Raw genomic sequence first — 221,596 nt, 5'->3', positions numbered from 1 at the left:
GACCACAGGCGGGGGGGATGGAAGATGCGATTGACCATGGCGAAGGCGGGCTTTGCGGGCTTGACGTGTCTGGCGTTGAGCGCGGGGGCTTACGCGCAATCGGTGAGTTCTTGCGGCGGGAACAGTTGCAACGGCAACAACAACAACAACGACTACAACAACTACAACAGTAATCGCGGCCAGCTTCTCGATCACAGGACCACGCTGCGCCTGAGCGCGGCCGCGCTGGCCGGCGTTCTCAACGCGAGCGATTCAGGCCGGCAGCTATTGCAGATTGCCGGCACTCCTGCGTGCGACCTGGAGATCGTCTACTTCCGCTACCGCACCATTGGCGGTGCCAATGAGCCCACCACCGCGAGCGGCGCGCTGATGATTCCAAGCGGCGGGCGCGCGTGCAGTGGGCCACGCCCGGCGTTGATGTACGCGCATGGCACCACCACCTACCGCAAATACAACCTTGCGGACCTGACGCAGAAGGACCCGGGCAATGGTGATGGCGCCTCGGAGGGCATCAGCGTTGCGGCCATGTATGCCGCGCAGGGCTATATCGTGGTGGCGAGCAACTATGCGGGTTACGCCGGCTCCGAGCTTTCCTATCATCCCTACCTGAATGCCCACCAGCAATCGGCGGACATGATCGACTCGCTGCGGGCCGCGCGGGTTGCACTGGCCCGGGCGGACTCGGGCAAGGCGGCCCGGGAGAATGGCAAGCTCTTTATCACCGGATATTCGCAGGGCGGCCACGTTGCCATGGCCACGCATCGCGCGCTGCAGGCGGCGGGCATCAACGTGACGGCGGCTTCCACGGGTTCGGGGCCCTATGCCATGGCGGCCACCGGCGACGCGCTGATCGCGGGTGAGGTGGATCTGGGTTCCACCATCTTCACGACCTTGGTGGCGACCAGCTACCAGAACGCCTACGGCAACATCTATCGCAGGCCGGGCGACCTGTTTGAGGCCAGCTACGCGCGCGGCATCGAGGATCTCCTGCCGAGCGTGACGCCAATCGACACGCTGATTGGCAACGGCAAGCTGCCCGCCACGGCGCTCTTCAGCCCTTATCCGCCGGCTCCGCAGTTTGCCTCGCTGACGCCGCCGGCTTCGCCCCCGCTGGCGCCGCCTGAGCTGACGCCGATCTTTGCCCTCGGGTTTGGCAAAGGCAACCTGGTGCGCAACAGCTTCCGCCTCGGCCTGCTGGAAGACGCGCTGGTGAATCCGGATGGCGCGTTCCCGTACACCACGGTGGCGATGGCGCCGGCGGCCAGCCCGGTTGCGCCGCTGCGCCAGGCGTTCAAGCGCAATGACTTGCGCAACTGGATCCCGCGTGCCCCGGTGCAGCTTTGCGGCGGTCGCTTCGACCCGACGGTGTTCTTCTTCAACGCGACCGTGCAGCAGGCGTATTGGCAGAATGCCAAGGTGCCGGCGGGGCTGACTTCGGTGCTGGATGTGGATGCGCCGGTGGCCGGGCCTGCCGACCCGTACGCCCCGATCAAGCAGGGATTTGCGCTGGCCAAGGCTACGCTCGCCGCGCAGGCCGTGGCGGCGGGCGCAACCGACGGGGGTGCGTCGGCGGTGATCGAGGCCTACCACGGGAGCCTGGTGGCGCCGTTTTGCATGGTCGCCGCGCGCGGGTTCTTCGGGAATTTCTGAGCAAAGCGGAGCGGAAAAGACAGTGGCCAGTCATTGCGCATGACTGGCCGTTTTTTGTCGCAGCCAGGTCAGTCGCGGGCTTCCATCTTGCGATTGATCCACAGCGCCAGCAACGTGCACGCCACGCCGGACAGCAGGTAGGCGCTGACGGCAAACAAGCCGAACTCCGCCGACAGTCCCAACGCCACCAGCGGGGCAAAGGCGGCGCCGAACAGCCACGCAAAATCGGAAGTCAGCGCCGCGCCGGTATAGCGAAAGCGTGATCCGAAGTTTGCCGTGACAGCGCCCGCGGCCTGCCCGTACGACAAGCCCAGCAAGCCGAAGCCGATCAGGATGAACAGGTCTTGCCGCGCCGGGGTGCCGTTCATCAGGTACGGCGCGAACAGGCCGAAGATGCCGATGAGGACTGCCATCAGCGCCAGCGTGGTGCGCCGCCCGATGCGGTCGGCGATCCAGCCGGAGGTGATGGTGGCCGCCATGGCGATCCCCGCACCGATGATCTGGATGATCAGCACGTCATTGATGTCCTGCGTGGCGTGCAGCGCGACCCACGACAGCGGGAACACCGTGACCAGGTGAAACAGCGCGTAGCTGGCCAATGCCGCAAAGGCGCCGATGAACAGGTTGTAGCCCTGGGCGCGCATGATCTGCACCGGGCTGATCGGCTCCAGCTCGCCTTCTTCCAGCAGCTGCGTGTACTCCCGGGTCACCACCAGGCGCAGGCGCGCGAACAGCGCGACCACGTTGATGGCGAACGCCACGTAGAACGGATAGCGCCAGCCCCAGTCCAGGAACTCATCGAAATCCAGGTTGGCGCGCAGGTAGAGGAACAGCGAGCCGGCAAGGAGAAAGCCGATCGGCGCGCCGAGCTGCCCCAGCATCGAGTACCAGCCGCGGCGGTGCGCCGGGGCGTTCAGTGCCAGCAGCGATGGCAGCCCGTCCCATGAGCCGCCCAGCGCAATGCCCTGCAGGATGCGCAGCGCCGCCAGGATGACGATGGCGTGGTTGCCGAGCGCATCGTAGCCCGGCAGGAACGCCATGCCCGCCGTGGCGGTGCCCAGCAGGAACAATGCGGCCGTCAGCTTGATGCTGCGCCCCCAGCGGTGCTGGATCGCCATGAACAAGGTGGTCCCGAACGGCCGGGCGATGAAGGCGAAGGAAAAGATCGTGAAGGAGAGCAGCAGCCCTTCCAGTTGCCTGACGAACGGGAAGAACACGCTGGGAAAGATCAGCACCGAGGCGATGCCGTAGACGAAGAAGTCGAAATACTCGGACGCTCGTCCGATGACGACGCCGGCGGCGATCTCGGCTGGCGCCACCTGCGCCCGGTGCGCGGCGTCTTGCGCGGGCGTGGGGGAAGACGGTGACGGCTGGTGCTGGTGCGCAACGCCGCTGCTGCTGCTGCTGCTGCTGGACATCGTCAGGCCCTCTCGTCTCTCGTTGTTCGGGGTGGCGTTTTGTGTCACTCCTTTAAGAATGGCACTTCTTTGACTACAGTGCCATAGGAAATGTTGAGTTTCCGCGGCCAGCCCACCGGCGTAGTTCCAACGATCACTTCCACGGCTATGCAATTTCGCATTCGGATAGTGCCATCCCGCTACGCGAAGCGTGGGTGTCTGTTGTTTGCTGCCATCCTGCTGCTGACGGGATGCAATGCTGTCCTGCTAGCCCCGGCCGGGGATCTCGCGATCCGGCAGCGTGATCTAATCATCATCTCAACCGGGCTGATGCTGTTGATCATCGTGCCGGTGATCGCGCTGACACTGCTCTTTGCCTGGCGCTACCGCGAGGCCAACAGGGAGGCCATCTATGAGCCCGACTGGGACCATTCCACCTTGCTGGAGCTGGTGATCTGGGCCGCGCCGCTCTTGATCATCATCGCCCTGGGCGCGTTGACCTGGGTCAGCACGCACAAGCTCGATCCCTACCAGTCCTTGAGCCGCATCGATGCCGGGCGCCCGGTGCCCATGGCCATGGAGCCACTCACCGTGGAGGTGGTGGCGCTGGACTGGAAGTGGCTTTTCTTCTACCCCGAACAAGGCATCGCCACGGTCAACGAGCTGGCGGCGCCGGTGGATCAGCCGATCCGCTTCAAGATCACGGCGTCCACCGTGATGAACTCCTTCTTCATCCCTGCGCTGGCGGGCCAGGTCTATGCCATGCCGGGCATGGAGACCAAGCTGCACGCGGTGATCAACCAGCCGGGTGTCTACGAGGGTTTCTCCGCCAACTACAGCGGCGCGGGCTTCTCCGGCATGCGTTTCAAGTTCCATGGCATGAGCGCGGAGGAATTCGCGCGATGGGTCCAGCAAGCCAAGGCCGGCGGCGGGGCCCTGACGCGCGACGCCTACCTGCAGCTGGAGCAACCCAGCGAGCTTGAGCCGGTGAAGCGCTACGCCAGCGTGGCGTCGGGCTTGTACGACGCGATCCTGAACCGCTGCGTGCAAGCCAACCGGCCTTGCATCAAGGACATGGCCATGAATGCGAGGCAGGGCCAGGGCAAGGACAAGCCGCGGGCCTTCAATGTGGCGGCGCTCGAACGCGGCGCCGCCAGCGCCAGCCTGGGCGCCATCTGCACGGCAGGCGATCCTGCCGGCACTGGCAACGGCGAGCGCGTGGCGGCCGCCAGGACGTTGCCGCAATGACATTGCCCAATGACGCTCCCCAATGACGTTGCAACAATGACCCGCTGCTCCCCGATTCCTGAAACAACGCCCTTGCGGCCCTGGTGACACAATGCCCGAGCACCTCGACCTGACGCAACTGGTATTCGGCCGCCTCACCTGGGAGGCAATCCCCTATCACGAGCCCATCCTGCTGGCGACCTTCGCGGTCGTCGCGATCGGGGGGCTGGCGCTGGTTGGCGCACTGACCTACCTGCGAGCGTGGGGCTACCTCTGGCGCGAGTGGTTCACCAGCATCGACCACAAGAAGATCGGCATCATGTATGTCGTGCTGGGCATCGTCATGCTGCTGCGCGGCTTTGCCGATGCGGTCATGATGCGGCTGCAGCAATCGGTCTCCTTTGGCGATTCGCTGGGCTACCTGCCGCCGCACCACTACGACCAGGTCTTCACCGCGCACGGCGTGATCATGATCTTCTTCGTGGCCATGCCGCTGGTCACCGGGCTCATGAACTTTGTCGTGCCGTTGCAGATCGGCGCGCGCGACGTTGCCTTTCCCTTTCTCAACAACTTCAGCTTCTGGATGACGGTCGGGGGCGCCGTGCTGGTGATGATGTCGCTGTTCGTCGGCGAGTTCGCGCGCACCGGCTGGCTGGCGTATCCACCGTTGTCGGGCGTGCTGCAGAGTCCGGACGTGGGCGTGGACTATTACATCTGGTCCTTGCAGGTTGCCGGGCTGGGCACGTTGTTGTCGGGCATCAACCTGCTCGTGACCATCGTCAAGTTGCGCGCGCCCGGCATGACCATGATGAAGATGCCGGTGTTCACCTGGACCGCGCTGTGCACCAACGTGCTGATCATCGCCGCCTTCCCGGTGCTCACCGCCGTGCTGGCCCTGCTGGCGCTCGACCGCTATACAGGCACCAACTTCTTCACCAACGATCTTGGCGGCAACGCCATGATGTACGTGAACCTGATCTGGATCTGGGGCCACCCGGAGGTGTACATCCTGGTGCTGCCCGCGTTCGGCATCTTCTCGGAAGTGGTTTCCACGTTCTGCCGCAAGCGCTTGTTCGGCTACGCGTCGATGGTGTACGCCACGGTGGTGATCACGGTGCTCTCCTACCTGGTCTGGCTGCACCATTTCTTCACCATGGGCTCGGGCGCCAGCGTCAATTCGTTCTTCGGCATCACCACCATGATCATCTCGATCCCGACCGGGGCCAAGATGTTCAACTGGCTGTTCACCATGTACCACGGGCGCATCCGCTTCGAGGTGCCGATGCTCTGGACCATCGGCTTCATGGTCACCTTCGTGATCGGCGGCATGACCGGCGTGCTGCTCGCCGTGCCACCGGCGGATTTCTCCTTGCACAACAGCCTCTTCCTGATCGCGCACTTCCATAACGTGATCATCGGCGGCGTGCTGTTCGGGTTGATGGCTGGCATCACCTACTGGTTTCCCAAGGCTTTCGGCTACCGGCTGGATCCGTTCTGGGGCAAGTGCTCGTTCTGGTTCTGGCTGGTTGGCTTCTACGTTGCCTTCATGCCGCTTTATGTGCTCGGGCTGATGGGTGTGACCCGCCGCATGAGCCATTTCGAGGACGCGTCCCTGCAGATCTGGTTCCAGCTGGCGGCATTCGGCGCGTTCCTGATCGCGCTAGGCATCGGCTGCTTCCTGATCCAGCTGGTGGTCAGCTACCGCCGGCGCGAAGCCCTGCGCGACACCACGGGCGATCCGTGGGACGGCCGCACGCTGGAGTGGTCGACCTCCTCGCCACCGCCGCAATACAACTTTGCCTTTACCCCGATCATCCATGACAACGACGCGTGGTGGCAGATGAAAGAGCACCAATACCAGCGGCCACAGCAGGGCTTCATTCCGATCCACATGCCGAAGAACACCAGCGCGGGCATCATCCTGGCGGGCTTAAGCACCGTGCTCGGCTTCGCCTTGATCTGGCACATGTGGCTGCTTGTGATCGTGTCCTTCGCTGCCATCCTGGTCGTGGCGATCGGCCACACCTTCAACTACAAGCGCGATTACTACATCCCGGCCGACGACGTCGTCCGCACCGAGGCAGAGCGCACGCGCCTGCTTGCCACCCATGGTTGATACCACCGCCTCCTACGGCCCCGGCGACGTGCGCATGCCGGACACCACGCGCCAGAGCGAGCTGCGTTTCTACGCGACCAGCGAGGTGCATGCGCAGAACGGCACGTTGCTCGGCTTCTGGCTGTACCTGATGAGCGACTGCCTCATCTTCGCCAGCCTGTTTGCCGTGTACGGCGTGGTGGGGCGGCGCTACGCCGGCGGCCCCACGGGCGCCGAGCTGTTCGAGCTGCCGCTCGTGGCGCTGAACACCACCATGCTGCTGCTGTCGTCGATCACCTACGGCTTTGCCGTGCTGGAGATGCAGAAAGCGCAGGTGCGCACCACCCTGATCTGGCTCGGCATCACGGGCTTGCTGGGCGCAGCCTTTATCAGCCTGGAGCTCTACGAGTTCGCACACTTTGTCCACGACGGCGCGGGGCCGCAGCGCAGCGCCTTTTTGTCCTCGTTCTTCACGCTGGTGGGCACCCACGGGCTGCACGTGACGGTCGGCATCGTCTGGCTCATCACGCTGATGGTGCAGGTGGGGCAGCACGGGCTGATCCCGGAGAACAAGCGCCGCCTGATGTGCCTGTCCATGTTCTGGCACTTTCTGGATGTGGTCTGGATCGGTGTGTTTACCTTCGTCTACCTGATGGGAGTGCTGCCATGAACGCGCATGACAATGCCCTTGCAGACGATCCCCATGGCCACGGGCATGGCCATGACGACCACGGCCACGGCGGCGAGGTCAGTCATAGCACCTTCAAGGGCTACATGACGGGCTTCGTGCTCGCGGTGGTCCTCACGGCGATCCCGTTCTGGCTGGTGATGGCCAAGGTTTTCGATAAATCCAGCACCACCGCGCTGTTCCTGCTGGGCTGCGCCGCGGTGCAGATCGTCGTCCACATGATATATTTCCTGCATATGAATGCGAGATCCGAGGGCGGATGGACCATGCTGGCGTTGATCTTCACGATCGTGCTGGTGGTCATCGCGCTGAGCGGCTCGCTTTGGGTAATGTTCCACCTCGACCAGAACATGATGCCAATGCACGACATGAAGAACCTGCCTTGACGGCCCGGCAACAGGGCGTAGCCCAATCCAACCCGCCTTCCCGCAAGCGCGCCACCGGCGCGCTTGTGGCGTTTGCCGTGCTCGCCATCGTGGCGGTGGCCGGGCTGCTCTCGCTTGGCGTCTGGCAAGTCGAACGCCGCGCGTGGAAGCTGGACCTCATCGAACGCGTGAACGCGCGCGTGCATGCTCCCGCCACGGCCGCGCCCAGCGCCGATCAGTGGCCGCGGCTCACCAAGGCCGCCGACGAGTACCGCCGCGTGCGTCTCACCGGCACCTTCCTGAACGACAGCGAGACCCTGGTGCAGGCCGTCACGGAGTTGGGTGGCGGCTTCTGGGTGGTGACGCCGTTGCGCACGGCAGATGGCAATGTGGTGCTGGTCAACCGCGGCTTTGTGCCGCCTGAGCTGAGCGAGCGTGCCAAGCGCGGCGGGGGCGACACCACCGGCGAGACCACCGTGACTGGCCTGTTGCGCTTCAGCGAGCCCGGCAATGGGTTTCTGCGCACCAACGATCCGGCGGCCGGGCGCTGGTACGCGCGCGATGTGCCGGCCATTGCCGCCGCGCGTGGCCTGCGGAACGTGGCGCCTTACTTCATCGATGCAGACGCGGCCGTGCCGCTCGGGGACGCCAGCAAGCGCACCTGGCCGGTGGGCGGGCTGACCGTGATCACGTTCAACAACAACCACCTCGTTTATGCGATCACCTGGTTTGCGCTGGCGCTGATGTTTGCCGCCGGCGCCGTCTATGCCGGGCGGGAGGCGTACCGCCGGTCACGGGGCGGCGCTACACAGGATACGCAGGATACGCAGGACAAACAGGACAAACAGGGCGAGGGCAAGGCGGGACGGCGCACGCCGTAGGCGCAGGTCCCTAGCGCTACCCCACGGACGCCTCGAACACCCGGCGGTAATTGCCGCCGAGGACCTTGCCCGTTTCCTCTTGCGTGAAGCCCGCCGCCAGCAGCGCGGCGGCCAGCGTGGGCAACTGATCGTAGGTCCGGAACACCGGCGGCGAGATGAAGCCGAGCATGTCCGTTCCCACGCCCACATGATCCACGCCAACCACGTCGGCCATGCGCTTGATGCCTAGCGCCATCGCAGGCAGGTCGCGGAAGGTGCCCGCGCTGGGCCAGACCCCGATCACGCCACCGGTACCCGCGATCACGCGCGCATGGTCGGGCGTGATCAGCCGGCTGCGCAGGCTGGGGCGCGTCGCCAGCGCGGAGTGCGAAATCACCAGTGGCTTGGTGGCGATGGCGGCGGCGCGCTTGACCAAGTCATAGGTGCCGTGCGCGACATCGACGACGATGCCCAAGGCATTGCATCGCCGCACCACATCCGCGCCGAAATCCGTCAGGCCCCCGTGTACCGGCGCCTCCGTCTGGATGTCGCCCAGCTCGTTGACGCGGTAGTGCGTGAGCTGCAGGTGCCGCAACTGGTGCATGCCGTACGCTTCGTCCACGCGATCCAGCCTGCCCTCCAGAAAGTCCGCGCCTTCCGACGCGATGATCACGCATGGCCCGGCTGGCCCCCGTGTGGCCAGCGTAGCCGCGTCGGTCACCACTTGCATCTGCTCACGCTCCACCAGCTTGTGCGCGCGCGCGAATTCGGCCACGCCGAGCGCGTAGAGCTCGCCTTCGGACGGGGTTCGCCAGGCTTCGAAGCGCGTGCGATCGGCGGACACGCGCGTGACGATGGTATCCGTCACGATTGCCAGGCAGATCACGTTCACGCCGCCCGCGCGCATCGGCGCGGCCAGCGGAAGAAAGGGCCGGTCCGCGCCGATGGCGGGATCGCGCGACACGATCACGCGGCCGGCATGGCTGTGCATGTCGATGGTCAGCGCGGTGGAGGAGGGCTTCCAGGCGGAGACGTCTTTGACGTTGTTCACGTCGCTAACGTCCTTAGCGGCCGTTGTGCCGGCCGAGCCCCGCGGCTGGGTGTCGCCGGCAAAGCGTCCCTGCGCACAGGCGGCTAGCGCCAGTGCAGCGCCTGACGCCAGGAACGCGCGGCGGCTGATGCTGCCCGGTGCCGGTCCAGGCGGCGCGTCGGCATCGCCCCGACGGATCGTCGTCCAGTCAATCTGCATCGTCGCTCCACGCGTTTTTGCACCTACCATGATATCGCGCAAAGCGCGTAAAGCGCGCCAGGCGCACTTGCAGGACGGCATGCCATTGCGAAGGGCGTGCGGAACGGCTGGGAGCAGGACCATGTCAGCGCCTGTGCGGCTGCGCGCCCGGTGGAGGACTGGGCCGGGACCCGGGCCCACTCCCTGCACATCGTCGACACCGTTGACACCGCCTCGGCATGCGGTCCAATCCGTGGGTGGCGCTTATTCCGGCTCGATGTTCGTCACCGTTGCCACGCCGTTGACCTTGTCGAAGGTTGCACGGACCTTGCTTCCTTCCTTCAGTCTGGCCAGGCTGGCCTTGTCCTTCACGGGAAAGCTCATTGTCATGGCCGACATGCCGAGATTTTCGATGGGGCCGTGCTTGAGGGTGACCTTGCCGTTAGCCGTATCCACCTTGCGTACTTCCGCTTCGACGGGCTTCGGGGTGGACGTCGAGGCGGACGTCGACGCTGCCGGCTTCATCTGCATGCCGGCCATGTCGTCAGCCGCCTGGGCGGGCAGCGTGACGGCGAAGGTGGCGCATACGGCAACAAGGCCAATCAGATTGCGTTTCATGGTGAACTCCTTCTTCAATGTTCAAGGTTCAAGGTTCAAGGTTCAAGGCCTGGGGAATGCGGACTCCGCCTTTGGACGGCGAAGCAAAAAGAAAACCGCGGGAATCACGAACAGCGATAACAGTGGCGCGGTGACCATGCCGCCGACCATGGGCGCGGCAATGCGCTGCATGACCTCGGAGCCGGTGCCGCCGGACCACATGATGGGCAGCAGGCCTGCCAGGATGACCGCCACGGTCATGGCTTTGGGGCGCACCCGCAGGACGGCGCCCTCCTGGATCGCCTCGAGCAGCGCGGGCACGCTGGCCTGGCCACTCTCGATGGTCCTTAGCCAGGACTGCTTCAGGTAGAGCAGCATGATCACGCCGAACTCCGCCGCCACGCCGGCCAGGGCGATGAAGCCGACGACGCTGGCCACCGACAGGTTGTGGCCGAGCAGGTATAGCAGCCAGAACCCGCCCACCAGCGCAAATGGCAGCGTCGCCATGATCAGCAACGCTTCATCGAAGCGCCCGAACGTGACGTACAACAGCAGGAAGATGATGAGCAACGTGAACGGCACGACCACCTTCAGCTTCTGCGTGGCGCGCTCCAGGTACTCGAACTGCCCCGACCAGCTGACGGAGTACCCCGCAGGCAGCGCGACCGCCTTGCCGACGACTGCCTGCATCTCCTGCACGGCAGAGCGCAGGTCGCGCCCCCGGATGTCCACATAGACCCAGCCGGAGAGCCTGGCATTCTCGCTGCGCAGCATGGGCGGGCCCTGCGTCACCTGGATGCGGGCCACATCCGACAACAGGATCTGCTGTCCGCTGCCGGTCACCACGGGAAGCTTGCGCAATTGCTCGACCGAGTCGCGGTAGTCCCGCGGGTAGCGCACGTTGATGGGGAACCGCGCCAGTCCATCGACCACTTCGCCGATGTTGTCTCCGCCCACGGCCGATGCCACGATGCCCTGGACGTCGTCGATATTCAGGCCATACCGCCCGGCCGCGGCCCGGTCGACATCGACATCGACATAGCGCCCGCCCGTGAGGCGTTCGGCCAGTGCCGAGGTGACGCCCGGCACGGACTTCACGGCCTGCTCGATGCGGCTGACCAGCCGGTCGATTTCCTTCAGGTCGGTCCCGGCCACCTTGATGCCGACCGGGCTCTTGATGCCGGTGGCCAGCATGTCGATGCGGTTGCGTATGGGCGGCACCCAGATATTGGACAGGCCCGGCACCGTGACGGCGCGATCGAGTGCTTCCACCAGCTTGTCGGGCGTCATGCCCGTGCGCCACTGGTCGCGTGGCTTGAACTGGATGGTGGTCTCGAACATCTCCATGGGCGCCGGGTCGGTGGCGGAGTCCGCCCGTCCGGCCTTGCCGAAGACCGTGGCGACCTCCGGAACGGTCTTGATCAGGCGATCCGTCTGCTGCAGCAACTGCGCGGCTTTGCCTGCCGACAGCCCGGGCAGGGCAGATGGCATATACAGCAGGTCGCCTTCGTCGAGCGGTGGCATGAACTCGCCCCCGACCCGCAGGATCGGCCATGCGGTTGCCGCGAGCAGCACCGCGGCGGCGACCAGCGTAGCCTTGGGATAGCGCAGCACCCGAGCGAGCAATGGCTGATAGATGCGGATGAGCAACCGGTTGAGCGGATTGGACTGCTCCGGCGGAATCCGTCCGCGGATCAGATAGCCCATCAGCACTGGAATCAGCGTCACCGCCAGGCCCGCCGCCGCCGCCATGGAATAGGTCTTGGTGAAGGCCAGGGGCGCAAACAGGCGGCCTTCCTGCGCTTCCAGCGTAAACACGGGGATAAACGACAGCGTGATGATCAGCAGCGAAAAGAACAGGGCAGGGCCCACTTCCGCCGCCGAGTCGCCGATCACGCGCCATTGCTCGTCGCCGCCCAGATGCCGGCCGGGATGTTCGGCCCGCCAGTGCTCTATGTGCTTGTGCGCGTTCTCGATCATCACCACGGCCGCGTCGACCATGGCCCCTATGGCAATGGCGATGCCGCCGAGCGACATGATGTTGGCGTTGACGCCCTGGTACCGCATCACCAGGAAGGCGGCGAGGATGCCGAGCGGCAGCGACACTATTGCGACCAGCGCGGAGCGCAGGTGGAACAGGAACACGAGGCAGACCACCGCCACCACGATGAACTCTTCGACGAGCTTGTGCGTGAGGTTCTCCACCGCCCGGTTGATGAGGCTGGACCGGTCATAGACCGGCACGATCTCCACGCCGGGCGGCAGGCTCGGTTTCAGCGCCGCAAGCTTCGCCTTGACGGCTTCGATGGTCTCCAGCGCGTTCTTGCCGGAGCGCATGATGATGACGCCACCAGCGACTTCGCCCTGGCCGTTCAGCTCGGCAATGCCGCGCCGCATCTCCGGGCCAAGCTGGATGGCGGCCACGTCGCCAAGGCGCACGGGGATGCCGGCACTGTTGACGTTGAGCGGTATCTGCCGGAAATCGTCCAGCGTTTTCAGGTATCCGGAAGCGCGGACCATGTACTCGGCTTCCCCGAGTTCCAGCACGGAGCCGCCAGTCTCCTGGTTGGCCCCTTTCAACGCGGCCAGGATCGTGGCTTGCGGGATGTTGTAGGCGCGCAGCTTGTCAGGCATCAGGACGACCTGATACTGCTTGACCATCCCGCCGATGGATGCCACCTCGGAGACATTGGGCAGCGACTTCAGCTCGAAGCGCAGGAACCAGTCCTGCAGCGCCCGCAGTTGCGCCAGATCGTGGTGGCCGGTCTTGTCGGTCAGGGCGTACTCGTAGATCCAGCCCACGCCGGTCGCATCCGGCCCAAGTGCCGGCTTGGCGGCAGCAGGCAGTTTCGACTGGACCTGATTCAGGTATTCCAGCACACGCGAGCGGGCCCAGTACAGGTCGGTGCCGTCCTCGAACAACACATAGACAAACGAGTCGCCGAAGAACGAGTATCCCCGCACCGTCTTTGCCCCCGGTACCGACAGCATGGTCGTTGTCAGCGGATACGTGACCTGGTTCTCGACGATCTGCGGCGCTTGCCCGGGGTAGGGCGTGCGGATGATGACCTGCACGTCGGAGAGGTCAGGCAAGGCGTCCAGCGGCATGTTGCGCGCCGCCCAGATGCCCCAGGCCGCCAGGATGACCGTGGCGAGCAGCACCAGGAAGCGGTTCCGGATCGACCAGCGGATGAGGTTGGCGATCATGGCTTGCCCCCCGCGCCAGCGGTGGCTGGTTGCACGGAAGACAGGACCGGCACGCCGTCATTGTTTATCCGGAAACGGAAGCGCACCTCCTGGCCCGCTTTCAGGTTCTTTGGCAGGCCCGTTGCCGGCGCTGCGAAGTCCATGGTCATGGCGCCCCACTGGAGCGTGGGGATCGGCCCGTGGGACAGCGTCAGGCCCTCCGGCGTGACGGCTTCGATCCGTCCGGTGCCTTCATGCTCCGCGCCGGCTGTCGATGGTGCCGATGATGTCGATGATGTCGATGGTGCGGACGGTGCCGATGGTGCGCTCGCGCTCTCCATGCGTGTCGCGGCGCCGCGCAGGCTCGCCTCGGAGTCGAGCAGGAACTGGCCCGAGACCACCACCGTCTGGCCTGCCTTCAGGCCTTCGGTCACCTCGGTCTGGCCACCGGCTTCCGCGCCGGTTCTTACCTCCACCGGACTGAAGCCGCCGTTGCCGGTCGCGACCATGGCCACCGTGCGCGAGCCGGTACGGATCAGCGCTTCGGTCGGGACCAGCAACTGGTCGGCACCCGGCCTCGCGCCGAACCTGGTACTGACAAACATGCCGGGCAGCAATTGCCGGTTCTTGTTGGCGAGCTCGATGCGTACCTTGAGCGTGCGCGTGCCCGGATTCACGTCGGGCAGGATCGCGTCTATCTTGCCGGTTAGCGTCTGCCCCGGGAGTGCCGGCGCGGTAGCCGAAACCTGCTGTCCGGGCCGGGCCGCTGCGGCCTGGCTCTCCGGCAGTTCCGCCAGGACCCAGACGGTGGAGAGATCGGCCACGCGGAACAACGTCATGCCGGGCGAGACAGTCATGCCATCGCGCGCACCGACTTCCGTGATGACCCCATCGACGGGGCTCGTGATGGTGAGCCGGGGCTGCAGCTTGCCGGTGGTCTCCACCAGCCGGATCTGGCTATCGTCCATGCCAGCCTGACGCATGCGCGCGCTGGCGGCGCCGCGCAAGTCGCCGTACGGGCTGCCGCTCATGCGCGCGACCGCAAGGTACTCCTCCTGCGCGGCGACCCACTCGGGTGCATAGAGGACGATCAACGGCTGGCCGCGCCTGACCGGGTCAAGGGTGGTCCTGGCATAGGCGTGCTCGACAAAGCCCGTGGTGCGCGCCTGGACGACGGCGATGCCGCGCTCGTTGATGGCCACGTTGCCCGGCACCTCCAGCACGGCATCGAGCCGGCCGGGCTTGACCTGCGCGGTCCTGACGCCCAGGTTCTGCGTGACGTGGCTGTCGATGGTGACCGCCGCGCCGCTGGTGTCGGCATCCTCGAACACCGGCACCAGCTGCATGTCCATGAAGGGGGATTTGCCGGGCTTGTCGAACCGCTGGCCGGGCACCATCGGGTCATGCCAGTACAGGATCTTCCTGCCGGCCTGGGAATCCGCGTCGCTGGCCGCGGATGGGTTTCGCGCTGCCGTCGAGGGTGGCTTGCGTGCTTCGCCCCGGCTGACACCCAGTTGATAGGTGCCATAAAGGACGCCGCCGGCGGCAGCGAGTGCCACCAGGGAGACGATGACTTGTTTCTTCATTTGGAATCCCTCGCGGCGGGTTCGGTCTGCGCGGTGGGCAGCGGGACGAGGAAGGCCAGCTCGGCCCAGCCCCTGGCTGTCTTCGCTTCAAGGGTCAGCCGGTCGAGCGCCGTGTCGATGACCCGGTGGTTGGCTTCGGCAACCGCCAGCAGCGATCCGGTGTTGGCCCGGTAAGCCGTCAATGCCGCGTCCGCCTGGGCGTTTGCCAGCGGCAGGATGGATTCGTCGTAGCGCTTGAGCCGTTCAAGGTTGCGCCGCAACTCAGCGAGCTTCGCCCCAAGCGCGGCCTTGGTATTGCGCGCAACGATCTCGGACCTGGCACGGGCTTCCTGCGCCTGCGCCAGCTTGGCCGACACTTCGCGGTCCTGCCGGTTGCCCCGGTCCCAAGGCACCGGGAAGCTGACGTTCAGCGAACCCATATTGGAATAGGCGGAACCCCGTTGGCTGTACATCAGTTCGACGGTCACGTCCGGCTTCCTGGCCTCGGTTGCCGCCCGGACATCGGCTTCGGCCAACGCGATTTCGCGCTGCGAGGCCACCATTTCCGGCACCGCGTCCAGTTCGGACCCGGCCAGCTCTTGCACGCGCGGGGGAATGGCAAGGGTTGGCCTTTCCGACAGTGGGCGGCTGGCTGCCTGCCCGACCCAGCGGGCGAGCGCCACCTGGGCGGCGTCGATGGCGGCCTGGTTCTCGTCGAGCCGGTCCTGCAGTTTCTGGATTTCCATCTCCGCGGCCAGTACGTCCGTCCGCGTGCCGCGACCGCTGCGATAGGCGGCCTTGGCGGCCTGCAGCTCCAGTTCCAGCGGATGGCCGTGGTGCCCGAGCAGCATGCCGGCCTGTTCGGCATACCAGCGATCGAACCAGGCCATGACCACGCTGCGCTGCACATTGGCCAGGCTGACCGTGCGCCGCGCCTGCGCTGCCGCGGCTTCTGCCTCGAAGCGCTCCGCGCGGGCGCGGCGCTTGTCCGAGCGCGTGAACTCTTGCATGACGCTGATGGAGCGCATGGTCATGAAGTCGCGGGTCAGGGAGAACTGGTCGGGCCCGTTGACCGGCACATTGTTGAACCCGAGCTTGAGCACGGGGTCAGGCAACTGGCCGGCGGCCACGGCCATTTGAGCCGCAGCCTCAACGCTGCCGTGGGAAGTCTCGCCATTGCCGGCGCGCGTGGTGGCCAGCGCAACGGCTTCCTCGACGGACAAGGTGGGTGCTGGCTGGGCGTGCGCGGCAAGTGGCACGCCCAGGCCAAATGCAGGCGCGCACAGGAGCGCCTGCATGAAACGACGAAGGAAATGCATAAAGCCTCCGGGAAGCAACGACGACCCGGCCGCTCAGGCGGCAGGGCACGAAACAAGCGTGGCTTCGGAGGCTAGGTTCGGAAACAGCAGTGCAGGATCGTGATGGGCGGCGGTGGCGCGCGCGCGATGGCTTCGCCTAGCAGAACCGTGTGCCGGGTGAGTTCGGCGACGGGAGCGGGTTCAACAAGGCTGACAAGGACCGGCAGGAAGCCGGGGATCTGCGGGGCGGCGTGGTCGACCGACTTGGCGCCTAGCTGGCAATGTTCGAGGCAAAGCCCGTCATGGCTGCCGAGTGTTGTCTGCGCGGACTGCTCGGCCATTTCGGGGCACGACGCCATCATGCCCGCCATGTCCACCATCTGGCCTGCCGATTCAGGTGAACCGGGCGAACCGGGCGAACCAGACGCGTAGCGGCTTCCCATGCAGGCGTAAGCCGCCGCTGCCAGTTGCACTGTCAGGAAGGCGGTAAGGAGGAGTCCGGTAATCCAGAACCGGCGGGGAGAGGCGCGCACGCGAAAGGTCGGTGATCTGGCAGCAATATTATCAGTCTTCAGCGATTTCATACGCGCCTTTACCGTGGCACGTTGTCGCACGGATGCGGTATCGGTCACAGCAGCTTCCTCGATGCAGTTTGACCCGGATGCCCGGGCAGTACCGGGGCGGGTGCCGTTCGCACCGTTCGCAGTGCAAGTACAATACTGGGCGTTGTTCCATCCTGTCCGGGCTCGTCTCGCAATCTCCCATCCCATGTCCAATCTCATCGTGCACGGCGGCAAGCCGCTCCGGGGGCGTATTACCCCTTCCGCCAACAAGAATGCAGTGCTTCCTGTGCTCTGCGCCACGCTTCTGACCGATGAGCCCTTGCGCCTGCATGGCGTGCCCGACATCACCGACGTGCGCAAGATTCTCGACATCTTCCGCGCTTTGGGCAGCAAGGTGCATATGGATGACGCAAGCGGCACGCTGTCACTCCACCATCAGGAGACCGTGTTCGACGCGGCCCGCCATCGCCTGCCGGAAGAGATGCGCTCGTCCATCATGCTGGTGCCGCCGCTGCTTGCCCGCTTCGGTGTCGCCCGGCTGGAGGACAACGTCAAGGGTTGCACGCTTGGCGTGCGCGAGATCGATCCGCACGTCGATGTCTTCCGCCGCTTCGGTGGCAAGGTGGAGCGCGCCGACGGATCGCTGCTGGTGCGCAGCGCCGGCCAGCTGACACCTACCGATCACTGGCTCGACTATGCATCGGTCACCACCACGGAGAACTTCGTGCTGTGCGCCGCCGCCGCGGGTGGCACCTCCACGCTCACCAATGCCGCATCGGAGCCCCATGTGCAGGAATTCTGCCGCTTCATGGCGATGATGGGCGTGCGCATCGAAGGCATGGGCACCTCGCGCCTGACGGTGCATGGCGGCAACAAGCTCAAGGGGGGCGACTTTACCTTCGACGAGGATTTTCACGAGATCACCACCTTCCTGGCGCTGGGCGCCATCACCGGCGGCGATGTCGTGGTGCGCAACAGCGCGCCGGGGAATTTCCCGCTGATCGACCGCACCTTTGCCAAGTTCGGCGTGCAGATCACGCACGAAGATGGCTGGTCCCGCGCCACCAGCGCCGGCCCCCTGAAGGTGCAGACGCCGTTTACGAGCAACGTGCTGACCAAGGTCGAGGCCGCGCCGTGGCCCTACTTCCCGGTTGACCTGCTGCCCATCTTCATCGCGCTGGGCGTGCGCGCGCAGGGCAACGCCATGTTCTGGAACAAGGTGTACGACGGCGCGCTGGGCTGGACCGGTGAGCTGTCGAAGTTCGGTGCCCATGTGTTCTCGTCCGACCCGCACCGGCTCATCACCTTTGGTGGCAATCCGCTGACGCCGGCGGTGGTGGAAAGCCCGTACATCATCCGCGTGGCCATTGCTTTGCTCATGGTGGCCGCGAGCATCGATGGCCGCTCGGAAATCCGCAACGCCGCGCCCATCCGCCGGGCGCATCCGCGCTTCGTCGAGAACCTGCGCAGCCTCGGTGTCGAGGTGGAGTGGACCAGCGAGGAATAACGGCTACCGGCGGCTACCAGCGGCCGCCAACGGCCGGTGTGCGAGGTTCAGGCCGCCGGCGTGGCAGGCAACAGGCGGTCGAACTCACGCTTGACCACCGCGTAGCATTCGCAAGCATGCTTTTCCAGCGCTGGTCGGTCGAGCACCACGATATGGCCATGGCTGTAGCGGATCAGGCCGGCGCTCTGGAGTTTCAAGGCCGCTTCGGTCACGCCGGAGCGGCGCACGCCAAGCATGTTCGAGATCAGCTCCTGCGTCATCGTCAGTTCATTGGATGGCAGCCGGTCGATGCTCAGCAGCAGCCAGCGGCAGAGTTGCTGCTCAATGGAGTGATGCCGGTTGCAAACCGCGGTCTGGGCCATCTGGGTGATCAGCGCCTGGGTGTATCGCAGCAGCAAATGCTGGATGGGGCCGCCGCGCGTGAATTCCTGCTTCAGCACCTTGGCACTCAGGCGATAGCCATGGCCGCCACTTTGCACGATGGCCCGGCTGGGCGTTGTCTCGCCGCCCATGAACAAGGCAATGCCGACAATGCCCTCATTGCCGACGATGGCGATCTCGGCGGAGGCGCCGTCCTCCATCACGTAGAGCAGGGAGACGATCGACGTGGTCGGGAAATACACATAGCCGAGCTGGTCACCCGACTCATACACCACATGGCCCAGGGGCAGCTCGGTCAGGATCAGGTGTGGTGCAAGGCGCAACCACTCCACTTCGGGTAATACGGCAAGGAGTTGATTGGCCCTCGGATCGTGGGTGGATGTCATCTTTTGCCCCCCAATGCTGACTTGGGCTACGTGCCAGGCAATCGGCGCCAGCCGCGCAAGTGAGAACCCCGGGAGGTCCCCGGAGCCACCTGTAAAAATATAGGTCAGCAATGTGGGAGATCAAAGGTGCGGCAGGCAGCGGGCACAGCACATTGACGGGCACGTACCTGGCGCGGGCGGCGGCCTCCCAGGCAACGTATTCGTTGCCTGGGAGGTTTGCCTGCTTGCCGTGCCTTGCCTGGCTAGCGGATCTGCAGAGGGATGAACAGGCTGATGCCGGGCGCCGGCTGGGGCACGTAAGCTACCGGCGGCGGCGCGTAGACATAGCGCTGGCTGTCATAGTAGTTGCCGTGATAGTCCCGATAGTCGCGATAGTCGCGATAGTCGCGATAGTCGTGACGGTCACGAGCGTGATCGTAGCGTTGGTTGCCCTGTCCGTTGCCGTTGTGTCCCTGACGGGACGAAGCATGCTGGTTGCCATGGTTCTGGTCGGGATGGTGGTCGCGGTCGTCGCCAAAGGCCGGTGCCGTCGACACGACGCCCAGTGCCAGGGCAAGGCCGAATGCCGCGGCGGCCTTCACGATCGCCGGGCGCACCCAGCATGATCGCGTTATTGAGGTGTTCATCATGCTCTCCTGTGCTTGAGCGAAAGCCCGAACCGCGCGAGGTTGCTTGCGCCTGCGGCGGCCGTCCGGGCCCGGGGCTTCAGTTCTTTGTCGACGCATGCTGTTGCCGGTTCCGGAAGATCAGGTCGGCATTCTTCTTCTGCACGTCTGACATGCTGTCGTACAGATCCCGGAACACGGGCGTGAGCTTCCTGATGCCATCGGCATGCGCATCGGCGATATCCCCGTAGGACTTGAGGTCGCCGACGGCGGTCATGCCCTTGGCATCCTCAGTGCGCTCCTGCCGCAGCGAATCCATCTTGCTCGCGTTGTCGCGCATGACCTGTGCGACCTTCTGCCAGAGTTGTTCCTGCGCGCGCGTAATCTGGAGCTTCGTGTGGAGGTCGCTGATGTGCGTATCGATGCGATCCTGCTTCGCGATCTTCAAGACATGCGGGGACCCCTGCGCGTCGGTGGCGGTGATGGCCCCGGCGGGAACGGCCAGCGCCAGCATGGAGAAAAGCGCGACGGATGGCAGCACGTATGCCGTCTTCGGCAGGAATGACTGGGCAGTGAGTTTCATGATCGGTCTCCATCGAATTCCATGATCCCGCCGGCAGCTCGCCATCGCTGGCGGCGCGATCGCATGCTTACTTGTGGACCAGATTGCGGCATGTGTCTGTCCGGCACCGGACAAGGATGCACACGGCGCGAGCCGTTGCAGGCGTCGCAGGCGTTGCAGTGTGGGAGCTCACCAGCTAAAGCGGTAGCTCCCGGAGGGGTGAAGCTCCCATTCCCCATTGCCCCTCAACTCCAGCACCTGCTGGTGATACTTCAGGAGCGTGGGGCGGTGGCTGACGCTGACCAGCGTTGTCGAGCCCGACGAAAGCTGGAAGTAAAGGCGTTCCTCGTTGCCGATGTCGAGGGCGCTGGTGGCCTCATCCAGCATGGCATAGCGCGGTTTGGCGAGCAGCACGCGGGCAAAGGTGAGGCGCTGCTGTTCTCCCACGGACAGCACCTTCCCCCAGTCCAGATCCACATCCAGGCCGCCAAATCTGTCCACGACGTCGGGCAGGTTGACCATCTCAAGCAGCAGCCGGAGTTCCTTATCGGATACCTTGCGGCCATTGCGATCCGGATAGAGCAACTGGCTGCGCAGGCTGCCCAGCACCATGTAGGGATGCTGCGGCAGAAACAGCATATGTTCCAGTTCCGGCCTGACGATGCGGCCGGTCCCGCAGTTCCAGAGTCCCGCTATCGCGCGCATCAACGAACTCTTTCCGCCTCCGCTAGCACCCACGATCAGCAATCCCTCTCCCGGGTTGATGGCTACCGTGAGATCCCTCACCAGGGTCCGTTCGTAGTTTGGCGTCTGCAAGGTGACATGCTCGAGCGCCAGGCGAGCGTCTCGCGCAGCTTCGATCTTGTTCCCACCGCCATGCGGCGCGGCCTGCGCGGCCAGCGTGACAGGCGTCTGCGCCAGGGCGCCAGAGAATGTGCTCAGCCGATCGAGTCCGGCGACAAACCGGCTCAGACTTTCAAAGTTGTCGACGATGACGGTGAGCGAGGCCAGGATCGCGGCAAATGCGCCGGCTGCCTGGATGGCCCGGCCAACCTCGAGTTCGCCCGAGAGGACGCGTGAAGCCACAATGGCACTCGGCAGCATGATGGTGAGAAACGCATAGCCATACTGGAACAGATTCAGGTTCAGCTGCCATCGGATCAGTTTGTTGAAATTGGCGAAGAGATGGTCGAAGCGGCCTCGCACATGCAGGGATTCGTGGGCCTCGCCGCGATGAAAGGTAATCGACTCGGCGTTCTCGCGCACCCGGATCAAGCTGAAGCGAAAATCGGCTTCTCGTTTCAGCTGATAGAAATTCAACCCGATCAGGATCCGACCGAACACGAAGATCGAGATCGAGGTGCCAACGATCGCATAGACAACAAGAAAAAGCACCAGCTGCCTGGAGATCGACCAGAGAACACCGCTGAACGCAATCAGCTGCAGAAGCGCCCCCAGACTGAGTAAGAGAAAATACAACGATTGATTTGCAAACGTGTTGATGTCTTCCGAGATCCGCTGGTCCGGATTGTCGATGGAGGCGCTGGCGTTCAGCTTGTAGAACGCATGATGACTGAAATACTTATCCAGGTAGTGACGGGTCAGCCAGCGGCGCCAGTGGATACCAAGCGTGTTCCTGACGTAGTAGTAAAAGGCGTAGACCGGCACGGCGGCGATCAGCACATAGACGCATATCAGAATGGAGTGCCAGAATCTGCCGGCATCCTTCGCGGCCAGCGCCGATGTGAACTCCCCCGATTGCTCATTGAACAGTACGTTAGTCCCAGTTTGACCGAGCAGTAGCAAGACCAATAGAAAAAGGAGAATCCTGGCCTTCCATTTCTCCTGAGAGAACCAGTAAGGCTTTGCAATTTCCCAGAATCGCATCCACAAGTTGCTGCGAGATTTTCTCATCATCCCTCTCTTGCTTCTCTTGCCGGATCCGCAGACCTGATTGCGTCATCGGAATGGCCAAGGTCCTTCTCTACGCGGCGTCAGACCCGGTGACGCGCTCGCCCATGGCATGCCCCGCCTCACGTGCCCTTTGATGTCTGCCGGGGTCATTGGCGCGCCAGTAACTGAAATATAGGCCAGCCCACCGACGCTGGCGGCTTTTTGCGGGGAATCGCGAACCTGTGGGCGGGGTATCGGCTGCGCCGAAATAAGTTCGCCAAACCGTACGCTTGCGGACAGCACTTCTGCCGGGAGGTAGCTATATGTATACGTAGGGGCGCACATGCCGCTACATACCAGAGCCGGCGCCGGGATTTTCTGGAGCATGTCCGGTGTGGGGCCCCACCAGTTTCAGATTCGGATCACGGGTGAGCGTTGTTTGCTGGAATCTACGAACATGAATAACAAAGCGCACTGTCCCGGATTGCGGATAGTTTGGGGGTAGTGGAATGTCAAAGGAAGTTCGCCGAACCGTGGTTGTCATCTATCGAAGCCATCCGCAGCACTGGTTCTTCGCGGAGGTGGATGGCGGCAGCACCTATCGCTTCGGCCCGTTCGAGAGCGAAAAGGTCGTCAACGATATTCTTCTCGTCATCTACCCTGCCGGCATACCACGTGAAACCCTTGCCGCCGTGATGGACTGCGACGATGACACCTTGTTGCGCACCGCGCAGGGCGTCGCCTGTCCGCCGCCGCCGCCCGGCCCATGGCCAACCGAGCCGGCGCAAATGCAGTCGGCCTGCTCCGCTGGCGCTTCCTGGCGAGTCTTGTTCAGCCGCCGCATTCAAGGCTGGATCCAAGGCTGGACGGCGGGAGGCGCAGTCTCTCGTTGAAAGGCTGAACGCCGCCTGCTACCGCGCATCGCCGCGTGCTGGAATTACCCGCGCGCAGCGATGCGCTTTCTGCGTTCAATCCATGGCCGGCTCATCGTTCCTCAGCGAGGGACGATGACGACAGTGCTGTCGGCTTTGGTGCCTCTAGCCCCGGTACTGCCGGTACTACCCCTGGCGCCCGTGCCGCCGGTTGCACCCGTATCGCCGGTCGCGCCGGTGGAGCCCATTGCCCCAGCGCCCCCGGTCGCCCCGGTGTCTCCGGTTGCGCCCGTTCGGCCGGTCGCGCCCATGTAGCCGGTATTGCCGGTATTGCCTTGTGCTCCGGTGCCACCCGTTGCGCCTTGCGGCCCGGCCGGGCCCGTACATGCCATCACAGCGAGCGCCATCAGTGCCGCGCCTATCAGGTTCGAGTATTTCACGATGATTCCTTTTTTTGCTGGCTTGAAGAGCCCATGAAGTCGTGGGCTGTCTGACGGGCTGCTTATCTGGTGAGAGCGGGAACACGCAGGGACAACGCCCCCATGCCTCTGCGGTCTCCACATTGCGAAGAACCCAGACACCCGCCTTCGCGCAGCCATCGTTGGTGACACTACGCGAACTTCGCGCTGGCGTCGGTACGCTAGCGGGCACGGTCTCGCCGGCGGATACATCGGGCTCCCGATGGCGGCACTGGCGTTCTACCTATCGGCGGCCGACGTCGTCAATGAGGTGTATCAGCGGCCCGTGCTCCCGGTCGGGGCAGCGCGGGACCTCCCGCCGCAACGCATCCCGGAAGCGGTGCCGCACGCAGTGTAGCGCCGCTTCCGAGGCAGGCAAGCGGCCTCAGAGCCGCGTCTCCCGCTGGTACCGGTCCTGCGCCCAGTACGGGGGCTGGCCATAGTACTCATGGATGCTGGTGGCCCATTGCTCGTCCGCCATGCTTGGCCAGTGATCCTTGTCGAAGCCGGGCGCGGCCTCCAGCATTTCCTTCTCGATGCCCAGCACAAAGCTCTTGCGCTGGATGTCGAGCGTGAGCGCGGACCAGGGCACGGCAAAGAGCTTTCCGCCCATGCCGAGGAATCCGCCAAAGGACAGCACCGCGTAGGCGATGCGCCCGCCCGGCACGTCCAGCATGATGTGGTCGACTTTGCCCAGCTTGTCGCCTCCGGGGCCGATCACCGGGTTGCCTTCCAGCGTATCGGCAGCCATCAGGAACGGCCCGGGTCCCGGGCTGTTTTCTTCGATCTTGCCGACGATGGTGGCGCGCGGGCCACCGCTGTTCTGGTCGAGTTCATAGGGGTTCATGGGTTGACTCCAGGCATGGGAATGCAATAGGCGAATGCAATAGGCGAATGCAACAAGCGGCAGCCCGCGCCGCAGCGCCGTGGCCGGTGGCTTGCGTTGCTGCGCGCGCGGGCTGTTTGTTACAGCCGTTGGACGGACAGATGATTCTCGACCGACTTCACGCCGTTGACGGCGTGGGTCACATCGACTGCAGTCTGTCTTTGCGTCGCGGTCGGGACGCTGCCGGTCAGGCGCACCACGCCTTCGCGGGTGCGGACATGCACGTGCGTTGAGCTCAGCTTCTTCTGTTCAAGCAAACTGGCCTTGACCTTGGTCGTGATCGCGGTGTCGCTCATGGCGGCGCCAATCGGCTCATGGGTCGGATTGATCGACGACATGGGCGACGGCCCGGCGTCGTTCGTGGCGCCAAGGCTCAGCGGAGCGTACAGGCTGGCCGCGAGGGTGATGCACGCGGTGCCGATGGCGTATTTCAGGGGATGGATGGTTTTCACGTCAGTTACCTCGATTCAGATCCAATCGGTTGACACGAGCCGGCGCGGCTCGTTGGGCGAGCCAGCCCCAGGCAAATGCAACCGCGCGGCATGGCCTCGCGAGGGATCGTATCTCCCTGCAAGCGGCATCCGATGGACCGAGACTGACATGGAACGGCCATGGCGTCGGTACGATGGCGGACACGGAGATGTCTTTCATGACACTTCGTATTGTGCAAGCACTTGCAGGACAGGCGCCTCTCAAGCGCCGCTCAAGCGCTGCTCAGGTGCGCATGGTCACCAGCATCGCGCAGACCGCCAAGGCCATCATCAGCGTGGCGAGCCAGCCCAGCACCTTCAGCCTTTTGCTGATGACGAACTCGCCCATGATGTCGGTGCGCGCGGCCATCAGCATCGTCACCGCCATGATCGGCACGGAGATCACGCCGTTGATGACGGCGCTCCAGTACAACGCCTTGATCGGGTCGATCGCGGTGAACCCCAGCGCGATGCCGATCAGGGTGGAGACGGCGATGATGCCGTAGAAGGCCTTTGCCGTCATCGGCGTGCGCTCCAGGCTGTTCTTCCATTTGAAGGCGCCCGCCATGGCATAGGCTGAGGATCCGCCCAGCACGGGAATCGCCAGCAAGCCGGTGCCGATGATGCCGGCACTGAACAGCATGAAGGCGAAATCGCCGGCAATGGGGCGTAGCGCGGTGGCTGCCTGTGCCGAGGTCTGGATATCGGTGACGCCATGCTGGTTGAGCGTCACGGCCGTCGTCAGGATGATGAAAAACGCCACCAGGTTCGAGAAGCCCATGCCGACATAGGTATCGATCTTGATGCGCCGCAAATTGGCTTGCGCCTGCCAGGGCGCATTGATCAGGGGCCGGGCCTGGGGGTTGGCGAGCTGATCCTCGACTTCCTGCGATGCCTGCCAGAAGAACAGGTAGGGGCTGATGGTGGTGCCGAACACCGCCACCACGGTCGTGACGTACTCGGGCTTCCAGGACAGATGCGGCAGCAGCGCCTTCGACAGCACTTGCGACCACGGGATATGCACGACAAACGCCGTGGCCACGTAAGCCAGCAAGGCCAGCGTGAGCCATTTCAGCAAGCGGACATAGCGCCGGTAGGGCACGAACACCTGCAGCAGCAATGAGATCACGCCGAACACCACGGCATAGAGCTGGGCCGGCCCACCCACGATCAGCCGCAGCGCCTCGCCCATGGCCGAGACGTCAGCCGCGATATTGATCGTATTGGCAACCAGCAAAAGGCTGACCACGGCATACAGGAGCCACGCCGGGTAATGCCTGCGGATATTGGTGGCCAGCCCATGGCCGCTCACCCGCCCGATCCTGGCGCTCACCACCTGGATGCCCACCATCAGCGGGTACGTGAGCAGCACCGTCCACAACATGTTGAAGCCGAACTGCGCGCCCGCTTGCGAATAGGTGGCGATGCCGCTGGGATCGTCGTCCGCCGCGCCGGTGATCAAGCCCGGGCCGAGCTTGCCGAGCCATGATTGTTCAGCGTCTTGCGGGGCGGAAGCCACATCTTTCACCGTTGCCTCCAGTAGCAGGCTTGCCGCTAACATAGCAGGTTCCGCAGGTGCGCACGCCGCGCTATGGATACGTGTGCGGATACGTGTGCGGACAGCGCGCGCAGGGCCAACCGCATCGAACCGCATGCCCATGCCTTTGCCTATACTGAGAGCCGCAGGTCAAGCGCATCATTCGCCAAGCGCCGTGCGCGTTTCGCACGCCAGTTGCCGGGGGCGTTCATGGAGTACAAGGACTACTACGCGATGCTCGGGGTGGAGCCCACGGCCACGCAGGATGACATCAAGCGTGCCTACCGCAAGCTGGCGCGCAAGTATCACCCGGACGTCAGCAAGGAGCCGGATGCGGAAGCCCGTTTCAAGGAGGTGGCCGAGGCGTATGTGGCGCTGAAAGACGAGGAGAAACGCGCCGCTTACGACGACGTGGGGGCGCGGTACAAGAGCGGCCGCGAGTTCACCCCGCCGCCGGGATGGGATAGCGGCTTCGAGTACAGCGGTGGCGAGGCGGATTTCGAGCAAGACCTGGATCGCAGCGATTTCTTCGAGGCACTCTTCGGCGCCAGGCATGCGCAGTCTCGCGGCGCGCGAGGCGCTGGCCGCATGGCAGGGGGCGATCACCATGCCAAGGTGCAGATCGATCTGCAGGACGTCTACCGGGGCGGGCGCCGCACCATCACGCTGCGCACGCCCCAGGCGGACGCCAGCGGGCACGTGCGATTGCAGGAGCGGCAACTGGACGTCAATATTCCCAAGGGCATTCGCAGCGGACAGCATCTTCGGCTTGCAGGCCAGGGCGGCCCCGGACTTGGAGACGCGCCCGCCGGCGACCTCTATCTCGAAATCGAGATCGCGCCGCACCCGCTGTTCCGCGTAGTCGATCGCGACGTCTACTTCGACTTGCCCGTGGCCCCATGGGAAGCCGCCTTGGGCGCCAGCGTCGGCATCCCCACGCCGGACGGCAGCGTGCAACTCAGCGTGCCGCCGGGCTCGTCGGCAGGCCGCAAGCTGCGGCTCAGGGGCAAGGGCCTTCCCAGCACGCCGCCCGGCGACCTGTACGCGGTACTGTCGATCGTCTTGCCGCCCGCGGACACGGAAAAGGCCAATGACGCGTACCGGGAAATGGCCAAGACCTTTAGCGGCTTTGCCCCGCGCCGCTCACTGGAGGCTTGATGCGATGAGCGATCAAGGCATATCGATGCTGCATGGCGTCCTTGTCGAAGAAGAGGTGCAGTTCACGCTGGTGGAACTGAGCGTGGCCTGTCATGCCGACATTGAACAGGTGGTGGCGCTGGTGGAGGAGGGCGTGCTGACCCCGCACGGCGAGGACGCGCCGCGCTGGCGTTTCGACGGCGCCACGTTCAAGCGCGCCCGCGCGGCGCTGCGGCTCGCGCGCGACCTGGAGCTTGGGGTGGCGGGCGTGGCCGTCGTGCTTGACCTGCTGGATGAGATCGAGACGTTAAGGGCGAAGCTGCGGCGGGCAAACCTGGCTTGAAGAAGAGCGCTTCGCACTCCCGGTCAATTGATTACTTTTTCTTCTGAAAGGATAGAAAAAATAAGCTGGACGCAATCGGTCCGGCAGAGAAGAATCCGCCCACGCGGCACGTGGCGTTCAGGTTCCCGCGACCATACCAACAGGCATCGACCGAGGAGACATGGATGTCATTCACTTCACGCGCGGCCACGCGCAGCAGGTTCGTACTGGCGGCGCTGGCAACCCTTTGCCTTCCCGCGCCGGGCTTCGCGCAAGCCGCCCCGTATCCCGCCAAGCCGATCAGCCTCGTCGTCGGCAGTGCCCCGGGCGGCTCGGTCGATCTCTTCGCGCGTGCCATCGGCAAGCATCTGCAGGACGCATTGGGGCAACCCGTGCTGGTCGAGAACAAGCCAGCGGGTGGCGGGGTCATTGCGGGCACCTATGTCGCCAGGGCGCCGGCGGACGGCTACGCCTTGCTGATGGTGACGTCGACCTTCACGACCGGGGCGGCCATCCGGACAAACCTGCCTTATGACGCGGTGAAGAGCTTCAAGCCCGTGGGCATGCTCGCCAAAGGGCCCCTGCTGGTCACGGTGTCCGCCAATTCGCCGTTCAAGACGGTGGCTGATCTGGTGGCCAACGCAAAGGCCAATCCGGGCAAGCTCAATTACGGGACGTCGGGTGCGGGCAGCATCAACCAGTTCGCCAGCGAGCTGTTCGCGGACGCGGCCGATATCAAGCTGACCCATGTCCCCTACAAAGGCATCTCGCCGGCGGTGACCGACATGGTGGGCGGCCAGATCCAGATGATGGTGGCCAGCGCGCCGTCCATCCTCTCGCAGGTCAAGAGCGGGCGGGTCCGGGCGCTGGCCGTCACCACGGCCGAGCGCTCGCCCGTGGCGCCGGATCTGGTGCCGCTGGAGCAGGCCGGCTACAAGGGCAGTGCGGTGGAATTGTGGTGGGGCATACTGGCGCCCGCCGGCACGCCGCAAGCCCTGGTGGACAAGCTCAACGGTGAGATTGGCAAGATCGTCCAGTCGCAGGAAATGAAGGCGTTCTTCCTCAAGGAAGGCGCGGAGCCGGCAGTGATGAAGCCGGCTGAGTTTGCCACCTTCATCGCGTCCGAGGTCGAGCGCTGGCGGAAGGTCGCCAAGGCGGCGGACATCCGGCCCGAGTAGGCGCCGGCGCGCATCGCGCCGTTATGCCCGCCATTACGTGTGCCATTACGCCCGTCGTTACGCCATGTCCCTGACGCTGCTCGTCGGGCTGCGCGGGGGCGGCATTACCGGGAACAAGCTGCACGTGCTGACCCTGTTCCTACCGGACGAGCGCGGCATGCTGGACCCTGGTCCGGCCGCTAACCAACTGCCTTAACCCGCGCCCAGCATGCGCGCCTGGCGCGCCTCATGTGCCTGCAGGGCAAGCGCCGCCGCAAGGCCCGCGCCGCAAAGCGCGGCCGTGAGCAAGAAGGCGCGGCCGCCCACGCTGGCAAACAGATAGCTGCCCAGGAACACGCAGGCCGCGGTCAGCAAGCCGGCACAGGCCGAGTAGAGGCCCGTGCCGCTGGAGATGACCTGCGCCGGCACCCGGGTGCGGATGTACTGCGCCGCGCCCAGTTGTGTGAAGCCTAGCGTGGCGCCCTGCAGCAGTTGCGCCAGCATGGCCACCCCGGTGCTCTCGGCCAGGCCGATCATCGACCAGCGCAGGATGCCCGCCGCGCAGGCCAGCGCGATCAGCGCCGGTGCCGACACCCGCGCCAGCAGCCGCGAGCCGAAGGTGAACGCCGTGATCTCCGCGATCACGCCCAGCGCCCACAGGTAGCCGATGGTTGATGCCGGGAACCCCACGCTCTTCCAGTACAGCGCGCTGTAGCTGTAGAAGAAGCCATGGCACGCCTGCGACATCGCGGCGCTGGCCAAAAACAGCGAGAAGCCGGGCAGTTGCAGCACCTGCAGCAACGGCGCCTTCACCGCATGGCGCGCCGCCGCCGTGTCGTTGGGCAGCGCCAGCGCCAGCAGGCCCTGCGCCAGGTACGCCACCACGAACACGATCGCGATCACCTCGGTTCCCGCGCGATCCACCAGCCAGCCAAGCACGATCGACATGGCCACCACCGACATCGACCCGGCGCTGCGCAAGCGGCCAAAGTCAAAGCCATAGCGCGGCATGCCGGCCAGCGCCATGGATTCGCTCAGCGGTATCAGGCCCGCCGAGCAGGCCTTGATGGCCAGGAAGACCAGCAGCACGCCGATGAAGCCCTGGGCGCTGAACAACAGCCCGGCGCTCAGCGCGGAGCCGGCCACCAGCGCGAGCAGGATCACCTTGCGGCTGCGGTACTGGTCCGCCATGGCGCCCACGGCCGGATTGACCAGCACCGCCAGCGCGGCGCCCAGCGCCAGCACCATCCCGGTCTGCTGCTCGCTCAGGCCCTGGGCGCGGATCCAGAGGGGGAAGAAGCTGATGGTGATCGCAACCGGGGCGTACAGCGCGACGTAGTAGAGATAGAACGACGCGATGGCGTTCCGGGAGGCTCGGGCGTGGGCGGTCACGGGTAAAGGCGGATGGCTTGGAAAGATAGCTCTGCGATAGGCAGGGGGAATGCGCAGCATGCATCATCGCGCCAGAGCGGGCGTAGGGCAAGCCATTGCGCCGCCCGCCTCCCGTTCGCCGATGGTCCTGTCGCAAGCATCCCCGCTGACCTAGAATCGCAATAGCGGCAGGGGCGAGCGGTTCTTTGAATTGGCGGGAGACTGAAAATGGCGCTTGACGGCGGGACTCCGGGCGAATCGATCCAGGTGGGCCAATTGCACATCCGGTACCTGATCGATGGCGCCGCGACGGGTGGGATGGGGGTATTCGAATTGACGGTGCCGCCCGGCTCGCAGGTGCCGCCAGCGCACAGCCACACGCACAATGAAGAGTGCGTCTATGTGCTGGCGGGCAGGCTTCGGTACGCTGTCGACGGGGTGGCCCGGGACCTGGCGCCGGGAGAGTGGATGCATACCCCGCGCGGATCGGTGCATCAGTTCAGCAACCCGTACGGCGACGCGGCTCGCGCACTGGTTGTTCTCACGCCGGACATCGGGGCCCAGTACTTCCGCGACGTCGCTGATGTCGTCAATGCCGGCGCGCCACCCGACCGCGCGGCGCTGCTTGCGGTCATGTCCCGCTATGGGCTCGTACCGGCCGCACCACCGGCAGCACCACCGGCCGCAGCATCGGCAGCACCGGGTTAAGCGCAATCCATTGCCTAGGGCTGCGTCCAGCCCATTTCCACAAACACCCGGCACAGCGCTTCCATGCCCGCCGCGTCTTCGTCATCGAAGCGGGCAATCACGGGGCTGTCCACGTCCCACACGCCAATAAGCGTGCCGTCAGCGGCGATCAGCGGCACGACGATTTCCGACTCGGAGGCCGCGTCGCAGGCGATATGGCCGGGAAACGCATGCACGTCCCGCACGACCTGCGTGCTGCGGGTTTGCGCCGCAGTGCCGCAGACGCCCTTGCCCAGGCCGATCCGCACGCAGGCGGGCTTGCCCTGGAATGGCCCCACCACCAGTTCGGTGCCATCGTAGAAGTAGAAGCCCGCCCAGTTGAGATCCTTCAGCGCGTGGTAAACCAGCGCCGAGAAGTTGGCGGCGTTGGCGATGCGGTCGGTCTCGTCCGCCAGCAGGGAGCGCGCCTGGGCGGCCAGCTCTTCATATTGCGCGGCCTTGGAGAGCGGGGCGGTGTCGCTGGATAGCTGAAACATGGTGCGGGTCCGGTGGGCTTGTCATTGCGGGTTCGAAGCCGAGATCCTAATCCCAAACCGAAACCTGCGCGCGCGCGGCGATCACGAGCCCGCCACCTTCAGCAGCACCGGGTCGTTGCGATACAGGTCGGGGAACATCTGCTTCAGGTAGCCGATCTTGGGCATGTCGTTGATGACGATGTATGGGTGCGAAGGATGGAGGGTCAGGAAATTCTGGTGATAGCCCTCCGCCGGGTAGAAGGCCTTGTAGTCCTCGATGCGGGTAACGATGGGCGCCTTGAACGCATTGGCCTTGCCCAGTTGCGCGATATAGGCCTGCGCCACGCTGCGTTGCTCGGCGTTGAGCGGGAATACCGCCGAGCGGTACTGCGTGCCGTGGTCCGGGCCCTGGAAGTTGAGCTGGGTTGGGTTGTGCGCGACCGAGAAGAAGATCTGCAGCAGGCGGCCGTAGCTGATCTGCGCCGGGTCGAACGTGACCTGCACCGATTCCGCGTGTCCGGTGCCGCCGCCGCTGACGGTCTCGTACCGGGCAGTGCTGGCCGCGCCGCCGGCATAGCCGGACGTGACCTGCTTCACGCCGCGCACGTGCTGGAACACGCCTTGCACGCCCCAGAAGCAGCCGCCGGCGAACACGGCCGTTTCCGTTGGCGCCGCGCTGGCTTTTTCATCGAGCGCGGGCGGCGGGATCTTGACGGCGTCTTCTGCCGAGTTGGCCACGCGCTGCCAGGCCAGCAGGCCCGCCGCCAGCATGACGAGGCCTGCGACTTTTGCGGCGGACGAGCGCGTCCACCAGGAGGAACCGGTTGAAGTTTGCGTGGTCATGATTGCCTGTCCTTGAACGTTGCTGTGTCGTGATCAATGCGTGGAATATGGCGGCTTGCGTGCGCATCAGCCGAAGGTAAAGGCATAGGCCTCCACGCCGGGGTCCAGGAATTCGATCGCAAACGTGCGGTCGGTCACCTTGCCCGTCTGCCGCACCAGCTGGTACAGCCGCTGCCCGGTCACCGTGCCGCTGCCATCCGCCGCCACATCGGTACCGCGCGCGCCGCCTGGCGCGGCGCCGTCCACGCTTACCCGGAACCGCACCGGCTTGCCATCCTTGCCCGGCCCCAGCACCAGATGCAGGTCGCGTGCGTGAAAGCGGTAGAGGATCCGCCCGGAGGGGCCGGCCAGCGTGGCGTGCTCCGCACCCACCTGCCAGGTGCCGGCCAGGCCCCAGTCGTTGAGCGCGGGGCTGACGGGCGCGGTATAAGTGTGCGCCTTGTCTTGCACCTCGCCGCCGGGAGAGGCGAAGTTCTCCGCCCGCTCATAGCCAAGATAGGTCTCGCCGGACTGGATCTCCGCCTTGTCGGCAGCCATCTGCACGCCTTGTACGCTTTGTGCATCGGCATGGCCGATGCCGAGCGCCACCTTCGCCGCATCGGCATGGCCCGCTTCCGCCAGCAGTTGCTGGATCACCTGCTCGGATTTCGCGTACTCGCCCTCGCCGAAGTGGTGAAAGCGGATTTGCCCCTGCGCGTCGATGAAATAGTGCGCCGGCCAGTACTGGTTGTTGAAGGCGCGCCAGATCGCATAGTTGTTGTCGACCGCCACGGGATAGTCGATGCCGAGGTCGCGCGTGGCTTTCTTCACGTTGTCGAGGTTGCGCTCGAAGGCAAACTCCGGCGCATGCACGCCGATCACCACCAGCCCCTGGTCGCGGTACTTCTGCGCCCAGGCCTTCACATAGGGCAGGGTGCGCAGGCAGTTGATGCACGAGTAGGTCCAGAAATCGACCAGCACCACCTTGCCGCGCAGCGCCTCGGCCGTGAGCGGCGGCGAGTTCAGCCACTCCACGGCGCCGCCCAGCCCGGGCAACTGGCCTTCCACGGGCAACGCCGCGGCGGCGCTTTCGCCGGTCTTGAGGCTGGTTGCGCGCATCATCGCGCCGTTGCCGGTCTCAGCCTGTTTAGCGGAGAGCTTGTCGACCAGCTGTTGCTCGATGCCGCCCGTGGCCACGGTCGATACGCGGGCCAGCACACCGGTGTCCAGCCCCAGCCCGATGGCAACCACGCCGAGCAACATGGCCGCGCCGATGCCGCGCCGGACCCATTCCCCCGCGCCCAGCGAGCGCTTCATCGCGGTAAAGACCCGGCCGCCGATCAGCAAGGCCACCGCCAGCGACGTGGCCGCGCCGGCCGCGTAGGCGACCAGCAGCAGGGTGGTGCCGACGCTGGCGCCACGCAGCGCCGCACCGGTCAGCACAAGGCCGAGGATCGGGCCAGCGCAAGGCGCCCACAGCAGGCCGGTGGCAATGCCGAGCAGGAACGACGAGCCGGGCCGGACCTGCCCGCCATCGGCCTGCGCAAACGCGGAGAGCCGGCTGCCCGCGCTGACCAGCGGATGCATCAGCCGCTCGGCCAGGCGCGGCAGCAGCAGCGTCAGGCCGAACACGGCCAGCAAGGCAATGGCCAGCCAGCGTCCGTACTGGTTGGCCTGGGTCACCCAGCCGCCGCCAACCGCCGCCAGCGTTGCCACTGCCGCGAAGGTCAGCGCCATGCCGGCCAGCAGCGGCAGGCCGCTGCGCACAAAGGGCTGGTCGGCCCGCGAGAACACGAAGGGCAGCACGGGCAGGATGCACGGGCTGAGGATGGTGAGCGCGCCACCAAGGTAGGCGAGGATAAGAAGGAACATGGAATGCTTCAGTCTGGTTGCTGTCGGCGTGTTGCCGGCGTGTTGTTGGCGTATTGCCGGCGTTGGAGGCCCGCGCGGGCTCAGGCGGCTTGCGGCTTGAACGTCATTGCCACGCCGTTCATGCAGTAGCGCAGCCCGGTCGGCTTGGGGCCGTCGTCGAACACATGGCCCAGGTGGCCGCCGCAGCGCCGGCAATGCACCTCCGTGCGCGATATGCCGAAGGACCGGTCTTCGTTCGTGCGCACGGCGTTCTCCAGCGGCGCCCAGAAGCTGGGCCAGCCGGTGTGGCTGTCGAACTTGGTGCGCGACGAGAAAAGGTCAAGCTGGCATCCGGCGCAGGCGAAGATGCCGGCGCGATGCTCATCGTTCAGCGGGCTGCTGTAGGGCCGCTCCGTGCCTTCCTGGCGCAGCACGCTGTACTGGCTTGCGCTGAGCATCTGGCGCCACTGGGCGTCGGAGCGCACTACCTCGAAGGCTTCGGCGGGCTTGCCCGCGTTCGCTGCGTTTGCCGTGCCGGCGGCCAGCGCGCGCCAGCCGCTAACGGCCGCAAGCGCCGCCACGGCGGCACCGCCCGATACCAAAAAGCGCCTTCTGCTTCCCATGATGTGCTCCTTGCCTCAATGTATCGATCGCGGCGACCGACTTGCCGTCGATCGCTGCCATGGATCGTTGGCCGCATCGTATGGCTGGCACCATCCCGGAGTCCTCACCAAAGGTTAAATTAAATGTGATAACTCGCCGCCTCAAAATTTTGCACAATAGCCAGGCCGGCGCATTTCCTGCGCCTCCCCTGTCACGCGCGAGCCGGCTCGCGCCCCTAGGCTGAACATGGATCACCCCAAGCGCATCCTGATCGTCGAAGACGACGTCGACATCGCCAACGTACTGAGCCTGCACCTGCGCGACGAGCGCTATGAAGTCGTGCACAGCGCCGACGGCAACGAGGGCCTGCGGCTGCTGGCGCAGGGCAACTGGGACGCGCTCATCCTCGACCTGATGCTGCCCGGCGTGGACGGGCTGGAGATCTGCCGGCGCGCCCGCGCCATGACGCGCTATACGCCGATCATCATCACCAGCGCGCGCTCCAGCGAAGTCCACCGCATCCTTGGCCTGGAACTTGGCGCCGACGACTACCTGGCCAAGCCATTCTCGGTGCTCGAACTGGTGGCCCGCGTGAAGGCGCTGCTGCGGCGCGTGGATGCCATGGCCAAGGACCTGCGGATCGACGCGGGCAGCCTGGAGCTGGGCGGCCTGTCGATCGATCCGCTCACGCGCGAGGCCAGCGTGGACGGCCGGCGCATCGAGCTCACCCCGCGTGAGTTCGACCTGCTGTATTTCTTCGCCAGGCATCCCGGCAAGGTGTTCTCCCGCATGGACCTGCTCAACGCCGTCTGGGGCTATCAGCACGAGGGCTACGAACATACCGTCAACACCCATATCAACCGGCTGCGCACCAAGATCGAGGCCGATCCGGCACAGCCCAGCCGCATCCTGACCGTGTGGGGACATGGCTACAAGCTCGCGGCGGGAACCCAAGGAGGCGCGCCGTGAGCCTTGATCTCGGACTGAACCTGAGCCGCCGCCTGACCCTGACGCAGCGGCTGTCCCTGGTGTTCTCCGTGCTGCTGCTGGCCTGCTGCGGCGCCTCCGCGTGGCTGCAGGTCCGCTCCAACGACATGCGCGAGAAGGAGGTCATCCAGGACCTGTCGCGCGGGCTGGCCGGCCATATCGCGCGCAATGCGTCGCTGATGGACGCCAACGGGCTCAAGCCGGATGCGCTGCGGCGCCTGTTCGGCCAGCTGATGGTGGTGAACCCGAGCGTGGAGGTGTACCTGCTGGACAGCCAGGGCCGGATCCAGGGGCACGACGCGCCGGCCGGGCACCTGCAGCGCCAGCAGGTCGACCTGAAGCCGGTGCAGCGCCTGCTGGCCGGCGAGCCGCTGCCTATCCTTGGGGACGATCCGCGCAGCGCGGGCGGGCGCAAGGTGTTTAGCGCCGCGCCACTGCGCGTGGGCGGTGCCGAGCCCGCCGGCTACATCTACGTGGTGCTGCTGGGCGAGGCGCATGACGAACTGGCGGCGCGCGCCTCCGCCAACTCGGTGTTGCGCACCACGCTGTGGTCGATGGGGCTGGTGGCGCTGCTGGGGTTGCTGGCGGGCCTGATGGCGTTCGGCCTCATCACGCGGCCGCTGCGCCGCCTGACCGAGGCGATGCGGCGGTTTGATGCCGACGGTGCGCCCGAGACGCAGCCGCGCGTGCCGCGCACGCCGTCCGGCAATGCGCGCGATGAAATCGTCGCGCTGGAAGCGGCCTTCGCGCAAATGGCGGACCGCATCGCCGAGCAATGGCGCGCGCTGACCAAGCAGGACCAGGAGCGGCGCGAGCTGGTTGCCAATATTTCCCATGACCTGCGCACGCCGCTGACCTCGCTGCACGGCTACCTGGAAACGCTGTCGCTCAAGGCCGATACGCTCAGCGAGGCCGAGCGCCAGCGCTACCTGGCCATCGCGCTGGCGCAAAGCGTCAAGGTGGGGCGGCTGGCGCAATCGCTCTTTGAGCTGGCGCGGCTGGAGCACGGCATCGTGCAGCCGGCGCTGGAGGATTTTTCGCTGGTGGACCTGGTGCAGGACGTGTTCCAGAAGTTCGAGCTGCCGGCCGAGGCGCGCCACGTGCGGCTGCGTGCCGGCATCCCGCAGCGCCTGCCCGCCGTCACGGCCGATCTCGGCATGATCGAGCGCGTGCTGACCAACCTGCTGGATAACGCGATCCGCCATACGCCGGCCGAAGGCGCCATCGATGTCGATCTCGCCCTGCGCGACGGCAAGGTGGCGGTCACCGTCAGCGATACCGGCCCCGGCATTCCCGCGGAACTGCGCGAGAGCCTGTTCCAGCGGCCCTTCAGCGCCGGCGGCGCGCACCGCGGCGGCGGGTTGGGGTTGCTGATCGTGCAGCGCATGCTGCAGCTGCATCACAGCCAGATCCGGCTGGTAGAGCGCGCCGGCAGCGGTACCACGTTCCGCTTCGAGCTGCCGGTGTCGGGCGGCGCTGCCGGCAATGCCCGCTAGCGGCGGGCAGGTTCAGTCCGCTGCCTGGCCGGCGAAGCGTTCGATCAGCCACGAGGCGGCGGGGCCGGGTGGCGTGTCGGTGCGGTAGATCGCATCGAAGGGGTAGAAGTTGCTGTGATTTTCAGGCAGGTCGAGCAGCACCAGGCGGCCCGAGTCGAGATCTTCCTGCACCATGGGCACCGGCATATTGCCCCAGCCGATGCCTTCGCGCAGCAGCATGTGCTTGGCGCCAAGATCACCCAGACGCCAGGTATGCGTGCTGATCACCGCGAAATCCTTGCCGCGCGTCAGCGCCGAGCGGTCCGACAGCACCAGTTGCACATGATGCCGTCCGGCGCCCGGCAGGTTCGGGCTGCCGCTGGCCAACGGATGGCCTGGCGCCGCAACCGGCCGCAGCATCACATCGCCGATCCAGATGCGCTCGATCCCCGCCACGCCCGCGCCAAGCGGCCCGCTGACGCCGATGGCGGCGGAGCCGTCCAACACCATCTGCGTCACGGCGCCAAGTGCTTCCATGTGCAGGTGCAGCGCTACCGTGGGAAATGCCTCGCGAAAGGCCTTCAGCGCGTCCACCACCCGGGCTGCCGGCAGCATCACGTCCAGCGCCAGGTGGACCTCCGCCTCCAGGCCTTGCAGCAGGCCCTTGACCTTGGCGCGGAGCCCGTCGATGCCCATGGTGACCGTGCGTGCCTCGGCCAGCACGGTGCGGCCCGCCTCGGTCAGTTGTGGCTTTTTGGTGGTCTTGCGGTCGAACAGCGCCACGCCGAGCTGATTCTCCAGGTTGGCGATCGTATAGCTGATGACCGAGGTCGCCCGGCTGAGCTTGCGGGCCGCGCCGGCAAAGCTGCCGACGTCCACCACGGTCAGGAACACCTTCAGTTGATCCAGCGTGGGCGTACCGGGATTTGGCATCTTATCGATTTTGTCGAACGTTTCGATCCATATTATCCCAGTTTCGCGGACGTAAAAACCCGCCTACATTTAGGCCCATCGGATGCAGTACCCGATTCAGACCCTGAACCCGAACCCGAACCTGAACCCGAACCCTGATCCCCTGACTCAACCGGCCTGCCATGACCGTGCGGCCGCATCGAATGGAGAACCACCATGTCCCAAGCCGCCCAACTCAATAACCAGACCAACGCCCAGGCCAACGCCCGTGCCGACACACCCGCCGCAGCCGGCGTGGCAGTGCTGGGCCGTGTCCTGATCAGCGCCATCTTCCTGCTCTCCGGCGCGTCCAAGCTGGCCGCGCCGGCCGCCATGATCGGCTACATCCAGTCGGTCGGCCTGCCGCTGCCGCAGGTGGCGCTGGCCATTGCCATCGTCGTGGAGGTGGCGGGCGGCATCGCCCTGGTGCTGGGATACCGCACCCGCCTGGTGGCTGCCATCCTGGCCGTCTTTAGCGTGGCGACCGCGCTGGCCTTCCATGCCAACCTGGCGGACCAGAACCAGTTCATCCACTTCTTCAAGAACATCGCGATGGCCGGCGGCCTGCTGCAGATCGTGGTCTACGGTGCAGGCCGCTTCAGCCTGGATGCACGCCGCGGCAACGCTTAACGCGCGGCGCGGGTTTCAAGCGCAGCCATGCGCATGGGAAACGCCAGCACGAAGAGCAGCGCGGCCAGCACCAGGGCCGCGCTGAGGATGTACAGGCTATAGATGAAGCCGCCGGTGGCCGCCTTGATGGCGCCCACCATGACCGGCGCCACCAGGCCCGCGCTGCTGCCGATCGTGCTGATCATGGCGATGCCGGCAGCCGCGCCCCGGTCCGCCAGGATGCTGCCCGGCACGGACCAGAGAATCGTGAAGGCGCTGGAGATGCCCGCCGACGACAGCGCCAGGCACAGCACCGCCGCTAGCGGGTCGTGCATGAACAGCGTGGTGAGCGACAAGCCCAGCGCGCCAACCAGCGCCGCCACGGCAAAATGCCAGCGCCGCTCCCCCGTGCGGTCCGAATGGCGGCCCACGACGATGGACGCCGCAATCCCGGTGACCGCCGGCACCACCGCGTAAAACCCCACCTGCAGCACGCTCAGCCCCATCATCTTCAACAGCGTGGGCTGCCAGAACGACAAGGCATAGATGCCCAGGATGGCGAGAAACGAGATCAGGCCGAGCATCCACACGCGCCGGTCGCGCATCGCGGCGCCAAAGCCGTGGGCCGCGCGCACGCCGTTGGCGGCCTGGTCCTCCTCCAGCAGCCGGGCGACGCGTTGCCGCTCAGGGGCGCTGAGCCACCGTGCCTGCGCAGGGCCGTCCGACAGGATGAAGAAGGCCAGGACGCCCAGCATCACGCTCGGTATCCCCTCCAGCAGGAACAGCCACTGCCACCCCTGCAAGGACCACGCGCCATTGAGGAACGTCATCACCAGCCCCGCCAGCGGCCCGGCCACGATTGGCGCGGCGCCATAGGCCATGAAGAACAGCGCCGTCACCTGTGCCCGGCGCCGCGACGGGTACCAGAGCGTGAAGTAGAACAGCACCCCCGGCGCGAACCCGGCCTCCAGCACGCCGATCAGGAACCGCAACGCATAGAACTGCGTGGGCGTGCTCACGAAGATCATGGCCGCGGACGCCAGTCCCCACAGCCCCATGATGCGCAGCAGCGTAGCCCGCACGCCGATCTTCGCCAGCATCAGGTTGCTGGGCACCTCGAACAGCGCATAGCCGAGAAAGAAGATGCTCGCGCCCAGGCCAAAGACAGCATCGCCAAAGCCGAGGTCCTCGCGCATCTGCAGCTGCGCATAGCCAACGTTGGTCCGGTCCAGGTAGTTGAAGACATAGCACACGCATAGCAACGGCAGCAGCCGCCATGTGATCTTGCGGAACAGCTCGGCGTCGCTGGCCGGATCGGCGGCGGCCGCGCCGGCCGGCTTGGTGAGGGTAGCGGTGTTCATCGCGAAGCCCTCCGGTCTGCCCGCGTGCTGGTCGGGTGGCCGAACTCGGTCTCGCCCCACAGGTGGCTGGACGGCGCGCCTGGGAACAGCCAGTACGGCGTGCACTCGGACGACGGCACGACGTTGCTGAAGGGATGCGCCTCGGAGGCGCCCGCGATGGTTTTCTCCAGCACCATGGACAGGTACTGGTCGTTGCTGCTCTCCTGCGTATTGCCGTTCAGGATCACCTCGGCCCCGGTGGCGCGTGCAAAGCGCCGGATGCCGTTGTGGCGCGAATGCTCTGGCGACCAGCTGTCCGCGCTGACACCGTTCTCGCTGCTCACGCGGATGCCGTCGGGCGTGCGATAGACCAGCGAGTGATTGCCTTCGGTGTGCCCTGGCGTGTGCACCAGCGCCAGGCCGTGGCCCAGGTGCACGCTGCCGTCGAAAGCGACAATGCGCTCCCGCGGCACGTCCGCCAGGCTATTGGGGCAGTACCAGTCGGCCTGCACCGGCAGCAGGCCGTGCACGCTGGCCAGCTCCTGCCGATGCACCAGAAGCCTCGCGTTGGGCAGCAATCCGCGGCTCGCGCCGCTGCCCAGCCAGCGGCGCACGTCCTGCGTGTGCAGGTGATCGTAGGTGATGTAGTCGATTTGCTCCGGCGCCACGCCGCAGCGTGCCAGCGCTTGCAGCACCGTGCCGTAGACGGGGGCGATGGTGCTATGCAGGAACCGCGGCGTCTGCGTGCTCATGCGCTTGAAGTAGGGCGTCTCGGCGCCGGCCTCGAAGTCCGCGGGGGTAAACAGCAGTGTGCGCAGGCACCCCGCGAAGTCCTCGTACTGGATCAGCGCCATGCGCGACAGCAGGTGGATCAGGTGCGGCTTGAGCATCTGCTGCGAGTACACGCCGTTAAAGGCGTACCAGGCCGGATAGGGAACCCGCAGCAGGTTGAAGCTGCGCGCGAACCGAACCGGCGGCGCTTCCAGGAACTGCTCGCGAAACTGCGCTGCGCCGCGGCGCAGCGCGCGCAGGCGGTCCTGTGGCGCGCTGGCGCCGCGGGCACCGTCAAAGTCGGAGATCGGCAGCAGGCCTGTTGGATCGGGTTCGCGTTTCATGGGTTGTCTCCTGTGGTTCTTGTTTTTCTTTCTATGCGGCTTCGGCCTGGCGCGCTTCTGGCTGGCCCAGCAGGCCGCCGATCAGCTGGGGCAGCATGTCCGGCGGCGTGCCGGCAAGCAGCTGGCGCAGCATCGTCAGCGTGTCGAAATACACGCGCTCGCAAACCAGGCGCTCGCCCTCGAAGATGAACAGCGCGATCATGCGGCAGCGAAACGCATTGCCCGTCGGCGGCAAGCCCTGCAACGGGCCACGGTGCGTGCCCAGCAGCCAGAACTCCACGATCACGGCATCGTCCGTATGGCGCAGCTGGATGATCTCGTGGCGCTGGTCGGGGAAGGCCAGGCGGCTGTCGAGGTAGTACTGGCGCACGGTGTCGACGCCGTCATGCACTTCGCCACTGGGAATCAGCTCGTAGTGCGGGTGCGGGAAGGTGGCGAGCACGGCATCGAAATCCTGGCGGGTCTCGTCGGCGAAGTGGTCAAGCACCAGGCGCTCGCGGCGCGCCTTGAGATCGGGGGAGTGGGGTGTGGTCATGCTGGAAGCTCCGTGGCGGGCAATCTGCGGAACACTGCGGCCGATGCCGCAGTCCGTTGCCTGGAGCGATTATCTGTAGCGTGCCGGCGCAAGACTGTCGCCGCTTGGCAGTTGCCGATCCGGATAAACCCCGGGTTTGGCGCGCGCGTGCCAGGCGCCCATGTCTTCGGCTCGATTGGCGGCGGAGCCGGTGAGACGTTACGTAACGCGTAACGGAACAAGCACGCGCAGGGCGCGCTTCAAACGCACGATCCCGGTTTCATCCATTTCCCGAAAAGCCAATCCACAAGCGGGTTCCAGGGCGATGAGCACGGTCGCGCGGGGCACGGGGAAACACGCTTTTTACCTCGGGCATAACTATTGCGTCCAGGCCACTATTTGACGATTCAACGCCATAACCAGAGAGGTCTGACCGTGCGCAATCAGCAATATTTCCTTGGTATTACATTGGGCGCGTTGGTGCTGCTTGGCGGCTGTGCCAACGGATCCGACGGCGCCATGGGCAAGACCGGCGCCGCAGGCCCGACGGGCAATACGGGAGCGGCGGGCAACGCTGGTGTCACGGGTGCGGCCGGCAGCGCAGGTGCCAAGGGCGATGCCGGGGCTGCCGGCGCCGCGGGGACGAACGGATCGGACGGCGCAGCGGGAGCGACAGGCGCCACCGGCGCCACTGGCACCACCGGAGCAGGCGGCGCTACCGGAGCCACAGGGGCAACGGGCACGACGGGGGCCAACGGCCCCTCGGGCGCCACTGGCGCTACCGGGCCTGCGGGTTCCACGGGCGCCACCGGCGGCACGGGGCTCACCGGCGCGACCGGTGCCTCGGCACTCAATCAGCTCGGCACCGCAATCAGCAGCGTGGGCAGTGCCGTCGGCGCGGTGGGCACCGGCCCGCTGGCTGCCGTCACCACGCCTGTGGGATCCATCGTCAGCCAGGCTGGCCAGATCGTGGGTGGCGCGGGACCGCAGGCCATCACCAATCCGGTGACCCAGATCACGGGCACGCTCGGCCAGGCGATCGTGCCGCTGACCTCCACGCTGACCGGCGCCACGCAGACCCTGGGCGCAGCGACCGGCCTGGGTTCCGTCGTCGACAATTTGCTGCGCACTGTTGGCGGTACGGTGGGCACTGTTGGCACTACGGTCACCCAGACCAATGCGCCGGTGGTATCCGGCCTGGGTGGCATCGTGACGTCCACCGGCAATACGGTTTCCGCGCTGGGCGGGCTGGTCAACGCCCCCACGGGCGGCACTGGCAATAGCACTAACCCGCTGGCTCCGGTCACGAACCTGCTTGGCGGGCTGACAGGCGGGCTGACGGGTGGCCTGGCACCGGGCAATACGCCAGCGTCGGGCCTGCTCGCGCCAGTGACCAGCCTGCTCAACAACACCCTCGGCACGGTGACGCACGCCACGGGCAGCGGCGGCGGCGCGCTGCCCGGTGCCTTGCCTGGCTCGCTGACCAATGCGCTGGCGCCGGTCACCAATGTGTTGGCAGGCGCAACCGGCGCAACTGGCGCAACTGGCACGGCGGGCGCCGGCAATGCGGGCACGGGTGGCCTGCTCGGCGGATTGCTTGGCGGGTTGGGCGGTACCAAGCCCTGATACGTTAGCGCCATGGGAAACGCCGGCGCCATGGCTCCGGCGTTTCTTCAACCTGAGCGCGCCGGTCGTTCAGGCGCCGCCTGCGCGCATGTGGCTAGCCGCCGGCAGCTACGGCGCCGGCTTCTTGCCACGCCGCTGCGCTGACGCGCGTGGTCAGCTCGACAAAGCTCGCCACGCTGGCGGTTCGCAAGGGATAGTAGGCCACCTGATGGCGCTCGCAGACGCGCTTGAGCATGCTCATGGAGTCATGGTCGATGCAGTCGACGGGAAACACCACCATGTCCGCGCGCGCCACGGTTGCCGCCAGCAGGCCCTTCCTGTCCTCGATGCCGCCGTCGTGCAGCACGAGCTGGCCGCCGGTGGATTCCACCAGCGATTTCAGGGTGTGGTTGGCGCCCGGGCGTCCGCCCACATAGACAATGCGTTTTCCCTGTAGCTGGCGCAGCCCGGCGTGGCGCTCTTCCCCTTGTGCCGCGGCGGGGAGCATGGCGCGTTCCATGGCTTCCGATTCGGCGCGGCTGATCTTGAGCTGGGCTAGTGCGTCGTCAAGCTGTGCGCGCACGGCCTGCATCTGCTCGTGTTCGCGCATGGCGCGTTGCTCCGCGGCTTCGCGGCGGCTTGCCTGCAGTGCGAGTTCCCCATCGCGAGCCGCCAGGCTCTCTCGCAGCATCTGCAATGCCGTATCTGTATCTGTATCCGCGCCGCACGGCCCCGTTTGCCGGTCCGCGCGCGCGTTTAGCTGGCTGAGCTGATCGCTCATCTGGCGGACCGCCATTTCATGCCGGGTGCTCAACGCCTGCAGGCGCTCCTGCTGGCGCTCGAGCTTGTCCCGCAGCGTGGCGTTTTCTTCTTCCAGCGCGATCAGCCGGCGGATGTCGGCGCGATTCGCCGCACCCACCAGGTGCGACAGCATATGCACCTCGCCAAACGCCGCCTGGCGAACCGCGGTGCTGGCTTCAGGGTGCGTCATCACCGCCCAGTAAGCCGGCGGGATGTCGCCGCTGCCGACGGCGTCGTCCCAGAGCTTGCGCACGGCATCCGCATCCTTGGCTGCGCCGAAACGCTTCAATGTGCTCGCGTAGCGCTCATCGAGCGCCTTCTGGAACGCCTTGCAACCCTCGCCGCCCGCGCTGGAAAGCTTGACCGCTTCGTGGTGGATTTCAAGGTCGGTGGCGCGTTGCCGGTCCAGCGTGGTGAAGCGCGGCACCAGCTTGCGCAGCTCGCTGGTGGTCATGCAGGTGCCGATCACCGAGCAGTGCAGGTGCGAGTCCAGCTCGGCAAGGCGCGTGCGCCGCCGTACCGCGCGGCCCTGCGCTTGGGCTGGCGTGCAGCAACCGGCGGCCGGTGGCTGCTCGTGGCCAAGCGCGGCCCCAATGCCATTGGCGCGAGCAAGGCGAAACGGTGGCGTGTGCATGCGGGCCTCACGTGGGAGAAGACGGGCAGGGTGGCGCGTTGCCATGCCTCGGAGAGGGGCAACGTCAGGATTCCCGTTCGGTCATCGAAATATACCATTGAATATAACGAGTGTGGAGCGGTGGCGCGGCGCGCCGCAAGCCAGTAAGACAGCGCTGCCAGCAACCACCGGGCATGCCCTAGAATTGCAGCGCCAGACAGGCAGATCAAAAGGAGTGGTGATGATGGTGGATGCGAAAGATACGGCTGTACTGCTTTTTTCCTACGGGACGCTGCAAGACAAGGCGGTGCAGATCGCCAACTTCGGCCGCGAGCTGGCCGGTCGGCATGACGCCATCCCCGGCTACTCGCAGTCGATGGTTGCCATCGATGACCCTGCCGTGGTTGCTACCAGCGGAAAGACGCACCATCCGATTGTCCAGCCCAGCCCGGATCCCAACGATGAGGTGGCCGGCATGGTCTTCGAGATCACCGCGCAGGAGCTGGCATCCGCCGATGCCTATGAAGTCTCGGACTACAAGCGCGTCGCGGTGACGCTGAAGTCAGGCGTTCAGGCGTGGGTCTACGTCCGGGCCTGAGCTGGCCGCACCACGCGCTCAAGGCGGGAGCGCCGACATCTTCTGCAGCAGCGGCGCCTTGTCGCTGACCGCGGAGCCGACCAGCGCAGGCCTTGATATCGATGTGGGGCTGCATGGTGGCGTTTCATGACGCCACGCAGGCGCCATCAGCGCTGGGCGATCACGCTGCGCGCCACCTCCGCCACGACGCCCCGCAGCCATTGCGGCGCGGCGCCGCGATGGGTTCTCGCATGCCAGAGCTGGTAGTACTTGAGCACGCGCGCGGGGATCGGGACGGGCTCGACGCGCAGGTCCAGCAGGCGCGCGTAATGCATGGCGAAGGCCCTGGTCGTGGTGAAGAGCAAGTCGGAGCGCATCAGGACATATGGCGCCATGCAGAAGTAGGGCAATGTCGTCGTCACGCTGCGCGACAGGGCCGACCTGGATAGCTCGGTGTCGATGGTGCCTTGGCCCGTCGTGTGATGCGTGGTGACGGCCAGGTGGCTGGCTGCGGCAAAGGCTTCCTTGGTCAGCTTGCCGGGCGGGATCGGATGGCGCGCGCGCATCAGGCAGACCAGCTCGTCGCGGCACAGTGGTTGGAGGTGAAGCTGCTCCGGCGGGCGCTGCCAGTTCCCCACCACCAGGTCCAGGAAGCCGCTCTCCAGCCCGCGCTCGTAGCCGCCTTCATCGGCCAGGTGCCGGAACTCCAGCACGGCGTGCGGCGCTTGCGCCTGGAAGCGTTCCACGATGGCTGGTATGAAGAACACGTCCAGGTAATCGGGGCAGGCAATGCGGAACGTGCGGGTGGTGGTGGCGGGATCGAAGGGCAGCGCCGGGTTGAGGATGCTGGACATGCCGGCGAGCGCCTGCGAGGCCGGCTCGATCAGGGCCAGCGCCTGCGTGGTGGGCACCATGCGGCTGCCGCTGCGCACCAGCAGCGGATCGCCCGTCATCTCGCGCAATCGCCGCAGCGCAACACTGACCGACGGCTGGGACTGGCCGAGCAGGATCGCCGTGCGGGAAACGCTGCATTCGGTCAGCAGCGTGTGCAGGACGCGGAGCAACTGGAGGTCGAGCGAGGCTTTGGACATCACGGTCTGGCAAGAATGGTTATCAGGAATGCAGGCATTGCGGGGAAATGTGGACGCGGTATGATCTGCCGATCAGGCACCCGGGCGCGACAGGCCGGGACCCATGCGGCCGGACGATGGCCGCCGGCATGACGAGGCGAGAACAACATGAAAACCAGTGCAAGAAACCAATTGAGCGGCAAGGTCAGCGCAGTCCACAAAGGCGCGGTGAACGACGAAATCGAGCTGGAGATTGCCGGCGGCGTGCGCATCGTGGCGACCATCACCGCCGAGAGCACGAAGCGACTCGGGCTGGCTGTCGGCAAGGAAGCCGTCGCGCTGATCAAGGCGTCGTCCGTGATCGTGGGCGTGCCCGACCCGGACATCCTGCTCTCCGCGCGCAACCAGCTTGCCGGCACGGTATCGGGCATCAAGACCGGCGCGGTGAATGCGGAGGTGTCCATCGGCCTGGCGCAGGGCGGCGAGATCGTGGCCATCATCACCAATGACAGCGTGACCAGCCTCGGGCTGGTGCAAGGCGGCGCGGCCGTCGCCATCTTCAAGGCCTCCAGCGTCTTGCTGGCCGCGCGCGCATAAGCGTGCCGCGCAATGGCGCCTATTGGGCGGCCGGCGCGGCGAACACTTCCAGGCTGATCAGCTTGGAGACGTAGCGGCCGGCCTTGCCATCGTTGGGGATCACCAGCCTGGCAAAGCCGTTGGCGCCCAGCGGCGCGCCGTCCACGGCATAGGCGATGAGGTCCGGCTGGTTGCCAAAGCTGGGCTCGACCTCGCCCAGCGCGACCAGGGTCTTGTAGCCGTCGCTGCCGGTTGCCACCACATACATGGCCAGCACATCGTTCTTCACCGCCGGGTTGGTGGCGAGGCCGACCGTGTTGTTCAGGAAATCCCACAAGCTCACGCCCGTGTAGGTGTTGGCGCCCACCGTGCGCGTGACCACCGGCAGGGCTTTCAGGGCGGTCAGGTCGAACGTGCCGGGCTGCTTGACCGCGCCCGTCACGGTGAAGAGGGTGGACGGCGCGCCGCCCGTGCCCATGGCAGTGGAGCCGGACGCGCGCACATCCAGCCGCAGCAGGCCGGAGACATAGCGGCCACCCTTGCCGTCGCCCGGTGCGGTCACGCGCAGCAGTCCATCGGCCGTGAGCGGGGTCGCGACGCCATTTACCGTTTCGCCATAGACAACCTGGCTGGCCCGGTTGCCAAAATCCGGCTTGATCTCGCCCAGCGAGAACACCGCCTTGTAGCCATCGGCGCCGGTCGCCAGCACGTACTTGCCGAGCACGTCGTTCTTGACGGCGGCATTCACCTGGATGCCCATGCCATCGAGCAGGTCCCACAAGGCCGTGCCCACATAGGTGTGGGTTTGCGCGCCGGAGCCGCTTGAGAAGCTGACGGCCTGGATGGCGGCCGGACGCGCCTGGAGCTGCGCGAGCGTTAGCGTGGCGGGCCGGTCCAGCGCGCCGCCGACCTGGAGCTGCCGCTGGGCTTGCGCAGGCTGCGTTACCGGGGTGGCTGCCGTGGCCGGTGTCTCGGCGTCGGAGCCGCCGCAGGCTACCAGGCACAGCGGCACAAAGGCGGTGCCGAGCCGTACGGACACCGGACGCTTTATCTTGAACATGTGGATCTCCCCTGCCGCTTATTTCTTTTCGTTATATTCACTCTAACATAACGCTTTGCGGATCGTATGGCGATGCCCACATAGGCGCTATTGCATCGCGCGCATATTCCGCTGGGGATGCCGCCGGGGTACCATGCCGCCATGGTCAAACTTGCTCGCTCCCGAACCTCGGTCAGCCCGGATACGCCGCAGGCGCTGTTTCGCATGCGCGTGATGCTGGGCGATACCATCGCCATTGGCCCCGGCAAGATCGCGCTGCTGGAAGCGATCCGCGAATGCGGCTCCATTTCCGCCGCGGCGAAACACCTCGACATGTCCTACAAGCGGGCCTGGGATCTGCTCAACGAGATCAACCGCTCGCTGGCCAAGCCGGCAGTGGATTCCGAGCATGGCGGCGCGCAGGGCGGCGGCACGGTGCTCACGCCGGTGGGCGAGGAAGCGATCCGGCTCTACCGCGCCGCGGAGCTACGCGCGGCCAAGGCCTGCGAGGCCGAGATCAACGGCCTGATCAAGCTGCTGGCCAAGCCTTGAACCCTGAACCCCGCACCCTAAGAGGCGGGTTCAACATGAAGCGAAGCGGTTCCGGCCAAGTGGTACGCAAGGCCGTGCAACGACGCCAGGATCTTTTTGAAATGGCCTCTAAGCCTGCCACTGCCGGACCTCGATGCCACTGACCGCCAGCGCCTGGCGCGGGCCAAGCTTGAGGTCGCGCAACGACACCAGGTGCAGGCCGCCAAGGTCGGGATCGAACGCCACGCCGTCCTTTTCCACCACCAGGATCACGCCGCTGCCCACGGCCGTGTTGTACAGCTCATGCCAGGTGAACAGGCACCGGTAGCCGTCTTTCGCGACCACGGCGACCACGCTCTGCTTGCGTCGCCCGATGGGCAGCGCCTGCATGCCGGCGAGGTCAAGCAGCTGCGTCACGCGCACGCCGCGCCAGTGCCGCACTTCACGGACATGGCGCCCCGAATAGCATTGGATGGTCGCCGGCCCGCCCACCACGTCGGCGCGGCCCGACAGGGCCGCCGCGTCCAGGCTGAGCGGTTGCGCCAGCCCCGAAATCGTCAGCGCATCGGACTGGTATTGCCGCACTTTGCTCTCGCCCGTGCTGGCGGACAGCGCTTCATTCACGGAACTCTCTCCTTGATTGGCCAGGGCGCCTGCTTTGACCTGCGTTGTATACATCGCTATATTTCGCTAACCAAGGCATGGTACGAGGTTCGAATAGGCGCATCAAGTGCCGGCGGCGCTGGCGGCGTTTGCGCTATGCTTTGCGCCGCGCACGCCGCACATCTCCCATGAACTGCTGTTTCTCCGAGCCACAACGCATGCAAGAACCCAACGCCACCGCTCTTCCCGCCCCACGTTTTGAAGCCGGCCGCCCATTCTGGATAGCGGGCCTCGGCGGGCGCTTCACCCTGGAGGCGAACGGCGGCATCCCCGCGCTCTGGGAGGCGTTCGGCCCTTCCATTGGCGAAGTCCCGGGCCAGGTGGGCGGGATGACCTACGGCCTGTGCTGCAACCCTCGGGACGACGGCAGCTTCGAGTATGTGGCCGGCGTGGAAGTGAGCAGCCCGGACGGATTGCCATCCTCGTTTCGCTGCATCGAGATCGAGCCGCAGCGCTACGCCGTATTCGTGCATGCAGGCGATGTCTCGACACTGCACGAGACGTTTCACCGCATCTGGCATCAATGGCTGCCGGCGTCCGGGTTTCAGGCCGGGCATGCGCCTGAGTTTGAGCGCTACAGCGCGGACTTCGATCCGGTGGCAGGAACGGGCACCGTGGAAATCTGGCTGCCGGTCAGGGGTGGGGAGGATGCGGCGTCCTGAGGCGTTGCCCGTCAAAGGCGCGAACACCACCATGCATATGAAGCCCGTTAACGCATTGATCCTGGCATCGATCCTGGCATTGTTTTCCGCCAGCAGTTTTTCCACCACGCCGTGCCCGCCCGATGCGCCGTGCGGCCCGTTGCCGCCGGAATTCAAGGTGGAGATGTACGCCACCATCGTTGCCTTCCCGATGGCTTGCGCGAAGCTGGATCCCGCGAACGCGCCGCGCTACGAGGCAGCCTTGTCGGCGGAACTTGGCAAGCTGGGCGCCGACGATCAGGCGGCCATGGACGCGGCAAGGCGCGATCCTGCCTTGCCCGCGATGCTGATCGCCGCGTCGAAGGCGCTCGAGGCAGAGCAATCGCCTGCGCGGCTTCTGCGCAAATGCAGCCGTGCGCTCCAGCGCACCGAAGCGGCGGAGCCTGCAAGCCCGAAGTGAGCGCCGGCAGGATGGCGCGCCGTGCTTTGTTACCTCGCCCGCCTTGAGTCCCCCGCCGCGATGAACAATACTGGCCCGTAGGCCGCTCCGGCGCGAGCGGGCCGGTTTTGTTTCCGCATGCGCGGAAGTGATTTCAAGGAGTAAGCCATGTTGCGCGACAGTCATGCATTCAGCGGATTCTCGGTCGACGACATCGCCAAGGCCACGGACTTCTATGGCGGTACGCTGGGGCTGGAAGTATCCGCGAGCGGGGGCTTGCTGACCCTGTATATCGCCGGCGGCAACAACGTGCTGCTTTATCCCAAGCCGAACCACGTGCCTGCGACGTTCACGGTGCTGAATTTCCCGGTGAAGAGCGTGGACAAGGCCGTGGAGACACTCGGCAAGCTCGGCGTGCGCTTCGAGACCTACGACCTGCCCGGGCTGAAGACCGACGAGCGGGGCATCTGCCGCAGCGAGGGCGGCCCCGTCATCGCCTGGTTCAAGGATCCGGCCGGCAATATTCTCTCGGTGCTTGAAGCGACATAGGCTGTTTTGGCCGGGCACCAGGCACCAGGCGGCTAGCGAACCGCTCGATGTGCCCATCCTTATCATTTCAATGATTGTTGAAATATTGAAATGATGGCGTTATGATCCGGGGCATGAACCCGAACCTGGTCGTACGCGCCCTTGGCGCCCTTGCCCACGAATCCCGTCTTGCCATCTTCCGCGCGCTGGTGGTGGCGGGCCCGAGGGGCATCGCCGCCGGCGACATCGCTCAACAGGTCGGCATTTCGCCCTCCAGCCTCTCGTTTCACCTGAAGGACTTGTCCCATGCGGAACTGGTGGCTTCCCGCCAGGACGGCCGCTTCGTGATCTATTCGGCCAACTTCGCGGCCATGAGCGGCCTCGTTGCCTTCCTGACCGAGAACTGCTGTGGCGGGGCACCATGCGAGGTGCCCGCCGCGCCGGCTTGCTGCGATGCCAAGCCGGAGGCCCCCGATGCGGCACGCTGAATCCGCGCAGCCCGTCGTGGCGGATGCACCCGCGCAGGCCATGCCCGGCTTTTTCGCCACCGTGGCCAGCATCCATCCATCAAGGTAGTCAAGCATGCATGTCCAGATCTATCACAACCCCGACTGCGGCACGTCGCGCAATACGCTCGCGATGATTCGCAACGCCGGGATCGAGCCCGAAGTCATCGCGTACCTCACGCAACCGCCGGAGCGCGCGGTGCTCAAGGCGATGATCGCCAGTGCCGGGCTGACGGTACGCGAAGCGCTTCGTGAGAAAGGGACGCCCTACGCCGAACTCGGCCTGGGCGATCCGGCGCTCACCGACGACCAGTTGCTCGACGCCATGCAGGCGCACCCGATCCTGGTCAACCGGCCGTTTGTGGTGACGCCGCTCGGCGTGCGGCTGTGCCGGCCATCGGAAGTGGTGCTGGACATCCTGCCATCGCCGCAGCGCGGCGCCTTTGCCAAGGAAGATGGCGAGCGCGTGATCGATGCCGACGGCCGGAGGGTTGGCCGATGACGGATGCGCTGCGCAACGTCCTGCTGCCGCTGCTGGACATCCCCACTGGTCAAAGGCTGGAGCCGCGCAGCGTCTCAACGCATGCGCCGCGCATTCTCCTGCTCTACGGCTCGCTGCGCCCGAACTCCTACAGCCGCCTGCTTACGCTCGAAGCCGAGCGGATCCTGCGGCACCTCGGCGCGCAAACCAAGGTGTTCGATCCGCATGGCCTGCCCATCACGGACAGCGTGCCGGCGGATCATCCGAAGGTGGCCGAGCTGCGCGCGCTGTCCGCGTGGTCGGAGGGCCAGGTCTGGTGCAGCCCCGAGCGGCACGGCACGCTGACCTCGGTGTTCAAGAACCAGATCGACTGGTTGCCGCTGGAGATCGGCGGCATTCGTCCCACGCAGGGCCGCACGCTGGCCGTCATGCAGGTGTGCGGTGGCTCGCAGTCCTTCAACGCCGTCAATGCGTTGCGTGTGCTCGGGCGCTGGATGCGCATGGTGACGATCCCGAACCAGTCATCCGTGCCGAAGGCCTACCAGGAATTCGATGCGGATGGCCGCATGGCGCCCTCCGCGTTTTATGACCGGGTGGTCGACGTGATGGAGGAACTGGTCAAGTTCACCTTGCTGGTACGTGACCGTTCCGCTTATCTGACGGACCGGTACAGCGAGCGCAAGGAGAGCGCGCCGCCGGTTGCGGCAGCGCTTGCCCAGGCCGCGATGGCTCACGAGCGCGCTGCGCAAGTGCTGGAGAGCAACGAGAGTAACGACGGCAACGACAGCGAAATCGAGTAGCGTCGCCGATGTGGCCGCGGCGCGGGAAACATGGCCCTAAGCGCCATCCGCTAGACGGCGACCAGCCCGAGCGAGCGCAGCTTCGCCCCTTGGTCGAAGTACGGCCGCTCGCAAACGATCTTGTCGCTGCCGGGGGCGAACTCGAACGACGCGGCCATGCGCACGCGAAACGCGCGGCCCGTGGGCGGGTAGACGGTGCCGTTCGCCTTCAAGGGCCCAAGGTGGGTGCCGGTGAGCCAGAACTCCACCAGCACCGTGTCGCCGGCCGCGGCGATGCTGATGATCTCGTTGGCCTGGTCGGGGAAGGGCGTGCGCGAAGACGCAAAGTAGCCGCGCACCGCTTGCTCGCCGTCGAAGACCGCGCCGCCTCCGTGCATCTCATAGCGCGGATGGGCAAAGGTGGCGATGACGGCGTCCCATTCCTGGGTGCACTCCAGGGCCATGTGGTCGCGCACGGTCTGGATGCGGGCGAGAGACAGACTATCCATGTTCAGGGCTCCGTGATTTGGGTATTTGGTTTTTTTTGGTTTTTTGGGGTTTGCAGGCTGGACGAGTGATGGATGCATTGATGCATTGATGCGTTGACGTGTGCATCAGGCGCTTAGTCCTGCGTCACACCAGCGGTCCTTGCCACTTCCTTCCATGCCGGGATATCGCGTGCATTCAGCTTGCCGAGTTCCTCGCCGCTCATCGGCGTGGCCGCGATGCCCATCTCCAGCAGGCGGGCCTTGATCTGCGGCGTGGCCAACACCTGGTTCAAGGCGTCCGACAGCTTCTGCACGATCGGCTTGGGCGTGCCGGCGGGCACATACAGGCCCCAGCGGAACACGCGATCGAAATCGATGCCCTCGTCGACGTAGCTCTTCACGCCGGGCAGGCTCGGCGAGCGCGAGGTGCAGGTGCCGATCGCCTTGACCTTGCCGGACTTGACGAAGGGCGTGCCCGATGTCATGTCCACATAGCCCAGCTTGATATGCCCGGCAACGATGTCGTTGAGCACCTGCGGCACGGTCTTGTAGGGGATATGCGTCATCGACGCGCCGGCGAGCTGCTTGAGCACCTCGCCGCAGAATTGCCCCGTGGAGCCGGTGCCCCAGCTGGCGTACTGCACTTCGTTGGGATGGCTCCTGGTGTACGCCACCAGCTCCTTGATGTCGTTCGCGGGAAAGTCATTGCTGGCCACCAGCAGGATGGCGGCTGTGCCGACCTGGCCGATGGCGGTGAAGTCCTTCACCGGGTCATACGGCAGCTTGGTGTAGACCGCGGCGTTCAGCATATGCGTGGTCGCGCCGCCGAGCGTGAAGGTGTAGCCGTCGGGCGCCGCGCGCGCGACCGCTTGCGTGCCGATGATGCCGGAGGCGCCACCCTTGTTCTCTACTACGATGGGTTGCTTCAGGATGGCCGACATGCGCTCCGCGAGCACGCGGCCAAGGATGTCGCCGCCCGAGCCGGCCGAGATCGGCAACAGCAGGCGGATGGGGTGGGAGGGGTAGTCGGCGGGGGATTCACTGGCGTGCGCTGCGATCGCGGGCGCGGCAAGCGCGACGACGAGCGTGGCGGCGGCCAGGTAGCGGGGCATCATGGGGCGTCTCCTGATTCTTTGTTATGTGCCGCGGCGCGGCCTTTGATTCGCTGTCTGTTTCCGTCAAAGACCCAGTCCGCCGTCTACCACCATCTCCAGCCCCGTCACATAACGCGACTCATCGGAGGCAAGGAACAACGCCGCGTAGGCGATATCCCACGGCGTGCCTTGCCGGCCCATGGGGCAGCGGCTGTTGCGAAACTCGCGCGCGGCCTGCACGGCGGCTTCATCGCCATCGGTCAGGTGCGCCGCATGCGGCGTATCGATCAGGCCGGGCAGGATCACATTGCAGCGCACCTGGTCCGCGGCGTAGCGGCGCGCGAGGATCCGCGTCATATGGTTGAGCGCGGCCTTCGATGCGTTGTAGGAGAGAAAGGGCATCGGCCCCCATTTGCGGCTGGCGATCGACGAGATGTTGATGATCGAGCCGCCACCCTGCGCGATCATGTGCGGCATCGCCTTCTGGCAGGCGAGCATGGCGCCTTTGAGGTTGATGTCGAACACCCGGTCCCAGGATGCCTCCGTGATGTCCTCGAGCTCGCCGATTTCCTCGATGCCCACATTGTTGTGCAGCACGTCGATGCGGCCATAGCGCTCGCGGCAGGCCTCCACCATGGCTGCCAGCCGCGCGCCGTCGCGCACGTCGGCTTCGAAGGCGCTGGCGCTTCCGCCCGCGTCTTCGATCTGGCTCGCGGTCCTGCGGGCCAGCGCCAGGTCGCGGTCCACGCACAGCACGCGCGCGCCTTCGCGGGCGTAGACGATGGCGGCGGCGGCGCCGTTGCTGGTGTCGGCGCCGATCGATCCCGCGCCTACGACGATGGCCGCCTTGCCGGCGAGCCGGCTCATTCCTTCGCGATTGCTGTCCGGCATGCTGAGGTTGTCTCCGTGGGGGATCTTATGGTGATCTTTGGGTGATCGTTCTTATGGTCCCCGCTACCAGGGATGGGAAAAATATAGCATGGAATTGAAACGTTTCATATAAAGGGTAAACGACCGGCTGCAAGAGGCATGCGCTAGGGAAGGGGATGCCGCATGGGCGGCCTTGCACCGCCCGGCAGGGGCTGACACGATGGGTCCGGCGAAAACGTGGCAGGCTTAGCTGGCGACGCGCTTCGCCCGGCCTCGCGCCGTTTTTCTGCCTGCCCCCGTGCCGACGGCGGCGCAGGACTCGCGCAGGATCAGCTCGCAGGTCAGCATCAGGTGCCCCGTTGCGTCAGGGCTGCCTTGCGGATCGAGGCCAGGCTCCATCTCGGCAAGGAGCAGGCGGGCGGCATGGCGCCCCAGGTCCTGCAGGCTCCAGGTGAGCGTGGTCAGCTCGGGCGTGTGCACCTGGGCCAGTTCGGTGTCACCCACGCATACCACCGACAGGTCGCCCGGAATGTCCCGGCCGGTCTGGCGTGCCGCCTTGAGCGCGCCGGCGAGCAGCGTCGTGCCCAGCCCAAAGATGGCGGTGGGCGGCGCGGCTTGCTGGAACAGCGCCAGGCATTGCGAAAAAGCGACGTCCATCGAGCTGGTGTCGATGCGCACAAGCTCCAGCGCATCGCCGATGCCGCGCGCGGCGGCGGCCGTCTCGAAGGCCTGCCAGCGCGCGCGCGCCGGGCGCAGGTGCGAGCTGGGGAAGAGCAGGGCAATGCGGCGGTGGCCGAGATCGAACAGATAGTTGGCGGTCTTCAGCGCGCCGCTGAAGTGGTCCACCTTGACGCTGGGCCGATCCGGGGCGATATCGCGGTCCAGGATCACCAGCGGCACATCCACCTGCGCGATCTGCTGCTGCAGCTTTCCGGAGCTCTCGGAGCCGGGCGCGAAGAGCACGCCGTCAACGCCGACGCGGGTCACGTCCAGCAGCAGCTCGCATTCGCGTTCGGTGTCGTTATGGGTGTCGACCAGCAGCAAGGTGTAGCCGGCTTCGCGCAGCACATGTTCGGCCGCGCGCACGATCACGCCGTAGAAGCGGTTGGTGATGTCCGGCACCAGGCAGGCCACCAGGCGCGAGCGCCGCGAGCGCAGGCTGCGGGCCGCGGCGTTGGTGACATAGCCGATCTTGCGCGCCACCTCGAACACGTGGGTGACGGTCTCGGCGGACGGGCCGCCTCGCCCCGCCATCACGTTGGAGGCGGTGCCAACCGAAACGCCCGCTTGCTCGGCCAGGTCCTTCAGGGTCGGCTTGCGCTGCGCCGCGGCTTTTTTCTGCATGGCACTCCACGGATATCGTCGTTTCCTGTGGCACGCAGTGTAGCATGCTATGAAACGTTTCAATCACGTGGAGCGCATGGGTGCGCAAGCCCTCAGGCGGCCTTCTTCAGCGATGCCAATGCCGCGCGGCCCGCCGCCAGTTGCTGCGCCACTTCCGCCACGCGCGCACCCAGATGCTCGGCCGTGCGCAGGTCTGCCAGCGGCGGCACCACATCAGCGCTCTCGTCCGCATTCGACTGCGCTGCGGCACCCAGGAAGAAGCCGTGGCGATTGAGCGAATCCTCGGTCGACTTCGAGTTGTTGTGGCCCGGGGGCAGGCCAAGGTTGACCCAGTGCATGCCGTGTTGCGCGGAGAAGATCGCGATCTGCTGCAGCGTGGCAAGCTTGTCGCCCGAACGCGAGGCCGAGTTGGTGAAGCCCGCCGCCACCTTGTTGGCCCATTTGCCGCCCTTGGCGAACACGTTGCGCGAGGTGGCGTCCATAAAGCCTTTGAACTGCGCTGACGCGCTGCCCATGTAGGTGGGCGCGCCGAAGATGATGCCGTCCACGTTTTCGAGCGTGTCCCAGTGCTGGTCGATGTCGTCGACGCTGATCAGCAGGCTTTCCACGCCATCGACGCTGGCGGCGCCGCGTGCAACGGCCTGTGCCTGCCTGGCGGTGTGGCCGTAGCCGCTGTGGTAGACGATCGCGATTTGGGTAGCGTTGGGGTTCATGATGCGGTGCCTCGACAAAGTTGGAAATATTTGAATTTGGCTCGCATCGCCTGGATCACTGGATCTGCTTGATTGCTGGGCCGGTGAAGCAAGTCTAGGCGCCGGCCGATCGCGTTGGTGACTGAAATCTCAATTATTCATTGAAATATTTTGAATTATCGGGCGAGGCAGGAGATCCGGGAGATCCTGCGTGCCTGGCATTTTGTGCCCACCGTGCCAGGCGCCGATGACGGTGGCGAAACAGCCATTTCACGACGGCTGCCATCGCGCCGCCGCCGCCGGGCAGCCAGGCCGCGGGTCCGCGCAAGGCAAAGGTGAGCCGGTCGCGCACCTCGCAGCCGCCAGGGGTGTCTCGAATCGTCCGTTCGTGCACCCAGCTGCGCATGCTCAGCATCCGCGACGTTTCCTTGAAGCGGTAGCCCGGCCCCACCTCCGCCAGCGTGATGTCGTCCGCGTCCACGGGAAACATGCCGAACGCCAGTAGCCAACTGCGGCCAAGCCGCTCGCCAAGCGGCAGCTCGCCGATCGCCTTGCCGCGCATGGCGGGCGGCGCCGTCATGCGCAGCCAGGGAAACAGCTCGTCGTTGATGCCTTCGGACGTGGTCGCGCGCTGCCATGCCTGGCTGGCACTGATCGGCAGGGTGGATGCAAGCTCGAACGTCAGGGGCATGGCGGATTTCGATTGGTGGGTGAACGAGTTCGCCATGATAGCGAGCCGAGCCATGCGGTCCGCTGACTCCCCGGCTTTGCCTGTCAGGTTGTCGCCGCGCCGGCCTCGGATGGCATATGCCGAATCACGTTGAAACCCTCATCCGCCAAGGGCGCCACGAAGTAACGCGTGATGGCGTCGAACTGCGCATCGGTCGTCTCGAACGGATGCGTGCCGCTGGCGTTGCGCGCGCGCAGGCGGGCCTTGCACACGGTGTCGGGCACATCGAGGTAGTGGAGTTGATGCGCCACGCCCGCTTGCTCGAAGATGGCCCTGGCCCAGCTTCGGGTGGCCGGTGTGTTGGCAGGGAAATCAAGCACGACCGACATGCCCGCCAGCAGCAGCGCGTCGATGTGGCCGGCCATGGCGTCACGCAATCGCGCGGCGCAGCGGGCATAGTCGGCGACCTCCCGGATCTCGCCGGGATACAGGCGTGACAGCCAGTCGTCCTCGCTGATCCGCACGGTGGCCGGCCGGGCAGCGAGCTGCCTGGCCAGGGTCGATTTGCCGGAGCCGATCTTGCCGCAGACCATATAGAGGACGGCGGGTGCTGCTGCTGCTGCTGCGGGGCGGGTTGGCTGCATCTTCAGGCTCCTTGGTGTATGCGGGCTCCAAGGAGGCGGGCACAAAAAACCCGCCTCGTTGGGCGGGTCGCTTTGTGTGCTCAGTCCACGTGCGCTAACCCACCATCCCAGGGACGGTGCGAATAATCGACGGGTTTTGCGCGCGGGTCATGGCGCAGATGTTAGCGGATTGCCCGCTTGCCCGCTTGCCCGCAATCGCCTTCGCGCAGCGGGGCCGCCCTTGTCCTATCGATCCGGCCATTGCAGAATACGGCCACGCCAGAATGGATGATCCTTCATCGCCGTCGCGCGTTTGCGCGAAGCCGCCTGCCTCGCCACGCGGACCGGCAACGTCTCCCGGCTTCCCGCACATGACAACATCACCGCAACCGATGCGCCGCTTCGCTCTGATCGCTACTCCAGTCTTCCTGGCGCTCGCCGCCGCCAATGCCAGCGCGCTCGATGCCCCGCAGCTGCTCGCCAAGCTCACGCCAAGCATCTATGCCGTGCGGGCAATGGGCGCCAACAACGCGCCACTGGCGTCGGGCTCTGCCGTGGTGATCGGCCCGGGGCAACTGGTCACGGCTTGCCACGTGCTGGCCGGCGCGCGCGCGATTGCCGTGCGGCGCGACAACGTGAGCTACGACGCCACGCTGGACGCGCCGGACGTGGATCGCGACCTGTGCCTGCTGCGGGTGGCGAATTTCAACGCGCCGGCCGTCAGCGTGTCGGCGGCGGCGGCACCGTCGTTCGGGCAGAAGGTGCTTGCGGCAGCCAGCCCGGAGGCCACGGGCGTGGTTGTGCTGGACGGCAGTGTGTCCGGCTTGCGCGCGGGCGCCGACGGCAAGCTGGACCGCATCGAGCTCACGCTTGATTTCCCGGCGGCGGCCAGCGGTGGCGGCTTGTTCGATGAGACGGGCCGGCTCGTGGGCATCCTGTCGGCACGGCGCGCGCCTGGCGAAAAGCTCAAGGCGTTGCCCGCCAGCTGGATCGCCCAGGTCAAGGAGCGCGGCGTGGCGGCGATGGCCAGCAATCGCCCGTCCGTGCCAGCGGCTGCGGCTGCGGCGCCTGTGGCGGACGAGGCCGGCGCTGCCCCGGCTGGCGGCGCGTCGCCCCGCGTTGGCGAGGTCTGGCGCTATGAGCTGGTCGACAAGCTGACGCGCAAGCGGCGCGATGTGGTCTACCGGGTCGACCGCGTCGAAGGCGAGCGCATCACGTTCAACCAGGGCGCCCGCGTCGAGACGCTGGACGGCCGCGTCGAGCGCATCAACACGCCCAGCGCTGGCGAGTTCGATGGCGCATCGCCGCCGCGCGGCTGGGTGCCGGAAGGCGTCAAGCCGGGCGCCCGATGGAAATACAGCTACAAGCAGGCCGGCACCGACATGCGCACGGAACTCACCGGCGAGGTGACCGGGGAGTCCACCATCACGGTGCCTGCCGGCAGCTTCCGCGTCTTGCGCCTGGCTTACAAGGGCTACGTGGCGCGGCCGTTCTACGGCTTCTCGTATGGCGCACCATCCTCCGTGCCTTACACGGCGGTGGCGTGGTATGCCCCGGAGCTCAAGCGCGTGGTGCGCTTCGATGCCAGCTACGCGTCCAAGTACGAACGCGTGGACGAAAGCCTGGTGCTTGCGGAGCACCGCTTCGACTGACGTGGCCCCGATCCGGCCTTGATTCTCGGGCGCGGGACGATATGCCGGGGTGCAGCAAGCGATTTTGGTAGGATGCAGGCCTTTCTTCGTGCCGGAATGTGACTCCGCCCCATGCTGCTCGCTTCATGAATCTGGCCCAGATCAAAACCCTGGCCGCCGAGCGGCTTGCCCGCCTGCGGCGCCCCACGCGCCGCGGCGTGGCCAAGGCAGTGGCCGCCGTGCCGGTGCTGTTCCTGCTCTATGTGCTGGTGCTGATTCCCTTCACCCCAGGCATCAGCGATATCCGCAAGGCCAAGTCCGACCAGCCCGCGCAGATCCTGTCGGCCAATGGCAAGCCGCTGGCCGTGTTCAAGTGGGCCAACCGCGAATGGGTCCGCCTGGCTGATATCTCGCCTAATGTGACGACCGCGCTGATCGCCACCGAGGATCACCGCTTTTACCAGCACTTCGGCCTGGACTGGCGCCGCATGGGCTCGGCCGCGCTGCATACCTTCTCCGGCGACCGGCAAGGTGGCTCCACCATCACGCAGCAGCTGGCCCGCAATCTCTATCCCGACGAGATCGGCCGCGCGCCTACGCTCACGCGCAAGCTCAAGGAAGCCATCACGGCGCTGAAGATCGAGGCGCTCTACACCAAGGACGAGATTCTCGAGACCTATCTCAACACCGTGCCGTTCCTGTACAACGCCTACGGCATCGAGATGGCGGCGCGCACCTACTTCGATAAATCCGCCGGCCGGCTGGACGTGCTGGAAAGCGCCACGCTGATCGGCATGCTCAAGGGCAACAGCTACTACAACCCCGTCATCAACCCCGAGCGCGCCGTGCAGCGGCGCAATACCGTGCTGGCGCAGATGGTCAAGTACCAGAAGCTGGAGCCGGCGAAGTACGAGTTGCTGAAGAAGCGCCCGCTGCGCATCGACTTCGAGCGGCAGACCGAGCCGCCCGGCCCGGCGCCGCACTTCGCCCAGCAGCTGCGCAAATGGCTGATCACCTGGGCGGACCGCAACGACTACAACATCTACACCGACGGGCTGGTGGTGCGCACCACCATCGATTCGCGCTTGCAGGCGCTGGCCAACCAGGCGGTGGCGCGCCAGGGCAACCAGCTGCAAGGCATCGCCGACGCGGCGTGGGCGCCGCGCTCCGGCTGGGCGGCCAACAAGGATCTGGTACAGGCCTTTGTGCGCGAGACACCGGCCTACCGCTCGGCCAGGGAGTCCGGGCAGACACCCGAGGCGGCCATGAAGCAGCTGCTGGCGGACAACGCCTTCATGCAGGCGCTGCGCCAGTCCAAGACCCGCATCCAGGCCGGCTTCCTCGCGCTGGACCCGCGCACCGGTGAGATCAAGGCATGGGTAGGCAGCCGCGACTTCACCCTGGATGCCTTCGACCATGTCCAGCAGGCGCAGCGCCAGCCGGGTTCCACGTTCAAGCCGTTCGTGTATGGCGCCGCGTTCGAGCAAGGTGCCAAGCCTGACGACACCTTCGTCGACCAGGCCGTGGAAATCCCGCTTGCTGGCGGCGAGGTCTGGCGGCCCTCCGACGATGGCCCTCCGAGCGGGCGTGCCATGAGCCTGCGTGACGGCCTGGTGTATTCCAAGAACACCATCACCGCGCAACTGATGCAGGGCGTTGGGCCGGCCAAGGTGGCCAAGCTGGCGCGCGCCATGGGCGTGCGGCAAAGCCGGCTCGATCCCGTGCCCTCGCTGGCGCTGGGCACCAGCCCGGTCACCTTGAAGGAAATGGTCAGCGCCTACGGCACCATCGCCAATCAGGGCGCCTACCTGGAGCCGGTGATGGTGTCGCGCATCGAAGACCGCAAGGGCGAGGTGCTGGAGACGTTCCGCCCCGCGTCGCCCGAGCAGGCACTGCCGGTTGCCACCGTGCAGACGCTGCTTGACGTGATGCGCGGCGTGATCGACCGCGGCACCGGCGCGAGCATCCGCACGCGCTTCGGCATTCGCGCGGATGTCGCCGGCAAGACCGGCACCACGCAGGACAACGCCGATGGCTGGTTCATCCTGATGCATCCGCAGCTGGTAGCTGGTGCCTGGGTCGGGTTCAACGACAGCCGGGTGACGCTGCGCAGCGACTACTGGGGCCAGGGCGCGCACAGCGCGCTGCCGATGGTGGGCGACTTCTTCCAGCGTTCGCTGCGGTCCCGCATGATCGATGCGAACGTCCGCTTCGTGGAGCACAAGGAGACCGGCCTCTTTGAAGCGTTGGGCTGGACGATACGCGGCTGGTACCAGCGATGGTTCGGCACCACGCCTAAGCCGGAAGCCGCGCCAGCACCCCGGCGCGCCGAGCGCGCGGCACCAGCGCCGGGAAACGAAACGGGAAACGCAACGGAAACGGCGCCGGCGGTGGTGGCTAGCGAGGTGGTGCCGACAGCACCATCGACGCTGCCGCCGGGCGGCGCCAGTGCGCCTTTCGGGCGGGAACTCGCGGATGCCGTGCCGGGCCCGGCACCTGCAAGTTCGCCGGCGAGCTCGCCCGCCGAGGCCTTGCCGGGCGCACCGCGTGTGCGGGAGACGCCGACAGCCGGCGCTGCCACCTCCGCGCAGGATGCGGCCGCGGCGCCGGCAGGCGAAGGCAGAGTGCCCTGACGCTGGGCATCGCGCTCATGCAAGCCGAGCGTCGCTGGCGATCGCGCTCCGGAACAGATCGGCAAGCCGCGTCGCAGCCAGCGACAGCGGGTTATCGCGCAACGTAAGGATGCCGAGCGTGATTTGCGGCAGGGTCATGGCCAGGGGGATGCGGCTGACCTGGTCGCCGTAGGGCGCCACCTTCAGCATGCCGGCGGGGCAGGTCAGCAGAGCGTCGCTGTGCGTCAACAGGTTCCAGCTCACGCCGAATGTATTGGCCTTGATGATGCGCCGGGGTGCCGGCAGTCCTTTTTCGTGGATTTTCTCCAGGAAGTGCGTGTGCTGGCTGCCGGGCGACAGGTGCATCAGCCATTCGCATTCCAACAGCTCGTTCCACTGCGTGGCGTGTTCCAGCGGATGCCCGCGCCGGCACGCCAGCATCATCTCCAGGCAAAGCAGGGGCTCAAAGCTGAGGTCGCTGGCTACCGTTTCACGTACTGGCGCAGCCACGGCAAAGTCCACCGCGCCTTCGCGCAGGGCCGGCAGCACCAGCGGCATCAGTCCTTCCTCGATCGTGACGTCGGCCAGGGGCATGCTGCGCCGGAAAGACCGCAATACGTCCGGCAGCACGCTGAGGAATGCCATCGGCGTGACCGCCACCGCCACGCGCGCGGTATTCCCCCCCTGCAACTGCCGGATATCCTGGCGCGCCAGCGCCAGTTGCGCCTGTGCCATGCGGGCGCGCAAGGTGAGCTGATGCCCGCACTCGGTGAGCGTGACGCCCCGTGAGCTGCGCACGATCAACGGCGCATCGAGGTCTTCTTCCAGTTCCTTCACCGCCTTGGTGATGGCCGCCTGGCTGAGATGCAAGCTGCGCGCGGCGCCGCGAATACTGCCGGTTTCGACCAGCCGCAGCCAGGCTTTCAGGTGGTGATCTTTCATGGCGTATCCGGATCCGGTGAGTGCGTCTTGCCGTTCTTGGTGACAACTTTAGATTGTCAGTAAGAAGAATATTTAGTCTACCGGTTTTCACGTCGAATGCTTACGCTTTGTCTGCACGCACAGCGCCGGGCCCTGGCCCTCCAGGGCATCCGTGGCGATGGCGGTATGCATCAAGCCTGCATCAAACCTGCAACAGAACCCAAGGACCTTTCATGAGATCGAGGCTCCACCCGGCTTTGCGCGTGTTGTTTCTCTTCGGCCTGCTTGCTGCCGCCACCGTCGCCCGCGCGGAGTGGCCAGAGCGCCCGATCAAGCTGATCGTGCCTTACGCGGCCGGCTCCGGGGTGGACGTCACCATGCGTCCTATTGCCGAAGTCATGGGGCGGGAGTTGGGCCAGCCCGTGGTGCTGGACAACCGCGGCAGCGCGGGCGGCATCGTGGGTACGCAGGTGGTGGCCACGTCGGCGCCGGACGGCTACACCATCGGCTATGGCAACCTGGTAACGCTGGCCATCAACCGCGCCTTCTACACCCGGCTGCCCTACGATCCGGAGAAGGATATCGAGCCGGTCGGGCTGGCTGTGAGCAATGCCTACGTGCTGATCGCGCGCAAGGACTTCCCGGCCAGCAACCTGGAGGAACTGATCGCCTATGCCCGCAAGTATCCCGGCAAGGTGGTGATGGGCTCGCCAGGCGTCGGCTCCGCGGGGCAACTGGCGGGCGAACTGATCAAGGCGAACACTGGCACCTTCATGCTGCACGTGCCTTACAAGAGCGGCGCCCAGGCCCTCGGCGACATGGTCAACGGGCAGGTCGACATCATGATCGACAACATCTCCGGCGTGCTGCAGTTTGTCCAGTCCGGCCGCGTCAAGCCGCTTGCGGTCACCAGCCTGCAACGCGCGCCGGTACTGCCGAACGTGCCCACCATCCATGAAAGCGGCATAAAGGGTTTCCAAGTCGTTGCCTGGGGCGGGCTGATCGCCCCGGCGGGCACGCCCAAGGCCGTGATCCGCAAGCTCAATACGGCGCTTAACAACGCGCTGAAGGATCCGGCGGTAGTACGGGCCAACGCATCGCTGTCGGTGGATGCGATGCCTTCCACGCCCGCCGAATTCTCGACACTGATCCATCACGAGGTGCCTAAGTGGGCAGCGATGGTCAAGCGCGCCGGGGTCAGGGCGGATTGAAGCGAGCATGCCTGCCATCGCAGCATGCAGCAACGATATAGCAGTACTGGAGTACCTGAAGTACCTGAAGTACCTGGCAGAACTGAAAGGAGAGAAGCCCGATGAGCAACGAAATCTGGCGCTGGAGCGCCGTCGACCTGGCCAGCCGTATCCGTCTGCGCGAGGTTTCGTGCGAGCAGGCCGTTGCCAGTTGCCTGGCCCGGCTGGAGCAGGTGAATCCGCGGATCAACGCCGTGGTGGAAGTGCTGGCCGCGCAGGCCATGCAGGCAGCAGCGAGCGCCGACGCGGCCATCGCGAGGGGGGATCCGACTGGCCCGCTGCATGGCGTTCCCGTTACCGTGAAGGTCAACGTGGACCAGGAAGGTTGCGCCACCACCAACGGCGTGGGCGCCTACCGCGACGTGCTGGCCCGCGCCGACAGCCCGGTGGTGGCGAACCTGCGCAACGCCGGTGCCATCGTCATCGGCCGTACCAATACGCCGGCGTTTTCCATGCGCTGGTTCACCGATAACGATCTGCATGGCCGCACGGTGAATCCGTGGGACCTGGGGCGCACCCCGGGTGGCTCCAGCGGCGGCGCCGCGGCTGCGGTGGCGGCGGGTATCGGGCCGCTTGCCCACGGCAACGACCAGGGCGGATCGATCCGCTATCCCGCGTATGCCTGTGGCGTGCCCGGCCTGCGGCCGAGCCTGGGGCGGGTGCCGGCGTTCAATCCGTCGCAAGCGAAGGAGCGGACCCTGGGCATGCAGATCAGCTCGGTCCAAGGGCCGCTGGCGCGGCATGTCGCGGACCTGAGGCTGGGCCTCGCCGCCATGGCCGCGCCGGATCCGAGAGACCCCTGGTGGGTACCGGCGCCCCTGGCCGGCGCCGGCGGATTCCCCGCGCGCGTGGCCGTTTGCGCCGAGTTGCCGGCTTATGCGGCGTCGCCGGCGGTGACCGATGCCGTCAGGCAGGCAGCGCGCTGGCTGGAGCAGGCGGGCTGCGTCGTCGAGGAGGTTGCCCCGCCGCGGCTGCGCGAGGCGGCAGATCTATGGCTCGCGCTGACCTTGAACGAGGCCAGGGCGGGGGTGGAGCAGTCCGTCGGGGAGCATGGCGATGCCCCCATGCGCAAGGCATTCGCCAGCATGCGTGCGCACGCCCCCCGGCTCGGGTTGACGGAATACATGGCAGCGCTGTCGCAGCGATCCGCGCTACTGCGCGAATGGCAGGCGTTTTTTGCGCGCTATCCGCTACTTCTGATGCCGGTCTCCTGGCAGCCGCCGTTCCCTGTCGACGAGGACCAGCAAGGCGATGACGCCATGCGCCGCATCCTCGATGCGCAAAGCCCGCTGCTGGCCACCGCCATCCTGGGCCTGCCCGGGCTGTCGGTGCCGACCGGGCTGGTGGAGGGCGTTCCGATGGGGGTCCAGCTGGTGGCGGGCCGCTTCCGGGAGGACCTGTGCCTGGCAGCGGGGGAGGCCATCGAGGCGCGCGCTGGCTGCCTGGTGCCGGTCGATCCGTGCCGGGCCGCGGAATGAACTGGGGGTTTTGGGGGTGGGGTGGCCAGATTGACTGCAGGTTTGCTGCCCAGTGCCCGGCGGACGATTTCGGTGGCTTAACGACAACTTCAAGGGTCTGAGGTCCAGGTTGAAAAAGGCACGCCGCATGGGAGTGACACCCCCTGGCCCCACGCGGCAGGAACGTGCTCACGGTTCGCCTCGCATCCAGTGAGGAAGGGCGCCGCAATGTGGTCCAGGGTTGCCAATCCGGCGCAGGGCGCGTACCGTTGCCGGCCACATCGCTTAACATAGCGGTTTGACGGCGGTATCCCTGTAAAGCGATCCGGCTGGCCTGGCTGTTGTGTTCCCGCAATGCAAAGTGCGGGAAGCGGCGCTAGTATGCCTGCCGCGCAGCCGCTTTCCTGCCGGTGGACCTTTTTCCCGATGAACAACAATCCAAAGAATTCTCGCGGCGAGCCTCCCGCTCCACGTACCTGGGACGCCCGTCTGGCGCGCGCGCTTGTGCGCCCGCTCAAGGACTCCTGGATCACCCCGAACCACCTGACCACGCTGCGGCTGCTGATTGGCCTCGCCGGCGTTGCCTGCCTGATGCAGGGCGGTTATGCGTGGACGAATTACGGGGCACTGCTGATCGTGATCTCCAACTTCGTTGACCATACGGACGGCGAACTGGCGCGAATTAGCGGCAAATCCAGCAAGATAGGCCATTTTTATGACCTGGCGAGCGATGCCCTGATTACGGTGCTGCTGTTCGTGGGCATGGGCGTGGCTATTTCGGAGCAGCCCTCCACCGCGGCACTGTCGCCGGTGCTGCAAGGCACGTTGGCGGGCGTGGCAGTGGCGCTGATCTTCTTTCTCCGCATGCGTATTGAAGAGCGCGTGGGGAAAAGCGGGACGAAGCAGGCATCTGCGGCCGGATTCGAGACCGAAGACGTGCTTTACCTGCTTCCGCTGGTGACGCTGACCAGCGGCATCGCGCCGTTCCTGACGGCGGCGTCGATCGGTGCGCCCCTGTTCGCGGCCTGGGTCGTCATCGACTACTGGCGCGTCGTGCGGCGCCCCCAGCCGGCCACGGCTCCGACTTCGACGAAGATCTGAGGACCCCGATGAGCGAGCAAGCTACCAACGACATCACGCTGGACGCCCCGTCCGTCCCGTCCGCCGCAACGGCTTCGCCGCGTCCGAAGCCGGCTACGCAAGCCGGCACGCCCGACCCCGATTCCGCGGTGGCCAGCCGCACCGCCAGGCTGGACAACGCGAAGCTGCGCGCCGATTTCGTGCGCCAGGACGCCTTCCTGCACCTGGAGGAGTTCCTGGCGCCGGAAGTCACCGCGCAACTGGTGGCCAGCGCCCGCGCGCTGGTGCCGCAGATCAACCGCAATTACCTGCCCGGCCACAAGCAGGGCGGCAGCGTCAGCCGCCACACCATCGACGAGCTCGCGCCGTTTATCGCCGAGCTGTACCGGTCGAAGGCGCTGATCGGCTGGCTGGAGCAGATGTGCGGCGAGAAGCTGCTGGTCTCTCCCGACTCCGATCCCCATGCCTACGCGCTGTACTACTACACGCGCCAGGGTGACCACATTGGCTGGCACTACGACACCTCTTATTACGACGGCCGCCGCTACACGCTGCTGCTGGGCGTGATCGAGGAATCGTCATGCCGCCTGGACTACGAACTGCACACGCGCGACGCGCAAGTGCCCGACGAGCCCGGCTCGGTGCAGACCACGCCCGGCGGGCTGGTGTTCTTCGATGGCGACAAGCTGCGCCACCGCATCACGCCGGCCGGCGCCAACGAAATGCGCGTGTCGCTGACGTTCGAGTACGTGACCGATCCGGGCATGCGCCCGTGGCTGCGCTTCATCTCCAATATGAAGGACGCGGTTGCCTATTTCGGCTTCCGGCAAGTGTTCAAGAGACTGGTGCCGGGCCAGAAGCCCCGCCCATGACCCGTGCTGCCATGCTTTTCCTGTCGATCGGCGCGGCGCTCTTTGTCGCGCTGCTCGCCTGGCAGGGATTTGGCTCCGTCGCGTCGACGTTTATGTCGGCCGGCTGGGGCCTGGTGCTGGTCGCCGCGTTCCACCTGCTGCCGCTGGTGCTGGACGCCGGCGCCATCTACGTGTTGTTCGACCGCCGGGCCGGCCACGGCACCATGCGCGACGCGCTGCTGGCGCGCTGGGCCGGCGAGTCCGTCAACAGCCTGCTGCCCGCGGGGCAGATCGGCGGCCCGGTCCTGATGGTGCGCTACCTGGCGCAGCGCGGTGCGCGCATGCGCGACGCCGCCGCGGCCATCACGGTGAGCACCACCATGCAGGCGCTGGCGCAGATGGTGTTCGCCTTCATCGGCCTGGCGCTGTTCGGCCTGTATGGCGGGCACGACGCGCTTGCGGACCTGCGCACACCGACCCTGGTCGTCACCGCCGTGCTTGCGCTATGCATAGCGGGTTTCTACGTGGTGCAGAAGCGTGGCCTGTTTGGCCGGGTGCTGCGCCTGCTGTCGAAGGTATTCGGCAAGCGCGACTGGTCGGGGTTGACCATGCGCGCCGATGCCGTGGACGCGGCCGTGCAAGGCATGTACCGCGACCGCCGCAAGGTGGCGTCCACCTTCGCGCTGAGCCTGGTGGGCTGGCTGGTCGGCACGGGCGAGGTCTGGCTGGCCCTGCATTTCCTCGGGCATCCCGTCAGCTGGCTCGACGCCTTGCTGCTGGAGAGCGTGGGGCAGGCGATCCGTGGCGCGGCGTTTGCCATTCCCGGCTCGCTGGGCGCGCAGGAAGGCGGCTACCTGCTGCTGGCGCCCATCGTCGGCCTGCCGCCGGATGCGGCGCTGGCTCTGTCCCTGGCAAAGCGCGCCCGCGAGATCGGGCTCGGCGCGCCCGGGCTGCTGTATTTACATTTGAGTGAACGAAAATTCCAACGGCGGCGTGCAGCAGGTGTGCAGCAGGCCGCCGATTGATCGATGGCAATTTGCATGGGTGCGGAGAACGAATGCGAGCAATCATCCTTGCCGCGGGCCTAGGCCTGCGACTTCAGCAACAACCCGGGGAGCAATTCCCCAAGTGCCTGCTGCGTTTTGAGGGCATCACCCTGCTGGAGCGGCATCTGCGCATGCTCGACGCGGCCGGGGTGGACGAGATCGTGCTGGCGCTGGGCTTCCAGCCGGAACACGTCGAAGCCGAACTGGTACGGCTGGGGCGCGACCCCTATCCGGAGATCGTGCTGAACCCGCGTTACGACCTGGGCAGCGTGCTGACCGTGCACACGGTGGCCGATGCGCTCACGCGTGGCGGCGACGTCCTGCTGATGGATGCGGACGTGCTCTACGACGAGCGCATCCTCAGCGCGCTGGTGGCGGGCGGCACCACCAACCGCCTCTTGATCGACCGCGATTTCGAAGCCGGCGACGAACCCGTCAAGCTGTGCCTGAAGAACGGTGTGCCGGTGGAGCTGCGCAAGCAGCTCGCGGTTGGCCTGGAGTACGACACCATTGGCGAGTCGGTCGGTTTCTTCCGCTTTCAGGAGCAGACCGCGCGCCGCCTGGCGCAGATCGTCCAGGGCTATGTCGACAGCGGCCGCTCGAACATGCCGCACGAAGAAGCGGTGCGCGACCTGCTGCTCGAAGGCGGCCACGTATTCGATGTCGCCGATGTGAGCGGCGCACCCTGGATCGAGATCGATTTCCCGAACGACGTGGCGCGCGCGCGCGACGAAGTCCTGCCCGAACTTCAGCCGATTGTGGGAGTAGCACAGTGAACGCGATTGACCCGGTTTTCTCAACTGCCTCGCGCAGCGCCCGGCTGCGCCAGATGATTGTCGGCAACGAGCTGGAATTCATGATGGAAGCCCACAACGGGCTGTCCGCGCGCATCGTGCGCGAGGCCGGTTTCAAGGCCATCTGGGGTTCGGGCCTGGCGATCTCCGCCCAGTACGGCGTGCGCGACAACAACGAAGCCAGCTGGACCCAGGTGGTCGACACGCTGGAGTTCATGGCCGACGCCAGCGACCTGCCGATCCTGCTGGACGGCGACACCGGCTATGGCAACTTCAACAATGTGCGCCGCCTGGTGCGCAAGCTCGAGCAGCGCGGCATTGCCGGCGTGTGCATCGAGGACAAGCAGTTTCCCAAGACCAACAGCTTCATCGACGGCGAGCGCCAGCCGCTGGCCGAGATCGATGAGTTCTGCGGCAAGATCAAGGCCGGCAAGGATTCGCAGTCGGACGACAACTTCTCCATCGTCGCCCGCGTGGAAGCCCTGATCGCAGGCTGGGGCATGGATGAAGCCCTGCGCCGCGCCGAGGCCTATCGCCAGGCCGGCGCCGACGCCATCCTGATCCACAGCAAGCTGTCGCGCCCGGACGAAATCCTGCAGTTCGCGCGCGAGTGGGCCGGCCGAGGCCCGCTGGTGATCGTGCCGACCAAGTACTACAGCACCCCGACCGAAGCCTTCCGCAAGGCCGGCATCAGCGTGGTGATCTGGGCCAACCACCTGATCCGCGTGGCGGCATCCTCGATGCAGGCCGTGGCCAAGGAAATCCACGACAGCGAGACGCTGGTCAACGTGGAAGACCGCATCGCCACCGTCAACGAGATCTTCCGCCTGCAGGACGCCGACGAATACTCGACCGCCGAGAAGATCTACCTGTCCGGCTCGCAAGCGCCGGGCGCGGCGGTGGTGCTGGCGGCCGGCCGCGGCACGGGCCTGGAGCCCCTCACCGAGGACCGTCCCAAGGTCATGCTGCCCGTGGCCGGCAAGCCGTTGCTGCGCTGGCTGGTGGACGCGTTCAAGAAGCAGTCGATCAACGACATCACCGTGGTGGGCGGCTACCAGGCCAAGGCCATCGACACGGCCGGCATCAAGCTGGTGGTCAACGAGCAGTACGCCCAGACCGGAGAGCTGGCCTCGCTGGCGTGCGCCGTCGACGGCTTGCAGACGGATACCGTGATCGCTTATGGCGACCTGCTGTTCCGCAGCTATATCCTGCGCGACCTGCTGGAGAGCGACGCGCCGTTCAGCGTGGTGGTGGACTCGTCGCTGACCACGGAGTCGAACCAGAGCGTGCGCGATTTCGCCTATTGCTCCGCGCCCGACGACCGCGACCTGTTCGGCCAGAAGATCCTGCTGCGCCATGTGTCGAGCAAGGGCCAGGAGCCGGGCGCCGCCCAGGCCCAGGCACCGCACGGCCGCTGGATCGGCCTGCTGAACGTGCGCGGCGAGGGCCGCGCGCGGCTGCAGAAGCTGGTTGCCGAACTGCGCCAGCGCGACGACTTCAACACGCTGGACATGCCCGCGCTGCTCAACGCGCTGGTCGAAGCCGGCGAAGAGATCGAAGTGAAGTATGTGCACGGCCACTGGCGCGGCGTGAACGACCTCGACGACTTCCGCCGCGCGGGCGATTTCGCGCATACGCAGACCCCGTTCGCGGTCGGCGGCACGGACGCCGAGGAAGCCCGATGATCGAAGCGGCACAGTTTGTCGAGGCCGCGCGTGCGCGCGGCTTCGACTGGTATGCCGGGGTGCCCTGCTCGTATCTCACGCCGTTCATCAACTACGTGATGCAGGATCCGTCGCTGCACTACGTGTCGGCGGCGAACGAGGGCGATGCGGTGGCGCTGATCGCCGGCGTGACGCTGGGCGCGCAGGGCGGCCGCCGTGGCGTCACCATGATGCAGAACTCCGGCCTGGGCAATGCGGTCAGCCCGCTGACCTCGCTCACATGGACGTTTCGCCTGCCGCAGTTGCTGATCGTGACCTGGCGCGGACAGCCGGGCGTGGCTGACGAACCGCAGCACGCGCTGATGGGCCCGGTCACCCCGGCGATGCTCGACACCATGGAAATCCCGTGGGAGACCTTCCCGACCGACCCGGCCGAGGTTGGCCCGGCGCTGGATCGCGCGGTGGCGCATATGGATGCCACGGGCCGTCCGTACGCGCTGGTGATGCAAAAGGGCAGCGTCGCGCCGTATGCGCTGAAGCAGCAGGAGCGGCCCACGCCGCGCCCCAGGTGCACGCCGCGCTTGGGTGTGCAGGGCGCATCGCGCGATGGCCTGCCTACGCGCCGCGACGCGCTGCAACGCGTGATCGCGCATACGCCAATGGACAAGACCGTGGTGCTGGCATCGACCGGGTTCTGCGGGCGTGAGCTTTACGCGCTCGACGACCGTGCCAACCAGCTCTACATGGTGGGCTCGATGGGCTGCCTCACGCCCTTCGCGCTAGGCCTTGCACTCGCGCGTCCGGACCTCGACGTGGTCGCCGTGGACGGCGACGGCGCGGCGCTCATGCGCATGGGCGTGTTCGCCACGCTCGGCGCCTATGGCCCGGGCAACCTCACGCATGTGCTGCTCGACAACGGCGCCCATGACTCCACCGGCGGACAGGCGACCGTGTCGCACCAAGTCTCGTTTGCCGGCGTGGCGTCCGCCTGCGGCTATGCGTCGGCGGCCGAGGGCGACCAGCTCGACCTGCTCGACCAGACGCTCACGGCCGCGCCGGCGAGCACCGCCGGCCCGCGTTTTGTCGCGCTGACGATCAGCGCCGGCACGCCGGACGGCCTGCCGCGCCCGACCATCACCCCGGTCGATGTGAAGACGCGCCTGGCGCGACACATCGGTGCCGACCAAGGAGGGAAGTAAATGCTGCTACTCAATCCGGGCCCCGTTACCCTCTCGGAACGTGTCCGCCAAAGCTTGCTGCAGCCCGACCTGTGCCACCGCGAAAGCGAGTTCTTCGACCTGCAGGACGAAGCCCGCGCACGCCTGCTGGACATCTACGAACTGGATCCCGCCGAGTGGGCCGCGGTCCTGATGACCGGTTCCGGCACGGCGGCGGTGGAGAGCATGATCGCCGCGCTGGTGCCCGAGCAAGGCAAGCTGCTGATCGTCCAGAACGGTGTGTACGGCGAGCGCATTACGCAGATTGCCACGCAGTACCGCATCGCCCATGAGGTCGTTGCGCACGACTGGATGCAGGCGCCTGATCTTGCCCGCATTGCCGCCGCGCTAGACGCGGACCGCGCGATCACGCACGTGGCGGTGATCCATCATGAAACCACCACCGGCCGCCTGAACGACCTCCAGGCACTGGACGCACTGTGCCGCGCGCGGGACGTGCGCCTGCTGGTGGATGGCGTGAGCAGCTTCGGCGCCGAGGCGATCGATTTCGGCGGCAGCATCGCCGCGGTGGCGGCCACGGCCAACAAGTGCCTGCATGGCGTGCCGGGCGCATCGTTCGTTATTGTGCGGCGCAGCGCGCTGGAGCAAGCCGCCAGCCGGACGTATTACCTGGATCTCGGGCGGCTCGCGCGCTTGCAGGACCAGCGCAATACACCGTTCACGCCGTCGGTGCATGCCTATTACGCGCTGGTGGAAGCGCTGCGCGAACTGGCAGACGAGGGTGGCTGGCGCGCCCGCCATGCGCGCTATGCGGCCCTTGCGGAACGCGCGCGCGCCGGGCTTGAGGCCCTGGGCATGCCGGCCCTGTGGCCCTCGGACCAGTCCTCGGTGGTGCTGCGGGCCTACCGCTTGCCAGCCGGCTTGTCGTATCCCCAGCTGCACGACGGCCTGAAGGAGCGCGGTTTTGTCATCTATGCGGGGCAGGGCGGGCTGTCGGCCGAGTTGTTCCGCATTTCCACGATGGGCAATATCCAGATGGATGACATCGAGCGCTTGTTGCAGGGTTTCAAGGCGCTGACGCAGTAATTGCCTGTTTGTGCCTGTTGGTGCCTGTTGGCCGGTGCGCGGTGCGCGCCGGCCACTGTCGTTTTCGTCATTTTATTTTTGGCGGCAAAGCACTAGCATTAGGCAAGAGATGCGGGTCCCCGGGTTCCCAGGTGGCGCATCTTGTTCGTGGAGGATCATTGCGATGCCTCGCCGCTTCCGCCTTCGCTTTGCCCGTGCGGGATGCAACGCCGCCGTGCTCGCGGTTTGCGCCGGCTTTATCTTTGTCCTTGGCGCATCTTTGCCCACCACCGCGCCGGCCGCGACACCTGGCGAGAATCCCGCAGCCGTGAGCGTTGACCGCTCCTCCCCGGATCGCATGGTCCGCGCCGCCGTCGAAGGCGTACTCACCACCATCCAGGCCAACCCCGACACCCGCAACGGCGATCTGGACAAGATCACGGCCGTGGTGCGCCGGCAGTTCCTGCCTTATACCGACTTCCAGCGCACTACCCGGCTTGCGGTCGGCAGCGCCTGGCGCAATGCCACGCCTGAGCAGCAGAAGCAGCTTTACGAGCAGTTCCAGACGCTGCTGGTACGCAGCTACGCCTTGTCCCTTTCACAAGTGCGCGAGCAGACGCTGAAGTTTCGCTACAAGGCGCCGCGGACCGCGGGCAAGGATGTGGTGGTGGAGACCAGCGTGCTGAACAACGGGGATGTGGTGCAGATCGATTATCGGCTGCAGCGCGGCGCGGCGGGGTGGTCGATCTACGATATCAATATGAGCGGGGCTTGGTTGATCGAGGTCTATCGCAAGCAGTTCGCGGATATCGTGGCCAAGGGGGGAATTGAGGGCCTGGTCAAGTATTTGGCCACTCATAATGCGGCGTGAGGTACCCCGCGTCGTTTAATGGCCCGAGAACTGCCGCCGAGGACCGGGCAATACTCGTTGCCTGCATTCTCGACAGCAGCACATCAACCGACGCTTAACCGAAGGACGGATCGACTTTGTCTTCCGCCACCCCGTAGCGCTGGATGGCCTGGGCGACCGCGGCGAGCGGCAGCGCGCCGTCATCCGCCAGGGCCTTGAGCGCGGCCAGGACAACGAAGTGCCGGTCCACCTCAAAGAAGCTTCGCAGTGCCTCGCGCGTGTCGGATCGCCCAAAGCCATCGGTTCCCAATGCCACCATGCGACGTTGTCCGATGAACGGACGGATTTGGTCGGCCACAATTTTCATGTAGTCAGTGGCCACTACGAGCGGTCCCTCCCGGTCGGCCAAGCATTGCTGGACGTAGGGCACGCGCGGCCTGGCCTCGGGATGAAGCAAGTTCCAACGCTCGGCTGCCAGGCCGTCGCGGCGCAACTCCGTCAGGCTCGTGGCGCTCCAGATGTCGCTGGCGATGCCGAAATCCGATGCCAGCAGTTCCGCCGCCGCAATGACTTCGTTGAGGATGGCGCCGCTGCCCGCCAGTTGCACCCGGCCAACGGGCTTCTCTGTCGGCGCCGAGGAGCGCAGCGGGTACCACCCGCGCAGGATGCCTGCTTCAACGCCTGCCGGCAGGGCGGGGTGCGTGTAGTTCTCGTTGAGCAGCGTGATGTAGTAGAAGATGTCTTCCTGATCCACATACATGCGGCGCATCCCGTCATGGACGATCACTGCCAGTTCGTAGGCGAAGGTGGGGTCGTATGAGACGCAGCAGGGAATGACCGACGACAGCACGTGGCTGTGGCCATCGTCGTGCTGCAGTCCTTCGCCCATGAGCGTGGTCCGTCCCGAGGTGGCGCCCAGCAGGAAGCCGCGCGCGCGGGCATCGCCGGCGGCCCAGGCCAGGTCGCCCACCCGCTGGAAGCCGAACATCGAATAGTAGATGTAGAACGGCAGGGTGTTGACGCCATGATTGCTGTACGCGGTGGCGGCAGCAATCCACGCTGACATCGCGCCGGACTCGTTGAGCCCTTCCTGCAGGATCTGTCCGTCGCGCGACTCGCGATAGTAGCTGAGCTGATCGGCGTCTTGCGGCGTGTAGAGTTGCCCGACATGGGAATAGATACCGACCTGCCGGAACATGCCTTCCATGCCGAAGGTCCGCGATTCGTCGGGAACGATCGGTATCACATTCTGGCCCAGTGACTTGTCCTTGAGCAGCGTACCAAGCATGCGTACGAAGGCCATCGTCGTGGAGTAGCCACGGGTGCCGGAGTCGCTCAATTGGGTGTCGAAGATCGACAGCGGGGGCAGTGCCATGGGTCCCGTGCCGGCATGCCGGGCTGGAATGTGGCCGCCCAGCGCTGCGCGTCGGCCGTGCAGGTAGCGTGCCTCCACGCTTTCGGGGGCGGGCTTCAGGTAGGGTATCTCGTCGAGCTGGTCATCGCTGACCGGCAGTTCGAATCGATCACGGAACGCGCGTACGGCGTTTGCGTTGAGCTTCTTCAACTGGTGGTTGATATTCTGGCCTTCACCGGCCTCACCCATGCCAAAGCCCTTGACGGTCTTGACCAGGACGACGGTGGGCTGTCCCACATGCCGCGTGGCAGCCGCGTAGGCGTTGAAGACCTTGACCGGATCGTGACCGCCACGGGTCAGCGCCCAGATATCGGCATCGCTCATGTCGGCCACTAGTTCAAGCAGGGCGGGATATTTGCCGAAGAAACGTTCGCGCACATAGGCCCCGTCCTGCGACTTGAACGCCTGATATTCGCCATCGACGCACTCCATCATGCGCTGGCGCAGCAGGCCGGTGGTGTCGCGTGCCAGCAGGCGGTCCCAGCCGCTGCCCCAGATCACCTTGATCACGTTCCAGCCAGCCGCCCGGTACAGACCCTCGAACTCCTGAATGATCTTGGCATTGCCCCGGACAGGTCCGTCGAGTCGCTGGAGATTGCAGTTGACAACGAAAATCAGGTTGTCAAGCCGCTCGCGCCCAGCCATGGCCACGGCTGCCAGGGATTCAGGCTGATCCATTTCACCGTCGCCAAGGAATGCCCAGACCTTGCGCCCCTGGGTGGGGGCAAGCTGTCGGTCCTCGAGGTAGCGCATGACGCGCGCCTGGTATGCCGCCGTGATCGGTCCAAGCCCCATCGAGACGGTGGGGAACTGCCAGAAGTCCGGCATCAGCCGCGGATGCGGATACGACGACACGCCATTGCGGCCTGCTTCGCGGCGGAAGTTGTCGAGTTGTGCTTCGTCGATGCGGCCTTCCAGAAAGGCCCGTGCGTAAATGCCAGGCGATGCATGGCCCTGCAGATAGACCAGGTCGCCAGCGAAGGCCTCCGTTTGACCCCTGAAGAAATGCTGGAAACCTACCTCGTACAGCACGGCGGCCGATGCATACGTGGCGATATGCCCGCCGACGTTGGAGTGCTTGCCCGCCCGCAACACCATCGCCATGGCATTCCAGCGCGCCATGGCGGCCAGTCGGCGCTCGATCTGGATGTTGCCGGGATACGGCTGCTCGCGCGATTCGGCAATCGTGTTGACGTAGGGCGTCGTGATCGCGCCTTGGAAATCCCCGTGCCGGGCCGCGTCCGATTCATGCAGGCGGTGCATCAGGTAGTGGGCGCGTTCGCGGCCCTCGACTTCGGTCACGGCGGCCAGTGCCTCGATCCATTCCTGGGTTTCCTGCGGATCCACATCCTGCGGCAATACGTGTAGCGGCAACACCGGGGCATTCATCTCTGTCTCCATGGGATTGACGGGGCTTCGGTTCGCACCAGGCCCGGTCGGGTAGACGGGGCCATCGTGATCCGAATGAATTGCAAATGCAATCGTTAGGGTATTCTGAGCGCTCTGCGGCATAATTGCAACTGCAACTATTGGAGATGCCATGTCGACTGAGAAGCCGGATTTGTGGTTTTCGTTCGTACGGTCGCACCGGGCCTTGATACGTGAGGTGGACCGGCGTCTGGCCGAGGCTGGACTGCCTGTCTACGCGTGGTACGACGTGCTGTGGGGGATTGAAAGCGGGCCGGAGGAAAGCAGGCGGATGCATGAGCTGGCCGATGTACTTGCCATCGAGCGGTACAACCTGACTCGCCTGATTGACCGGCTGGAGCGCGAAGAACTGGTGACCCGTATCCGTTCGGAGGAAGACGGGCGCGCCGCGTTCGTGTCCGTCACACGGCAAGGCAAGGCCTTGCGCAAGAAGATGTGGGGCGTCTATGAGGTGGCGGTCAATGAACTGTTTCTGGCCCAGTTCCGGCCGGAAGACATCGAACGGTTTTCTCGCGCGCTGGACGCGGCGGCCGCCAAAGCGGGACGGCCGAAATAGGTTTGAACTCCCTTTTCGTGCAGTGACGCTTCTGGCTCGAAGCGGAGGGATCCAATGTGTCCAATCCCTGGGGCAAGTTCGACGGCGCTTCAATGGTTAGTGCATCGCCGGCGCCGCCTTGAACTTGCTACCGTCAATGGCGACCAGAGCCTGTGAGAACAACTTAAGATCACGGCACAGAACAACGAAACGACGGCAGACGTTTCGGATGCCTGTACCGTTATCCCTGCGGAAGTCTGCAATGGTCTTGAAGTCCGGCGCCAGTCGACCGGTCAGCCACATCAGCGCTATATTGCGTTGGCATTCGCGCTCCAGTCGACGACTGGATTGGACACGGTTGAGGTAGCCGTAGATGTATATCTTCGCGTTTTCACACAGCCTCGGCCCCATGGTGCCTTCTTCATCCGGCATCCAACAGCAGATTGTCGTCGGACAGCGATGCAATCAGGTTCGCCGCGGACATCGGCCGTCCCAGCAGGAAGCCTTGCAGCGAATCGCATCCAAGCCGCGTCAGGAACTCCTGCTGCTTCGCCGTTTCGACCCCTTCCGCAACGATATTCAAATTCAGCGTGCGCCCCAGCGCCACAATGGCCGAGACAATGGCCGCATCCTCCGTATCGCGTGACAGATCCCGGATGAACCCGCGATCGATTTTCAGCTCGCTGGCAGGCAGCCGCTTGAGGTACAGCAGGCTCGAATAGCCGGTGCCGAAGTCGTCGATCGAGATGCGCACGCCCATGTCGTGGAGCTGCTGCAGGATCTGCAGGCTGGCATCCGCGTCGCGCATCGCCGTGGATTCGGTGACCTCCAGCGTCAGGCAGCGTGGCTCCAGCGCATGCCGGGCCAGGGTGTCGCGCACGGTCGCGATCAGGCTGGCGTGCCGGAACTGCAGCGCCGAGAGGTTGACCGCCATGGTCCACTCGGGGCGGCCCTCGTTGCGCCACGCCCGCATCTGCCGGCAGGCTTCGTCCAGGATCCAGTCCCCGATCGGCACGATCAGGCCGGTTTTCTCCGCGAGGGGGATGAACTGGTCCGGGGCGATCAGGCCACGCGTGGGATGCATCCAGCGCACCAGGGCTTCCACGCCGACGATCGGGCCGCTGGGGGCGGTGAGCTTGGGCTGGTACTGCAGGATCAGCTCACGGCGTTCCAGCGCCATGCGCATGTCCTGCACCAGTTGAAGCTGCTCGTGCACGTTGGCGTTCATCGATGCTTCGAAGAAGCAGATGGTGTTGCGGCCCAGCGCTTTGGCGTGATACATCGCCGCGTCGGCGTTGGTCAGCAAGTCGTGCTGGCGCTCGCCATCGCCAGGGTACATGGCGATGCCGATGCTGCTGGAGACGCGCAACTCGCGGCCGGCCACCTGGAAGGGCTCGCGGATGGCGCTCAGCACTTTCTCGGCCAGGGTGGCAGCATCCGCCGGCTCGCTGACGCTGGCCAGCAGCACGAACTCGTCGCCGCCCAGCCGTGCGATGGTGTCTTGCGAGCGGACATTGGCGCCGATGCGCCGCGCGACTTCCACCAGCAACTGGTCGCCAATGGGATGGCCGTAGGCGTCGTTGACCGCCTTGAAGCCGTCCAGATCCATGAACATCAGGGCGAAGCGGCTCTTCTCCCGCGTGGCCCCCTGGATCGCCTGCTCGAGCCGGTCTTCCAGCAGTAAGCGGTTGGGGAGCTTGGTGAGGTTGTCGTGCAGCGCCAGGTAGGTCAGTTCCTGGTTGGCTTCGGCGAGCGAGATGGCCAGCATGGCGGTGCGGGCTTCCAGGCGCATGTCGAGCACCGAGGTGATCAGGGCAATCGCCAGCACGGCCAGCGTGACGACGATGATCACCACCGCCAGCCAGCCGGCGTCCATGCCGTCGCGCGCCGCGCCGCAGACGACGCCGATCGGAAACTCCGCGGCCGCCATGCCGGTGTAGTGCATCCCGGCGATGGCTGAGCCCATCACCACCGATGCGCCCGCCCGCAAGGGCCGCACCCAGACGGACTCGCGCCGCAGGTTGAACGCGATCCACAGCGCCGCGCCGGATGCCGCGACCGCAATGACCACGGACAGGACGAACAACGAGGGGATGTAGTGGATGCCCGGCACCATGCGCAGTGCCGCCATGCCCGTGTAGTGCATGCCGGCAACGCCGCTGCCGATCAACAAGGCGCCGCCTGCCAGGCGCCGCCACGGCAAGGTTTCCCTGCCCACCAGCCAGAGCGCGAGCGCGGATGACGCGATGGCGATCAGCAGCGAGGCCACGGTGATGGGCAGGTCGTAGCCCAGCGGAATCGGCAGGTGGAACGCCAGCATGGCGATGAAGTGCATCGACCAGATGCCGATGCCCATGGCGCAGGCGCCGCCCGCCAGCCACCAGTGGGCCGCGCGCCCTTGCGCGGTGGCAATGCGCCCGGCCATGTCCAGGGCCGTGTAGGAGGCCAGCATCGCGACAAGCAGTGAGAACAGCACAAGCAAACTGTTGTAGCTACCGGCGTGCATGGAAGACCTTTCTGGACGTTGACTTGGAACTGCCTGGAGGCCACCCGGCGCGCACGCGCCAAGCGAGCGCGCCAAGGAAAGCCCCAGTACGCCCCTCATATCGACAAGATGGCGGGCAAGTTTAGTCGAAACCCCAAAAAGATCGGCGCCCGGGGGCCAACTGGCCCCCGGGGCTAATGCTGGCCAGCGGCTGGCCGGCAATCAGTGCCGTGGCGCGGCCTTCGGCACGCCCGCCCACATGGCGGCGCCGCTGGCCAGCAGCAACCCCGCGAGCAGGTACAGCGCGTTGTCCATGCTGCCCGTGTGCGTCTTGATCTGCCCGATCACCCACGGGCTGACGATGCCGCTGGTAATGCCGATGCTGCTGATAAAGGCAATGCCGGTGGCGGCGGTGTGGGCTGGCAGGTGGCTTGGCGGCAAGGACCAGAAGATCGGCAGCGCGGCAAAGATCAGCACGCACGCGGCGGACAGCAACGCGAGCATCGCCGCGAAGCTGGGCAGGTGCAGGGTCAGCAGCGCCAGTGCCAGCGCGCCGCCTACCGTGCAGGCCACGAAATGGCGATGCCGCTCGCCGCGCCGGTCGGAGTGGCGGGCAATCAGGATCAGGCCGACGGCGCCGATGGCGTTCGGGATGACAGAGTAAAGACTGATGGACATCACATCGGTGATGCCGAAGTCCCGGATCATCAGGGGCATCCAGAAGCTCAGGGTCAGCGAGCCGCAGGTCAGCGCGAAGTAAATGAAGGCAAAGAGGTAGATGCGCGGGTTGCGCAACGCCTCGATCAGCGCGCCAAACGAGTGCGCGCGCGTGGCCTGTCCGGCCGGCCCGTTATGCGCGGCGAGCAATGCCTTCTCCGCGTCGGTGAGCCAGCTCGCCTGCTGCGGGCCATCGACCAGGAACACCGCGGCGGCGAGCCCGAGCACGATGGCGGGCGCCCCCTCGATGGCAAACATCCACTTCCAGCCATAAAGCCCGAGCACGCCGGCCATGTCGCGCATGATCCACCCCGACACCAGCCCGCCCAGCACGCCGGCCACGGCAACGCCCGCGAAGAAGATGGCCATCACGGCAGCGCGCCGCCGCGCCGGGAACCAATAAGTCAGGTACAGCACGATGCCGGGGAAGAAGCCGGCTTCGAACACGCCCAACAGGAAGCGCAGCGTATAGAAGTGCGTGGGTGTCGACACCCACATCATGCCGACCGATGCCAGGCCCCACAGCAACATGATGCGGGTGAAGGTGCGGCGGGCGCCAAAGCGGGCCAGCAGCATGTTGCTGGGCACCTCGCACAGCACGTAGCCCACATAGAACACCGCAGCGCCCAGCCCGTACATCGCATCGCTGAAGCCCAGGTCCTGCTTCATCTGCAGCTGGGCAAAGCCGATATTGATCCGGTCGAGGAAGGAGATGACGTAGCAGACAAAGAGGAAAGGAATGATGCGCAGCCAGATCTTTCGATAGAGCGCGTCTTCGTCGCGGGCAGCACAAGCCGGGGGCGCAATGGCCCCTGCAGAGGGATAGGTCATGGATTGTCTCCGGGAACGCGGGCCCGGCTGGGCCCTGGATGCCGACGTCTGGCGCGTATTGGCAATGAGTGGAAGCGGGCAGCGGGCCGCGCCCGCCGCGATCAGGCTTGCGCGCCGATCTCCGGCGCCGCGCCCTGCCGCGCGAGCTGCATGGCGGCGGCGAGGGTGTCGTGGTCGCCGATATGATTTGCGAGCAACAGGATCAGTTGCGCATTGGCCGCCTGGCTCTGGCCGTCGTCGAGATCGCGATGCATGTCGATCAGGGCCTCGTAGAAGTCGTCGGCGCGCGCCAGGTTGGGTTGGGTGTTGAGTGCCATTGCTGTCTCTCTGACTCAGAATGTCGCCGCGGGATTCATGCCGCTACCGGAGCGGGCGCTTGCGCAGCTGGTGCGCCGGCCTGCGTGCCTCGCAAGTTGCCGGTCGCGCGTGACATGGCCTGCTGGATGCCGGCGATGTCGACCCGCCGCCAGCGCGCGCAGACATGCTGGTCGGGGCGGATCAGGTACAGCGTGCCGGGCCGCGCGTCGTAGCGCCGCGCCGCGAGCCCCTCGGCGTCGTGCCACGCCGTTATGCCGGGCGATGTTGCGCACTGGGCATCCGCGCTGACCACGACCAGCCTGAGCGGCAGCGCGCCTTGTCCCAGCCGTTGCAAGGCGGCCAGGCTGTCGGTGTCGGGCGTGCCGAACAGCAGCGCGGTGAATTGCCCGCCTAGTTGCGGCAGCAGCCATCCTTGGCCTTGTGCACCGGAGATCGGCGCATCCACGCAGGCCGTGCCCGGCACCATGGTGTCGGCAAAGTCGCCGGTGTCAGGCGTGTTGAGCGCCGAATCGCGCAGCACGGATGGCAATGACAGCCGCCCGCTATTCACCAGCTGCCGGGCGAACGCATGCTTCTTCGACAGCGCCAGCACGGCATCGCGGAACACCTTGCTGACCGTGCTTTTCGGCGTGATGAAATCCGTCGAGCGCGTCGAGTTGCGGATGTTCTCGTCGGCGGCATATTCGCGCTCGCTCGCATAGGTGTCGAGCAGGCTGTCCGGCGCGCGGCCCTGGATCACGTACGCCAGCTTCCACGCCAGGTTCTCCGCGTCTTGCACGCCACTGTTGGCGCCGCGCGCGCCGAACGGCGAAACGCCATGCGCGGAGTCGCCGGCAAACAGCACATTGCCATGGCGGAAGCTGTCCATGCGCAGGCAGGAGAAGGTATAGACGCTGACCCACTCCAGCTCGAACTTCGCGTCCGGGCCAAGCAGCGCCCGCACGCGCGGAATCACGCGCTCCGGCGTTTTTTCCAGCACGGGATCGGCGTCCCAGCCGAGCTGGAAGTCGATGCGCCAGACATTGTCGGGCTGGCGGTGCAGCAGCACCGACTGGTTCGGATGGAAAGGCGGGTCGAACCAGAACCAGCGCTCCGTGGGGAATTCGGCTTCCATCTTCACGTCGGCGATCAGGAAGCGATCCTTGAACGTGCGGCCCTTGCTGTCCAGGCCCAGCAGGTTGCGCAGCGGGCTGCGCGAGCCATCGGCCGCCACCACGTAGCGTCCGGTGAGCGCATAGGGGCCGTCCGGTGTGTCGACGGTCAGCACCACGGCCGCGTCAGGCGTGCCGGCGTGATGCTGTTCGATGCCCGTCACCTTGTGCTTCCAGCGGATCTCCAGGTTCGGCAACTGGCGCGCGCGGTCGAGCAGGAAGCCCTCGACGTAATACTGCTGCAGGTTGATGAAGGCCGGCCGTTGGTGGCCGGCCTCCGGCAGCAGGTCGAAGGTGTAGACCTGTTCGTCGCGCACGAAGACCTTGCCGACGTGCCAGCGCACGCCCTTGTCCACCATGGGTTCGCCACAGCCGAGCCGGTCGAAGACATCCAGCGTGCGCTTGGCAAAGCAGATCGCGCGCGATCCGCTCGACAGCGTGCAGTCATCGTCCACCAGCACCACCGGCACGCCGTGCTGGGCCAGGTCGATCGCGGCGGCCAGGCCAACGGGCCCGGCGCCGACGACGATCACGGGGTGCGGCTTGCCTGGGTGCGCCTGCCGTTGCTCGGGGCAGGGTCGGTACTCAAATGACTGGTTCTGGTAATCGTTGCTCATGCTGGTGTCTCCATCCACTCTGTACGGCCATTCCATCTATGCGGCGATTGGCCTTCAGTTTTGCAGCGCGGCCCACATTTCCTTGTCGCGCTGCGCGGTCCAGATGCGCGGATGCTGGATGCCGCTGGCTTCATCGAAGGCGCGCGACACGTCGAACGGCAGGCAGTGCTCGTAAATGAAGACGTGGCCGAACTTCGGGTCCATCGATTTGCGCGTATGGGCCATCGCGCTCTTCAGGTCCAGGCGGTCCACCACGGCTTCCTTGCCCGCCTGGAACAGCGTGGTGACGAAATCCTTGGTGTACTCGATGCCCTTCTTGACCTCTTCCGGATTGGTCAGGGCCGGGCCGCGGCCGGGGACGAGCTTCTCGGCGCCCAGCGCCTGCAAGGCGTCGAGCGTGGCGGGCCATTGCTCGAGTTGCGCGTCGCCGCAGTAGCAGGCTGCGTCGTACTCCACCAGGTCGCCGGAGAACAGCACCTTCTGCGAGGGCAGCCAGACCACCGTGTCGCCCTTGGTGTGGCCCGAGCCCAGATGGGCGATGCGCACTTCGAGCTTGCCGAGGTACAGGGTGATTTCTTTCTCGAACACCAGCGTCGGCCAGGTCAGGCCCGGCACGGTTTCCACGCCGGCGAACAGGCGCGGGAAGCGTTCGATCTCCGACTTCATGTCGGCCTCGCCGCGCTCCACGATCATCTCGTAGGTGCCGCGGCTGGCGATGATCTGCTGCGCGCCTTCGGCGAAGTAGGCCGAAGCACCCAGCACGCGCACCGCGTGGTAGTGCGAGAGCACGACGTACTTGATGGGCTTGTCCGTCACCGAGCGGATCCTGGCGATCAGGTCTTGCGCCATGGCAGGCGTGGCGGTGGTGTCGACGATCAGCACGCCGTCGTCGCCGATGATCACGCCGGAGTTGGGGTCGCCCTCGGCGGTGTACGCGTAAGCGTTCTCGGAGAGCTGGGTGAAGGTGACTTTCTTGGCTTCCAGGTCGGCCTGGGATGCGAATGCCTTGCTCATGCTTGCCTCATCTCTTTTGTCTTGCGTGGGGGAAAGACGAGACAGCAGGCGCCGGAGCGGATCACTGCATAGCGGGGGACTGTCTCGCCCCGTATTCACTCTATAACTGCACCGGTATCGGGGTAAGGCCATCTTAGGAATTGCAGCAAAATTAGTCAATAACAAATCGTATTGTTTTTGACTAACTGGAGGGGCGAGGCGGGTAAGGCACAAACAAGTCGCAGAAATCCGAGGGGAAACCCTCGGTCTTGCCGGGCGGATGGCGCCCGGTCGATTACTATCTGGGTTTTCAAGCGGGGGCCGAATGCCACGATCAGCACGACCAGCGCGATCCGCGCGATCAACGCGATCCGAGGACCACATCGCGGACGCCGGCGGCGAGGAGAAGGCGCAGCGCGGCATCCAGAGCGTGGAAGTCGGCGGCCGCTTCCTGCGCGCGCTGGCCGATGTCCGCGCACCGATGGCCCTGGCCGATCTTGCGGCCAGCGTGCAGATTGCACCCGCGCAAGCACACACTTACCTGGTCAGCCTGGTGCGGCTTGGCCTGATCAAGCGCGACCACCTGTCCGGGCGCTACGAGCCGGGCCCGCTCGCGCTGCAGCTCGGCATGCTGTATCTGGACCACGATCCGGCCTACCGGGCGGCGGTGCCGCTGGTGGCCGCGCTGGCCGGCTCGTGCGGGTTCAGTGTGGCGATCTGCGCCGCCGGCCCGCATGGCCCCACCATCGTGCGCTATGCGCACGCTGGCTCGCCCTTGCACGTGAACCTGCACGTTGGCACGGTGATGTCGCTGTCGGCAACGGCGACCGGCCGCGTGTTCTGCGCGTTTCTCCCGCCCGGCCAGTGGCAGGCGATCTGGGCGCAACAGCACGCGGGCGACACGCTCGCCGTGGACGCCACCGCGTTCGGTGCGGACCTTGCCGCTATCCGCGAGCGCGGCATCGAGCGCAGCATCGACGCGCCAAGCCCCGCCGTCAGCAGCCTGTGCGTGCCGGTGCTGGACGCCAGCGGGCGGCTGCGCCTGGCGCTGACCGTGGTGGGATCGACCGGCGCCATCGATGTGGGCTGGCGCGGCCCCGTGGCTGTCGCATTGCTGGACACCGCCGCGGCCATCCGTGACGCGATTGCCGCCACTAACGTCACTAACGCCACTAACGCCACTAACGCCACTAACGAAACCGAATGACACCCGCCCCCATGCCAATCGACGACAGCCAGGGCGGAGCCGCCAAGCCGCAACGCGGCATCCAGTCGCTGGACAACACCGGCCAGTTGCTTGCCGCGCTGGTCGCGGCCGGGCGGCCGCTGCCCTTGCGCGACCTTGCACGCGCGGCCGGCATGCCGCCCGCCAAAGCGTTCCCGCATCTGGTCAGCCTGCAGAAGATCGGCTTGCTGGCGCGCGACGCGGCGGGCAATTTCCTGTCCGGCCCACTGGGCCTCGAGCTCGGGCTGATCGCCTTGCAGCGGCTCTCGCCAACCCGCGAGGCTGAGCCAGAAGTGATCGAACTGGCGGGCGCGACCAGCCTGAGCGTGGCAATGGCAGTGCTTGGCCCGCTGGGGCCGACCGTGGTCCGCCTGGAGGAAGCCGCGCGGCCGCAGCACGTCAGCCTGCGGGTCGGCACCGTGCTGTCGCTGGTCAATACGGCGATCGGCCGGCTGTTCGCGGCGCACATGCCGGAGCCCGTGCTGATCGGCCTGCTGGGCCAGGACGCGCTGCGGCTCGCAGGTGCACGGGCATCGGATGTCGTCGAAGCCGACGGCGGCGCGGGCGAAGCGCTTGCGCCAGCGTACGCGGCCCGGCTGGCGCAAATCCGCGCGCAGCGGATCGACAATGCGCTGAGCCGGCCCGTGCCCGGCATCGACACGCTTGCGGCGGCGGTGTTCGACCACACCGGCAGCATCGCGCTCGTCATCGCTCTGATTGGCACATCGGGCAGCTTTGACAGCGGTACGGACGGCGCAATGGCTGGGACACTGTTGCAGGCGGCGCGGCGGTTGTCGTGGCGGTTCGGCGCGATGGAGCCGATGGAGCCGATGGAGCCGATAGAGCCGATAGAGCCGATAGAGCCGATAGAGGCAGCCGCGGGGAACGGATAGCCGAGCCGCCGCTTACTTTCCTTTTGCCACGCGCCGGGGCCGCTTGGGTTGCGGCGCAGGCGCCGCCGCTTCATCCTCGCCATCGTCGACCCGTGGATAGTGTTCGAAGGTCCGTTTCACCAGCTCGCGCAGCCAGATGATTGCCGGGTCATGGTGGAAACGCGGATGCCAATGCTGCTTGATGGCGAATTCCGGCAGCGCCACCGGCGGCTGCATCACGCGCACCGTGCCGTACCGGGCAAAGACGTTGGCGAGCTCCAGCGGTACCGTGGCGATCAGGTCCGGCTGCTGCTCCATCAGCAGCGGCACTACCAGGAAGTGCGGCGTCGACAGGTAGATATTGCGCTGGATGCCATGGTCGTCAAACGCGCTGTCATACGCTGCGCTGGCGCGCCCGGACAGCGTGACCACAATCTGCGGCATGCGCTGGAACTGCTCGAGCGTCAGGGCGTCGCCAACCTCCTGGTTGCGCGCGCTCACGATGGTCACGAACGAGTGCATGAACAAGCGCTGCTGGAACAAGCCTTCCGGCGCGGCGCGAATCGATCCCAGTGCCAGGTCGGCCTCGCCCGTGCCGAGCATGCCCTCGATCTGCTGTAGTGGAACCTGCAACGTGCGCAGCTTGCAGTGCGGTGCCTCGCGGCGCAGCCTGCTGATCAGCGGCGGCAGGAAGACCAGTTCGCCCATGTCGGTCATGCACAGGTTGAACGTGCGCCGTGCCGCTAGCGGATCGAAGCGGGACTGCGATAGCACTTGCTGCCGCACAGTGGCCATCACGCCCACAATTGCCTCGGTCAGCTCCTCCGCCTTGTGCGTGGGCATCATGCCTGCCGGCGTCTTGACGAACAACTGGTCGTCGAAGAAGGCGCGCAACCGGTTCAGCGCGTGGCTCATCGCGCTTTGCGTCAGGCCCAGCTCTTGCGCGGCCTTGGTCACACTGCGCTCCCGCAGCATCGCATCGAACACCGTAAGGAGGTTGAGGTCCAGCTCATCTGCATGCATGGCGTACATTCTCGCTATTAGGGGGATGACGTTGACGCATGTTTCCTCCAAATCTATTCTGCAGTCAAGGACCCCGGAGATGGGTCGCCGCACTGGAGACAAGACATGACACCCCACGCCCGCACCCGCCGCCACCCGCGTCCCGGCCCGCAAGGCGCATTGCCGCCACCCTGACCCTTCGCCTTTTTTAACGCCCGCAACACGCATCGCTTGCAAGCAATGCGTGCATGGCAACGTGCGCCCCGAATTTCCGCACGGGCGCAAAGTGAACGCTCCAAGGAACGCCGCATGTTCATCAAAAACACCTGGTATGTAGCCGCCTGGGATAAGGAAATCCCTGGCGAAGGCATGTTCTCCCGCACCATCATCGGCGTGCCTGTCGTGATGTACCGCAAGGAAGACGGCAGCATCGTCGCGCTGGAGGATCGCTGTTGCCATCGTGGCGCGCCGCTGTCGGTCGGGCGCAGGGAAGGCGATTGCATCCGCTGCATGTATCACGGCCTGAAGTTCGACAGCGCGGGCAGATGCATCGAGGCGCCCGCGCAGGAACGCATCCCGCCGCAGGCCAAGGTGCGCAAGTTCCCCATCGTCGAGCAACACCGCTGGGTGTGGATCTGGATGGGAGACCCGGACAATGCCGATCCGTCGCTGATCCCGGATACGCAGTGGCTGGACCATCCGGATTGGCGCAGCCTGGACGGCTACATCCACTACGACGTGAATTACCTGCTGATCTGCGACAACCTGCTGGACTTCTCGCACCTGCCGTTCGTTCACCCCACCACCCTGGGCGGCAGCGAGGACTATGCCGCGGTGCAGCCCAAGGTGGAGCGTATCGATGGCGGCGTGCGGATCACGCGCTGGGCCATCAATACCGAAGCGCCCGCCTTCGCCAAGGCCGTCAAGGACTATCCCGGGAAGGTCGATCGCTGGAACATCTACAACTTCACGATCCCCGCCATCCTGTTAATGGATTCCGGCATGTCTCCCACCGGCACGGGCGCGCCGGCGGGCGTGCGCGTCGATGCCGCCGAATTCCGTGGCTGCCAGGCCATCACCCCGGAGACGGAAAACTCCACGCATTACTTCTTCGCCCATCCGCACAACTTTGCCATCGACAAGCCGGAAGTCACCGCGTCGATTCACCAAAGCGTGGTCACCGCGTTCGACGAAGACCGCGAGATCATCTCGGCGCAGCAGCGAAGCCTTGAGCTTGAGCCCAACTTCAAGATGATGCCGTTTTCTATCGACGCCGCGCTTTCGCAATTCCGTTGGGCGGTGAACCAGAAGCTCGAAGAGGAAGCGGCAGCGTCCGCGCAGAGGTAGCACGGCATGCTCGAACTGATCGTATCCAGGCTGACCGCGGAGGCCGAGGGCATTCTCGGCATCGAGCTGCGGCGCCCCTGCGGCGGCGCCTTGCCGGCGTTCACCGCGGGCGCGCATATCGATGTGCACCTGCCCGGCAATATCGTCAGGCAATACTCGCTGTGCAACGACTCCGCGGAGACCGACCGCTACTGCCTTGGCGTGGGGCTCGCGCCGTTGTCGCGTGGAGGGTCGCGGTATGTCCATGAAGGACTCAAGGAGGGCGACGCGCTCGCCGTGAGCGCGCCGCGTTCGCTGTTCGGCATCGACGCGGCTGCCTCGGCGCATCTGTTCATCGCCGGCGGCATCGGCATTACGCCGATTCTCAGCATGATCCGCTGGTGCGAGGCCAACGGCCGGCCGTGGAAACTGCTCTACTGCATACGCTCGCGCCAGCGCGCGGCTTACCTGGATATGTTGTCGCGCTACGGGGAAAGGGTGCAGCTGCATGTCGATGACGAAAGCCAGGGTGCGCTGGCGGATCTTGCCTCTTTTCTTGGCGGGCTGCACGAGGGCGGGCACGTGTATTGCTGTGGGCCTTCGCCACTGATGGATGCGGTGGCTGCCAAGGCGGAGTCGGCAGGCGTGCCACGCGCTGCCACGCATTTCGAGCGGTTCAGCGCGGATCCGCAGCAGGCCAGTGCCCATGCCGATGCCGATGCGGACGAGGCGTTCACGGTTGTCCTGCGCCGGCACGGCAGCCGTTTCACCGTGCCCGCCGGTTCCACCATTCTCGAAACGCTCGAGCACAACGGCGTGCCGTTGCCGTTCTCCTGCCGCGAGGGATTGTGCCGCAGTTGCGAGGTGCCCCTGCTGTCCGGCAGGGCGGACCACAGGGACTACGTGCTGAGCGACGCGGAGCGCGAGGCCAACACCGCCATCATGATCTGCGTTTCCCGGGCGCTGACGCCCGAGCTGGAACTGGACATCTGAGCACGCCGCGCAGCCCCACCGCCTGGCAAAAGCACCACAACACGCGCCACCCAGATGGCCGCGATCATCCAAGGAGACAAGACGATGTTCCATCCCGCTCGCCCAATGCTGGCTGCCGTGCTTGCCATGGCCGGCCTGGCAGCAACCCCTGCGCGTGCCGACATCAACGTCGGTGTCACCCTGTCGCTGACCGGTCCCGCGGCGTCGCTCGGCATGCCGGCAAAGCGCGCGATCGACCTCCTGCCAAAGGAGGCAGCAGGGCAGAAGCTGAACTTCATCCTCCTCGACGACACCTCGGATCCGAGCGTCGGCGTGCGCAACTTTCGCCGCCTGGTGGATGAGCACAAGGTGGATGTGGTGATGGGCTCCTCGGTTACGCCGTCGACCATTGCGCTGGTCGACGTTGCCGCCGAGACCAAGGTGCCGTTGATGAGCCTGGCTGCCAGCGCCAGGATCGTCGAGCCGCAGGACGAGAAACGACGGTGGGCATTCAAGGCGATCCAGAATGAGAACCTGATGATCGGCGCCACGCTTGACCATATGCGACAGGCCGGGACGAAGACACTGGCATTCATGGGCTTCTCGGATGCCTATGGCGACGCATGGCTGTCCGCACTCCAGCCGCTGGCGGACAAGGCCGGTATCAAGCTTGTGGCCACGGAGCGTTATGTCCGCACGGACACCAGCGTAGTCGCGCAGACACTGAAGATCATCGCCGCGAAGCCGGACGCCGTCCTTGTCGCCGCATCCGGCACACCCGGCGCCCTGCCGCAGAAAGCGCTCACCGAGCGCGGGTACAAAGGACGCGTCTACCAGACCTACGGCATTGCCAACCGGGACTTCCTGCGCGTTGCCGGAAAGGATGCGGAGGGCGCGATCTTTGCGGTCGGGCCGGTGCTGGTCGCGGACCAGCTTGAGCCTGGCAGCCCGATGCGGCCCGTCGCGCAGGATTTCGTCAAGCGCTACGAGGCCGCGTACGGCCCTAACTCCGCCTCGATTTTCTCGGCCAACGTCTGGGATGCGGGCCTGGTGCTGCGTGCGGCGATTCCCGCCGCCCTTGGCAAGGGCAAACCGGGCACAGAGGCGTTCCGCATCGCGCTGCGCGACGCGTTGGAGAGCACCAGCGGTGTCGTGACTACCCAAGGCGTGACGACGATGTCCCGCTCCGACCACGTTGGCTACGACAAGCGGGCAGCGGTGCTGGTCCAGATCCAGAATGGCGCCTGGAAATACCTGAAGTAGATCGTTGCCTCTACGGCTTGCCGCTGAACTTGCGGTGCAATTGCGCCAGCAGCGGCGAGCGCGGCAGCAGATCGGCCTTGTTTTCCAGCTCGATCAGCCGGCCGGAGCGGTGCAGGCCCTGGATGATGCGGTCCACCGCCGCCGCCGTGTCTTTTTCGCCCTTGCGCACCCAGGCCACTTGCGGGGCGGGATCGACCTCGTCGGGCAGCACCGCGTAGTCGCGCCATTCCGGATCGCGCGCCACCAGCGTGTTCAGTGTCACGCTCTCATGCACGGCTGCCACGCACGAGGCGCCGCCGCGCAGCGCCAGCAGCGATTCGGACATGCCTTTGAAGCCCTTGAGCTCGGCGCCGTATTGCGCGCTCAGCGGCTTGGCGTAGCTGCTGCCCTGCGAAAGGCAGACCGGCTTGCCGCGCAGGTCCTCCCAGCGCTTGATGCCGCTGCGCTTGAGAAAGACCGCGGTGCCGCCGTTGCGATAGTACGGCGTGGGGGCGTAATCCATCTGCGTGGCGCGCTCCGGCGTCAGCAGCATGCTGGCAACCAGCAGGTCCACCTTGCCTTGCTGCAGGAACTGCACGCGGTTGGCTGGCTGCACGGGTACCAGTTCGGCTTGCACGCCCAGGTCCCTGGCGATCTGCCTGGCCAGCTCCGGGTTGAAGCCGATCATCTCGCCGCTGGCCGGATCGATCGAGCCAAAGCCACCCGTGCCGTTGACGATGACGCCGATGCTGATTGTCTTGCGCTGGTGGACGCGATCCAGCGTGGCGTCGGCGTGGACGGCGGTGCTGCCGAGCAGCGTGGTGAGCACTAGCGCAAGGAGGGTGCGGCGTGGTGAGTCAGATAGCCTGGACATGGGAATGCATACGGGTGAGGTGTAAAGCGACGGCGTGATGCCGGCATGCGCGCCTTGTGCGGAGCAAGCGCTTATCAATCGTCGGCCAGCTGGAACAGGCAATCGCCGCGCTGCGTGAGCGCGGGCACGCGCTTGCAGATCACCAACCCGCTTGCCGGGAAGCGCGCGATCACCGGCTCGCGCTCGAGGCTGTGCGGCGTATGCAGCAGCGCCGCGGGCTGGCCGGCGTCCACGCGATCGCCAAGCTGCACCAGTGGCTCGAAGATGCCATCTTCCCGCGCGTAAACATAATGGCGTTCCCGGTCCACGCGCAGCAGGCGGGTGGCGTGCGGCGCCGCAGCAGGCACCAGCGGGCCGCGCACAACGCCAAGGTGCCCGAGCAGATGGAGCAGGCCTTGCCACGCATCTTGCAGCGCCACGGCATCCACCATGCCCGCGCCGCCAAGTTCGGTCAGCAGGGCCAGCACGCCCTGGCGGCGCGCCGCCGCCAGCAAGCCGACCGGGTTGGGAACCTCATTGATGAAGGTGTGCGGCAGGCCGAAGGCATGCACCGCGTCGAACAGTCGCGCCTTGGCGGCAGCGTCTTGCGCAGCCTGCGCAAACAAGGTGGCGCCGTGGTACTGCAGTGAACTGCCGCCGGAGTGCAGGTCGATCGCCAGGCTCACGCGCGTGAGCAGCGAGCGCTCGATATAGTCGGCGATGACCTGCGTCGGCGTGCCGCGCGCGTCGCCGGGAAAGCTGCGATTGAGATTGCCGCCGTCCAGCGGCGATGTGCGCAGGCCGGCTTGCGCGGCCGGATAATTGGCCATCGGCAGCAGGATCACCTGGCCTTGCACCATCTCCGGCGTGAGCGCGCGGATGAGCCGCGAAACCAGGATCTGGCCTTCGTACTCGTCGCCGTGGTTGCCTGCCATCACCAGCACGGCGGGGCCTTCGCCGTTGCGTACCGAGGCGATCGGAATGGGCAGCCAGCCATAGGCGGAGCGATGCGCGGAGTGCGGCAGGCGCAGGTAGCCGGTGTGCTTGCCCGGCGCGCCGAAATCGACTTCGCTGTGGATGGGGGAGGCGGGCGCGAGCCCCGGGGAGGAAGCCATGGTGAAGTCGTCGGGTGAGGGCGGCGCGAGCCGTGCAGCTCGCGCGGCGTACGGAAACCCGTCACTCTACGCAGCCGGCCCGGCATGCGGAAGGAACAAATCGGCGCATGGATATGCGTGCGGCGCGCGCACGCTTGGACCTCCGGTCGCCGCGGCTGCCACGCGGCCACACTGGCAGGTTTTCCGGATTTGCTACTGCGGTTTTATTCTTGGACCGGCATGCCGTCGCTTACCTAGACTGGTTGCCTGGCATCTCGCCAGCTCAATCATCGCCAGCAATATCTTCGAGGTGAACGGCTTATGAACCTGCGTGCAATTTTCTCCACGGTCCTCGCCGCCACGACGGCGCTCGCCATCGGCGCCGCCCCGGCGCTGGCCGCCGACAAGCCCATCAAGGTCGGCGTGCGCGGCGGCGTGGACGAAGAGATATGGGAAGTGGTGACCAAGGTGGCCCGCAAGCAAGGCCTCAACGTGGAGCCGATCGTGATTACCGGCACCGCCAGCCCCAACGAAGCGCTGAACAACGGCGATCTCGATGCCAACGCGTTCCAGCACAAGCCGTTCCTGCGTGACCAGATCAACCAGCGCGGCTACAAGATCGTGGCGGTGGCGGACACGCTGATCTCGCCGATTGCCTTTTACTCGCGCAAATACAAATCGCTGGAGTCGCTGCCGCAGGGCGCGCGGCTGGGCATTCCCAATGATCCGAGCAACCAGACCCGGGCGCTGGTGATCCTGCGCGATCATGGGCTGATCAAGCTGCGCGAGGGTTTCGACCCGTACACCGGCACGGCCACGCTGGGCGATATCACCACCAACCCGAGGAAGCTGGACCTGGTGGAAAGCGCCTCGGTGGTGCTGGCGCGCTCGCTGCCGGACGTGGATGCCGCCGCCGTGGTCAACACCTTTGCCTACCAGGCCGGGCTGATTGCTACGCGCGACGGCATTGCGGTGGAGAAGAAGGAGCACAACCCGTACGTGAACGTGATCGCCGTGCGCGAGCGTGACAAGGCCGCGCCGTGGGTGGCACCGCTGATCAAGGCGTACCACTCGGACGAGGTGCGCAAGTTCATCCTGACCAAGTACCAGGGCTCGGTGATCCCGGCGTTCTGATGCGGCGGATGTCGTTGTTCACGTTGCTCACGTTGTTCAAGTTGTTCCCGGAGGATTTTCATCGTGTCACAGACGCCCCCGCTGCAATCAAGTCCGCCGCATATCGTCTTCGAGCAGCTTGGCAAGCACTACCCGGGCGCGCCCGCTGCCGCGTTGCGGGAGGTGTCATTCACGGTGGCGCGCGCAGAGGTTTTCGGCATCATCGGGCGTAGCGGCGCGGGCAAGTCCACGCTGTTGCGCACCATCAACATGCTGGAGCGTCCCAGCGCCGGGCAGGTGCGCGTGGATGGCGTGGACGTGGGCGCGCTGGACGAGGACGGCCTGGTGGCGCTGCGCCGGCGCATCGGCATGATCTTCCAGCATTTCAATTTGCTGTCGGCCAAGACCGTGTTCGAGAACGTGGCCTTGCCCTTGCGCGTGGCCGGCGTGCCGCGCGCGCAGATTGTGCCGCGCGTGATGGCGTTGCTGGAACTGGTGGGGCTGGCCGACAAGGCGCAGGTCTATCCGGCCACGCTGTCCGGCGGGCAGAAGCAGCGCGTGGGCATTGCGCGCGCGCTGGTGCACCGCCCGGAGATCCTGCTGTGCGACGAGGCCACCTCGGCGCTGGACCCCGAGACCACCGAATCGATCCTGACCCTGCTGCGCGACATCAACCGCACGCTCGGACTGACCGTGGTGCTGATCACGCACGACATGGCGGTGATCCGCCAGGCTTGCGACCGCGTGCTGGTGCTCGATCAAGGCCGCGCGGTGGAGCTGGGCACCGTGTGGCAGGTGTTTGCCGAGCCGCGGGCCGCCGCCACGCTGGCGCTGCTGCGCCCGCTGCGGCAGGATTTGCCGGTGCCGGCCGGCGGCGAGTTTGCCCATGCCATGCATGCCGCCAAGGCGGCCAACGCGTCGTATGCGAGTGCGCGCGCCAATATCGAGATACAGGCTTATGTTCCCGCCCATGGCTGACAAGTACGTAAAGGCGCTGGGCGAGACCTTGCTGATGGTGAGCGCCGCCTGCCTGGTGGTGTTCGTGTGCGGCATGGCGCTGGCCATCGTACTGACGTTGAGCGCGCCGGGCGGTTTGCGTCCGCGTCCGCGGCTGCACCGTACGCTGTCGGCGCTGGTCAACACCTTCCGCTCGATCCCGTTCATTATCCTGCTGGTGGCGATGCTGCCCGTGACGCGGCTGATCGTCGGCACCACCATGGGCACGTGGGCAGCGGTGGTGCCGCTGAGCGTGCACCTGATTCCCTTCTTTGCGCGCATTGCGCAGGTCAGCCTGAACGAGATCGATCCGGGCCTGATCGAGGCCGCGCGCGCCATGGGCTGCCGGCGCTGGCACATCGTGCGCCACGTGCTGCTGCCCGAAGCGTTGCCCGGCATCGTTGGCGGCGCAACCGTCAGCGTGATCGCCATGATCGGCTCGTCGGCCATGGCCGGCGCGGTGGGTGCCGGCGGCCTGGGCGACCTGGCCATCCGCTACGGCTACGAGCGCTACGAGACCGCGGTGATGTTCAACGTGATCGTGATCCTGGTTGCGCTGGTCACGCTGGTGCAGTTCGGCGGCGAGCGGCTGGCGCGGCGCTTCGACCACAGGCGCTGAGCCGGCCACGGCGCACGCTGGCGACTACTGGCGATTACTGGCGATACGACGGATCGCTGCGATCGAGCTGCCGCAGCAGGGCCGCCCAGTGCTTGCGCGTGACGGGGCCGCCGGCATTGCTCGCCACCAGGTCCGCCACCTTGCGTGCCACAGCATCGGGCGCGATCACCAGCGGTGCACCGCCGGATTGCGCGGCCAGCTGCGCCACGCAGGCGCGCTCCAGCATATGCAGTTCCTGGAAGGCTTGCGCAATGGTGGGCGCGCACGTCAGCAGGCCGTGGTTGCGCAGGATGAAGATGTCGCGCTCGCCCAGGTCCGCCACCAGCCGGGCGCGTTCATCCAGGTCGATGGCGATGCCTTCGTAGTCGTGATAGGCCACCCTGTCGAAGAAGCGCATGGCGTGCTGCGAAATCATCAGCAGGCCATCGCGCTGCGCCGACACGCCGATGCCGGCTGCGGTGTGGGTATGGAGCACGCAGCCCACGTCGTGGCGCGCGGCGTGGATGGCGCTATGGATCACGTAGCCGGCCGGGTTGATGCCAAGGCCAGTGTCGTCGCGCAGGATCTCGCCGTCGATATCGACCTTGACCAGGTTGGACGCGGTGATTTCTTCGAAGGTCAGGCCATAGGCGTTGATCAGGAAATGCGCATCGGGACCCGGCACGCGCGCGGAGAAGTGCGTGTAGATGTGATCGGTCCAGCGGAACTGCGCCGCCAGCCGGTAGGCCGCCGCCAGCTCCACGCGCACGGCCCACTCAGCGGGCGAGACCTCGGCCTGGACGGCGGGGAAATGCAGCGCGGGGAGGGACAGGCTCGGGTCCGACAAGGCAAGCAGCGGCTCGGTGACGGCGTTCATGCGGCGCTCCGGAAAAAAAGGGGGGGGAGCGGAACATCATACGGCTGCCACCCGGGCTTGCCAACGCCGCAATCGGCATATGGAAATGCAAGGGCAGAAGGACGGCGATGCGGCCGCGATGCGCCATCCCGTAGAATCCTCCTCTGCGCGGCCGCTCCCATGCACCGCGCGCCATGCACAGACCCAGCACCACACATAAAACCAATAACGCAGGAGCCCCCTTGAAGACGCCCTTCGCCCTCATCGCCGCCACGGCAGCATTGACGACGGCTGCCACCTTTGCCCACGCCGCTTATCCCGAGCGGCCCATCAAGCTGATCGTGCCTTTCCCGCCGGGGCAGGCCACCGACATCTTTGCGCGCGCGCTGGCAGAGCGGCTGGGCAAGCAGCTTGGCCAGCCGGTGGTGGTGGACAACCGTGCCGGGGCGGGCAGCAACCTCGGCATGGAGATCGCTTCCCACGCCGCGCCCGATGGCTACACGCTGGTGATGGCCGGCAGCGCGATGGCAATCAACCAGACGCTGTACAAGAAGCTGAACTACAACCCGCGCCAGGATTTCCAGCCGATCTCCGGCGTGTTCTCGGTGCCGCTGGTGTTCCTCGCCACGCCGGCGTCCGGCATCGTCTCGCTGCGCGACCTGATCGCCAAGGCCAAGGCCGCGCCCGGCAAATACAGCTACGCCAGCGCGGGCGTGGGGGGGACCCAGCATCTGTCGGCCGAAATGCTCAAGGCGCAGGCGGGCATCTTCATGGTGCACATCCCCTACAAGGGCAGCGGCCCGGCGCAGTCCGACTTTCTCGGCAACCAGATTCCGCTGATGGTGGATTCGGTGACGGCGGCGCTGCCCCTGATCCAGTCGAAGAAGGCCGTGCCGCTGGCGGTCACGGTGGCCAAGCGCACGCCGCAGCTACCGTCGGTGCCCACGGTGCGCGAGCAAGGCGTGCCGGACTTCGAAGCGCTGGGCTGGGCCATCCTGATGGCGCCCAAAGGCCTGCCACCCGCGCTCGTGAGCCAGCTCAACGCGGAGACGGTGAAGGCGCTGCAGTCGCCCGAGCTGTCGAAGTTCATCACCGACCGCGGCTCGGAGCCGATGCCGATGAGCCCGGAGGAAACCGGCAAGTTCGTCGACAGCGAGATCCACAAATGGGGCGCGGTGGTGAAACGTTCGGGCGCCCAGGCTGATTAAGCGCGGCTAACAAAACCATGTCATCGCCACATGCCTGTTGAGCGTAGCCATGAGGCGATGGCGCAGCGGCTTGCAAGTGACCGGAATCCATGCGTCTAACGCACGGCTGTCAGCCATCGCATCAGGCGTTCGACAGGGCCTTGCCTCATCTTGAAACTCCAAACCCAGGCCACGATTGTTGCAAATGCCAGAAAAGCTGATGCGGCCAGTGCGGCGTCGGTCAGAGTACAGTTGCCATCCAGCGCCCCAAGTGTTTCCAGCAGGCCCATGCCGATGAAAATGTGTGCCAGATAGATGCTGAGGGTCATGCGCCCGGCGGGTAGCAGGAATCTCAACGGCCGACCGGGCCACTGGCTGGAAATGCGCAGGCAAACGCCAATGGCAGCGCTGGCGGAGCCAATGCCCATGAGCAGATATAGCGGGCCCGGTGGCATAGGTGCCGTGCCTAGCAGCCAGGCAAAGGCGCTGTCCTGGCACAGGTGTGAGATTACACCAGCCAGCACGGCCATCGACAATCCGGTTCCTGCCAACGCCCATTGCGTACTGGCGCGTTGCAGTGGTAGATGTGCCAGCAACATGCCATATAGAAACAGCGCGAACCATGGCAGCACCGGATGGAATCCGTTGAACAGCAGGTTACGAGCGAAGCCGGCCGGCGTCCACAGGTCGGTGTAGTGTAACGCTGCCCATTCCCAACCTTGACTGTAGTCGGAGTTCAGCAAAGCCCACAATGAAACAGCTGCCACAGCCAACATGGTGGCGAGCAACGGCGCTGTCCTAGCTCGCAGCAACGGTAATACCAGCAGGAAATACATTGCGTAGTAGTGGATGATGTCGGCGGGAAATATCAGCAGATTAAGTAATCCTGCACATAGCAGGAATAGCGAACGGCGTAGCGTCCATATGCGTGCCGTTGTCGACTCCAGATTGCGTGTTGCTAGCACTAAGCCCATGCCAGCCAGCACTACAAAGGTGGCTGACGCCTTGCCTTCAAGGAAGCCCAATAGTCCGTCCAGCCACGCCGGCCCACGGGCGGCAGGCTGCATCGCTAACCCGAAGTTGACCAGTATCATTCCGGCCAGCGCCAGATAGCGAGCCAGATCCAGACCATCCAGGCGCGGTCTTGCGGGGGGAGCAGACGTCATGTTCCAAGCAAGCCGTGCAGGAGCCCTGGATGGAGCGCATCCATTGCCTGGACAGAGGGATTGTCTTGGTAGCCGGCGGTTTCTGCCTGCGCCATCAACGCCTGGCGCAAGGCATCGTTCTCAACAATATCTAGCATTGCCTGTGCCACTAGCCGCGCGGGCGCAGTCGGTTTGAACACGCCGCGCTTCGTGGCACGTTCGATTGCATTTGTCAGGGTATCGAGCAATTGCCTGCGATTGTTCTCGAACGCAGGCATAAGAGCGGGACTTCGCGCGATTTCCGCCAGGCATTCAACGCCCAGTATCGCCCATTCGCGCTGCCGGCAAAGCGCCCAGTATGCTGCAAGGAACTGCTTTACCTGTTCCGTTGATGGATTGGCGGTTCTTTCGAGTGTGCGTAGCAGCGGCGCTAGTTCGGCCTGCTCCTGATTTGCAACTTCGGCAATAAGAGCCTGTTTGCCGGGAAAGTAGTTGTACAGGTTGCCCAGACTGACTGACGCAGCCAAAGCTATATCGCGCATGCTGGTCGCGTGAAAGCCCTTGTCTATGAAGCAGTCGATGGCGGCCTGCATGATGACGGTACGACGATCCGTCTGATGTCTATTTTGGCTCATAACGGAATAATATGAACGAACGTTTGTTCATTTTACGCATCGTGCTGGTGGCAAGGCAAGCAGAAAACTGATCGATGCCTGCTACGCACTGGATCACACGCAGACCTACGGCGAAGCCGTCGATGCGACGAAACTGATCCCCCACATGCCGGAGGCGTTCATGGCCGGGGATCGGGGATTCAAGAGGCGTACGTGATGGTACTCAGACCACTCCCGTCCGGCGTCCAGGCCGTGGCAGACAGGTGGACAGCGCGATCAGGCCGAGCACCAGCACCGCGCCGCTAAGCACGCCAAGGCCGGTGCCGAAGGCCGCGCTGACACCCATTGCCACCAGCGCGGCGCTGCCGATCTGACAGAACCCTACCAGTCCCGACGCGGTGGCCGCATACCCGTGCTCGCTTGCAATGGCCCCGGACACCGCCAGCGACAGCGACGAACCATTGGCGAGACTGACCAGGCACATCGGTAGCACTACTGCGGTTGCGCCATGGAGCCCCAGCGCCGCCACGGCCAGGAATGCCACGCCGCCAAGCACGAAGCACATGATGCCGGCAGCGAGGATGCGGTCGTAGAGCCAGCGATCAAGCAACCGCTTGGCCAGCAGGTTGGCACCGATGATGCCGGCCGTCAGCGGCAGGTACAGCCAGCCGCTTTGTTCCTCACTCAAGCCTTGGCGCGCGAAAAGAAACGGCGATTGGGTCAAGTAGACGAACCAAGCGCAATAGATCGCGCAGACCACCAATGTATAGCGGCGAAAAGTTCGGTCGCGCAGGACATGACTGAAGCCGGCAAAGGGAGAGGTCCGGGTGCGGGCAACAATGGGTAGCGTTTCCGGTAGCAGCGTCATCACCATCAGTAGTGCCACGACACCGAACGCGGCGACGAACAAGAAGTCTGACCGCCAGCCAAAGGCCGCTGCCAGGTGCCCGCCTATGGCCGGTGCCAGGGCTGGCGACAGCGACACCAGCGGGTAGATCACCGCATAGACCTTGGCGGAGGTGCGCTTGTCGCAAGTGTCGGCGATCAGGGCGCGGCCAACGACAAGGCCTGCAGCTGCGCCGACTGCTTCAAGCATGCGCCACGCCAGGAACCCGTTGTAGGTGGCTGAGGTGGCACAGCCCACCGAGCCGACGATGTAGAGGGCGATGCCGGTCAGCAGTACGGGCTTGCGGCCATTGCGGTCCGACAGTGGCCCGTAGGCCAACTGGGCAATTGCTAGTGCCAGCAGGTAGAACGAGATTGTCTGCGGCATCTGCCAGTCGGCGACGCCGAACTCCGTGGTCATGCTCGGCATGGCGGGCAGATAAACGTCCGAAGCAATCAGGCCGAAGGCACTCAGCATGGCGACGGTCAGAATGAACGGTAAGCGAGGCATGGCAGCTCCCGGCAGCCAGGCGGGCCAGCTGCGCGTCAAAGGTTCAGAAGGGATGGGCGCTATGTTACGGAGAGGCCTTCCATGTGAAAATGCACAAAACAGCAGCCTGTGGCTGCATATTTGCAGTATTGACAATGGAGCAGTGATGAACTGGGACGACGTGCGGATATTCCTGGCAATTCAGCGCGCCAGCACCTTGCGCGGGGCAGCGCAGCAACTGGCCATCGACCAGACCACGGTGGGTCGGCGTCTGACCGGATTGGAGCAGGCGCTGGGCAGCCGGCTGTTCCTGCGCACCACGGGCGGCTTGGTGCTGACCGACACCGGCCAGCAAGTGCTGCGCATAGCCGAGGACATGGAACGCATGGCCGTCTCCTTCGAGCGCCGCAGCGAAGGTGCCGACGCGCGCGTGGCCGGAGAGGTACGCGTGACCACCACCGACGCGTTGGCGGTGGACTTCGTGGTTCCGGCCATTGAACGCCTGCGCGCCAGCCATCCCGAGGTGCGGGTGATCCTGAGCACCACGACGCGGCTGCTCGACCTGGCGCGGCGGGAGGCCGACATTGCTGTACGTACCCTGCGGCCGGAGCAACCGGACTTGATCGTTCGCCAACTGGGCTGCTGGGAAGTTGGCCTGTACGCAACCCGAGGCTATCTGGCCAAGCATGGTGAACCGCAGCCCGGAAAAGGCTTTGCGAGCCACGACATTGCGCTCTACCAGGAGGGTGTGACCGGTCGGCAGGACGACACGCTGGCGGGTGAATCCAGGGCACAGGGTCGCGTGGTTGCCGAACTGGATTCGAGTCTGATGCTCACGACCTTCGTGCGCGCCGGCTTGGCGATAGGCGAGTTGCCCGAGTACCTGGCCCGGCGCGATCCCGCACTGGTGCGGCTATGGCCGGAGTGCCAGCGGGCCAAGCCCTACGAGGCGTGGCTGGTGTTGCACCAAGACTTGGCGCGCACGGCCAGAGTGCGTGTCGTCGTGGAGGCGATCACATCGGCTTTCGCCGATTGAACGTCAGGCATGGGCGAGCCACGTATTTGCTTTTGGGGAGCGAGGGTCGGGAGGCTGATATGACTCCCCGTGTCAATCGGGATTGGTTTAGTTCAGTTGACGGTTTCATGTCGTTTCTCCCACCCAATTCCCTGAGGGAGGCGTCCACATAAGCCACTCTAAGCGCCAGGCGTAAAGAAAAGAATGGCCGGGCGCCGCATGGCGGCTCCGGCCATTCTCTTGAGTCCGGGGGGATCCCGCTCGCTATGCCCGCCTGCGCTTTAGCGCCGCGCAGATCGTCTCGTGGGTCTTCTCATCCAGGTGGTAATTCCACAGCGCTATAGCGCACGCACAGGAATACACAGCTCGCAGGTCAGCGAGCCCGTTCGCGCGTCCAGCGCCGACACTGCCGAGAACCGCTCGAAGCACGGGCGCTCGTCGCATTGCAGACCGCTGGACGGCAGCCATTCCCGGGTCAGCCAGGTCCATGCCTGGGCGATGGCGGCAGGGGCGCCGCTGAATTGCGCCACGGCGTAACGTCCGCCCGGCAGGACGGAGATGCTGGCCCGGCCGCTGGGCTGGAAGGTTTCTGGTATCTCCACGCAGGCGTCGTAGCGGCACTTGTCCGGCGGCGTGATGCCGGGGGCGTCGTGGCCGATGCCGTAGCACGTTTGCCCGGCCAGGCCGTTGGCATGCATCCATGGCGCGACGGTTTCTCGCCAGAAAGTGCCGATCGCCGGACCGTAGGGGCCGATTTGGCGTTGGTAGGCGACACGTGCCTCGGGTAGATCGATGACGCGGACTTCCATATTGCTCTCTCCATCTGTTTGGCAGGAGAGGCCATGGTCGATGAAGGCACCGCCATCGACCTGATCGGCGTTGCGCAGGACCTGATCCGGATTGCTATGGCGGTTGGCCAGGCGCGCGCGCGCCGCCGCGACCCGCGTGGCCCGGTGTTCGGCCGCGCCGGCGCGCCAGGCAGAGGGCGTGCAGCCAAACTTGAGCTTGAAGGCGCGCGCGAATGCCTCGCCGGAGCCGAAACCGGTGGCCAGTGCAACTTCCAGCACCGAGGCGCCGGGTTTGCAAGCCAGCTGAAATGCGGCGGACTCGAGCCGGCGCCGGCGCGCGTAGTCGCCCAGCGTCTCGCCCATCCAGGCCGCGAACAAGCGATGAAAATGGAAGCGGGAAAAGTTCGCGACGTCTGCCAGTTGGGCCAGATCGAGCGGCGTGTCCAGATGCTGGTCGATATAGTCGAGCACGCGGTTCATGCGCCGCGTGTACTCCGCGCGATGGATGCGCAACTGCGATGGGTCTGACTGCGGGCCGTCTGCTTGTTCGGTGGGTGCCATGGCTGCGGATTATGGCACGACGGCGATCCGCGCAAATCGTCCCGATCAACGGAAAACGCCCCGCGCTGGGCGGGGCGTTCAACCTTTCAACCTTTCAACCTTTCAACCGTTCAACTACTCGAACCCGGCCAGTTCGCCTGGCCGCGTGCGCTCATGCAAGCCAGCGCGGGCCGGCAACCGTGCTCAGGCAAGCGCGGGGTAGTCGATATAGCCTTCGGCGCCCGAGTGGTAGTAAGTCTCCGGCTGCGGCGCGTTCAGCGGCGCGTCGATCTGCAGGCGGCGCGGCAGGTCCGGATTGGCGATGAACAGCTGGCCAAAGGCCACCGCATCGGCTTCACCGGCTTGCAGCACGTGCTCGGCGGTTTCCTTGGTCATCTTCTCGTTGGCGATATAGGTGCCGCCAAACGCCTTCTTCAACGCGGGGCCGAGGCGGGGCTCACCCAGCGCTTCACGTGAGCAGATGAAGGCAATGCCGCGCTTGCCGAGTTCGCGCGCCACGTAGCCGAAGGTGGCCGGCAGGTCCGAGTCGCCCATGTCGTGCGCATCGGCACGCGGTGCCAGGTGCACGCCCACGCGCGATGCGCCCCACACGTCGATGCAGGCGTCGGTCACTTCCAGCAGCAGGCGGGCGCGGTTTTCGAGCGAGCCGCCATAGGCGTCGGTGCGCTTGTTGGTGCTGTCCTGCAGGAACTGGTCGAGCAGGTAGCCGTTGGCGCCGTGCACTTCCACGCCGTCGAAGCCGGCGGCCTTGGCGTTCTCGGCGCCGTGGCGGAAGGCCGCGACGATGCCGGGGATTTCATCGGTTTCCAGCGCGCGCGGCGTGACAAACGCGCGCTTGGGGCGCACCAGGCTGACATTGCCCGCGGCCGCGATGGCGCTGGGCGCCACCGGCAGTTCGCCGTCCAGGAAGACCGGATCGGAAATGCGGCCCACGTGCCACAGCTGCAGGAAGATGCGGCCGCCGGCGGCATGCACGGCATCGGTCACCACCTTCCAGCCGGCGACTTGCTCGTCGGACCAGATGCCCGGGGTGTCGGCATAGCCCACGCCTTGCGGGGTGACCGAGGTGGCTTCGCTGAGGATCAGGCCTGCGGAGGCGCGCTGCACATAGTACTCAGCCATCAGGGCGTTGGGCACGCGGCCGCCGCCCACTGCGCGCGAGCGCGTCAGCGGCGCCATGATGACGCGGTTGGGGAGGTCGAGGTTGCCGATGCGGATGGGGTCGAAGAGAGAGGTCATGTCAGTTTGTCCGGGTGTCGAGGAGAGTGGCGCACCGTGGGTGCATGCGTTGGCGCTCGCGCGCCGCTGGTATCAAAGATCGTTGTGCATGTGATCGAGAAAGGCCTGGATGGTCTGCTCGTCGCGCTTGAAAAAAATCCATTGGCCAACCCGCTTGGACGTCACCAGCCCGGCGCGTTGCAACGTGGCGAGATGTGCCGACACGGTGGATTGCGACAGTCCGGTGCGCGCGTCGATCAGGCCAGCGCAGACACCCAGCTCGAGCGGATAGTCCTGCACGGCGAAATTCTCCTGCGGGGCTTTCAGCCAGGCGAGGATGCTGCGCCGTACGGGATTGGCCAGGGCCTTGTGGATGGCGTCGATGTCCATTGCGTGGGTTTGTCCGGTATCGGAGGCGCGGGCTGTTTCGTCTGTTGGCGAAACATATATCCGCTTCTCACAAAATTAATATCGTGACTATACGATATATGTGGCGACTTTGCTGGAGTGCCTTTTGTGCCACCTGAAAGTGCCGATTTGATGTGCGGTTATCTCTATCTGGTTGCTTAAAGAAACCAATGTGGCTTAGACTTCGTCCGGTATCTTTATAAAACCAGATGGATCCATGATGACGCGTAACCCAGCCGCCGCCACTACCCTAGCCACCGCACCGTTGGCGCAGACCTCGGACGCGCCGTCTGCCATGCCGTCGTCGCTGGTCTGGCTGTTCGCCTTGGCGTGCGGGCTCAGCGTGGCCAACGTCTACTACGCGCAGCCCTTGCTGGATGCGATGGCGCGCGAGTTCGGCTTTGGCTATGGCTCGGTCGGCATCGTCGTCACGGCCACGCAGGCGGGCTGCGCGCTGGCGTTGCTGCTGCTGGTGCCGGTGGGCGACCTGGTGGACCGGCGCCGCCTGATTCTGCTGCAGTTGCTGTTGCTCGCCGTTGCCCTGGCGCTGGTGGCGGCGGCCTCGACGCGCACGGCATTGCTGGCAGGCATGCTCGCCGTGGGCCTGCTGGGCACGGCCATGACCCAAGGACTGATCGCGTTCGCGGCCACGCTCGCCGCGCCGGCCGAGCGCGGGCGCGTGGTGGGCGCCGCGCAGGGCGGCGTGGTGATCGGCTTGCTGATGGCGCGGGCCATGGCTGGCGCGCTGGCGGATCTTGCCGGCTGGCGCGCGGTGTATGTGGTCTCGGGCGTGCTGGCGTTGCTGATGATCGCGCTGCTGGCGCGCCGTTTGCCGCGGCAGGCCAGCGCGCCGGTGAAGATGCGCTATATCAGCCTGCTCGCGTCGATGTTCACGCTGCTGGCGCAGGAGCGCACGCTGCAGGTCCGCGGCGTGCTCGCCATGCTGATGTTCGCCGCGTTCAGCGTGTTCTGGACCGCGCTGGTGCTGCCGCTGAGCGCGCCGCCGTATTCGATGTCGCATACCGCTATCGGTGCCTTTGGGCTGGTTGGCGCCGTGGGCGCGCTGGCGGCCGCGCGTGCCGGGCGCCTCGCGGATCGCGGGCTGGGGCAGTGGACCACCGGCATCGCGCTGGTGCTGCTGGTGGCGTGCTGGGCGCCGCTGGCATTTGCGCAGGAGTCGCTGTGGCTGCTGGTGGCGGGCATCGTCGTGCTGGACCTGGCCGGGCAGGCCATCCATGTCACCAACCAGAGCATGGTGTTTCGCGTGCGGCCCGAAGCGCACAGCCGGCTGGTGGGCTGCTACATGTTGTTCTATGCGCTTGGCAGCGGTGCGGGGTCCATCGCCTCGACGCATGTCTATGCGCGCGCAGGATGGTCCGGCGTTTGCATGCTGGGCGCGGCGATCAGTGCGGTTGCGCTGGTATTCTGGGGTGCGACCTTGCGGCGGTGAAGCGGGGGTAAAGCGGTGATAAAGCGGGGGGGAACTTTCATTTTGCTTACTGGTTCAGACTGGATATCGGATGAATCCACGTCAACCAAAACCCGTCCGCCAGCGTAAGAGCGGTGTCACCCCTTGGGGTTCGAGACAGGCCAACCATGTCCTTGAGCATTTCACGCCTGCTGTCACGCCTGATGTCGGTTTGCCTCCTCGGTGCGGCCGCAGGCCTGCTGGGTGCTTGCGCGCAAGGCGGCGGCGCGCCGGAGGGCGTATCCGGCGCGGCCCTGAAGCCGGCCGACCTGCACTGGCTCAACACCGTCACCTTCGGCGCCAACCAGGCCAGCATCGAACGCCTGCGCAAGCTGGGGCGCGAGCGCTATCTCGAAGAACAACTCAAGGCGCCCGGCACCGATACGGGCGAGCTTGCCGCCACCATCGGGGCGCTGAGCATTGCCCAGCAAAGCGGCGAGCAAAGGCTGCGCAGCGTGCGCGCCGAGCAGCAGCGCATCAACACCCTCACCGACGAAGACGAAAAACAGAAGGCGCGCGACGCGCTCAACCGCAGCGGCAACGACGTGGTGCTCGACACCAGCCGCCGCCATCTGCTGCGCGCCCTCTACTCGCCCGCGCAGCTGCGCGAGCAGATGACGTGGTTCTGGATGAACCACTTCAGCGTGTACTCCGGCAAGGGCTCGGTGCGCTGGGTGCTGGCTGACTACGAGGACAAGGCGGTGCGCCCGCATGCGCTGGGCAAGTTCCGCGACCTGCTGATGGCGACCGTGACATCGCCCGCCATGCTGGAGTACCTGGACAATGCGCAGAGCGCGGTCAACCGCATCAACGAGAACTATGCGCGCGAGCTGATGGAGCTGCACACGCTGGGCGTGTCCGGCGGCCCGAGCGGCTCGCGCTATACCCAGCAGGATGTGCAGGAGCTGGCCCGCGTGCTGACCGGCCTGGGCATCAACACCAGCGGCGAGCCGCCCAAGCTCGCGCCGCAAAAGCAGGCGCTTTACCGCGCGGGCGGGCTGTTCGAGTTCAACCCGAACCGGCACGACTTCGGGCCCAAGACCTTGCTTGGCCATCGTATCGAGCCGACCGGCTTCCACGAGGTGGAGCAGGCGGTGGACATTCTCAGCCGCGATTCGGCCACCGCGCGCTTCATTTCCTACAAGCTCGCCGCGCACTTCGTCGGAGATACGCCGCCGCCGTCGCTCGTCAATCGCATGGCAGGCACCTTCACGCAGACCGATGGCGATATCGCGGCGGTGCTGCGCACGCTGTTCCTGTCGCCTGAGCTGAACACCACGCTGGCCTCCGGCACGCGCAAGTTCAAGGACCCGATGCAGTTCGTGGCTTCATCGCTGCGGCTGGCGTATGACGGCCGCACGGTGGCCAACCTGCGCCCCGCCATCGGCTGGCTTAACCAGCTTGGCGAGCCGCTCTATGGCCGCATCACGCCGGACGGTTTCCCGGCAGCGGAGAGCGCATGGGCCAGTTCGGGGCAAATGGTCAAGCGTTTCGAGATCGCGCGCGCCATCGGCTCGGGGCAGGCCGGGCTGTTCTCCAAGGATGATGGCAAGCCGGCCGAGCGCACCGGCTTTCCTTTGCTGACCAACCGCGTGTTTTTCGACAGCATCGAATCCACGCTCGGCCCCGCCACGCGCACCGCGATGACGCAGGCGACGTCGCAGGCGGAGTGGAACACCATCTTGCTGTCGTCGCCCGAATGGATGCAGGACTGAGCCGTCCGCCCTGTACAAGGAGTACCCCATGCAACGACGTGACTGGCTGAAGGGCGCAGGGCTTGCCGGACTGGCGGCTTTGGCGCCCGGCATTGTCTCGCGCGCCTACGCGCTGCCGCAGCAGGCCGATGCGCGTTTCCTGCTGGTGTTCCTGCGTGGTGGCTACGACGCCACCAATGTGCTGGTGCCGGCGGGCAGCGATTTCTACTACGCGTCACGCCCGACCATCGCCATTGCCAGGCCGGTGGCGCAGGGCGCCCAAGCCGATCCGCGCGCCGCGCTGTCGCTGGCGGCAGCCTTCGATGGCGGCGCGGGCAGGGGCATCGATGCGTGGGCGCTGCACCCCGCGCTCAAGGATAGCCTGCTGCCGCTGTGGCAAAAGCAGCAGCTTGCGTTCGTGCCGTTTGCCGGCACCGATGATCTCTCGCGCAGCCACTTCGAGACGCAGGACGGGGTCGAGGCCGGGTTGCCGCTCGCCGGCAACGGCAAGGGCAGCGGACGCATCGATGCCTCGCTGCGCGGCTCCGGCTTTCTCAACCGGCTGGCCGAATCCATGGGCGGACGCGCCGCGCCCGTCGCCTTCACCGACGGCCTGCCGATGGTGCTAAGCGGCGCGCTCACCGTGCCCAATGTCTCGCTCAAGGGTACCGGACGCACGCCCTTCGACGAGCGCCAGACCCGCGTGCTCGCGCAGATGTATCGCGGCACCCGCTTCGAGTCGCTGATCAATGAGGGCTTCGAGCTGCGCCAGACTGTGGCGCAGCAGGCCGAGGCCATGCAGCGCCGCAACAGCATGATGGCCGCGAACCTGCCCGCGCAGGCCGAGCCTGACATGGCGGGCCGCATGCAGGAGATGCAGGCGGCCAACCGCCGCGCGCTCAGCGCCAAGGGCTTCGAGGTGGAAGCGCGCCGCATGGCGGGGCTGATGCGCGAGCGCTTCAATCTTGGCTTTATCGATGTCGGCGGCTGGGATACGCACGTGAACCAGGGCGGCGCGCAGGGACAACTGGCCAACCTGCTGGATAACCTCGGGCGCGGCATCTCCGGCTTCGCGGACGAGATCGGGCCGGTATGGAGCAAGACCACGGTGGTGGTGGTCTCCGAGTTCGGCCGCACCTTCCGCGAGAATGGCACGCGCGGCACCGACCACGGTCACGGCACGGTGTACTGGGTGGCCGGCGGCGCAGTGCGTGGCGGGCGCATCGCCGGCGAGCAAGTGGCGGTGGAGCAGCGCACGCTGAACCAGAATCGCGACTGGCCGGTGCTCAATGAATACCGCGCGATGCTGGGCGGGATGTTCAAGCGCCTGTACGGGCTGGACGATGCGCGCCTGGCGCATGTGTTTCCCGATACCCGGGCAGTGGATATCGGGCTGGTCTAGCGTGCTCAGCCTTGGGCCGGCAATACTACCCGTTAATCTTGCTGCTAACGGAAGACGTGCTGCTTCCTCAATACGGCAAGATCTGTGTGCTTGGCGCGTAAAAGGGAACCTTGCATCGCGGTGATCGTGGCGAGTGTCAAACGTCCGTTGCGTCCAACTCCGCCTGCAGCCTCTCCACCTCCCGCATCATCTGCGCCGAAAACGCCGGCCCTTCCCACGCCCGATAATTCTGCCCCGCATAGGCCAGCGCGTTCTTGTAATACAAGAACGCATTGAGCCGGTTGCGCACAAAGTTGTTCTGCGTGCGCGTGACCTTGCCTGGGCTGCCCATCACGATGGAGTTGGGCGGGATCACGGTGCCTTCCTTGAGGAAGGCGTGCCCGGCAATGATGCAGTTATCGCCGATCACGCAGCCGTCCATGATGGTGGCGTTGATGCCGATCAGGCAGTTGTCGCCGATCGTGCAGCCGTGGATGGTGCAGTGGTGGGTGATGGAGCAGTGGCTGCCGATGATGGTCGGCGTGCCCTCGCCGATGTGCAGCATCGCGAAGTCCTGGATATTGGTGTAAGCGCCGATTACGATTTCCCGGCTCTCGGCGCGCGCTGCCACATTGATCCAGATCGATGCGCCCTCGTGCACGGTGATCTTGCCGTAGAGGTAGGCCGATTCGTGCACGTAGGCGGTGGGGTGCAAGCTCACATCGGGGCCGATGAATGCCATCGCTGTCTCCTTGGGTTATTTTTGGAATGCGCAGATTGTACGTCGATGCGTTGATGCGCCGGGGCGCGTTCCATCTGCCGCGTCGATGCCTTCGCGACGGGTTTGGTTCCGCTTTTGTGTTCGATCTTGTGCTGGTAGGTCTCATACCAGCATAAGTTGTCATCTTGTCGCGCCGGGACCGGCCCTTTAGGCTGTTCAGGGTCATCTCCCCGCAACCAGACAGAGCGAACGAAGAGGAACGCCTCCATGACCCCCAATCAAACCGCCGCCGCCGATCCCGCCGCCAAATTCGACCCCAGCCGCGCGGGCGAGTACGAAAAGCAGAGCCGCATCGCGCTGGCTGGCTACGACGCCTGCCATGAACTGTCCGCGTGCATGCTGGCGGCAACGCTCGGCGCCGGGCGCGCGGCCGAGGTGCTGGTGGTCGGCGCAGGTGGCACGGCGCAGGAGATCGTCTGCGCGGCCAGGCTGGAGCCGGCGTGGCGCTTCACGGCGGTCGATCCGTCGGCGCCGATGCTGGACCTTGCCATGGCGCGCGTCGCCCAGGCCGGGCTGGCCGAGCGCACGCATGCCGTGGCGGGCGTGGTGGAGGACCTGCCCGCCGCGCCGCGTTTCGACGCCGCCACGTTGATCGGCGTGCTGCATCACCTGCCGGGGGACGAAGCCAAGCGCGATATCTTGCGTGCCATCGCCGCCCGCCTGAAACCGGGCGCGCCGCTGATCCTCGCCGGTAACTATCGCGCCTATGCCAGCGAGCCGCTGCTGCTGGCTGCCTGGGGCGAGCGCTGGCGCATGCAAGGCGCCAGCGCCGACGAGGTCCAGGCCAAGCTGGGCAAGATCCTGCAAGGCGCGGACCCGCCGCACTCGGAGGCTGCCGTGCAGGCGCTGCTGGCCGAGGCGGGCTTTGCCGCACCGCAGCGATTCTTCGGCAGTCTGTTCTGGGGCGCGTGGCTGGCACGCAAGCAGGGCGGCTGAGCCCGGACGCTCGCGCATGGCCGGGCTTTGCGCGCAAGCCAGCCGGTTCTATCCTACGCAGACGAGAGTCGCCCTCAAGGAGCTTGCCATGCCCGTCCGCTCTTTGTCCTTGCCCGTGCGGATCGCCATGGCGGCGCTGGCCGGCACCGCCATGCTGGCCTGGCCGGCGCGCGGCGCCGACAGCGACCAGGAAAACCGTGGCCACGATCCGTTCTTCCAGATCTCGTCACGCATCGCCAATTGCCCGGAGCCGCTCGGGCCTCGCGTGGACGAAGCACAATGGCGGCGCGACGCCCATCACCGGATCGAGGACGGCAACCATTGCTATGTCGAAGGCCGCTGCCGTCTCGGCAATGCCTACCAGTACGAGCAGGATATCGTGGAAAGCACGCAGCGCCGTCTGCAGTCGCTGTCGATCACGCTGCCGGGCTGGCGGGAATCCACGCTGTGGCTCACCGTGCGGGGCCGCTGGCTGCTGGTGCAGGGCTGTGTGGGGCGGGGTTTCCCCGGGCAGCCCTTCGTGGCCGCACTGCGCGAAGTTGCCGACGTGGAGATCGTGGTCGACCAGACCACGGCGGATCCGGCGCGCGGCGTGCCTTATCCCGTATTCGGTAGCCGTCCCGGCCCGGCGGCGCCCGTTGCGCCTCGATCCGGCCGAGGGCCGAACTAGGCATTTTCTTCCCGGGCTTGGATTCTTCGGTGCTGGCGCCAATCCGGGTTGTGGGGTGTCATGCCAAGTGCTACCTTCTGGGCGTGCTGGCAGCCCGTCCGGGTTGAAACCCCGACGCATGGGGAAGCGCCAGCGGCAGGATTTTTGCTCGGGACGCGACACGACATGACTGTTCACCCCAACGGGCCGAAGCCCGCCTTCAGGCGGCTGGGTGCGGTGCTACTTCCATTGCTGCTATGCGCGCTCGCCGTTGCAGCCCCGGCGCAGCAAGGCCCCGCCGACAGCCCGGCGCAGGGCGTGCCCGGCACCATCTGCGACGCGCCCTGGTTCCAGTCCGGCGCGCGGGCGCAGATGGAGGCCAGTGGCGACATGCCGATGTCTATCACCATGACCATCCGGAACCCGACGCTCACGGAAAATGGCTGCAGCGCCTGGCTGTCGATTCACTCGAAGTCGGCGCTGGCTGCCATGATGGGCCCGCCGGTCGTGATGGACCAGGTCCACAAGATGACGTTCGACCGCGGCGCGACGGCCGGCTCGGTCGGCAGCGTGAGCAGCCAGCGCGCCACCATCAATGCGCAGGCGCGCTACACGCGGCTGTTCGGGCAGGCATCGTTCCAGGGCAAAGGCGTGCTCAGCTATGCGGGCCTTGCGATACGGGAGGGCGTGGTGCTGCCGGGCGAGACGCTCAGTTCCAGCCTGGATCTCGAGATCCACAGCCTGGCAACCGACGAGATGGTCACGACCATTCGCGCGCCATCGGCCTCGGTCTCGGTTGGCGAGCGCCGGGTCGGCCGTGCGCAATCCATCGAGACCATGCTGGGCCGCCGCGAATGCATGCCGATCACTTACGAAAAGCGCACCTCGCTGGGGCCTTTGATGATGGGCGATGACCTCATCCAGACCGAGCCCGCGATCATGAACGTCACCGACTGGTACTGCCCGACGGAAGCGTTCGTGCTGCGCACGGAGGTGCGGCAGAAAGGAAAGGTCGAGAGAATCGACACGACTGCCATTGGCATGGACGACGACGCGCAGTGACGCAGGATGCTGAGCGCTGGCAGGAACGCCGCGCCGGGGAACACCCAGGAACGCCAAGGCACACCAAGGAACACCACGACATGAACAACGAGAACCAAGAGATCGATTTGCTGCCCTTGCTCCGGCAACTCGAAACCGAACTGCACCGTCCCGCCGCGCGCGGTGACCGCCATCGGCTGGACGCGCTGCTGCACGACGACTTCCTGGAGTTCGGCCGCTCCGGCGGCATCTATACCAAGGCCGACACGCTGGACGAGCTGCCCACCGAAGCCGCCTCGGGCACGATCTGGGCGCAGGATTTCTCGCTGCGCTCGCTTGCGCCGGGCGTGGCCATGCTGAACTACCGCTCTGCCTGCCGGCAGCCGGACAGCCGGCTGGAGCGGCACACCCTTCGCACCTCGATCTGGACGCTGACCGACAAGGGGTGGCAGATGTCGTTTCACCAGGGCACGCCGACCGAGGGCTTTGCGGACAAACCCGTGTAACCGGGCAGCCGCATAGCGGCTCCCGCCCCTAGCCGTTTCCCCCTTCATACCGGTCCCGGTAGCACTGCGCTTGCGGCGCTCCGTGTGCCGAATTGTACGCGCTAAGAATTTATAAATAATAGATCATTGTGTGTGTTGACATGTTATGTATATTTAAATACATTGTCGAGCACGCGGGTGCGCTGGCTGCGGAAAAGGTAGGCAGCGCTTGGCCGCATGCATGACACCCAGGCAAGCACAAGCGGCGAGACATGCCGATTCGACCGAGACCAGATTGCATACTTCAGACCCAGCTTCCTATGAACCGCAGGCGCCACTGCCCACTGAGGCGGCCCGCGCATACGAGCAGACCGTGTTGGACTGGTCCAAGGATCTGCCCGACGGCATTGCGGCGGTGCGTCACCTGCGCTATGGACCGGACCGCCAGCACAGCTATGACGTGTTTACCGCCAATACTTTGCGCAATGCGCCCGTGCTTGTGTTCTGGCACGGTGGGGGATGGACGAATGGCTATAAGGAGTACGTTTCCTTCCTGGCGTCCAACGTGATTCGCCTGGGCATGGTCCTGGTTGCGCCGACCTATCGGCTGGCCCCGGCACATCGCTTGCCCGCGGCATTCGACGACGCCGTGGCGCTCCTGGCGGAGTTGCCCCGGCGGATTGGGGCACTTGGTGGGGACGCCAGCCGGTTATACCTGGCCGGGCATTCCGCCGGGGGCGGGATCGCGGCAATGGCGGCGCTGCGTACGCCGGCCTTGCGCGCGGCCGGTGTCGGGCCCGAGGCGATCCGAGGTTGCTTGCCGATCAGCGGCATCATGGATCTTCATCATCCGAGCCCGGTGCCGCAGAGCCTGGAGGACCGGGTCTACACCATGCTGCTCGAAACGCCAGATCTTGACGCGGTGATGAGCCCATTGAGCTGGGCCGCGGGCAACACCGTCCCCATGATCCTGAGCTACGGTGAGCACGATAGCGAGCGCGTGATTCTCTCCAACCGCCGCCTGCGCGCCATGCTGGCCTGCCAGGCCGGCCCGGTCGCATGCCATGTGCACCAAGGGGAGGATCACTTTCGAACGCATACTGCGCTGAAGGATCCTTCGCATCCGTGGTTCGCACGGCTTTCCGCCCTCGTCAAGGAGACGTCGCAATGAAAGAGGTGATCGATATCGGTCTGCCCGTACCGGGTCAGCCCTTCTCCTGGGCCACCAAGGCGGCGGGGCTGCTGTTCACGGCGCATGGGCCGGTTCGCCGCGATGGCACGGTCGATACCGGGGACATCGCGCAACAGGCGCGGCTCACATTCGAGAATTTGCGGATGGCGGCCGAGGCAGCGGGCGCGGATCTGTCGTGTGTTGCGCAGGTGCTGGTGACGCTGGTGGATGCCGGCGACGTTGCGGTTGTCGATGCCGTGTATCGGGAGTTCTTTGCCGCGCCCTATCCAAACCGGTCGACCGTGATTGCCAAGGCGCTGGTGGTGCCTGGCATGCGCATCGAGATCGTTGCCTATGTTTCGCTGTCTTCCGTGCAAGCCGGCTAGACAGGCTAGACAGGCTAGACAGGCAAACCAGCAACCACGCTGCCAGCGGGTGTGCAGAAAAACCGAGCGCTGCCCGTCAGGGCGGGCAGCGCATTGCGGCGCTGATCGGCGGCGCGAGCTATTCCGCGAACCGCTTGCTGAGCACGTCGGCCGTGCGCATCAGGTGCTGGCGCAGCAGCTTGGAGGCCTTCGCGGTGTCACGGGCCAGAACGGCCTCCATCAGGCCCAGATGCTCCTTGAGGACATCGTTGGCCAGTTCCTTGCTGGAGCGCGGATAAGCCAGGCGGATACGGCGATACCGCTCCGAATGATCCACCAGCTGTTCGTCAATGCGCAGCAGCCATTTCGATGTGGCCGCAGAGACCAGCGCGAAATGAAAGCGGCGATGCGCGGATTCCCAGAGCTCGACGGCAACGGTATCCGAAGCATCCGTCGGGAGCCGGGCCTTGGTCAGCTTGTAATAGGCCGCCATGATGTTCGCACCCCAGTCGTCGTCGCCATGCGCGATGGCATCTTCCAGCAGCAACAACTCAATCGACGTGCGTGCGCTCATCAGGTCGAGCAGGTCGCTCCTTGACAGCGGCGAGACGCTGAATCCACGCTGGCCTTCGTTGCTGACGAGTCCTTCGCCGCAGAGCAGCATCAATGCCTCGCGAATCGGGCTGACCCCCAGTTCGTAGCGCTGTTGCAGCGCCTGGAGGCGGAGCTTTTCGCCGGGGGCCAGGCCGCCCGCGATGATGTCTGCGCGCAGCAGTTGGTACGCCCTTTCGGAGATGGTCTGCGTTGGTGCAGGTTCGGTGTTCTGCAGCTTACGCTGCAAGTCTGTAGTCCGCATGATCTCTCTTCTACGGTGAGCCTTGGCGGGGTTCGGGAAAACTCAGGCTATCAATATTATATGCCGGGCATCATTTCTCATAAATTCTCGACATTCAACGAAATTATGCGGTGTGGGGGAGCACCGCGTCCAGCTGCGGGTTTCATGACCGCACGCCGTTGTAGACAAAGCGGCGCCTTGGTCCGCCTGTTTCGTGACGCCATCTTGGTTCTTTCCAACGCTCCGCATCATTCCTGCACGATGGAAGCTATTCCAGGGTTTACACCAGCGCTTATTTGATCGCCATGAATTTATAATTTCTTCACGTTGTTATGTGAATCGTTGTTTCATATATGAACACCGACCGGCATGGCAAAAGGGGAGGCCTCGCGGCAAATGAGGTCGGCGATCAAGAGCTTGTGTGTGCAGGTCTGAACATCTTCCAGAGGGTTGTCATGAAGCATTTCGAAAGGCGCAAAGTGCTGGCCGCCATCGCGGCCGTAGCCTCCGTCATGGCCGCGGGTGCCGCTTGGGCGCAAGGCGGCTATCCGACCAAGCCCGTCACCCTCGTCGTGGCCTATCCGGCCGGAGGCGACACCGACGTGCTGGCACGCCTGTTTGCCGAGAAGCTCGCCGGCCGCCTGGGGCAGCCAGTGGTGGTGGAGAACCGCTCAGGCGCAAGCGGGACGATCGGCACGGCTTACGTGGCAAAGGCACCGGCCGACGGCTACACGCTGCTCCTTGCACCGAACACCATTGCTATCTCGCCGCACGTGCTGCGGCCGGGCACCGGCGCGTCGTACGACCCGCAAAAGGACCTGACGCCAATCGCGTTGCTGGGGACGCAGTCCTTGTTCGTGATCGTGAACAAGGCCGCCGGCGTGAACAAGATGGCGGACCTGGTGGCCCACGCGAAGTCGGGCAGCATGCTGAGCTATGCCAGCCCCGGCAACGGCTCGCCGATGCAAATCCTTGCTGAACTCTTCAACAAATCGGCGGGAGTCAAGATCACGCAGGTGCCATATCGCGGCAGTGCACCGGCGGTCGTCGACCTGCTCGGTGGCCAGGTCCCGATGATGTACTCGACCCTGGGGCCGGTAGCCCAGTATTTCCCCTCCGGAAAGCTGATGCCGCTGGCGGTGGCCGACCAGAAGCGCTCGCCGTTTGCGCCCAATGTGCCGACGCTTGCCGAACTGGGATACAAGGACGCGGAGGTTGGGGCCTGGCAAGCCGTGGTCGGACCGAAGGGGATGCCGGCGGAACTCGTGCGCACGCTGAACGGCCACTTCAACGAAATCCTGAAGATGCCCGATGTGGTCGCCCGCATGGCCACCATTGCCGTGACGGCCCAGGGTAGCGACCCGGCCACGCTAGGCAAGCTCATCGCCTCGGACTATGCGCGCTACGGCAAGCTGGTCAAGGAATTCGGCATCCAGGCGGATTAGTTTTCCAGCAATCGGTGAATCTGCGCACGCCACTCGCTGCCGACACGGCCGGGCATTTCCCCGACCTGCGGTGATCTAGCCAGATCGCCCGAGAGGGCCGCGCTGCCACGCAGCCCTCTCTGACATCGCAACCCGTCATCGCAGCCCGTCATCTGACTCCCCTGGCGTTTCGCCACCGGGGTGGGCTCCGTGCGTGCCGGATCTTGATTTGTATGGATTCACTGAATTTGTAAATTTCTTGCGTGTTTGTGACACCGCCCCGGGGCAGAGGCAGCTTCGCGTGTAAGGCGGGTTCGAGGGGGGGCAGAAATGCGTGCCTCTCCTGCAATCAAAACGAGTCGATTCGAACGGCTGGAGGAAAAGGAATGAAACGGGTATTGATGGTGTTAGGCGCAGTGGGAGTCATCAGCGCAACGGCGGGAACGAGCGGGGCCTGGGCGCAGTCGTCCAGCGTCATCCTCTATGGTGTGACAGACATGGGCGTCGTGCGCGAAAGCGGCGCCGCCGCAGGCTCCGCGACCAAGCTCACCAGCGGGATGATGGCGGGTTCCCGTGTCGGCATGCGCGGGCGGGAAGAACTCGGGGCCGGAATGGCCGCCTTCTTTACGCTTGAGGCGGGCATCTTGATGGACACTGGCGCTTCGGGGCAGGGCGGCCTGTTGTTCGGCCGCCAGTCCTATCTCGGGCTTGACTCACGCTATGGGCGCCTTACCCTGGGTCGCCAGTACACGACGCTGGCCTACGCTCAGGTCGAGATGGACCCCTTTGTCACGGGTCTGGCAGGGACTTCCGCCAACCTGATTTCGGCGGGCGGGCGTGGCGGCAGCAACCGGTTCGACAATGCCGTGAAGTACAACCTGCCTGGCTCGCTGGCGGGCCTCGAAGGCGAGGTGTCGTACAGCTTCGGAGAGGTTGCCGGAAGCGCGAATACCAATAGCCAGTTTGGCGCATCGATCGGCTATACGCGTGGCCCGTTCAAGGCGAAACTGGCTTACGCCGATGCGCAGGATGCCAACGGCCCCGGCAAGAATGCCCGCGAGGTCTTCTTTGGCGCGAAGTACGATTTCGGCGTTGCAACGGGGTACTTCAACTACGTGGTCAATCGCGGCGCCATCGTTCCCGGCACGCCCAACTACAAGTCGGAGGATGTGCTGGTCGGGGCTTCCGTGCCGATCGGTTCGGGCCGCGCCATCTTGTCCTATATCTACAAGAACGATCGTACGGCGGCTAACAACGATGCCCAGCAGTTCGCCGTGGGCTATGTCTACGACCTGTCCAAGCGGACCAGTCTCTACACGTCATACGCGCATATCCGGAATCACGCGCCGAACACGGCGGCGACGGGTTTCTATCGCGTCTGGAATGCAAACGATGTTGGCAATGCCGGCGCCGGGAACAGTGCGGTGAGCGTGGGCGTGAACCATATTTTCTGAGTCGCGGCGTTGGGTGCCAATGGCTGGGGCGATGCGAGCCGCAATCGCCTCGCCTGATCATGAGTGTCTGATCGTGCGCGAAAAAAATAGCTTGCAATTAGATCGTGCGCTATATATATTCACACCCATGGACACGAAACGCACCTCCCGGACCAAGCAGGCAGCACCCGGCGCCACGGCAAATGCCGCGTCGGCGTTGCTTCTGGACCAGCAGTTCTGCTTTTCCGTGTACGCCACGTCGCTTGCGCTGAACAAGCTGTACCGCAAGCTGCTGGCGCCGCTGGGCCTGACATATCCGCAGTATCTGGTGATGATGGTGCTGTGGGAGGCCGATGGCCTGACCGTGTCGGAAATCGGCAGCCGCCTGCATCTGGATTCGGCCACGCTGACCCCGCTGCTCAAGCGCATGGAAGCGCAGCAACTGCTGCGGCGTGAGCGTGCCGTTGCCGACGAGCGGCAGGTCATTGTCACGCTGACCGCCGAAGGCCATGCGCTCAAGGAGCCGGCGGAGGCCGTGCCCCGCGCGGTCCTGTGTGCCTCGGGCTGCAGTGTCGATCAGGTGGTGGCCGTGAAGGCGGAGCTGGACCAGCTGCGCGAGCGGTTTGCCGTAGCGGCCGGCGGGTAAGGATCAAAGCGCCGGCGCGATTGATGCGATTGACGCGGCGGCTGACGGCGGGCTGAACAACTTGACAGCCCGTTTTGATTGTCTAATATATAGCGTGCTATTTAATAGCCAGCTATTAAATATGGAAAGCGAACAGGCTTTCTCCAACCGAAGGCTCGATGAGCCAGTGTTATCAACTAGCCAGGAGTGTCATCATGTCGATCGAAAAAGTCCTCTACCGTGCTTCCGCCACCGCAACCGGAGGCCGTGACGGCCGCGCCGTGTCGTCCGATGGCGCGCTGGATATCAAGCTGGCCACCCCGCGTGAACTGGGCGGCGCGGGTGGTGCCGGCACCAACCCGGAGCAACTGTTCGCGGCTGGCTACTCGGCTTGCTTCCTCGGCGCCCTGAAGTTCGTGGCGGCGCGTGACAAGGTGGCACTGCCTGCCGACACCGCCATCACCGGCCAGGTCGGCATCGGCGCCATCCCCACCGGGTTTGGCATCGAGGTGGACCTGAACATCGCGCTGCCCGGCCTGGACCGCGCCGTCGCGCAAGACCTGGTCGACAAGGCGCACGTGGTCTGCCCGTACTCGAATGCCACGCGCGGCAATATCGACGTGCGCCTGACGCTGATCTAAGCACGCATCTCCATCCCCGGCGTCCCCGGGGCCGGCCCCGCGCAATGCTCTAAAATGAGCATCCTTTGCGCGGGGCCGGCTGCTTTGTCTCGCGCGCAGCCTCAAGTGGCAAACAGCGAAGCAACAAGTCAGCCCCCGGAGACACAGTGCGCTACGAACTCACCGACCTGCGCCTGTTCCAGGCGATTGCGGAAGCGCAGAGCCTGTCCAGTGGCGCTTCCGCGAGCCACATCACGGCATCCGCCGCCAGCTACCGCCTCAAGAATCTCGAGCACGCGATGGGCACGGCTCTGTTCGTGCGCAGCGCGCGCGGCATGGAACTCACCCCTGCCGGCGAGACCTTGCTGGTGCACGTGCGCGAACTGCTGCGCGGCGTGGAGCGCATGCATGGCGAGGTCGGGCGCTTTTCCGCCGGACTCAAGGGCCATATCCGGCTGCTGGCCAACAGCAGCTCGCTCAACGGTTTTATCATCCCCAGCGTGAGCCGCTTCCTGGCCGCCAACCCGGACGTCAACGTCGACCTGGAAGAGCGCGCCAGCCAGGCGATTCCCTGCGCCGTGGCCGCGCAAGAAGCCGATATCGGCATTCTGGCTGGCGATATCGATGCCAGCGACGTCCGTGCCGTGCGCTACGCGGTGGACGAACTGATCCTGGCGGTGCCCAACGGCCACCCGCTGGCGCGCCAGGCCGAGCTGCGCTTCGGGGCCGCGCTGGATTTCGATTTCGTATGCATGAGCCGCGGCAGCAGCAACTTCCTCTTCCTGCGCGACATGGCGCAGCGCGCCGGAAAAAGCCCCAACGTGCGGCTGCACGCCCATAGCTTCGAGGCCGCGTTGTCACTGGTCGAAGCCGGCGTGGGCGTGGCGCTGGTGCCGCGCAGCGTGGCCGCGGCGGCCCTGCGCGAAGCCCGGATAGCTGGCGTGCGGCTGGCGGAAACCTGGGCCCGCCGCGAGTTGAACCTGATCGTGCGCGCCGAAGGCAAGCTGCCGTCCTTCACGGCGGCATTCGTGCAATTCCTGCTGAATGATCCGCGTGTTGCCGCCACGCGGGAGGATGGCGCCCCGGTGGTGTAGCTGCCGGTGTCACAGCAGAGCATGAAAAAAGCGACTGAATATGCGATGAATATATCATTTTTAGAATAGATTCATCGTCGCTACACTTTCCTCGTGTACCCAAATCTGACAAGGGTAGGCACAAGGAAACACGATGAACAAGAAGCAAACGCTCGCCGCCGCTCTGGCACTCTCCCTCCTCGGCATCGCCTCCGCCAGTCCCTCCGCCTGGAGCGCCACGGCGCCCACGGCGCCCACGCCGGCCACGAAAGCCGCCCGTGTCGCCGCTCTGTTCGGCAGTCCCGCCGATGTGAGCACGACGACCCGCACGGTCACGCTGGTCCCGGGCATGAACTACGTGAACGTGGCATCCGGCGAAACGGTGGCCTTCCGCGCTGGCGACAAGACCGTCGGCTGGACGTTCCTGGAGGCCATCGGCGGGACCTCGGTCGATATGAGGACCATCTTCCCGGAGGTGGCGCAGGCCAAGGGGATCCGGGTGTATATCGCGCCGAGCCAGTTGTTTACCGGAGGATGAGCCAAAGCCGCAACGGAGCACGCCACAGACCACGCACGCTCTACTCGACGCGCAAGAACGTTCGAGCGGTTCGACAACGAACACCTGCTGGATGCAATAGACCATTGACCATTGACCATTGACTTGCCTTCAGCCAGGGACAGTCCTGCGTCGCCGGAGGTCTGACTTCCGGCGGCCCGATCAAGCCGCATGACTTCGATACGCTTGACCGCGGTTCCATCACCATCATCGAGCACAAGAACGATCGTGCATCGCATGGCATCTTCCGTCTCGTTGCTACGAAGACGATACGCCGTCGCGCCGGCCCCCCAGGCCTTTTAACGGCTTCCCTCAACAGCGGCTTCTTTGCGTTCATGCGCACAGCGAAGTGCGCTCGATCTCCTGTCCCACGGCATCAGAGCCATGCCTCCATTTGCTACGTGCACGAACAGTTATTCCTGTTTGCGGAACAATAATTGCCATCATGGCGCGACTGTTTACCTAATCCTGTCACATAACCGCCTCAGAATGCAGCGGTCGCATCGAGGGATGGCATTCCTTCGCTTCTCCGCTCTGCCTCTCCGACGGCGGCGGAAAACTACTCGCTCAAACAGAAAACCGAAATGACCGTGAACAAAACTCTCCTCGCATTGGCCGCCGCCGCAGCTTGCTCCATGTCCGGTGCCGCTTTCGCCCAGACCACTTCCAGCGTAACGCTCTACGGCATTGCCGATGCCGGCGTTAGCTTTCAGAGCCACGTGCAAGGCCCGAACGGCGGCGGCTCGGTCACGGGCGTGACGTCCGGAGGCCTCTCCGGTTCGCGCTGGGGCATTCGTGGCGTGGAGGACCTCGGCAACAATCTGAAGGGCCTCTTCGTGCTGGAAAGCGGCTTTGACATCGACACGGGCAAGTCCGGCCAGGGCAACCGCCTGTTCGGCCGCCAGGCTTATGTCGGCCTGCAGAGCGACCTGGGCGCCATTACGCTGGGCCGCCAGCAAAACGCACTGTATGACCTGTTCACCGCCTATGATCCGATGGCGGCCGGCAGCAGCTACTCGCTCAACTCGGTCGATACCCAGGGCTTCAATGGCCGCGCCGACAACGCCGTCAAGTACACCGGCAAGTTCGGCGGCCTGACCGCAACCGGCTTCTACAGCTTCGGCCGCGATAGCAACGTCACGAACGGCGGTGAAGTGCCGGGCAGCTTCCGGGTTGGCAAGAATTTCGGCGGTGGCCTGGCGTATGCCAACGGTCCGGCGTCGGTGGGTGTCGCCTATGACCAATACCAGGGCAGCACTGTCGGCACATCCGGCGCAGCAGCCAAGCGCGCCGCGATTGGCGGTGCCTATGCCTTCGGTGATGCCAAGGTGTTCGCCGGCTACCGCTGGATGCGCGACGAACTCACCAGCGCGACCGCAGTCCGCCAGGACAACCTGTACTGGCTTGGCGCGTTGTACAAGTTCACTCCCGCCTTCAGCCTGACCGGCGCGGCGTACTACACCGACGCCCGCAAGGACAGCAACAGTTCGTGGATGTACGTCTTGAATGCCGACTACGCCCTGTCCAAGCGCACAGACGCCTACGTGCTCCTCGGCTACGTGAAGAACAAAGGGCAGGCAACCTACGGCGTGACCAACGCAATGAACACCCTGCCTGGCCAGAACCAGACCGGCGCCATGGTTGGCGTGCGTCACCGCTTCTAATACTGCTCGCGATATCAGCCAGCGCGCTGTCGGGGTTCGCTGGAGACAAGTCATATCGACCTTGCCTTTGTTCACTGGGCGCAAGGACGCTTGGCCGGCAGAAATGCCGGCCTTTTTTTTGAAAGCTGACTACGCGGCGTCCGGCTTATGGAAAACAGGTAGGCTCCAGGAATAGCGCAGGGCAAGCAGGCGGATTGCGAAGCAGATCGACGCCGCAAACCAAGGCGTGACCGCTACCCTCCATTCCATGAATTGTCCAAGCACTTGTATGGCCGCGCCCACCAGTGCGGCGAGCGCATAGATTTCCTTCTGCAGGATGATCGGTACGCGATTGAGCACCACATCCCTCACCACGCCACCGCCAACAGCCGTCACCATGCCGAGCACGATGGCAACCTCGATGTTGTGGCCAAGCAGCAGCGCCTTGTGTGCGCCAACGACCGCAAAGAAGCCCAGTCCAAGCGAGTCAAAAAAAACGACAGGATGCTTGAGGTGGTCAACGATTGGACGCGCCCAGATTGCCATTGCCGAGGCCAACACCGAGGTCGCGAGATACCGCCAATCTGAAATGCCCACCGGCGGTAACGAGCCTAGGCAGAGATCCCGAACGATTCCTCCGCCACAGGCCGTCATATAGCTGATCGCGACGACACCGAACAGATCTAGGCGTTTCTGTTCAGCGGCAAGGGCTCCGCTGACTGCAAAAGCGAAGGTACCGAACAGGTCGACCAAGACAAAGAGACCGTGTTCCATCATGCCGCTTGCTGAGCGCAAAGCCAGGCAGACGCCGCCGTCAGCATGGCCTGCAGCCCCGTTTCCAGCGTCGGGTGGATGACCGGTGCGAACCTGGGCGAATGATTGCTCGGTATCCTATTGATTTGCTTGTCCTTCTTGGCCTGCGCATACACACTGGGGTCGGTTCCGCCGACGAACCAGAAAACGTATGGCACGTTCCACGTACGCCCGAAGATGCTGAAGTCTTCGCTGGCCGACGCCGGAGCCGTCTCATAGGCCCGGTCGCCAAACTGCGCATTGAAGGCTGCCGCGATCTTCCGGGTCGACGCATCGTCGTTTTCGGTTAGCGGGTAACTGCTGAGCGTGGTGAACTCGGGCGGCCGCTCAGCATTGGAGGCATCGCACTCCGCGCAGCAAATTCGCTTGACGGACGACAGCATGTACTCGCGCACATCTTCGTCGAAGGTGCGCATATTGAGCTTGATCGTGGCATCGTCAGGAATGATGTTTTCCTTGGTGCCGGCCTGCAGCGAGCCAATGGTCAACACGGCATTGTCCAGCGGCGAGATTTCGCGCGAAACAATGGTTTGCAGGCGCAATGTGGTGGCGGCGGCCATGATCACCGGATCGATGGCGGTCTGCGGTTGCGAGCCATGTGACCCGCGACCAAATAGTTTGATCTTCAAGCTGTCGCCGGCTGACAGGATGACACCCGGGCGGTAGCAGACCGTGCCACTCAGCCCCACCATCACGTGCTGCCCCAAGATAATGTCTGGCTTGGGGAAACGCCCCTCTCCCCAATCCTGAACCATGCTCGCCGCACCCCGGCCCACTTCCTCGCCGGGCTGGAACACGAGCATCACAGTGCCTTTCCAGGCGTCGCGATGCTCCGCAAAAATGCGCGACGCCCCCATCAGCCAGGTCACGTGCAGGTCGTGCCCGCAGGAGTGGGCCACGCCTACCTCCACACCATCTTCATCTTTTGCCTTGACGGTACTGGCATAGGGCAAGCCGGTATTCTCCGCCATGGGTAGCGCATCCATGTCGGCGCGCAGCATCACGGTGGGGCCTTCGCCATTGCGCAACACGCCGACGACGCCTGTGACGCCCACCGCGCGCGTCACCTCGTAGCCCAGCGTTTCGATGAATTCGGCCGCGAGCTTGGCGGTGCGAACTTCTTGCATCGACAATTCCGGGTGCTGGTGGATATCCTTGTAGATCGCTTCGAGTTCCGCCAGCAGCGCTGCGCCGCTGGTACTCAGGGCTTGGACGAGCGGATTCATGGCAACCTCCGGATCGTGAATTTGCAGGATGCCTTATAGCAAAGGCACACTGCGTGCTAGTTCGAGTGCTGTCAAACCGAGCATACGAAGTCTCCAGGAGGCATCTCGCGTTCACCTTCGTACCGCGGGACATGGCACATGCGACAGTCACTTCAGCCGGCGGGCTTCAATTGATCTCCAGCTGGCGTTGGCCGGCCCGCCTGCTCCGACAGAATGTGTTGGGCTGTCCGCAAGGCCACGGCGAGACCGTTCTCCGTCGAGTTGCAGGTGCCGGCAGTCGGTAGCACTAGTTGCCGATGCCGTGGGTTTTGGACGGAGTGATATTCGTCGAAACAATGGCACCTAGTGGCGTTGGCAGTGACAGCCCGCCTGCATAAGGCTTCCCGCCTGGCGCACTGTGGCAGGCCACGCAGTCGCCTGCTGTTGCCAGGTATTGGCCTCGTTTGAGCAGATCTGCATCGCCGGCGCCCTGTGCCTCGCTATGCGATGCATACGTACCTGAGAGCGACGTTATCGCGCAACTTAGGACAAGGAAAAACCGAGGCATCCATCGGGTCGAGTGCACGCTGATCTTGCTCGCTTCCAGGCGGAGAGTGTAAGCCCCCTCAGTGTGATTGAGCCTAGTGTAAGGAACGAAACTATGCAATGTACGTTCTGCGTGGAGGCCGCACGCCCGCTTCGCGACACCACGAGCGCCGCGCCACCGGGTGCTGACGATGGCGAAGACGGGTTACGCCTGTCGATCGCCGGTGCGGCTGGTGGCGCAGGGCGCGTGCCAGCGTGCCCCGGCCCCGGTTGCCTTACGGTGAAAGGCAGAGGACACTAGCGTACTTTGCCGGTGCCAGCCGGGCGATTGCGCCCAGCGCCGCTTCGCTGTCAGCCAGGTCGCCGATGATGCTGCCAAGAATCACCCGTCTGCTCGCGCGCGTCCATCCGATGCTGCGGCGTGTGCTGCGCCCGGTGCTGGATCCGGCGCGCCGCTACCGCCATGCCAAGGTGATTCATGCAGCCAGGGTGGCGCTTGGCCTGCTGACGTCCATTGCGCTGACCACCGGCATCCACCTGCCCCATGGCGAATGGGCATCGATCACGCTGCTGGTGGTCATCGGTGGCCTGCAGCACCACGGCAATATCCGCAAGAAGGCGGCCGAGCGAGCGCTCGGCACGCTGATCGGCGCGGGCGCGGGGCTGGTGATCATCCTGCAGCAATCGTATTTTCACGCGCCCTTGCTCAGCTACGCGCTGATCGTGATCGCCTGCGCCATCTGTGCGTATCACGCGATCGGCAAGGGTGGCTACGTGGCGCTGCTCTCCGCCATTACCATCTTTATCGTCGCTGGCCATGGCGAGAACGCCATTGCGGACGGCCTCTGGCGCGCGGCGGATGTGCTGATCGGTATCGCGATCGCGCTGCTGTTCTCCTTTGCGCTGCCCCTGCACGCCACCTATACGTGGCGCTACAAGCTGGCCGAGGCCCTGCGCAGTTGCGCCAGGATGCACGCGGCCATCGTCAACGATGCGGGCTTCGACCGGGCCGTGCTGCAGCAGGCCATGGTGCTGCAAGGCAGCTTGCTGGTGCAGCTGCGATCGCTGATGCCGTCGGTGGCCAAGGAGATCAATGTCTCGATGGAGCAGCTCGAAGCCATCCAGCACGGCATGCGCGTGTGCATCAGCCTGCTGGAAGTGCTCGCGGCCACGCGCCCGCGCGTTGACGACGAAGAGGCCAAGGCATTCGTGCGCGACCATCTTGCCGAAGAAAACCGCCGCGTCAGCGCCATGCTGGTCGGCATGGCGCGCGCGTTGACCCATGGCGTGGTGGCGCGCCTGGCGCCGCGCGGTACTTGTTCGCTTGCGCGGATTGCGGGCACCGTTGCGCCGCAATGGGCTGGCTATGTCTCGCTGACGCTGCGCTTGTCCGGCGAGTTCGACGATCTCAGGCAGCGTCTGGCGGCCATCGCGGATCGCTGGAACATTTAAGCCTGCCTTGGTGTTCATCGGCCGCGTCGACGCCGGTGATGAAGTTTGCCCGGGCGCCGGCCTCGTGGATTGCCGGCAGGAAGAAAGCGCGACGTCAGGATTGGCCCTCGGCCGCACCCGCGCCACGCGGGTACCACAGCAGCCGGCGTAGCATCCAGGCCCCGGCCAGCCCCAATGGCACGGCTAGCGCCCACACGCCGACCGGCGCTTCCAGCGCCGTGCTTTCCGGCGCCATCGCGGCGCAGACCATGACGCCTGTGTTCAGGCCCGCATGCAGGACGATGCCGGGCCAGAGCGAACGCGTGCGGCAATAGAGCGCCGCCGCGAACAGCCCGACGGCGAACGCGATCACGAACTGGTAGATGTTCAGGTGCGCCACGCCGAAGACGAAGGCCGAATACACGGTGGCATCGGCGCGCGCGTACCGCCTGAGCATGCCGCGCAGCAGGATGCCGCGGAAGAACATTTCCTCGACGAACGGCGCGATCACGCACACCAGCACCCAGATGCCGATGCCGCCGCTCGTCATCTCCGTGATCATGCGCGCATCGTCGGCGGAAAATGGGAACAGCGCCTCTATGCCGAGCATGGCCAGCCCGTCCAGCAGCAGGATCAGCGGCACCATCAGCAGGATCGGCGGGCCCAGCACGCCCAGCGTGGCCGCCACGCTGGCCCGGCCCTCGTGGAACAGCCTGCGGTAGCTCAGCCCGCTGGCGTGCAGCAGGGTGCTGAATACCAGCCCATAGCAGGCCACGCGAATCAGGCTGGCTGCGGCCATTGGCTGCATGCCGCTGCGCAGCAAGGCCGGGCGCAGCAACATGGTCAATATCACCTCGACAAACCAGGCCACGAAGGTGAGCGCGAGCGCCCATTGGAAGGTAATCGGTTGGGTCTGGTCTTGCGGGGGTGGATTCATGGATCGCGAGATCTGTCAGGACGATGAGCTTGTCGTAGGTTGCCGCCTCCATTAACGGCGGCGGCACTGCGATTCTGTAGAACCGGCTGCCCGAAACACGGCCCGGGCAGGTGAAGGATGGCTTTCACTTTCAGCTGGGGGGGGAATGGCGCAGCGCCATGCGAAATCGGATAAAGAAGGCCTCAAGGTTCAAGGCGCACACGTGCAACCCGCTTCCGGCGGCATCGGGTCTGCCTGGTCGGGTGGGTATACTCTGCGAGTGCGGCGCTCGGAAGCAACTATCCGGTCCCCGGCACAATTACCAGCAGAAGCGATGAAGCAGGCAAAAAAAGCCATTGAGGGCAATCCGCCCAGCGAAGAGGGCAGCGGCAAGACGCCGGCACCGGCAGCGTTGCCGCACGCGCGCAGCTCGCCCCGAGCGACCGGCAGCGCCACGGTGGCCGATGTCGCCAGCATCGCTGGCGTATCTGCCATGACGGTGTCGCGGGTCCTGAACAACCCGGAACGGGTTTCGCCTCGCACGCTCGCGGTGGTGAAAGGTGCCATCGAGCGCACTGGCTATGTGCCGAACCTGCTCGCGGGGGGACTGGCTTCACGCCGTAGCCGGCTCGTTGCGGTAGTGGTGCCGACCATCGCGAATTCCATGTTTGCCCAAGTCACGCAGGCGCTCACGGACGAACTCGGCAAGGCCGGATACCAGGTGATGCTCGGCCTTTCCGGATACGACGCGTCGCGCGAGCAGGAACTGCTGGACGCCATCCTGAGCCGCCGTCCCGATGGCATCGTCCTGACCGGCACGGTACATACCGACACCACGCGCACCCGACTGCTCAAATCCGGCATCCCGCTGGTCGAGACCTGGGATATGAGTCCCTCGCCAATGGACATGCTGGTTGGCTTTTCCCACGAGCAGGTCGGGGTGGCCGTGGCGGAGTATCTGTTGGACAAGGGGTATCGGCGATTCGGGCTTGTGTTCGCCAATGACCAGCGGGGCGACGTCCGCCGCCGCGGCTTGCTTGCGGCGCTGGCCAGGCACGGCATCAGCGACGTACCCCTCGAGTCGGTGCCGGTGCCAAGCACCATGGGCTTGGGCAAGCGGCATTTTGCCAAGCTACTGGAACGTGCCCCTGGGCTGGATGTCGTGGTCTGCAGCTCCGACCCCTTGGCGCAGGGGGTCATCGTGGAGGCGCAAGAGCGGGGCATCGGTGTTCCGGATCAGCTCGCGGTGATGGGGTTCGGTGACTACGATTTCGCCGCCGAGTTGTCTCCGACACTCAGTTCCGTCAGCATCGATGGGAAGGCGATCGGTAATCGCGCTGCGCGTTTCCTGGTCGCCAGGATCGAGAAGACGGAGTCCGCCGGGTCCGAGACCGTTGTCGATGTCGGTTTCAGCATCATCGAAAGAAGAAGTACCTCAAAAAGCAAATCAGAAGGCTCTATTTGAATGCGGCTAGGGATTTCCCTGCGAAGTTGAGCCTTGAATCTGTCAAATGGTAGCGCTAACATACAGCCGTTGTTGATCGGCAGGCGAAACGCCCAAGTGATTCGCCTCGAAATGTTAGCGCTAACAATCGGCGCGTCTGGTTGATGAAGAGCGCGTTGGCAACGAGTAGAAGGGCTCGCCCAGTTACGCATGAGGCAGCCCAGCCCATCAGGCAGGAGACACCCATGACCATGATTTGCCAGGCGCAGGCGCGCCGTTGCGTTCCCTTGATTTGCGTGGCGCTTGCTGCCGCCACGCTGGCGTTGCCGGCGGCAGCGCAGCAGCCATATCCCGCCAAGCCAGTTAACATCGTGGTGCCGTTCCCCGCGGGGGGCAGCTCCGACGCAATGGGCCGGATCCTGGCCGCAGAACTGCAGGCCCAGCTCGGACAGTCGTTCGTCGTGGAGAACAGGGGCGGCGCCAATGGCGGGATCGGCTCCGTGGCGGTGGCACGCGCGGTGCCAGACGGCTACACCTTGCTGATCTCTGGCGTGGGTTCGAATGCGATCAACTACGGCCTCTACAACAAGCTGCCGTACGCGGACAAGGATTTTGCCCACATTTCCTTGCTGGCGACCGGGCCGAATGTGCTGGTGGTGAACCCCGAGTTTCCGGCCAAGACCATTCAGGAATTCCTCAAGCTCGTCAAAGCCTCGCCCGGAAAATACCAGGCTGCCAATTCCGGCAACGGCTCTTCGAACCACCTGGGCATGCAGATGCTCGAGTCGGCTGCAGGATTCAAGATCACGCCCGTGCCCTACAAGGGCGGCGCCGCAGCCATCAGCGACACGCTCGCCGGGCATGTGCCCATCCTCACGCTGAACCAGGACGTTCTGCTGCCGTACGTCAAGTCAGGCAAGCTGCGGCCGATTGCCGTCTTTAGCGCCGAGCGGAACCCCTCCTATCCGAACGTGCCGACCATCGCCGAGTCCGGCTTCCCCGGCTTCTCTGCGGTCTCCTGGTTCGGCCTGGCAGCTCCCGCAGGCACACCCAAGGCCATCATCGACAAGCTTGCCGCCGCATCGGAAAAGGCGATGGCCAATCCCAAGGTCAAGGAAAAGCTCGAGGCCGCAGGGTTCGTCGTGGTCGGCAGTTCACCCGCCAAGGCGAACGAGTTCGTCAAGGCCGAAATAGAGAAATGGGGCAAGACCGTCAGGGAGTCCGGTGCAGTGATCGAGTAGGGCCGGCATCAGGCCTCAGGCATCACCACGCATCACCGCGCATCGCCAGGCGGCCTCGGTGGGCCGCATCTCAAGGAATCAGGAGCACAAGCATGACCACGCAGCACCAGCAGAAGAGCGGCGCAAACGACAACATCGCATCGATCCGGCTTTCATCGGTGTACCTGCCGCTCGCGACACCTATCAGCGACGCCAAGGTGCTAACCGGCAGACAGAAGCCGATGACCGAGATCGCGATACTCTTTGCCGAGATCGAGACGGAGGGCGGCGACAAGGGGCTCGGATTCAGCTACGCCAAGCGGGCCGGGGGACCCGGGCAATTCGCACACGCCAGGGAGATCGCGCCGGCGCTGATCGGCGAGGATGCCAACGACATCGCGCGGCTGTGGAACAAGCTGATCTGGGCGGGTGCATCCGTTGGGCGCAGCGGCTTGGCCACGCAAGCCATTGGCGCATTCGACGTTGCGCTGTGGGACCTCAAGGCCAGGCGTGCCAACCTGCCGCTGGCGAAGCTTCTCGGTGCGCACCGCGACTCGGTGAAGTGCTACAACACCTCGGGCGGCTTTCTTCATACGCCGCTCGACCAGCTTCTGGTGAACGCGAGCAAATCGGTGGAGAAGGGCATCGGCGGCATCAAGCTGAAGGTTGGGCAGCCCGACTGCGCCGCCGACATCAAGCGGGTGGAGACGGTGCGCAAACACCTGGGCGATGGCTTTGCGCTGATGGTCGATGCCAACCAGCAGTGGGATCGGCCGACCGCGCAGCGCATGTGCCGCATCTTGGAGCAGTTCAACCTGACCTGGATCGAAGAGCCGCTGGACGCCTACGACGCCGAAGGCCATGCCGCATTGGCTGCCCAATTCGACACGCCGATCGCCACCGGCGAGATGCTGACGAGCGTGGCGGAACACTGGGAGCTGATTCGCCATCGCGCAGCCGATTACCTGATGCCCGACGGCCCGCGCGTGGGCGGCATCACGCCCTTCCTGGCGGTGGCATCGCTGGCAGATCACGCGGGACTGATGATTGCGCCTCACTTTGCCATGGAGTTGCATGTCCACCTCGCGGCAGCGTACCCGCGCGAGCCGTGGGTGGAGCACTTCGAATGGCTGGAGCCATTGTTCAACGAACGCCTCGAAATCAGGGACGGCCGCATGCTGGTGCCGACGCGGCCGGGGATCGGTGTGAGCCTGAGCGGTCAAGTGGCCGGGTGGACCCGGGAGGAGGCGGAGTTCGGCGCCAAGCGGTAACCGGCAAGCGTGCGGGGCCGGTGCATTGATAAAGATGCGATAAAGACGGAGACATGATGCGAAACAGGATCACGACGCTACGCTGCGTGGCAGCGCTTCTGATGGCTTGTGCCGGTGGCGCCGCCACGGCGCAAGCCAAGTTCCCGAACGCACCCATTCGCATGCTGGTAGGCACGCCGGCGGGCGGGACCACCGACGTGATCGCCCGGCTGATCGCTGCCAGGATGAGTCAATCGCTGAGCCAGAGTGTCGTGGTCGAGAACCGCACCGGTGCCAGTGGCCTGATCGCGGCGGAGAGCGTGGCGAAGGCCTCGGCGGATGGCTACACCGTGTTGATGGCTTCATCGCAATTGGCGACGTATCGCGCGCTGTATGTGGCCACCAGACTGGAACCGGAAAAGGACCTCGAGCCGCTTGGGATTGTGGCCACTTCACCGTATGTGATGGTCGTGCATCCGTCGCTTCCGGTGAAAACGCTTCCTGAACTGATCGCGTACGCCAAGGCAAATCCCGGAAAGATCTCCTACGCGGGATCCAGCCCTGGCACCGCCCAGCATCTCGGTTGGGAATTGATCAAGACCAAAGCCGGTGTCGATATGCAGTACGTGCCTTACAAGGGCACTGGCGCCCTGATGCCCGACCTGCTTGCCGGCCGGCTGCAGGCTGGCATCGACAATGTCGCCATCCTGACGCCATACATCAAGAGCGGGCAGTTGCGAGGCATCGCCGTGACGAGTCCGGCCCGCACGCAGTTGCTGCCGGACTTGCCTACCGTCGCAGCCTCCGGCGTGCCTGATTTCCAGGCCATGGGCTGGTTCGGCGTGTTCGCCACCGGCAAGGCGCCGCCGGAAGCGCTGGCGGCGTTGAGGAGCGCAGTGCGATCCGCGATGGCGGCGCCGGAGGTGCGGGAAAAACTGGTGGGCATGGGGGCGGAGCCCCAGAGCGGTGACCCAGCCGAATTGGGCAGCTTGCTCAAACGCGAGTCCACAGTCTGGTCCAAGGTGATCAAGGACAACCACATCTCGGTGCAATAGCCGGGCCAGCACGCACCGGGCCTGCGCATTGTTGCTTTCCGCCCTCGCACCTGACAGGCATTAACAATTGATTACAACGGAAGGGGGCCAGTCGCACTATGCTCCCCGTGCCCCAAAAGACTGCGGCCGCCAATACAGCGGCATGCCGTACAACATGAAACGCAGGAAAACCGCATGAACAAGATCTACACGTTTGCCCTGATGGCGATTGCCATGCTGGCGGCGACTTCGGGAGCCGCCCAGGCGCAGCATGTTGTCGGGGGGATGGGCGAGGAAGTCAGGATCGGTGCATTCGGTGGCCGTGCGGATAATTACCTGGGCGGCCGCGGCCTGCCCGACAGCCGTGGGCCCAATGCGGCGGGCCGGGACAGGAACCGCACGCGAGCCAATGACCGGCATGCGGTGCGCGCCACCGGCGCGCGCGGAAAGGCGCCTTCACTTCCTGGCAGAAACTTGCCGTAGGCGTCAGAGGCGCCATCTTTGCCCGCTTAAGCGCGGGCCAAGGTCGATAAAGCGTTTCGCGCTGGGCTCACAACTCAAGAAAGCGGCTCAGAACCGATGCCGCACACCGACAATCGCGCCAACCTGGCTTTGCCCGGCGCCGACTTGTTCCGTGGTATTCACCAGCGTCGTCGCATTGGCATTCAGCGATGGCCCGAACCCGGACAATCCCATCGCAGACCCATCGCGGTTCTTCGCGTAAGCGAGGGTCGTGTAGAGATCGGTACGCTTGGACAGCGCGTACGTGCCGGATAACACAAAGCTCAGCGGATCGGCCGACGTGTTGCGCACGTCGGTGTAGTACGCAGCGCCGGTCAGTGAAATAGCTGGCGTGGCCTGGTACTGCACGCCGGCCCAGTAGAGGTTGGTGCGCAGGGAGCTGGTGGTGAAGTCGCCACGGTAGTAGCGGTAGCCCGCAAGCACCTTGACCGACGAGAAGGCATAGGCCGCGGCCACGGCGGCGCGGCGCTCGCGGTTGTCCTGCAGCGTGACCGTGCTGCCGCGGACTTCGTCGTAGGCCACGCGCATGGACAGGGGGCCGCTGGCGTAGCCCAGGCTGGCGCTCCATTCCCGTCCTGCCTTGGATGCGCCGGCGATTTCGCCGCCGGCGGTGCTGTCGTAGCCGGTGCTGTAGAGCAGCCCGTAGTAGATGCCGCCCGTGGTGCCGGTGAACTTGATGGCGTTGTCGGCGCGGCCTGACATCCATTTGTCGTGCATCAGCAGCGAGTAGCGAGTCGAGATGACCATCGGGTCGAACGCCGACGAGAGATCGTACAGCAGCGTCTGTTGGCGGCCGAGGGTCAGCGTGCCGTACTGGGCCTGCAGGCCGGCGAAGGCCTGGCGGCCGAACAGGCGGCCGCCCTGGTTGATCTTGCCAGTGTCGAGGTCGAAGCCGTTCTCCAGTACGAATACGCCCTTAAGGCCGTTGCCCAGGTCTTCCGTGCCACGCAGGCCGAAGCGCGAGGTGGAGAGGTTGCCGGTGGACATGCGCACCGTGGAGTTGCTGCCGCCGGTGGCGTTGGGCGCGTGGCTCAGGTATTCGATGCCGGCATCGACCACGCCGTAAAGCGTGATACTGCCTTGCGCCATTGCGGCGCCGGGAATGAGCGGCAACAGCGCCAGCCATGCACGAGATTTCATTGCGTTGATTTCCTTATGATTTGCGGCGCCCCATGGGCTCGGGCATCGCAGCGGCGTCAATGTAGCGTCATAAGGACAATGCAAAAAAGGGAGTTCCCGGAACAGACTGTTCCTGCCTGCGAACAGTCTGTCCTGGCTGCCTTGGCCCCTTTTTCCCGCGTACCGCTTACCGCCTACCGCTTGCGCTGCAGGAACTCGTTCATGTACCGCTGCGGCTCCCCGGTCTCGAAGGCACTGCCAAACTCCGCCACGCTGTTGTTGATGGCCACATCCAGCGGCGTCTCTTCCCACTCGCGCAGCAGTCGCTTCTGCTGGCGCACCACGGCAGGGCCGAAGCCGGCCAGCAGCGTGGCGAGGCGTTCGACCTCGGCGTCCAGTTCGGCTAGCGGCACCACCTTGCTCACCAGGCCCCACGCCAGCGCTTCGCGCGCGTCGGAGATCTCGCCGGTCAGCAGCATCCACGCGGCGCGGGCGTTGCCGATCAGGCGGGGCATCAGTGCGGCGTGGATGACCGACGGAATGCCCACCTTGACCTCGGGCATGCCGACGCGGGTGTTGTCCGCGGCGACGCGGATGTCACAGGCCAGCGCGAGTTCCAGGCCGCCGCCCAGGCACCAGCCCGGCATGCGCGCGATCACGGGCACGGGGAAGTGGCGCAGGGCGTCGCACAGGCCGCGCAGGCCACTGATGAAGCGCTGCGCGCTGTCGCGGGTTAGTGCGGCCATCTCCTTGATGTCGGCGCCGCCGATAAAGCCTTTTTCTCCGGCGCCTTGCACGATCAGCACGCGGATCTCGTCAACGGCCGCGAGCTCGGCCACGGCCTGGGTCAGCGCGGCGATGACCGGTGTGCTGAGGATGTTGAGCGAGCCGGCCTCGCGGATGGTGAGAGTGGCGATGCCGAGCGCATTGATCTCGATGCCGGCGTATGGCTTGTTATCTGCTTGGCTCATGGCGTGGTCTCACTGCAGTTTTGTGAAATGGATATCTTCGACGACCTTCTTCCAGTGTGCGTTCTGGCCGCGGATCAGGTCGGCGAAGGCCCCGCGCGTCGTCGGTGCCGGAATGGCGCCTTGCTTCTCGATGGCGGTGACGACCTCGGGGTCGGCCAGCACCTGCCGCACTGCGTCGTTGAGCTTGTCCAGGATAGCCGCTGGCGTGCCGGCTGGCGCGCCCAGGCCGAACCAGGAGGGATTGTTCATCGCGGGCAGGCCAGCCTCGGCATAGGTCGGCACATTGGGCAGTACTTTCAGTCGCTGCCTGGCAGCCACCGCCAGCGGGCGCAGGCGGTGGCCCTGGATCAGGCTGGAGGAGGAGGGGATGTTGTCGAACACCACCTGGATCTGGCCCGCCACCGCATCGTTGAGCGCGGGGCCCAGGCCTTTGTAGGGCACGTGGAGCATCCTCGTGCCAGTCTCGTTCATGAACAGCTCGCCGTTCATATGGCTCAGGCCGCCATTGCCCGACGATCCGAACGAGTACTTGCCCGGGTTGGCCTTGAGCAGCTTGATGAAGGCGGGCAGGTCGCTGGCCGGGAAGGCAGGGTTGACCACCAGTACGTTGGGCACGTCGGCGAGGTTGCTGATGGGGTCGAAATCCCTGACGGGGTCGTAGGCCGTCTTGGCGTACACGTTGGGGTTGACTGCGTGCGAGCTTTCCACTTCCATGACCAGCGTGTAGCCGTCCGCGGGCTGCTTGGCCGCATACGCGCTGCCCACGGCGCCGCCCGCGCCTGGGCGGTTTTCCACCACGACGGGCTGCTTGAGCACGGCGCCGAGCCGGGTGCCGACAATGCGCGCGATGATATCGGTGGTGCCGCCTGCCGCGTAGGGCACGATCAGCTTGATGGGCTTGTCGGGGTAGGCCGAGGCGTGCGCGCCGCTGGCAAGGCTCAGGCCGGCGAGCAGGGTGGTGGCGATGATGCGTTTGTTCAAGCGATGTCTCCGGATGGGTTCTTTTTAGGTGTCGGTGCGCGCCGGCGCTAGTTGCCGTTGCGCCGGCTGTGCTCGTCGAGCAGCGGCGGCGGCGCCAGTGCTCGCGCGCCGCTGCTGGCCAGCATGGGGTTGCGGATCATCGGCACGCGGCCAAGCACCGGGTGTTCGGCTTGCTGCACCAGTTGGCGGTGCGCCACCTGCGGATGCGCAAACACGTCTTCCATGGAGTGGATCGGGCCCCATGGCACGCCGGCCGCGTCGAAGGCTTGCGTCCAGCTCTGCCGGTCGCGGGTGTGGAACACGTCGGTGAGCAGCTTGCGCAGCGCCGGCAGGTTGGCGATGCGCCCGGCGTTGCTGGCGTAGCGCGGGTCGGCTGCCAGCGCGCCCAGGCTGGCCACTTCGCAAAAGCGTGCGAACTGCGCGTCGTTGCCGATGGCAAGGATCAGGTGGCCATCCGCGCAGCGAAAGACTTCGTACGGCGCGCAGTTGGGATGCGCATTGCCGCTGCGTTGCGGCGCCTTGCCGGACACCAGGTAGTTGGAGGCCTGGTTGGCATTGAGCGCGACTGCCACGTCAAGCAGGGCGATATCCAGGTACTCGCCCTCGCCGGTGGCGTGACGGCGCAGCAAGGCCGCCAGCACGGCCGAGGTGGCATACATGCCGGTGGTCAGGTCCACCACCGCCACGCCCGTGCGCAGCGGGCCGGCGCCAGGCTCGCCGTCGGGGTGCCCGGTGTAGCTCATCAGCCCGCCCATGCCCTGGAACACGTAGTCGTAGCCGGGCTTGTCGGCCATCGGGCCGCTCTGGCCAAAGCCGGTGATCGACAGATAGACCAGCCGCGGGTTGAGCGCCTTGAGCGTTTCATAGTCCAGGCCGTAGCGGCGCAGCGTGCCAACCTTGTAGTTCTCCACCAGCACATCGGCTTGCAGCGCAAGCGCGCGGATCTGCGCGGCGCCTTCGGGGGTGGCGTAGTCGATGGCCACGGATTGCTTGCCGCGGTTGCAGCAGATGAAGTAGGCGGACAGGCCGATCTCGCTGTCGCCGCCCGCGCTGCCTTCGGGTGCGTGCAAGTAGGGTGGGCCCCAGCCGCGCGTATCGTCGCCGTGACCGGGGCGTTCTACCTTGGTGACGTCGGCGCCCAGGTCGGCCAGGTTCTGCGTGCACCACGGGCCGGCCAGTATCCGGGACAAATCCAGCACCTTGATGCCGGCCAGGGCCTGATGAAGCATGGGATCTCCGCAAGACAGGTAGTGATGGTGCGGGCGAGTGTATCGGCGGCCCCCGGGGCAGGCCAGTTCATAGTTTTCAAGGAAGCGTTCGCCGAATTCGAACGGCCTGGTGAAGGCTTGGTGAGGGTTTGGTGAGGGCCGGTGTGGCCCGAAGTGAATTCCGGGGCGCTCGGCTGCAAACGGTGGCGCTTTCCCCCCAAGCGGCGTGCGGCACGCGCTACACTTGAGCTACCGCGCCCGCCGCCATCGAGAAGTCAATCGGGCAGACACATCCGGATCCCGGCGCGGCCAGTTCCCTGCTTCACCTACCCCCAGCGAGGAGATGCATCATGTCGACACCGTCCAATCCGTTCACCGATTTCAGCAAGTTGCTCGAGCAGTACAAGCTCCCCGGGGTCGATATGACCTCGGTAATCGAAGCGCGGCGCAAGGATATCGAAGCCATCGCGGAGGCCAACAAGGTGGCCTACGAAGGCATGCAGGCACTGGTGCAGAAGCAAACGGAGATCCTGAGCAAGACCATACAGGAGATCCAGTCGGCGGCGCAAAAGATGACCACCGGCGGCAACCCGGCCGAGGCCATGGCCAAGCAAGGCGAGTTCGTTCAGCAGGGCCTGCAGCAGGCGTTCAACAATATGCGTGAACTGGCGGAGATGGCGCAGAAATCGCAGGCCGAGGCGCTGGCCGTGATTACCAAGCGCGCGGAGCAGAATATCGAAGAGGCGAAAAACCTGATGAAGCCGAAGGGCTAGTCAGCGCGAGCAAGCGCAAGTCCGTGCAAGCGACAAGCCTGTTGCGGACAGCCTCGCCAAGCCAGGATCGCTCCTGATCCTGGCTTGACGGGCCGCGTCGCGGCGCCATGCCAGCGCGTCCATCGCAGTGCCTGGACGGCACTGCTGTGAAAGGGATCCATCATGATCGCCATCACGAACGCCAGCCCGCTGATCTCGCTGATCGCGGGCATCCTGATTCTGATCATGCCGCGGCTGCTGAACTACATCGTGGCAATCTACCTGATCGTCATCGGCTTGCTAGGGCTGTTCGGCGGGCACCTGCACTAAGAGGCCGTTTCCAAAAGAGGCTGGCGTCGTCGCGTGGCCTTGGCCGATCCACTTGTACTGGCTGCGGCCGCGCGCCTTGTTCCCGCGCAGCACGGGAAGGCCGCGCTGCGCGGGCGTGCTTTACTTCAAGATGCCTTGACAGCGCGGCGTGCGCTTTGCTGGACTGCGCCAGTCGCGGCCGCGGTCGATGCTTCGAAGTTGGATTTCACCGTTTCAGCCGCTTGCTTCGAGGCCTTCTGCACCGATTCGTAGGTGTTGTTGGCGGCGGCAACCGTCTGCTGCAGCAGGGCGGTGATGGCCTCCGATCCGGCCGGCGCATTCTTTACGAACGTATCGACGAAGGTCTGCACGCTGCGGTTGTGCTGTTCGTATTGCGCTTCCACCGTCTTGGTGAGTTCGGCCTGCGTGGCCGAGGCAATCTCGTACACATGGCGGGCATACGCCAGCGCCTTGTCGGCTGCCGGCTGCGCGAACTTACCTTGTGCGCTGAAGACATCCTTCAGGTCGCCACCGGACAAGGCCGCCTGCACGTTCTCCTGGCTTTCGGCCAGGCTCGACTTCACGGCTTGCAGGTTCAGCTCGGCCAGTTTCTGGAAACCGTCGAAAGCCGTATTCGTCAGCGCGAACAAGTTGGCGAAATGGGCTTTCTGGGCTTCAGCGAACTGGTCGGACGAAAAAACGAACATGCGTGTTCTCCTGTGTATCGCCCGGCAGCCAGGTCGACATGCACGGGATGTGCCGTCGCGGCAAGCGGGTCGAATATGAGATTCGGAAAGGCGGCGGCATCACTGATTTGCGCAGTGCACCATCCAACGGCAGATTCTAGAGCCCTCTATTTGGATAGCCCCTAGGGAGATACCCGAACAAGCAGGGCATCCCGCTTGTTGCTGTGCAGCAAGGTCGACATGCGCGTACCCAACTGTGTGGGGGTGCTTTCGGAGCAAAGGCCGCGTCCTCCACTTCCGGATGATCGTCTTCCGGCTCCCGCCATGAGGGCAACGTCAACTGTCCGAGCTTATGCTGCTGGCTTCTCGAACGCGCGCAGCGGCTTGAGGAATTCCAGCGTGCGCTCGCGCTTGAGCAGTCTCGGCAATGCCTGCTCATAGGCCTGCCGATAGGGCCGGCTCAAGTGATATGCCTGGAAGTACGCGGGGCTGCAAGCCCAGGTCTCGTAGAGCACCAGCGTATCGGGGTCTTCGACCGAGCGATGCAGGTAGGTGTTGACGAAATCCGGCTCCTTGGCCATTTGCTCCAGTACTTGCAGCAAGCTGGATTCGAGTTCGTCGCGATGCTCCGGCTTACCCGGCAGGTGGACGATAAAGGCGATGTTTTCACTCATGGTGTTCCGTGCTCCTTGCTGATGCTAGAGGCCGTTTCAAAAAGATTCTGGCGTTGTTGCGCGGCCTTGCCGTACCACTTGTACTGTCTGCGGCCGCGCGCCTAGCCAGAACCGCTTCGCTTCATTTTGAAACGGCCTCTTAGTCAGATAATCCAGTTAAGCCAGCTCAAGCCTCACAGCTGGCTCATGCCGCCATCGACGATGATCTCCGTGCCGACGATGAACGCCGACTCGGTGGCCGAGAGATGCAGCACCGTTGCCGCGATTTCCTTCGGGTCGCCAAAGCGGCCGAGCGGGACCTGGCTCTTGATCTGGGCAGCGGTGTTGGCGAGGGTGTCGGCGTCCAGGCCGAGCTTGCCGTAGAGCGGCGTGCTCACCGGGCCCGGGCTGAGCACATTGACGCGTACGCCACGCGGCAGCAGCTCGGCGGAGAGCGTCTTGGCCAGCGAGATGAGGCCGGCCTTGCTGGCCGCGTAGACCGCAGATGACGGCATGCCGATGTGCGCGTTGATGGAGCCGTTGAGCACAATCGACGCGCCTGGATTGAACAGCGGCGCCAGTGCCTGGATCTGGAAGAAGGGGCCCTTCACATTGGTATTGAAGGTCTGGTCCCACATCGATTCCTCGACATCCGACAGCGGTGCGAACCTGGCGATGCCCGCGTTGATGAACACGGCGTCGAGCTTGATGCCTTCATCGGTGAGGCGTTCTGCCAGCGCGCGGGCCGCGTCCACGGTGCCGGCGTCATTCTTGATGGCTAGCGCGTTAGCGCCCAGCGTGGGCTTGGCGGCTTCCAGCGTCGCGGTGTCCCTGCCCGTCACGATGACGCGCGCGCCTTCGGCGGCGAATGCCTGCGCGGTAGCCAGGCCCATGCCACTGTTGCCGCCAGTGATCAGTACGGTTTTGCCTTCGAAGCGATTCATGGTGTTCTCCTGAGAACGTGGTGTGGTGGTGTGAATGGAGTATGGACAGCGCGGGGCAATAAGCCATACGAAAGAGTTGGCAAGCTCGTTCGAAAAGATTGGACATCTTTGGCGGCCTGTCAAAAAGCGCTTCCAACCACACGCGGACTCAGGGAAAAGGAAAAAGGGCGCTGCCAAGCAGCGCCCCCCCAATGTCTTGCTGCGCCGGCAGCCGTGCCGGCAAGGCTACGCCTGCGCCTCGCGCTGCCGCGCCACTTCCTGGCTGCGCAGGATAAAGCGCTGGACCTTGCCGCTCGGCGTCTTCGGCAACTCGGGCACGAACTCGATTTCGCGGGGATAGGCGTGGGCCGCGAGGCGATTGCGCACGTGCAGGCGCAGTTCTTCGGCCAGCGCCGGGCTCGCCTTGTATTGCGGGCCGAGCACGACAAAGGCCTTGATCAGTTCGGTGCGTTCCGGGTCGGGCTTGCCGATGACCGCGGTCTCGACCACCGCCGGATGCTCGATCAGCGCGCTCTCTACATCGAACGGTCCGACCCGGTAGCCGGAGGTGGTGATGACATCGTCGGCGCGGCCGATAAAGCTGATGCTGCCGTCGGGGTTCAGCTCCGCGGTGTCGCCGGTCAGGTAGTACTGGCCGACGAAGGCGCCGGTGGGCGTGCCGTGGTAGCCGGCGAACCAAGCCATCGGCGATTGCGCCATATCCAGCGCGAGCGTGCCAGGCTGGCCAGCCGGCAACTCGCGCGCGTTGTCGTCCAGCACCACCACGCGATGGCCCGGGCTGGCGAAGCCGGCCGCGCCCAGGTGCACCGGATGGCGCAGCGCGTGGTGATTGCACAGCACCATGCCGAGCTCGGTCTGGCCGTAGTGATCGTGAATGGTGACGCAGAGCTGGTCGGCGAACCAGCGGATCACTTCCGGATTGAGCGGCTCGCCCGCGCTGCTGACCGCGCGCAGCTTGCCGCGCAGCGGCCCGGCCACGGCCTGGCCAGCCGCGATCAGCAGGCGATAGGCGGTGGGCGAGCCGGCCAGGTTGGTGATGCCGTACTTGTCGATCACCCGGCATGTGCTCTCGATGCTGAATGGGCCATCGTAGAACGTGGTGGGGTGCCCCAGGGCCAGAGGCCCGGTCACCGCGTAATACAAGCCATAGGCCCAGCCAGGATCGGCGAGGTTCCAGAAGGCATCCTCCGGGCGCAGGTCGACCGCGTCGCGCATGTAGCCCGCGAACGCGGCCACGGCCTTGAGCGGCACCAGCAGCGGCTTGGCGGGGCCGGTGGTGCCGGAGGTGAACATCATCAGGAACGGATCGTCGCCGGTGCGCATGACCGGATCGAACCGGGCTGGCTGGCGGTCAAGCTCCGCCCAGAAACTGAAGTCTCCGCGCGCGATGCCGCGCCCTTTGGCGCCGCCAACGGTGAGTACGCCGGGGCAGTTCTCCACCTCATCGAGCTTTGCGCGATTGGCGCCGTCGGTCACCACGAGCCGAGCGCCGGAAGTCTGCAGCCGATGCTCGATGGCCTTGGGGCCAAAGGCGGTGAACAACGGCTGGTAGACCGCGCCGGCGCGCCAGGTGCCCAGGATCGTGACAAGCAGCTCCGGCGTGCGCGGCAGCAAGCCTGCCACACGGTCGCCGGGGCCGATGCCTTGCGCCGCGAGGAAGTTGGCAAATTGCGCGGAGAGCTTTTGCAACTGGCTGAAGGTATAGGTCTCGCTGGTGCCGTCGCGGCTCTCCCAGAACAGCGCGATGCGCCCGGGCAGTGCATGGCGGTCGCAGCATTCGATGCAGGCGTTGATGGCATCGAGCTTGCCGCTCAGGCGCTCCGAGAGCGATGCCTCATAGGAAAAGCCGGCGATGGCCTCGGCGTATTCGCGCATGGTGGTCTCCTGGTTTTCTTGTATGAATGGCAGCCGTCCGGTTGGACAGGGGGTGCGCAAAATTCTGGGCCACACCGGCGTGCCCGGCAATGGCCAAAATTTCCAGGGTGGCTGAACCCGTTTGCCAGTGTGCGTCGCGAGGGCCGTTTGGGCGTGATGCTATCGGCCGCCGTGGCCACCATGGCCGCCGTGTCCGCCGTGGCCGCCGTGACCACCGCCGTGACCACCGCCACCGTGGCCACCGCCACCGTGGCCACCGCCACCGTGGCCACCGCCACCACCGCCACCACCGCCACCACCACCATGGCCGCCTCCGCCTCCATGACCCGGCGGACGGCCGGGCGGATAACCACCAGGCGGGCGCGCATGTCCCGGCGGATAGCCCGGTCCCGGCCCATATGGCGGACGATGCGCCCAGCGCTCCCGGTCGTGGTACCAAGGCCGCCCGCGATAGTAGCGACCCCAGTAGGCGCCGATGGAGAACGTGATGATGGGAAGGCCGATCACGGTGCCGTAGTTCAGCACCGGGACACTGCCGCCCTGATAGGGATAGCCAAGCTGCCCGGCATAGACCCAGCCACGCAGGTTAGGCAGCGCCACGTCGCACCATGTGTACTGGCTGACGCACCCCATCACGGTGAGCGGCACGCCGCCGGACAACTGCGCCACCACCGGGTAATCCGGCGCGGGTCCGGCACGCAGGTTGACGGGGGCGGTGGTAAAGGCTTGGGCAGGCTGCGCAAGCGCCACACCGGGCGCGGCCAGCAATGCGGTGATTCCCGCTAGAGCGCACTTAACAGCCACTCGGCGCATCAAGGCCTCCGCGGCCGCTGGTGATTGCGGTTTACCCCACCACGTGCCAGGGCGAGACGGAGAACGCCACCATCAGAACGGAAACGATGGCGGGGGCGCCGTATTTGATTGCGAGCGATTGGGAGAGTGTGCCGAGCAAGACATAGAGGCACACCAAGCCAATCGCGCACATGAAAACAAGGCTTTGATAATCTTGCATGGATGTCTCCGTTAGTCGTTATATTTTTAACGTTATATCCAATGACATCGTCCGTACTAAGTAACAGCCTTGAGCACGATCAAGCCCATATTAAGTCCGGGCAATCGTGAGTGCCAGAGGGTATACGCGCACCTTTTTCGCGCGAGTACCGAATACATTCCACTCATTCCACTCATTCCAATGGAGCGAGACACAAATGAAACTCACCAGAACACGCTTCGCGTCACTGGCTGGCGCATTGGTTTATGGCTGCTTCGGCACGGCATTTGCGGCGGGCATGCAGGTGTCATCCGCATCGTTCGCGGACGGGGCGGCGATCCCTGCGCTGCATGGCAACAATACGTCCGATTGCGGCGGCAAAGGCGTGTCGCCGCAGGTGTCGTGGTCGAATCTTCCCGCCGGCACCAGGTCCATGGCGGTACTGCTACTGGATCCCGACGGCAATATGGGGCTAGGCAATTCGCATTGGGTTGCCTACAACATCGCCGCCGATCGCGGCCAGCTGAAGGAAGGCGAGGGCCAGACCAGTGGCCAAGGCGTCACCATTGGCAAGAGTGTCCGCGGCGAGCCGCTTTATCGAGGACCTTGTCCGCCGGTTGGTGATGCGCCGCACCATTATGTGTTGACCGTCATCGCCACAGACCTTGCGCCAACCGCGCTGCCGCCCGGCCTGACCAGGGACGAACTGATGCAGGCGCTAAAGGGCCATGCGCTTGGCGGCCAAAGCGTCATTGGAAGATATGCGCGCTAAACGGTGGCGTAGCCTTTTGAGCGCACCTTTCATGAGCAAGAGGCTACGGGCATCGGGCCATCAGCAATAACGCTTCGCAATCACGCTCGGAAATACCCCGGCAATTGCCACAACAGCAATACACCATGACCCGCCACGCCGGCGCTGCGCGAGTGTTGCCCGCGCGGCGGCGGCCATCACAGGGCTGCAACCAGCACCGCTGCCAATAGCGCGCCAACGTGATGTCGAACATCACGCAATGATGCTTGGCGGGCTCGATCCTCTCGCTACGATCTCGTGCTGCTGCCGCAGGCAAGGCGCATCGTCGCCGCATGCGGCGAACTCGCCGTTGGCAACGCGCGCCGAAAAAATCCCTTGAGTTTCAAAACTACGACTCATAGAATCGGAGTTATGGGCCGGCGCGTCGCACAGCATGCAAGGTCCGGCAGCTTGAACGCAAGCGTAAATTCAGAGGAGTTGCATGATGGCTAAACGTATCCTGATCGTTGGCGCCGGCTTCGCCGGTATGTGGAGTGCCCTGAGCGCGGCGCGCCTGATCGACCTGCACGGCCAGAAGGATGTGGAGATCGCACTGATCGCGCCCCAGCCGGAACTGCATGTGCGTCCGCGCTTCTATGAGGCAGGTGCTGCGCGGATGAGGGCGCCGCTGCGGGACATCTTCAATGCGGTCGGCGTCAGGTTCATCCAGGGCACCGTCGAGCGGATCCATGCGGGCCGCAATGAAGTCGAGGTGGTTGGCGTCGATCAAGCGAGGTCAACGCTGTCCTATGACCGCCTCGTGCTCGCGGCGGGCAGCCGCCTGTTCCGCCCGCAGATCCCGGGCCTGGACAAGCATGCATTCAGCGTGGACCAGATCGATGAAGCGGCCGAGCTGGAGGCGCATATCAAGCGCCTTGCCGATCATCCGGCATCCGCCGCGCGCAATACCATCGTGGTGGCCGGTGGCGGCTTCACCGGCATCGAGACCGCAGCCGAAATGCCGGCGCGCCTGCGCGAAGCGCTGGGCGAGGACGCCGAGGTGAACGTCATCGTGGTCGATCGCCATGACGAGGTGGCCGCCGAGCTCGGCGCCGGCCCGCGTCCCGTCATCACGCAAGCGCTTGAAGCGCTTGGCGTGACCTGGCGGCTAGGCGCGTCGGTGGCGTCGGTCGACGAGAACGGCCTGACCACGGCGGACGGCGAGCGCATCGATGCCAAGACGGTGATCTGGACGGCGGGCGTGCGCGCCAGCGCGCTCACGCAGCAGATCCCCGCGCAGCGCGATGCATTCGGTCGCCTGCATGTGGACAGCAACCTGCGCGTCAAGGGCGTGGATGCCGTGTTTGCCACCGGTGATGTCGCCTATGCCGCCACGGACGATGACGGCAACTATGCCGCGATGTCGTGCCAGCACGCGATGAACCTTGGCCGCTCGGCGGGGCACAACGTTGCCGCGGACCTGCTCGGCCTCGCACCGATTCCCTACCGCCAGCCGCGGTACGTCACCTGCCTGGACCTGGGCCCGTGGGGCGCGGTCTACACCGAGGGCTGGGAGCGCGAAGTGAAGCTCGTTGGCGCGGATGCCAAGGCGCTGAAGGGCCGGATCAACGCCGAGTGGATCTATCCGCCCAGCGCCGATCGCGCGCAGGCACTGGCCGCGGCCAATCCCGATCGTACCGTGGTCGCGTAATGCCTTTGCGTTGACTGGCCGGAATCGCTTGTGGATTCAACCGGCCTGGTCTTTGTCTGCCGTATCGCGCTCGCCACGCCGGTGGGTGGCGCGGTCGGCAAGCCATCGCACTACGTGCGGGCCGAAGTTGGATGGCGCCTTGACGAGGGTCCGCTCGGCGAGATCGGCGAGCGTGTGCTTGGCCAGTTCCTGCCGCATGGCCTTTTGTGCCGCCTGCATGACGGCATCGATGGAGCAGGTGCCACGAGTGGCCCAGGCGGGCGGCGACGCATCGAACAGCGCGCAGCGCTCGCGGATATCGCGGCAATCGAACAGCGCCTTGTCGCCGTCGATCGCTTGCACCACATCCATGACCGTGATCTTTGCCGCCGGCCGCGCCAGCGAGAAGCCGCCGCGAATGCCTTCGGTGGCCACGACCAGGTTGGCCTTGGCCAGCTTGGTGAACAATTTGGCGAGGTATTCGGCGGGGACGCCTTGCAGCTCGGCCAGGTCGCGCACGCTGGCTTCCTTGACGCTTGCCGTCGGGTCGGCGAGGAACAGGAGGCAGTGCAGTCCGTATTCGACGCCCGTGCTGATGTGGGACATGGCTTAACTAAGATAGATTGAATCGTAGTTCAGCCTATACAGATTCAATGCGAAGCGCAAGCGTGGGGAGCGGCCAGCAGGCGCGGCCGCATGGCCGCGCAAGGAAAGCCGCGCACAGGACTCAGGCGATCGTATCCACGACCCCGCCGTCCACGCGCAACGCGGCGCCGGTGGTGGCCGAAGCTTGCGGGGAGCAGGCATAGACGATCATGTTGGCGACTTCTTCGACGCTGGCGGCACGCTGGATGATCGAGGTGGAACGGTGTGTCTTGACGAAGTCCGCCGCCACGGCTTCGGCGGATTGCCCCGAGCCTGCAATGGCATCCTTGAGCATGTCGGTGACGCCCTCCGACAGCGTGGGGCCTGGCAGCACCGCATTGACGGTCACGCCGGTACCGGCTAGCCGCTTGGCCAGCCCGCGTGAGACCGCGAGTTGCGCGGTCTTGGAAAAGCCGTAGTGGATCATGTCGGCGGGGATATTCAGTGCCGATTCCGACGAGACGAACACGATCCGTCCCCATTTACGCTCGGCCATGGACGGCGCATAGGCCCGCGACAGCCGCACGCCCGACATGACGTTGGTTTCGAAGAATCGGGTCCACTCGCTGTCGGGGGTCTCAAAGAAGTCCTGCGGCTGGAAGATGCCAAGGTTATTCACCAGCACATCCACCCGGGGATGCATCGCTACCAGGCGGGCGCAGACTTCGGGGTCGGCAAGGTCGCCGACGAAACCCGTCACGTCAGCGCCGGCAACAGCGGCGCGCAGCGCTTGCAGGGCCTTGTCTACCGTGGCCTCGCTGCGCCCGTTGACGATGACGCTGGCGCCCGCGCCGGCGAGCCCCTTGGCCGTTGCGAAGCCGATGCCGGCGGTGGATCCTGAAACAAGGGCGATCTTGCCCGTGAGATCAATCTTCATGGCCATTCCTTGTTATGCCTGGTAGGGAGGCCTGCCGAGCGCAGGCCGACTGACCTAGTGTATTGGCTCCGTGGATTTCGGCAAGGTCGTCCCTCAGGCGGCCACGCGCACCAGTTCCACCCTCCGGTTCTTGCCGCGGCCTTCCTCGCTGGCATTGTCGGCAATCGGCTTGCTGGCGCCAAAGCCCTCGGCACGCACGCGGGACTTGTCGACACCCTTGGCAATCAGTGCGGCGGCTACGGCTTCGGCGCGTTTCTTGGACAATTGCTGATTGTGTTTTTCATCGCCGACATTGTTGGTATGCCCATCGATCGACAGCTTCAGCGTAGGCGCCTTGTCCAGGAGCTTGCCGATTTCGTCGATGACCGGCTGGTCGTCCTGGCGGATGGCCGCCTTGTCGGTATCGAAATTCAGGTAGAGCGCGATACGGCCCTTTTCATCGAGTGCTTTTTGCATGTCGTCGGCCTTGACCAGGCCCACCACCGTCTTCATCTGGCCTTCCGTGACCGTGATGATCTGGGTGTAGCCGCCACCGACAAACAGGCCGATCCAGGCGTTGCCTTCCGGCTTGCGGATCAGGTAGTAGTCATAGCTGTCGGGGCTCATCGCCACGCGCATCTTGTTGACGATCAGGTCGCCCAGGTCGTTGTTGTTCTGGGCCAGCATGGCGGGGTTGGTCGGCAGCATGGCGCTGACCTTGACGCCGCCCAGCGCCTTGATGACCGCTTCGTAGTTGCGTTGCGCGGCGAGGTCGGACAGCTTCGCGTCCGAGTTCATGAAATGCCGGTTTTCGTAGCGTCCCTCGACTGGCAGGAGCTGGCTGCCGGCGATCACGTAGATGCGGTCGAATTCGGAGCTTTTGACAAACTTGTGGCCGTCGATCAGCCCGCTTGGCCAGTCGATATAGGGGAAGGGCGGCAGTTCGGCAGTGGACATCGGCACGCTCGCGATATCGAACTTAGCGGTGGCCGATGTGGTGGCCGATGCGGCGGCAGGAGCCGGCGATGCAGCCGCGGGAGCTGCGGCCTGAGCAGCCTGATCGCTGGCCGGCGCAGCCGTATCCTGCTTTTTCTTGCAGCCCGACAGCGCAAGTACGCCGACGAATGCAACGGTACAGCCGACTTTCAACCACGCTTGCATATTGCCCGATCCCTGAGTGTATTCAAGTCGATGAAACTCGACTGATTGGTTATATTCGCAGAGCCGGATTCTACGCGGAATTGGTGTCAAAGCCGCGTCGATGTGGCGAAAGCCTCACCGGTCCTGCATGCCTTCCGGGCCGGGCTGCCGCCTCGCCTGGGCGCGCGCTTTCGGTCCACGTACAATCGCTCCTTTTACTTGATCCCAAGGGTCCCACATGACCACTATCGGCACCCCTCTCTCGCCCGGCGCGACCAAAGTCATGCTGCTGGGCTCCGGCGAGCTCGGCAAGGAAGTCCTGATCGCGCTGCAACGCCTCGGCGTTGAAACGATTGCAGTGGACCGCTATGCCGATGCGCCCGGCCAGCAGGTGGCGCACCATGCGCGCACCATTTCCATGAGCGATCCGGACCAGCTCAAGGCGCTGATCGAAGCCGAGAAGCCGGACCTGGTGGTGCCGGAGATCGAGGCCATTGCCACGCAGATGCTGGAGACGCTGGAAGCTGCGGGCGTGGTGCGCGTCATCCCCACGGCGCGCGCGGCGCGCCTGACCATGGATCGCGAAGGCATCCGCCGCCTGGCCGCGGAGACCCTCGGCGTGCCCACCAGCCCCTACAAGTTCTGCGACTCGCTGGAAGAGCTGCAGGCGGCCATCGATGGCGGCATCGGCTACCCGTGCGTGGTCAAGCCGGTGATGAGCAGCTCCGGCAAGGGCCAGAGCAAGATCGACGGCCCAGCCGGCGTCAAGGCCGCATGGGACTACGCCATGGCCGGCGGCCGTGTCAGCCACGGCCGCGTGATCGTGGAAGGCTTCATCGACTTCGACTACGAAATCACGCTGCTGACGGTGCGCGCGATCGGCGCCGACGGCCAGGTGGAAACGCAGTTCTGCGAGCCGATCGGCCACGTGCAGGTCAGCGGGGATTACGTGGAGAGCTGGCAGCCGCATCCGATGCATCCGGCCGCGCTGCAAACATCCCAGCAGATTGCGCAGGCCGTCACCGCCAACCTGGGCGGACAGGGCCTGTTCGGCGTGGAGCTGTTCGTCAAGGGCGAGCAGGTCTGGTTCAGCGAGGTCAGCCCGCGTCCGCACGACACCGGCATGGTGACCATGATCACCCAATGGCAGAACGAGTTCGAGCTGCACGCGCGCGCCATTCTCGGCCTGCCGGTCAGCACGGCGCTCAAGAGCCCGGGCGCCAGCGCGGTGATCTATGGTGGCGTGGATGCGCAAGGCGTGGTGTTCGACGGCGTGGACGAGGCGCTGCGCGTACCGCAGACCGAGCTGCGCCTGTTCGGCAAGCCGGAGAGCTTCACCAAGCGCCGCATGGGCGTGGCGCTGGCGTATGACGCCGATGTGGAAGCGGCCCGCGTGCGCGCCAAGGATGCGGCGGGACGCGTGAAGCCGCGCGTGGCAGGCTGAGCGTATCGCGCGAGGAGGGGGAGAGCCCGCGGGCTCTCTCTCGGTATCAGCCCTCCCAGTCCTCGACGCGCAGGCCAGCTACGCGTTGAAACTCGCGGGTGTTGTGGGTGACAAGTGTCAGGGCTCGTGCGCGGGCCTGGCCCGCAATCAGTACATCGTAAGGACCAATTGGCGTGCCGGCTGTGGCTAGCGCCGCTCGCAGCTCACCGGCGTGACGCGCATCTTCGCGGTCGAAGTCCAGCACTTCGAATTGCAACCCTTCGACCCGAGCGAGGTTTTCCGTGGCGCGTTGGCTTTTGAACGCGCCATAGAATAGCTCGTGCGCCACAATGGCCGGGATGCCGAAATCTTGCGGCTGGTGTTGCCGCAATCGTTTCAGAAAGCCTGCGTGGCCTCTCAGGAGTGCAATGACGGCATTGCTGTCGAGCAGGAATTTCACTTAAAAAAATCCAGTTCTGGCCGGCTCTGCTCCGCGGGCTGCTCGCTTGCCGCCTGCGCGAAGTCTTCGTCCAGCGGGCCGACGATGGGATCCAGCCACGCCCAATCGCTGACAATAGGCTCCAGGATGACGGCGTTGCCATGGCGGCGAATGCGCACCTCGCTTGCCTCGAAACGGAAGTCTTTCGGCAAGCGTACGGCTTGTGATCGTCCAGACCAGAAGATTTTTGCGGTATCCATGCGCACGCCTGTTGAGTGAGATATACCAAAAGTATATGCCTGTGGCCCGAGGTGTTCAATAGCGATTAGTGTCTTATGATGCTCATTGATTGGCCTCTGCCAGCCAAACTCGTTCAAACACAGCAGTCCCCAATCACATCGTCACATCGTCACATCGCATGGAGCCATCCGTCATGACCCTGCATATCGGTATCGTTGCCTGCTCCGCCGAAGGCGCCGCGCTTTGCTACCGCACCATCTGCATGGAGGGGGCGCGGCTGCTCGGGCCGCATGCGCATCCCGAGATATCCATGCACACCCCGTCGCTTGCCGAGTACGTCAAGCACCTGGATCGCGGCGACTGGCAGGCCGTCGGTGAGTTGATGCTCACCTCTGCCGGGAAGCTCGCTGGCATGGGCGCGGATTTCCTGATCTGCCCCGACAACACCATTCACCAGGCGCTGCCGTACGTGGCGGCGCGTTCGCCGCGGCCCTGGCTGCATATTGCCGAGGTGGTCGCCGAGAGCGCGGCGGCGCGCGGTTTCACCCGCCTGGGCCTGACGGGAACGCGCTGGCTTGTCGACAGCGAGGTCTACCCCGAGAAGCTCGCCGCGCGCGGGCTCGGCTTTATGCGGCCTGACCCCGCCGAGCGCGATGAAATCAACCGCATCATCATGGACGAACTGGTGGGCGGGATTGCCACCCCGGAAGCACTCACTTACTTCCAGCGGGTTATCGGGCGGATGAAGTCGCAGGGTTGCGATGCTGTTGTGCTCGGCTGCACGGAAATCCCGCTGATCGTGAACGACGCGAACTCTGCGCTGCCGACGCTGGATTCCACGCGGCTGCTGGCGCAGGCGGCGTTGCTCAGGGCGGTGCAAGGCGCACATTGAGGCCGGGCAGGCTGGCGGGTTCGCGCGTAGCATTGGCGACTACGCCAGCTACGCCAGCTACGCCGCTACACCATCAGGAAGCCCAGCCATGACCAGCAAGCCCATCAAGATCCCGGGGCCCGATCATCCGATCGTCATCGAAGCGAACCCCGCGCGCGTCGTCGTGACGCTCGGCGGCGCCGTCATTGCCGATACCCGCAACGCGCTCACGCTGCGCGAGGCATCCTACCCGGCGGTGCAGTACATTCCGCGCAAGGATGTCGATATGTCGCTGCTGGCGCGCACGGACCACGCCACCTACTGCCCGTACAAAGGCGAGTGCGCTTACTACAGCATCCCCGCGGGCGGTGAGCGATCGGTCAATGCGGTGTGGACTTACGAGGCGCCGTATGCCGCCGTCGAGGCCATCAAGGATCACGTGGCTTTCTACCCCAGCCGCGTCGATGCCATCGAGCAGCAGGGCTAGCCAGTGAACGCCAGGGCCGAGCGCTTAGCCGCGCGGCACGTCGTGGACGAACTGCCCGGCGCTTAGCGTGTTGACCTTGTCGCCCGAGATATCCATCAGGATGCGGCTGCGTTCCGGGGACAAATACACCGTGATGTACTGGACCGGCCGCGACTCCGGGTCATGCATCAGGCGCACCAGCTTGAGCAGCGGCGCGCCAACCTCCGTGCGCAGCCAGCCCGCATAGGCGGGGTCGGCCGCCTGGGCCGTGATTTCCTGCACCACGCGGCCAAACTTCACCCCCTGCGCCATCAGGATCTCGTAGAGCGCGTGCTTGCGCAGCGCCGCTGCCGACACGCGCTTGCCCAGCGCGGCGGGAACCCATGCATCCGTCAGCATCACCGGCGTGCCCTTGATGCTGCGCAAGCGCAGCGCGTGCACGGCTTGTTCGCCCGGGGCGAGCTGCAGCAGTTGGGCAATGTCCGCCGGCGGCACGGCCGTGGTCACCTCAAGGACCTCGACGTCCGTCTCCAGCGCGGTTTTGCGCAGGCCGTCGATCACGCTAAGGCTCGGGCTGCTGCGCCCCGCCGGCATGTCCGCCCGCACAAAGGTGCCAAGGCCATGGCGCCGCTCCACCAGCCCAAGCGCCGCCAGCTCGGATAGCGCCCGCCGCACCGTGATGCGCGAGACGCCAAAGCGCTCGCACAGTGCTTCTTCTTTCGGCAAAGCCCCCGTTTCCGCATAGACGCCACGCGTGATTTCGTCGCGCAGCACGAGAAAGAGCTGCCGGTGCAGTGAGGTGCCGGGCATATGGCCCAGTGGCGTAGGGGAGTCGGTCGTGCGCGGCATGAGGTGACGGTTTAGTGACGTGGGCAGCATAGCACAACGGTCCAGCGGCGAATTTCCCGATCCTTGACGGGATCGATAAGTTGTATCTAGAATATAAACACATAAACACAGGGTAATGGTCGACAACCCGTTCCCCTGCGCGCTGATGCTCATTCCGTACGCATTCCGTCACCCACCGCAAGCAGACAGGACCCATCCATGACCTTCGCAACTATCCTTCGCCAGTGCCTGCAGGCGCCCGGCATGATCATCGCGCCCGGCGCTTACGACGCCATCGGCGCCCGCCTGATCGAGCAGGCCGGCTTCTCCGCCTGCTACATGACTGGCGCCGGCACGTCGGCGGCGCGCGGCTTCCCCGATTTCGGCCTGCTGACGATGAGTGAGATGGTTGAAAACGCCGCGGTGATGGCGCGCTCTGTGTCGATCCCGCTGATTGCCGACGCCGACACCGGTTACGGTAATCAGCTCAACGTCACCCGCACCGTGCGCGAGTACGAGGCCCGTGGCGTGGCGGCGATCCATATCGAGGACCAGGTTGCGCCCAAGCGTTGTGGCCACCTGGATGGCAAGGAGGTGGTCTCGCGCGCGGAGTTCGTCTCCAAGATCCGCGCAGCGGTGGAGGCGCGCCGCACGCCGGATTTCGTCGTCATCGCGCGCACCGATGCGCGCGCCATGCTCGGGCTGGAAGAGGCCATCTGGCGCGCCAACGCCGCGCTGGAAGCTGGCGCGGACCTGGCCTTTGTGGAAGCCACGCAGACCATCGAGGAAGTCGCGGCAGTGCCGCGGCTGGTGCGCGGCCCTTGCCTGCTGAACGTGGTGCCCGGCGGGCGCACGCCAATCTTCGACCTGCGCGAGGCCGAGGTCATGGGCTATAAAGTGGCCATCCTGCCAGGCCTGATGCTCAAGGCCGCGATCCAGGCGGGCGACGAAGCGCTGGCCGAGCTCAAGGCCACCTTTACCGCGCCGGGCGTGTCGGCCAGCGTGGGGCAGACCTTCCGCCGCTTCGGCGCCGATGAATGGGACAGCCTGCGTCAGCGCTTCAATGCCGGCGAGCGCGCCACCAGCCCCGACGCGCTGGCAAGCGCAAAGGCTTGACGATGGCGCGCACTCTCTTTGACAAGCTCTGGGACGCGCATGTGGTGCGCGAGCTCGGCGATGGCTGGGCGCTGCTGCACATCGACCGTCACTTGCTGCACGATCTTTCCGGCCCGCCGGCGCTGGCGGAGGTGGCGGCGCGCGGCTTGCCGCTACATGATCCGGCGCTGGTGTTTTCCACGCCGGACCACGCCGTCTCCAGCCAGCCCGGGCGCGATGGCAATACCCATGTGCCGGGCGGGCGCCTGTGGTCAGCGCTGCGCGATCGCTCGGCCGCGGCGGGTGTGACGATGTTCGACCTTGGCCAGCCGGGGCAGGGCATCGTCCACGTGATGGGCCCGGAGCTCGGCATCGTGCTGCCCGGCCTGACGGTCATCTGCGGCGACAGCCATACCTGCACCAATGGCGGCCTGGGCGCGATGGCCTTCGGCGTGGGCTCGTCCGAGAGCACGCACGCGCTTGCCACGCAGACGCTGCGCCAGCAAAAGCCGCGGCGCATGCGCATCCGATGCGACGGCGTGCTGGCCGAGGGCATCACCGCCAAGGATCTTGCGCTACATATCATCGGCCGCCTCGGCGCGGCGGCTGGCGGCGGCTATGCCATCGAGTTCGCCGGCACGGCCATCGAAGCGCTGGAAATCGAAGGGCGCCTGACGCTGTGCAACCTGAGCGTGGAGCTGGGCGCGCGCTTTGGCATGGTGGCGCCCGATGCGCGCACCATCGAATGGCTGCGCGGCCGCCCGTATGCGCCCACCGGCGCGCAGTTCGACGGCGCGGCCGAGTACTGGCGCACGCTCGCCACCGATGCCGGTGCCGTGTTCGATCGCGAAGAGGCGATCGACGCCGCCGCCGTGGCGCCCACTATCACGTGGGGCACCAGCCCCGAGCACGCGATGGCGATCGACGGGCATATCCCCGATCCGGCCGCCGCCAGCGACCAGGCGGCCAGCGCGGCCATTGGCGCCGCACTGGATTACATGGGCCTGGCACCCAATGCCCCCATCGCCGGTACGCCGGTGGACTGGGTCTTTATCGGCTCCTGCGCGAACTCGCGCCTGTCCGACCTGCGCGCCGCAGCCGCCGTGGCGCGCGGGCGGCGCGTGGCCCCGGGCGTGACCGCCTGGGTGGTGCCGGGCTCGGAGAACGTCAAGCGCGCGGCCGAGGCCGAAGGGCTGCGCGCCGTGTTCGAGGAGGCGGGCTTTGCCTGGCGCGAACCCGGCTGCAGTATGTGCGTGGCCGCCAACGGCGAGCAGGTGCCGCCCGGGCAGCGCTCGGTCTCTACCTCCAACCGCAATTTTGTCGGGCGTCAGGGGCCAGGCGCCCGCACCCATCTTGCCAGCCCCGCGATGGCCGCCGCCGCCGCGGTCACAGGCTGCATTGCCGACGTACGGAAACTCACATGACCATGCAACCCTTTACGGTCGTAACGGGCGCTGCCGTGCCGCTGCTGCGCGCCAACGTCGACACCGACGTGATCATCCGCATCGAGCGGCTCACCGCGTTGCCGCGCGAGCAACTCGGCCCCTACGCGCTGGAAGCGCTGCGCTACCGCGCCGATGGCAGCGAGGACCCGGGCTGCGAGTTCAACCAGCCGGCGTTTCGCGGCGCGCCGGTACTGCTGGCCGGCGCCAATTTTGGCTGCGGATCCTCGCGCGAGGGCGCGGTGTGGGCGCTGATGGGCCTGGGCGTGCGCTGCGTGATCGCGCCAAGCTATGGCGATATCTTCTACAACAACTGCTTCCAGAATGGCGTGCTGCCGATCCAGCTCCCCGCCGAAACGGTGCAAGCGCTGGCCGCGCAATGCGCAAGCGGCGCGCCGGTGCGCGTGGACCTGGCGAGCGCCACGCTGACCGCGCCCAATGGCGCGACCATCGCGTTTCCCGTCGACGCGCTGCGTCGTGAAGCCTTGCTGCACGGGCTGGACGATATCGGCCTTACGCTCAAGGACGATGCGCTGATCCGTGCCTGGCAGCAAGCCGATCGCACCCGCCGGCCCTGGGCCTGGACGGTGCGCCGGCAGGACGCGGCATGAACACCCGGTTGCAGCATCCGCTGTTGCTGCGCGCAGCCGGCCTGCTGCTACGCGGACGCCACGCGGGCGATGGCAGCCTGGCGAGCAGCGACGCCGTGCTGGCCGCATTGCCCCAGACGCTGGCGCTGCATAGCGCGTCGTTTGCCGATCGCGGCGCGATGCCCGTGCGCCACGCGGGCGCGGGCGTGGGCGCCAACTGCTCGCCCGCGCTGGCCTGGACGGGATTGCCGGCAACGGCCACGCACTGGCTGTTGCTGGTCGAGGATCCGGATGTGCCGCTGGCTTACGCCATCGTGCACGCGCTTGCCTGGGGCCCGGCCTCGGTCGGCGCGCTGGCCGAAGGCGCGCTGTCGCGCGCGCCGTTGCCGGCCGGCGTGACACTCGCCGTCAACGGGCTGGGCGATGCAGCTTACGACGGTCCCCGGCCCCTGCCGGGGCACGGGCCACATCGCTACGTGTTCCAGCTGTTCGCGCTGGCCGCCGAGCCGCCAGCCGGGCTTGCGCGCGAAGCGCTGTTGGCGTGGCTGCGCGCGCATGCCATTGCGCGGGGCCGGCTCGATGGTGTGTTCCAGCGCGACTGGCGTGGCCGGCCGCTGACTCCAGCGAACGCCGCGCCGGCTTGAGTGCTCGCACGGCCAGCCGGAAACACCACGGGTTACCACTAAAAAATACGGAGACAACATGCCATCCCTGATCCAACGACAAACCAGGCGCCGAGCCGTCGGCCCGCTCGCCATCGGCGCGACACTGCTGTCGGCCGGCACGCTAGCCTCCGCCGCCAGCCCTGCCGCCAGCCCCGGCGCATGGCGCCCGGACCGTCCGGTCACGCTGGTGGTTCCCTATAGCGCCGGCGGTGGTACGGACGCCACCGCACGCGCGGTGTCCAAGCCGCTCGGCATGCTCTGGGGCCAGCCGGTGGTGGTGGAGAACCTGCCGGGCGCCGACGGCCTGATCGGCACGCGGCGCGTGATGGAGGCGAAGCCCGATGGCTATACCCTGCTGCTGCAGGTGCCGGCTATCGTGGTCACCAGATACACGCCCGGGCTCAAGGGCATCGACCCGCTGGCGCGGCTTGACCCCATCACGGCGATTTCGCAGTCGCCCGCCGCGGTGGTGGCCAGCGCCAAGCTGCCTGTGAAGACGTTCGCGGAATTCGTGCAGTACTGCAAGACCGTAGCCAAGACCTGTGCGCTTGGCAGCGGCGAAAGTCTCGCGCGCATCTCCGGCAAGCAACTGGCGGCGGAGGCGGGCTTGCCTAACCTCATTGTCGTCAACTACCGTGGCACTGGCGCCATCGTCACGGACCTGATCGCCAACAACGTCAACCTGGCGTTCACCGGCATCACTGCCGCGCTGCCGCACTACAAGGCGGGCACGCTGAAGATCCTTGCCACGCAGGGGCGCAAGCGCGCCGCCGCGCTGCCTGATGTGCCTACCACGGCCGAGGCCGGTTACCCGCAGTTCCAGTCGGTCACCTGGTATGGCCTGTTCGCGCCCAAGGGCACCCCGGCGGCGATCACGCAGGGCATTGTCGCCGCGCTGCGCGAGGCCGTGAAGGATCCGGAAGTGCAACGGACCGTCGCCGCCGCGGGCGCCGAGTTGGTGGTGAATTCGCCTGCCGAGTTTGCCGCTCAGGTACGTCAGGAAAGCGAGCGCCTGGGGGCGCTGGTCAAGCAGTATCCATTCGAGTAAGGGGGGCTGACTGCCAGCCGGCCGCGCCATTCTCCACGTAGCCTCACGTAGCTTCACGTAACGCCACAGAGACAGACACACCATGCAGAACCAGGATCAGGATCAAAATCGGGACCAGAATCAGAGCTCCACACCCTTGCCGCCAACCGATCCCGACGGGCCCACCGGCAGGCTCGCCCAATGGCTTGCCGGCTTCCGGCTGGAGCAAGCCAGTGCCGCCGCGCGCGAGCGCGCCAAGGTGCTCACGCTCGACGGCATCGGCTGTGCCATCGTCGGCGCGCAATTGCCGTGGTCGCGCACCGCCGCCAACATCGTCCGCCAGATGGAGGGGCAGGGGGACCGGACCATCGTCGGCTGGGGCGCGCGCACCAGCGCGCCGGGCGCCGCGCTGCTCAATGGCACCTTTATCCAGGGGTTTGAGCTTGACGACTACCATCCGCTCGGGCCGCTGCACAGCGCATCGCTCGTGCTGCCCGCGCTGTGGGCAGCATCCGAAGGCGAGCGCCGCGTCAGCGGGCGGCGCTTCCTGGAAGCGGCCATGGCCGGCTATGAGGTGGGCCCGCGCGTGGGCATGGCCCTGCACGGCGCGCAGATGTTGTCGCGCGGCTGGCATTCCGGATCGGTGTTCGGCACGCACGCGGCTGCCGCCGCGGTGGGCAAGCTGCTGGGGCTCGATGCCGCGCGTTTTGAGGATGCGCTGGGGTTGGCCGCCACGCAGTCGGGCGGGCTGATGGCGGCGCAGTACGAGGCCATGTGCAAGCGCATGCACCACGGCTTCGCTGCGCGCAATGGGCTCTACGCGGCGGTGCTGGCGGCGGGCGGCTACACCGGCATCAAGCGCGTGTTCGAGCGCGAGTACGGCGGCTTTCTCTCGACGTTCGGCGAAGGGCATGCGCCGGACGCCGCGCAGATCACCGACGGCCTGGGCGAGCGGTGGGAAGTCGAGCGCATCGTCATCAAGCCCTACGCGGCCATGGGCGGCATCCACGCGCCGCTCGATGCGCTGTTCGACGTGGGCGCGCAGCGCGCGCTCAAGGCAGGGGAGATCGCCGCTATCGAGGTGGATGTGTCGCATGCCGTCTATCACCATGGCTGGTGGGTGCCGCAGCGGCCGCTGACGCCAATCGGCGCGCAGATGAACATCGGCTACGCGCTTGCGGTGGCGGTGCTGGACGGCGCGGCGCTGGTGCCGCAGTTCGCGCCGGCGCGCATCGATGCCGACGACGTCTGGGCGCTGCTGCCGCGCATTGCCGTGCGCCACGATCCCGCCTTCGATGCAGGCGGGCAACGGGCGCGCGGGCGCGTGCGTCTGGCCGTGACCTTCACCGACGGGCAGCGCATCGAGGTCAATCGTACGGCGTCGCGCGCCATCGAAGCGCCGCAGTCGAGCGACCAAGTGGCCACGAAGTACAGGGCCCTGACGGACGGGTTGCTTGCGCCGCAGCGGCAGCAAGCCATCGAGCGCATGGTGCGGGATCTCGAGCAGCTCGACGATGTGCGCGACTTGCTCGCCCTGCTCGCGCCACCGGTGGGCTGCGCGTTCGACTGAGTGCCTGCCGACAACAAAGAACACCAGGAGTGAGACATGACCCAACGCATCCCCCGACGTGCCGTGCTGGCCCGGATGGCAGCTTGCGCGATGCTGGCCCTATCCAGCCTGCCGGCCGTTGCCCAGGCGCACTGGCCGGACAAGCCGATCCGCCTGGTGCTGCCGTTCTCGGCCGGCGGCCCGGGCGACATCACCACGCGGCTCATCGCGCAGGCGCTTGGCCGGCAGCTGGGCCAGACCGTGATCGTGGACAACAAGCCGGGCGCTGGCGGCATCATCGGCGCCGAGTTTGTCGCCAAGAGCGCGCCCGATGGCTATACGCTGCTGATCGCCGGCAATGGCGCGGTCGCCAACGCGCTGCTGCGCGCGAAGATGCCCTACGCCGACAGCGACCTTGTTCCTGTAGTTAGCACCAATGCGGCGCCGTCGGTGATGGTGGTTGGCGCCGGTACCTCGCGCAAGGATATCAATGACCTGAAGGCGCTGCAGGCCTACGGCAAGGCCAAGGGCGGCATCACGTTCGGCACCGCCGGCGCCGGGAGCACCGGGCATTTCGTGGCGGAAATGGTGGAGGCCGCGCTCGGCGTGCCGGTGACGCTGGTGCACTACAAGAGCGGCGCGGAAACGCTTAACGCGGTCATTGGCGGCCAGATCGACCTGGCGTCCGAAGCGCCGGTTGGCGTGCTCGGCTTCCTGCGCGGCGGCAAGCTGCGCGCGCTGGCTGTGACCGACGACAAGCGCTCGCAGGCGTTGCCGGACGTGCTCACCACGGCGGAGCAAGGCTTTGCAGGCATCCGCATGGCGCACTGGGGCGGCATCTATGCGCCCAAGGGCACGCCAGCGCCGATCCTGGACCGCATCGCGCAGGCCACGCAGGCCGCGTTCCAGAGCGATGCCGGCCTGCGCGCGCAGTTCGAGACCTACGGCTACCGCCCCGCGCCGGGCACGCGGGTGGAGTTCACGCGTTTTGTGCAGGACGAGAAGCAGCGCCTTGGCAAGATCGTGCACGACGCACACATGACGATCGATTGAGTGGTTGGCACGGCGCGCTTTAGTGGCGCGCCGGCGCTTCCACACGCACCGGCTGGCGCGCTGGCGATTCGTCTTTCATCAGCAGGCGCACCAGCACGGCGCTGAGCAGCGCAACCCCGGCGGCCACGCAAAGAATCCAGGCGAAGCCATCCGCGAAGGCGGTGCGCGCAAGCGGTTCCAGCACGCCGCGCAGCGGTGCTTGCACATCGGCCATCGCGCCGTGCAGGTCGCCGGCAACCACGCGCGGGATGATGTGCGCGGCCATGCCGGGCATCATCTCCGAGCTTTCCTCATGCGCGCGCAGCGCCGTGTCGAATATGGCCTGGGTACGATAGGCGAGCAGGCCGCCGAGCAAGCCGAAGGACAGCACGATCGCGCTGAACCGCGTGGTGGTGCTGATGCCAGACGCCATGCCGGAGCGCTCGCGCGGAATGCAGGCCATGATGTTCTTCTGCGTATCGCCATTGAGCAGGCCCGCGCCGCTGCCGGTGACGGCAATGGCCAGCGCGAAAGGCAGGTAGGACATGGTGACGGCTGCCCACGCGCTCAGCAGGTTGCCGAGGCCGACCAGCACGAGCCCGAACACCAGCATCGACGGCGCATCCAGCCGCCCCGACAGCCGCACGCCGATGCGCGGAAAGATCAGCATGGTCAGCGCAAACGGCAGCATGGCGGCGCCTGACGCGATCGCCGAGAACCCCAGGCCCGTCTGCAGATATAGCGGGATCAAGGTCATCATCACCTGCGCGCAGGCGGCATAGGCTGCCATGCCGAGCAATGCGCCGATCAGGCGCGGATTGCGGAACAGCGTGAGATCCACCATGGGCCGGCGCTGGATGCGCTCCACGCCGATGAACAGCGCGAAGAGCAAGGCGCCGCCGGCCAGCCGCATCACGGTGTGCGTGTCGCCCCAGCCAATGCGGTTGGCCTCGATCAGGGCCCAGATCATCAGGAACAGGCTGCCGCAAAAGCATAGCCCGCCCCACAGGTCGATGCGCGCCGCGCCCGTGTCGCGCGACTCCACAATATGCCGCAGCACCATGGCACCCAGCAGGATGCCGACCGGCAGGTTCAGCAGGAATACCCAGCGCCATCCCAACGTCTGGCTGATGACGCCGCCAAGGCCCGGTGCGACCAGCATGGCCACACCCATGCACGCGCCCCAGAAGGCCCATGCCCGGGCACGCTCGCGTTCATCGTGAAAGGCGTGCGCGATGGTCGCCAGCGCGGAGGTCAGCAGCATGGCAGCGCCCACGCCCTTGACGGCGCGCGCCAGGTTCAGCGCCAGGCTGCTCCCGGCCAGGCCGCAGCCCAGCGAGGCCAGCATGAAGACCGCCAGGCCGGTCAGCAACATGCGCTTGCGGCCGAACTTGTCGGCCAGGCTGCCGGCGGGCAGCAGGCCGCCGGCAAAGGTCAGCATGTAGGCGCTGACCACCCACTCGATATCGGAGAACGTGGCATGCAGGTCGCTCGCGATGCGGGGCAGCGTGACAGCCACGATGTTGGTGTCCAGGACGATCAGCGCGCAGGCGCCTGAGGCGGTCAGCAGCGCGGCGCGCGAGTTCATGCCGTTCATGCCGTCTCCCCGTCAAACAGCCCTGCCGGCGATATTGCCTGAAATGAAATAAATCCGGATGTGCCGTGCCCGGCTAGCTGTGGGTGCCGATTCGTCTTGTGCTGCATGTCGTCGCTTCCTGTCACATTCCTTGATTGGATGCGGGCTAGGATACGGCGGGCAGGGCCGCGCGTTGTTGCGCTGGCCGTGCTATTTTATTGCCTTGCAGCTAATAATCAGAAGGCCGATGGAACTGCGCCACTTTCGTTACTTCATCGCGGTAGCCCAGGACTTGCACTTCACCCGCGCCGCCGCGCGGCTTGGCATTTCCACGCCGACGCTTACCCGCCAGATCCAGGAAATGGAAGCCAGCCTTGGCATTCGCCTGTTCGAGCGCAACCAGCGCTCGGTGGCGTTGACGCCTGCCGGCGAGGTGCTGCTGGCGGAAGCGCAAGCCGTGGTGGCGCAGTTCGAGGCTGCCCAACTGCGCGCGCAGCGCGAGGCGCGTGGCGAGACGGGCAAGATCCATGTGGGTTATGTCGCCTCGGCGGCCTACTCGGGCGTGCTCCAGCGGCAAGTCGCGGCATTCCGCAAGGCTTGCCCCGATGTGCAGCTGCTGGTGCGCGAGGCGCCCATGGGCACGCTGCCCGAGCAGGTCAGGGATGGTCAGGTCGACATCGCCTATATCCGCTCCCCGATGAACCTGCCCGAGGGCGTGGACGCGCTGCCGCTGGCGCCGGAAGGCTTTATCCTCGCGCTGCACAGCGACTCATGGTTGTGCGGCCTGGCCGAGATCCAGCCCGCGCATCTCAAGGCGGAGACATTCATTCTTCCCGAACAGGTTTCGGGCACGCTGTCCACCGCCGAGCAGGGTGGCTTCGTGCCCAGGCTGGGCCCGCAGCCGGGCGGGCTGGTGGCGGTGCTGACACTGGTGTCGCTGGGCGAAGGCGTGGCGATTGTCCCGAACGCCGTGGCCGGCCACATCAGCCTGCCCAGCCTTGTCTACCGGGATATCGCGGGCCTGGAGGTGACGTCGTATCTGTCGCTGATGTCGCGCCAGTACGAGAAGGCCGCGGCCATTCGACGCTATATCGAACTGGTGTCGCGGCCCGCAGTCGCCTCAGGCCGAAAAAGCCGGGTACAAACAGGACAATGACCACCGCGCCTGCCAACCAGGCGATGCTGGTCATGCCCCGCGCCTTGCGCAGACTGTGGCCTGACAATCGCGCACGTGGCGGGGCGCATCTGCACGGTGGCGTTCGGCGGCGTCAGACCACCATCGGCGTGGTGGCGCCATCGACCGACAGGATGGCGCCCGAGATATAGCTGGCGCGGGGCGAGGCGAGGAACAGCACGGCGTCCGCCACCTCTTCCGGCGTGGCCAGGCGGCCCAGGCCAGTGCGCGCGTTGGCGCGTGCCAATGCCTGCTCCACGGTGGTGCCGCTGATGCGCGCATCCACTTCCATGCCTTGCTGCAGGCGTTCGGTATGCGTGGCCGACGGGTTGACGGCGTTCACGCGCACCCCCTGCTTGCCGTAGGCATTGGCCAGGCCGGCGCTGGCCAGCATCAGCGCCGCGTTGGCCGCGCCGCCCGCCAGGTGGGCGGGGTTGGCCAGCTTGCCGCCCATGCCCACGATATTGACGATGGCGCCGCGCCCCTGCTGCGCCATGCGCTTGACCACGGGGTCGATCACGTTGATGTAGCTGAAGTACTTGGCGGCCATGGCGTCCTGCCACAGCTGCGGGGTCAGCTCGTCCGGCGGGCGGCGCTTGGCCGCGCCGGCGGAGGTCACCAGGATGTCGATGGCGCCAAGCGCTTCCACTGCCTCCTGCACCGCGCGCGCGGCCTCGGCGATATCGGTCAGGTCGGCGGATACCGTGACCACGTCCCTGGCGTATTCGCCTTCGCCTTCGGCCAGGCTGGCGCGGGCCTTGGCCAGGTTCTCGGCGCTGCGCGAAACGATGGCTACGCGCGCACCCTCGCGCAGGAAGCCGGCCGCGCAGGCCAGGCCAATGCCGCGGCTGCCGCCGGTGATGAGCACGCGTTGATTGCGAAGTTCGAGATCCATGGTGATGTGTCCTGGCTGGTCAGGGAGCGCGCGGGCGTCGATCGATCGATCAATCAATCGATGGCGGACCCGTGTGCGTGGCGGGGCGGCCGTCAGGCCGGTGAGACAAACAACAGGGGTGCCATCTTAGCGCGCCCGCGCCAGCCTTGCTGGCGAGCGCTCAATCCCGGGACGTGGTGCCAGCGCGGCGCCAACGCACCTACGCCGGTGTCAGCGCTGCATGCACCGCGATGCCCTCGATCGGGTCGAGCACGCCGCGCCAGGGCGCGGCCGCGATGGCTTGCTTGCCGTGGACATAGCCGGCGTTCCAGCGCGCGTCGATGCCGGCGGCGCTGAAGTCGATGTCCTTGGTCAGGTCTTCGCCGTCGAACGATGGCGCATTGAGCTCGACCACGTGCATGGTGGTATGGCAGCCCCAGCCCAGCAACGCCTCGACCGCGGGCGTGCTGCGTTCCGCCTGGGGAATGTGCTTGGCCAGTTCGCGGATCACATGCCGCAGCCGGTGCAATTGCCTCTGGTGCTCCAGCTGGGTCTCGGCGCGGCTTGAGTACTGGATATCCCGCTGCCGTCCCATGGCTTGCCAGATGGTGTCGGGCTCCGGGCCTTGCAGGGGCCACAGCTGCACGGCGAAGATCACCGAGCTGAGGCGAGGGTGGTCGTCGAGCACGGCTTCGATCGGCGTGTTGGAGCAGATGCCGCCGTCCCAAAACGCCTCGCCGTCGATCCGGATCGCCGGGAAGCCCGGCGGCAGCGCCGCGGATGCCAGCAGATGCTCCACGCTCAGCGTGGTGTCCCGGTTGGTGTAGTAGCACATCCTGCCGCTGCGGACATTGACCATGCCGACGGTGAGCCGCGTGTGTTTTTCGCCGAGGTATGCGAAATCCACCAGCGAGAGCAGGGTGTCGCGCAGCGGCGAGACCGAATAGAAGCCGGCCCGCTCCACCCCGAGCGGCACGCGCGTGCCGAACCAGGCAGCCGGGTTTGGCGTGAAGAAGCCAGGGATGCCCTGGGTGAGGGTTGCAAGGTTCGACATTGTGCTGTCGCCGCCCGAGAGCAGGCGGGCTAGTTCGAGCGGCCCGTGGCGGCCCACCTGCTCCCAGAACTGCCGCAGGCGCGGCAAGCGATCCGCAGGCCGGTTGCCCGCCACGATCGAGGCGTTGATGGCGCCGATGGAGGTGCCGATGGCCCAGTCGGGCTCGACCCCAGCCTCGTGCAGCGCTTGGTAGACCCCGGCCTGGAAGGCGCCCAGCGCGCCCCCGCCCTGCAGGACGAATACCACTTGCTGATCGATGGGCCGACTGGCCGCGCCAGGCGCGTCGGTCGGGGTTGCGGCGGGTTGCGCGGTTGGTGCGGTTGGTGCGGATTGTGCGGGTTGTGTCTTGGTATCCATGGTGTTCCGGCTCCCGGGCGATCAGGGGGCGGCTGCGTTTGCCGGTGTTCGCGGCATGAGTGGCAGCCGGACCTGGACGGGATCGTCGTCGAGCGCAACGATGACAGGCTTGTCCATCGGCCCCTTGCCACCTGGCGTGCATCGGCGGCCCTGCAGGCAGACTCAAGGTGCCTGGCCGCTTAGTAAGGCTAGCACCTTGCGCCGTTCTTGCCAGAGTCGTGTTGCCGGTGGGCAAAAGGCGTCACACGCGCGCAGGTGCCGTTGTCCTGTGCTTAGCCTTGCTCGAAGGAGATCCGCGCGGCAAAGGCCAGCAGCGCGGCCGAGAAGGACCAGCGCTGGACCGTCTGCGCGCGCGGGCTCCGGCGTAGCCAGCCGGTCAGGCGCAGCGCGCCGAACACGCACGCCAGGTCGAAGGCCACGCCGGTCAGCACCAGCACCACGCCGAGCTCAAGCACTTGCGACCACACCGGCGCGCCATGCGGATCCACGAACTGCGGCAACAGCACGGAACAAAATAGCAGCGCCTTGGGATTCAGGATGCTGCTGAGCGCGCCCTTGGCGACGGAGGCGCGCAGCCGCACCGGTGTTGCTGCCGCGCCGGTGCCGGCGTGCATCCCGAAGGCCGGGCTGCGGAAGATCTGGATGGCCACATAGGCCAGGTAAAGGCCGCCCGCGACGCGGATGCCCTGGTAGAGCCAGGGCGCCGCGCGCAGCAGCGCGGCCACGCCGCATGCCGAGAGCGTGACATGCGCCGCGCGTGCCATGGCAAGGCCGGCGACAGTGGCCAGGCCATGGCGGACGCCCCGGCCGGTGCTGGTTTGCAGCACCAGTGCCATGTCCGGCCCGGGTAAGGCGTAGACCACGGCCAGGGCGCCGATAAAGGTAACGAGCAAATGTAGGGAGACCATGATGCATGCCGTGACGAGGGCAACATCATGACCCAGGGGCCGGAGGGGATTCTGGCGATTTTATGGGGGAAACCCATATAATTTGGCGGAATCCGCTAATTTTTACTGACTGATTGGAGTCTTGCTCTTGGATCTCGACAAAACCGATCGCGCCATCCTGATGGCGCTGCAGGCGGACGGGCGCGCCACCAACGCCAGCGTGGCGGAATCCGTGGGGCTGAGCGAGACACCGTGCGCGCGCCGGCTCAAGCGGCTGGAGGCCGACGGCTACATCGAGGCCTATCGCGCGGTACTGTCCCGCCAGGCCCTGGGGCTTGGCCTGATGGCGTTTACGCAGGTCCGCTTTGGCGTGCACAGCCGTGAGCTCTCCGACCGCTTCGAGCGCGAGATCCAGGCCATCCCACGCATCGTCTCGTGCCATAACGTGTCGGGCAGCGCCGATTACCTGCTCTTGGTGGTCGCGCGCGACCTGGAGGATTACGGCATCTTCATGCGCGATGTGCTGCGCACATTGCCCGGCGTGACGGCGGTGGAATCCATGCTCTCGCTGGGCGAGGTCAAGCGCAATGCCGGCTTGCCGTTGCTATGACGCGATGACTTGATGACGCGATGACGTGGCAAGGCTGGGCGCCGCAGCCGGGTTCAGTCGTCGCGGTTCGCGGCCAGGGACAGCTCACGCGCTACTAAGAAGCATAAAAGCGCGATGCCCGTGCACAGGATCGCCACGGTGAAGCCCAGTTGCTTGCCGTGCCACAGATCGGAAAACCACTGCGAGAACTCGGCTGCCAGGACCGCTGCCTTGCCGCCGATGCGTTCGAGCTGGAAATCGTATTGGCGCTTCCACCCGGGGCCGTAGGCCAGGTCGCCGGCCTCGTCGCTCGCCGCGGACAGATAGATCAGGACGCCCGCGATCCAGCCTGCAGCGAGGATCACGGCGCCCAGCAGGTAAATGCGAGCGGGGAGGGACCAGCGCTTGCCCGGTGCGTGCCGTTGTTCCGCGTTGCTCATTGGTGTCCTCTGTGGTGTTCACTGTGGTGTCCAACGTTTCCCAGGTGGCTCCCACGCATTGTAATAAAGGGCGTGTCACTGCCAGCCTGCCCTGCCGCCGAGGGATAAGATCGATCAGCCCCCCGGCTATTGTCACTCACCCCTTGTCACTCACCCCTTGGGCCAGACCATGCCACATCGATCTCTCCAGCCCGGCACGCTGTGGCCGGCCATCCTGCGCCAGACGGAGCACGCCCTGCAGTGTGGCGCGCTGCGTCCGATCGAGACCTTCCAGGCGGGCATCGACGATGGCGGCGTGCGCTTCCTGGTGCGTCAGGTTTCCAGCCTTGCGCGCAAGGACCGCGACAGGGACCAGAACCAGGCGCGGCAGAAGGACAACGCCGTTTCCGGCAACCAGGCGGGCACCGACCCGTTCCTTCCCTACGACCCGGACCTGTTTGTCGCCGACATCTCCGAGACCCATCTCGCGCTGCTGAACAAGTTCAATGTCCTGGACCATCACCTGCTGATCGTTACCCGCCGCTTCGAGCCGCAGGACGCGCTGCTGAACCTGGCGGATTTCGAGGCGCTGCTTGCCTGCATGGCCGAGTTCGATGGCCTTGGCTTCTATAACGGGGGCGCGGCGGCCGGCGCAAGCCAGCGCCACAAGCACCTGCAACTGGTGCCGCTGCCGCTTGCCAGCGAAGGCCCGGCGCTGCCTATCGCGCCGCTGCTTGCGGCCGCGCGCATCGATGGCGCCGTCGGCATCGTGCCGGGGCTGGCGTTCTCGCATGCGTTCGCGCCGCTGGCCCTGCCGGCGGCCCGCGGCCCGGATCTGGCGCGCACCGCACTTGCGCGCTATCGCGCGCTGCTGGAGGCGGCTGGCGTGCGGGTGATCGACGTGGATGGAGAATCGCAGCCGCTGGCGCCATACAACCTGCTTGTCACGCCGCTTGGGATGCTGCTCGTGCCAAGGTCGGCGGAGTCCGTCGAGGGCATTTCGGTCAATACGCTCGGGTTTGCCGGATCGTTCTTTGTGCGGGACGAGGCACAGATGCGCACCATCGAGCGGCTCGGCCCCATGGCGATGCTGCGGCAAGTCGCGGGCGTGGCTTCGGCGTCACCGGCCGCACCGCGCCAGAAATAAGGGGTAAATATAAAAGCGGGCGCGCCGTTAAAGGGTTTGGGCTAGCAAGGCTTTCCGGTGGCGTTCGCGCCGGGCCGGAATCCGTGATCGTGCTAGCCAGGTCAGGTCGCATTGCGCGCTGCGCGATGCGACGTTCCCCCAATGCATGACTTGGTAGGCCTCACCACTTGCCTCTTCAAACGGCTACCGCCCCAGCCACGCCAAGCCGCGGCCGCAAGCATTCGCGCCTGCCGCGCTTGCTGCCGGCCCTGCTTGCCGCCATCCTCTGCGCGCAGTCACAGCACACCGCTGCGGACACGGCCCCCCCGCGCGCCGAGGCGGTGGCGCGGGTGGTGTTCAGCCTGCTTGGCTATGCGCGCTGGCCAACCGAGCGGGAAGTCCTGCGCCTGTGCGTGGACAGCTCGGCCCGCTACGGCGCCAAGCTTGCGGAGGGCGGCGTCCTGGCAACTGGCCGCTCCGTGCAATCCAGGCGCATCGACCTGCAGGATGGCGTGTCCACCGCGGGCTGCGATTCCGTCTACCTCGGGCCCATGACGGATGCCCGGCGCAAGAAACTGTCGACGGAGCTGATCGGGCGCCCGGTCCTTGTCATCACGGAAGAAGACTACGAGTGCGAGATCGGCAGCATGTTCTGCCTCAACGTGGTCGATGGCCATGTCTCGTTCCGCGTCAACCTGGATGCCGTTGCCCGCAGCGGCATCCATATCCATCCGGCCGTATTGCAGCTTGGCCGCCGCCGGGGGCCATCGCCATGAAGCTGCCTTTGCGGCCCGACGCGACGAGATCGCGTCCGACGCTGTACAACACGCTGCGCCGCATTCATCTCAGCGTGGCGTTGATCGCCGTGTGCACGGCGGGCATCTCGCTGACCGCGCTCGGGCTGGCCGCGCTGCGCGTCTATGCCGACCACAACCTGCACCTGGTTGCCCGCTCCGTGGCGTACACGCTGGAAGCGCCGGTGGTGTTCCGCGACCAGGCGGCCGCCAACGAGGCGCTGGTGGCAATCGCCGCGACGGAGGTGGCCCAGGCCCGCGTCTATGACAAGGACAACCGGCTGCTGGCCGAGTGGCAGCGCCCGGACGACGAGCGGTTTCCCGGCCTGCAGCGCCTGGCCAGCCGCGTGATGGCGCTCGGCCCGGTGGAGCAGGAGATCCTGCATGAAACGCAGGCAGTGGGCACCGTCCGCCTGACCGCCGACACCGGCAACCTCTTGCGCTTTGTGCTCAGCGGGCTGCTGGGGCTGCTGGCTTGCCTGCTGCTCACGGCGGTCAGCGCGCACTACATGTCGAGCCGCATGCTGGTCCATATCATCGAGCCGGTGCGCAACCTCATGCGCGTGGCCCATGCCGTGCGCTCGGAGCGCGCTTTCGACCAGCGCACGCCGCCAGCGCATATTGCCGAGCTCAATGCGCTCGGGGAGGATTTCAACGGCCTGCTCGACGAACTGGAGACCTGGCAGAACCAGCTCCAGCACGAGAACAGGTCGCTGGCGCACCGCGCCAGCCACGACAGCCTGACCGGCCTGCTCAATCGGGCGGCGTTCGAGGATGCGCTGCATCGGGCCGTGCGCTTCGCCGGCACCTCCAAGGGATATGCGGGCGTGCTCTACCTGGACAGCGACGCGTTCAAGGAGATCAACGACAACTTTGGCCATGCCGCCGGGGACGAGGTGTTGTCCGACATTGCCCGGCGCATCCGTTCCTGCGTGCGCGAGGGTGACCTGGTCGCCAGGCTCGGCGGCGATGAGTTTGCGGTACTGCTCACCGCGCTGCGCAAGCCTGCCGACATCATCCAGGTCGCGGAGCATATCCTGCTTCGCATGAAGGACCCGGTGCAACTGTCGAGCGGCACCCGCATCGGCGCCTCGCTGAGCATCGGGTTGTCCGTGTTTCCGCGTCATGCCCAGACTGCCGCCACCCTGATGCAGACGGCGGACGAGGCCATGTACCGGGCCAAGCGCAGGTCGGGAGGCGGCTGGGAGAGCGCGGAGCCGCGGCTGGCGAGATCCGGGCCTGCCACGGCGTCCGAGTGCGAAGACAACGAGAAATAAAGCATAAAGCAGGAACGAGAATAGGAGCATCTTTCATGCTATTGAACTTGCGAGCCGCTGGCAGCCGCGGCATCGCTGCCGCCATGATTGCCATCACCCTTGCGCTTGCTGCCTGCCAGTCGGTGCCGGCCCCGAAGCTCACGCCCGCGCAAGTCGAGGCGTTGCAGTCGCAAGGGTTCCAGCTCGCCGAGAACGGCTGGGAGCTTGGCCTCTCAGAGAAGGTGCTGTTCGGCCTGGACGAGGACGTGATCAGCGCGGACCGGCAAGAGGCGGTGCAGCGGATCGGCCTGGCGCTATTGGCCGCGGGCATCGATCATGTGCGCCTGGACGGGCATACGGATGACTCCGGCCCGGCTGAGTACAACCAGCAACTGTCGGTCCGGCGCGCGGAGGCGGTGGCGAAGGTGTTCGCCACCACGGGGTTCCGGGCGGAGAATATCCAGGTGCGCGGCCTGGGCAAGAGCAAGCCGGTGGAGGACAACCGCACCGCCGCGAGCCGCGCGGAGAACCGGCGCGTGGCCATCGTGGTCACGATCGAGTAGGCATGGCAGCCCAGCTATCAACAACCTCGGGCCAAGCCGGTTCCGGCCCGTCCGCTGCTGCTGAGTTCAACGCGCTGTCACAACGCTTGCAGGCAGGCGGCGTGATTCCCCCCGACGATATTCGCAGGTGGTGCCACCTTGGGCTGGAGCTGGGGCAGCCCGGCCTCGTCCAGACCGTCTGCCAGAACCTGCTGGCGGCGCCCGGCGTGCACCCGGCGCTGCGTCCGTACTGGCTGTTTTTCCTGGGCGGGGCGCTGCTCCACCAGCGGCGCGTGGAGGATGGCGTGCTTGCCTTGCGCCAGGCGCTTGAAGCCCTGTGCGTGGCCCCGCTGATCCACAACCCGCAGCCCGTCATGCGCCACCTCGCCGATCCGCAGATCGAGGCGCTGCTGTGGCAAGCCTTGGCGCAGCTCGCCGCTGGCGGCGTGCGCGCGTTCGCCCATGCGGGCACCTTGCTCGGCCTGGTGCGCGAGAATCGTCTGTTGCCGTTTGACAAGGACCTCGACCTGGGATTGCTGGTGGAAGAACTGCCCGCCGCGCACCAGATCCTGACGCGCCATGGCTGGCAGTGCCCGCCGCAGGTCTTTCCCATCGACAACATGGCGACCTATCACCACCCGGCGCGGGACGTGGTCCTCGATCTTTGCGGCTTGGCGCCGCAAGCGGATGGCGCGAGCCTGCTGGGTGGCTTCTGGATCAACCACGGCACGCCCGCCAGCCATCAGCGCGTCACGCGTTTTCCCGGCCCGCTGCGGCTGGAGCGCCATGCCGGGCCGGCTGGCGAAGTCTGGCGCCTGCAGGATCCCGCAACCTGGCTGGAAGCGTTCTACGGCAAGGCGTGGCGTCTCCCGGACCCGGCCTTCGATACCATCATCGGGGCCCACAACCTGGTCGGATTTTCCGCGTTGACGCAGTGGTATGCGTATTCGCGCATTACCAACGCCTGCCTCAACGGCTACTGGGAAAAGGCATTGCGCCTGACGCATCTCGTGCTGGAGCGGCATACACCGGAGGATGGCTTGCTGCTGCGGATTGCCAGCATACTGGACGGCCACGTCGCCGGGGCGCGCCCGCACCGGGTGAATTGACGCGTCAGCCGCCGCGCCGCGCCATGAAGGCGAGCAGGTCCAGGTAGCGGGTGGCTGAGTTCTCGTTGTCGAAGCAGGCCGGCAGTACCAGCCGGTTGCCCGCCAGCCGTGCGTGCGGCCGCAGCAGCACGACGGATTCCGGGCTCAGGGCAAAGGCCTGCGGCCCGGCATCGACGGGCGAGAGCCGGACCAGCCCCTTGAGCTCGCCGCTGGCGCACGCAGTGTCCAGCGCATCCAGCAACCCGGCCTCCGATGGGGGCCGGGCGAGCCCGAAGCGAAAGTCGATCAGCGACACACCGGTATAGGGAATCAGCACATAGTCCACGCGAAACGCCGCCGGCGCGAGGAAGGGCAGCAGCCGGGGCCCTTCGGTTTCCAGCGTGCACGCGCGGCGCTCGGGATGCGGGTGGTTCGCCAGCCGGTGCGCGGGGACGTTATGGATGACGCTCACCTCGGCATTGTCCACACCGTAGTGCCGCTGCAGCCAGTGCGCCAGCGGCACGAACGCGTTGACCGTGCAGGAGCCATAGGAAATCACCTCGGCCGCCGGGTCGAAGGACGCATGGTTGTAGCCGAACACCAGCGTCTGGTCGGCATCGTGGCAGGTGGCCGAGACCAGCACGCGCCGGGTTTGCCCGGCGAGGAAGCGGCGGCATTGCCGCGCGTCCGGTTGCGCGCCCGAGCATTCCAGCCACCAGTCGGTCTGGCCGAGCCAGGGAGCGTGCTCCGCCGGGCCGTGGCTATAGGCAATATGCAGCGTGGCTTGTCCATGCCTGGCGATGAGCAGGGCATCGCCCTCGGCGCGGATCTGGCAGTCGGAGAAGGAAACCTTGGTGTCTTCGGCCAGCACGCGCACGGCCGAGGCCAGCGTGTGATGCGCGTCGTTGATGGCCGTGATGTGCACGGGTGGATCGGGCAGGTCCAGCCAGGCCCGCAATAGATGCAGGCCGAAGCGGCCCAGGCCGTTCAGGCCGGCTGTGATGGTTGGCATTGCCCAGGCCTCACGCCGGCAGGCTGTTCAGGATGCGCTCGCGCAGCGCCGTGGTGGATACCTCGCTGGCGCGCGGCGTCCAGGTCAGCCCGATGCCCTGCGCGGCCAGGCGCGGCGCCAGGCGCTCCCAGCGCGCGCTGCCGCGCCAGTCTTCGCCAATGAAGACATGGTTGATCGCCAGCCTGGCCAGCCAGCGTTGCGCGGTCTCGGTGTCGTCCAGGCTGCCGAGCTGGGGCAGTGCCTGATCCACCCAGCCCAGGCCGCGCACGATCTCCATGCGCTCGGTTTCCGGCATGGCGGGAGCGCGTTGCTTCTTCGCCAATACGGTGGCGTCGCGCGTCACCGCGACGACCAGGGTCTGGCAGCGCGCGCGTGCAAATTGCAGGTAGCGCAGGTGGCCGACGTGGAACAGGTCGAAGACGCCCACGGCCAGGCCGCGCGCGGGAAGCGGCTGGGCCGGGGCAGCGGCGTCGCCGCTGGCGTGAGGATGTTCGTCGGTCATCGAGTAGAAGGCCATGGGTATGAAGTTGCCTTGGGCATCGGCAAGGGGGCCGATGCCGGCGTCGGCCGCCATGATAGTGCCGCAGGCGCGGCGGTAATCCGGGGAATAAAGGGGGAAGACGGGCGGGAGCGAAGCGAATGCCGCGCACGGGTGGCGTCCCGTGCACGGCAGACGAAGGCAGGACGCCAAGCGGCACCCCGCCTCACTGCAATGACAATCCAATCAGAACGGCAGGCGGACCTTTACCGAAGCGGTCTGGTTGGTAAAGCGCTCGCGCACTTCCGCGTCATAGCGCACGCTGACTTCCATCGCCTTGCTGCTGGTGACGACAAAGCCCAGGCCCGCACGCATCAGCCAGCGCGACGGCGCCATGCCGCGCGTGACGAACTGGGCGCCACCACCTACATAGGCCGCGGTGATGGCCGACTGCTGCGCCAGCGCGTCATACCCCACGCCAAGGTTGGCGCTGAACATGGCGTGCTCGGTCAGCGACTGGTTCAAGCGAGCCTCCGTGGACAGGATCAGCTCGCGCGCCGAGTTCTTCGCGACCGCCAGGCTCAGCGCATCGGCGCCGGTCTCGGTGTAGGCCGCATCCTGGATGAAGGTGTAGTCGGCACGCAGCGACGGCGTGAAGGTGGTGGTCGGCTGCAGGTTGAAGACGCGGCCGATGCCGGCGCCGACGTGCGCGTTCCAGCTGTTGTAGCTCGACGACGCACGGCTGTTCAGCCCGCCGAAGTTGATGTTGCGCTGGCCCTCGTTGCGGCCCGCGCCCAGGTCGGCCTGCACGCTGATGTCGGTGCGCGGGTCCAGGCTGTAGCTGCCGTAGCTGATCAGGCGGTAGCCGTCGACGCTGGCGCTTTGCGCGGCCACCGGCGAGTTGCCGTCGATGCGGCTGTGCATGTAGGAGAACGCACCGCCCACGCGCACATTGTCGGAGACCACGGTGTCGGCGCCCAGCACCATGCCGTAGGTGTTGGCCTTGTAGCCTGCCACGCCATCGCGGTCGCCCTGCTTGGCCCACGAGCCCACGGGCTTGAACCAGACCTGGCGGTCGCTGACGAACTCGTCGCCGGAGGACAGGCCGCGGTTGGCTTCCTGGCGGGACTGGATCACGCGGTTGGTGGCGTGCATGGCGGCGGAGTTCACGTCCGTCATGCCGGCGACCATCAGCGGCAGGGTCTGCTTGACCGCGTCCGACACCGCTTGCTCGGTCGGCAGGGTGCCCAGGGCAGTGATGACCGGCGCCATGGCTGCGGGCGCGCCCGCGCCTTGCGAGATCAGGGCGTCGAGCACGCGCGCGGCGCCCAGTCCCGGGGTGTTCTGCGCGCCGGTCACGCTGCTGACCACGGTGATCACCGGGGCCGGCGCCGGCGCGGGCGTCGGGGTTGGCGAACTTGGCGAGGCCGGGTCCGGCGTCGGAGTCACCGGCGCGGCGGAGCAGGACGAAGCGCCTGCCCTGGCCACGCACAGGTCGACGGCATTGCCGTTGCGGGTGGCGATGAAATCGAACAGCGCGCTGTTGTCGGTCACCGTGAAGGTCGGGCCGGCCAGCAGCTGGGCGGCGGAGATCACACCGGGCTGCACGCTGGTGCCCGCGACGAGCGACGGCGCGCCGACCACGCTCACATTGATCTTGTTGCTGGCGGACAGGTCGGCAGTGCCCCTCACCACCAGCTTGCCATAGGTGCCCTTGGCACCCAGGCCGGTCTGGAACACACCGCTTGCGGCTTGCGTGTAATTGCCATCGATGGTCGCGGTCGTCCCGGCCGCAACGGCCAGTGTGCCGGCGTTGTTCAAGCCCGAGGCCACGTTGATGTAATGCCCCATGTTGAACACGGCGCTCTTGGCCACATTGAACGTGTCCACCTGGAACGTGTTGCCCGACGTGAATGTGCCGTTGACGTTGACAGCGGACCCGGCTTGGCCAGAGACCAGGCCGGTCACGGTGGCGGTGGCGCCATCCAGTTCCAGCGTCGCTTTGCCCAGCATGACGGCACCGTCCAGGCGGCCGGCGTTATGGATGCCGTTGGTGATCTTGCTATCGGCGCTGATACTGATGGCGGTCCCGGCAGAGATCGTGCCGAAGTTGTCAATCCGGTCCACCGTACTGTTCAGTACATTGATACCGGTGCTGAAGCCGCCAGGAGAGGATGCCGTGATGGTCCCGGTATTGCCAACAATGCCAACCGTACTCCCGGAAATGCCGATACCGATTGCCATGCCCCCCGCGAAAGTGTTGGGGAACATGAAGCTGGGGCGGGAACCGCCAGTGGCGGAAATGGTCCCGGCGTTCTGAATGGACTGGACGCTGCTTGAATCGATCCTGACGCCAGTAGCCGCGCCACCTGTGTCGCTGATCGTCCACGCGCCTTGCATATTCCCGCCAATGCCGGAGATGGTCGCGCTCGCGTTGTTTTCTAGCGCACCCAGCGTGCCTGACGAGATGCTGACGCCAATGCCCGTGCCGGCGTGCCCAAATGCACCTGTCTGGCTGGCGCCGTTTGAGCCGCCTGCGCCACCGGTGCCGGTGATCGAGCCATTATTGGTGATGGTCGCGACGTTTGCTGTCGACACGTTGATGCCGATGCCCGCCGCGCCCGCACCGCCATTGGCTCCAGGGATGGGCGATGGATTGCCACTGCCACCGTCCCCGCCCACGCCGGAGATCGAGCCTTTGTTGGTAATCACGCCGACGGTAAGCACGCCGGGAGCCATTGAGGACACGCTGATGCCCGTGCCGACGCCGCCGTCTCCACCCGCGGGCGATTGCATGGAGGTTGAATTGGCGCCGTTCAGGCCAGTGCTCGAGATGCTGCCCTGGTTTTCGATGAAAGTGACCGGGGCAAACAGCCCTCCCGAAGGCGTCGCCACGCCGGGGCCGCCCACCACGCTGATGATGCCGCCGGGGGTGGTGACGAGCAGGCTGCTGGCTGAAGCCAGCGTGCAAGTGGCCGTGACCGTGTTCGAGATCGTGTTGGGCGACAACGGCTGGCATGAAGCGCCTGACGCTGCCGCGGCAGGCAGCGCCGCCAGGGAGCCGAGCGCCATGATGGCGGCGGTCGCGATGGACCGCGGCATGGAGGGGGGCAATGCAATCCGGTGAGGCAGATCTGCGGGGTGGATGCCGGTGGCAAAGCTGCCTTGCCGGACGTTGCTGCGATGGCGTTTCATTTTTCCTGGGACCCTGTTGGGCAAGTGGCCGCTGTCGGCTTGCCGCTTGTTGTTGGCTTGATTTTTTTCCTGATAGAACGACTAGCAAAAAGGAACTAGTAAAAAGGAACTGAAAAAAGACTAGATTCCGCTGATCTCTTCCTTTCCTCTTCCTCTCCAAGTCGCGCGAGCTTCGCGTGTTCCTTTGCGCACCGATCCTATCCAAATCCATCGCCGCAAAGCTTACAAATGCTGACATTGGCCGCTGGTCATGCTTTGCCTGGTCCAATTGGGCAGGCGTTGCGATAGACTTGCCGCTCGTTACTGGCCCGCTCTGGTTTTACGTGTCCTCGGATCAAGCGCACGGATCCAGATCTCCTGTGACAAGTCCTCCCCAGGCTGCGCAAATAGGCTTCCCTTCGTGCCAATAAGAATCCTGATCCTGCTGGCGGCTATCCTGCTTGGCGCCTGTACCCATTTCTCGCCCGCGGCCCGCCGGGAGAACGCCGATGCGCTGGCGGCGGCGCGGGGCTGGCAGCCGTTGCGCCTGCCCGCGCGGGAGTTCGTGCTGACCGCGTATGCGCCGGCCAGCGTGGTGCCTGCGCATACCCTGGCCATCTACATCGAGGGCGATGGCCTCGCTTGGCTTAGCGCCGCGCAGCCCTCCGACGATCCGACGCCGTTGCGCCCGGTGGCGCTCGAGCTCGCGCTGCGCCAGGAGCATGGCGCGGCGGTGTACCTGTCGCGGCCATGCCAGTTTGTGCAAGGGGAGGATTTCCGGGGCTGCAAGACGGCCGACTGGACGGACCGGCGCTTCTCTGCCGAGGTGATCGACGCCAGCAACCAGGCCATCGACGCGCTCAAGCAACGCTACGGTGCGCGGCAACTGATACTGGTGGGGTATTCGGGCGGAGGCGCCGTGGCGGCGCTGGTGGCGGTGCGGCGCCCGGATGTCGTCCGGCTGGTAACGGTGGCGGGCAATCTCGACCCGGTGGCCTGGGCCGCGCTGCACGGCGTGCCGCCGCTGGCCGGCTCGCTCAATCCCGCCGACGCGTGGCGCGCCTTGCAGGACATCCCGCAGCTGCATTTCGTGGGCAGCCGCGATACCAACATCACGCGCGACGTGGCGGCCGCCTATGCGTCGCGCTTCCCGGCGGACCGGCAGCCCGCCATCAGGATGGTGGATGGCGCCACGCACACCTGCTGCTGGGCCGAGAAATGGGCTGCCCTGTGGCCGCAGGCTTTCCCATAGGCAGCGCAAGCTCTCGCGCCGTGCGCGAGAGCTTGCATCGGGTGTGGTGCTTTCCTAGGCCGGCAAGTCAGGGCGCCAGCGGCGCCAGCTTCTCCTGTGCCCAGTTGACCGCCTCGCGCGCGGGCGCCAGTCCGCTCTTCTCCACGCGTTGGGCCAGCGCGAACACGCGCTCGCGGATCCGCGCCACCTCGGCCAGCACCGCCGCTTCCTCGGCGCCGCCCAGGTACTCGCGGGCGCAGCTGATGATGCCGCCCGCGTTGATCAGGAAATCCGGCGCATAGAAGATGCCGCGGCGTTGCAGCGTGTCGCCCTCGTCCAGCGACGCGAGCTGGTTGTTGGCGCCGCCCGCGACGATCTTGAACTGGCAGCCCTCGGCTACCGCCGGGGTGATCACCGCGCCGAGCGCGCAGGGCGCGAACACATCGGCGGCCACGCTGGTGATGGCGGTGGTGGAGACCACCTGTGCGCCGAATTGCTCGCGCGCCTGCTCTGCCTTGGCGCCGTGGATATCGGCCACGATCAGCCGCGCGCCGGCCGCATGCAGCTGGCGGCACAGGTCCCAGCCCACCGAGCCGAGGCCCTGCACGGCAACGGACACGCCTTGCAGGCTGTTATGGTCCAGTACGTAGCGCACGGCGGCCTCGATGCCGACAAACACGCCATAAGCGGTCTTGGGCGACGGGTTGCCGCCGAAGGTGCCCTCGCGCGGCATGCCGCTGATGTAGCGGGTCTGCGTGCGGGCGGCGACCATGTCTTCCACCGTGGTGCCGACGTCTTCGGCGGTGATGTAGCGGCCACCCAGCGATTCGACCATGCGGCCGAAGGCGCGGAACAGCTTGGTGCGATCGGTTTGCGCCGGGGTGCGCAGGATCACGGCCTTGCCGCCGCCGAAGGGCAGGTCGGCCAGCGCATTCTTGTAGGCCATGCCTTGCGACAGGCGCAGGGCGTCGGTCAGGGCGTCGCTCTCGGCGGGATAGGCCCAGTAGCGGCAGCCGCCAAACGCGGGGCCAAGGCTGGTGCTGTAGATGGCGATGATGGCCTGCAGGCCGGACTCGGGATCGGTGGCGAGCGTGACGCGCTCGTGGGATGGGCCTTCGCCAGTGCCGAACAGGCGGCCGGCGGCCTCTGCGTTGATGCGTTCAGTCAAAGCGTCTTCTCCATGAAGATTGGGAGCGCAAAGGGATACCTTCGCTTTCCGGGTGCACCGCATTGGGTTGCAAGGCAGTGCAGTTGCAACGGCAGCCGTCGGGAGCCGCCGTCTCGATAAGGCCGGGCTGCCATTGTGTGGCTGTCCGGCCTCGGGTAAACGCTGGGTGCCGCGTGGTGGCGCGGAACCGGTGCTGGATCTTACCGGCAAATCGCGGGGAGATGAAGGGCGCGCACGGTGTGTATGTGCGTGTGTGGCGTGTGTGCGGCACCGGCACATCTATACTTGGAGCGAGGTAATCCTCAACCCGAGCGAAGCGTGGGAGGGCGCCTGTGCGGTGGCCTCCGCCCTTCGCGTGCCAGGAGGGCACCATGTTCCAGCATCTGCTGCTGCCCGTCGACGGCTCACCCCTGTCCGAAGCCGCTTTCCGCAAGGCCCTGGTGTTCGCCCGCGAGGCGCGGGCCCATGTCACGGTGATCCGGGTGATCCCGGACTTCCATGTCTATACCTACCAGGTGGAATTGCTGGCCGACACCCGTACGCGGTTCGTGCAGGAAGCCACCCGCAATTCGGCGGACTACCTGAAAACCCTGGCCGCCGAAGCCGAGGCGGCGGAGGTGTCTTGCGAGACCCTTAGCGTCATACATGACCACCCCTATGAGGCCATCATCCAGGCCGCCCGGGAAAAGGAGTGCGACCTGATCGTGATGGCCTCGCACGGGCGGCGCGGTTTGCAGGGCGTGCTGATCGGCAGCGAGACCAACAAGGTGCTGACGCATAGCAATATCCCTGTGCTGGTGTATCGCTAGCGGCTCACCGCAGTTGGCTCACGTTGTGCGGCGCTAGCCACCTGCGGCGTGGCAGCGTCCAGGCAAGACATGGATGCGCCACTAGCATGCGCTTCTAGCCCGCGGCAGTCGCCGCCTTGTCCGGCCGCGTCCAGTCCAGCACCACCTTGCCGCTGTTGCCTGACAGCATGGCGGCAAAGCCGGCCTCGTAGTCGCCCACGCTGAAGCGATGCGTGATCATCGGCGTCAGGTCCAGCCCGCTTTGCAGCATGGCAACCATCTTGTACCAGGTCTCGAACATCTCGCGGCCGTAGATGCCCTTGATCTCCAGCCCCTTGAAAATCACCTGGTTCCAGTCTATCGCCATCTTCGATGGCGGAATGCCGAGCATGGCAATCTTGCCGCCGTGGTTCATGTGCTCGAGCATGGTCGCAAAGGCGGTCGGCACACCGGACATTTCCATGCCCACGTCGAAGCCTTCCGTCATGTGCAACTCGGCAGCCACGTCTTTCAGGTTTTCGTGCTGCACGTTGACGGCGCGCGTGGCGCCCATCTTGCGCGCCAGCGCGAGCCGGTACTCGTTGACGTCGGTGATCACCACGTTGCGCGCGCCCACGTGCCGAGCGATGGCGGCAGCCATGATGCCGATGGGGCCGGCGCCGGTGATCAGCACGTCCTCGCCCACCAGGTTGAAGGACAGTGCGGTGTGCGTCGCGTTGCCAAAGGGGTCGAAGATGGCGGCGATCTCGTCCGGGATGTCGTCGGGAATGCGGAACGCGTTGAAGGCCGGAATCACCAGGTACTCGGCAAAGGCGCCGGCGCGGTTCACCCCCACGCCTACCGAGTTGCGGCACAGGTGGCGGCGCCCGGCGCGGCAGTTGCGGCAGAAGCCGCAGGTGATATGCCCCTCGCCGGAAACGCGGTCGCCAATGGCCAGCCCGCGCACCTCCTGCCCGATGGCGACGATCTCGCCGACATACTCGTGCCCCACCTGCATCGGCACGGGGATGGTGTTCTGCGCCCACTCGTCCCATTTCCAGATATGGATGTCGGTGCCGCAGATGGCCGTTTGCCGGATGCGGATCATCACATCGTTGTGGCCGACTTCCGGCTCGGGGACGTCGGTCAGCGTCAGGCCGGGTGCGCGTTCGAGTTTGGCGAGGGCTTTCATGGGGGAGCCTCCTGCTTGCAGCGTGGTTGAAGCGCTTGGGTGACGCCTGAGCGCCGCTCAGGCGATGGCGCCGAACTTGCGGCCTACCTTGGCAAACGCGGCCACGGCCCGCTCGATCTGCTCGGCCGTATGCGCTGCGCTCATCTGCGTGCGGATCCGTGCCCGGCCCTTGGGCACCACCGGGAAGGAGAAGCCCACCACGTACACATGCTCCGCCAGCAACGCATCCGCCATGCCGGTTGCCAGCGCGGCGTCGCCCAGCATCACCGGGATGATGGGATGCTGGCCCGGCACCAGCGTAAAGCCCAGCGCCGTCATCTCGCGGCGGAAATGCTCGCCGTTCTCCCGCACGCGCGCGCGCAATGCCGCGCCTTCTTCGCTGGCCAGCAACTCCAGCACTTGCAGCGTGGCGGCGCAGATGCTCGGCGCCAGCGAGTTGGAAAAAAGATAAGGCCGCGAGCGCTGCCGTAGCAACTCCACGATTTCCCGGTGCGCCGCCACATAGCCACCAGAGGCGCCGCCCAGCGCCTTGCCCAGCGTGCCGGTGATGATATCCACGCGGCCCTCCACGCCACACAGCTCCGGCGTGCCACGCCCGTGCTCGCCCACGAAGCCCACCGCGTGCGAATCGTCGACCATCACCAGCGCCCCGTAGCGGTCCGCCAGGTCGCAGATGGATTTGAGGTCCGCGATGATGCCGTCCATCGAGAACACGCCGTCGGTGGCGATCAGCTTGAAGCGCGCGCCGGCGGCATCCGCCTCCTGCAGCCGGGTCTCCAGGTCGGCCATGTCGTTGTTGCGGTAGCGGTAGCGCCTGGCCTTGCACAGGCGCACGCCGTCGATGATGCTGGCGTGGTTGAGCTCGTCGCTGATGACGGCGTCCTGGTCGTCGAGCAAGGTCTCGAACAGGCCGCCGTTGGCGTCGAAGCAACTGGAGTAGAGGATGCTGTCGCCGGTGTGGAGGAACTTGGCGAGTACGGCTTCGAGGGTCTTGTGCACGGACTGGGTGCCGCAGATGAAGCGGACCGAGGCCATGCCGAAACCGTCTTGCTCCAGGCCGCGCCGGGCGGCTTCGATCAGGCGGTGGTCATCCGCCAGGCCCAGGTAGTTGTTGGCGCAGAAGTTCAGTACGTGCTCGCCGCCCGCCAGCCGGATATCGGCTGCCTGCGGGCTGGCGATGACGCGCTCGGATTTATGGAAGCCGTCGGCGCGGATGGTGCTCAAGGTGTCGCGAAGGTGGGAGAGATAGCGGTCGCGCATGGAAGGTCCCCGGCTAGGTTGTTGGGCGGCGTGGCTTGCGCCAGTCTCCATGGTATGGCGAAAGCCGGGAAAATACCGCTTTTGCCGTGCGCGTGTTTTGTGCTGCGCTGCGCAAGCGCTGGCCGGCGCAGCGCGTCCGATGCTGCTATGCGGCAGCCGCCGCGCCGGCCCCTGGATCGGATCGAAAACGCAATGAAATCAAGCCTTTGTCTCTTTGCCTTAGGGTCGGCAACTCCTATCCTTAAGTGAGGCTGCGCATGCCGCCGCGATCGGCGCGCATGCCGGCTACCGGCTTGCTGGCGGAGGCGGCCATGAACGAAGACGTACGGATTGCTCCTATCGCGCGAATCATCTATTCGCGCCGGCACGAATCCACCGGCACCCTTGTCTGCCACAACGCGCGGCGCCGCCGCCTGATCCAAGCCGCCGCCGCTACCGCGCTTGCCGCGGGGCTTGGCCCCTTGGTGCTGCCACGCCGGGCGCAGGCAGCCAGGCACACCTTGAAGATCCTCCAGTGGAACCACTTCGTGCCGGGCTATGACAAGTGGTTCGATAACACCTATGTGAAGGAATGGGGCCAGCGCAACGATACCGAGGTCATCGTCGATCACGTGGGGATTCCCGCGCTGGCCACGCGGGCCGCCGCCGAGGTATCCGCCCAGAAGGGGCACGACCTGTTCATGTTCCTGTCGCCTGCGCCAGTGTACGAGGAGCAGGTCATCGATCACCGCGAGATTTACGAGGAATGCCAGCGCAAGCATGGCAAGCCGGTCGAACTGGCGATCAAGAGTACGTATAACCCGAAGACGAAGAAGTACTTCGGCTTCTCGGACAGCTTCGTGCCGGACCCGATCAATTTCCGCAAGGACCTGTGGGACGAGATCGGCATGGCTGCGCCGGACAGCTGGGACGACGTGCTGAGCGCGGGCCGCAAGATCAAGCGCAATCGCAACGTGCCGGTGGGCATTGGCTTGTCGGCTGAACTCGATACCGCGATGGCGATGCGAACCATCCTCTTCGCATTCGGCGGCTCGATCCAGGATGAGCGCCATACCGTCGTGCTGAATTCGAAGAACACACTGGAGGCGGTCAAGTTCGTCAAGGCCCTGTACCAGGAGACCATGACGCCGGAGGTGCTGGCGTGGGATCCGTCTTCCAACAACCGCGCCATGCTGGCGGGCAAGATCTCGCTCTGCCTGAACGCCATCTCCATCACGCGCGAAGGCGAGAACAAGAACATTCCAGTCACGCCCGATATCTGGCTGACCCAGGCCTTGCGTGGCCCGGTGCGTCGCATCGGCATGGAACACGTGATGGACTGCTACGTGATCTGGAAATTCGCCGAGAACATAGCGGGTGCCAAGAAGTTCCTGCTGGACTATATCGACAACTTCCACCAAGCCTTCCTCGGCAGCGAGTTCTACAACTTCCCCTGCTTCCCGAGCACGGTCCCGGACCTGCAGAAGCTGATCGCCGATGATCCCAAGGCCCGCCCGCGCGACAAGTACAAGGTGCTGGGCAGCCTGATGAACCAGGCCACCAACGTCGGCTACCCCGGTTATGCCAATGCGGCTATCGACGAGATCTTCAATACCTGGGTGCTCAACACCATGTTCGCCAAGGCCGCCACCGGCGATGAAACGCCGGAGAATGCCATCCGCGCTGCGGAATCCACGTGCAAGCGGATCTTCGCCAAGTGGCGGGAAAAAGGGCTCGTATGAGCCGCCCTTGCCGGGCCGGAGGCATCAGGATGGGCGTGGGCCGATAAGTCATGGCCACGGTGGAAACCCGCTCGCTCACCAAGCGTTTCGACGGCGCCAACGCGGTCGACGGCATCGACCTGGCCGTGCGCGAAGCTGAGTTCCTGGTGCTGCTGGGCCCGTCCGGCTCGGGCAAGACCACCTTGCTGCGCCTGATTGCCGGGCTGGAAGCACCCACCTCCGGCGATATCCTGGTGGGCGGCCGTGTCGTCACCGGGCTGCCGCCGCGCGCGCACAACATGGCCATGGTGTTCCAGAGCTACGCGCTCTATCCGCACCTGAGCGTGGCCGGCAACATCGCCTTCCCGCTGGAGGCGCAGCGCATGCCGCGCGAGGCGATCGCGCGCAAGGTGAGCTGGGCCGCGGCGCTGTTCGGCATCGGCCACCTGCTGGCGCGCAAGCCGCGCCAGCTCTCCGGCGGCGAGCGCCAGCGGGTAGCGCTGGCGCGCGCGGTGGTGCGCGATCCGGTGGCCTTCCTGCTGGACGAGCCGCTCTCCAATCTCGACGCCAAGCTCAGGACCTCCGCGCGCGAGGAATTGCAGCAGCTTCAGCGGCGCCTGGCGACCACCACGATCTACGTCACGCACGACCAGATCGAGGCGCTGGCGCTAGGCGACCGGGTCGCCATTCTCGACCACGGCCGCGTGCACCAGATTGGCACCCCGCAGCAAGTGTACGAGCAGCCGGCAGATATCTTCGTGGCCACCTTCATCGGCTCGCCGCCGATGAACCTGGTCGACACCGATGGCCTGGTGACGGGCTTCCGGCCGGAGCACTTCCTGCCGCGCGGGGTCTATGGCGGCGATGAAGCGCTGGAACCCTTCCCCTTGCATATCACCCGCATCGAGAATCTCGGTTCCGACCGGCTGGTGTATGGCCTGCTGGAGCCACCGCTGCCGCCGGCCAAGGTTATCTCGCGGATTCCCTGCACCGTCACCGTCGCGCTGGAGACCGGCGCGCGCTACCCGTTCGCGGTGCGGCGTGCCGACCTGAGGCGCTTTGATCCGCGTTCCGGCGCCAGCCTCGGTGTGCCGTCGTCCGTCGCGCCTTCCGTGGCGCCGTCCGTGAGGCCGGCATGAGCACGCGGGCTCCCGCCACGCTCGCGCCACGGGCCGGTGCCTGGCATGCGCTGGAGGGCGAGCGCTGGCTCGGCGCCTTGATGCTGGCGCCGGCACTCATCTATATTGCGCTGCTGCTCGGCCTTCCCTTCTTGCTGTCGATCTACTACAGCCTGTCCGATATCACGGTGGGCACGCGCGCCATGCATTTCGTTGGCCTTGCGAACTTCCAGCGTATCGTGCAGAACCCCACCTTCTGGCGCTCGCTTGGCAATGCGCTGGTGTTCACGCTGGTGTCGCAGGCGCTGGTGGTGGTCCTGGCCAAGATCCTGGCGCTGGCGCTGGTGCGTGATTTTCGCGGCAAATGGCTGGTGCGGCTGCTGATCCTGCTACCGTGGGTGGCGCCGATCTCGCTGGGTTCGATTGGCTGGCTGTGGATCTTCGATCCGGTCTACAGCATCATCAACTGGACGCTGCGCGCGCTTGGCCTGTTCGGCCCGCATACCTGGCCAATCTGGCTGGGCCAGCCGGACCTGGCCATGGCGTCGGTGATCCTGGTGGATGTCTGGCGCCTGCTGCCGCTGGCCACGGTCATTATCCTGGCCGGCCTGCACGGCATCCCGCAGGATATCCACGATGCCGCCGCCATGGACGGCGCTGGCTTCTGGCGCCACCTGTTGCGCATCAATATCCCGCTGGTGATGCCGATCATGCTGGTGGCGCTGCTGTTCGGCATCGTGTTTACGCTCACCGACATGATCATCATCTTCGTGCTGACCCGCGGCGGGCCCTACGACACCACGCAGGTGCTGGCCAGCCTGGCATTTTTCACTGGCATCCAGGGCGGCGACCTGGCCGAGGGCGCGGCGATTTCGCTGTTCCTGTTCCCGCTGCTGGTAGCGGTGGTGGCGCTGCTGCTGACCATCGCCAACCGCGCGGAGGTAGCCTGACATGCGCGCCGATGCCAGCCACTGGAAGCGCCGAGGCGCGCGCTGGGGCGCACGCTTCGGCCATGTCGCCATCCTTGCCGTCTTCGCGGGGTTCTGCGCCTTTCCCTTCTGCTGGATGCTGATCACCACCTTCAAGGATGTCCACGACCTGATCAACACGGCCAACAATCCCTTCCTGTTCAACCAGCCGCCCACCCTGGACAACCTGCGCGTGCTGTTCCTGGAGACACGCTACCTGCGCTGGATCGCCAATACGCTGCTGGTGGGGGCGATGGTGGTGGCCATCACCCTGCTGCTGGCGGTGCCGGCCGGCTACAGCCTGGCCCGGCTGGCAGGCAGCCGCGGGCGGCAGCTGGCGATCGCCATCTTCCTGACCTACCTGATTCCGCCCACCATCCTGTTCATTCCCTTCTCCCGCATCGTCGGCGCGCTCGGCCTGCAGGATTCGCTGTGGTCGCTGGTGCTGGTGTACCCGAGTTTCACCGTGCCTTTCTGCACCTGGCTGATGATGGGGTTTTTCAAGGCGGTGCCGCGCGATATCGAAGAGGCGGCGATGATGGACGGGCTGAGCCGCTTCGGCGCCTTCCTGAAGGTGGTGGTGCCGCTGTCGTCGGCCGGCATCCTGACTGTAGTGATATTCACGCTGACGCTGGTGATGCAGGAGTTCGTCTATGCCCTCACCTTTATCACCAGTTCGTCGCAGTACACCGTCAGTGTTGGCGTGCCGACCTTCCTGGTGCGCGGAGATGTCTATTTCTGGGGCTCCCTGATGGGCGCCTGCCTGGTCGTCAGCGTGCCGGTGGCCGTGCTCTACAACCTGTTCGTTGACCGCTTTGTCGCGGGTTTTACCGTGGGCGCGGTGAAGTGAGCGGGTTTGGCGGTGGCGGGGTCCGCGCTCCCGCTGCGCAGCGCCGCCTCAAACTCCGCTACAATCGCGCCATGTTTCGCGCAGACCGCCCCTCCTTCTTGCGGGGAGCCTTGCTGCTGTTGCTGTTTGCAATGCAGCTCCTCACCCCGCTTCTGCACGGCCATCTCGGAACCCCGAAACTCCATGGCCTGCATGTGCACACGGCGCTCCAAGGTGCGGTTAATTCTTATTCTCCTTCCGCTTCATCCCCGTTGCCCGCGGGTTCCGCCGCGCTGATCGCGGTCGAGCCGCTCGAGGTCGATGTGCAGACCGCCATCGGCCCCATTGCCTTTTCCCTCCACGTGCAGGCCGCCGATGTGCTGATCGGCCTGGTCTTCGCGTTCCTGCTGTTTGCCGCGCGGCCGCTGCCGGTGTTCCGGCGCCTGCCGTGGCGCCAGCGCACGCCGCCCCGATGGCGTGGCAGCGACAGCAGGCCACCCCCCGCGCACGCCCCGCCCTTCGCTTCCTGATTCCCCTGCCGGCCACGCCGGCGGTGCACGCTCGCGCGCCTGATCGAGGCTGATCACGGCGTGCCGGGCGCTTCCATCCTGCTTTGGAGTCAGGCATGTTTTCCCGTCGAGTTGTTTTCGTTGGCGCGCTGGTCGCGTCGACGCTATTCCCCATTGGCATGGCCCGCGCGCAGGTACTGGCGCTGTCCGATGCCCAGGCCCGCGCGCTCGGCGTGCGGTTTGATCCGGTCGCCGGTGCCGCGCAGCTGGAGACCGGCGCCAGCGCTCGCGTGGTGCTGAAGCCCGATGCGCAGTACGTGGTTGCGGCGCCCTATGCCGGCATGGTCTCGCGCGTGCTGGTGTCGATCGGCCAGGCGGTGCGCGCCGGCCAGCCGCTGGCCACCTTTGCCAGCCCGCAACTGTTCGAGGCCGGGCGTGCGCTGTCGGAAGCGCGCTCGCAGGCCAACCTGGCCCGCCTGGCGCTGGCGCGGGACCGCGGCTTGCACGACGACGGCATCATCCCGGGCAGCCGCTGGCAAGCCACGCAGGCACGCGCGGCGGAAGGCGCGGCGATGGTGCGCGCCCGCGAGGCCGAGATGGCTGCCGCCGGCATCGTGTTCGCCGGCGGCTCGGGTGAGCCGCAACTGGTGGCCGGCCGTGCCGGGCTGATTGCCGAGGTCAACGCCGTGCCCGGCACGCGCGTGGAAGGGGCGGCGCCGTTGTTCCGCATCGTGGACCCCACCGCGCTGGAGCTTGATCTGCTGGTCGGCCGCGATGTGCCCGCACCGGCGGGCGGCGAGCGCGTGGAGGTGCGCCAGCGCGGCGCCACCGGCACGGTGGCCGGCGTGGTGCCGGCAAGCGACGGCACCGCCGCCGTGCGCGTGCGCGCGGTGCTGGACAAGCGCGGCAGCCTGCAGGCTGGCGAGAGCGTGAATGTGATCGTGCACTTGCGTAGCACACCCGACGCCACCGGCGCTGGCCGCGTACGGGTGCCGGCCATGGCGCTGACGTATTGGCGCGGCACGCCGGGCGTGTTCGTGGCGACCAAGACCGGCGTGCGCTACCAGACCGTGGTGGTCGAAGCCGTGGACGATGCCGCCGCGACCGTGCGCGGCCCGCTGCCGGCCGGCACGCGCGTGGCGGTGGCCGGCGTGGGCGCGCTCAAGGGCATGCTCGCGGGAGGCCAGTGATGCTGGCCGGCCTGATTGAATTCTCCCTGCGCCAGCGGGCGCTGGTGCTGATTGCCGCCTGCGTGCTGGCTGTGGCCGGCGCGTGGGCTTACCTGAAGCTGCCCATCGATGCCTTTCCGGACATCTCGCCCACCCAGGTCAAGGTCATCCTGAAGATCCCCGGCATGACGCCGGAGGAAGTCGAGCAGCGCGTCTCCACGCCGATCGAGCAGGAGCTGCTGGGCATTCCGCACAAGACCATCGTCCGCTCGGTGTCCAAGTACGGCATCAGCGACGTGACGGTCGATTTCGAGGAAGGCGTGGATAGCTACTGGGCCCGCCAGCAGGTGTCCGAGCGGCTCGCCGGCCTGTTGCGCGACCTGCCGCCCAACGCCATCGGCGGGCTGGCGCCGATCACCACGCCGCTGGGCGAGATGTTCATGTTCACGGTGGAGGGGGATGCCTTCTCGCTGGCCGAGCGGCGCCGCGTGCTGGACTGGGTGCTGCGCCCGGCCTTGCGCACCGTGCCCGGCGTGGCGGATGTCAACGCGCTGGGCGGCGAGGTGCGCAGCTACGAGGTCATCCCCGACCCGGCGCGGCTGCGCGCCCGCGCCGTCACGCTGGAGCAACTGCGCCAGGCGCTCGACGCCAACAACCGCAACGACGGCGCTGGCCGGGTGGAGCAGGGCGACGAGAACTGGGTGGTGCGCGTGGAAGGCGGCGTGCGCGGCGTGGAAGACCTGCGCCAGGTGGCCGTTGCCGCGCCGGGCGGGCGCAACGGCATGCCGCTGGTGACGGTGGGCGATGTGGCCACCGTCAGGCTCGGCGTGGCCACGCGCAACGGCGCGGTCAGCAAGGACGGCCGCGGCGAAGCGGTGCAGGGGCTGGTGCTGGCCCTGCGCGGCGCCGATGCCCGCCAGCTGGTCGCCGACGTGCAGGCCAGGCTGGATGCGCTGGCGCCGCAGCTGCCCAAGGGCATGTCCACGCACGTGTTCTACAACCGGGGTGAACTGGTCACGCGTGCCGCCAATACCGTGGTGCGGGCCCTGATCGAGGCCAGCCTGCTGGTGGTGGTGACGCTGTACCTGTTTCTCGGCGGCCTGCGCGCGGCGCTGGTGGTGGCGGCAACCCTGCCGCTGTCGATGCTGGCGACCTTCCTGCTGATGCGCTACGTGGGGCTGACCGCCAACCTGATGAGCCTGGGCGGCCTGGCGATTGCGCTGGGCATGCTGGTGGACGCGGCGGTGGTGGTGGTGGAGAACATCGAATCCGCGTTGGCGAAGGCGCACGAACGCAAGTCCGACCCATCGTTGCGCGGCGCGGTGATCCGCCATGCCGTGGCCAGCGTGGCGGTGCCGATGCTGGCCGGGGTGTCGATCATCGCGATCGTGTTCCTGCCGCTGCTGTCGCTGCAAGGCCTGGAGGGCAAGCTGTTTGGCCCGGTGGCGCTGACCATCGTGCTGGCGTTGGCGTCGTCGGTGGTGATCGCCTTCACCGTGGTGCCGGCGCTGGCGTCGCTGCTGCTGCGCGCGCATGCGGACGAGACGCCGTACCTGATGCGCAAGGTGGCACGCGGCTTTGCCCGGCTGCAGGACTGGAGCGGCCGGCATCCGCGCGCGGTCTTTGCCTCGGCGGGCGTGGCGCTGGCCCTGGCGGTGGCGCTCTACCTGTCGGTGGGCAAGACCTTCATGCCCACCATGGACGAGGGCGACATGATCGTGCAGCTGCAGAAGGCGCCGTCGGTCTCGCTGGCCACCTCGGTGGACCTGGACCTGCGGGTGCAGCAGGCGCTGCTGGCCGAGGTGCCGGAGATCCGCTCGATCGTGGCGCGCTCCGGCTCGGACGATCTCGGCCTCGATCCGATGGGGCTGAACGAGACCGACACCTTCCTCGTGCTGCAGCCAAAGGACCAGTGGCGCGGCAGCAAGGAAGACATCGCCATCGCCATCCGCCGCGTCATGGAGCGTTTCCCGGGCGTGGTGTATGGCTTCACGCAGCCCATCGAGATGCGCGTCTCGGAGATGCTGACCGGCACGCGCGGCGACGTGGCGATCAAGATGTTCGGCGCTGATCTCGGCGCCATCGACACCGCGGCGCAGGCCATCGCCGCGCGCGTGCGCAAGATCCCCGGCGCGGCCGAAGTGATCGCGCCCAGCAACGAGGGCGTGCAGTACCTCACGCTCGCGCTGGACCGCGCCGCCGTCGGGCGCGCGGGGCTCTCCGGCGATGCGCTGCAAGCGTTGCTGCGCGCGCAGGTGGAGGGCGACCGGATCGGCATCGTGCCAGAGGGCACCGTGCGCACGCCGCTGATCCTGCGTGGCAGCGATAGCCTGCGGCAGACGCCGGAGACATTCACCAGCTTGCAGGTGACGGCGCCGGACGGCACGTCCTGGCCGCTCACCTCCCTGGCACAGGTGCGGCGCGTGGAAGGGCCGGTGCGCATCAACCACGAAGACGGTGAGCGCTTCGCGGTGATCCAGGTCAGCGTGGAAGGACGCGACCTGACCGGCTTCGTGCAGGAGGCGCAAACGGCCGTGGCGGGCCTGTCCCGACTGCCCAAGGGATTGCGCGTGGCCTGGGGGGGGCAGTTCGAGAACCAGCAGCGCGCCGCCGCGCGCCTTGCGCTGGTGGTGCCGCTGGCGCTGGGCGCCATCTTCCTGCTGTTGATGCTGACCTTCCGCTCGATCCGCCAGGCGGCGCTCGTCATCGCCAATATTCCGTTCGCGCTGGTGGGCGGCATCGCCGCGCTGCGGGTGGCGGACGAGTACCTGTCGGTGCCCGCCTCGGTGGGCTTTATCGCGCTCCTGGGCATTGCCGTGCTGAACGGCGTGGTGCTGGTTTCCCATTTCAATACCTTGCTGGAAGAAGGGCGGCCAATGGCCGAAGCGGTGCGCACCGGCGTGCGCGACCGCTTGCGGCCGGTCCTGATGACCGCCTGCATCACGGCGCTGGGGATGATTCCCCTGCTGCTCGCCACCGGGCCCGGCTCAGAGATCCAGCGCCCGCTGGCCATCGTCGTCTCAGGTGGCCTGGTCAGCTCCACCGCACTGACCTTGCTGCTCTTGCCACTGCTGTTCGAGCGCTTTGGCGTGGCGCGGTCGCGCGACGACAAGCAAGCCCGCATGGCACAAGAAGAAGCACAAGGGGAAGCACGATGAGAGGCGCAATGAGCAAGATGGCAGCCGCGGCTGTCATGATCGCGGCCGCTGGGATGTCGGGCGTCGCCCGGGCGCAAGCAGCCATGCCGGCTGAAGCCGGCGTGCTGCCGCTTGAGTCCGCCGTGCGCGACGCCGTTGGCCAGTCGCCGGACGTGCAGCTGGCCGAGGCCCGCCGCGATGCGGTGCTGGCCCGAGCGGATGGCATCCGTGCCGGCACCGCCGAGGCGGTGGTGCGGGCCATCGGGCAGCGCCGCCAGGTGCGCGAGCCGTCCGACCGGTTTGCCGAAGGGCAACTGGCGCTGGAGCGCCCGCTGCGGCTATGGGGCAAGGCCGACGCCGATGGCGAACTGGCAGATGCCACGGCGCAGTCAGGCCAGCTCGCCGTGATGGATGCACGCCATGAAGTCTCGCGGCAGATCCTGTCGCTGTGGTTCGGGGCACTGCGCGCGCAGCAGGCGCGGCTGGCGGCGCAGGGCAACGACAGCCTGGCGGGCGAGCTGGCGGCCGTCACCGCGCGCCGGGTGCAGGCCGGCGATGCGGCACCCATGGACCATGAGCTTCTGCTGGCCGAGCGCGCCCGCACCGCCGCCACGCTGGCCAGCGCGCGCGCGGCGGAGGCGGCGGCGCTAGCCGAGCTGCGGGTGCGCTTCCCGGGCCTGGGCGTGCCCGGCGGCCTGCCGGCGGACGTGCGCCTGCAGGCGTTGCCGGACGACCCCGCCGATGCGCTGCGCAGCCGCTATGTGGAGGACAGCCACGAGTTTCGCCTCGCCCAGTCGCAGGAGACGCAAGCCCAGCGGCAGGCCCGGCGCACTGACCTGGAGCGCAAACCGGACCCGACCGTGGGCGTGTTCTTCACGGTGGAGCGCGGCGGCGCGGAGCGGATTGCCGGCGTGAGCATCAGCATGCCGCTTGGCTCCGCGCACCGGCGTTCGGCGGCGGTGGCGGCAGCGGCCGACGCGCAGGCGGCCGCCCGCAGCCGGGTGGCGGTGGAGCGCAGGATCGGCGCCGAGTTCGAGGTGCTGTACCGCGGCCTGGAAGGCAAGCGCGCCGCAGCCGTGGCGCAGGCCGAAGCGCTCGCGCTACAGCGCCGCGCCGCGGCACGCACCGGCCGGGCCTACAAGGCGGGGGAAACCGGCCTGAGCGAACTGCTGATGGTCCGGCGTACCTTGGCCGATACCATGCTGGCCGAACGCGTGGCCCTGGTCGATGCGCTGGAGGCCGATAGCCGGCTGCGCCTGGACCTGCACCGGATGTGGGACTTTGACGATTGAGTGAGTCGCTGCCCGGGTGCGGTGCGCCCGGGCAGCGGGCGTCCGGCTAAGGGCTACCGGCTTGCGCGGCCGCCACGCTTTGCCGGATGACTGGCATCGGCCGCTTCGCCAGCCACCTGCGCGCTCGCCAGCAGGCCGCGCAGGAACAGCATCAGCATCCGGCCCGTCGGGTCGGCGCTCGTCGTGCCCCGTTGCAGCGCGAGGCCATGGGCGAGCGCCATGAAACCCGCGGCCAGCTCTTCCGGCTTGGCTGGCGGCACGCGGCCCAGATGGCGGAACAGGCGCTCGATCAAGCCGCCGAGTTCGCCGCGATGCGTCTCGCAGACCGCGCGGTAGACGCTGGCAAACGACGGGCTGCGATTGGCATGCATCTGCAGCTCGATCGATAGCATGGCCCAGTCGGCATCCGCATGGAGCGCCGCGGCCCAGGCATCCAGGCCCGCGAGCACCTCTGCGCCGGCGTGCTCCGCCGTGTCGAACACCGCTGCCAGCTGCTTTGCCTCGGCCTCCATATGGCCGCGCAGCAGATCGAGCAGAAGCGCCTCCTTGTCCGGGAAGTTCGAATAGAACGCCCCCTGCGAGTACCCCGCCTCCTCCGCGATATCCCGGATCGACGTGCCGCCGAAGCCACGCTGCATAAACAAGCTGCGCGCGGCCTCAAGCAGGCGCTCGCGGGTCTGCGCCTGGCTTTGCTCGCGGCTCAGGCGCTTGCGCGGGGTGGGTTGCTTCATGGGTGTGGTACTGGGCGTGGCATTGGGCATGGCGAGAGGGATTGCCGTATCGATTGCATTTGGGATTTCAACTGTTATCATAACGGATATCAATTGATATCTGAATTTCATATGACCTTCGAGATAAAGGCCTGTCCATGAACTTGCAAACCGCTTTCGTGACCGGTGCCACCGGTCTGCTCGGCAACAATCTGGTCCGCGAACTGCGGGGCCGCGGTGTCGCGGTCAAGGCGCTGGTGCGTTCGGCGGAAAAGGCCAGGCAGCAATTCGGCGATCTCGCGGGTGTGGAGTTCGTGGTTGGCGACATGGCCGATGTCGAGGCGTTCGCCCCGGCCCTGCACGGCTGCGATGTGGTGTTCCATACCGCCGCGTTCTTCCGCGACAACTACAAGGGTGGCAGTCACTGGGAAACGCTCAGGCGCATCAATGTCGACGGCACGGCCGCCCTGATCGCGCAAGCCCATGCGGCGGGCGTGCGCCGCTTCGTGCAGACTTCGTCCATCGCCGTGCTCAACGGCGCGCCGGGTTCGGTGATCGATGAAACGCATGTGCGCGATCCCGCCGACGCCGATGACTACTATCGCAGCAAGATCCTGGGCGACCGCGCCGTCCTGGCTTTCCTCGAGAGTGCCCCCGAGATGCATGCCACGTTCGTGCTGCCCGGCTGGATGTGGGGGCCGGGCGATATCGGGCCGACGTCAGCCGGACAAGTCGCGCTCGATACGGCAATGCGCCGCTTGCCGGGCCTGGTTCCAGGGAGCTTTTCCGTGGTCGACGCCCGCGATGTCGCACAGGCCCATATCGCCGCGGCGCAGCGCGGGCGGCGTGGCGAGCGCTATCTCGCGGCGGGCCGGCATATGACCATGCGTGAGCTGATTCCGCTGATCGGGCATACCGCGGGGGTGGCAACGCCCAAGCGTGCGCTGCCCGTGCCGTTGTTGTTTGCGCTGGCCTGCGTGCAGGAGATCTACGCGCGGATCAGCGGCAAGCCGATCCTGCTGAGCCTTGCAACCGTGCGGCTGATGGTGAAGGAAGCGGACCGGACACGCTTTAGCCATGCCAAAAGCGAGGGCGAGCTAGGCTTGGGCTTCCGGCCCGTGGATCACACGGTTCGCGATGTCATTGCCTGGTATCGGGCGCACGGATGGCTGCCGGCCCCGGCGTGACGGCTGGGGGCGCAAGCTGAACGCCATGGCTGCGGGGCCGGGCGGCGCAGCAGGCCAAGGTCATGCCGATTTTGCATAGGCTGCCCCCGCGCCTTGTGAAAGAATGCATGCATTCTTCCAGTGCGCACCCGTACTGCAACCCAGGCCCCGGCGCCCGCCAGCCTTACCCTACCCACCATGAACGAAGAAATCGTCTATCTCAACGGCGAGCTCACGCCCTTGTCCGAAGCCCGCGTCCCCGTGCTGGATCGCGGCTTTATCTTTGGCGATGGCGTGTATGAAGTGGTCCCTATCTATGCCGGCAAGCCGTTCCGCCTGCAGCAGCACCTGGCGCGGCTGGCGCGCAGCCTGGACACCATCAGCATCCCCAACCCGCACACCGATGCGCAGTGGATGGCGCTGATCGACCGCGTGGTGCAGGCCAACGGCCTCGCCGACCAGATGGTGTACATCCAGGTCACGCGCGGCGTGGCGCGGCGCACCCATGCCTTCCCGAAGACGGTGACGCCGACGGTGCTCATCATGACCAACCCGATGTCGCTGCCCTCGGCGGCCATGCGCGAGAAGGGCGTGGCCTGCGTGACAGCGCAGGACAAGCGCTGGCTGCACTGCCAGGTGAAATCCACCTCGCTGCTGGGCAATGTGCTGGCGGCGCAGAACGCGGTGGAGAACGACGCCACCGAGACCATCCAGTTTCGCGATGGGATGTTGACCGAGGCCTCCGCGTCCAACGTCTGGGTGGTCAGCAAGGGCCGGGTCTCGGCGCCGCCGAAGGACAACCTGATCCTGGAAGGGATCCGCTACGGCTGGATGGAGGAGCTGTGCGCGGCGCTGGATATCTCGCTGGAAGCGCGCCGCATTTCGCAGGACGAGGTGATGGGCGCGGATGAGGTGCTGCTGACCTCGGCCAGCAAGGAGATCCTGCCGGTGGTGACCATCGACGGCAAGACCATCGGCGACGGCGCGCCCGGCCCGGTGTTCAAGAAGTTGTACGCCGCATACCAGGAAGCCAAAGCGGCCACGCAGGCGGCGTGATCAACGCCTAAGCGCGCGGCGCGGCTATTCGGCGCGAGCCGGCTACCGCCGCAGCGCGCTGCGTGACGACAAGCGGCCATATGTTATGGCCCGTTCCACAAGATTCCCTTCCGGCAGCGCGATCCCGCTGGCCTGACATGATCCGCGCTAGACAGAAATGCCCCCGCGTTGCTGCCTGCGGCCCGCAGGAAATGCGGCAGCTATCGCGTGGGCTGGCCGGGCGGTTCGTGCCCCCGGGCCCCAGCGGCGCGCCCTCGCGCGGCCGGCCGGATGTTCTACCCACGGGGCGCAATTTCTACTCGGTCGACACGCGTGCGGTGCCAACGCGCACGGCATGGACGCTGGGCCTGAAGTCTGCCAACCAGCTGATCGAGCGCCACCTGCAGGAGCACGGCGAGTATCCGCAATCCATTGGCCTGTCCGTCTGGGGCACCGCCACCATGCGCAGCGGCGGCGACGATATCGCGCAGGCCTTCGCGCTGCTGGGCGTGCGGCCCAAGTGGGCAGCCGGCAGCTACCGCGTGACCGATTTCGAGATCTTGCCGATGGCGATCTTCGACCGTCCGCGCGTCGACGTCACGTTGCGCGTGTCGGGGTTCTTCCGCGATGCCTTCGCCAATGTCATGCGCCTGTTCGATGCTGCGGTGCAGGCGGTGGCGGAGCTTGACGAACCCATCGAAGTCAATCCCGTGCGCGCCCGCATCGAGAGCGAGCGCGCGCGGCTGGAAGCCGAGGGCCTGTCCGCTCTCGAGGCGCGCCGCCGCGCCGGCTGGCGCGTGTTCGGCGCCCGCCCGGGCGGTTACGGCACCGGCCTGCAGGACCTGATCGATAGCCGCAACTGGCAGGACGACAGCGATCTGGCGCGGGCCTACCTGCATGCCGGCGGCTACGCCTATGGGCAAGGCACGGATGGCGTCGAGGCGCGCGCCAGCTTTGCCGAGCGCCTGTCCAGCCTGGACGCGGTCGTGCAGAACCAGGACAACCGCGAGCACGATCTGCTCGACGCCAACGACTACTACCAGTTCCAGGGCGGCATGGTGGCGGCCGCGCGCGAGTTCGGCGGCGCGCAGCCGGCCATCTACCACGGTGACCACAGCAACCCGGCAGCGCCGCGCATCCGCACGCTGCAGGAAGAAATCAGCCGCGTGATCCGTGCGCGCGTGGTCAATCCCAAATGGATCGACGGCGTCAAGCGGCACGGCTACAAAGGTGCGTTCGAGATGGCCGCCACCGTGGACTATTTGTTCGGCTTCGATGCCACCACCCGCGTGGTGGCCGATCACCAGTACGCGCTGGTGACCGATGCCTATGTGAACGACGCCGGCACCCGCGCCTTCCTGCGCCAGCACAATCCGCGCGCGCTGCACGCCATCTGCGAGCGTCTGCTCGAAGCGGCGCAGCGCGGCCTGTGGCAGGAGCCGGGCGAGCGTCGCGCCCAACTGGAACAACACCTGCTCGACAGCGAGCAGGCGCTTGAAGGAACCCCCTCATGAATGCAACCGCCTGGCTCGCCCGCATGCCATTTCCCTTCAGCGCCCTGGTCGGCCAACAGCGCCTGCAGCAAGCGCTGCTGCTCGCCGCGGTGGACCCCGGCATCGGCGGCGTGCTGGTCAGCGGCCCGCGCGGCACGGCCAAGTCGACCGCGGCGCGAGCCCTTGCGGAATTGCTGCCCGAAGGCCAGTTCGTCACGCTGCCGCTGGGCGCCAGCGAGGAACAACTGATCGGCACGCTCGACCTCGGCCACGTACTGAAGCAGAGCGAGGTCCGCTTTGCCCCCGGTCTGCTGGCGCGCGCGCACCAGGGCGTGCTCTATGTCGACGAAGTCAACCTGCTGCCGGATCACCTCGTCGACCAGTTGCTGGACGTGGCCGCCAGCGGCGTCAACGTGGTGGAGCGCGACGGCGTGTCGCACCAGCACGAGGCGCGCTTTGTGCTGGTGGGCACCATGAACCCGGAAGAAGGCGAGTTGCGCCCGCAGCTGCTGGACCGCTTCGGCCTGTCGCTGGCGCTGGAGAACTGCACGGACGCCGCGCAGCGCCAGGCGATCGTCAAGGCCCGGCTCGCGTTCGACAACGATCCGGTGGCCCTGCGCACGCGCTTCGCCACCGAGCAGGATGCGCTGACGCGCAAGGTGCGGCTCGCGCGCGGCGCACTGTCCGCGCTTTCGTTCAGCGATGCCGTGCACGAGCGTGTCAGCCACCTGTGCCTGGCCGCCGCCGTCGATGGCGTGCGCGCAGATCTGGTGATGCTGCGCGCGGCGCGCGCGCTGGCTGCCTTGCAGTGCGACGCGGCGGTAGTGCCCGCGCATGTGGACGCCGTAGCGGAGCTGGTATTGCACCACCGGCGCCAGGCGCCGCCCAACGCGGGCGGGCAGGCCGGTGAGCAGGCCGATGGCGCTGGCAGTGCGAATGGCAGCGGCGATGGCGATGGCCGCAATGCGGGCGGCGCAGCCGCCAACAACCCATGGGGCGCGCTCCCGCCCCCGCCGGCAAGTGCCGCGGCCGGCATCGCCCCGGTCAAGGGCGTGAGGCCGCTGCCCGCAAAAAAAGCCTGAGCCACCGGCAGGCCGCCGCCGAACCCGGGCAAGGCGGCAACCGGTGGCAAGCCCCTCGTTTTACCCCTCGTTCGGCCCCACTGCTCGCCGCGCCGCACGGCCGCCCGGGCAGCTCGCGCATCCACTGGACACGGACGCTGGCCGCTAAGGGCCGCCAGCCGTTTGCGCCCAGCCATCTGCGCTGGCGCGCACAGCAAGCCCACGCCGGCGTGCTGCACTGCTTCGTGCTCGATTGCTCGGCCTCGATGCTGCACGGCAGCCAGCTCGCGCTGGCCAAGGGCGTGCTGCTGCGCCTGCTGCAACGCGCCTACCAGGCGCGCGCCGAGGTGGCGCTGGTGTGCTTCGCCGCCGGCCGCGCCGAAGTCCGCCTGCAGCCGGCACGCGCCCGCCCATGGAGCGAAGCCTGGATCCGCCCGATCGCCGGCGGCGGCAGCACGCCGCTCGCGCTCGGCATGGAGCGCGCCGGCCAGCTGCTGGCCCACGCCGCGCGCCGGCGCCCGGCGCAACAGCGCTGGCTGTGGGTGCTCAGCGACGGCCGCAGCACGGAGCAGCCACCGCGTCCGCATTGGGCCGATGCGGTAATGGTGGTGGATTTCGAGCGTCAGGCGGTGGCGCTGGGGCGCTGCCGGCAGCTGGCGCAGGGGTGGGAGGGGGAATATCTGGTGGCGGATGCGTTGATGGCGTGATGTTGCGCAGAGTCACCATAACCTCGGCTACGGACGACCAGCGCATCGTCCCCCCTCGGATCTGAAATAGCGCAATGGAAGTCTCGGCGACCGGAGCTATCCTCGGCGCACTAAACCGCAAACCAGACCACCATGTAACTACCAAGGAACCCGATATGACTATGGATTTGAGCGCTGTGACGGTCCGTGCAACCGCAGAAGAAGACTGGGAAGTCCTTAAGACTATTCGTCTCGCCTCCTTGCAGGACAGTCCAACCGCGTTCGGCCTGAGTCACGCTACTGCAGCCGCATATAACCAACAGCAATGGCGCGAATGCGCATCACACGAGACGCGGCCAGAATTCCTGCTGGCCGTGCAGCAAGAACAAGCGGTCGGCCTTATCGGCGACGCTGTCAGCCCGACGCAGGAATACAACCTGATTGCGATGTGGGTCCATCCTATGTGCCGCGGAAAAGGAATCGCGGAACGCTTGGTTGACGCAATCAAGACCCGCGCGATTGAGAGGGGGCACCGGAGGGTCGTCTTGAGCGTTTCACCGGACAACGTTCGCGCCGCGAATCTCTATCGTCGACAGGGTTTCGTCTTCTTGCCGGAATGGGAGGCCCTGGCCAGCCATCCCGGCGTCAAAGTCCAAAAAATGGAATGGCGCGCGGTTGATTGACCTTCGGTGCGAGTTCTCTGAGCGCTTGAGCGCTTGAGCGGCCGCTTTGGGCGAAGTCGAAGGGCCGCAGCGGGTCGGGAAGTGCCGGCCAGCCCGCCACCGGCGGAGGTCGCTTGCCGGCCATGGGCAGCCATTGCGATACTATTGAGTGTGAGCACTTCGCTGCCCAACGTTTTGAGTTGAAGCGCCACTCTCCCCACGAACCCCAGGATAATCTCCATCCCATGCCTAGCATTGCGATCAGTACCGCCACCGCGGAAGAGGCAAGCGATATTGGAGCGAATCTGCGGCAGTTCAACAGAACGGCAATTGGCAACTACGATATCCAACCAATCCGTCTGATAGCTCGAATGCCGGAGGGGCGTATCGTGGGCGGCCTCAACGGGCACTTCATGATGCAGTGGCTCGGAGTAAGTGTCATCTGGATCGCAGAAGATATAAGAGGCCAGGGGATAGGCTCACGCCTCCTGTTGCAGGCGGAATCCAGCGCCAGGGCGCTTGGCGCGCACGGCGCCTACTTGGATACGTTCGAATGGCAAGCGGCACCGTTCTATATGAAGCACGGATACGCGGAGTTTGGTCGGTTAAACGATTTCCCTCTCGGCTCGTATCGGCTTTTCATGAGCAAGCGTTTCTGATGAGCTTCTTGCTGGCTGCTGTCGGCCACGAGCGGACGTTCTCGGCGGTGTCGATATTGTCAGTCCCAAGTTCGATTACAGCAACCAAGGCCAAGCTATCTCGGCAAAGCTCTGAAGAGCGACTCTGTCATAGAGGTGCTGGAGCACTTTGCCATGGGCGTTATGAAATACACGAGAATGCGACTTTGCTGACCAGCCGTGTCGAAAGAAATGTTGCTGCATCGCTCGCAGCCCCGCGCCATCTCTGACGACTGCATACCCTCAGACCATTCAACGATTAGCGTATGAGAAAACTGTCGACGTACGTCCTACTTGTGCTGGCTCTCATGGTCCCGGCACGTGCGTTTTGTTCTCCTCTGCTCAATCGCATCTTCGTCAGTTGGTCTGATTACACGAAGATCGAAGACAACGTTTATGTCGACCCAACGCTTTCTGGCGTTGAGCTACAGCGCGCCCTGTCAGGGTTGCAGATGGCGCGCGATCGGATCACCGAGTTATATGGCACACCTATTGCAGAACCGGTGACGATCATTGCGGCCAGTGCGGAGGAAGCAACGAAGTTCGGTGTCACCGATGTTCCTGGTACGGCATTCGTTTCGCTCACAGGAACCCATGTGGTACTGAACATGGAACGGTTCAGCCTCGACGTAACGGCCCATGAGTTGATGCATGCCGAATTGGCCGAGAGACTCGGGTACTGGACAAGGGCCAGAAAGCTACCTACATGGTTTGACGAAGGCGCTGCGTTGCAGGTTGATCGACGTCCTCAGTATTTGAATGATTGCACCATCATCGGCCAGGGGGAAATACACAGGGTCAAGTCTCTCGAATGGCCACAGGATTTCTGGAGTGCCGACAAAGATCAAAACATCCGGAACTATCAGGCCGCAAAATGTGCAGTGGCGGAATTGCTTGAGAAGCATCCGCCAAAATGGCTCTATTCCGCCTTGTCGAGACTGCGACAAGGCGATAGTTTCGCTGAGGTATTTTGGAAGGATTGAACTGCGTTGATAGGGCGGACATTGACTCGTCATACCAACGTCAATGTCCGCCTGCACATCATCAAGGTGGGATGGCGAAGCATGGTGCTCAAAACTACTGCAAGGCTCGCTAGTCAGAGAGGGGGCACGTAACGAGCCTTCATCGATGTGGGCAGAGAGCGGTAGATGCGCCGAGATTGGGTAATGTCCGCTGTCGGCCAGCTACGGCCAACAGATCGATGACTCACTACGACCGTTCGCGAGACGGTACCGGACGTTGGGCAACCCGCCGAATCGCTCATTTCGGCTTAACAGGCTGCTGAAATACCTTTTTGGCACCTCCGATTGAGGCCTGCCAAGGGGTACCTCACCCCTCGACGGTGTTGAGAGAATCGATTGTGCGCCGTCCTGCGAGGTCGTCAGTACTAGGCCGGGGTTCAAAAAACAGTATTTCGGCAGCCTGTTGAGGCCCGAACACATAAGCAATCACGAAATAGGCATAACGCTCCTCTCGCCGACGGTCATAATTGACGTCGTTCATTCGATGATTGATAGCATGCTGCATTTATCCTTAGCGCCAGTCCTTCAATTCTCGACGGTCCGATTCGTACTCACCGACATGGATGAGACGTTGACCTATCGAGGCCGGTTGCACGCCAACACATACATGGCACTCGAACGGTTGCAGACTCACGGTATATGCGTGGTGCCTGTAACCGCCGCGCCCGCTGGATGGTGTGATCAGATGGCGCGCATGTGGCCGGTCGACGGCGTGATCGCAGAGAATGGCGGGCTTTTTCTCCGGCGCAGTCCAGACGGGCACCGCATCGAGCGGCATTACTGGCACCCGTCGGAACGCTTCGCAGACGTACGAGAGAGACTTCACGTCATTTCAAAGATTGTCGAGAAAGCGGTACCGCAAGCGCGTCAGGCAGACGATCAAGTCTTCCGACTGACCAGTCTCGCGTACAGCCGTACCGGTACTGAAGTGGATGATCGAATTGTCAATGCCCTTATTGGTGCCGGCGCTGATGCAACCATCAATAACCTTTGGATACTGGGTTGGATCGGCGGCTACGACAAGCTGTCGATGTCGCTACGAGTGCTTGCCGAAACGTTTGGCATTGGCGCAGAGGCTGCGACCCAATTGGTCGCATATTCCGGTGATTCAACCAACGACGCGCCAATGTTCGGCTTCTTTAAGCATACGGCCGGCGTGAGCACCGTAGTCGATTATTTGCCACAATTACCTGTTCCGCCTCAATGGATCACAAATAGCCCCGGCGGCGCTGGGTTCGTTGAGTTCGCTGACGCAATCCTCAAATCACGGTCGAATGAGGCTCCGGGAACGCCGTCCGAGTCAGTCATTCGTCCGCCTTCGTCAGCGTAACGGACATGTCAAGAGCAACGGTGAATGGCGGGTCGGGAGGGGACGATTGGGTAGCGGCGGGCCGAGGTTCGTTCTCGGCCACGAGCGGTCGTAGCCGTAAAGCGCGAAATGTTCTCGATAGCGGTCGTTGGTGGCGTCTATTTCGGACAAAAAACGGTGCCCAACACAGTGCACAATCCAGGAGCGCCGTACGTACGCAAATTCTCGTTGACTAGCCTTTCTGATGTTATCTCGAGCCTCGTGCCGCAAATGTCGTTTTATGTACATGAGGATTCCGCGGCCTCGGCCAGCTCCGCCATCGCCTGCCTTGCCGAACGAAGGTCTTCGTCGCCCATGCGACGGGCGAGTTCCGCCTTGGCCCAATTCCACACCGGGAACGCATCGACCACGAGTCGACGCCCGGATGTCGTCAGAGCTAGCCGCTTTCCAGCGCGGCCACGTCCGCCTTCAGCGCGAACCAAATCTCGGCTCTCCAGATTCTGAACATTTCGGCTGAGGGTAGTCGGATCGACTCCGGCCCTATCCGCAAGCTCGACGAGCGTCGCCCCCTCGGTCGCACCGATCCCAACCAAGAGGCTGAATTGCTCGGCCGTCAGCCCGAGCGGCTTGAAGCAGGCATTGTAATATCGCGTGAGTGCACGCGCCGTTGCACGAGCCTGGAAGCCCGGACACTCTGCTTCGACGCCCTTCAAAGATTCTGGATCAAAACCGTTCACGTCTACCTCCTTGACAACCCCCATCGTAGCATAATAGTGTATATGCATTATTGAGAGGAGGCACAATGCCGGCATACGTACACGTCAATCTACGCGTCATCGACTCGGCCAAGCAGGCCGCGCTCGCTCCGCGCTTTCAGGCGGCGCTAAAGGAGGCGGGCGGGCGGATTCTGCATTTCGGTCCTGTTGCGCAGATTCTAGAAGGGGAAGAGGTGCCGCTGCCGATGGCCGGCGTGTTTGAGTTTCCGACTCTCGCCCAAGCGGTAGCCTTCTACAATTCCGAGAGGTATGCGCCGATCAAGGCCGAACGTCGGGAAGCCCAGCAAGCGCGCATGTTCATAGTCGAAATGCACTCGTGAGTGACCGCTTTCGGAAGGCGTGACGGTCCGCAATGGAGCAGAAGCGGCGGCCGGCTGGCTGATTACCGAGGTCCCTTCCCGGCCATCTCCTGCCATTCGCCAGCGGGCCCTGTCGGACGCTCAGACGTCCGTTCCGCATAGAGAGCGGACCCATCACAGCGGGCACCCTCGATTCGGCAGATTTGCGATGGGCCCGTTTGCAGCCTGGCCTGCGCTCCGCCCAATCGGTCCCGCGTTCGCTGCATAGCGGCGCACCGTCAGGCCGCCTGAAGCGTGCGGAAGAGCTCGGCGGCCTATCGATGAACACTCGCACCTTCGACGCGAGATGTCGGTTCACGGGATAGGCGATGTGGACCGGGATCTGGTCGCCCTGACCAGCATCTCGTCGCGTGCAAGCTGGAACACAAAGTCGCGTCCCGTGCGCGACTTTGTCATGCGGACGACCGTGTGGTCTGGGAATCCCACCTTCTTGGGACCTTCTAGGGGAGCGTTAGCCTGCCCTGCTGCGTGCGGCCGTCTTTCCCTTGCGCCCTCCATTTTTTGCGAACATCTTCATATCCCGAAGGATGCAACCCAACAACGTATCGGCTGCCACGCCGAGGGGCCGCCCCGCCTTGACCAGCAGCCGCGCCTTGGCAGCGTCGAACAAAGGATGCTCGATTGGCAGCGCGACGAGCTCACCTGCCTCTAGCTCCCGATAGGCCGCGAATGCGCCGATCAGCGTGACCCCGTCGTGGCGCTTGACAAAGTGGCGTAACACCGCGAGGGAGTTGGTTGTAAGCGTCGGGCGGATCTGGATGTTCTCCGCGTAGGCAAGCATCTGCACGACCTGTCCGAGGCCGAACGCCGGCGGCATCAGCGCGAGCGGATATTCGGTGAGTTCGTGCACCTCGACCGATCCGCCGCGTAAGGCGAGTGGGTGCCCGGCATGGACGAGCAGAACCACCGGCTGCGACGACGTGGCGATGTACTCAATATCCGGATGGGTCGGCGGGTTGTATGCCAGGCCGATATGCGCGCGGCTCTCGGCCACTTCCTGGAGCACATTGTTGACCGGGAGGATATCCACGGCCACGTCGAGCTTCGGATAGCGCGCGCAGAAATCGGTGAGCACCTCGTCCATCAGGACGTCGACATAACCTTCGCTGGTGGCGATCCGCACTTGGCCGTGTTGCAGTCCGCGCAGCGCCTGCAGGCGGTCTTCGAACAGTTCCTGCTGAGAGCGGCAGCCGCGCCAGTACTCGAGCAGGTGCGCCGCGGCCTCGGTCGGCTGTACGCCGCGTGCCTGGCGCTCGAACAGCGGGGCGCCAATTTCTTCCTCGAGCAATCGGATCTGCCGCGTGATGACGGACGGCGCCGTGTTGATGCTGTCAGCCGCGCCGCGGATAGAGCCGTGCGTGAGTACTTCATGGAAGTAACGCAAGCGGCGCTGATTCAGTTCGCGCATGTTGGATTCCCATCTAGATGTGATGTGTTGCCCAATGAGCAACAATAACTCACTTAAGTTGCTCTTGCTCTGTTTTTTCTTTTGACCGACGATTCAACAATCAATACGGGGTTCAAAAGAATGCGCCCCAAAAAGGAGAGAGACAATGTCCGCCATTCCGTCCCCCCAAGGCCCAGCCGCACAGGACAGCCCAACCCGTCAGGCCCTGTACCGCAAACTGAACTGGCGCCTGCTGCCTTTCCTGCTGCTGTGCTACACGTTCGCTTATCTGGATCGCGTGAATATCGGATTCGCGAAGCTCCACATGCAGAGCGACCTTGGTATCTCCGATGCGGCCTATGGACTCGGCGCAGGCATCTTCTTCTTGGGCTACGTCCTGTTCGAGATCCCGAGCAACCTTCTGCTGCCCAGGATCGGTGCGCGCAAGACCATTAGCCGAATCATGGTGCTGTGGGGCCTGACCTCGGCGGGCATGATGTTCGTCCATGACGAGACAACGTTCTATGCGCTGCGCTTCCTGCTCGGCGTGTTCGAGGCCGGCTTCGCACCCGGCATGATCTTCTACCTGACGTACTGGTACGGCCAGCGGCGCATGGCCAGTGTGATGGCGATCGTCATGCTCGCCGGCCCGATCGGTGGCATCTTCGGCTCGCCGCTGTCGACGTGGCTGATGACAGGCCTGGCGGGCGCACACGGCCTGGCCGGCTGGCAATGGATGTTCGTCGTTGAAGGCCTGCCATGCGCGGTGCTCGGCGTGCTCGCACTCAGGGTGCTGGTTGACAAGCCGGCCGACGCGAAATGGCTGACGGAGAGGGAGAAGCAGATGCTCGCCGCCGACCTGAGCACGCCTGGCGCCGGTCATCACTCGTTCCGGCAAGTGGCGCGGGATCCGCGCGTGTACCTGCTGGCGTTTCCCTACTTCACCATGATCTGCGGCATCTACGCCGTGAGTTTCTGGCTGCCATCGATCCTCAAGGCCAGCGGTGTGATCGATACCATGCAGATCGGCTTTTATTCGATGATCCCGTACATTGGCGCCGCGATCGCGATGGTCGTCATCAGTCGCAGTTCGGACCGCCGCGGCGAGCGCCGCTTGCACAGCGCAGTGCCCGCGTTGGTCGGCGCGGTCGCGCTGGCTGCGGCGACGGTCGCCAGCGGCAACCTCACAGTCTCGCTGCTCTGCATGACGATCGCCACGGCGATGATGTGGGCGGCTTACACCGTGTTCTGGGCGATTCCATCGCAATACCTGAAGGGCGACGCGGCCGCGGGCGGCATCGCGTTGATCAATACGATCGGCCTGATCGGCGGCTTCCTGAGTCCGACCATCATTGGTGCAATTCGCACCGCGACAGGCAGTATGGAAGCCGGACTGCTGGTCATGGTCACGCTGCTGGTCGCGGGCGCCGCGGTACTCATGGCGAACCGGCTGCCCGTGCCCCACGGCGCGTTGGGGACCGCCTGACGTCGCGGGTCCGCAGGATATCAACGCTAGTCGCGGCTTTGTGTCGCCTGCGCTGACGGCTTTACCGCTGGCGCATTAACCATTCTTCTTGGGAGACAGTCTCTTGGCAACGCGCATCTTGATCGCCGGCTTTCAGCACGAAACCAATACATTCGCGCCATCGAAGGCCTCTTACACAAACTTCGAACGTGGCGAGGGTTTCCCGGCCATGGCGCGCGGCGAACACGTGCTCGCGCTACGCGACGTCAATATTCCCGCGGGCGGATTCATCGCCGCGGCCGAAAGGCGTGGCTGGGGCCTGTTGCCGGTGATCTGGGCGGGCGCGAGCCCGTCGGCCCATGTCACCGAGAACGCCTTCGAGCGCATTGCCGGCGAAATCGTTGAGGCGGTTCGCCGGGGCGGCTTCGAGGCGGTGTACCTCGATCTGCACGGCGCCATGGTCGCCGAGCATACCGACGACGGCGAAGGCACGCTGCTCGAGCGCGTGCGCGCGGCGGTCGGCCCTGCCGTGCCCCTGGTTGCGTCGCTCGACCTGCATGCCAATGTCACCGAGCGGATGCTGCGCGAGGCCGACGCGCTGGTTGCGTACCGCACCTACCCCCATGTCGACATGGCCGAGACTGGGGAGCGTGCAGCCATGCTGCTCCAGCGCCTGCTCGACCGGCAGGCAGCCGCCGGCTGCCGCCCGCTGCATCGAACCGCGCGCCGGCTGCCATTTCTGATACCGATCAACGGCATGTGCACATTGCTCGAACCGTCGCTTGGCATGTACGCACAGCTCTCGGCGCTGGAGACCGTCGGTGTGGCCTCGCTGTCGTTCGCGCCCGGCTTTCCGGCGGCCGATTTCCCCGAATGCGGCCCGGTGATCTGGGGTTATGGCGATGACGCCGTATCCGTCGAGGCAGCAGTCCAGACCCTCTACGACAAGATGCTGGCCGATGAAGCCGCTTGGCAAGTCCCGTTCCTGTCACCCGACGACGCCGTGCGCGAGGCAATGCGGCTTTCCGAGGGGGCTGACAAGCCGGTCGTCATCGCCGACACGCAGGACAACCCTGGTGCGGGAGGCGATTCGAACACGACGGGCATGCTCCGCGCCTTACTGCGAAATGGCGCAAAGGGTGCGGCAATCGGCTTGATCTGGGATCCGGCGGCTGCGGCTGCTGCCCATCGCGCCGGCGTCGGCGCGATTATCGAACTGAAACTCGGCGGCGTCTCCGGCGTTCCCGGCGACGAGCCGCTCCATGCGCGCTTCGAGGTCGTGACGCTGTCCAATGGCGTGTGCCGCTATGACGGGCCAATGATGAATGGCATGCTTGCCGACGTCGGCCCCATGGCCTGCCTGCGGATCGAAGGCGTGCTGATCGTGGTGAGCGGCGGCAAGGCCCAGATGCTCGACCGCAATCTCTATCGCGTGGGCGGCATCGAGCCGGAAGCGATGAGAATCCTCGTCAACAAGAGCTCGGTGCACTTCCGCGCCGACTTCCAGGGCATCGCCCACGCGGTGCTCGTCGCCAAGGCACCTGGTCCAATGACGGCGGATCCGGCCGATTTGCCGTGGACTCGGCTAGCTCCGGGGATTCGGATAAAGCCGATGGGGAAGGCGTTCCCGGGTTAGGGTTGAGTTGTCCGTGATTGCCAAGTGCGAACCGATGTTGTCCTCCATCTAGGGGAGGGTGCTATGGCGCCGATCTGCTGTCCTAGACCTTGTGGCGGGCTGTTGCCCTCAACAGATATGACCGCCACTTTCAACTTGCTTGCTGCCTTAGGCGAAGACGCCACCTCCGAAGCAGAGTTGGCGTGTTGGCGAAGGCAAGCATATGCGAAGCCAGCGGCAGCCGCAGGCCTTGAGAAGCAGCCAGAGGAGCCAACCAACTGCCGGAGCGAATGTGTGCACGGATGACCGTTGGCTCCTGATAGCTGCCGTCGCGATGGCGAAGACTCGAACGGCGCTATAGGGTCGGGAAGCGACGGCCGGCTGCCTGATGACCGAGATCCCTTCCCGGCCAATCTCGCTCGGTCAGCCCATGATTAATCAATGACTGATCCGCACCGATACGCGGACACCTGAGGTCGTGAATTCCGTGAAGCCGATTGCGCCGGCCAGATATGCACGACGGATGGGCAGGCAGAGAGCTCCCGCCCCCGAGCGGCGGACTGACGTACGCCAATTGGTTCCTAACGCCGACGGCAAAGGCAGCCGGTTTGCCCTGTGCGGCGCCGACCCAGTCATCAGTGCGCTGGGGGACCTCCATGAAGCAGGTTTGCTGTCGCCCCTGGCGGGATCGACCCGTGTCTTCACTTGGTCGCTATGGAATCCACTGGCCATTCTCATACGCACCGACCGAGATTGTCGCAATGGATCGGCTACCGACTGCAGTCATCTAGCATCATGAAAGATGATGCCCAAGGTATGCCGCTGACCCCGATGCAGCTTGCTAACACCATGACGCAGACTCAGGCGCTGGAATCCTCGCACCGAGCGGATGGGCCTGTGATTCACGGCAAAGATCACGGCATCACCTTGACGCAGGGGTACGACCTGCGCACGTCCCGGCTTTGTCGGGTGCGTTTCGGTTAGCAGCAATTCGCCACCGTCAAAGTCGCGCCCCGGCTCGTTGAGCAAGAAGACCGCCTGGAACGGAAATGCGTGGTCGCCATACAGATCCTGGTGGAGGCAGCAATAATCGTTGGCGCCATAGCGTAGCAGGAGCGGGGTTGGACGGGTCTGTCCTGCCCGGCGGCAGATTTCGCGGAATTCCGCATGTGTGGCTGGGAACCTCTGCGCAATGCGCATGACCGCATGCCAGCGATTCGCAATGGGCGAGAGCCGTGGATAGAGGTCGCGCCGCAGTTCGCCGATGAGATCAGGCAGTGGGTCGCAGAAGTATTTGTATTCGCCTCGCCCAAATGCGTATCGCTCCATCACGATCCGGCTTCGGAATCGCTGGTCCTCTGGAAAGTATCCAGTGACTGCCTCGCACTGGTCGCATGTCAAAAGCGCCGGAATCACGGCGTATCCATCGCGCGTCAGCGCTTCTTCGAATGCGAGCCAATCAACCATCGCCAGCTTGTCGGCCAGGGACTGCGGTTTCAAGAGTTCTCCTCCCGAGGCCTTCTCCAAGGCTGTGTTGAATAGCGTTTCAGCGGTCATGACTGCACTCGATTTCGTGATGTAGGGCGGCTTCCTGTGGCTTGCGTCCTCTTCCAGGCCGCGTATCGGTCAGGCATGCAAACCGCACACGGCCGGAAGCAGGCGGCGATAGCGATCGACTCGTCGAGAAAGAAGACTCGCTGTTTGATATAGCCCCCGCGGGCGATGGACTGCAGGGCCGCTCGGCAATCCAATCTGCCGTAGATCCGCCCGCCTCGATGGCCACCGAGTGTGCCTGGCACCGAACTCTCATAGGGCTTGCCGTCCCGTCCGATCAGCGTCCAGGCTCTCGATTCGGTCATGGTCCGATCCACCATCCAGGCTCACACAACATGATGGAACGTGAGTTCCACGCCAATACGTTCACCCTGCCGGACGCGACTGATCGCGTGCTTGAGGTTGACCCGATAGTCGCCACGCGTGCCTTTGAACGGGCGCTGAGCTGTCGTGATAATGGCTACATCGCCAAGTTTGAGCGGAACGACCAGTGGCCGTGATTGCATGCGTGGGCGCTGCTCCGTCATGACAAACTCCCCCCCGAGGAAGTCGTCACCCGGTGTCGTAAGCAAGGCAACGACTTGCATCGGGAATACGTGTGCTGCATCACTGCGTTGGTGCAACGCGACGTAGTCTCCGGCACTCAGCCGGCTCAGGTAGGACTGGCCGCGCTTCTGTCCCGCCGCGCTGCATTGCTGGAGGAACGCTGCCAATTCCTCTGGATAGCGGTAAGTTATGTCCAGTCGCTCGTTCCACGCGTTGGCAATTGCCGCGAGCTTGGGATAAAACGCTTCGCGCAGCGACTGCCACGGGTCCGGTAAGTTCTGATCGAAGTAGAACAGATCACCTTGCCCGAGATCGGTGGTCGCCAATGGCGTTCGGCGAGTCTTTCCGTCGAAATCGGTCCGCCGCGCCAGCTCGCGCGCCTGATCGGCTGCAAGCAGTCCCGGAATCACGGCGTAGCCATCTGCCTCCAGGTGGCCGTCTATGGCAAACCAATCCAGTTGATCGAGCGCATCGGAGAATTGCGTCATGGCAGCATCTTTTCAGGTTTGAGCTTCGCGTTGGAGCAATTCGCGCTTGCGATCCACGCCCCAGCGGTAGCCGGCGAGATCGCCATCGCGCCGCACGACGCGGTGGCATGGAATGGCCACGGCAATGTGGTTCGCAGCACAGGCCTGCGCTACGGCACGCACGGCCTTGGGAGCGCCGATGCGCTCGGCGATCTCCGCGTAGCTCACGGTCGTGCCCGGCGGAATCTCGCGCAGAACCCGCCAGACGCGCTCCTGGAAGGCCGTGCCCTGTACGTCCAACGGTAAGTGCAGACCGATAGCCGGTGCCTCGATGAACCCCACTACCTGGGCGATCAATTGCTCGAACTCAGCATCGCCGCCGATAAGCCGAGCCTTGCGGAACTGGTCCTGCAGGTCACGCACCAGCGCATCCGGGTCGTCGCCCAACAGAATGGCGCAAATGCCGCGCTGGCTCTGCGCGACCAGAATGGCACCTAGCGAGCATTGCCCCACCGCGAATCGAATGACCGCCCCGGTGCCGCCTGCCAGGTAGTCTCGCGCCCGCATGCCCAGCAGATGGTCGGAGGCTTCGTAGAACCGGCTATTGGAGTTGAAGCCGGCACCATAGATCGCGCTGGTGACCGAAGCGTTGGGTGTGCTCAACTCCTCCCTCAGCTTGCGGGCACGATAGGCCGAGCTGTAGGCCTTGGGGGTGAGGCCCGTTTCGGCCTTGAACAGACGGTGGAAATGGAACGGGCTCATGCCGATTTCGGCTGCCAGGTCGTCGAGCTGGGGCGGTGTCTCTGACGCCTCGATCAGGCGACAGGCACGCTCCACCAGCGCGGCGCGCTCGGCTGCCGCGCTGGTCTGGTCGCCACGTGCGCGGCGGCTGGGGCGGTAGCCCGCCGCTTCGGCAGCTTTTGCCGAGTCGAAGAACTCCACGTTTTCGCGCTTGGGTAGCCGTGCCGTAGAGCTAGGCTGACAGTACACACCCGTGGTGCGCACGGCATAGACGAAGTGCCCATCGGCCGCGACATCCCGTGCCTGCACAGCTTCCCAACGGGTATCCTCGGTTTCGTAAGCATGGGTCGTACTCATGGCGACAGTCCTGGAATCGTTAATCACAGAGACAGGATAAGCAGGAATTCATTCGCAAGAACTCCGATTCTTGCGAATGAATTTCATCATGTAGGCGGCAGTCGCCACAAGTACCAGGCCGCGACAGTCCGCCAGGGACTCCAGGCCCCGCCGATCTCGCGCATCTGCCGAGGTGTCGGCGCCTTCTCCAAGCCCTTCAGGCGCCGATAACCCTCGCGCACGCCGAAGTCGTCCGCAGGCAGGATGTCTGAGCGCTCCAATGAGTAGATCAGGAACATTTCGACGGTCCAGCGCCCCACGCCACGCAGGGAGACCAGGCGCTCGATCAGCGCGGCGTCAGGAAGGCGCCGAGCTTCATCCAGACTGGGCACGATTCCGTCCACCGCGGCCTGCGCGATGCCACGTAGGGTGGCCAGCTTGGTGGCCGAGAAGCCGCACGCCCGCTGTGACTCGGGATCGGTCGACAGGAGTTGTGCCGGCGATGGGAAGGGGGCTCCCGGATAGAGCGCCAGCAGTCGCGCAAGAATCGCATCGCCGGCCTTGGCGTGCAACTGCTGGTAGGCGATGGCGCGCACCAAGGCTTCGTAGGGCTCGCGCGCAGGTTTGGTCTCATGTCGGCATGGGCCAACAATGGCGATATGGCGTGCCCAGTCTGCATCCAGGCCGGACAAGTACTGTGAGGCCCGTTCGTACGCGAGCGCAGACAAGCCGGCAGCAATGGTATCGGCCAAGATCAGATCCCCGGCAGCATGGCGGTCTGGGGTTCGGCACGCTCGGGCGCGATCGCCCTCTCGTGTTCCAGTAGCCAGCGTTTACGGGACACCCCCCATGCGTAACCCTTGAGGTCGCCATTGCTGGCGATGACCCGATGACACGGTACGATGATGGCGATCGGATTGGCGCCATTGGCCGCACCGATGTCGATGGCCGCGCGCGGATCGTCGAAACCCAGTTCCTTCGCCAGCTTGCCGTAGGTCGTGGTCGTGCCGGCCGGAATGCGGCGCAGCGCGGCCCAGACCCGGCGCTGAAGCTGAGAACCAGCGGTTTCAGTCCGCAGGGCATCCAGCGCGCCTGATTCACCCGCAAAATAGCGAGCCAAGGCTTCTGCGATCTCGGAAGGGGCCGGAACGTCAACCAGCTCGACACTGCCATAGTGGTCGCGCAAGCTGCGATGCTGGCGCGCCTTGTGGTCGGCAAAATCGAGCCCGCGTACGATCTGCCGCGCATCGGTGACGAGCAGTAGGCCGCCCAGCGGCGACTCCAGATAGCTCAAGAACATTCGCATGATGCACTCCTTGTTGAATGAATCGGTGGCTCACTTGGGGTGGTCAATCTGCTCATCTCAGGCGGGTGACGCCCCAATCGCCAAACAAGTAGGCCTCGCCGCTTTCCATGTGCAGCTCGATAGCGCCGGTATCGCCGACCCGCCATTGCGCCGTACCAACGTCCACCAACGACTGGCAATAGGCCTCAATCTGGCGGCGCGCATCGGCTTGTTCGTTCGTCGCTTCTATGAATATCGAGTGCATGGGGGCGCCTTGGCAACTGCGGCTACTCTAGTTGTGTCATCGCGGGAAAACACTCCGACTCTTGCTCTTGAATTCCGATGCCCATCCCGCTGTGCGTCAGCGCAACCGACACGGCGAAGCCTGCAGGCGTCACCATGTGCCGAAATGGCGACATGGTGGCGATGTCAGGAATGGCGGGCATCGGCTCGCTCACAGTCGGCAGTGCGAATCGGCGCAGCACAAAGGCGCTTGAACCCGGGCGCAGGCGTTCGCCACTTGTCCCGAAGAGTTCAAGCGACGCCATGTTCACCTCGAATCGTGGAAGATAAGCCCCACCGTATGCCGCTTGCCGCTGCGGATGCGGCTGACGCCATGCCGCATCGCCACTTTCTTGATGCCGCGCAACCCCGTCGCTGGCCGCTGATTGACGGTGAATACCACCGCATCGCCCTGGCGCAGTGCGACGACATCGGCGCGTTGCCCTTTGGCCGAAAACTCTGTCATGACGAACTCGCCACCGGCGAAGTCCCTGCCGGGTTCCGACAAGAGAATTGCCACCTGCAACGGGAAAACGTGCTCGCCGTAGAGATCCTGATGCAGGCAGTTGTAGTCACCTTCGCCATACTGGAGGATCAGCGGCGTCGGCCGCGTCTGCCCGGCCTGGTGACATCGGTCGAGGAATGCATCCAGCTCATCCGGGTATTGCGTGTCGATTCCCAACTGCCGGTTCCAGCGGTTGGCGATCGGCACGAGTTGGGGATACAGCGCATGTCGCAGCCAATTGAGCAGCGGTGGCAATGGGTATGTGAAGTATTTGTATTCACCCCGCCCGAATCCGTGGCGAGCCATGACGATCCGAGCGCGAAAGCCTTCCTCCCTCGAGTACAGCGCCGCGAGCTCATCGCATTGCGCCGCAGCCAGCAGGCCAGGCAGGACGGCATTTCCATGGGCATCAAGCGAACGCTCCATGTCCATCCAGTCGCAAGTCAAGCTCTCCATGGGGCTATAGCGCTCCGCAATGGCCCTCATTGCGCGCGGAAGAGGGCGCAGATGCCCCGCTGGCTTCGTCCAACGAGAACCATACCCGGCAAAGTCTGGCCGACGGCGAATCGAATAGGTCCCTTTACCCGGCTTCCCGGGGTACGGAAGTTGTACTTGAACGTGGGAAAAGAACGAACTCTCATGGCAAATCGCTCACGTCGGCTTTAGGGTGTCGTAAGTGTAGACATTCACACCCCCTGAGAAACTCCGATCTTTGCGGTTGAATTCTTTGGCGGCGCGACTCACCAGCGGGGGCATCTGGCGATGACAGGAATCCGCGGCCTCATCCTATCCGGTACGCCCGGTTTCCTGCTCAGGGTTCATCGAAACCATTCGATGCCCTGAGCAAGAGAATAGGCATCCTCGCCTTGTTCAAAACTCCGATTCTTGCTGCGCAAACCAATCCGAAGATCGACGCACCGTCTACGCCAGTGACGGTACCTCGTCGCCTGTGCGAGCGGTGCGCAATGGGGTTCGCAACACCTGGCGCCTTGTTGCCTTGCGGGCCAGTTCCTACATGCCGAAGCTAACCGCCGGCGAGAGCGTGAACGACTCGCGCATGTCGCGCACCTCCTCGATCGGTGTACGGCCAAACAGGCGCTTGAACTCGCGGCTGAACTGGGACGCGCTTTCATAGCCCACGCGTCCGGCCGCCGCCGCTGCCGTCACGCCGTCGCGGATCATCAGCAACCGGGCCTGATGAAGGCGGGTGGACTTGATGTACTGGATCGGGGATGTCTGCGTCACCGTACGGAAGTTGGCATGAAATGCCGGCACGCTCATGCCCGCTTCCTCGGCAAGGCCCGCGACGTTGAGCGGCTGGGCATAGTCGGCATGAATCCGCTTGAGTGCCCGCGCCACGCGTCCAAAGCGGCCATGATGGGCAAGCGCCGCGCGCATGGCGCTGCCTTGCTCGCCCGTCAGCACGCGATAGCAGATCTCACGCACGATGGCAGGCCCCAGGACCTGGGCATCCAGCGGTGCCGTCAACGCCTCAAGTAATCGTATCGTGGCGTTGGCAAGGTCTGCGTCAAGCCGCGTGGAAACGATGCCGGTCGGATGCGACTCGGGATGAAGCCCGGCGGCCCCGATCTGCGTGATCAATTCGCTGAGTTCAATCAGGTCCAGGCGAATGGACACTGCGAGCATGGGCTCCTCTGGCGTGGCCTGCGTCTCTGTCGAGAATGGCAGCGGCACAGATAGCACGAGATAGTGCTGCGCATCGTAGACATAGACCCCATCGCCGAGGAAGCCGAGCTTGCGCCCCTGACAGACAATCACGATGCTCGGCTCATACAGCACTGGCGTACGCCCGAGCGGGCGGTCGGAGCGCATCAGCCGCACGCTGTCGAGCGCCGATTGGGTGTAGCCCTCATTGGGCGCCAGCCGCTCAAGCAGACGGACCATCCGGATGGACGCAGGATTGCGGACCTTCGACACCGCTTTCTCCTTGTCTTGCGATGGTTGCCATTCTAGCCCCTGGCTCCGTGCCCGTCGCACGGATTGATAGAAATAGGCAAGAACGCCATCGGTCCGTGTATTCGCCCCGGCGCCGGCCTTCTCTACCATGCATTCACCGGCCGACGAAACCGTATTCATTTCCTGGCGGCCGCTCCTGGCAAGGGATCTCGCGCGGCAGTTGCCGCTAGATGCCTCCAAATCCGAACCGACAATAGGAGTATGCAAGATGGCAATCCCATCCACCGAATCGAAGGTCATCCTCATCACGGGCGCCAGCAGTGGCATCGGGGAAGGTGTCGCCCGATTGCTCGCCGCGCAAGGTCATCGCCTCGTCGTTGGCGCGCGACGCACGGATCGGCTGATCGAACTGACCGAATCACTGCAATCGGCCGGCGGCACGGTCCGCTATCGCGCGCTCGACGTCACCTCGGCGGACGACGTTGCGGCATTTGCGCGCTTCGCGCTCGATGCCTTCGGCCGCATCGACGTACTGATCAACAACGCTGGCGTGATGCCGCTCTCGCCGTTGAATGCGCTGAAGGTGGCTGAGTGGAACCAGATGATCGACGTCAATATCCGCGGCGTGCTGCACGGTATCGCGGCCGTTCTACCGACGATGGAGCAGCAAGGTCAGGGCCAGATCATCAATATCTCGTCGATCGGTGGCTTGTCCGTATCGCCGACCGCAGCTGTCTATTGCGCCACCAAGTTCGCGGTGCGCGCCATTTCCGACGGACTGCGTCAGGAGACGGACAAGATCCGCGTAACCGTCGTCTGCCCGGGTGTCGTGGAGTCCGAACTCGCGGACTCGATCACCGACGACACCGCACGTACGGCAATGCAGGAGTTCCGCCGCATCGCCATCACCCCAGGTGCGATTGCCCGCGCCATCGCGTACGCAGTGGAGCAGCCAGCGGATGTGGACGTGAGCGAGATCGTCGTGCGTCCGACAGCCAGCCCCTTCTGAATACTTGGAGCGCATGGAACGCATGGAACCCGTGGGCCACATCGCACAAGCCTATCAAGGAGAGCATCATGACGTCACGCAATGAAGCAACCGGCGCCTTCGCAGGCAAGGTCGCCATCGTTACCGGCGCCGCCAGTGGCATCGGCCTGGCCACCACGGAACTTCTGCATGCGCAGGGCGCCAACGTGATTGCCGTTGGACGCAGCGCCAACGTCGAGGCATTGGCTCGCCCCGGCATTGTCCCGCTCGTGGCCGACGTTGCGCGCGAGCAAAGCGCCGCACGGGCTGTATCGACCGCCATCGACCAGTTTGGCAGGCTGGACATTCTCGTCAACAACGCCGCCATCATCATCAACAAGCCCGTTGTCGACATGTCGCTTGAAGACTGGAACAGCATCCAGGCAGTCAACGCAACGGGCGCATTTCTGTTCTCGCGTGAGGCGATGCGCGCGATGATGCGGGCCAGGTCTGGCGCGATCGTCAACGTCGGGTCCTACGCGTGCTACCAGGCATTCCCGCTCATCGCCGCCTATGCGGCCTCGAAGGGCGCACTGGCGCAACTGACGCGCGCGTTGTCGCTCGAAGCGATCGAGCACGGCATCCGTGTCAATGCAGTGGGAGCCGGAGATGTCGTGACCAACATCACCAATCACATCCATGCGGACGGTCAGGCGTTCCTGGCCGAACACGGCAAGAAGGCTCCCATCCGCCGCGCGGCGCAACCGAAGGAAATTGCAGAAGTCATTGCATTCCTGGCGTCGGAGAAAGCCAGTTTCATTGTCGGCGCAGTCGTCATGGCAGACGGCGGCATGAGCGTCGCGCTGCCTTGAACGTATCTCGTTCATTGATCCATTGATCCATTAATCAATAGCCCAACAGGAGCATCATCATGAATCCAGTATCCCGCACCTGGTTTGTCACCGGCGCATCGAAAGGCGTCGGTCAAAAGCTCGTCAGGCACCTGCTAGCACAGGGTCATCGCGTGGCAGCAACGTCCCGTACTGTTGGCTCACTGGCACAGGCGGTCGGTGACGCATCCGACAAATTCCTGCCCCTTGAGGTGGATCTGACCGACGACCATAGCGTCCACAATGCGATCGAGCGCACCGTAGAGAGGTTTGGCTCGATCGACGTGATTGTGAACAACGCCGGCTATGCGCAGCAAGGGACCGTCGAGGCGCTGTCCGACGAGGAGATTCGCCAGAACTTCGAGGTCAACCTCTTTGCCCCGCTGCTCGTGCTGCGGCACGCCTTGCCGCATCTTCGCGAGCAGCGGGGCGGCCACATCATCAACATTGCGTCCATTGTCGGCTACCAAGGCGGCTATGCCGGCTGGAGCAGCTACGTGGCGAGCAAGTTCGCGCTGGCCGGCTTGACGGAATCGCTGGCTGCGGAAGTCGCCGAATTCGGCATCCACGCGACGGTGGTCTATCCGGGACCGGTGCGCACCGACTTTCTGTCAAGCGGCGCGCTGGCGGTAGCCAGGCGCCAGATTGACCAGTACACGGCGGCCAGGGCTTCGCTCGACTTGCATCTCGGCACCCTGCATGGCCACCAGGCCGGAGACCCGGACAAGCTGGCGCTGCTGATCATCCAGGCCGCGAGCGTCGAATCGCCGCCATTGCACCTGTTTGCGGGCAAGATCGCGAACGAGCTCGCGGCAGGCAAGGCCGAGGCGGTGGGGAAGGACATCGACGCGTGGAAGGGTTCCTCTGAAGCCACCGATTTCATCGAGTAGCCGGAAGGGGTTACCCCAGTATTGTTACGACAGAAGCGGCAATTCGTCCGTCGCAGTTTGGTGCCTGACTTCGGCGGATGCGCATCTGGAGTCTGAAATTTCGAAAAGATACTTGCTATCGTTTGCGTGTGCTATATTTGCTCGTAAAGGATAGCAAGTACGTATGAAGACCACAAAATCCAAGCAACAACAAACTCAGCGTCTGATCTTGCAAGCCACAGTCGACTTGATGACCGAACACGGTTTCGACAGCGCCAGCATGAAACAGATAGCTCGCGCTGCTGGGATTGGCGACGCCACGATCTACAAATACTTCCCCACCAAGGAAAAATTGGTGCTGGGGTATTTCGAACAATCGATCAACGATGCCATTGCCGCAACCCTCGGCACTACGGGCTTTGCCAGTTATACGCTGCAAGAACGTTTGCAGCGCCTGGTGGACGCATTGCTGGACATATTGTTGGGCGATCGTGAATTCGTCGCTGTCGCGCGTGAGCTGGTGGGCAAGTCGCCGACGCTGATGATGGGCGACGCGCTGCCCGGAAAGCTCGCCATCAAGCAACAGGTTGTCGCCTTTCTCGATGCCGCCGAAGCGGCCGGCGGCATTGCGCCTTGCGACTTCAAGCCGCTTATCGGCGGCCTGTTCGCGGACTATTTGCTGGCGGTGATCGTGTATTGGCTCAACGACAGCTCGGACGAACTTGCCGACACGACCCGCTTGGTCGATTTGACGCTGGCGTTGCTGGTGCAGGCGCTGGAGAGCGGCTTGCTCAACAAATTGTCGGATCTGGCCGGTTTCCTGTTGCGCAGCCAACTCGCGCGCCTGATGCAAAACGGCTCGGCCTTGCTCGACTTGGTGCAGCTTGCTCGTCCGCTCATGCGTTATCCGAAAGCCGCTAGCCATGGCGCGTAACGAAAAACTCTCCACCGGCACGCTTGCCAGGGGAACGATCACCGGTCTGGCTGTCGCGCAAGCTGGAATCGTTCATCTGGGATACCTCGCACGCAACCGCTCCGACGAAGAAGCTTCCGAGGCGCAGCAGGCACGGCACGAAGCCGAGTTAGGACGAATCCTGTTTCGTGCGCTCAATCGGCTCAAGGGCACGGCACTGAAGACTTCGCAACTGCTGAGCATGGAGGCGGGATTGCTGCCGGAAGGCGTGCGCCTGCAACTGGCGCGCGGTTTCCATCAGGCTACGCCGCTCAATCGCGCGCTGGTGCACAGGGTTTTCAGGCAAGAATTCTCTCGAGATGCCGACCGGCTTTTCCAACGCTTCGACCCGCAGGCTTTTGCCGCTGCGAGCCTGGGGCAGGTACATCATGCGGAATTGCACGGCGGCGAGCGGGTGGTCGTGAAGCTACAGTATCCCGGCATCGCTACCTCGATCGGCGTCGATATGCGGATGATCCGCACCCTATTGCAAGGCTTGCGGCGAAGTACTGATCTGCTGCCCGACAGCGAAATCGTCGAGCGGTTCATGGCCGACATTGAATCCAAACTCGCCGAAGAAGTCGATTACACACACGAAGCGGATCAATTGCGTTGGTTCGGCGCGCATGCGTCG

General features: G+C 65.5%; 216 protein-coding genes and 5 pseudogenes (1 of these 221 cut by a window edge). 122 read left to right on the top strand and 99 right to left on the bottom strand.

The features are described from left to right. The first annotated feature begins 24 nt into the window (after nt 1-24). A complete protein-coding gene (locus tag ACX12D_RS28455; protein ID WP_459374406.1) occupies nt 25-1,650 on the top strand; it encodes an alpha/beta hydrolase family protein in 1,626 nt (541 codons plus the stop codon). A 68-nt stretch (nt 1,651-1,718) separates the two neighbouring features. Here ACX12D_RS28455 and ACX12D_RS28450 read toward each other — a convergent pair whose 3' ends face one another. Next, nucleotides 1,719-3,068: an MFS transporter gene (locus ACX12D_RS28450; RefSeq protein ID WP_459374405.1), complete on the bottom strand. Its 1,350-nt coding sequence runs from the start codon at nt 3,066-3,068 to the stop codon at nt 1,719-1,721. A 147-nt stretch (nt 3,069-3,215) separates the two neighbouring features. Between ACX12D_RS28450 and cyoA the strand changes: the two genes are divergently transcribed. The 5 genes from cyoA (at nt 3,216) to ACX12D_RS28425 (ending at nt 8,303) form a co-directional block, all read left to right on the top strand. Further along, entirely contained in the window at nt 3,216-4,295 is a 1,080-nt protein-coding gene (gene cyoA, locus ACX12D_RS28445) for a ubiquinol oxidase subunit II (protein WP_459374404.1), read from the top strand. Nucleotides 4,296-4,386: 91 nt separating this feature from the next. Further along, the gene (cyoB, locus tag ACX12D_RS28440; RefSeq protein WP_459374402.1) at nt 4,387-6,390 is read left to right on the top strand and encodes a cytochrome o ubiquinol oxidase subunit I; all 2,004 of its coding nucleotides are present in this window, start codon (nt 4,387-4,389) and stop codon (nt 6,388-6,390) included. Then, on the top strand, nt 6,383-7,039 hold the full coding sequence (gene cyoC, locus ACX12D_RS28435) for a cytochrome o ubiquinol oxidase subunit III (RefSeq protein ID WP_459374401.1): 657 nt from the start codon (nt 6,383-6,385) through the stop codon (nt 7,037-7,039). Before cyoB ends, cyoC begins: the two co-directional genes overlap by 8 nt. Further along, a complete protein-coding gene (cyoD, locus tag ACX12D_RS28430) occupies nt 7,036-7,443 on the top strand; it encodes a cytochrome o ubiquinol oxidase subunit IV (RefSeq protein WP_441636425.1) in 408 nt (135 codons plus the stop codon). The genes cyoC and cyoD overlap by 4 nt, the downstream gene beginning before the upstream one ends. Then, entirely contained in the window at nt 7,440-8,303 is an 864-nt protein-coding gene (locus ACX12D_RS28425; protein ID WP_459374400.1) for an SURF1 family protein, read from the top strand. Before cyoD ends, ACX12D_RS28425 begins: the two co-directional genes overlap by 4 nt. Nucleotides 8,304-8,319: 16 nt before the next feature. Here ACX12D_RS28425 and ACX12D_RS28420 read toward each other — a convergent pair whose 3' ends face one another. After that, a complete protein-coding gene (locus tag ACX12D_RS28420; protein ID WP_459374399.1) occupies nt 8,320-9,531 on the bottom strand; it encodes a dipeptidase in 1,212 nt (403 codons plus the stop codon). Nucleotides 9,532-9,627: 96 nt separating this feature from the next. On the opposite strand from ACX12D_RS28420, the pseudogene ACX12D_RS28415 reads away from it, so the two are divergent. Continuing rightward, nucleotides 9,628-9,771: pseudogene (locus tag ACX12D_RS28415) on the top strand (putative zinc-binding metallopeptidase); the annotation flags it as partial. A gap of 3 nt (nt 9,772-9,774) precedes the next feature. On the opposite strand, the gene ACX12D_RS28410 reads toward ACX12D_RS28415, so the two are convergent. The 5 genes from ACX12D_RS28410 to ACX12D_RS28390 all read right to left on the bottom strand — a co-directional run bounded on the left by ACX12D_RS28410 (nt 9,775) and on the right by ACX12D_RS28390 (nt 16,788). Beyond that, nucleotides 9,775-10,128: a copper-binding protein gene (locus tag ACX12D_RS28410; protein ID WP_459374398.1), complete on the bottom strand. Its 354-nt coding sequence runs from the start codon at nt 10,126-10,128 to the stop codon at nt 9,775-9,777. 42 nt (nt 10,129-10,170) lie between these two features. Then, nucleotides 10,171-13,314 (bottom strand): efflux RND transporter permease subunit, encoded by a 3,144-nt coding sequence (locus ACX12D_RS28405; RefSeq protein ID WP_459374397.1) that lies wholly within the window; start codon nt 13,312-13,314, stop codon nt 10,171-10,173. Continuing rightward, complete coding sequence (locus tag ACX12D_RS28400; RefSeq protein WP_459374396.1) at nt 13,311-14,879, bottom strand: efflux RND transporter periplasmic adaptor subunit; 1,569 nt, start codon at nt 14,877-14,879, stop codon at nt 13,311-13,313. Before ACX12D_RS28400 ends, ACX12D_RS28405 begins: the two co-directional genes overlap by 4 nt. Further along, complete coding sequence (locus tag ACX12D_RS28395) at nt 14,876-16,177, bottom strand: TolC family protein (RefSeq protein WP_459374394.1); 1,302 nt, start codon at nt 16,175-16,177, stop codon at nt 14,876-14,878. Before ACX12D_RS28395 ends, ACX12D_RS28400 begins: the two co-directional genes overlap by 4 nt. Nucleotides 16,178-16,248: 71 nt before the next feature. Further along, nucleotides 16,249-16,788, bottom strand: a complete 540-nt coding sequence (locus ACX12D_RS28390; protein WP_459374393.1) for a copper resistance protein — start codon at nt 16,786-16,788, stop codon at nt 16,249-16,251. Between the two features lie 136 nt (nt 16,789-16,924). Between ACX12D_RS28390 and ACX12D_RS28385 the strand changes: the two genes are divergently transcribed. Next, nucleotides 16,925-18,226: a UDP-N-acetylglucosamine 1-carboxyvinyltransferase gene (locus ACX12D_RS28385; RefSeq protein ID WP_459374392.1), complete on the top strand. Its 1,302-nt coding sequence runs from the start codon at nt 16,925-16,927 to the stop codon at nt 18,224-18,226. Nucleotides 18,227-18,273: 47 nt separating this feature from the next. Here the strand turns inward: ACX12D_RS28385 and ACX12D_RS28380 are convergent, their stop codons facing one another. The 4 genes from ACX12D_RS28380 to ACX12D_RS28365 form a co-directional block, all read right to left on the bottom strand. After that, nucleotides 18,274-18,993 carry a Crp/Fnr family transcriptional regulator gene (locus ACX12D_RS28380; RefSeq protein WP_459374391.1) on the bottom strand — a complete coding sequence of 240 codons (720 nt, stop codon included), beginning with the start codon at nt 18,991-18,993 and terminating at the stop codon, nt 18,274-18,276. A gap of 242 nt (nt 18,994-19,235) precedes the next feature. Further along, entirely contained in the window at nt 19,236-19,622 is a 387-nt protein-coding gene (locus tag ACX12D_RS28375; protein WP_459374390.1) for a hypothetical protein, read from the bottom strand. 76 nt (nt 19,623-19,698) lie between these two features. Beyond that, nucleotides 19,699-20,181: a Spy/CpxP family protein refolding chaperone gene (locus ACX12D_RS28370; RefSeq protein WP_441636406.1), complete on the bottom strand. Its 483-nt coding sequence runs from the start codon at nt 20,179-20,181 to the stop codon at nt 19,699-19,701. Between the two features lie 168 nt (nt 20,182-20,349). Beyond that, nucleotides 20,350-22,047, bottom strand: coding sequence for an ABC transporter ATP-binding protein/permease (locus ACX12D_RS28365; RefSeq protein ID WP_459374389.1), 1,698 nt, complete (start codon nt 22,045-22,047; stop codon nt 20,350-20,352). A 515-nt stretch (nt 22,048-22,562) separates the two neighbouring features. Here ACX12D_RS28365 and ACX12D_RS28360 point away from each other — a divergent pair. Then, entirely contained in the window at nt 22,563-22,946 is a 384-nt protein-coding gene (locus ACX12D_RS28360; protein WP_459374388.1) for a hypothetical protein, read from the top strand. An 822-nt stretch (nt 22,947-23,768) separates the two neighbouring features. Here the strand turns inward: ACX12D_RS28360 and ACX12D_RS28355 are convergent. From ACX12D_RS28355 to ACX12D_RS28345, 3 genes are all read right to left on the bottom strand, one after another. Further along, nucleotides 23,769-24,230 (bottom strand): PRC-barrel domain-containing protein, encoded by a 462-nt coding sequence (locus ACX12D_RS28355; RefSeq protein ID WP_459374387.1) that lies wholly within the window; start codon nt 24,228-24,230, stop codon nt 23,769-23,771. Between the two features lie 119 nt (nt 24,231-24,349). Continuing rightward, nucleotides 24,350-24,721, bottom strand: a complete 372-nt coding sequence (locus tag ACX12D_RS28350) for a BON domain-containing protein (RefSeq protein WP_459374386.1) — start codon at nt 24,719-24,721, stop codon at nt 24,350-24,352. Between the two features lie 262 nt (nt 24,722-24,983). Further along, nucleotides 24,984-26,300, bottom strand: coding sequence for an NRAMP family divalent metal transporter (locus tag ACX12D_RS28345; RefSeq protein ID WP_459374384.1), 1,317 nt, complete (start codon nt 26,298-26,300; stop codon nt 24,984-24,986). Nucleotides 26,301-26,486: 186 nt separating this feature from the next. Here ACX12D_RS28345 and ACX12D_RS28340 point away from each other — a divergent pair, with 186 nt between their 5' ends. From ACX12D_RS28340 to ACX12D_RS28325, 4 genes are all read left to right on the top strand, one after another. After that, the gene (locus ACX12D_RS28340) at nt 26,487-27,434 is read left to right on the top strand and encodes a DnaJ C-terminal domain-containing protein (protein ID WP_459374383.1); all 948 of its coding nucleotides are present in this window, start codon (nt 26,487-26,489) and stop codon (nt 27,432-27,434) included. Between the two features lie 4 nt (nt 27,435-27,438). Then, nucleotides 27,439-27,756, top strand: coding sequence for a chaperone modulator CbpM (locus ACX12D_RS28335; RefSeq protein WP_441636390.1), 318 nt, complete (start codon nt 27,439-27,441; stop codon nt 27,754-27,756). A gap of 164 nt (nt 27,757-27,920) precedes the next feature. Continuing rightward, nucleotides 27,921-28,913, top strand: a complete 993-nt coding sequence (locus tag ACX12D_RS28330) for a Bug family tripartite tricarboxylate transporter substrate binding protein (RefSeq protein WP_459374382.1) — start codon at nt 27,921-27,923, stop codon at nt 28,911-28,913. A 64-nt stretch (nt 28,914-28,977) separates the two neighbouring features. Continuing rightward, entirely contained in the window at nt 28,978-29,109 is a 132-nt protein-coding gene (locus ACX12D_RS28325) for a hypothetical protein (RefSeq protein WP_459374380.1), read from the top strand. Here ACX12D_RS28325 and ACX12D_RS28320 read toward each other — a convergent pair. Further along, nucleotides 29,106-30,284, bottom strand: coding sequence for an MFS transporter (locus ACX12D_RS28320; protein ID WP_459374379.1), 1,179 nt, complete (start codon nt 30,282-30,284; stop codon nt 29,106-29,108). The genes ACX12D_RS28325 and ACX12D_RS28320 overlap by 4 nt on opposite strands. Before the next feature lie 207 nt (nt 30,285-30,491). Between ACX12D_RS28320 and ACX12D_RS28315 the strand changes: the two genes are divergently transcribed. After that, nucleotides 30,492-30,971, top strand: coding sequence for a cupin domain-containing protein (locus ACX12D_RS28315; protein WP_459374377.1), 480 nt, complete (start codon nt 30,492-30,494; stop codon nt 30,969-30,971). A 14-nt stretch (nt 30,972-30,985) separates the two neighbouring features. Here ACX12D_RS28315 and ACX12D_RS28310 read toward each other — a convergent pair whose 3' ends face one another. The 4 genes from ACX12D_RS28310 to msrB all read right to left on the bottom strand — a co-directional run bounded on the left by ACX12D_RS28310 (nt 30,986) and on the right by msrB (nt 34,761). Next, on the bottom strand, nt 30,986-31,486 hold the full coding sequence (locus ACX12D_RS28310) for a GAF domain-containing protein (RefSeq protein WP_459374376.1): 501 nt from the start codon (nt 31,484-31,486) through the stop codon (nt 30,986-30,988). Nucleotides 31,487-31,567: 81 nt separating this feature from the next. Next, nucleotides 31,568-32,308, bottom strand: coding sequence for a peptide-methionine (S)-S-oxide reductase MsrA (msrA, locus tag ACX12D_RS28305; RefSeq protein ID WP_459374375.1), 741 nt, complete (start codon nt 32,306-32,308; stop codon nt 31,568-31,570). A gap of 66 nt (nt 32,309-32,374) precedes the next feature. Next, complete coding sequence (locus tag ACX12D_RS28300; protein ID WP_459374374.1) at nt 32,375-34,159, bottom strand: cytochrome c biogenesis protein DipZ; 1,785 nt, start codon at nt 34,157-34,159, stop codon at nt 32,375-32,377. An 80-nt stretch (nt 34,160-34,239) separates the two neighbouring features. Beyond that, nucleotides 34,240-34,761, bottom strand: coding sequence for a peptide-methionine (R)-S-oxide reductase MsrB (gene msrB, locus ACX12D_RS28295; protein ID WP_459374373.1), 522 nt, complete (start codon nt 34,759-34,761; stop codon nt 34,240-34,242). A 226-nt stretch (nt 34,762-34,987) separates the two neighbouring features. On the opposite strand from msrB, the gene ACX12D_RS28290 reads away from it, so the two are divergent. Next, on the top strand, nt 34,988-35,710 hold the full coding sequence (locus tag ACX12D_RS28290; protein WP_441636369.1) for a response regulator transcription factor: 723 nt from the start codon (nt 34,988-34,990) through the stop codon (nt 35,708-35,710). After that, complete coding sequence (locus tag ACX12D_RS28285; RefSeq protein WP_459374372.1) at nt 35,707-37,224, top strand: sensor histidine kinase; 1,518 nt, start codon at nt 35,707-35,709, stop codon at nt 37,222-37,224. The genes ACX12D_RS28290 and ACX12D_RS28285 overlap by 4 nt, the downstream gene beginning before the upstream one ends. Before the next feature lie 12 nt (nt 37,225-37,236). Here ACX12D_RS28285 and ACX12D_RS28280 read toward each other — a convergent pair whose 3' ends face one another. Continuing rightward, nucleotides 37,237-38,136, bottom strand: coding sequence for a LysR family transcriptional regulator (locus ACX12D_RS28280; protein ID WP_459374371.1), 900 nt, complete (start codon nt 38,134-38,136; stop codon nt 37,237-37,239). A 195-nt stretch (nt 38,137-38,331) separates the two neighbouring features. Between ACX12D_RS28280 and ACX12D_RS28275 the strand changes: the two genes are divergently transcribed. After that, entirely contained in the window at nt 38,332-38,784 is a 453-nt protein-coding gene (locus ACX12D_RS28275; RefSeq protein ID WP_459374370.1) for a DoxX family protein, read from the top strand. Here ACX12D_RS28275 and ACX12D_RS28270 read toward each other — a convergent pair. Genes ACX12D_RS28270 through ACX12D_RS28260 form a run of 3 tightly spaced genes read right to left on the bottom strand, consistent with a single transcriptional unit; the run spans nt 38,781 to nt 41,753 of the window. Next, nucleotides 38,781-40,124 (bottom strand): MFS transporter, encoded by a 1,344-nt coding sequence (locus ACX12D_RS28270; protein ID WP_459374369.1) that lies wholly within the window; start codon nt 40,122-40,124, stop codon nt 38,781-38,783. The two genes, ACX12D_RS28275 and ACX12D_RS28270, sit on opposite strands and share 4 nt — an antisense overlap. Next, a complete protein-coding gene (locus tag ACX12D_RS28265; RefSeq protein WP_459374368.1) occupies nt 40,121-41,218 on the bottom strand; it encodes an MBL fold metallo-hydrolase in 1,098 nt (365 codons plus the stop codon). The genes ACX12D_RS28270 and ACX12D_RS28265 overlap by 4 nt, the downstream gene beginning before the upstream one ends. A 31-nt stretch (nt 41,219-41,249) precedes the next feature. Then, a complete protein-coding gene (locus ACX12D_RS28260; protein ID WP_459374367.1) occupies nt 41,250-41,753 on the bottom strand; it encodes an ester cyclase in 504 nt (167 codons plus the stop codon). Between the two features lie 414 nt (nt 41,754-42,167). Between ACX12D_RS28260 and ACX12D_RS28255 the strand changes: the two genes are divergently transcribed. Next, complete coding sequence (locus ACX12D_RS28255; protein WP_459374365.1) at nt 42,168-43,358, top strand: collagen-like triple helix repeat-containing protein; 1,191 nt, start codon at nt 42,168-42,170, stop codon at nt 43,356-43,358. Nucleotides 43,359-43,452: 94 nt separating this feature from the next. On the opposite strand, the gene ACX12D_RS28250 is transcribed toward ACX12D_RS28255, so the two are convergent. Further along, nucleotides 43,453-44,772 carry a DUF2325 domain-containing protein gene (locus tag ACX12D_RS28250; protein ID WP_459374364.1) on the bottom strand — a complete coding sequence of 440 codons (1,320 nt, stop codon included), beginning with the start codon at nt 44,770-44,772 and terminating at the stop codon, nt 43,453-43,455. Between the two features lie 220 nt (nt 44,773-44,992). Here ACX12D_RS28250 and ACX12D_RS28245 point away from each other — a divergent pair, with 220 nt between their 5' ends. Further along, nucleotides 44,993-45,349, top strand: coding sequence for a gamma-glutamylcyclotransferase family protein (locus ACX12D_RS28245; protein WP_459374363.1), 357 nt, complete (start codon nt 44,993-44,995; stop codon nt 45,347-45,349). 146 nt (nt 45,350-45,495) lie between these two features. On the opposite strand, the gene ACX12D_RS28240 is transcribed toward ACX12D_RS28245, so the two are convergent. Continuing rightward, nucleotides 45,496-46,419, bottom strand: a complete 924-nt coding sequence (locus ACX12D_RS28240) for a LysR substrate-binding domain-containing protein (RefSeq protein WP_459374362.1) — start codon at nt 46,417-46,419, stop codon at nt 45,496-45,498. 147 nt (nt 46,420-46,566) lie between these two features. On the opposite strand from ACX12D_RS28240, the gene ACX12D_RS28235 reads away from it, so the two are divergent. Further along, nucleotides 46,567-46,995, top strand: coding sequence for a TOBE domain-containing protein (locus ACX12D_RS28235; protein WP_459374361.1), 429 nt, complete (start codon nt 46,567-46,569; stop codon nt 46,993-46,995). A gap of 19 nt (nt 46,996-47,014) precedes the next feature. Here the strand turns inward: ACX12D_RS28235 and ACX12D_RS28230 are convergent, their stop codons facing one another. After that, nucleotides 47,015-48,034: a molybdopterin-binding oxidoreductase gene (locus ACX12D_RS28230; protein ID WP_459374360.1), complete on the bottom strand. Its 1,020-nt coding sequence runs from the start codon at nt 48,032-48,034 to the stop codon at nt 47,015-47,017. 204 nt (nt 48,035-48,238) lie between these two features. Between ACX12D_RS28230 and ACX12D_RS28225 the strand changes: the two genes are divergently transcribed. After that, nucleotides 48,239-48,565: a winged helix-turn-helix domain-containing protein gene (locus ACX12D_RS28225; RefSeq protein WP_441636475.1), complete on the top strand. Its 327-nt coding sequence runs from the start codon at nt 48,239-48,241 to the stop codon at nt 48,563-48,565. Between the two features lie 108 nt (nt 48,566-48,673). Here ACX12D_RS28225 and ACX12D_RS28220 read toward each other — a convergent pair whose 3' ends face one another. Beyond that, nucleotides 48,674-49,168: a hypothetical protein gene (locus ACX12D_RS28220; protein ID WP_459374359.1), complete on the bottom strand. Its 495-nt coding sequence runs from the start codon at nt 49,166-49,168 to the stop codon at nt 48,674-48,676. Between the two features lie 197 nt (nt 49,169-49,365). Here ACX12D_RS28220 and ACX12D_RS28215 point away from each other — a divergent pair, with 197 nt between their 5' ends. From ACX12D_RS28215 to arsH, 6 genes are all read left to right on the top strand, one after another. Continuing rightward, nucleotides 49,366-49,869 (top strand): GyrI-like domain-containing protein, encoded by a 504-nt coding sequence (locus ACX12D_RS28215; RefSeq protein ID WP_459374358.1) that lies wholly within the window; start codon nt 49,366-49,368, stop codon nt 49,867-49,869. A 31-nt stretch (nt 49,870-49,900) separates the two neighbouring features. Then, nucleotides 49,901-50,308 (top strand): hypothetical protein, encoded by a 408-nt coding sequence (locus ACX12D_RS28210; RefSeq protein WP_459374357.1) that lies wholly within the window; start codon nt 49,901-49,903, stop codon nt 50,306-50,308. 147 nt (nt 50,309-50,455) lie between these two features. Continuing rightward, nucleotides 50,456-50,836: a VOC family protein gene (locus ACX12D_RS28205; RefSeq protein WP_441636342.1), complete on the top strand. Its 381-nt coding sequence runs from the start codon at nt 50,456-50,458 to the stop codon at nt 50,834-50,836. A 113-nt stretch (nt 50,837-50,949) separates the two neighbouring features. Further along, a complete protein-coding gene (locus ACX12D_RS28200) occupies nt 50,950-51,303 on the top strand; it encodes an ArsR/SmtB family transcription factor (RefSeq protein WP_459374356.1) in 354 nt (117 codons plus the stop codon). A 94-nt stretch (nt 51,304-51,397) separates the two neighbouring features. Then, nucleotides 51,398-51,823, top strand: a complete 426-nt coding sequence (arsC, locus tag ACX12D_RS28195) for an arsenate reductase (glutaredoxin) (RefSeq protein ID WP_459374355.1) — start codon at nt 51,398-51,400, stop codon at nt 51,821-51,823. Continuing rightward, on the top strand, nt 51,820-52,602 hold the full coding sequence (arsH, locus tag ACX12D_RS28190; protein WP_459374353.1) for an arsenical resistance protein ArsH: 783 nt from the start codon (nt 51,820-51,822) through the stop codon (nt 52,600-52,602). Before arsC ends, arsH begins: the two co-directional genes overlap by 4 nt. Nucleotides 52,603-52,652: 50 nt before the next feature. On the opposite strand, the gene ACX12D_RS28185 is transcribed toward arsH, so the two are convergent. The 7 genes from ACX12D_RS28185 to ACX12D_RS28155 all read right to left on the bottom strand — a co-directional run bounded on the left by ACX12D_RS28185 (nt 52,653) and on the right by ACX12D_RS28155 (nt 58,383). Then, entirely contained in the window at nt 52,653-53,090 is a 438-nt protein-coding gene (locus tag ACX12D_RS28185) for an ester cyclase (protein WP_459374351.1), read from the bottom strand. Nucleotides 53,091-53,203: 113 nt separating this feature from the next. Beyond that, the gene (locus tag ACX12D_RS28180) at nt 53,204-54,184 is read right to left on the bottom strand and encodes a Bug family tripartite tricarboxylate transporter substrate binding protein (protein WP_459374350.1); all 981 of its coding nucleotides are present in this window, start codon (nt 54,182-54,184) and stop codon (nt 53,204-53,206) included. A gap of 63 nt (nt 54,185-54,247) precedes the next feature. Next, nucleotides 54,248-55,054 (bottom strand): SDR family NAD(P)-dependent oxidoreductase, encoded by an 807-nt coding sequence (locus ACX12D_RS28175; RefSeq protein WP_459374349.1) that lies wholly within the window; start codon nt 55,052-55,054, stop codon nt 54,248-54,250. Between the two features lie 225 nt (nt 55,055-55,279). Continuing rightward, on the bottom strand, nt 55,280-56,377 hold the full coding sequence (locus tag ACX12D_RS28170; RefSeq protein WP_459374347.1) for a LacI family DNA-binding transcriptional regulator: 1,098 nt from the start codon (nt 56,375-56,377) through the stop codon (nt 55,280-55,282). Nucleotides 56,378-56,469: 92 nt separating this feature from the next. Beyond that, the gene (locus ACX12D_RS28165) at nt 56,470-57,090 is read right to left on the bottom strand and encodes a flavodoxin family protein (protein WP_441636324.1); all 621 of its coding nucleotides are present in this window, start codon (nt 57,088-57,090) and stop codon (nt 56,470-56,472) included. Between the two features lie 133 nt (nt 57,091-57,223). Beyond that, the gene (locus ACX12D_RS28160; RefSeq protein ID WP_459374346.1) at nt 57,224-57,760 is read right to left on the bottom strand and encodes a hypothetical protein; all 537 of its coding nucleotides are present in this window, start codon (nt 57,758-57,760) and stop codon (nt 57,224-57,226) included. Between the two features lie 83 nt (nt 57,761-57,843). Beyond that, nucleotides 57,844-58,383 carry an AAA family ATPase gene (locus ACX12D_RS28155; protein WP_459374344.1) on the bottom strand — a complete coding sequence of 180 codons (540 nt, stop codon included), beginning with the start codon at nt 58,381-58,383 and terminating at the stop codon, nt 57,844-57,846. A gap of 350 nt (nt 58,384-58,733) precedes the next feature. Here ACX12D_RS28155 and ACX12D_RS28150 point away from each other — a divergent pair, with 350 nt between their 5' ends. Next, a complete protein-coding gene (locus ACX12D_RS28150) occupies nt 58,734-60,014 on the top strand; it encodes a S1 family peptidase (protein ID WP_459374343.1) in 1,281 nt (426 codons plus the stop codon). A gap of 125 nt (nt 60,015-60,139) precedes the next feature. Then, on the top strand, nt 60,140-62,626 hold the full coding sequence (locus ACX12D_RS28145; protein WP_459374341.1) for a penicillin-binding protein 1A: 2,487 nt from the start codon (nt 60,140-60,142) through the stop codon (nt 62,624-62,626). A 15-nt stretch (nt 62,627-62,641) separates the two neighbouring features. Here the strand turns inward: ACX12D_RS28145 and ACX12D_RS28140 are convergent, their stop codons facing one another. Then, entirely contained in the window at nt 62,642-63,547 is a 906-nt protein-coding gene (locus ACX12D_RS28140) for a LysR substrate-binding domain-containing protein (RefSeq protein WP_459374340.1), read from the bottom strand. A 212-nt stretch (nt 63,548-63,759) separates the two neighbouring features. Here ACX12D_RS28140 and ACX12D_RS28135 point away from each other — a divergent pair, with 212 nt between their 5' ends. From ACX12D_RS28135 to ACX12D_RS28090, 10 genes are all read left to right on the top strand, one after another. Then, a complete protein-coding gene (locus tag ACX12D_RS28135) occupies nt 63,760-64,737 on the top strand; it encodes a Bug family tripartite tricarboxylate transporter substrate binding protein (RefSeq protein ID WP_459374338.1) in 978 nt (325 codons plus the stop codon). A gap of 101 nt (nt 64,738-64,838) precedes the next feature. Beyond that, entirely contained in the window at nt 64,839-66,254 is a 1,416-nt protein-coding gene (locus ACX12D_RS28130) for an amidase family protein (RefSeq protein ID WP_459374336.1), read from the top strand. Nucleotides 66,255-66,659: 405 nt separating this feature from the next. Continuing rightward, nucleotides 66,660-67,334: a CDP-alcohol phosphatidyltransferase family protein gene (locus tag ACX12D_RS28125; RefSeq protein ID WP_459374335.1), complete on the top strand. Its 675-nt coding sequence runs from the start codon at nt 66,660-66,662 to the stop codon at nt 67,332-67,334. Between the two features lie 8 nt (nt 67,335-67,342). After that, on the top strand, nt 67,343-68,185 hold the full coding sequence (locus tag ACX12D_RS28120; RefSeq protein WP_459374334.1) for a HalD/BesD family halogenase: 843 nt from the start codon (nt 67,343-67,345) through the stop codon (nt 68,183-68,185). Further along, on the top strand, nt 68,182-69,189 hold the full coding sequence (locus ACX12D_RS28115; RefSeq protein WP_459374333.1) for a flippase-like domain-containing protein: 1,008 nt from the start codon (nt 68,182-68,184) through the stop codon (nt 69,187-69,189). Before ACX12D_RS28120 ends, ACX12D_RS28115 begins: the two co-directional genes overlap by 4 nt. Before the next feature lie 32 nt (nt 69,190-69,221). Next, nucleotides 69,222-69,986, top strand: coding sequence for a phosphocholine cytidylyltransferase family protein (locus ACX12D_RS28110; RefSeq protein ID WP_441636310.1), 765 nt, complete (start codon nt 69,222-69,224; stop codon nt 69,984-69,986). Between the two features lie 53 nt (nt 69,987-70,039). Then, nucleotides 70,040-71,689, top strand: a complete 1,650-nt coding sequence (gene aepX, locus ACX12D_RS28105; RefSeq protein WP_459376547.1) for a phosphoenolpyruvate mutase — start codon at nt 70,040-70,042, stop codon at nt 71,687-71,689. Further along, entirely contained in the window at nt 71,686-72,867 is a 1,182-nt protein-coding gene (gene aepY, locus ACX12D_RS28100) for a phosphonopyruvate decarboxylase (RefSeq protein ID WP_459374332.1), read from the top strand. The genes aepX and aepY overlap by 4 nt, the downstream gene beginning before the upstream one ends. Beyond that, nucleotides 72,868-73,932, top strand: coding sequence for a 2-aminoethylphosphonate aminotransferase (locus tag ACX12D_RS28095; protein WP_459374330.1), 1,065 nt, complete (start codon nt 72,868-72,870; stop codon nt 73,930-73,932). A 337-nt stretch (nt 73,933-74,269) separates the two neighbouring features. Beyond that, nucleotides 74,270-74,782, top strand: a complete 513-nt coding sequence (locus tag ACX12D_RS28090; RefSeq protein ID WP_441636469.1) for an MlaC/ttg2D family ABC transporter substrate-binding protein — start codon at nt 74,270-74,272, stop codon at nt 74,780-74,782. Nucleotides 74,783-74,876: 94 nt separating this feature from the next. On the opposite strand, the gene aceE is transcribed toward ACX12D_RS28090, so the two are convergent. After that, nucleotides 74,877-77,564, bottom strand: a complete 2,688-nt coding sequence (gene aceE, locus ACX12D_RS28085) for a pyruvate dehydrogenase (acetyl-transferring), homodimeric type (RefSeq protein ID WP_459374328.1) — start codon at nt 77,562-77,564, stop codon at nt 74,877-74,879. Between the two features lie 151 nt (nt 77,565-77,715). On the opposite strand from aceE, the gene ACX12D_RS28080 reads away from it, so the two are divergent. Beyond that, the gene (locus ACX12D_RS28080; RefSeq protein WP_459374326.1) at nt 77,716-78,159 is read left to right on the top strand and encodes a MarR family winged helix-turn-helix transcriptional regulator; all 444 of its coding nucleotides are present in this window, start codon (nt 77,716-77,718) and stop codon (nt 78,157-78,159) included. A gap of 114 nt (nt 78,160-78,273) precedes the next feature. Here the strand turns inward: ACX12D_RS28080 and ACX12D_RS28075 are convergent. The 6 genes and pseudogenes from ACX12D_RS28075 to ACX12D_RS28050 form a co-directional block, all read right to left on the bottom strand. After that, nucleotides 78,274-78,522, bottom strand: a pseudogene (locus ACX12D_RS28075) (transposase); the annotation flags it as partial. A 37-nt stretch (nt 78,523-78,559) separates the two neighbouring features. Further along, nucleotides 78,560-80,644 (bottom strand): putative bifunctional diguanylate cyclase/phosphodiesterase, encoded by a 2,085-nt coding sequence (locus ACX12D_RS28070; protein WP_459374325.1) that lies wholly within the window; start codon nt 80,642-80,644, stop codon nt 78,560-78,562. A 201-nt stretch (nt 80,645-80,845) separates the two neighbouring features. Next, nucleotides 80,846-82,171 (bottom strand): MFS transporter, encoded by a 1,326-nt coding sequence (locus ACX12D_RS28065; RefSeq protein ID WP_459374323.1) that lies wholly within the window; start codon nt 82,169-82,171, stop codon nt 80,846-80,848. A 101-nt stretch (nt 82,172-82,272) separates the two neighbouring features. Beyond that, complete coding sequence (locus ACX12D_RS28060) at nt 82,273-82,488, bottom strand: DUF2783 domain-containing protein (protein WP_459374321.1); 216 nt, start codon at nt 82,486-82,488, stop codon at nt 82,273-82,275. A 35-nt stretch (nt 82,489-82,523) separates the two neighbouring features. Then, nucleotides 82,524-84,257: an FAD-dependent oxidoreductase gene (locus ACX12D_RS28055; RefSeq protein WP_459374320.1), complete on the bottom strand. Its 1,734-nt coding sequence runs from the start codon at nt 84,255-84,257 to the stop codon at nt 82,524-82,526. 54 nt (nt 84,258-84,311) lie between these two features. Then, entirely contained in the window at nt 84,312-85,271 is a 960-nt protein-coding gene (locus ACX12D_RS28050) for an MBL fold metallo-hydrolase (RefSeq protein WP_183035123.1), read from the bottom strand. A gap of 304 nt (nt 85,272-85,575) precedes the next feature. On the opposite strand from ACX12D_RS28050, the gene ACX12D_RS28045 reads away from it, so the two are divergent. Then, nucleotides 85,576-86,457: an IclR family transcriptional regulator gene (locus ACX12D_RS28045; RefSeq protein WP_459374318.1), complete on the top strand. Its 882-nt coding sequence runs from the start codon at nt 85,576-85,578 to the stop codon at nt 86,455-86,457. Nucleotides 86,458-86,468: 11 nt separating this feature from the next. Continuing rightward, on the top strand, nt 86,469-87,368 hold the full coding sequence (locus ACX12D_RS28040) for an IclR family transcriptional regulator (protein ID WP_459374317.1): 900 nt from the start codon (nt 86,469-86,471) through the stop codon (nt 87,366-87,368). Nucleotides 87,369-87,380: 12 nt separating this feature from the next. Here the strand turns inward: ACX12D_RS28040 and ACX12D_RS28035 are convergent, their stop codons facing one another. Next, nucleotides 87,381-88,370, bottom strand: a complete 990-nt coding sequence (locus ACX12D_RS28035) for a LysR family transcriptional regulator (protein WP_459374316.1) — start codon at nt 88,368-88,370, stop codon at nt 87,381-87,383. A 288-nt stretch (nt 88,371-88,658) separates the two neighbouring features. Between ACX12D_RS28035 and ACX12D_RS28030 the strand changes: the two genes are divergently transcribed. The 3 genes from ACX12D_RS28030 to ACX12D_RS28020 all read left to right on the top strand — a co-directional run bounded on the left by ACX12D_RS28030 (nt 88,659) and on the right by ACX12D_RS28020 (nt 91,910). Beyond that, complete coding sequence (locus tag ACX12D_RS28030) at nt 88,659-89,696, top strand: aromatic ring-hydroxylating dioxygenase subunit alpha (protein ID WP_459374315.1); 1,038 nt, start codon at nt 88,659-88,661, stop codon at nt 89,694-89,696. A gap of 6 nt (nt 89,697-89,702) precedes the next feature. Beyond that, nucleotides 89,703-90,668 (top strand): PDR/VanB family oxidoreductase, encoded by a 966-nt coding sequence (locus ACX12D_RS28025; RefSeq protein ID WP_459374314.1) that lies wholly within the window; start codon nt 89,703-89,705, stop codon nt 90,666-90,668. A gap of 105 nt (nt 90,669-90,773) precedes the next feature. Continuing rightward, complete coding sequence (locus ACX12D_RS28020; protein ID WP_459374313.1) at nt 90,774-91,910, top strand: ABC transporter substrate-binding protein; 1,137 nt, start codon at nt 90,774-90,776, stop codon at nt 91,908-91,910. Nucleotides 91,911-91,920: 10 nt separating this feature from the next. Here the strand turns inward: ACX12D_RS28020 and ACX12D_RS28015 are convergent, their stop codons facing one another. Together ACX12D_RS28015 and ACX12D_RS28010 are read right to left on the bottom strand one after the other, a co-directional pair. Beyond that, nucleotides 91,921-92,763 (bottom strand): transporter substrate-binding domain-containing protein, encoded by an 843-nt coding sequence (locus ACX12D_RS28015; RefSeq protein ID WP_459374312.1) that lies wholly within the window; start codon nt 92,761-92,763, stop codon nt 91,921-91,923. Between the two features lie 74 nt (nt 92,764-92,837). Next, nucleotides 92,838-93,857 (bottom strand): succinylglutamate desuccinylase/aspartoacylase family protein, encoded by a 1,020-nt coding sequence (locus tag ACX12D_RS28010; RefSeq protein ID WP_459374311.1) that lies wholly within the window; start codon nt 93,855-93,857, stop codon nt 92,838-92,840. Nucleotides 93,858-94,157: 300 nt separating this feature from the next. Between ACX12D_RS28010 and ACX12D_RS28005 the strand changes: the two genes are divergently transcribed. The 3 genes from ACX12D_RS28005 (at nt 94,158) to ACX12D_RS27995 (ending at nt 96,564) form a co-directional block, all read left to right on the top strand. After that, nucleotides 94,158-94,970: a MetQ/NlpA family ABC transporter substrate-binding protein gene (locus ACX12D_RS28005; protein WP_459374310.1), complete on the top strand. Its 813-nt coding sequence runs from the start codon at nt 94,158-94,160 to the stop codon at nt 94,968-94,970. Nucleotides 94,971-95,033: 63 nt separating this feature from the next. Beyond that, a complete protein-coding gene (locus ACX12D_RS28000; RefSeq protein WP_459374309.1) occupies nt 95,034-95,927 on the top strand; it encodes a methionine ABC transporter ATP-binding protein in 894 nt (297 codons plus the stop codon). Continuing rightward, nucleotides 95,908-96,564 carry a methionine ABC transporter permease gene (locus ACX12D_RS27995; protein WP_150984309.1) on the top strand — a complete coding sequence of 219 codons (657 nt, stop codon included), beginning with the start codon at nt 95,908-95,910 and terminating at the stop codon, nt 96,562-96,564. The genes ACX12D_RS28000 and ACX12D_RS27995 overlap by 20 nt, the downstream gene beginning before the upstream one ends. A gap of 34 nt (nt 96,565-96,598) precedes the next feature. Here ACX12D_RS27995 and ACX12D_RS27990 read toward each other — a convergent pair whose 3' ends face one another. Beyond that, on the bottom strand, nt 96,599-97,420 hold the full coding sequence (locus ACX12D_RS27990) for a class II aldolase/adducin family protein (RefSeq protein WP_459374308.1): 822 nt from the start codon (nt 97,418-97,420) through the stop codon (nt 96,599-96,601). 221 nt (nt 97,421-97,641) lie between these two features. Between ACX12D_RS27990 and ACX12D_RS27985 the strand changes: the two genes are divergently transcribed. After that, on the top strand, nt 97,642-98,607 hold the full coding sequence (locus tag ACX12D_RS27985) for a tripartite tricarboxylate transporter substrate binding protein (RefSeq protein ID WP_459374307.1): 966 nt from the start codon (nt 97,642-97,644) through the stop codon (nt 98,605-98,607). Between the two features lie 95 nt (nt 98,608-98,702). Here the strand turns inward: ACX12D_RS27985 and ACX12D_RS27980 are convergent, their stop codons facing one another. Together ACX12D_RS27980 and ACX12D_RS27975 are read right to left on the bottom strand one after the other, a co-directional pair. Beyond that, entirely contained in the window at nt 98,703-99,752 is a 1,050-nt protein-coding gene (locus ACX12D_RS27980; protein ID WP_459374305.1) for a DUF418 domain-containing protein, read from the bottom strand. Continuing rightward, a complete protein-coding gene (locus ACX12D_RS27975; RefSeq protein WP_459374304.1) occupies nt 99,749-100,324 on the bottom strand; it encodes a TetR/AcrR family transcriptional regulator in 576 nt (191 codons plus the stop codon). The genes ACX12D_RS27980 and ACX12D_RS27975 overlap by 4 nt, the downstream gene beginning before the upstream one ends. Before the next feature lie 61 nt (nt 100,325-100,385). On the opposite strand from ACX12D_RS27975, the pseudogene ACX12D_RS27970 reads away from it, so the two are divergent. Further along, nucleotides 100,386-100,562: pseudogene (locus ACX12D_RS27970) on the top strand (DUF2274 domain-containing protein); the annotation flags it as partial. A 6-nt stretch (nt 100,563-100,568) separates the two neighbouring features. On the opposite strand, the gene ACX12D_RS27965 reads toward ACX12D_RS27970, so the two are convergent. Further along, nucleotides 100,569-101,780 (bottom strand): multidrug effflux MFS transporter, encoded by a 1,212-nt coding sequence (locus ACX12D_RS27965; RefSeq protein WP_441640807.1) that lies wholly within the window; start codon nt 101,778-101,780, stop codon nt 100,569-100,571. A 106-nt stretch (nt 101,781-101,886) separates the two neighbouring features. Between ACX12D_RS27965 and ACX12D_RS27960 the strand changes: the two genes are divergently transcribed. Then, the gene (locus ACX12D_RS27960) at nt 101,887-102,756 is read left to right on the top strand and encodes a LysR family transcriptional regulator (RefSeq protein WP_459374303.1); all 870 of its coding nucleotides are present in this window, start codon (nt 101,887-101,889) and stop codon (nt 102,754-102,756) included. 317 nt (nt 102,757-103,073) lie between these two features. Here the strand turns inward: ACX12D_RS27960 and ACX12D_RS27955 are convergent, their stop codons facing one another. The 3 genes from ACX12D_RS27955 to ACX12D_RS27945 all read right to left on the bottom strand — a co-directional run bounded on the left by ACX12D_RS27955 (nt 103,074) and on the right by ACX12D_RS27945 (nt 105,692). Continuing rightward, a complete protein-coding gene (locus ACX12D_RS27955; protein WP_441640809.1) occupies nt 103,074-104,003 on the bottom strand; it encodes an AraC family transcriptional regulator in 930 nt (309 codons plus the stop codon). Nucleotides 104,004-104,267: 264 nt separating this feature from the next. Further along, nucleotides 104,268-105,323 (bottom strand): alkene reductase, encoded by a 1,056-nt coding sequence (locus ACX12D_RS27950; RefSeq protein ID WP_459374302.1) that lies wholly within the window; start codon nt 105,321-105,323, stop codon nt 104,268-104,270. 72 nt (nt 105,324-105,395) lie between these two features. Then, nucleotides 105,396-105,692, bottom strand: coding sequence for an ArsR/SmtB family transcription factor (locus ACX12D_RS27945; protein ID WP_459374301.1), 297 nt, complete (start codon nt 105,690-105,692; stop codon nt 105,396-105,398). Nucleotides 105,693-105,930: 238 nt separating this feature from the next. On the opposite strand from ACX12D_RS27945, the gene ACX12D_RS27940 reads away from it, so the two are divergent. The 3 genes from ACX12D_RS27940 to ACX12D_RS27930 all read left to right on the top strand — a co-directional run bounded on the left by ACX12D_RS27940 (nt 105,931) and on the right by ACX12D_RS27930 (nt 110,274). After that, nucleotides 105,931-107,160: an MFS transporter gene (locus tag ACX12D_RS27940; RefSeq protein WP_459376546.1), complete on the top strand. Its 1,230-nt coding sequence runs from the start codon at nt 105,931-105,933 to the stop codon at nt 107,158-107,160. 146 nt (nt 107,161-107,306) lie between these two features. Beyond that, nucleotides 107,307-108,893, top strand: a complete 1,587-nt coding sequence (locus ACX12D_RS27935; RefSeq protein ID WP_459374300.1) for a DUF1800 domain-containing protein — start codon at nt 107,307-107,309, stop codon at nt 108,891-108,893. A gap of 28 nt (nt 108,894-108,921) precedes the next feature. Further along, nucleotides 108,922-110,274, top strand: a complete 1,353-nt coding sequence (locus ACX12D_RS27930) for a DUF1501 domain-containing protein (RefSeq protein ID WP_459374299.1) — start codon at nt 108,922-108,924, stop codon at nt 110,272-110,274. A gap of 136 nt (nt 110,275-110,410) precedes the next feature. On the opposite strand, the gene ACX12D_RS27925 is transcribed toward ACX12D_RS27930, so the two are convergent. Next, nucleotides 110,411-110,995 carry a gamma carbonic anhydrase family protein gene (locus ACX12D_RS27925; protein WP_441640813.1) on the bottom strand — a complete coding sequence of 195 codons (585 nt, stop codon included), beginning with the start codon at nt 110,993-110,995 and terminating at the stop codon, nt 110,411-110,413. A 246-nt stretch (nt 110,996-111,241) separates the two neighbouring features. Here ACX12D_RS27925 and ACX12D_RS27920 point away from each other — a divergent pair, with 246 nt between their 5' ends. The 6 genes from ACX12D_RS27920 (at nt 111,242) to ACX12D_RS27895 (ending at nt 115,702) form a co-directional block, all read left to right on the top strand. Next, nucleotides 111,242-111,970: an SAM-dependent methyltransferase gene (locus ACX12D_RS27920; RefSeq protein ID WP_459374298.1), complete on the top strand. Its 729-nt coding sequence runs from the start codon at nt 111,242-111,244 to the stop codon at nt 111,968-111,970. A gap of 151 nt (nt 111,971-112,121) precedes the next feature. Continuing rightward, nucleotides 112,122-112,640 carry a BON domain-containing protein gene (locus ACX12D_RS27915; RefSeq protein ID WP_459376545.1) on the top strand — a complete coding sequence of 173 codons (519 nt, stop codon included), beginning with the start codon at nt 112,122-112,124 and terminating at the stop codon, nt 112,638-112,640. A gap of 165 nt (nt 112,641-112,805) precedes the next feature. Then, nucleotides 112,806-113,681, top strand: coding sequence for a hypothetical protein (locus tag ACX12D_RS27910; protein WP_459374296.1), 876 nt, complete (start codon nt 112,806-112,808; stop codon nt 113,679-113,681). Nucleotides 113,682-113,761: 80 nt separating this feature from the next. After that, on the top strand, nt 113,762-114,166 hold the full coding sequence (locus ACX12D_RS27905; RefSeq protein WP_459374294.1) for a nuclear transport factor 2 family protein: 405 nt from the start codon (nt 113,762-113,764) through the stop codon (nt 114,164-114,166). Nucleotides 114,167-114,518: 352 nt separating this feature from the next. Beyond that, nucleotides 114,519-115,316 carry an alpha/beta hydrolase gene (locus ACX12D_RS27900; RefSeq protein ID WP_459374292.1) on the top strand — a complete coding sequence of 266 codons (798 nt, stop codon included), beginning with the start codon at nt 114,519-114,521 and terminating at the stop codon, nt 115,314-115,316. Then, nucleotides 115,313-115,702: a RidA family protein gene (locus ACX12D_RS27895; RefSeq protein ID WP_459374290.1), complete on the top strand. Its 390-nt coding sequence runs from the start codon at nt 115,313-115,315 to the stop codon at nt 115,700-115,702. Before ACX12D_RS27900 ends, ACX12D_RS27895 begins: the two co-directional genes overlap by 4 nt. 118 nt (nt 115,703-115,820) lie before the next feature. On the opposite strand, the gene ACX12D_RS27890 is transcribed toward ACX12D_RS27895, so the two are convergent. Then, complete coding sequence (locus tag ACX12D_RS27890) at nt 115,821-116,522, bottom strand: FCD domain-containing protein (protein ID WP_459374289.1); 702 nt, start codon at nt 116,520-116,522, stop codon at nt 115,821-115,823. Between the two features lie 449 nt (nt 116,523-116,971). Here ACX12D_RS27890 and ACX12D_RS27885 point away from each other — a divergent pair, with 449 nt between their 5' ends. From ACX12D_RS27885 to ACX12D_RS27860, 6 genes are all read left to right on the top strand, one after another. Further along, entirely contained in the window at nt 116,972-117,961 is a 990-nt protein-coding gene (locus tag ACX12D_RS27885) for a Bug family tripartite tricarboxylate transporter substrate binding protein (RefSeq protein WP_459374288.1), read from the top strand. A gap of 365 nt (nt 117,962-118,326) precedes the next feature. Continuing rightward, on the top strand, nt 118,327-119,394 hold the full coding sequence (locus ACX12D_RS27880; RefSeq protein WP_459374286.1) for a porin: 1,068 nt from the start codon (nt 118,327-118,329) through the stop codon (nt 119,392-119,394). 127 nt (nt 119,395-119,521) lie between these two features. Next, complete coding sequence (locus ACX12D_RS27875; RefSeq protein WP_459374284.1) at nt 119,522-120,019, top strand: MarR family winged helix-turn-helix transcriptional regulator; 498 nt, start codon at nt 119,522-119,524, stop codon at nt 120,017-120,019. A 194-nt stretch (nt 120,020-120,213) separates the two neighbouring features. Next, entirely contained in the window at nt 120,214-120,639 is a 426-nt protein-coding gene (locus tag ACX12D_RS27870; RefSeq protein WP_043353183.1) for an organic hydroperoxide resistance protein, read from the top strand. A gap of 146 nt (nt 120,640-120,785) precedes the next feature. After that, a complete protein-coding gene (locus ACX12D_RS27865) occupies nt 120,786-121,712 on the top strand; it encodes a LysR substrate-binding domain-containing protein (RefSeq protein ID WP_459374282.1) in 927 nt (308 codons plus the stop codon). A gap of 133 nt (nt 121,713-121,845) precedes the next feature. Next, a complete protein-coding gene (locus tag ACX12D_RS27860) occupies nt 121,846-122,229 on the top strand; it encodes a CzcE family metal-binding protein (protein WP_459374280.1) in 384 nt (127 codons plus the stop codon). 12 nt (nt 122,230-122,241) lie between these two features. Here ACX12D_RS27860 and ACX12D_RS27855 read toward each other — a convergent pair. After that, nucleotides 122,242-122,486: pseudogene (locus ACX12D_RS27855) on the bottom strand (ISKra4-like element ISBusp5 family transposase); the annotation flags it as partial. 351 nt (nt 122,487-122,837) lie between these two features. Here ACX12D_RS27855 and ACX12D_RS27850 point away from each other — a divergent pair. Then, entirely contained in the window at nt 122,838-123,911 is a 1,074-nt protein-coding gene (locus tag ACX12D_RS27850; protein ID WP_459374278.1) for a porin, read from the top strand. A gap of 129 nt (nt 123,912-124,040) precedes the next feature. On the opposite strand, the gene ACX12D_RS27845 is transcribed toward ACX12D_RS27850, so the two are convergent. Beyond that, nucleotides 124,041-124,667 (bottom strand): trimeric intracellular cation channel family protein, encoded by a 627-nt coding sequence (locus ACX12D_RS27845; protein ID WP_459374276.1) that lies wholly within the window; start codon nt 124,665-124,667, stop codon nt 124,041-124,043. Beyond that, nucleotides 124,664-125,929, bottom strand: a complete 1,266-nt coding sequence (locus ACX12D_RS27840; protein ID WP_459374274.1) for a M20 family metallopeptidase — start codon at nt 125,927-125,929, stop codon at nt 124,664-124,666. Before ACX12D_RS27840 ends, ACX12D_RS27845 begins: the two co-directional genes overlap by 4 nt. Nucleotides 125,930-126,823: 894 nt before the next feature. Here ACX12D_RS27840 and ACX12D_RS27835 point away from each other — a divergent pair. Further along, nucleotides 126,824-127,906 carry an FUSC family protein gene (locus ACX12D_RS27835; protein ID WP_459376544.1) on the top strand — a complete coding sequence of 361 codons (1,083 nt, stop codon included), beginning with the start codon at nt 126,824-126,826 and terminating at the stop codon, nt 127,904-127,906. A gap of 94 nt (nt 127,907-128,000) precedes the next feature. On the opposite strand, the gene ACX12D_RS27830 is transcribed toward ACX12D_RS27835, so the two are convergent. Beyond that, on the bottom strand, nt 128,001-128,822 hold the full coding sequence (locus ACX12D_RS27830; RefSeq protein ID WP_459374272.1) for a CPBP family intramembrane glutamic endopeptidase: 822 nt from the start codon (nt 128,820-128,822) through the stop codon (nt 128,001-128,003). 313 nt (nt 128,823-129,135) lie between these two features. Here ACX12D_RS27830 and ACX12D_RS27825 point away from each other — a divergent pair, with 313 nt between their 5' ends. The 5 genes from ACX12D_RS27825 (at nt 129,136) to ACX12D_RS27805 (ending at nt 134,232) form a co-directional block, all read left to right on the top strand. Continuing rightward, nucleotides 129,136-130,266 (top strand): LacI family DNA-binding transcriptional regulator, encoded by a 1,131-nt coding sequence (locus ACX12D_RS27825; RefSeq protein ID WP_459374270.1) that lies wholly within the window; start codon nt 129,136-129,138, stop codon nt 130,264-130,266. 230 nt (nt 130,267-130,496) lie between these two features. Further along, on the top strand, nt 130,497-131,486 hold the full coding sequence (locus ACX12D_RS27820) for a Bug family tripartite tricarboxylate transporter substrate binding protein (protein WP_459376543.1): 990 nt from the start codon (nt 130,497-130,499) through the stop codon (nt 131,484-131,486). A gap of 92 nt (nt 131,487-131,578) precedes the next feature. Continuing rightward, the gene (locus tag ACX12D_RS27815; RefSeq protein ID WP_459374268.1) at nt 131,579-132,736 is read left to right on the top strand and encodes an L-talarate/galactarate dehydratase; all 1,158 of its coding nucleotides are present in this window, start codon (nt 131,579-131,581) and stop codon (nt 132,734-132,736) included. A 161-nt stretch (nt 132,737-132,897) separates the two neighbouring features. Further along, entirely contained in the window at nt 132,898-133,770 is an 873-nt protein-coding gene (locus ACX12D_RS27810) for a Bug family tripartite tricarboxylate transporter substrate binding protein (protein ID WP_459374266.1), read from the top strand. Nucleotides 133,771-133,944: 174 nt separating this feature from the next. Next, nucleotides 133,945-134,232 carry a hypothetical protein gene (locus tag ACX12D_RS27805; protein WP_459374264.1) on the top strand — a complete coding sequence of 96 codons (288 nt, stop codon included), beginning with the start codon at nt 133,945-133,947 and terminating at the stop codon, nt 134,230-134,232. Between the two features lie 87 nt (nt 134,233-134,319). Here the strand turns inward: ACX12D_RS27805 and ACX12D_RS27800 are convergent, their stop codons facing one another. From ACX12D_RS27800 to ACX12D_RS27785, 4 genes are all read right to left on the bottom strand, one after another. Next, entirely contained in the window at nt 134,320-135,411 is a 1,092-nt protein-coding gene (locus tag ACX12D_RS27800; protein ID WP_459374262.1) for a porin, read from the bottom strand. A gap of 173 nt (nt 135,412-135,584) precedes the next feature. Next, on the bottom strand, nt 135,585-136,361 hold the full coding sequence (locus tag ACX12D_RS27795; RefSeq protein ID WP_459374260.1) for an enoyl-CoA hydratase: 777 nt from the start codon (nt 136,359-136,361) through the stop codon (nt 135,585-135,587). A 9-nt stretch (nt 136,362-136,370) separates the two neighbouring features. Beyond that, on the bottom strand, nt 136,371-137,342 hold the full coding sequence (locus ACX12D_RS27790; RefSeq protein WP_441640831.1) for a Bug family tripartite tricarboxylate transporter substrate binding protein: 972 nt from the start codon (nt 137,340-137,342) through the stop codon (nt 136,371-136,373). 47 nt (nt 137,343-137,389) lie between these two features. Continuing rightward, nucleotides 137,390-138,571 carry a CaiB/BaiF CoA transferase family protein gene (locus ACX12D_RS27785; RefSeq protein WP_459374257.1) on the bottom strand — a complete coding sequence of 394 codons (1,182 nt, stop codon included), beginning with the start codon at nt 138,569-138,571 and terminating at the stop codon, nt 137,390-137,392. A gap of 329 nt (nt 138,572-138,900) precedes the next feature. Here ACX12D_RS27785 and ACX12D_RS27780 point away from each other — a divergent pair, with 329 nt between their 5' ends. After that, nucleotides 138,901-139,323 carry a phasin family protein gene (locus ACX12D_RS27780; protein WP_459374255.1) on the top strand — a complete coding sequence of 141 codons (423 nt, stop codon included), beginning with the start codon at nt 138,901-138,903 and terminating at the stop codon, nt 139,321-139,323. Between the two features lie 162 nt (nt 139,324-139,485). Next, nucleotides 139,486-139,632, top strand: coding sequence for a DUF3096 domain-containing protein (locus tag ACX12D_RS27775; protein WP_441640834.1), 147 nt, complete (start codon nt 139,486-139,488; stop codon nt 139,630-139,632). A 125-nt stretch (nt 139,633-139,757) separates the two neighbouring features. Here the strand turns inward: ACX12D_RS27775 and ACX12D_RS27770 are convergent, their stop codons facing one another. From ACX12D_RS27770 to ACX12D_RS27745, 6 genes are all read right to left on the bottom strand, one after another. Then, nucleotides 139,758-140,318, bottom strand: coding sequence for a phasin family protein (locus ACX12D_RS27770; RefSeq protein WP_459374254.1), 561 nt, complete (start codon nt 140,316-140,318; stop codon nt 139,758-139,760). Between the two features lie 329 nt (nt 140,319-140,647). Beyond that, nucleotides 140,648-140,971, bottom strand: a complete 324-nt coding sequence (locus ACX12D_RS27765) for a putative quinol monooxygenase (protein WP_459374253.1) — start codon at nt 140,969-140,971, stop codon at nt 140,648-140,650. Between the two features lie 173 nt (nt 140,972-141,144). Beyond that, complete coding sequence (locus ACX12D_RS27760) at nt 141,145-141,894, bottom strand: SDR family oxidoreductase (protein ID WP_459374251.1); 750 nt, start codon at nt 141,892-141,894, stop codon at nt 141,145-141,147. 225 nt (nt 141,895-142,119) lie between these two features. Beyond that, a complete protein-coding gene (locus ACX12D_RS27755; RefSeq protein ID WP_459374250.1) occupies nt 142,120-143,769 on the bottom strand; it encodes an acyl-CoA synthetase in 1,650 nt (549 codons plus the stop codon). A 159-nt stretch (nt 143,770-143,928) separates the two neighbouring features. Continuing rightward, the gene (locus ACX12D_RS27750; RefSeq protein WP_459374249.1) at nt 143,929-144,582 is read right to left on the bottom strand and encodes an SH3 domain-containing protein; all 654 of its coding nucleotides are present in this window, start codon (nt 144,580-144,582) and stop codon (nt 143,929-143,931) included. 31 nt (nt 144,583-144,613) lie between these two features. After that, nucleotides 144,614-144,781 (bottom strand): hypothetical protein, encoded by a 168-nt coding sequence (locus tag ACX12D_RS27745; protein WP_006164149.1) that lies wholly within the window; start codon nt 144,779-144,781, stop codon nt 144,614-144,616. Nucleotides 144,782-144,977: 196 nt separating this feature from the next. Between ACX12D_RS27745 and ACX12D_RS27740 the strand changes: the two genes are divergently transcribed. Beyond that, complete coding sequence (locus ACX12D_RS27740) at nt 144,978-145,532, top strand: YbhB/YbcL family Raf kinase inhibitor-like protein (protein ID WP_459374247.1); 555 nt, start codon at nt 144,978-144,980, stop codon at nt 145,530-145,532. Nucleotides 145,533-145,995: 463 nt separating this feature from the next. Next, nucleotides 145,996-147,201: an NAD(P)/FAD-dependent oxidoreductase gene (locus ACX12D_RS27735; RefSeq protein ID WP_459376542.1), complete on the top strand. Its 1,206-nt coding sequence runs from the start codon at nt 145,996-145,998 to the stop codon at nt 147,199-147,201. A 36-nt stretch (nt 147,202-147,237) separates the two neighbouring features. On the opposite strand, the gene ACX12D_RS27730 is transcribed toward ACX12D_RS27735, so the two are convergent. The 3 genes from ACX12D_RS27730 to ACX12D_RS27720 all read right to left on the bottom strand — a co-directional run bounded on the left by ACX12D_RS27730 (nt 147,238) and on the right by ACX12D_RS27720 (nt 149,842). Next, a complete protein-coding gene (locus tag ACX12D_RS27730) occupies nt 147,238-147,786 on the bottom strand; it encodes an RrF2 family transcriptional regulator (protein ID WP_459374246.1) in 549 nt (182 codons plus the stop codon). Nucleotides 147,787-147,907: 121 nt separating this feature from the next. After that, nucleotides 147,908-148,702 (bottom strand): SDR family NAD(P)-dependent oxidoreductase, encoded by a 795-nt coding sequence (locus tag ACX12D_RS27725; protein WP_459374245.1) that lies wholly within the window; start codon nt 148,700-148,702, stop codon nt 147,908-147,910. Between the two features lie 93 nt (nt 148,703-148,795). After that, on the bottom strand, nt 148,796-149,842 hold the full coding sequence (locus ACX12D_RS27720; protein WP_459374243.1) for an OmpA family protein: 1,047 nt from the start codon (nt 149,840-149,842) through the stop codon (nt 148,796-148,798). 217 nt (nt 149,843-150,059) lie between these two features. On the opposite strand from ACX12D_RS27720, the gene purT reads away from it, so the two are divergent. Continuing rightward, nucleotides 150,060-151,265: a formate-dependent phosphoribosylglycinamide formyltransferase gene (gene purT / locus ACX12D_RS27715; RefSeq protein ID WP_459374242.1), complete on the top strand. Its 1,206-nt coding sequence runs from the start codon at nt 150,060-150,062 to the stop codon at nt 151,263-151,265. Between the two features lie 46 nt (nt 151,266-151,311). Here purT and ACX12D_RS27710 read toward each other — a convergent pair whose 3' ends face one another. After that, a complete protein-coding gene (locus tag ACX12D_RS27710) occupies nt 151,312-151,704 on the bottom strand; it encodes a type II toxin-antitoxin system VapC family toxin (RefSeq protein WP_441640405.1) in 393 nt (130 codons plus the stop codon). Next, nucleotides 151,701-151,943, bottom strand: a complete 243-nt coding sequence (locus ACX12D_RS27705; RefSeq protein WP_441640406.1) for an antitoxin — start codon at nt 151,941-151,943, stop codon at nt 151,701-151,703. The genes ACX12D_RS27710 and ACX12D_RS27705 overlap by 4 nt, the downstream gene beginning before the upstream one ends. Before the next feature lie 173 nt (nt 151,944-152,116). Here ACX12D_RS27705 and ACX12D_RS27700 point away from each other — a divergent pair, with 173 nt between their 5' ends. Together ACX12D_RS27700 and ACX12D_RS27695 are read left to right on the top strand one after the other, a co-directional pair. Next, the gene (locus tag ACX12D_RS27700; protein WP_459374240.1) at nt 152,117-152,815 is read left to right on the top strand and encodes an aspartate/glutamate racemase family protein; all 699 of its coding nucleotides are present in this window, start codon (nt 152,117-152,119) and stop codon (nt 152,813-152,815) included. Nucleotides 152,816-152,903: 88 nt separating this feature from the next. Beyond that, a complete protein-coding gene (locus tag ACX12D_RS27695; protein WP_459374238.1) occupies nt 152,904-153,281 on the top strand; it encodes a DUF427 domain-containing protein in 378 nt (125 codons plus the stop codon). Nucleotides 153,282-153,305: 24 nt separating this feature from the next. Here the strand turns inward: ACX12D_RS27695 and ACX12D_RS27690 are convergent, their stop codons facing one another. After that, a complete protein-coding gene (locus tag ACX12D_RS27690; protein ID WP_459374237.1) occupies nt 153,306-154,109 on the bottom strand; it encodes a GntR family transcriptional regulator in 804 nt (267 codons plus the stop codon). 198 nt (nt 154,110-154,307) lie between these two features. Here ACX12D_RS27690 and ACX12D_RS27685 point away from each other — a divergent pair, with 198 nt between their 5' ends. The 7 genes from ACX12D_RS27685 (at nt 154,308) to ACX12D_RS27655 (ending at nt 161,509) form a co-directional block, all read left to right on the top strand. Further along, complete coding sequence (locus tag ACX12D_RS27685; protein ID WP_459374235.1) at nt 154,308-155,204, top strand: isocitrate lyase/PEP mutase family protein; 897 nt, start codon at nt 154,308-154,310, stop codon at nt 155,202-155,204. Nucleotides 155,205-155,206: 2 nt separating this feature from the next. Then, nucleotides 155,207-156,607, top strand: coding sequence for a 3-isopropylmalate dehydratase large subunit (leuC, locus tag ACX12D_RS27680; protein ID WP_459374233.1), 1,401 nt, complete (start codon nt 155,207-155,209; stop codon nt 156,605-156,607). 2 nt (nt 156,608-156,609) lie between these two features. Further along, entirely contained in the window at nt 156,610-157,236 is a 627-nt protein-coding gene (gene leuD, locus ACX12D_RS27675) for a 3-isopropylmalate dehydratase small subunit (protein WP_459376541.1), read from the top strand. Then, nucleotides 157,233-157,859: a YbhB/YbcL family Raf kinase inhibitor-like protein gene (locus ACX12D_RS27670; protein WP_459374231.1), complete on the top strand. Its 627-nt coding sequence runs from the start codon at nt 157,233-157,235 to the stop codon at nt 157,857-157,859. Before leuD ends, ACX12D_RS27670 begins: the two co-directional genes overlap by 4 nt. 58 nt (nt 157,860-157,917) lie before the next feature. Further along, nucleotides 157,918-158,928 (top strand): Bug family tripartite tricarboxylate transporter substrate binding protein, encoded by a 1,011-nt coding sequence (locus ACX12D_RS27665; protein ID WP_459374229.1) that lies wholly within the window; start codon nt 157,918-157,920, stop codon nt 158,926-158,928. A gap of 82 nt (nt 158,929-159,010) precedes the next feature. Beyond that, on the top strand, nt 159,011-160,477 hold the full coding sequence (locus ACX12D_RS27660; RefSeq protein WP_459374228.1) for an MmgE/PrpD family protein: 1,467 nt from the start codon (nt 159,011-159,013) through the stop codon (nt 160,475-160,477). Between the two features lie 36 nt (nt 160,478-160,513). After that, nucleotides 160,514-161,509, top strand: coding sequence for a Bug family tripartite tricarboxylate transporter substrate binding protein (locus ACX12D_RS27655; protein ID WP_459374226.1), 996 nt, complete (start codon nt 160,514-160,516; stop codon nt 161,507-161,509). Nucleotides 161,510-161,528: 19 nt separating this feature from the next. Here ACX12D_RS27655 and ACX12D_RS27650 read toward each other — a convergent pair whose 3' ends face one another. Then, the gene (locus tag ACX12D_RS27650; protein ID WP_459374225.1) at nt 161,529-163,085 is read right to left on the bottom strand and encodes an MFS transporter; all 1,557 of its coding nucleotides are present in this window, start codon (nt 163,083-163,085) and stop codon (nt 161,529-161,531) included. Between the two features lie 226 nt (nt 163,086-163,311). On the opposite strand from ACX12D_RS27650, the gene ACX12D_RS27645 reads away from it, so the two are divergent. Further along, nucleotides 163,312-164,220: a LysR family transcriptional regulator gene (locus ACX12D_RS27645; RefSeq protein WP_459374224.1), complete on the top strand. Its 909-nt coding sequence runs from the start codon at nt 163,312-163,314 to the stop codon at nt 164,218-164,220. Between the two features lie 112 nt (nt 164,221-164,332). Here ACX12D_RS27645 and ACX12D_RS27640 read toward each other — a convergent pair whose 3' ends face one another. The 3 genes from ACX12D_RS27640 to ACX12D_RS27630 all read right to left on the bottom strand — a co-directional run bounded on the left by ACX12D_RS27640 (nt 164,333) and on the right by ACX12D_RS27630 (nt 167,431). Further along, nucleotides 164,333-165,133 (bottom strand): SDR family oxidoreductase, encoded by an 801-nt coding sequence (locus tag ACX12D_RS27640; protein ID WP_459374223.1) that lies wholly within the window; start codon nt 165,131-165,133, stop codon nt 164,333-164,335. 199 nt (nt 165,134-165,332) lie between these two features. Further along, nucleotides 165,333-166,523 (bottom strand): patatin-like phospholipase family protein, encoded by a 1,191-nt coding sequence (locus ACX12D_RS27635; RefSeq protein WP_459374221.1) that lies wholly within the window; start codon nt 166,521-166,523, stop codon nt 165,333-165,335. 272 nt (nt 166,524-166,795) lie between these two features. Beyond that, on the bottom strand, nt 166,796-167,431 hold the full coding sequence (locus tag ACX12D_RS27630; protein ID WP_459374219.1) for a LysE family translocator: 636 nt from the start codon (nt 167,429-167,431) through the stop codon (nt 166,796-166,798). Between the two features lie 160 nt (nt 167,432-167,591). Between ACX12D_RS27630 and ACX12D_RS27625 the strand changes: the two genes are divergently transcribed. Continuing rightward, nucleotides 167,592-168,020, top strand: coding sequence for an Lrp/AsnC family transcriptional regulator (locus ACX12D_RS27625; protein WP_050983053.1), 429 nt, complete (start codon nt 167,592-167,594; stop codon nt 168,018-168,020). 53 nt (nt 168,021-168,073) lie between these two features. Here ACX12D_RS27625 and ACX12D_RS27620 read toward each other — a convergent pair whose 3' ends face one another. Beyond that, a complete protein-coding gene (locus ACX12D_RS27620; protein WP_459374217.1) occupies nt 168,074-168,439 on the bottom strand; it encodes a hypothetical protein in 366 nt (121 codons plus the stop codon). Nucleotides 168,440-168,608: 169 nt separating this feature from the next. Between ACX12D_RS27620 and ACX12D_RS27615 the strand changes: the two genes are divergently transcribed. From ACX12D_RS27615 to ACX12D_RS27595, 5 genes are all read left to right on the top strand, one after another. Further along, nucleotides 168,609-169,565, top strand: a complete 957-nt coding sequence (locus ACX12D_RS27615) for an ATP adenylyltransferase family protein (RefSeq protein ID WP_459374215.1) — start codon at nt 168,609-168,611, stop codon at nt 169,563-169,565. A gap of 167 nt (nt 169,566-169,732) precedes the next feature. Beyond that, complete coding sequence (locus ACX12D_RS27610) at nt 169,733-170,320, top strand: YfiR family protein (RefSeq protein WP_459374214.1); 588 nt, start codon at nt 169,733-169,735, stop codon at nt 170,318-170,320. Then, nucleotides 170,317-171,615, top strand: coding sequence for a diguanylate cyclase domain-containing protein (locus tag ACX12D_RS27605; RefSeq protein ID WP_459374212.1), 1,299 nt, complete (start codon nt 170,317-170,319; stop codon nt 171,613-171,615). Before ACX12D_RS27610 ends, ACX12D_RS27605 begins: the two co-directional genes overlap by 4 nt. A 35-nt stretch (nt 171,616-171,650) precedes the next feature. Next, on the top strand, nt 171,651-172,157 hold the full coding sequence (locus ACX12D_RS27600; protein ID WP_459374210.1) for an OmpA family protein: 507 nt from the start codon (nt 171,651-171,653) through the stop codon (nt 172,155-172,157). Nucleotides 172,158-172,159: 2 nt separating this feature from the next. Then, nucleotides 172,160-173,245 (top strand): hypothetical protein, encoded by a 1,086-nt coding sequence (locus ACX12D_RS27595; RefSeq protein WP_459374209.1) that lies wholly within the window; start codon nt 172,160-172,162, stop codon nt 173,243-173,245. 4 nt (nt 173,246-173,249) lie between these two features. On the opposite strand, the gene ACX12D_RS27590 is transcribed toward ACX12D_RS27595, so the two are convergent. From ACX12D_RS27590 to ACX12D_RS27580, 3 genes are all read right to left on the bottom strand, one after another. After that, complete coding sequence (locus tag ACX12D_RS27590; RefSeq protein WP_459374208.1) at nt 173,250-174,236, bottom strand: hypothetical protein; 987 nt, start codon at nt 174,234-174,236, stop codon at nt 173,250-173,252. A 10-nt stretch (nt 174,237-174,246) separates the two neighbouring features. Continuing rightward, nucleotides 174,247-174,810 (bottom strand): adenylyltransferase/cytidyltransferase family protein, encoded by a 564-nt coding sequence (locus ACX12D_RS27585; RefSeq protein ID WP_459374207.1) that lies wholly within the window; start codon nt 174,808-174,810, stop codon nt 174,247-174,249. A 150-nt stretch (nt 174,811-174,960) separates the two neighbouring features. Further along, on the bottom strand, nt 174,961-176,958 hold the full coding sequence (locus ACX12D_RS27580) for an autotransporter family protein (RefSeq protein WP_459374205.1): 1,998 nt from the start codon (nt 176,956-176,958) through the stop codon (nt 174,961-174,963). 76 nt (nt 176,959-177,034) lie between these two features. On the opposite strand from ACX12D_RS27580, the gene ACX12D_RS27575 reads away from it, so the two are divergent. Continuing rightward, nucleotides 177,035-177,841 carry a hypothetical protein gene (locus tag ACX12D_RS27575; RefSeq protein WP_459374204.1) on the top strand — a complete coding sequence of 269 codons (807 nt, stop codon included), beginning with the start codon at nt 177,035-177,037 and terminating at the stop codon, nt 177,839-177,841. Nucleotides 177,842-178,309: 468 nt separating this feature from the next. Beyond that, on the top strand, nt 178,310-179,140 hold the full coding sequence (locus ACX12D_RS27570; RefSeq protein ID WP_459374203.1) for an alpha/beta fold hydrolase: 831 nt from the start codon (nt 178,310-178,312) through the stop codon (nt 179,138-179,140). A 67-nt stretch (nt 179,141-179,207) separates the two neighbouring features. Here ACX12D_RS27570 and ACX12D_RS27565 read toward each other — a convergent pair whose 3' ends face one another. Further along, the gene (locus ACX12D_RS27565; protein WP_459374201.1) at nt 179,208-180,287 is read right to left on the bottom strand and encodes a Leu/Phe/Val dehydrogenase; all 1,080 of its coding nucleotides are present in this window, start codon (nt 180,285-180,287) and stop codon (nt 179,208-179,210) included. Between the two features lie 371 nt (nt 180,288-180,658). On the opposite strand from ACX12D_RS27565, the gene ACX12D_RS27560 reads away from it, so the two are divergent. Further along, complete coding sequence (locus ACX12D_RS27560; protein WP_459374199.1) at nt 180,659-181,096, top strand: universal stress protein; 438 nt, start codon at nt 180,659-180,661, stop codon at nt 181,094-181,096. Nucleotides 181,097-181,190: 94 nt separating this feature from the next. Here ACX12D_RS27560 and tdh read toward each other — a convergent pair whose 3' ends face one another. Further along, complete coding sequence (tdh, locus tag ACX12D_RS27555; RefSeq protein ID WP_459374197.1) at nt 181,191-182,246, bottom strand: L-threonine 3-dehydrogenase; 1,056 nt, start codon at nt 182,244-182,246, stop codon at nt 181,191-181,193. A gap of 57 nt (nt 182,247-182,303) precedes the next feature. Next, nucleotides 182,304-183,506 (bottom strand): glycine C-acetyltransferase, encoded by a 1,203-nt coding sequence (locus tag ACX12D_RS27550; protein WP_459374196.1) that lies wholly within the window; start codon nt 183,504-183,506, stop codon nt 182,304-182,306. A gap of 257 nt (nt 183,507-183,763) precedes the next feature. On the opposite strand from ACX12D_RS27550, the gene ACX12D_RS27545 reads away from it, so the two are divergent. From ACX12D_RS27545 to ACX12D_RS27510, 8 genes are all read left to right on the top strand, one after another. Next, complete coding sequence (locus ACX12D_RS27545; protein ID WP_459374195.1) at nt 183,764-185,227, top strand: ABC transporter substrate-binding protein; 1,464 nt, start codon at nt 183,764-183,766, stop codon at nt 185,225-185,227. 50 nt (nt 185,228-185,277) lie between these two features. Beyond that, nucleotides 185,278-186,345, top strand: a complete 1,068-nt coding sequence (locus ACX12D_RS27540; RefSeq protein ID WP_459374193.1) for an ABC transporter ATP-binding protein — start codon at nt 185,278-185,280, stop codon at nt 186,343-186,345. Next, nucleotides 186,342-187,274 (top strand): carbohydrate ABC transporter permease, encoded by a 933-nt coding sequence (locus ACX12D_RS27535; protein WP_459374192.1) that lies wholly within the window; start codon nt 186,342-186,344, stop codon nt 187,272-187,274. Before ACX12D_RS27540 ends, ACX12D_RS27535 begins: the two co-directional genes overlap by 4 nt. Nucleotide 187,275: 1 nt before the next feature. Continuing rightward, a complete protein-coding gene (locus tag ACX12D_RS27530) occupies nt 187,276-188,142 on the top strand; it encodes a carbohydrate ABC transporter permease (RefSeq protein WP_459374191.1) in 867 nt (288 codons plus the stop codon). Nucleotides 188,143-188,252: 110 nt separating this feature from the next. Further along, entirely contained in the window at nt 188,253-188,651 is a 399-nt protein-coding gene (locus tag ACX12D_RS27525; RefSeq protein WP_459374190.1) for a hypothetical protein, read from the top strand. Nucleotides 188,652-188,746: 95 nt separating this feature from the next. After that, entirely contained in the window at nt 188,747-189,820 is a 1,074-nt protein-coding gene (locus tag ACX12D_RS27520; protein WP_459374189.1) for an efflux RND transporter periplasmic adaptor subunit, read from the top strand. Continuing rightward, nucleotides 189,820-192,957 carry an efflux RND transporter permease subunit gene (locus ACX12D_RS27515; RefSeq protein WP_459374188.1) on the top strand — a complete coding sequence of 1,046 codons (3,138 nt, stop codon included), beginning with the start codon at nt 189,820-189,822 and terminating at the stop codon, nt 192,955-192,957. Before ACX12D_RS27520 ends, ACX12D_RS27515 begins: the two co-directional genes overlap by 1 nt. 8 nt (nt 192,958-192,965) lie before the next feature. Further along, entirely contained in the window at nt 192,966-194,228 is a 1,263-nt protein-coding gene (locus tag ACX12D_RS27510) for a TolC family protein (RefSeq protein ID WP_459374187.1), read from the top strand. A gap of 53 nt (nt 194,229-194,281) precedes the next feature. Here ACX12D_RS27510 and ACX12D_RS27505 read toward each other — a convergent pair whose 3' ends face one another. Then, nucleotides 194,282-194,959 (bottom strand): TetR/AcrR family transcriptional regulator, encoded by a 678-nt coding sequence (locus ACX12D_RS27505; protein ID WP_459374186.1) that lies wholly within the window; start codon nt 194,957-194,959, stop codon nt 194,282-194,284. A 137-nt stretch (nt 194,960-195,096) separates the two neighbouring features. Here ACX12D_RS27505 and ACX12D_RS27500 point away from each other — a divergent pair, with 137 nt between their 5' ends. The 8 genes and pseudogenes from ACX12D_RS27500 to ACX12D_RS27465 all read left to right on the top strand — a co-directional run bounded on the left by ACX12D_RS27500 (nt 195,097) and on the right by ACX12D_RS27465 (nt 202,701). Further along, nucleotides 195,097-196,125, top strand: coding sequence for an SDR family oxidoreductase (locus ACX12D_RS27500; RefSeq protein ID WP_459374184.1), 1,029 nt, complete (start codon nt 195,097-195,099; stop codon nt 196,123-196,125). A gap of 177 nt (nt 196,126-196,302) precedes the next feature. Beyond that, nucleotides 196,303-197,160, top strand: coding sequence for a D-amino acid aminotransferase (locus tag ACX12D_RS27495; protein ID WP_459374183.1), 858 nt, complete (start codon nt 196,303-196,305; stop codon nt 197,158-197,160). Between the two features lie 161 nt (nt 197,161-197,321). Next, nucleotides 197,322-198,653 (top strand): annotated as a pseudogene (locus ACX12D_RS27490) (cobaltochelatase subunit CobN); the annotation flags it as partial. Then, complete coding sequence (locus ACX12D_RS27485; RefSeq protein WP_459374181.1) at nt 198,650-199,714, top strand: ATP-binding protein; 1,065 nt, start codon at nt 198,650-198,652, stop codon at nt 199,712-199,714. The pseudogene ACX12D_RS27490 and the gene ACX12D_RS27485, both read left to right, overlap by 4 nt. Before the next feature lie 209 nt (nt 199,715-199,923). Continuing rightward, entirely contained in the window at nt 199,924-200,400 is a 477-nt protein-coding gene (locus tag ACX12D_RS27480) for a vWA domain-containing protein (RefSeq protein ID WP_459374179.1), read from the top strand. 155 nt (nt 200,401-200,555) lie between these two features. Then, nucleotides 200,556-201,062 carry a GNAT family N-acetyltransferase gene (locus ACX12D_RS27475; RefSeq protein ID WP_459374178.1) on the top strand — a complete coding sequence of 169 codons (507 nt, stop codon included), beginning with the start codon at nt 200,556-200,558 and terminating at the stop codon, nt 201,060-201,062. Between the two features lie 224 nt (nt 201,063-201,286). Continuing rightward, a complete protein-coding gene (locus ACX12D_RS27470) occupies nt 201,287-201,700 on the top strand; it encodes a GNAT family N-acetyltransferase (protein ID WP_459374177.1) in 414 nt (137 codons plus the stop codon). A 284-nt stretch (nt 201,701-201,984) separates the two neighbouring features. Beyond that, entirely contained in the window at nt 201,985-202,701 is a 717-nt protein-coding gene (locus tag ACX12D_RS27465; protein ID WP_459374176.1) for a hypothetical protein, read from the top strand. Between the two features lie 346 nt (nt 202,702-203,047). Here ACX12D_RS27465 and ACX12D_RS27460 read toward each other — a convergent pair whose 3' ends face one another. Beyond that, nucleotides 203,048-203,221, bottom strand: coding sequence for a hypothetical protein (locus ACX12D_RS27460; RefSeq protein WP_459374174.1), 174 nt, complete (start codon nt 203,219-203,221; stop codon nt 203,048-203,050). A 15-nt stretch (nt 203,222-203,236) separates the two neighbouring features. Here ACX12D_RS27460 and ACX12D_RS27455 point away from each other — a divergent pair, with 15 nt between their 5' ends. Continuing rightward, nucleotides 203,237-204,070: an HAD-IIB family hydrolase gene (locus ACX12D_RS27455; RefSeq protein WP_459374172.1), complete on the top strand. Its 834-nt coding sequence runs from the start codon at nt 203,237-203,239 to the stop codon at nt 204,068-204,070. Between the two features lie 257 nt (nt 204,071-204,327). On the opposite strand, the gene ACX12D_RS27450 is transcribed toward ACX12D_RS27455, so the two are convergent. Then, nucleotides 204,328-204,786 carry a MarR family winged helix-turn-helix transcriptional regulator gene (locus ACX12D_RS27450; RefSeq protein ID WP_459374171.1) on the bottom strand — a complete coding sequence of 153 codons (459 nt, stop codon included), beginning with the start codon at nt 204,784-204,786 and terminating at the stop codon, nt 204,328-204,330. Between the two features lie 65 nt (nt 204,787-204,851). On the opposite strand from ACX12D_RS27450, the gene ACX12D_RS27445 reads away from it, so the two are divergent. Next, a complete protein-coding gene (locus tag ACX12D_RS27445; RefSeq protein ID WP_459374170.1) occupies nt 204,852-205,145 on the top strand; it encodes a DUF1330 domain-containing protein in 294 nt (97 codons plus the stop codon). 490 nt (nt 205,146-205,635) lie between these two features. On the opposite strand, the gene ACX12D_RS27440 is transcribed toward ACX12D_RS27445, so the two are convergent. Beyond that, entirely contained in the window at nt 205,636-206,592 is a 957-nt protein-coding gene (locus tag ACX12D_RS27440; protein ID WP_459374169.1) for a LysR family transcriptional regulator, read from the bottom strand. Between the two features lie 145 nt (nt 206,593-206,737). Between ACX12D_RS27440 and ACX12D_RS27435 the strand changes: the two genes are divergently transcribed. Further along, a complete protein-coding gene (locus tag ACX12D_RS27435) occupies nt 206,738-208,057 on the top strand; it encodes an MFS transporter (protein WP_459374168.1) in 1,320 nt (439 codons plus the stop codon). Nucleotides 208,058-208,160: 103 nt separating this feature from the next. After that, the gene (locus tag ACX12D_RS27430; protein WP_459374167.1) at nt 208,161-209,672 is read left to right on the top strand and encodes a M81 family metallopeptidase; all 1,512 of its coding nucleotides are present in this window, start codon (nt 208,161-208,163) and stop codon (nt 209,670-209,672) included. A 762-nt stretch (nt 209,673-210,434) separates the two neighbouring features. Here the strand turns inward: ACX12D_RS27430 and ACX12D_RS27425 are convergent. The 10 genes from ACX12D_RS27425 to ACX12D_RS27380 form a co-directional block, all read right to left on the bottom strand. Further along, nucleotides 210,435-211,118, bottom strand: a complete 684-nt coding sequence (locus ACX12D_RS27425; protein ID WP_459376539.1) for a 2OG-Fe(II) oxygenase — start codon at nt 211,116-211,118, stop codon at nt 210,435-210,437. Between the two features lie 86 nt (nt 211,119-211,204). Next, the gene (locus tag ACX12D_RS27420; RefSeq protein WP_459374166.1) at nt 211,205-211,510 is read right to left on the bottom strand and encodes a metal-binding protein; all 306 of its coding nucleotides are present in this window, start codon (nt 211,508-211,510) and stop codon (nt 211,205-211,207) included. Between the two features lie 21 nt (nt 211,511-211,531). Next, nucleotides 211,532-212,239: a 2OG-Fe(II) oxygenase gene (locus ACX12D_RS27415; protein WP_459374165.1), complete on the bottom strand. Its 708-nt coding sequence runs from the start codon at nt 212,237-212,239 to the stop codon at nt 211,532-211,534. A gap of 12 nt (nt 212,240-212,251) precedes the next feature. After that, the gene (gene ada / locus ACX12D_RS27410; protein ID WP_459374164.1) at nt 212,252-213,316 is read right to left on the bottom strand and encodes a bifunctional DNA-binding transcriptional regulator/O6-methylguanine-DNA methyltransferase Ada; all 1,065 of its coding nucleotides are present in this window, start codon (nt 213,314-213,316) and stop codon (nt 212,252-212,254) included. Nucleotides 213,317-213,402: 86 nt separating this feature from the next. Continuing rightward, nucleotides 213,403-214,047 carry a DNA-3-methyladenine glycosylase family protein gene (locus ACX12D_RS27405; protein ID WP_459374163.1) on the bottom strand — a complete coding sequence of 215 codons (645 nt, stop codon included), beginning with the start codon at nt 214,045-214,047 and terminating at the stop codon, nt 213,403-213,405. A gap of 2 nt (nt 214,048-214,049) precedes the next feature. Beyond that, nucleotides 214,050-214,601, bottom strand: coding sequence for a methylated-DNA--[protein]-cysteine S-methyltransferase (locus ACX12D_RS27400; RefSeq protein WP_459374161.1), 552 nt, complete (start codon nt 214,599-214,601; stop codon nt 214,050-214,052). A gap of 52 nt (nt 214,602-214,653) precedes the next feature. Further along, on the bottom strand, nt 214,654-214,845 hold the full coding sequence (locus ACX12D_RS27395; RefSeq protein ID WP_459374160.1) for a hypothetical protein: 192 nt from the start codon (nt 214,843-214,845) through the stop codon (nt 214,654-214,656). 22 nt (nt 214,846-214,867) lie between these two features. Next, a complete protein-coding gene (locus ACX12D_RS27390; protein WP_459374159.1) occupies nt 214,868-215,128 on the bottom strand; it encodes a hypothetical protein in 261 nt (86 codons plus the stop codon). A 2-nt stretch (nt 215,129-215,130) separates the two neighbouring features. Then, nucleotides 215,131-215,823 carry a 2OG-Fe(II) oxygenase gene (locus ACX12D_RS27385; RefSeq protein WP_459374158.1) on the bottom strand — a complete coding sequence of 231 codons (693 nt, stop codon included), beginning with the start codon at nt 215,821-215,823 and terminating at the stop codon, nt 215,131-215,133. A gap of 555 nt (nt 215,824-216,378) precedes the next feature. Then, nucleotides 216,379-217,272: an AraC family transcriptional regulator gene (locus tag ACX12D_RS27380; protein ID WP_459376538.1), complete on the bottom strand. Its 894-nt coding sequence runs from the start codon at nt 217,270-217,272 to the stop codon at nt 216,379-216,381. A 280-nt stretch (nt 217,273-217,552) separates the two neighbouring features. Between ACX12D_RS27380 and ACX12D_RS27375 the strand changes: the two genes are divergently transcribed. The 5 genes from ACX12D_RS27375 to ACX12D_RS27355 all read left to right on the top strand — a co-directional run. After that, nucleotides 217,553-218,293: an SDR family oxidoreductase gene (locus ACX12D_RS27375; RefSeq protein WP_459374157.1), complete on the top strand. Its 741-nt coding sequence runs from the start codon at nt 217,553-217,555 to the stop codon at nt 218,291-218,293. A gap of 68 nt (nt 218,294-218,361) precedes the next feature. Further along, entirely contained in the window at nt 218,362-219,123 is a 762-nt protein-coding gene (locus tag ACX12D_RS27370) for an SDR family NAD(P)-dependent oxidoreductase (RefSeq protein ID WP_459374156.1), read from the top strand. A 59-nt stretch (nt 219,124-219,182) separates the two neighbouring features. Beyond that, on the top strand, nt 219,183-220,031 hold the full coding sequence (locus ACX12D_RS27365; RefSeq protein ID WP_459374155.1) for an SDR family oxidoreductase: 849 nt from the start codon (nt 219,183-219,185) through the stop codon (nt 220,029-220,031). Nucleotides 220,032-220,194: 163 nt separating this feature from the next. Beyond that, entirely contained in the window at nt 220,195-220,944 is a 750-nt protein-coding gene (locus ACX12D_RS27360) for a TetR family transcriptional regulator (protein ID WP_459374154.1), read from the top strand. Beyond that, on the top strand, nt 220,934-221,596 hold the 5' portion of the coding sequence (locus ACX12D_RS27355; RefSeq protein ID WP_459374153.1) for an ABC1 kinase family protein. The gene runs 681 nt beyond the window's last position; only the first 663 of its 1,344 coding nucleotides appear in the window; its start codon is at nt 220,934-220,936; the stop codon falls past the right edge of the window. Before ACX12D_RS27360 ends, ACX12D_RS27355 begins: the two co-directional genes overlap by 11 nt.

The sequence above is a fragment of the Cupriavidus sp. PET2-C1 genome (genome assembly GCF_054515855.1).
This window is presented reverse-complemented; position numbering and strand designations above follow the sequence as displayed.

Bases quoted from the DNA above. Each gene is read 5' to 3' on its own strand.
- ACX12D_RS28455 (WP_459374406.1), top strand. From the start codon at position 25: ATGCGATTGACCATGGCGAAGGCGGGCTTTGCGGGCTTGACGTGTCTG.
- ACX12D_RS28450 (WP_459374405.1), bottom strand. From the start codon at position 3,068: ATGTCCAGCAGCAGCAGCAGCAGCAGCGGCGTTGCGCACCAGCACCAG.
- cyoA (WP_459374404.1), top strand. From the start codon at position 3,216: ATGCAATTTCGCATTCGGATAGTGCCATCCCGCTACGCGAAGCGTGGG.
- cyoB (WP_459374402.1), top strand. From the start codon at position 4,387: ATGCCCGAGCACCTCGACCTGACGCAACTGGTATTCGGCCGCCTCACC.
- cyoC (WP_459374401.1), top strand. From the start codon at position 6,383: ATGGTTGATACCACCGCCTCCTACGGCCCCGGCGACGTGCGCATGCCG.
- cyoD (WP_441636425.1), top strand. From the start codon at position 7,036: ATGAACGCGCATGACAATGCCCTTGCAGACGATCCCCATGGCCACGGG.
- ACX12D_RS28420 (WP_459374399.1), bottom strand. From the start codon at position 9,531: ATGCAGATTGACTGGACGACGATCCGTCGGGGCGATGCCGACGCGCCG.
- ACX12D_RS28410 (WP_459374398.1), bottom strand. From the start codon at position 10,128: ATGAAACGCAATCTGATTGGCCTTGTTGCCGTATGCGCCACCTTCGCC.
- ACX12D_RS28405 (WP_459374397.1), bottom strand. From the start codon at position 13,314: ATGATCGCCAACCTCATCCGCTGGTCGATCCGGAACCGCTTCCTGGTG.
- ACX12D_RS28400 (WP_459374396.1), bottom strand. From the start codon at position 14,879: ATGAAGAAACAAGTCATCGTCTCCCTGGTGGCACTCGCTGCCGCCGGC.
- ACX12D_RS28395 (WP_459374394.1), bottom strand. From the start codon at position 16,177: ATGCATTTCCTTCGTCGTTTCATGCAGGCGCTCCTGTGCGCGCCTGCA.
- ACX12D_RS28385 (WP_459374392.1), top strand. From the start codon at position 16,925: ATGTCCAATCTCATCGTGCACGGCGGCAAGCCGCTCCGGGGGCGTATT.
- ACX12D_RS28380 (WP_459374391.1), bottom strand. From the start codon at position 18,993: ATGACATCCACCCACGATCCGAGGGCCAATCAACTCCTTGCCGTATTA.
- ACX12D_RS28375 (WP_459374390.1), bottom strand. From the start codon at position 19,622: ATGATGAACACCTCAATAACGCGATCATGCTGGGTGCGCCCGGCGATC.
- ACX12D_RS28370 (WP_441636406.1), bottom strand. From the start codon at position 20,181: ATGAAACTCACTGCCCAGTCATTCCTGCCGAAGACGGCATACGTGCTG.
- ACX12D_RS28365 (WP_459374389.1), bottom strand. From the start codon at position 22,047: ATGCGATTCTGGGAAATTGCAAAGCCTTACTGGTTCTCTCAGGAGAAA.
- ACX12D_RS28360 (WP_459374388.1), top strand. From the start codon at position 22,563: ATGTCAAAGGAAGTTCGCCGAACCGTGGTTGTCATCTATCGAAGCCAT.
- ACX12D_RS28355 (WP_459374387.1), bottom strand. From the start codon at position 24,230: ATGAACCCCTATGAACTCGACCAGAACAGCGGTGGCCCGCGCGCCACC.
- ACX12D_RS28345 (WP_459374384.1), bottom strand. From the start codon at position 26,300: ATGTTAGCGGCAAGCCTGCTACTGGAGGCAACGGTGAAAGATGTGGCT.
- ACX12D_RS28340 (WP_459374383.1), top strand. From the start codon at position 26,487: ATGGAGTACAAGGACTACTACGCGATGCTCGGGGTGGAGCCCACGGCC.
- ACX12D_RS28335 (WP_441636390.1), top strand. From the start codon at position 27,439: ATGAGCGATCAAGGCATATCGATGCTGCATGGCGTCCTTGTCGAAGAA.
- ACX12D_RS28330 (WP_459374382.1), top strand. From the start codon at position 27,921: ATGTCATTCACTTCACGCGCGGCCACGCGCAGCAGGTTCGTACTGGCG.
- ACX12D_RS28325 (WP_459374380.1), top strand. From the start codon at position 28,978: ATGTCCCTGACGCTGCTCGTCGGGCTGCGCGGGGGCGGCATTACCGGG.
- ACX12D_RS28315 (WP_459374377.1), top strand. From the start codon at position 30,492: ATGGCGCTTGACGGCGGGACTCCGGGCGAATCGATCCAGGTGGGCCAA.
- ACX12D_RS28310 (WP_459374376.1), bottom strand. From the start codon at position 31,486: ATGTTTCAGCTATCCAGCGACACCGCCCCGCTCTCCAAGGCCGCGCAA.
- msrA (WP_459374375.1), bottom strand. From the start codon at position 32,308: ATGACCACGCAAACTTCAACCGGTTCCTCCTGGTGGACGCGCTCGTCC.
- ACX12D_RS28300 (WP_459374374.1), bottom strand. From the start codon at position 34,159: ATGTTCCTTCTTATCCTCGCCTACCTTGGTGGCGCGCTCACCATCCTC.
- msrB (WP_459374373.1), bottom strand. From the start codon at position 34,761: ATGGGAAGCAGAAGGCGCTTTTTGGTATCGGGCGGTGCCGCCGTGGCG.
- ACX12D_RS28290 (WP_441636369.1), top strand. From the start codon at position 34,988: ATGGATCACCCCAAGCGCATCCTGATCGTCGAAGACGACGTCGACATC.
- ACX12D_RS28280 (WP_459374371.1), bottom strand. From the start codon at position 38,136: ATGCCAAATCCCGGTACGCCCACGCTGGATCAACTGAAGGTGTTCCTG.
- ACX12D_RS28275 (WP_459374370.1), top strand. From the start codon at position 38,332: ATGTCCCAAGCCGCCCAACTCAATAACCAGACCAACGCCCAGGCCAAC.
- ACX12D_RS28270 (WP_459374369.1), bottom strand. From the start codon at position 40,124: ATGAACACCGCTACCCTCACCAAGCCGGCCGGCGCGGCCGCCGCCGAT.
- ACX12D_RS28265 (WP_459374368.1), bottom strand. From the start codon at position 41,218: ATGAAACGCGAACCCGATCCAACAGGCCTGCTGCCGATCTCCGACTTT.
- ACX12D_RS28260 (WP_459374367.1), bottom strand. From the start codon at position 41,753: ATGACCACACCCCACTCCCCCGATCTCAAGGCGCGCCGCGAGCGCCTG.
- ACX12D_RS28250 (WP_459374364.1), bottom strand. From the start codon at position 44,772: ATGCACACGCCACCGTTTCGCCTTGCTCGCGCCAATGGCATTGGGGCC.
- ACX12D_RS28245 (WP_459374363.1), top strand. From the start codon at position 44,993: ATGATGGTGGATGCGAAAGATACGGCTGTACTGCTTTTTTCCTACGGG.
- ACX12D_RS28240 (WP_459374362.1), bottom strand. From the start codon at position 46,419: ATGTCCAAAGCCTCGCTCGACCTCCAGTTGCTCCGCGTCCTGCACACG.
- ACX12D_RS28235 (WP_459374361.1), top strand. From the start codon at position 46,567: ATGAAAACCAGTGCAAGAAACCAATTGAGCGGCAAGGTCAGCGCAGTC.
- ACX12D_RS28230 (WP_459374360.1), bottom strand. From the start codon at position 48,034: ATGTTCAAGATAAAGCGTCCGGTGTCCGTACGGCTCGGCACCGCCTTT.
- ACX12D_RS28225 (WP_441636475.1), top strand. From the start codon at position 48,239: ATGCGCGTGATGCTGGGCGATACCATCGCCATTGGCCCCGGCAAGATC.
- ACX12D_RS28215 (WP_459374358.1), top strand. From the start codon at position 49,366: ATGCAAGAACCCAACGCCACCGCTCTTCCCGCCCCACGTTTTGAAGCC.
- ACX12D_RS28210 (WP_459374357.1), top strand. From the start codon at position 49,901: ATGCATATGAAGCCCGTTAACGCATTGATCCTGGCATCGATCCTGGCA.
- ACX12D_RS28205 (WP_441636342.1), top strand. From the start codon at position 50,456: ATGTTGCGCGACAGTCATGCATTCAGCGGATTCTCGGTCGACGACATC.
- ACX12D_RS28200 (WP_459374356.1), top strand. From the start codon at position 50,950: ATGAACCCGAACCTGGTCGTACGCGCCCTTGGCGCCCTTGCCCACGAA.
- arsC (WP_459374355.1), top strand. From the start codon at position 51,398: ATGCATGTCCAGATCTATCACAACCCCGACTGCGGCACGTCGCGCAAT.
- arsH (WP_459374353.1), top strand. From the start codon at position 51,820: ATGACGGATGCGCTGCGCAACGTCCTGCTGCCGCTGCTGGACATCCCC.
- ACX12D_RS28185 (WP_459374351.1), bottom strand. From the start codon at position 53,090: ATGGATAGTCTGTCTCTCGCCCGCATCCAGACCGTGCGCGACCACATG.
- ACX12D_RS28180 (WP_459374350.1), bottom strand. From the start codon at position 54,184: ATGATGCCCCGCTACCTGGCCGCCGCCACGCTCGTCGTCGCGCTTGCC.
- ACX12D_RS28175 (WP_459374349.1), bottom strand. From the start codon at position 55,054: ATGCCGGACAGCAATCGCGAAGGAATGAGCCGGCTCGCCGGCAAGGCG.
- ACX12D_RS28170 (WP_459374347.1), bottom strand. From the start codon at position 56,377: ATGCAGAAAAAAGCCGCGGCGCAGCGCAAGCCGACCCTGAAGGACCTG.
- ACX12D_RS28165 (WP_441636324.1), bottom strand. From the start codon at position 57,090: ATGAACCCCAACGCTACCCAAATCGCGATCGTCTACCACAGCGGCTAC.
- ACX12D_RS28160 (WP_459374346.1), bottom strand. From the start codon at position 57,760: ATGCCCCTGACGTTCGAGCTTGCATCCACCCTGCCGATCAGTGCCAGC.
- ACX12D_RS28155 (WP_459374344.1), bottom strand. From the start codon at position 58,383: ATGCAGCCAACCCGCCCCGCAGCAGCAGCAGCAGCACCCGCCGTCCTC.
- ACX12D_RS28150 (WP_459374343.1), top strand. From the start codon at position 58,734: ATGACAACATCACCGCAACCGATGCGCCGCTTCGCTCTGATCGCTACT.
- ACX12D_RS28145 (WP_459374341.1), top strand. From the start codon at position 60,140: ATGAATCTGGCCCAGATCAAAACCCTGGCCGCCGAGCGGCTTGCCCGC.
- ACX12D_RS28140 (WP_459374340.1), bottom strand. From the start codon at position 63,547: ATGAAAGATCACCACCTGAAAGCCTGGCTGCGGCTGGTCGAAACCGGC.
- ACX12D_RS28135 (WP_459374338.1), top strand. From the start codon at position 63,760: ATGAGATCGAGGCTCCACCCGGCTTTGCGCGTGTTGTTTCTCTTCGGC.
- ACX12D_RS28130 (WP_459374336.1), top strand. From the start codon at position 64,839: ATGAGCAACGAAATCTGGCGCTGGAGCGCCGTCGACCTGGCCAGCCGT.
- ACX12D_RS28125 (WP_459374335.1), top strand. From the start codon at position 66,660: ATGAACAACAATCCAAAGAATTCTCGCGGCGAGCCTCCCGCTCCACGT.
- ACX12D_RS28120 (WP_459374334.1), top strand. From the start codon at position 67,343: ATGAGCGAGCAAGCTACCAACGACATCACGCTGGACGCCCCGTCCGTC.
- ACX12D_RS28115 (WP_459374333.1), top strand. From the start codon at position 68,182: ATGACCCGTGCTGCCATGCTTTTCCTGTCGATCGGCGCGGCGCTCTTT.
- ACX12D_RS28110 (WP_441636310.1), top strand. From the start codon at position 69,222: ATGCGAGCAATCATCCTTGCCGCGGGCCTAGGCCTGCGACTTCAGCAA.
- aepX (WP_459376547.1), top strand. From the start codon at position 70,040: ATGATTGTCGGCAACGAGCTGGAATTCATGATGGAAGCCCACAACGGG.
- aepY (WP_459374332.1), top strand. From the start codon at position 71,686: ATGATCGAAGCGGCACAGTTTGTCGAGGCCGCGCGTGCGCGCGGCTTC.
- ACX12D_RS28095 (WP_459374330.1), top strand. From the start codon at position 72,868: ATGCTGCTACTCAATCCGGGCCCCGTTACCCTCTCGGAACGTGTCCGC.
- ACX12D_RS28090 (WP_441636469.1), top strand. From the start codon at position 74,270: ATGGTCCGCGCCGCCGTCGAAGGCGTACTCACCACCATCCAGGCCAAC.
- aceE (WP_459374328.1), bottom strand. From the start codon at position 77,564: ATGAATGCCCCGGTGTTGCCGCTACACGTATTGCCGCAGGATGTGGAT.
- ACX12D_RS28080 (WP_459374326.1), top strand. From the start codon at position 77,716: ATGTCGACTGAGAAGCCGGATTTGTGGTTTTCGTTCGTACGGTCGCAC.
- ACX12D_RS28070 (WP_459374325.1), bottom strand. From the start codon at position 80,644: ATGCACGCCGGTAGCTACAACAGTTTGCTTGTGCTGTTCTCACTGCTT.
- ACX12D_RS28065 (WP_459374323.1), bottom strand. From the start codon at position 82,171: ATGACCTATCCCTCTGCAGGGGCCATTGCGCCCCCGGCTTGTGCTGCC.
- ACX12D_RS28060 (WP_459374321.1), bottom strand. From the start codon at position 82,488: ATGGCACTCAACACCCAACCCAACCTGGCGCGCGCCGACGACTTCTAC.
- ACX12D_RS28055 (WP_459374320.1), bottom strand. From the start codon at position 84,257: ATGAGCAACGATTACCAGAACCAGTCATTTGAGTACCGACCCTGCCCC.
- ACX12D_RS28050 (WP_183035123.1), bottom strand. From the start codon at position 85,271: ATGAGCAAGGCATTCGCATCCCAGGCCGACCTGGAAGCCAAGAAAGTC.
- ACX12D_RS28045 (WP_459374318.1), top strand. From the start codon at position 85,576: ATGCCACGATCAGCACGACCAGCGCGATCCGCGCGATCAACGCGATCC.
- ACX12D_RS28040 (WP_459374317.1), top strand. From the start codon at position 86,469: ATGCCAATCGACGACAGCCAGGGCGGAGCCGCCAAGCCGCAACGCGGC.
- ACX12D_RS28035 (WP_459374316.1), bottom strand. From the start codon at position 88,370: ATGCATGCAGATGAGCTGGACCTCAACCTCCTTACGGTGTTCGATGCG.
- ACX12D_RS28030 (WP_459374315.1), top strand. From the start codon at position 88,659: ATGTTCATCAAAAACACCTGGTATGTAGCCGCCTGGGATAAGGAAATC.
- ACX12D_RS28025 (WP_459374314.1), top strand. From the start codon at position 89,703: ATGCTCGAACTGATCGTATCCAGGCTGACCGCGGAGGCCGAGGGCATT.
- ACX12D_RS28020 (WP_459374313.1), top strand. From the start codon at position 90,774: ATGCTGGCTGCCGTGCTTGCCATGGCCGGCCTGGCAGCAACCCCTGCG.
- ACX12D_RS28015 (WP_459374312.1), bottom strand. From the start codon at position 92,763: ATGTCCAGGCTATCTGACTCACCACGCCGCACCCTCCTTGCGCTAGTG.
- ACX12D_RS28010 (WP_459374311.1), bottom strand. From the start codon at position 93,857: ATGGCTTCCTCCCCGGGGCTCGCGCCCGCCTCCCCCATCCACAGCGAA.
- ACX12D_RS28005 (WP_459374310.1), top strand. From the start codon at position 94,158: ATGAACCTGCGTGCAATTTTCTCCACGGTCCTCGCCGCCACGACGGCG.
- ACX12D_RS27995 (WP_150984309.1), top strand. From the start codon at position 95,908: ATGTTCCCGCCCATGGCTGACAAGTACGTAAAGGCGCTGGGCGAGACC.
- ACX12D_RS27990 (WP_459374308.1), bottom strand. From the start codon at position 97,420: ATGAACGCCGTCACCGAGCCGCTGCTTGCCTTGTCGGACCCGAGCCTG.
- ACX12D_RS27980 (WP_459374305.1), bottom strand. From the start codon at position 99,752: ATGACGTCTGCTCCCCCCGCAAGACCGCGCCTGGATGGTCTGGATCTG.
- ACX12D_RS27975 (WP_459374304.1), bottom strand. From the start codon at position 100,324: ATGCAGGCCGCCATCGACTGCTTCATAGACAAGGGCTTTCACGCGACC.
- ACX12D_RS27960 (WP_459374303.1), top strand. From the start codon at position 101,887: ATGAACTGGGACGACGTGCGGATATTCCTGGCAATTCAGCGCGCCAGC.
- ACX12D_RS27955 (WP_441640809.1), bottom strand. From the start codon at position 104,003: ATGAACCGCGTGCTCGACTATATCGACCAGCATCTGGACACGCCGCTC.
- ACX12D_RS27950 (WP_459374302.1), bottom strand. From the start codon at position 105,323: ATGACCTCTCTCTTCGACCCCATCCGCATCGGCAACCTCGACCTCCCC.
- ACX12D_RS27945 (WP_459374301.1), bottom strand. From the start codon at position 105,692: ATGGACATCGACGCCATCCACAAGGCCCTGGCCAATCCCGTACGGCGC.
- ACX12D_RS27940 (WP_459376546.1), top strand. From the start codon at position 105,931: ATGACGCGTAACCCAGCCGCCGCCACTACCCTAGCCACCGCACCGTTG.
- ACX12D_RS27935 (WP_459374300.1), top strand. From the start codon at position 107,307: ATGTCCTTGAGCATTTCACGCCTGCTGTCACGCCTGATGTCGGTTTGC.
- ACX12D_RS27930 (WP_459374299.1), top strand. From the start codon at position 108,922: ATGCAACGACGTGACTGGCTGAAGGGCGCAGGGCTTGCCGGACTGGCG.
- ACX12D_RS27925 (WP_441640813.1), bottom strand. From the start codon at position 110,995: ATGGCATTCATCGGCCCCGATGTGAGCTTGCACCCCACCGCCTACGTG.
- ACX12D_RS27920 (WP_459374298.1), top strand. From the start codon at position 111,242: ATGACCCCCAATCAAACCGCCGCCGCCGATCCCGCCGCCAAATTCGAC.
- ACX12D_RS27915 (WP_459376545.1), top strand. From the start codon at position 112,122: ATGCTGGCCTGGCCGGCGCGCGGCGCCGACAGCGACCAGGAAAACCGT.
- ACX12D_RS27910 (WP_459374296.1), top strand. From the start codon at position 112,806: ATGACTGTTCACCCCAACGGGCCGAAGCCCGCCTTCAGGCGGCTGGGT.
- ACX12D_RS27905 (WP_459374294.1), top strand. From the start codon at position 113,762: ATGAACAACGAGAACCAAGAGATCGATTTGCTGCCCTTGCTCCGGCAA.
- ACX12D_RS27895 (WP_459374290.1), top strand. From the start codon at position 115,313: ATGAAAGAGGTGATCGATATCGGTCTGCCCGTACCGGGTCAGCCCTTC.
- ACX12D_RS27885 (WP_459374288.1), top strand. From the start codon at position 116,972: ATGAAGCATTTCGAAAGGCGCAAAGTGCTGGCCGCCATCGCGGCCGTA.
- ACX12D_RS27880 (WP_459374286.1), top strand. From the start codon at position 118,327: ATGAAACGGGTATTGATGGTGTTAGGCGCAGTGGGAGTCATCAGCGCA.
- ACX12D_RS27875 (WP_459374284.1), top strand. From the start codon at position 119,522: ATGGACACGAAACGCACCTCCCGGACCAAGCAGGCAGCACCCGGCGCC.
- ACX12D_RS27870 (WP_043353183.1), top strand. From the start codon at position 120,214: ATGTCGATCGAAAAAGTCCTCTACCGTGCTTCCGCCACCGCAACCGGA.
- ACX12D_RS27860 (WP_459374280.1), top strand. From the start codon at position 121,846: ATGAACAAGAAGCAAACGCTCGCCGCCGCTCTGGCACTCTCCCTCCTC.
- ACX12D_RS27845 (WP_459374276.1), bottom strand. From the start codon at position 124,667: ATGATGGAACACGGTCTCTTTGTCTTGGTCGACCTGTTCGGTACCTTC.
- ACX12D_RS27840 (WP_459374274.1), bottom strand. From the start codon at position 125,929: ATGAATCCGCTCGTCCAAGCCCTGAGTACCAGCGGCGCAGCGCTGCTG.
- ACX12D_RS27835 (WP_459376544.1), top strand. From the start codon at position 126,824: ATGCTGCCAAGAATCACCCGTCTGCTCGCGCGCGTCCATCCGATGCTG.
- ACX12D_RS27830 (WP_459374272.1), bottom strand. From the start codon at position 128,822: ATGAATCCACCCCCGCAAGACCAGACCCAACCGATTACCTTCCAATGG.
- ACX12D_RS27825 (WP_459374270.1), top strand. From the start codon at position 129,136: ATGAAGCAGGCAAAAAAAGCCATTGAGGGCAATCCGCCCAGCGAAGAG.
- ACX12D_RS27820 (WP_459376543.1), top strand. From the start codon at position 130,497: ATGATTTGCCAGGCGCAGGCGCGCCGTTGCGTTCCCTTGATTTGCGTG.
- ACX12D_RS27815 (WP_459374268.1), top strand. From the start codon at position 131,579: ATGACCACGCAGCACCAGCAGAAGAGCGGCGCAAACGACAACATCGCA.
- ACX12D_RS27810 (WP_459374266.1), top strand. From the start codon at position 132,898: ATGCTGGTAGGCACGCCGGCGGGCGGGACCACCGACGTGATCGCCCGG.
- ACX12D_RS27805 (WP_459374264.1), top strand. From the start codon at position 133,945: ATGAACAAGATCTACACGTTTGCCCTGATGGCGATTGCCATGCTGGCG.
- ACX12D_RS27800 (WP_459374262.1), bottom strand. From the start codon at position 135,411: ATGAAATCTCGTGCATGGCTGGCGCTGTTGCCGCTCATTCCCGGCGCC.
- ACX12D_RS27795 (WP_459374260.1), bottom strand. From the start codon at position 136,361: ATGAGCCAAGCAGATAACAAGCCATACGCCGGCATCGAGATCAATGCG.
- ACX12D_RS27785 (WP_459374257.1), bottom strand. From the start codon at position 138,571: ATGCTTCATCAGGCCCTGGCCGGCATCAAGGTGCTGGATTTGTCCCGG.
- ACX12D_RS27780 (WP_459374255.1), top strand. From the start codon at position 138,901: ATGTCGACACCGTCCAATCCGTTCACCGATTTCAGCAAGTTGCTCGAG.
- ACX12D_RS27775 (WP_441640834.1), top strand. From the start codon at position 139,486: ATGATCGCCATCACGAACGCCAGCCCGCTGATCTCGCTGATCGCGGGC.
- ACX12D_RS27770 (WP_459374254.1), bottom strand. From the start codon at position 140,318: ATGTTCGTTTTTTCGTCCGACCAGTTCGCTGAAGCCCAGAAAGCCCAT.
- ACX12D_RS27765 (WP_459374253.1), bottom strand. From the start codon at position 140,971: ATGAGTGAAAACATCGCCTTTATCGTCCACCTGCCGGGTAAGCCGGAG.
- ACX12D_RS27760 (WP_459374251.1), bottom strand. From the start codon at position 141,894: ATGAATCGCTTCGAAGGCAAAACCGTACTGATCACTGGCGGCAACAGT.
- ACX12D_RS27755 (WP_459374250.1), bottom strand. From the start codon at position 143,769: ATGCGCGAATACGCCGAGGCCATCGCCGGCTTTTCCTATGAGGCATCG.
- ACX12D_RS27750 (WP_459374249.1), bottom strand. From the start codon at position 144,582: ATGCGCCGAGTGGCTGTTAAGTGCGCTCTAGCGGGAATCACCGCATTG.
- ACX12D_RS27745 (WP_006164149.1), bottom strand. From the start codon at position 144,781: ATGCAAGATTATCAAAGCCTTGTTTTCATGTGCGCGATTGGCTTGGTG.
- ACX12D_RS27740 (WP_459374247.1), top strand. From the start codon at position 144,978: ATGAAACTCACCAGAACACGCTTCGCGTCACTGGCTGGCGCATTGGTT.
- ACX12D_RS27735 (WP_459376542.1), top strand. From the start codon at position 145,996: ATGGCTAAACGTATCCTGATCGTTGGCGCCGGCTTCGCCGGTATGTGG.
- ACX12D_RS27730 (WP_459374246.1), bottom strand. From the start codon at position 147,786: ATGTCCCACATCAGCACGGGCGTCGAATACGGACTGCACTGCCTCCTG.
- ACX12D_RS27725 (WP_459374245.1), bottom strand. From the start codon at position 148,702: ATGAAGATTGATCTCACGGGCAAGATCGCCCTTGTTTCAGGATCCACC.
- ACX12D_RS27720 (WP_459374243.1), bottom strand. From the start codon at position 149,842: ATGCAAGCGTGGTTGAAAGTCGGCTGTACCGTTGCATTCGTCGGCGTA.
- purT (WP_459374242.1), top strand. From the start codon at position 150,060: ATGACCACTATCGGCACCCCTCTCTCGCCCGGCGCGACCAAAGTCATG.
- ACX12D_RS27705 (WP_441640406.1), bottom strand. From the start codon at position 151,943: ATGGATACCGCAAAAATCTTCTGGTCTGGACGATCACAAGCCGTACGC.
- ACX12D_RS27700 (WP_459374240.1), top strand. From the start codon at position 152,117: ATGACCCTGCATATCGGTATCGTTGCCTGCTCCGCCGAAGGCGCCGCG.
- ACX12D_RS27695 (WP_459374238.1), top strand. From the start codon at position 152,904: ATGACCAGCAAGCCCATCAAGATCCCGGGGCCCGATCATCCGATCGTC.
- ACX12D_RS27690 (WP_459374237.1), bottom strand. From the start codon at position 154,109: ATGCCGCGCACGACCGACTCCCCTACGCCACTGGGCCATATGCCCGGC.
- ACX12D_RS27685 (WP_459374235.1), top strand. From the start codon at position 154,308: ATGACCTTCGCAACTATCCTTCGCCAGTGCCTGCAGGCGCCCGGCATG.
- leuC (WP_459374233.1), top strand. From the start codon at position 155,207: ATGGCGCGCACTCTCTTTGACAAGCTCTGGGACGCGCATGTGGTGCGC.
- leuD (WP_459376541.1), top strand. From the start codon at position 156,610: ATGCAACCCTTTACGGTCGTAACGGGCGCTGCCGTGCCGCTGCTGCGC.
- ACX12D_RS27670 (WP_459374231.1), top strand. From the start codon at position 157,233: ATGAACACCCGGTTGCAGCATCCGCTGTTGCTGCGCGCAGCCGGCCTG.
- ACX12D_RS27665 (WP_459374229.1), top strand. From the start codon at position 157,918: ATGCCATCCCTGATCCAACGACAAACCAGGCGCCGAGCCGTCGGCCCG.
- ACX12D_RS27660 (WP_459374228.1), top strand. From the start codon at position 159,011: ATGCAGAACCAGGATCAGGATCAAAATCGGGACCAGAATCAGAGCTCC.
- ACX12D_RS27655 (WP_459374226.1), top strand. From the start codon at position 160,514: ATGACCCAACGCATCCCCCGACGTGCCGTGCTGGCCCGGATGGCAGCT.
- ACX12D_RS27650 (WP_459374225.1), bottom strand. From the start codon at position 163,085: ATGAACGGCATGAACTCGCGCGCCGCGCTGCTGACCGCCTCAGGCGCC.
- ACX12D_RS27645 (WP_459374224.1), top strand. From the start codon at position 163,312: ATGGAACTGCGCCACTTTCGTTACTTCATCGCGGTAGCCCAGGACTTG.
- ACX12D_RS27640 (WP_459374223.1), bottom strand. From the start codon at position 165,133: ATGGATCTCGAACTTCGCAATCAACGCGTGCTCATCACCGGCGGCAGC.
- ACX12D_RS27635 (WP_459374221.1), bottom strand. From the start codon at position 166,523: ATGGATACCAAGACACAACCCGCACAATCCGCACCAACCGCACCAACC.
- ACX12D_RS27630 (WP_459374219.1), bottom strand. From the start codon at position 167,431: ATGGTCTCCCTACATTTGCTCGTTACCTTTATCGGCGCCCTGGCCGTG.
- ACX12D_RS27625 (WP_050983053.1), top strand. From the start codon at position 167,592: ATGGCGCTGCAGGCGGACGGGCGCGCCACCAACGCCAGCGTGGCGGAA.
- ACX12D_RS27620 (WP_459374217.1), bottom strand. From the start codon at position 168,439: ATGAGCAACGCGGAACAACGGCACGCACCGGGCAAGCGCTGGTCCCTC.
- ACX12D_RS27615 (WP_459374215.1), top strand. From the start codon at position 168,609: ATGCCACATCGATCTCTCCAGCCCGGCACGCTGTGGCCGGCCATCCTG.
- ACX12D_RS27605 (WP_459374212.1), top strand. From the start codon at position 170,317: ATGAAGCTGCCTTTGCGGCCCGACGCGACGAGATCGCGTCCGACGCTG.
- ACX12D_RS27600 (WP_459374210.1), top strand. From the start codon at position 171,651: ATGCTATTGAACTTGCGAGCCGCTGGCAGCCGCGGCATCGCTGCCGCC.
- ACX12D_RS27595 (WP_459374209.1), top strand. From the start codon at position 172,160: ATGGCAGCCCAGCTATCAACAACCTCGGGCCAAGCCGGTTCCGGCCCG.
- ACX12D_RS27590 (WP_459374208.1), bottom strand. From the start codon at position 174,236: ATGCCAACCATCACAGCCGGCCTGAACGGCCTGGGCCGCTTCGGCCTG.
- ACX12D_RS27585 (WP_459374207.1), bottom strand. From the start codon at position 174,810: ATGGCGGCCGACGCCGGCATCGGCCCCCTTGCCGATGCCCAAGGCAAC.
- ACX12D_RS27580 (WP_459374205.1), bottom strand. From the start codon at position 176,958: ATGGCAATCGGTATCGGCATTTCCGGGAGTACGGTTGGCATTGTTGGC.
- ACX12D_RS27575 (WP_459374204.1), top strand. From the start codon at position 177,035: ATGGACTGGACGCTGCTTGAATCGATCCTGACGCCAGTAGCCGCGCCA.
- ACX12D_RS27560 (WP_459374199.1), top strand. From the start codon at position 180,659: ATGTTCCAGCATCTGCTGCTGCCCGTCGACGGCTCACCCCTGTCCGAA.
- tdh (WP_459374197.1), bottom strand. From the start codon at position 182,246: ATGAAAGCCCTCGCCAAACTCGAACGCGCACCCGGCCTGACGCTGACC.
- ACX12D_RS27550 (WP_459374196.1), bottom strand. From the start codon at position 183,506: ATGCGCGACCGCTATCTCTCCCACCTTCGCGACACCTTGAGCACCATC.
- ACX12D_RS27545 (WP_459374195.1), top strand. From the start codon at position 183,764: ATGCCGCCGCGATCGGCGCGCATGCCGGCTACCGGCTTGCTGGCGGAG.
- ACX12D_RS27540 (WP_459374193.1), top strand. From the start codon at position 185,278: ATGGCCACGGTGGAAACCCGCTCGCTCACCAAGCGTTTCGACGGCGCC.
- ACX12D_RS27535 (WP_459374192.1), top strand. From the start codon at position 186,342: ATGAGCACGCGGGCTCCCGCCACGCTCGCGCCACGGGCCGGTGCCTGG.
- ACX12D_RS27530 (WP_459374191.1), top strand. From the start codon at position 187,276: ATGCGCGCCGATGCCAGCCACTGGAAGCGCCGAGGCGCGCGCTGGGGC.
- ACX12D_RS27520 (WP_459374189.1), top strand. From the start codon at position 188,747: ATGTTTTCCCGTCGAGTTGTTTTCGTTGGCGCGCTGGTCGCGTCGACG.
- ACX12D_RS27515 (WP_459374188.1), top strand. From the start codon at position 189,820: ATGCTGGCCGGCCTGATTGAATTCTCCCTGCGCCAGCGGGCGCTGGTG.
- ACX12D_RS27510 (WP_459374187.1), top strand. From the start codon at position 192,966: ATGAGCAAGATGGCAGCCGCGGCTGTCATGATCGCGGCCGCTGGGATG.
- ACX12D_RS27505 (WP_459374186.1), bottom strand. From the start codon at position 194,959: ATGAAGCAACCCACCCCGCGCAAGCGCCTGAGCCGCGAGCAAAGCCAG.
- ACX12D_RS27500 (WP_459374184.1), top strand. From the start codon at position 195,097: ATGAACTTGCAAACCGCTTTCGTGACCGGTGCCACCGGTCTGCTCGGC.
- ACX12D_RS27495 (WP_459374183.1), top strand. From the start codon at position 196,303: ATGAACGAAGAAATCGTCTATCTCAACGGCGAGCTCACGCCCTTGTCC.
- ACX12D_RS27485 (WP_459374181.1), top strand. From the start codon at position 198,650: ATGAATGCAACCGCCTGGCTCGCCCGCATGCCATTTCCCTTCAGCGCC.
- ACX12D_RS27475 (WP_459374178.1), top strand. From the start codon at position 200,556: ATGACTATGGATTTGAGCGCTGTGACGGTCCGTGCAACCGCAGAAGAA.
- ACX12D_RS27470 (WP_459374177.1), top strand. From the start codon at position 201,287: ATGCCTAGCATTGCGATCAGTACCGCCACCGCGGAAGAGGCAAGCGAT.
- ACX12D_RS27465 (WP_459374176.1), top strand. From the start codon at position 201,985: ATGAGAAAACTGTCGACGTACGTCCTACTTGTGCTGGCTCTCATGGTC.
- ACX12D_RS27460 (WP_459374174.1), bottom strand. From the start codon at position 203,221: ATGAACGACGTCAATTATGACCGTCGGCGAGAGGAGCGTTATGCCTAT.
- ACX12D_RS27455 (WP_459374172.1), top strand. From the start codon at position 203,237: ATGCTGCATTTATCCTTAGCGCCAGTCCTTCAATTCTCGACGGTCCGA.
- ACX12D_RS27445 (WP_459374170.1), top strand. From the start codon at position 204,852: ATGCCGGCATACGTACACGTCAATCTACGCGTCATCGACTCGGCCAAG.
- ACX12D_RS27440 (WP_459374169.1), bottom strand. From the start codon at position 206,592: ATGCGCGAACTGAATCAGCGCCGCTTGCGTTACTTCCATGAAGTACTC.
- ACX12D_RS27435 (WP_459374168.1), top strand. From the start codon at position 206,738: ATGTCCGCCATTCCGTCCCCCCAAGGCCCAGCCGCACAGGACAGCCCA.
- ACX12D_RS27425 (WP_459376539.1), bottom strand. From the start codon at position 211,118: ATGGTTGATTGGCTCGCATTCGAAGAAGCGCTGACGCGCGATGGATAC.
- ACX12D_RS27420 (WP_459374166.1), bottom strand. From the start codon at position 211,510: ATGACCGAATCGAGAGCCTGGACGCTGATCGGACGGGACGGCAAGCCC.
- ACX12D_RS27415 (WP_459374165.1), bottom strand. From the start codon at position 212,239: ATGACGCAATTCTCCGATGCGCTCGATCAACTGGATTGGTTTGCCATA.
- ada (WP_459374164.1), bottom strand. From the start codon at position 213,316: ATGAGTACGACCCATGCTTACGAAACCGAGGATACCCGTTGGGAAGCT.
- ACX12D_RS27400 (WP_459374161.1), bottom strand. From the start codon at position 214,601: ATGCGAATGTTCTTGAGCTATCTGGAGTCGCCGCTGGGCGGCCTACTG.
- ACX12D_RS27395 (WP_459374160.1), bottom strand. From the start codon at position 214,845: ATGCACTCGATATTCATAGAAGCGACGAACGAACAAGCCGATGCGCGC.
- ACX12D_RS27390 (WP_459374159.1), bottom strand. From the start codon at position 215,128: ATGGCGTCGCTTGAACTCTTCGGGACAAGTGGCGAACGCCTGCGCCCG.
- ACX12D_RS27385 (WP_459374158.1), bottom strand. From the start codon at position 215,823: ATGGAGAGCTTGACTTGCGACTGGATGGACATGGAGCGTTCGCTTGAT.
- ACX12D_RS27380 (WP_459376538.1), bottom strand. From the start codon at position 217,272: ATGGTCCGTCTGCTTGAGCGGCTGGCGCCCAATGAGGGCTACACCCAA.
- ACX12D_RS27375 (WP_459374157.1), top strand. From the start codon at position 217,553: ATGGCAATCCCATCCACCGAATCGAAGGTCATCCTCATCACGGGCGCC.
- ACX12D_RS27370 (WP_459374156.1), top strand. From the start codon at position 218,362: ATGACGTCACGCAATGAAGCAACCGGCGCCTTCGCAGGCAAGGTCGCC.
- ACX12D_RS27365 (WP_459374155.1), top strand. From the start codon at position 219,183: ATGAATCCAGTATCCCGCACCTGGTTTGTCACCGGCGCATCGAAAGGC.
- ACX12D_RS27360 (WP_459374154.1), top strand. From the start codon at position 220,195: ATGAAGACCACAAAATCCAAGCAACAACAAACTCAGCGTCTGATCTTG.